The organism is Agromyces intestinalis (genome assembly GCF_008365295.1).
GTDB classification, from domain to species: domain Bacteria; phylum Actinomycetota; class Actinomycetes; order Actinomycetales; family Microbacteriaceae; genus Agromyces; species Agromyces intestinalis.
Genome location: NZ_CP043505.1, coordinates 3,012,980 through 3,242,478, shown reverse-complemented (window position 1 = coordinate 3,242,478; position 229,499 = coordinate 3,012,980). Strand labels below are relative to the sequence as shown.

The window sequence follows — 229,499 nt, the reverse complement described above, 5'->3', positions numbered from 1 at the left end:
TCGACGCCGACTACGGCTCGCTCGCGAGCGCCGCCCAGCTCGAACGCATCACCGGGCACCTCGACGAAGCCGTCGCGAAGGGCGCGACGGTGCTGGTGGGCGGCAAGCCTCGGCCCGACGCGGGCGCCTGGTGCTTCGAGCCGACCGTGCTCACCGATGTCACCCCTGACATGCTCGCCTACGCCGACGAGACGTTCGGCGCCGTCGCCTCGCTCTACGTCGTCGATGGCGACGCCGAGGCGATCGTCGCGGCGAACCACAGCGAGTACGGCCTGAACGCCTCGGTGCTCACCCGCTCGCCGAAGCGGGCGCAGCGCATCGCCGACGCGCTCGCGGCCGGCAGTGTGAACATCAACGAGGGCTACCGCGGGTCGTTCGGCTCGGTCGCCGCGCCCATGGGCGGCGTGAAGGCGTCGGGACTCGGCCGCCGCAACGGCCGCGAGGGCCTGCTGCGGTTCGTCGACCCCGTGACCGTGTCGCGCGCGACCGGCCTGCTGCAGCTGCCCCGCACGGGTGCGGAGTTCCGGGTGCTGTCGGGGCCGTTCATCCTGCTCGCCCGGGTACTGCGCGCGCTGCGCATCAGCTGAGCGCCCCACCCGCTGGTCGAGTAGCGCGAAGCGCGTATCGAGACCCGGTGACCGAAGGCAGCTCACGAGGTCTCGATACGGTCGCTGCGCTCCCTACTCGACCGGCGAGGGCCGCACCACCCGCTGGTCGAGTAGCGCGAAGCGCGTATCGAGACCCGGTGACCGAGGCCACCTCATGAGGTCTCGATGCGGTCGCTGCGTCCCCTACGTCGCCTCGGCGTCGAACGGGGCGGGCTCGCTCGCGGCGAGCTGCTTGCGCTTGCGCTGCAGGTAGGCGGAGTTCTCGTTCACCGCGGCGCGCGCCACCACGGGCTTCGCGGCGGGCTCGGCGAACGGGTCGGCGTCGCTCAACGCCTCGCGGATGATGCGACGCGGGTCGTACTGACGCGGGTCGAGCTGCTTCCAGTCGACGTCGTCGAACTCGGGGCCCATCTCTTCGCGCATGCGGTCTTTGGCGCCGTTCGCGAAGTCGCGCACCGTACGAACCAGCTGGCCGAGCTTGGCGGCGTAGTGAGGCAGCCGTTCGGGCCCGAGCAGGAAGACGGCGATCACCCCGATGATCAGGAGCTTCTCGAACGTCAGGCCGAACATCCCTCAAGGATAGTCGGCGGCGAGGCGCACCCGCGCCCGCCCCGGCCCCCGGTATTCTCGAGGGTTGAGTCACTCACCGGGAGCCGCCACGTGTCCGAACACGACCTGAACTGGAAGTACGTCGACGAGTCGGTCGCCGACGGCGACGCCGTCGGGCGCGCCAGGCAGCAGTCGCTCGAGCTCGGCATCGACGCGGTCTCGCCGGCCACGGCTGCACAGCTCGCGGTGCTGGCCGCCGCGAGCAGGGCCGAGTCGATCATCGAGGTCGGCACCGGTGTCGGCGTCTCGGGCCTGTCGATGCTGCTCGCCGCACGCGGGTCGCTGCTCACCTCGATCGACTCCGAGACCGAGTACCAGCAGCACGCCCGCACCCACTTCGCCGATGCGGGAATCCCGCCGGCACGCATCCGCCTCATCACGGGGCGCGCGAGCGAGGTGCTGCCCCGCATGAACGAGTCGTCGTATGACATCGTCTTCATCGACGCCGACCCGGCGTCGGTGATCGAGTACGTCGAGCATGGGCTGCGCCTCGCGAAACCGGGCGGCATGGTGCTCGTGGCGCGCGCTCTGTGGAAGGGCCGCGTGGCCGATCCGGCCAGGCGCGACGACACGACCGTGGCGTTCCGCACGCTCATCACCGAGCTCGCGGCCTCGCCGGCCGTGGTCACGGCCATCTCCCCCGCCGGAGACGGCCTGTTGCAGATCGTGAAGCTGGGCGCCTGAGCCGACTCCCTGAGAGGAACCGGCTCAGACGCCCAGGCGCTGGGATCAGGCGGGATTCACGACGCCGCCGAGGACGTCGTAGAGCTCCTTGGCCTCAGCATCGTTCACCGAGACGACGAGGCGGCCGCCTCCTTCGAGCGGAACCCGCACGATGATGAGTCGACCCTCCTTCACAGCCTCCATCGGCCCGTCTCCGGTGCGTGGCTTCATGGCCGCCATTGAGCTTCCCCTTTCGTGGCTGAGACTCCATTATCCCCCGCCGCGGCGACCGCCGGGAAATCGTTGTCTGACCTGTGGACGACGGATCGGCGTCGCGGCATCAGGGCGGGGTCCAATCGCGCCCCTGGATCGACCAGGCGATCACCAGCCAGCCGTACTGCAGGGCGAGCAGCACCACGACCAGCGACCATCGATACCAGCGCGCCCGCGGTACGGCGAGGGCGCCCGCGAGCGGGAACATCGGCGCGAGGATGCGGAACGTGCTCGACTGGGGGAAGAACACCGCGAGCAGGTACAGCGCGTAGCTCACGAGCCACAGCCGCAGGTCGACGCCGAGCCGGCGCACGGCCGGCAGCAGCAGCACCATCGCGAAAGCCACGATGAGTCCGACGACGGCGATCGTGCCCCACGGCTGCCCGAGCCACCAGTCGCCGCTCGCGAACCATCCGGCGAAGGGCACGAGCTCGACCGGCCCGAGATAGGCCGAGCGCCACGCCAGCTCGGTGTCGGTGTACGCGTGCAGGTCGCCGGTGACGACCCACGCGGCGACGAGCCATCCGACCCCTGCCGCCGCCGTGAACACGGCGGCCGCGGCCGCGAGCCATCGCTCGCCGACCGGGAACGGGTCGTCGGCGCGGCGCACCCAGCGCACGATCCAGTGCAGCCCGAGGGTGAGCGCGAACGCGAGCGCACCGGGCCGCGTGAACGACCAGACGAGCACGATCGGGAACAGCCACGCGTACTGCCGCTTCACGAGCAGCAGCAGCACGGTGGCCAGCAGCAGGAACCCCAGGGCCTCGGCGTAGCCGAGCTGCATGATGGGCGCGACCGGCGCGACGCAGAAGATCACGACCGCGAACATGGCCCGGTCGGGTTCGAGGAACCGGATCATCAGCCGATGGAACACGAGCGCCGCACCGAGCCCGGCGGCGAACGAGACCAGCACCGCCGCGGCATCCCAGCCCAGCCCGAGCGACGCGACCGCGCGCACGACGAGCGGGTACACGGGCATGAACGCCCACGCGTTCTCGGCCACCTGCCCGGTGTCGGTGCGGGGCAGTTCGCTCGGGTACCCCCAGCCGGCGATGAGCTCGTACCAGCGCGAGTCCCACAGGTTCGAGTACTCGAGCAGGCCGGGGTGTGCACCGGTCCACGCGTTCGGCCCCTGCAGGTCGGCGAGGATGAGCAGGAACACGGTCGTCACCGCGCGCGCGGCGAGGTACACCAGGATGACTCGCGCCCACCACGGCAGCAGCCGCCACCGCACCCGCGGCGACCACCGGGTCACGCGGAGCGGATCGGGCTCGTGCACCGTCGTCGGGGCCGCGTCGCTCATGGCGGTCGGGTCAGGCCGCGCCGGTGAGCCAGGCGCGCAGCGCTCGCTCGCCGTCGACGATCTGGTGCACGGCGACGCGCTCATCGTCGGCGTGCGCCTTCAACGGGTCGCCCGGGCCGAAGTTCACGGCCGGCACGCCGAGCGCGCTGAAGCGCGCGACATCCGTCCAGCCGTACTTGGGCTTCGGTTCGGCGCCGACGGCGCGCACGAACTCCTGCGCCAGCGGGTCGTCGAGGCCGGGCCGGGCGCCGTCGGCGCTGTCGACGACCGTCACCTCGTAGCCGCCGAAGAAGTCGGTGACGAACTCGGCGGCGTCGGCGACCGACTTCGAGGGCGCGAACCGGTAGTTGACCTCGAGCACCGCCTCGTCGGGGATGACGTTGCCGGCGATGCCGCCGCGCACGATCACCGCGTTCAGGCCCTCGCGGTAGGCGAGGCCGTCGACCTCGACCGTTTCGGCCTCGTACGCGGCGAGCTTCGCGAGCGCGGGCGAGAGCTTGTGGATGGCGTTCTCGCCCACCCAGCTGCGCGCCGAGTGCGCCCGCAGGCCGGTCGCGCGCACCTCGGCGCGCAGGGTGCCGTTGCAGCCGCCCTCGACCTGCCCGTTCGAGGGTTCGCCGAGGATGGCGAAGTCGCCCTCGAACAGTTCGGGTCGGTTCGCGACGAGTCGGCCGAGCCCGTTCAGCGCCGCTGAGACCTCTTCGTGGTCGTACCACATCCAGGTCAGGTCGACGATGGGCTCGTCGAGCTCAAGCGCGAGCTTCAGCTGCACCGCGACGCCGGCCTTCATGTCGACCGTGCCGCGGCCCCACAGATACTCGGTGCCGTCGGGGTCGGTCTCGAAGCGGGTCGGCACATTGCCGTTGATCGGCACCGTGTCGATATGGCCCGCGATCACGACTCGGCGGGCGCGCCCCAGATTCGTGCGCGCCACGATCGCGTCGCCGTCGCGCACGACCTCGAGATGGGATGCCCGGGCGAGCGCCTGCTCGATCAGGTCGGCCAGCACCCGCTCGTCGCCCGACTCGCTCGGGATGTCGCAGATCGCCCGCGTGATCGCGACCGGGTCGGCGGTGAGGTCGAGGGGCGCAGGGGTTTCGGCGGGCACGCGACGAGTCTATTCGGAGGCGTCTGACCAACACGTGCAGCAGGCCTCAACGCCTCTCACATCTCAGGCAGGCCGGTTCACTCCTCGATCGGCTACCTCGTCCCATCGAGAAGGATTACTCCCGTGACATCAACCCCCAGCGGCAACCGTCGCTGGGAGAACTCGCCCTCCGCTAACCCGGGGCGCTTCAGAATTCGTTCGCGCCGGTTCGTGCTCGCGCTTCAGCACCGGGTCTGTCCGACGAAACTACAACCCAGGCGAGCAAACACGATCACCCCCGAACAGGGGACATCGCCCCCCAACGCTTTCGGAGTCGCTGTCGCGCGGGCGTCACACGCCCCGCCCGCCTCGCTAGCCTTGATGTATGCCCGAGAACGACGTCACCACCCCTGCCCGCCTCGCCTCCGGACTCGGGGTCGCGACCGTCGCGCTGGCCGACGGCGCCGTGCTCGACACGTGGTTCCCGGCTCCCGCACTCGGCGCTCTCGCCGACGCCTCGGTCGAGGCATCCGAAGTGGTGTTCGGCGCGTCGGGCACCGACGGCGTGGAGCAGACCGACGAGCGCCGCGGGGTGCGCACCGAGGTCGTCTCGGTCGAGATCGACCTCGACGCGGCACCGGCCGGCACGTCCGATGCGTACCTGCGGCTGCACGTGCTCTCGCACCTGCTCGCGGCACCGAACACGGTGAACCTCGACGGCATCTTCGCTCACCTGCCGAACGTGCTGTGGACGAACGCCGGCCCGATGCGGCCCGACGACTTCGCGGCGCGGCGCATCGCGCTCCAGCGCGCGGGAATCCAGCCGCAGGGCCTCGACAAGTTCCCGCGACTGACCGACTACGTCACGCCCGATCGGGTGCGCATCGCCGACACCGCGCGGGTGCGCCTCGGCGCGCACCTGGCGCCCGGCACCACCGTCATGCACGAGGGCTTCGTCAACTTCAACGCCGGCACGCTCGGCGCCTCGATGGTCGAGGGGCGCATCTCGCAGGGCGTCGTCGTCGGCGACGGCTCCGACATCGGCGGCGGAGCATCCATCATGGGCACCCTGTCGGGCGGCGGCACCGAACGCGTCGTGATCGGCGAGCGGGCGCTGCTCGGCGCGAACTCGGGCATCGGCATCTCGATCGGCGACGACTCGGTCGTCGAGGCCGGCCTCTACGTTACGGCGGGCACGAAGGTGTCGGTGCTCGATCCGGGTGGCGCCACGCGCACCGTGAAGGCCGTCGAGCTCTCGGGGGTGGCGAACCTGCTGTTCCGACGCAACTCGCTGACCGGGCGGGTCGAGGTGCTCTCGCGCGAGGGCGGCTCGGTGGTGCTCAACGCCGCCCTGCACGCCTGATCGGCACGCACTGCGCTCGAACCGCTCCGCCTCGGGTACCCTGAGAGCCCCGAGGGACGCACCCCCGCCTCCCTCCCCGTTTCACGAAGGAGTGGCGTGGGCACCGACGCGCCTCGCACGCACCGACGACGTCTCGTTCCGTTCCTCGTGGGCCTGCTGGTGGCCGTGCTCGTGCTGGTAGTGGTCGCCGGCGGTCTCGGCTGGTGGACGGTCTCGCGCTCGTTCCCGACGACGAGCGGGCGCATCGACGCGGCCGGGCTCCAGATGCCCGTCACCGTGGTGCGTGACGACGCCGGCATCCCGCACCTCACGGCCGACACCGACCACGACCTGTTCTTCGCGCAGGGCTACGTGCACGCGCAAGACCGGTTCTGGGAGATGGACTTCCGTCGGCACGTCACCTCGGGCCGGCTCGCCGAGCTGTTCGGCGAGTCGCAGGTCGGCACCGATGCGTTCATCCGCACCCTGAACTGGCGCGGCGTCGCGCAGGTCGAGTACGAGCAGCTCGACGAGCCGACCCGGGCCATCTACGACGCATACGCCGAGGGCGTGAACGCCTTCCTCGCCGGGCACTCGGGCGCCGAGCTCTCGCTCGAGTACGCGGTGCTCGGCCTGCAGAACCCGGGCTACTCCCCCGAGCCGTGGAGCCCCGTCGACTCGATCGCCTGGCTGAAGGCGATGGCGTGGGATCTGCGCTCGAACCTCGAGGACGAGATCGACCGCGCCCTGCTGTCGACGGTGCTGCCGCCCGAGGAGGTGCAGCGGCTGCACCCCGGCTACTCGTGGGGAACGATGCCGACGATCGTCGGCGGGATTCCGGCCGCGGCGCCCGCCTCGGTCGGCGCGGTCGAGCCGGTCACGCAGGGCGCGCAGGTCGCGGATGCGTCGGATGTCACGGCCGTTTCGGATGTCGCAGACGACCCGGGTGCCTCCGGCTACGCCGACGCGCTCTCGGCGCTGCAGACCACGCTCGCCGGCCTGCCCGAGCTGCTGGGGCCAGCCGGCCACGGCATCGGCTCGAACTCGTGGGTCGTCTCGGGGTCGCTCACCGACACCGGCGAGCCGCTGCTGGCGAACGACCCGCACCTCGGGCCGACGATGCCCTCGATCTGGGCGCAGATGGGCCTGTCGTGCTCCACGGTCGGCGACGCGTGCGGGTACCGGGTGTCGGGGTACACGTTCTCGGGCCTGCCGGGCGTGGTCATCGGCCACAACGAGCAGGTGGCGTGGGGCTTCACGAACCTCGGCCCCGACGTGGCCGACCTCTACATCGAGCGCATCGCCGACGACACGTACGAGCTCGACGGCCGGCAGGTGCCCTTCGAGACCCGCGAAGAGACCATCGACGTCGCGGGCGGCGACCCGGTGACGATCACCGTGCGCTCGACCGAGCGCGGGCCGATCGTCACCGACCTCACCGAGAACTTCACGCGCGTCGCCGACGGCTACCCCGAGGCATCCGGCCTGCCCGAGGGCGACTACGGGCTCTCGCTGCAGTGGACCGCCCTCACGCCCGGCACCACGCCGTCGGCGATCTTCGCGCTCAACCGGGCGAAGAGCTGGACGCAGTTCCAGGACGCGGCTGCGCTGTTCGACGTGCCGAGCCAGAACCTCGTCTACGCCGATGTCGAAGGCAACATCGGCTACCAGGCGCCCGGCAACGTGCCGATCCGCGCGTCGGGCGACGGCACGCTGCCGCTGCCCGGCTGGACGAGCGGAAACGGCTGGGTGGGGCGCGTGCCGTTCGCCCAGCTGCCGAGCGTGCTGAACCCCGAGCGCGGCTACCTCGTGACCGCGAACAACGCGGTGAGTGCCGACGATCCGTTCCTCACCGCCGACTGGGATCTCGGCTACCGCGCCCGCGGCATCGAGCAGCGCCTGCGCGAGCACATCGACGCGGGCGAGCCGATCACCGCCGAGATGATGGCCGACATCCAGCTCGACACCGGCGACGCGAACGCGGCGACGTTCCTCGAGGTGATCCCGACGCTCGAGCTCGACGGCGATGCCGCGAGCGGCGCGGAACTGCTCGCCTCGTGGGACGCGCACGCCGACGCCGACAGCCCTGGCGCCGCGTACTTCGCCGTGTTCTGGAAGACGCTGCTCGAGCGCATGTTCCACGACCTGCCCGACGGCACGCGTCCGGTCGGCGGCGATCGCTGGTTCGGCGTGGTCGACACGCTGCTCGACGAACCCGACTCACCCTGGTGGACCGACCCCGACACCGGCGCCACCGGCCGCGACGCCGTCATCGCCGCGTCGCTCGCCGCCGCCTGGCAGGAGGCGGGCGACCGGCTCGGCAGCGACCCCGAGCGCTGGCGCTGGGGCCGCCTGCACACGCTGACGCTGCGCAACCAGAGCTTCGGCGAGTCGGGCATCGGCCCCATCGAGTGGCTGTTCAACCGCGGGCCGTACGAGCTCGGCGGGGGTTCGGCGATTCCGAACGCGATCGCGTGGGACGCGTCGGTCGGCTACGAGGTCAACTGGGTGCCGTCGATGCGGATGATCGTGGATGTCTCGGACTGGGACGCGTCACGGTGGATCAACCTCACCGGGGCGTCGGGGCACGCGTTCTCGACGCACTACGACGACCAGACGAAGCTGTGGCAGGCCGGGCAGACGCGCCCCTGGCCGTTCACGGCCGACGCCGTCACCGACGCCCGCGCCGACACCCTCGTGCTACTGCCGGCCGGCTGAGGCGCCGCCCGCCGAAACGCGAACAGGCCCCGATCCATGCGGATGGGGCCTGTTTCGTGCGGCGGCTCAGCGCGGGTAGTGCCGCTCGGGCTCGCCCGTGTACAGCTGCTGGGGGCGACCGATCTTGGTCTGCGGGTCGAGGTTCATCTCGCGCCAGTGCGCGATCCAGCCGGGAAGCCGGCCGATCGCGAAGAGCACGGTGAACATACGGGTCGGGAAGCCCATGGCCTTGTAGATGACGCCGGTGTAGAAGTCGACGTTCGGGTAGAGCCGGCGCTCTTTGAAGTACTCGTCCTCGAGGGCGAACTGCTCGAGCTCCTTCGCGATGTCGAGCAGCGGGTCGTTCACGCCGAGTGCCTCGAGCACCGCGTCGGCCGACTGCTTGACGATCTTCGCGCGCGGGTCGTAGTTCTTGTACACCCGGTGACCGAAGCCCATGAGCTTTACGCCGTCTTCCTTGCGCTTCACGCGCTCGACGAACCGGCCGACGCCCTCGCCCGAGTCGCGAATCTTCGCGAGCATCTGCAGCACGGCCTCGTTGGCCCCGCCGTGCAGCGGGCCCGAGAGCGCCTGGATGCCCGCCGAGATCGACGAGTACAGGTTGGCGCCGGTCGAGCCGACGAGCCGCACGGTCGACGTCGATGCGTTCTGCTCGTGGTCTTCGTGCAGGATCAGGAGCCGGTCGAGCGCCTTCGCGAGCGTCGGATCGACGACGTACGGCTCGGCCATGTTGCCGAAGTTGAGGCGGAGGAAGTTCGACACGAAGTCGAGCGAGTTGTCGGGGTACAGGAACGCCTGCCCGATGCTCTTCTTGTGCGCGTACGCCGCGATGACCGGGAGCTTCGCGAGCAGCCGCACCGTGGTGAGCTCGACGTGGTCGGGGTCGTGCGGGTCGGACGAGTCCTCGTAGTAGGTCGAGAGGGCCGCGACCGCGCTCGAGAGCACCGCCATCGGGTGCGCGGTGTGCGGCAGCGCCGAGAAGAAGCGCTTCAGGTCTTCGTGCAGCAGCGTGTGCCGACGGATCTTCTCGTCGAACTCGCCGAGCTGGTCGGCGGTGGGCAGCTCGCCGTAGATGAGCAGCCACGCGACCTCGAGGAACGTCGAGTGCTCGGCGAGCTCTTCGATCGGGTAGCCGCGATAGCGCAGAATACCCTGACCGCCGTCGATGTACGTGATCGCCGAGCGCGTCGACGCGGTGTTGACGAAGCCGTAATCGAGACCGGTGAACCCGGTCTGGCGGGTGAGCGTCGACAGGTCGAGGCTCGAGGCGCCGTCGACGGCGGGCAGGATCGGGAACTCGGCCGACCCGCCGGGGTACGACAGGTTCGCGGTCGCAGCACCCTGCGATTGGTCTCGTGGGTTCACGACGTCGCTCACGGCGCCTCCTGTGATCGTCACTGCGCGGTACCTCTCCGGCCAGGCGCGATCGCGCCGAAGTCCGAATACAGCCTAGACGGGTCGACGGCCTACTGTGGCATCCGTCAACGGATCCCACCGTCGGTTGGCGATCACCCCAGTGATGCCGCCCTGAGCCGCCGGGCGGCCGCCGCGATGCGCTCGTCGGAGGCGGTGAGCGAGAGCCGCACGTGCTCGGGGAAGTGCACGCCGTAGAAGTGGCCCGGGCCCGCCACGATGCCGAGATCGGCGAGCCGGCCGATCGACTCCCACGCGTCGCGCCCCTCGGTGACCCACAGATACAGGCCCGCTTCGCTGCGGTCGATGCGGAACCCCGACGCCTCGAGCGCCGGCTTCAGCAGGTCGCGCCGGGCGCGGTACCGCGCCTTCTGCGCGGCGACGTGCGCGTCGTCGCCGAGGGCCACGACCATCGCGTGCTGCAGCGGTGCCGGCAGCATGAGTCCGGCGTGCTTGCGCACGTTGGTGAGCCTCGCGATGAGCGCCGGGTCGCCGGCGACGAAGGCGGCGCGGTACCCCGCCATGTTCGACTGCTTCGAGAGCGAGTAGATCGCGAGCGTGCCGCCGTGGTCGCCGTCGGTGACCCGCGGATCGAGCAGGCTCGGCACCGGGGCATCCGACCACTCGCCCTCCCAGCCGAGCTCGGCGTAGCACTCGTCGCCCACGATCACGGCGCCGAGTTCGCGCACGCGAGCGCGGGCGGCCCGCAGCTCGTCGACGCCGAGCACCCGCCCGTCGGGGTTGCCCGGGCTGTTCAGCCAGACCAGGCGCGTCGCGGCCGGCCACTCGGCCGGATCGTCGGAGGCGAACGCGGTCGCGCCGCTCAGCACCGCGCCCATCTCGTAGGTGGGGTACGCGGCGCGCGGATGCACGACGACGTCGCCCTCACCAACGCCGAGCATGAACGGCAGCAGCGCGACGAGCTCTTTGGAGCCGATGGTGGGCAGTACGGATGCCGCGTCGAGTCCCGTGACGCCACGCCGACGCCGGAACCAGTCGACGATCGCCTCGCGCAGGGCGGGCGTGCCGATCGTGGTGGGGTAGGCGTGCGCGTCGGTGGCCTCGGCGAGCGCGGCGCGCACGATGTCGGGCGTCGGGTCGACGGGCGAGCCGATCGAGAGGTCGACGACGCCGTCGGGATGCGCCTCGGCGCGGGCGCGGAAGGGACCCATGAGATCCCACGGGTAGTCGGGAAGCGCTCCGAGCGCCACCGTCAGTGCCCCTGCGGGGGCAGGGCGGCGACAAGGGGGTGGTCGAACGCCAGCACGCCGACCTTCGCGGCACCGCCCGGCGAACCGATCTCGTCGAAGAACTCGACATTCGCCTTGTAGTAGTCGGCCCACTCCTCGGGCAGGTCGTCTTCGTAGTAGATCGCCTCGACGGGGCACACGGGCTCGCAGGCGCCGCAGTCGACGCACTCGTCGGGGTGGATGTACAACGAACGTTCGCCCTCGTAGATGCAGTCGACCGGACACTCGTCGACGCAGGCACGGTCTTTGACATCGACGCAGGGGAGGGCGATGACGTAGGTCACAGTGGGCGCGTTCCCTTCAGGTGGCTGGAGTGTCAGTCTACGCGTCGGCCGACCGGGGCGGTCGCGCTGCGACGCGCCGGCAGGCTCGGCCAGGCGACGACCAGCACACCGACCACGGCAGGCGTCACCGCCCAGATCGTCCCGCGGATGTCGCCCGCCACGAGAATCGACCCCCCGACGCCCGGCAGCGTGAGCACCGCGACGATCGCGACGATGCCGGCCGCGGCCGCGGCCGACGAGAGCCGGTCCATCACGAGGCGGATACCCACCAGCAGGGCGGCGACGCCGAGGATCGCGAGGGTGAGCCCCCATGGGATCGTCACGTCGCCGATGCGAAGCTCGTGACGGTGGCCGATCGTCGCGATCGCGCCGTAGACGAGCCCGATGGCCGCGCCGACGACGATCGTGACGACGCGATTGCCGATCTCGCTCATTCGGTGCGCGCCACGGTGTAGGCGACGCCGTCGGTGTCGCCGCCGACCCAGACCGTCCAGGTACCGTTCGTGCGGATCGCCATGCCCTGCAGGTCGACGCCCTCGAGGTTCGGATCGGTCGTGAAGCCGGCCGCTTCGAGCTTCGCCACCGCGTCGGCGACCGGGTCGGCGGCCGGCGACTTGATCGTGATGAGCCACCCCTCGCCCTCTTGGTTGGGCGCGCCGGCGGCGAAGACGACCTCGCCCTCGATGAGCGGGATCTCGGACTCGGGGAACCCGGAGGGCAGCTCGCCGATCGAGACGTCGCCCCCGGTCGCGCCCTCCACGGCGCCCTCGACCGCGTCTTCGACGCCCTGCTGCACCATCCGCTCGAACGGGTTGAAGCAGCCGGTGAGCCCGATGGCGATCACGGTGGACACACCGGCCGCGGCGAGCGCGCGATGGATGCGCACGGTGGACATGACGAGCCTCCTCGGCGGGTCGACGGGCTGAGCCGGAGTCTACCGGTCGGGGTCGTGAGCGGCCATGCCGTACCGTGGAACGCAGGCGTCACAGCGGCGGCCGCCGCCACCGCGGAGAGGATCGATGCAGATGCCCGAGCAGCCCGAGTCCCCGTCCTCCGACGCGAACCAGCCCGACGCGGTCCGGATCGAGCGCGACGGCGCGATCGCCACGATCGTCATCGATCGAGAGGCATCCCTGAACGCCCTCTCCCCCGAGGTGCTGGACGCGCTCGCCGCCGCGGTCGCCGAGCTCGCCGAGGCCGGTCCGTCGCTGCGCGGCGTGCTGCTGGTCGGAGCCGGCGGACGAGCGTTCGTCGCGGGCGCCGACATCCGCGCGATGCGCGAGCTCACGCCCGACGAGGGCGCAGCGGTCGCCGCGAAGGGGCACGCGGTCGCGGCCGCCCTCGAGGCACTGCCCGTTCCGGTCATCGCGTGCGTCGACGGCTTCGCGCTCGGCGGCGGGCTCGAGCTCGCGCTCGCCTGCGACCTCATCTACGCGACGGATGCCTCGAGCTTCGGCCAGCCCGAGGTCGCCTTGGGCCTCATCCCGGGGTTCGGCGGCACCGTGCGACTGCCGCGCGCGGTCGGCGCCGCACGCGCGAAGGAGCTCATCTACACCGGCCGGCGCATCGGCATCGACGAGGCGGTCGACGCGGGCCTGGTCGTGCGGCGGTTCGCCGACCGCGAGGCTTTGCTCGCGGGTGCACGCGAGACGGTCGAGCTCGCCGCGAAGCAGGCGTGGACGGCGGTGGGCATCGCCAAGCGTGTGCTGGTCGCCGCGGCGGGCACGCCGACCGCGACGGCCGTCGAGCTCGAGATCGCGGGATTCCGCGACGCGTTCTCGACCGCCGATCACGACGAGGGCATCGCGGCGTTCCTCGAAAAGCGCGCGCCCGAGTTCCCGGGGCACTAGGCCTCCGGGGCTGGGCCTCCGGGGCTGGGCCTCCGGGGCTGGGCCTCCGGGGCACCGAGCGCGGCGTCAGACGCCCCTGCTCAGCCGAGTCGCGACTTCAACCAGGCCATGCCGTCGAAGCGCACGCCGTCGGCGCCGAACATCTCGAGGTGCAGGTGGGGGCCGGTCGACTGGCCGGTCGTGCCGACGAGACCCAGCTGCTGGCCGGCGCTGACCTGCTGGCCGACCGACACCGCGATCGAGCCGAACTGCATGTGCGCGTACGAGCTCGTGATGATCTGGCCGTCGATGTTGTGCTGCACCTCGACGTTGACCCCGAGCCCGCCGCCGTTCTCGGTCGCGAGCACGACCACGCCGTCGGCGAGCGACATCACCGGCGTGCCGCTGCCCGGCGTGAAGTCGATGCCGTCGTGGTAGGTCGAGCAGCCCCCACAGGGTGCCTCGCGCGGGCCGAAGCCCGAACTCGTGCGGCTCGGGTCGACGACCGGCCACACGATCGCGGCCGTCTTCACGAGCGAGATCGTGCCGAGCCCGGCGACCTGCGAGGTGATGGGCGGCGGGGCGAGCTCGACGACGTACGACTCGTCGGGAACCGTGTCGATCGATGCGTGCGAATCGACCGTCTGCGGCGCAGCGACGATCGTGTCCTCCACCACGGGCTCGTACACGCTCGCCACCGGCTGGTCCTCAGGGGCGGTCGCGGTGAGTGCGAGCGCCGGGATGCTGGTCGCTGCGAACAGGCCGGCGGCGAACGTGAGGCCGAGTGAGGCGAGCAGGGGCCGGGTGCCGCCCGAGCGGCGGGCGCCGGCGGCGAGTCGGGTGAAGCGGGCGTGCGGGGGCGTGGCGGCCGCGCGGCGGCCGTGAGGGGGCAGAGTCATACGTGAGGAGTTCGGGTTTCGTATCGGGGGCGTTCAGTCACGAGTACACGGCTGAGAAAACTTCAGCTACCGTACGGGTCGTTTCTGAGAGGTCCCTGCCCGGAACATCCGTGAATCGTCAAAGCGCTGGTCGCGCTCTCATCACCACCACCGCGGAGAACACGGATGCCCCGGGGCACGCGGCCCCGAGGCATCCGTTCGTTCGACGAAGCCGAGCTCAGCCCTGCTTCTTCAGGCGTGACGCGGCCCGTGCGCGCTCGGTCTGGTCGAGGACGACCTTGCGGATGCGCACCTTCTCGGGCGTCACCTCGACGCACTCGTCCTCGCGAGCGAACTCGAGGCACTCCTCGAGCGTGAGCTGGCGCGACGGCGTCATCGACTCGAAGGTGTCGGCCGTCGACGAACGCATGTTCGTGAGCTTCTTCTCTTTCGTGATGTTCACGTCCATGTCGTCGTTGCGCGAGTTCTCGCCGATGACCATGCCCTCGTAGACCTCTTCGGTGGGGTTCACGAAGAAGGTCATCCGCTCTTGCAGCGCGATGATCGCGAACGGCGTCACGACTCCCGCGCGGTCGGCGACGATCGAGCCGTTGTTGCGCGTGATGATCTGGCCGGCCCACTCGTCGTAGCCGTGCGAGATCGCGTTTGCGATACCTGTGCCTCGCGTGGTCGTGAGGAACTCGGTACGGAAGCCGATGAGGCCGCGGCTCGGAACGATGAACTCCATGCGCACCCAGCCCGTGCCGTGGTTCGACATGTTGTCCATGCGACCCTTGCGCGAGGCGAGCAGCTGCGTGATCGCGCCGAGGTACTCCTCGGGTGCGTCGATCGTGAGGTGCTCGTACGGCTCGTGGGTCTTGCCGTTCACCTGCTTGGTGACGACCTGGGGCTTGCCGACCGTGAGCTCGTAGCCCTCGCGACGCATCTGCTCGACGAGGATCGCGAGCGCCAGCTCGCCGCGGCCCTGCACCTCCCACGCGTCGGGGCGGCCGATGTCGAGCACCTTCAGCGACACGTTGCCGATGAGCTCGCGGTCGAGGCGATCCTTGACCATGCGCGCCGTGAGCTTGTGGCCCTTCACCTTGCCGACGATGGGCGAGGTGTTCGTGCCGATCGTCATCGAGATCGCGGGGTCGTCGACGTGGATCGCGGGAAGCGGCCGCACGTCGTCGGGGTCGGCGAGGGTCTCGCCGATCGTGATGTCCTCGAAGCCCGCGACGGCGATGATGTCGCCCGGGCCGGCCTCCTCGGCCGGGAAGCGCTCGAGCGCCTTCGTCTTCAGCAGTTCGGTCACCCGCACGTTCGAGTGCGTGCCGTCATGCCGCACCCACGCGACCGTCTGGCCCTTGCGGATCGTCCCGTTGAAGACGCGCAACAGCGCGAGACGGCCCAGGAACGGCGACGCGTCGAGGTTCGTGACCCACGCCTGCAGCGGCGCCTCGTCGTCGTAGCTCGGCGCCGGGATGTGCTCGAGGATCGCGCCGAACAGCGGCTCGAGGTCGTCGTTGTCGGGCAGCTCGCCGTTCGCCGGGCGGTTCCGCGACGCACGGCCGGCCTTGCCGGACGCGTAGACGACGGGCACGTCGAGCAGCGCATCGACGTCGAGGTCGGGCACGTCGTCGACGAGGTCGCTCGCAAGACCCAGCAGCAGGTCGTGGCTCTCCTCCTCGACCTCCTCGATGCGCGCGTCGGGCCGGTCGGTCTTGTTCACCAGCAGGATGACGGGCAGACGAGCCTCGAGCGCCTTGCGCAGCACGAAGCGGGTCTGCGGCAGCGGGCCCTCGCTCGCGTCGACCAGCAGCACCACGCCGTCGACCATCGAGAGACCGCGCTCGACTTCGCCGCCGAAGTCGGCGTGACCGGGGGTGTCGATGACGTTGATCGTCACCGAGCCGCCGTTCGCGTGCGCACCGCGGTACTCGACCGCGGTGTTCTTCGCGAGGATCGTGATGCCCTTCTCGCGCTCGAGCTCGTTCGAGTCCATCGCGCGCTCGTCGACGTGCGCGTGCTCGGCGAACGAGTGGGTCTGCTTGAGCATCGCGTCGACGAGCGTGGTCTTGCCGTGGTCGACGTGGGCGACGATCGCGACGTTGCGCAGATCGGAGCGGGTGGCCTTCGCCATGTGTGGAGTCCTCGCGGTGGGGCATCCGCCGCCTGCTGCGCACGGTCGCGCGCCGGCAGCACGGATGCGCTGATGGAAGTCTGGGGAGCACCGTCGGCCGCAAACGCGGCGGGCGCGACATCCAGCCTACCGCGCGCAACCCGAGTGGACGCCGAACGCCCGGCCGCACGAGGCGGACGGGCGTTCGGGCCGGTGGGATCGAGCGGACCGGTGCGATCGATCGGGCGACCGGATGTCTCGGCTACGCGCCGAGCATCAGGTTCGCGCCCGGGATCGCGGCGAGCAGGTCGCGCGTGTACTGCTCCTTCGGGTCGTCGAAGACCTCGTCGGTCGTCGCCGCCTCGACGATGCGACCGCGCTGCATGACGCACACGTTGTCGGCGATCACCCGAACGACCGCGAGGTCGTGCGTGATGAACAGGTAGGTCAACCCCAGTTCGGCCTGCAGGTCGGCGAGCAGACGCAGGATCTGCGCCTGCACGAGCACGTCGAGCGCCGAGACCGCCTCGTCGAGGACGATGATCTCGGGCTTCAGCGCGAGGGCGCGCGCGATCGCGATGCGCTGACGCTGGCCGCCCGACAGCTCGTTCGGGTAGCGCCCGATCAGCGACTGGGGCAGCGACACCTGGTCGAGCAGCTCGCGCACCCGCGCACGTCGCTCGGCACGTGTGCCGACCTTGTGCGTGAAGAGCGGCTCGGCGATGGTGTTGCCGATGTTGCGCAACGGGTTCAGCGAACCGTACGGGTCCTGGAAGACCGGCTGCATGCGGCTGCGCAGGGCGAAGAGCTCGCCGCCGGTCGTCGAGGCCAGGTCCTTGCCGCCGACGAGGATGCGACCCTTCGTCGAGTCCTCGAGCTTCAGGATCATCTTCGCGACCGTCGACTTGCCCGAGCCCGACTCGCCCACGAGCGCCGTGGTGGTGCCCTTGGCGATCTGGAACGACACGTCGTCGACCGCGGTGAAGTCGCCCGAACCACGGATCTTGAACACCTTGGTCAGGTTCTCGACCACGATCGCCGGCGGCTGCTCGGCCGCGGCCTCGAGCGCCTCGGCACGCGCCTCGGCGGTCGCGATGAGGTCGATCTCTTCGCCCGCAACGGCAGAGGCATCCGCCTCGATCGCCTGCTCGGCCGCCTGAATGCTGCCCGACGCCTGGATGCGACGCGAGGCGAGGCTCGGCGCCGCGGCGACCAGCCGCTGCGTGTACGGGTGCTGCGGGTTCTGCAGGATCTGCACCGACGGACCCGACTCGACGATCTTGCCCTTGTACATCACGACGAGCTGCTCGGCGCGCTCGGCCGCGAGGCCGAGGTCGTGTGTGATGAACAGCAGGGTGGTGCCGAGTTCGCGGGTCAACGACTCGAGGTGGTCGAGGATGACCCGCTGCACCGTGACGTCGAGCGCCGAGGTCGGCTCGTCGGCGATGAGCAGCTGCGGCTCGGCGGCCAGGCCCATGCCGATGAGCACGCGCTGGCGCATACCGCCCGAGAACTGGTGCGGGAACTGCTTCAGGCGCCGGTCGGCGTCCTGCAGGCCGGCCTGCTTCAGCACCTCGATCGCGCGGGCCTTCACGGCCTTCTTGCCGCTGGCGATGCCGTTGGCCTGAATCGCCTCCTCGACCTGGAAGCCGATCGACCACACCGGGTTGAGGTTCGACATCGGGTCCTGGGGCACGAACCCGATCTTGCGACCGCGGATCTGCTCCATCTCGCGCTTGGAGACCTTCGTCAAGTCCTGCCCGTCGAGCAGGATCTGCCCGCCGGTGACCCGACCGCTGCCGGGCAGCAGGTTGATGATCGCGTGGGCCGTCGTCGACTTGCCGGAACCCGACTCGCCCACGATCGCCAGGCTCTGCCCGCGGTAGAGGGTGAAGCTCACGCCGTCGACGGCGGTCACCATGCCCTCCTGGGTCTTGAACCCGACCTCGAGGTCCTTGATCTGCAGGAGCGGCTGCTCCTCGCCGTTCTGCACGTTCGCTCCGTTCAGGGTGGCGCTCATCGACGGGCCCTCGCCTTCGGGTCGAGCGCGTCGCGGGCGACCTCGCCGAGCATGATGAAGCTCAGCACGGTGACCGACAGGGCGATCGACGGCAGGATCAGCGTCTGCGGCGCGGTGCGCAGGCTCGTCTGCGCGGCCGAGATGTCATTGCCCCACGACATGGTCGACGGCGGCAGGCCGACACCGAGGAACGACAGCGTCGCCTCGGCGACGATCGCCGACGCCAGGCCGATCGTGGTGATGACGATGACCGGTGCGATCGAGTTGGGCAGCACGTGGCGGATGAGGATGCGCAGGCGCGAGACGCCGAGCGCGGTGGCCGCCATCACGAAGTCGGCGTTCTTCACCCTGAGGATCTCGGCTCTCAGCACACGGGCTGTCGCCGGCCACGCGAAGATGCCGATCGCGAGCGAGATCACCCACACGTTCGCGTACTGCGAGAACACCGACATGATGACCACGGCGGCGAGGATGTAGGGGATCGAGAAGAAGATGTCGCCGAGGCGCGAGAGCACCGAGTCGACCCAGCCGCCGTAGAAGCCGGCCAGGGCGCCGAAGAAGACGCCGAGCACCGCGATCAGGAAGGTGACGATGAGGCCGACCGACAGCGACGTCGACGTGCCGTGGATGATGCGCGAGTAGATGTCGCATCCCTGGCGGGTGAAGCCGAGCGGGTGGCCGGGGGCGGGGCCCGCATTGGAGTTCGCCAGCTGGCAGTCGTTGTTCGGCGGCGTCTGCGTGAAGAGATTCGGGAACAGGGCGACGATCACGACCAGGAGGATGATGACCGCCGAGATCCAGAACATGGGGCGACGGCGGATGTCCATCCAGGCATCGCGCCAGAGGTTGGACGGCTTGCCCTCGGCCTTGACCGCGTCGATCGCCGCGACGGGCGTCTCTTCGACCGGAGCGACGAAGTGCTGCTGGTCGGGTCGGGTGATGTCACTTCGCATAGCGGATCCTCGGGTCGAGCACGGCGTACAGCAGATCCACCAGCAGGTTCACCACGAGGTAGATCAGCACCATGACGGTCACGAAGGAGACGACGGTCGGCCCCTCACCTCGGATGATCGCCTGGTAGAGGGTGTTGCCCACCCCGGGCACGTTGAAGATGCCCTCGGTGACGGTCGCGCCGACCATCAGCACGCCGAAGTCGACGGCGAGATAGGTCACGACGGGGATGAGCGAGTTGCGCAGGATGTGCACCGGCACGATGCGGCCGCGCGAGAGGCCCTTCGACGCGGCGGTGCGCACGAAGTCCTGGCCGTCGGTGTCGATGACCGACGCACGCGTGAGGCGAACGATCTGCGCGAAGCTGATGGTCGCCAGCACGATCGCCGGGAGTATCAGGTCTTGGATCGGCGCACCGGCGCCGACGGTGGCTCTGAACCATTGGAGTTGGATGCCGAACAGCCACTGACATACGAAGGCGATGACGAAGATCGGCAGCGAGATGAGGATCAGGCTGACCACGAGGGCGCTGGCGTCGAAGATGCCGCCCTTGCGCAGGCCCGAGATGAGGCCGACCGCGATGCCGAAGACCATTTCGAAGAACACCGCGATCACCGCGAGCTGGAGCGTCACCGGGAACGTGCGGACCAGGATCTCGGAGACCGGCTCACCTGAGAACGAGGTGCCGAAGTCGCCGCGGAAGATGCCGCCCAGGAAGAGGAAGTACTGGACGATGAACGGCTGGTCGAGGTGGTACTTCTCTCGCAGGGCTTCGATGACCTGCGGCGGCGGCGTCTTGTCGCCGAAGAGGGCGACGATCGGATCGCCCGGCATGGCGAACACCATGAAGTAGATGAGGAAGGTGGTGCCGAGCAGCACAGGGATCGCCTGCAGGAGTCGGCGCACGATGTAGCCGGTCATGGATCAGACCCGCCGTTCCGTGGAAGATGGCATGTCGAAGGAACCTCACGTAAGTGGGAATGCTCCCCACGATGCTACGCCGGATCACGCGTGCGCCGCGGGGAAACGTGGGTGTGGGGCGGCAGCCGGATGGCCGCCGCCCCACGGGCGTCTCAGAGTCTAACCCCGAGAGCGGGTGGAACGAGAATTACTCGCCCTTGGTGATCTCGTAGTACAGCGGGACCGAGTTCCAGCCGAACTGGACGTTCTCGACCTGCGTGCTCCACGCGCCGTTGACGTTCGAGTACCAGAGCGGGATCGCGGGGAGGTCCTGGAAGAGGATCTCCTGCGCGGCCTGGAACTTCTCGTTCGCGGCGGCGAGGTCGGTCTCGGCGAGACCCTGCGTGAGGAGCGCGTCGACCTCGGGGTTCGAGTAGTCACCGTCGTTCGAACCGGCACCGGTGCCGTACAGCGGGCCGAGGAAGTTGAACAGGGCCGGGTAGTCGGCCTGCCAACCGCTGCGGAACGCGGTCTGGATGGTGCGGTTCGTGATGAGGGTACGAGCCTCGGCGAAGGTCGGGTACGGAGCACCCGACGCGTCGATGCCGAGGTTGTTCTTCAGCTGGTTGGTGACCGCGTCGACCCAGCCCGCGTGACCGCCGTCGGCGTTGTACGCGATCTGGAAGGTGCCGTCCCACGGCGAGATGGCGTCGGCCTGAGCCCACAGTTCCTTCGCCTTGGTGGCGTCGAAGTCGAGCACCTCGCTACCGGGGATGCTGTCGGAGAACCCGTCGATGACCGGCGACGTGAAGTCGCTGGCCGGCGTGCGGGTGCCGTTGAAGATGACCTCGGTGACCTCGTCGCGGTCGATCGCGAGCGAGAGCGCCTGGCGGCGGAGCTTGCCCTCTTCGCCGTCGAAGTGCGGGAGACGGCCCGGGATGGTGAAGGACTGGAAGATGGCCGCGGGCTGGTTGACCGCACGGTCGCCGAACTCGTCCTCGTAGGTCGCCAGCGCCGAGTCGGGGATGGCGTCGAGCACGTCGAGGTTGTCGGCCTGCAGGTCGGCGTACGCCGCGTCCTGCGACGCGTAGAAGATGATCGAGAGACCATCGTTCTTCGGCGCGCGGGGGCCGTCGTAGTCGGGGTTCACCGTGAGGTCGATGCGCTCGTTGTGCTTCCACGCGCCGTCACCGTCGAGCATGTAGGGACCGTTGCCGACGGGGTTGTTGCCGAACGCCTCGATGTCGTCGAACGCCGACGCGGGCAGCGGGTAGAACGCCGAGTAGCCGAGTCGCAGCGGGAAGTCCGACTCGGGCTGGTTCAGCTCGACCGTGAACGTGGTGTCGTCGACGACCACGAGGCCCGGAAGCTCGGGGACCGACTCGTCGTAGCTGAAGCCCTTGATCGACTCGAAGAAGTACTGCGAGAGCTGCGGGCCGTTCGCGGTGTCGGCGCCGTAGTTCCACGCGTCGACGAACGAGTTCGCGTTGACGGGCTCGCCGTTCGTGAAGGTCAGGCCCTCGCGAAGCTTGATCGTGTAGTTCTGCGCGTCTTCGGTCTCGATCGACTCGGCGACGTCGTTGTGGGGAGCGCCCTCGGCGTCGTAGTACACCAGGCCGGCGAAGATGGCGTCGAGGATCTTGCCGCCGCCGGTCTCGTTGGTGTTGGTCGGGACCAGCGGGTTCTGGGGCTCCGAGCCGTTCGTGGTGATGATCCCGCCACCGGCAGCGCCGGTGGACTCGGGCGCGCTGCTCGAGCAGCCGGCGAGCGTCAGCGCGCCCGCGGCGGCAAGAGCAATGGCTGCGACGCCGATTCTCTTGATCTTCAATGTTCCTCCTGTGAGATGTGCACACTGGATAGCGGCTCGTGGCCGTTCCGTGCGCGGATTGCTTCAGACTAGGTTTGCCCGGGCATCGAATCCAAACGCAATGGCAAACCGTTATCGACGCGCAACCTGCACCACGTTCGGGGGGTGAAAACCCTGCATCGCACGCACGATCGTTGCGTCGGGGGCGCCGCGTGCGAGGATTCAGGCATGTCGAACGCCGCTCGATTGCGCCTCGAGACGGCCATCGTGCTCGGGCTCTCGCTCGGGGCATCCGCCGTGTACTCGATCGTCGCGATCATCGCCCGCGTGACCGCCGAGACCCGGCTCGCCGACCAGTCCGCCGCGATCAATCAGTCGCGCTCGCCGCGCGAGTGGCTCGACTTCACCTACCAGTTCCTGGACGTGTTCTTCGGCCTGTTCGTGGTCGCGCTGGCGCTCTACCTGCTCTGGCAGCCCGGCGTCTCGCCGTTCCGCCGGATCGGCTTCGACCTGACCCGCCCGTGGCGCGACCTCGGCACCGGCCTCGCGCTGGTCGCGGTGATCGGCGTGCCCGGCCTCGCGCTCTACGCGGCGGGGCGCGCGCTCGGGTTCACGGTGGCGGTCGTGCCCGCGCCCCTCGACGCGCACTGGTGGACGATTCCGATCCTCGTGCTCGCCGCGCTGAAGGCGGCCCTCACCGAGGAGGTGATCGTCGTCGGCTACCTCTTCACACGGCTGCGCGAGCTCGGCATGGGCCCGTGGGCGACGATCGTGGCGAGCGCGCTGCTGCGCGGCACCTACCACCTCTACCAGGGGTTCGGTCCGTTCGTCGGGAACGCGTTGATGGGGGTCGTGTTCGGATGGGCCTACACGCGGTGGGGGCGCACGATGCCGCTCGTCATCGCGCACTGGATCCTCGACATCGTGTCGTTCGTCGGCTACCCGCTCGCGGCGTCGTGGTGGCCGGGACTGTTCGCGCCGGCCGGCTGAGCCGGCGCGGGCACGGCCGGGCGGTCGGGCGCGGACCGCGGCGGCTGCGGCATCCGTCGCTGGTTCGCGAGGTGGTCGCCCGAGGCGAGCGCGACGACGGTCGCGGGCATGGGCGGCAGGGCCTCTTCGGATGCCTCGTAGCGCGGGTCGAGGTCGGAGCCGCGCGTGCGCGCGACGTCGAACCACGCCCTGCGACTCGGGCTGCAGACCGAGCCGAACGCCTCGTCGCCGAACACCCCTCCGCGTGAGAAGTCGCTGACGGCCTGGGCGCGTCGCAACGCGGCGGCCGTGCCGGGGTCGCGTCGCTCGAGGTGACGCGCGCGCCGATCCAGCGCGAGTCCGTCCGAGGCGAGCAGCGTCGTGCCGACGAACAGGCCCGCGAACGCCAATCCCGCCACGATGCTGATGAGTTCACCGGACATGAGCACCCCCGATCCGAGTGATCCTCAGTGTACGCCCGGGTGGCATCGGCGGGGCATCCCGGATCCGGATCCGCGACCCGTTCGCGAGCATCGGCGCATGGACCTCGCACACGCCTTCCTCGCCCAGCGCCTCGCCGACCACGGCACGACACGTCTCACCGAAGCGACGCCGTCGGAGCTCGCCGCCGCGGAGTTCCGTGCCGTGACGCGGGCGCGCCGGCGCGCCGAACGCGCCGCGGCTGCGGCGTCCGCCCGCGGGTACACCGAACGCGGCCGCCACCGCGCGCCGGCGCAACCGCAGCACGCCTGAGCGTGCGGCGCCGGCCGCCGGTTGGTAGGACGGCAGAACGTCCTGCAAACCGCAGAACGTCCTGCAAACCGCAGAACGTCCTGCGAACCGCAGCAGGTCCTGCCAACTGCAGACGGGGTGCTCCGCCCGCCCGGCCGCCTAGGCGAACGCCTCCACCGGAGGGCATGCGCAGACGAGATTGCGGTCGCCGAACGCCTGGTCGATGCGGCGCACGGGCGCCCAGTACTTGTTCCGCACCAGTGACCGCACGGGGTACACCGCCTGCTCGCGGGTGTAGGGGTGCGTCCACTCCCCCACCACGACCGACTCGGCCGTGTGCGGGGCGTTGTGCAGCGGGTTGTCCTCGGCCGGCCACTCGCCGCGGCCCACCGCGTCGGCCTCGGCCTTGATCGCGATCATCGCGTCGACGAACCGGTCGAGCTCGGCCAGGTCCTCCGACTCGGTCGGCTCGACCATGAGCGTGCCCGCCACGGGGAACGACATCGTCGGGGCGTGGAACCCGTAGTCGACGAGGCGCTTGGCCACGTCGTCGACGGTGACCCCGGTCGCCGCGGTCAGCGGCCGCAGATCGAGGATGCACTCGTGCGCGACGAGCCCGTTCTCACCCGTGTAGAGGACGGGATAGTGCTCGCGCAGCCGCGCCGCGACGTAGTTCGCCGCGAGCACTGCGGCGGCCGTGGCATCCCTCAGCCCGTCGGCGCCCATCATGCGCACGTACGCCCACGAGATCGGCAGGATCGACGGCGACCCGTAGGGCGCCGCCGATACCGGCCCGCCGTCGTGGGTGACACCGCCCGCGTGGTCGGCGCGCTGGGCCATCGGGTGACCGGGCAGGTACGGCGCGAGATGCGCCTTCGCCGCGACCGGGCCGACGCCCGGCCCGCCGCCGCCGTGCGGAATGCAGAACGTCTTGTGCAGGTTCAGGTGCGAGACATCCCCGCCGAAGTCGCCGAACCGGGCGAAGCCGAGCAGCGCGTTGAGGTTCGCGCCGTCGACGTACACCTGGCCGCCCGCATCGTGCACGGCCTGGGTGACCTCGACCACATCGTGTTCGTACACGCCGTGCGTGGACGGGTAGGTGATCATGAGGGCCGCGAGCCGGTCGGCGTGCTCGGCGACCTTGGCTCGCAGATCGTCGAGGTCGACATTGCCGAGTTCGTCGGTCGCGACGACCACGACCCGCATGCCGGCGAGCACCGCGGACGCCGCGTTCGTGCCGTGCGCACTCGACGGAATGAGGCACACGTCGCGCTCGGTCTCGCCGTTGGCGCGGTGGTACCCCCGGATCGCGAGCAGGCCCGCGAGCTCGCCCTGGCTGCCGGCGTTCGGCTGCAGCGACACGGTGTCGTACCCGGTGACCTCGGCCAGCCACGACTCGAGCTGCTCGATCATGCCGAGCGAGCCGACCACGTCGGCCTCGGGCGCGAACGGGTGCAGGTCGGCGAACGCCGGCCACGTGACGGCCTGCATCTCGGTCGCCGCGTTCAGCTTCATGGTGCACGAGCCGAGCGGGATCATGCCCCGGTCGAGCGCGTAGTCGCGGTCGGCGAGTGTCTTCAGGTACCGCATCATCTGCGTCTCGGAGTGGTGCGTGTTGAACACCGGGTGCTGCAGGTACGACGAGGTGCGACGCAGCGCGGCGGGCAGCGCGTTCGCGTCGAGTGCGACGCCCACGCCGAGGTCGCGCTCCTCGGGCCCGCCGAACGCGCGCACGACGGCGTGCAGATCGTCGAGCGTCGTGGTCTCGTCGACCGAGACCTGAACGGTCGCCTCGTCGGCCTGCCAGAGGTGCACGCCGAGCTCGCGCGCACGCGCGACGACGTTCTTCGCGAGACCGGGCACCACCACGCTGAGCGTGTCGAAGTAGGCGTCGTGCCTGACGGTCTGCCCGATCTCCTCGAGCCAGCCGGCGAGCAGGCTCGCCTTGCCGGCCACCTCGGTCGCGATGTACCGGATGCCTCGCGGCCCGTGGTACACCGCGTACATCGACGCCATCACGGCGAGCAGCACCTGCGCGGTGCAGATGTTCGACGTCGCCTTCTCGCGGCGGATGTGCTGCTCGCGGGCCTGCAGGCTGAGCCGGTACGCGGGTGCGCCCGAGGCATCCACCGACACGCCGACGAGCCGGCCCGGAAGCTGGCGCTCCAGGCCCTTGCGCACCGCCATGTACCCGGCGTGCGGGCCGCCGAAGCCCATCGGCACGCCGAACCGCTGCGACGTGCCGACCGCGACGTCGGCGCCGAGCTCGCCGGGCGAGGTGATGAGCGCGAGCGCGAGCAGGTCGGCGGCGACGACGGCCAGTGCGCCCTGCGCCTTCGAGGCGGCGATGAGCGCGGACGGGTTCCACACGCGTCCGGATGCCCCGGGATACTGCACGAACACCCCGAAGTGCTCGCCGAGCTCCGACACCGGCTCGGAGACATCCGCATCGCCGTCGCCCGAACCGAAGCGCTCGGCCAGCGGAACCTCGACCAGCTCGATTCCGACCGCCTCGGCGCGCGAGCGCAGCAGCGCGAGCGTCTGCGGCAGCGCGTCGGCGTCGACGACGAACCGGTTCGACGCCGACTTCGAGGCGCGGCGCGCGAGCAGCATGCCCTCGACGACCGCGGTGCCCTCGTCGAGCATCGACGCGTTCGCGATGTCGAGGCCGGTGAGGTCTTCGACCATGGTCTGGAAGTTGATCAGCGCCTCGAGCCGGCCCTGCGAGATCTCGGGCTGGTAGGGCGTGTACGCGGTATACCAGCTGGGGTTCTCGAGCACGTTCCGCTGGATGACCGCGGGCGTCACGGTGCCGAAGTAACCGAGACCGATCATCGAGGTGCGCACGGTGTTCTGCGCGGCGAGGTCGCGCAGCTCGGCGAGCGCCTCGCGCTCGGTCGCGGCAGCGGGGACGGCGCTCGAGAGCACCTCGCCCATGCGGATCGAGGTCGGCACGGCGGCCGCCATGAGCGCGTCGACCGACGCGTGGCCGACGACCTCGAGCATGCGCTGGTGGTCGTCAGGGGTGGTGCCGATGTGGCGGCGCCCGAAGGCGTCGACGGCGTAGCTGGAGGCGGGCATCGCGGAGCGGATTCCTTACTCGCCGACCAGGGCGCGGTACTCGTCGTGGCTGAGCAGCGCCGGCAGCGACGCGGCGGCGACCTTGATCAGCCAGCCCTCGCCGAACGGGTCGCTGTTGACCAGCTCGGGAGCGTCGACGACGGCCTGGTTGGCCTCGACGATCTCGCCGTCGACCGGCGAGAACAGTTCGCCGACCGACTTGGTCGACTCGATCTCGCCGACCACGGTGCCGGCGGTCACGGCGGTGCCGGCAGCGGGCAGGTCGACGTAGACGACGTCGCCGAGCTTCTCGGCGGCGTAGTCGGTGATGCCGATGGTGGCGACGTCGCCGTCGACCAGCACCCATTCGTGCTCGGGGGTGTACTGCAGGCTGGTCACGTCGGTCATGTGGGTCTCCTCGTTCGGTGGGTCGGTTCGCGGATTCGCGGGTCGGTGAGCCGTCAGTGCGGCGGAATCAGGCCGGGCGGCGGTAGAAGGGCAGGGCGACGACGGATGCCTCGATGCGCGTGCCGCGCACGTCGAGGTACAGCGTGGTGCCCGGTTCAGCGTGGGCGGGGTCGACGAAGGCCATCGCGATCGGGTGGCCGAGCGTCGGCGAGAGCGCGCCCGACGTCACGACGCCGACCTTCGCGGCATCGGCGCCTTCGCCGTCGAAGACCTCGTAGCCGTGCCGGGCGGCGCGGCGGCCCTGGGCTGCGAGCCCGACCAGCACCGGGGCATCCGCGGGCCGGCCGCCCTCGGTGGCCGCCCGCCCGACGAAGTCGCCCTCCTTCGAGAGCGCGACGACCCGGCCGAGGCCGGCCTGATCGGGCCGGATGTCGCGGCCGAGCTCCTGCCCGTACAGCGGCATGCCCGCCTCGAGGCGCAGGGTGTCGCGGCTGGCGAGCCCGCACGGCACGACCCGCGAGCCGCCGGTCTCGCGGAACGCCTCCCACAGGGCGGGCGCGCGATCGGGCGCGAGGTAGAACTCGAAGCCGTCTTCGCCGGTGTAGCCGGTGCGCGCGACGAGCACGGGCTCGCCCTGGTACTCGGCGGCGATCGCGCGGTAGTACTTCAGCGCGTCGAGCGCGGCGAGGAAGTCGTCGCGGTCGTTGCCGGGGCCCTGCAGGCCGAAGCCCTCGGTCTCCTGCAGCACGGCGAGCGCGTCGGGGCCCTGCAGGGCGATGAGCGCGACGTCGTCGCTCTCGTCGAACACGTCGGCATCGAACGGCGAGGTGCGGTCGCGCAGCTCGTCGGCGACGACCTCGCGGTTCGCGGCGTTCGCGACCACAAGGTACCGGTCGTCGCCCGTGCGGTAGACGACCAGGTCGTCGATGACGCCGCCGTCGCGGGCGAGCAGCAGGGTGTATTTCGCCTGCCCGATCGCGACGGCGCTGAGCTTGCCGGCGAGCGCGTAGTCGAGCGCCTCGGATGCCTCGGGCCCGACCACCACGATCTCGCCCATGTGCGAGAGGTCGAACAGCCCCGCGTGCTGCCGCACCGCGTGATGCTCGGCGAGGTCGGACGCGTACCGCACCGGCATCTGCCAGCCGGCGAAGTCGGTGAACGAGGCGCCCGCGGCGCGGTGCACCGCGTCGAGCGGGCTGAGGCGCTGGTGGGCTTGGCGTGCTTCGGGGGCGGTGCCGAGGTCGGTCATGAGTTCTCCGGATCGCGCGGATCACACGGCGGACGCCGTGCTGGGAACTCCCCCTCTGTCATGGGCCTGAGAGTTTCACACCCGATGATTCGGGGGCTTTCACCGTGGGCGGGGCGACGCAGCGCGGCGCCCGCTTTTCAGAGCGGCCTCGTCGTCGCGGTGATGGCGACCTGAGAGATTGGCGGGGAGGCTTGCTCCTTCGGTGCCGGCTCGCAGTGCTGGTGCGGTGCTGCCGGCTCTCCCGCGACGCGTCGATGGCCCGGTATGCGGTTGTGAGGTCGATCCTAGCCGACGGCTCGGCACGCGTCCGGTGATTCGCGTTCTGGTCAGATTGACTGTAAGCTGTTTCCGGCACTTCGAGTCAGATTGACTAGAAGCTTCGGATCGATCAGAAGGGGCGCACGGATGTCACGACTGCCCGGTTCCGACGCACGGCTCGCCGTGTCGACCGTGATCTTCGCGCTCGAGCCGGGGGTCACGCCCGACGGCGTCGAGCACGAGGCATCCGGGCCCCGGTCGCTGTGGATCCCCCTCGTGCGCCGCCTGCGCGAGCCCGGCAAGGACCGCTGGGCGCTTCCCGGCGGATGGCTCGGCGCCGGCGAGGCGCTCGAAGCCGCCGCCGCCCGCACGCTCGAAGAGACGACCGGCGTCACGCCGGCCTACCTCGAGCAGCTCTACACCTTCGGAGCCCCCGACCGGTCGCCCGCCGAGCGCGTCGTGTCGGTCGTGTACTGGGCGCTCGTGCGGCCCGAAGAGACGACCGGCGCGATCGACGACCCCAACGTGCGCTGGTTCGATCCCGACGACCTGCCCGCGCTCGCCTTCGACCACAACATGATCGTCGAATACGCGCTCGCACGGCTGCGAACGAAGCTCGGGTACTCGCAGATCGCGCACGCGTTCCTCGACCAGACGTTCACGCTCGCCGAGCTGCGCGAAGTGTACGAGACCGTGCTGCGCCGCCCGCTCGATCCGGCGAACTTCCGCCGCACCGTCGAGGCATCCGGCGCCCTCGTCGAGACCGGCGAGGTGCGCACCGGCACGCCCCACCGTCCGCCCAAGCTGTACCGCCCCGCCGAGCCGGCCGACGCCGGCGCGAACGGGTTGTTCCGAGTCCCCATCGCACCGCACCTGAGGAAGCAGTCATGACGCTCACCGATCCCGCCACCGCCGCCGATCACGCCGACGGCCGCACCGCCGCCGACGTGCGCCTCGGCGCATCCGTCGACCGCAGCATCCGGCTCATCTCGACCGGGAAGCAGACCGGCTCGACGTGCGCGCCCGAGCTCGCCGACGGGCCGTGGACCTTCGATCTCGGTCCCGCCGGGTACGGCCCCGGCGCGTCGATGGGCGACGTCATCCCCGCGGGCGCTCCCCGCCAGGGCGGCCTGCCCGCCGAATACCGCACCGCGTCGAACGACGAGCTGCACGAGCGCATCCGCGCCGCGAAAGCGACGCTCGGCGACCGCGTCGTCGTGCTCGGCCACTTCTACCAGCGCGACGAGGTCGTGCAGCACGCCGACTTCACGGGCGACTCGTTCCAGCTCGCGAACGCGGCGCTCACCCGGCCCGACGCCGAGGCGATCGTGTTCTGCGGCGTGCACTTCATGGCCGAGACCGCCGACCTGCTGTCGCGGCCCGAGCAGGCCGTCATCCTGCCGAACCTCGCCGCCGGATGCTCCATGGCCGACATGGCCGACGAGTCCAGCGTCGAAGAGTGCTGGGAGCAGCTCGCCGAGGTGTACGGCGACCTCGACGCCGTCGACGCCGACGGGCGAGTGCCGGTCATCCCGGTCACGTACATGAACTCGTCGGCGGCGCTCAAGGGCTTCGTCGGCCGGCACGGCGGCATCGTGTGCACCTCGTCGAACGCGCGCACGGTGCTCGAGCGAGCGTTCGAGCAGGGGCAGCGAGTGCTGTTCTTCCCCGACCAGCATCTCGGGCGCAACACCGCCAAGGCGATGGGCGTGCCGCTCGAGCAGATGCCGATGTGGAACCCGCGCAAGCCGCTCGGCGGGTCCACCGCAGCCGAGCTCGCGGACGCCCGGGTCATCCTCTGGCACGGGTTCTGCTCGGTGCACAAGCGGTTCACCGTCGAGCAGATCGAGGCGGCTCGGCGCGACCACCCGGGCGTGCAGGTGATCGTGCACCCCGAGTGCCCCATGCCCGTCGTCGACGCGGCCGACGCCGCCGGGTCGACCGACTTCATCGTGAAGGCCATCGCCGCCGCGCCCGCGGGTTCGACGTTCGCGATCGGCACCGAGATCAACCTCGTGCAGCGGCTCGCCGCCGAGCACCCCGAGCACACCATCTTCTGCCTCGACCCGGTCGTGTGCCCCTGCTCGACGATGTACCGCATCCACCCGGGCTACCTCGCCTGGGTGCTCGAAGAGCTGGTGGCCGGCCGGGTCGTCAACCGAATCCAGGTGGCCGACGACGTGGCGGCGCCCGCTCGCCTCGCCCTCGAGCGGATGCTCGCGGCGAAGCCGCCCGCCACCGTCGGGACCGCACCCGTACCGTCCACCCGTCGATCGGACGCGATTCGGCGCCCGGTCGAGCCGGCGACCGCCGAATCGCGTCCGAACGACGCCGGCACAGCCGGTTCCGGAGCCTGACATGACGCGGGTCCTCGTCGTCGGCGGCGGCATCGCGGGTCTGTGGACCGCGGTGCGCGCGGCCGACGCCGGCTGCGAGGTCGAGCTCGTCACGAAGGCCGAGCTCGCCGAGGGTTCGACGAGATATGCCCAGGGCGGCATCGCCGCGGCGCTGTTCCCCGACGACTCGACCGACCGGCACTTCGCCGACACCATCGACGCCGGCGCCGGGCTCGCCGACCCCGCCGCGGTTCGGGTGCTCGTCGACGAGGGCGCCGCGCGGGTGCGCGACCTGATCCGCTTCGGGGTCGGGTTCGACCGCGGCGACGAGGGTCTGGCGCGCGGGCTCGAGGCGGCGCACTCGCGCGCCCGCATCGTGCACGCCGGCGGCGACGCGACCGGCGCGGCGATCGAGACCGCGCTGGTCGCCACGGTGCGCCGTCGCGCGGTGGCGATCGCCGAGGGCGCGATGCTCGTCGATCTCGTCGTCGAGGCCGGCCGGGTCGTCGGCGCGACGATCATCGAGCGCGACGGATCGCGCGCCGAGCGGCGGGCGGACGCCGTCGTGCTCGCCACCGGAGGCAGCGGATGCCTCTACCGGCATACGACGAATCCCGACGTCGCGACGGGTGACGGCGTGGCGGCAGCGTGGCGCGCCGGCGCGGAGGTCGCCGACTTGGAGTTCACCCAGTTCCATCCCACCGCGCTGGCCGCCCCCGGCACACCGCTCATCTCCGAGGCGGTGCGCGGCGAGGGCGCAGTGCTGCGCGATGCCCGTGGCATCCGGTTCATGCCCTCGATCGACCCGCGCGCCGAGCTCGCGCCCCGGGATGTCGTGGCCCGCGGTGTGTGGGCGGCGATGGCGGCCCAGGGCGCTGCGCCCGTGTTCCTCGACGCGACCGAGCTGGGGGCGGCGTTCCTCGCTCGGCGGTTCCCCGGCCTCGACGCGTCGGTGCGCGCGGCCGGGTACGACTGGTCGGATGCCCCCGTGCCGATCACACCCGCGGCCCACTACGCCATGGGCGGCATCGCGACCGACCTGCACGGGCGCTCGAGCCTGCCCGGGCTGTATGCCGTGGGCGAGTGCGCCCGGACCGGCGTGCACGGCGCGAACCGGCTGGCGTCGAACTCGTTGCTCGAGGCGGCGGTGTTCGCCGAGCGGGCGGCCGCGGCGATCACCCGTGGAGGCCCGTGGGCGGCGGACGCCGGCGTAGGAACGTCATCGCGACACGCCGGGTACACCCCCACCGCGGACGGCGTGTCGCGCCGGATCTCCTACGTCGCGAACGACGAGTTCCACCGCGGCGAGCTGCAGCAGCTCATGTGGGAGCGGGTCGGGCTCGTGCGCGACGCCGACGGGCTCGCCGAGGCATCCGGCCGGCTCGCGACCTGGCACGCGCCCGAGCCGGTCGACCGACGCACCGCGGAAGACCGCAACCTGCTCGACCTCGCCCGGCTCACCGTGGCCGCCGCGATCGCACGGCGCGAGAGCGTGGGCGCCCATTTCCGTTCCGACACCCAGCCCGCCGAGGAGGCCGCCTGATGACCGACGCCCGCGAGATCGACCGCATCGTCACCACCGCGCTCGACGAGGACGCGCCGTGGGGCGACCTGACCGGCGAGACGCTCATCCCGGTCGACGCAACCGCGACGGCCGAACTCGTCGCGCGCGAGGCGGGCGTGCTGAGCGGCATCGAGGTGTTCGCGGCGGCGTTCCGGCTCGTCGATGCGCGCATCGAGGTCACGGCGCTCGCCGCCGACGGCCAGCGGTTCGAGGCGGGGCAGGCGCTCGCCCGCGTCGAGGGGCCGGCCCGCGGCATCCTGCGAGCCGAACGCGTCGGCCTCAACCTGCTGCAGCGCATGAGCGGCATCGCGACCCTGACCGCGCGGTACGTCGCCGCGGTCGCTGGCACCCGCGCCCGCATCGTCGACACCCGCAAGACCACGCCGGGCCTGCGCAGCCTCGAACGCCAGGCCGTGCGAGACGGGGGCGGGCGCAACCACCGCCGCAGCCTGTCGGACGCGGTGATGGCGAAGGACAACCACCTCGCGATCCTCACCGCGGGCGGCGCGGATCTCGCGACCGCGCTGCGCGAGGCGCGCGACCGGATGCCCCACACCGCGCACCTCGAGGTCGAGGTCGATCGGGTCGACCAGATCGAGCCGGTGCTCGCGGGCGGCGCGCAGACCGTCATGCTCGACAACTTCTCGCTCGACGACCTGCGCGCGGGGGTCGCGCTCATCGCGGGACGCGCCGTCGTCGAGGCGTCGGGCGGGGTGAACCTCGACACGGTCGCCGACATCGCCGCGACCGGGGTCGACGTGATCTCGGTCGGCGCGCTCACGCACTCGGTGCGCTCGCTCGACCTCGGGCTCGACGTCGTGCTGGAGGCGCCGATGGATGCCGGCACACCATGAGTACCGGCGAGCACGTCGTCTTCCTCGACCATGCGGCCACCACCCCGGTGCGTCGCGAGGCGCTCGAGGCGATGTGGCCGTACCTCAGCGGATCATTCGGCAACCCCTCGAGCCGCCACCGCCTCGGCGACGAGGCGGCCCGCGCACTCGCGTGGGCACGTGAACGGGTCGCTGTGGTGGCGGGCGTGCGCCCAGGCGACGTGGTGTTCACGAGCGGCGGGACCGAGGCCGACAACCTCGCGATCAAGGGCGTGGCTCTCGCGAACCCGCGCGGTCGTCACCTCGTGGTCTCCCCCATCGAGCACGAGGCGGTGCTCGAGGCCGCGTCGTACCTCGAGCGCATCCACGGATTCACGGTGTCGCTGGTCGACGTCGACGACCGCGGGGTCGTCACGCCCGACGCACTGCGACGCGTCGTGCGGCCCGACACGACGCTCGTGTCGGTGCAGCTCGCGAACAACGAGGTGGGCACGGTGCAGCCGGTTGCCGACCTCGCGCGCGTCGCGCACGAGGCGGGCGCGCTCATGCACACCGATGCCGTGCAGGCCGCCGGGTGGCTGGCGCTGTCGCTCGACGAGCTCGGCGTCGATGCGCTGTCGCTGGCCGGGCACAAGGTCGGCGCTCCCAAGGGCACGGGTGCGCTGCTCGTGCGCGGTCGTCTTCCGCTCGAGCCGGTGCTGCATGGCGGCGGTCAGGAGCGCGGGCGCCGGTCGGGCACCGAGAACGTCGCCGGTGCGGTCGCGTTCGCGACCGCGCTCGGGCTCGCCGAGGCCGAGCGGTCGGATGTCTCGTCTCGCGTGGCGTCACTCACCGCGCGTCTCGTCGCCCGGGTGACCGACGAGGTCCCTGGCGCGCAGCTCACCGGTGCGTCCCCCGGGATCGGGCGCCTGCCGGGCACCGCGTCGTTCGTGTTCCCGGGCACCGCGGGCGAGGCGGTGCTGCTCGAACTCGAACAAGACGGCGTGATCTGCTCGAGCGGGTCGGCGTGCGCGGCGGGCAGCGACGAGCCGTCGCACGTGCTCACGGCGATGGGCATCTCGCCCGAGATCGCGCAGACCGCGGTGCGGTTCACGCTCGGCGCCGAGACCACCGCCGCCGACATCGAGACCGCCGCTGACGCCGTCGCCGGTGCCGTGCGCACCGTGCGCGGGATCGGCGGAGCGGTCGCGCCCTGACGCCGCTCCGCAGCATCCGACCCGGCCCTGAGCCGTCGGCCACGCCGACTCGATGCGTTCCGATGCATCCGACGAATCGGGAATAGCGCTCCCCTTCACCGGGCTTGACCTTGTTCGTGACCGAACGCGCCTTCCCTGAGATCGACACGTCCGCCGTACCCGCCGAGCCCGCCGCCGCCGAGGACGCGGCCGTCCGCGCCCATCAGCCCAGCCACGGCGCGTCGAACACGCGCGTGATCTGGCTGCTGCTCGCCGCCACCTTCGTCGTCTTCCTCAACGAGACCATCATGGGCGTCGCGATCCCGTCGCTCGTGGTCGACCTCGGCATCACGCTCACCGCCGGCCAGTGGCTGACCACCGGCTTCATGCTCACGATGGCCATCGTGATCCCGATCACCGGGTTCCTGCTGCAGCGGTTCCCGACTCGGCCGATCTTCATCACCGCGATGGGCCTGTTCTCGGCCGGCACGCTGCTGGCCGCACTCGCACCGGGCTTCGAGGTGCTGCTCGGCGGGCGCATCGTGCAGGCCGCCGGCACCGCGATCATGATGCCGCTGCTCATGACCACCCTCATGACGGTCGTGGCGCCCTCCGACCGCGGCCGCTTCATGGGCCGCGTGTCGATCGTCATGTCGGTCGCGCCCGCGATCGGTCCGACGATCTCGGGCCTCATCCTGAACTATCTCTCGTGGCGGTTCATGTTCTGGCTCGTGCTGCCGATCGCGGTGGTCATGCTCGTGATCGGCGCACGCCGCGTCGAGAACGTCAGCGAGACCCGTCGCACCCCGATCGACCTGCTGTCGGTCGTGCTGTCGGCGTTCGGCTTCGGCGGTCTCGTGTACGGGCTGAGCCTCGTCGGCGGCGAGGCCGCGACGGGCGGCTCGACGCTACCGCTGTGGATCTCGTTCGGCGTCGGCGCCTTCGGCATCGCTGCGTTCATCGTGCGTCAGCTCGTGCTGCAGCGCGGCGATCGAGCGCTGCTGGATCTGCGCACGTTCCGCTCGAGCAACTTCGCCGTGTCGGTGGGGCTCATGGTCGTCATGATGGGCGCGCTGTTCGGCACGATCATCGTGCTGCCGATCTACCTGCGCAACGTGCTCGAGCTCGAGCCGCTGCAGACCGGACTGCTGCTGCTTCCCGGCGGCCTCGCGATGGGCCTGCTCGGCCCGACGGTCGGCCGACTGTACGACCGCGTGGGTCCGCGGCCGCTGCTGATCCCCGGCGCGATCGCGGTGAGCGCGGTGCTGTGGATGCTCACGATGGTCGGCACCCAGACCCCCGTCTGGATGGTGCTCGCCCTCCACGTGGGCCTCTCGGTGGCGCTCGCGTTCATGTTCACGCCGCTGTTCACCACCGCGCTCGGCTCGGTCGAGCCCCGCTTCTACTCGCACGCGTCGGCGATCGTCGGCACCGTGCAGCAGGTCGCGGGCGCGGCCGGCACTGCGGTGTTCATCACGGTGCTGACCGCGCAGCAGCTCACGGCCGCCGCGGGCGGCGCGAACGGCGTCGAAGCCGAGGCATCGGGCGTGCGCGGCGCGTTCCTGGTGGGCGCGATCGTCTCGCTCGCCGCGATCGTGGGCGCGGCGTTCGTGCGACGGCCCGCGGATGTCCCCGAGGGCGTCGCGGCGCACTGATCCGCCCGGACGACGAGAGGCCCGCCGGTCGACCGAATGGTCGCCGGCGGGCCTCTCGCTGTGGTCGGGCTCAGCGCTGGTCTGGCTCCGCGGTGGTCGGGCTCAGCGCTGGTCTGGCTCCGCTGTGGTCGGGCTCAGCGCTGGTCTGGCTCCGCGGTGGTCGGGCTCCGCGGTGGGTGCGCCTAGCCGCAGTCCGGTCGGCAGCTGCGCTGCGACAGCGCGTCGACCAGGACCACACCGAGGTCTTCGGGGTGGAAGGCCGAGTACGCGGCACCACCGGTCGACTTGGCGATGCGCTGCATGGCGTCCATGTCGGTGTCGGGACCGAAGCCGATCATGATGACCGGCACGGGCTCGTTCTCCTCGGCGATCTTCGCGAGCTCGGCGAGCAGCGTGTCGAGGTCGATGCCGTTGTCGTCCTCGTTGCGACCGTCGGTGATGATGAGCACCGAGTTGATCTTCTCGGGGTCGTACGTCTCGCGCACCCGCTGCACGGCTGCGAGCGTGGTGTCGTAGAGACCCGTCGCGCCACCGAGGCGATCGGGCAGCGACGCGATGACGCCGGCGATCTGCTGCGTGTGGCCGGCGTCGGCGAGCGGGCCGATCGGCACCAGGTCTTCGTAGTCGAGGTCGCCGTTGCGCTGGGTGGAGAACACCCAGACGCCCATCTCGACCTCGCCCGAGAACTTCTGCATCGCGCCCAACGCGGCCTGCTGGAACACGTCGATGCGACGCAGCCCGTTGTCGGCCGGCTCCTCCATCGAGCCCGACACGTCGATCACGGCGAGCATCCGGGATCGGAGGGTGAGCACGCCCCACTGGCGAAGGATCTCGACCTGCGCCGCGCCGTCGAGCCCGGCCGCCGGCGTCGGCGGGGTCATGGAGAGCCCGGCGATCTTCAGCTCGCCGGTGCCGTCGAGTGCGCGGAATCCCGCTGAGCGGAAGGCCTTGGGGTTGTGCCGCAACGTGCCTTCGAACGCACCGATGAGCTTGGCCCGCGTGCCCTTCAGCTCGCCGAGCGCGATGTACGGGTAGTCGAGCGCGACGCTGCCGTCGACGGGGTACGCCGCGGACAGCGGCTCGCTGCCGTTCTTCAGGTTGTACTCGGCCACCAGTCGCTCGCTCGAGATGACGACGGTCGGCTGGTTCATCGTCGACACCGAGCTGAACGCGGCGCCCGTCGACGCGGGGATCGTCTTGCCGAGCGCGATCATCGCTCCGGCGAACTGCCGCGGGTCGTCGGGTGAGCTCTTCGACTTGAGCGCGAGCAGGCCGGCGAGACTCGCCGCCGAGGCTTCGGGGTCGGGCAGGAGCGCCTGCAGGCTGCCACCGAGCACCCGTGCCCAGGTGACCGGCTCGGAGGCGATCTGCTCGGTCTGCGAGGCTGCGGCGGCGAACACGATCGGCGAGGTCGCGATCGAACCCTTCGACTTCATCTGCGGGGCATTGCGACCGAGCGACTGCGCCGTGGCCGCCGCACGGTCGAGCCAGACGCTGGAATCGGGGATCCAGATGTCGGCGTTCAGACCGCCGCCGGCGATGAGTGCCGCGGTGTCGGCGGCTTCTTGAGCCCGCACCTCGGTCTTCACGCAGCCGTCGCGCGATTTGTCGAACACCTCGGCGAGGTCCTCGACCACCGGCGCGACCGAGATGTCGGCGACCACCACCAGGTCTTCGGTCTCGCAACCGTCTTCGGCCGACGCGAACAGGGGGTTGAGATGGCCGCCGACCCACAGGTAGGCGCCGGTGGAGACCACGCCGATCACGGCGGCGGCCGCGATGGCGGAGATGACGAGGGGGCGTACGGGTTTCTTCGCCGCAGCCTCGACCGTATGCCGACCCACAGAGCACTCCCTACTGTCCGGCCCATTGGGGGGAGGGGGCGGGCCGGAGCCTGAACGGGTTCCCCCGTCCAGGGGGAGGGTGCAGTCAGTGTACGCGAAACCGCCTCGACTTTCCCACCTCGGGCGTCGTACACTCCGAGACGGGCGGCCCCACTCGATCGCCCGACGTCGCATGCCATATGTCCCGCCGCGTACGCGCTTCGTCCGTCGAGACGGACGACGCCGATGAGCCGCGACCATCCGGCGACCGATGGGCTGCACCGCCCGGGCGACCGCTTCCGCGACCGACGCGACGCCGGGCGCCGACTCGGCGAGGCGCTGCTGGGACTCGCCCCGAGTCATCCGATCGTGCTCGGCCTGCCGCGCGGCGGGGTACCGGTCGCCGACGAGGTGGCGCGTGCGCTCGGCGCCCCTCTCGACGTGCTCGTGGTGCGCAAGCTCGGCGTGCCCTGGCGGCCCGAGGTGGCGATGGGCGCGGTCGGCGAGGGCGATGCCGTGGTGTGGAACGACGACGTCGTGCGTTCGTCCGGCGTCGATGCGGCCGACCGGCGACGGGTCGAACACCGCGAGCGCGACGAGGTCGAGGCCCGGGTGAGGCGGTTCCGCGAGGGGCGTGCGGCGGTGGACCTCACGGGCCGCACCGCGATCGTGGTCGACGACGGGGTCGCCACGGGGGCGACAGCGCGGGTCGCGTGCCGGATCGCGCGCGAGCTCGGTGCCGCCCGGGTGGTGCTGGCGGTGCCGGTCGGCCCGCCCGAAACGATCGCCGGCCTGCGCGAGGCCGACGAGGTGGTGTGCCTCGAACGACCCCGCTCGTTCATGGCGGTCGGCATGCACTACCTCGACTTCGGGCAGACGCCTGACGACGAGGTCGTCGAGATACTGCGGAGGCGCGCTATTTGACGAGCCTCGACAGCACCCGATCGGCCAGGGGCTTGCCGCCGGTCTGGCAGGTGGGGCAGTACTGGAACGTCGAGTCGGCGAAGATCACCTGCCGCACCGTGTCGCCGCAGACAGGGCAGGCCTCGCCGGTGCGACCGTGCACCTGCATACCGCGGCGCTTGGCGTCTTTGAGATCGGCGGGTGGGCGCCCGGCGGCCGCGGCCCGGGCCTCGGCGAGCGTGTCGCGCATCGCCCGGTAGAGCGTGTCGACCTGCTCGGGCGTGAGTTTCGCGGCGAGCGCGTACGGCGACATGCGCGCCGCGTGCAGGATCTCGTCCGAGTAGGCGTTGCCGATCCCGGCGAAGACCGACTGATCGCGCAGCAGCCCCTTCACCTGAGTGCGTCGGCCGGCGAGGATCGCGGCGAAGTCGTCGAGGGTGAAGTCGGGCGCGGACGGGTCGGGCCCGAGCCTGGCGATGCCGGGCACCTCGGATGTCTCGCGCACGACGTACACCGCGAGCGACTTCTTGGTGCCCGCCTCGGTGAGGTCGAACCCCGAGCCGTCGTCGAACCGCAGCCGAAGCGCGAGCGGCGAGCGGCCGGGTTTCACGGGTGTGGTCGGCACGGCGTCGTACCAGCGCAGCCAGCCGGCGCGCGCGAGGTGGAACACCAGATGGCCGGCCGGCGTCACCAGGTCGAGGAACTTGCCGTGCCGTTCGACGCGCTCGACGACCGCGCCCTCGAGCGAGGAGATCGGCGGGTCGAAGGTCTTCAGCGCCGAGATCGACGCGAGCCGGATCGACGCGACGGCGCGCCCGACGGCGTGCTCGCCGAGGAAGTCGACGAGCGCCTGGACCTCGGGCATCTCGGGCACCGTTCCATCGTGGCATCCGCTGCCGACAACGGCCAGAGGCGCGTTACGCCGCGGCCGCGGCGACCTGCGACGCGAACGCGTCGAACCGCTCGCGCCCCTCGGCCCACTCCCCCAGCCCGCTCGCCGTGTTCAGGTGCCCGAACGCGCCGACGACGTCGAGGCCGGCGCCCCAGGCGCGGGCGAACCGCTCGGCCGCGTCGCCCGGTGCGTACGGGTCGTCGCTGCTCGCGATGACGAGCGCCGGCACGCCGAGCGTGCCGCGCGGCACCGTGAACTCGCGCGCCGCGTCGGGGTATTCGGGCCCGGCGGGGTCGGGCGGCGCCACCAGGAAGGCACCGGCCGCGCCGCGGGGATGCCTCGTCAGCCACTCGGCGACCGCGAGGCATCCCATCGAGTGCGCGACGAACACGGTGTCGCGACCCGGGGCGGTGTCGTCGATCGCGCGCAACCAGTCGACCAGGCGGGGCTCGTCCCACGAGGCGGGGCGGATGCGCACCGCGGCGGGCAGCGTCGCCTCCCAGCGGGTCTGCCAGTGTTCGGGGCCCGAGCCGCCGATGCCGGGCACGATCACGATGCGGGTCATTGACGCCTCCGTCCGGTCGATCGCGTTCCACGGTGCCACCCGCGCCTCCACGATGCTTCATTCGCGGCTGCCATCCACCGTCGCGATCGCGCCAACCGCGGCCGGCGCTCCTCGACCTGCGGATGGCGCGTGCGCTAGGCTGCCCGGCATGCACACTCCGTCGACCCGCTCCTGGTGGCCCGCCTCGTAGGCGGCCAGCGCGTTTCGACGAATCGACGACCGCCCGAGGGCGGTCGTCTCGCGGTTCCGGGGCGATGTCCGAGGGCACGACCCCGGAGGACCCCATGACGCGACTGCTCCACCGACTCGTGACCGATGCGGCGCGCGATCGGCCTGTGCCCGCGTTCGCGCTGCTGCACCGCGAGACCGACGCGCACCTCGACGTGCTGGTCGGCGACGTCGTCGACGTCGACCGGCTGGCCGACATCCCGCTCGACGGCGAGGAGGTGCTCGCGCTCGTGCCGTTCCGCCAGCTGCGCGAGCGCGGCTTCACCGCCCGCGACGACGGCGCGCCGCTGCGCTGCCTCGTCGTGCGCGAACGCGAGCGGGTGCCGGTCGACCTCGCCGTCGCGCTGCTTCCCGCGACTCCGCCCGCGGTCGCCGACCTCGCGGTCGACGTCGCCGACGATGCCTACGCCGAGGTCGTGCGTCGGGTGATCGATGACGAGATCGGGCGCGGCGAGGGGGCGAACTTCGTGATCCGCCGCGAGTTCACCGGGTCGACGGCGGCGACGCCCGCGCACGCCGTGCTCGCATGGATGCGCGAGCTGCTCGAGCACGAGCACGGCGCGTACTGGACCTTCGCGGTGCACACGCCGGGCCTGTCGGCGGTCGGCGCGACGCCCGAACGGCACGTCTCGTCGATCGGCGGCGTGGTCGCGATGAATCCGATCAGCGGCACGTTCCGGCACGCGGCGGGCGGGGCATCCGCCGATGATCTGGTCGCCTTCCTCGGCGACGTGAAGGAGCGCGAGGAGCTCGTCATGGTCGTCGACGAGGAGCTGAAGATGATGAGCGCGGTCTGCCCCGACGGCGGGCGCATGCGCGGGCCGTTCCTGAAGCGGATGTCACGACTCACGCACACCGAATACCTGCTCGAGGGCACGACCGGCCTGGATCCGCGCGAGGTGCTGAGGCGCACGATGTTCGCACCGACCGTCACGGGCTCGCCGATGGGCAACGCGTGCACCGTCATCGCGCGCCACGAGCCGACCGGCCGCGGCTACTACGCTGGCGTGCTGGCGCGGTTCACGCCGGCCCCGGCCTCGCCGTCGGGGTACGACCTCGACGCACCGATCCTGATCCGAACGGCGTACCTCGACGATGCCGGGCGCGTGCGCGTGCCGGTCGGCGCCACGCTCGTGCGCCACTCCGATCCCGCCGGCGAGGTCGCCGAGACCCACGCGAAGGCGGCCGGCGTCCTCGGTGCGATCGGTGCGATCCCCCGATCGGATGCCTCGGGCACGCCGATCGGCGCTCTGGCCGCCGGAGCGACCGACGACCCGCGCGCGACCGCCCTGCTCGCCGACCGCAATCGCACGCTCGCCGCGTTCTGGAGCACCCCGCAGCGCGCCCGCCAGCCGCGAGAGGTCTCAGCACTCGTGATCGACGCGGGCGACGACTTCACCACGATGCTCGCGCACCAGCTGCGGCACCTCGGCCTCGACGCCCGTGTGGTGCCGTGGCACGAGGCGCCCGTCGTGGCATCCGACGAACTCGTCGTGTTCGGCCCCGGCCCGGGTGATCCTCGCAACTCGACCGACCCGCGCATCGCGCGCCTGCGCGAGCTCGTCGCCGCGCGCCTCGAGCAGCGTCGGCCGATGCTGGCCGTCTGCCTCAGCCATCAGCTGCTCGCCCACCTCGCCGGCCTGCCGCTCGAGCCGCTCCCCGCACCGCGCCAGGGGCTGCAGCTGCACGTCGATGTGTTCGGCGAACCGGCCGCGGTCGGCTTCTACAACACGTTCACCGCGGTCGCGCCCGACCGGTCGATCACGCCCGAGCTCGGCCTGGAGGTGGCGGCGGATCCGTCGACGGGTGCGATCATCGCGCTGCGCGGAGCATCCGTCGCGTCGATCCAGGGCCACCTCGAGTCGGTGCTGTCGCCCGACGGGCTGGCGCTGCTCGAACGGCTGGTGGAGGGAGTGCTGGCGCCGGCGCCGCTCGTGTGGTCAGGCCGGTGAGTGCGCAGTACTCGACCGAGCGAGATGCGCGTGCGCAGGTCGCTCCGAGGTCCAGCGTCACCGCCGACGTCGAGGTGGTCTTCTGCCGGCGCGGCCGCACTGCCTAGGATTCGCCTGTGGACCCGAACACACCCTGGACGCCGCCCGCGTCCGTCTTGCCATCGCCCCCGCCGTCGGCAGCCCCGTCGCGGGAAGCGACGGAGCATCCGACGACCGCGTGGACGTCACCCGCGGCCGCCTGGCCCGCGCCCGCCTGGCCCCCGCCCGCCCGGCCCGCGCCGGCTCCGCCCGCGAGCGCACCCGAGGTGCGACTCTCGGGCGCGGCGATCACCGGCATCGTGCTCGCGAGCGTCCTCACGCTCGCGACGGTCATCGGCGCGGGCATCGGCGCCGTGCTCTCGGCGCCGGTGGTCGCGCGCTGGTCGCAGGCGGGGCAGGGCGGGCAGGGCGGCGACCTGTGGGGCGGCGGAATCACCGACGACGAGGCGCAGCCCGCCGTCGAACGGATCTCGTCCGACGAGCTCGAGTTCTGGTTCCCCGCCGCGCTCGAGCTCTACAACGACGGTCGCCTCGACCACCTGTGCGCGGCCGAGCACGAGCTCGGCTGCTGGGAGGTGGCCGTGATCCCCGAGGCGGCGTGCGACCTGATCTCGATCCAGACCTCGTTCTCGAACGACCCCGACGGCGACGGCGAGCTCACACACCAGATCAGCCGCACCGACGTCGCGGCCGGCGAGGCGATCGAGATCGCGTTCGGCGAGGACGACTACGCGTTCGGCTGGATCAGCAACGTCTCGTGCATCGAGTCGTCGCCACCGGCTGACACGACCGCCTCGCTCCCCCGCTAGCGTGGCGCGTCGGCGGGCCGCTAGCGTGGCCGCATGTCGACCGAACGCCACGACCCCGACCGCGTGCTGCACCTCGATCCGGCGGGGCCGCTGGTGTCGACCTCCGATGACACGAGCGACCTGATCGGCGACGCGTGGGCCAACGCGCGCGACACCGTCGCGGTTCCGGTCGCGCGGCTCGACCCGCGGTTCTTCGACCTCGCCTCGGGCTTCGCCGGTGCGGTGGCGCAGAAGTTCGTGAACTACCGCATTCGTCTCGCCGTGGTGGGCGACGTCACCGCCTACGAGTCCGCGAGCCGGGCGTTCCGCGACTGGGTACGTGAATCGAACCGCGGCGATCACGTCTGGTTCGTGGCCGACGAGGCGGCGTTGGCCGAGCGACTCCGCGGCTGAGCCCACCCTGTCGGCTCAGCCGACCCACCCCGCCCTCGACCCGCCGCGCCGGTTCACCCCAGCGGCACGCCGCGCAATCGCATGAACGGCACCGCGTCGATCTGCGTGCCGTCCTGCGACACCTCGTAGTGCAGGTGGCATCCGGTCGCCGCGCCCGTCGCGCCCGTCCAGCCGATCTGCTGCCCGGCCGCGACGTACTGCCCCGGCGAGACGAGGATCCCGCCGTCGACGAGGTGGGCGTACCCCGTCTCGATCGACGAGTTGTGCGAGAGCTTGATGAAGTTGCCCAGGGTGCCGAGTCGTCCGGCGATGAGCACCCGACCGCCCGATGCGGCGAGTACCGGCGCCCAGCATCCCGTGCCGATGTCGGTACCCCGATGGAAGGACTGCGTGCAGCCGCCGGGCGTGCAGATCGGCGCCCGCGGACCGAAGTTGTCGGTGATGCGCCCCTCGGCCGGCTTCGCCCACTCCATCGCGCACGCGACACCGCGCTCCACCTCGATGCCGACCACCTGGGTGCCGCCGAGCACGACCCTGGTGCTCGGCGAGAGCCCCGAGATCGCCGCGGCGACCGGGTACGGGATGCACGTGGTGCGGGTGACGTAGAGCGGCGAGGCGGTGGCTCCGGCCAACGCCGCGCCCGCCAGTGCATCCGCGAATCCGTCGCCCGATGCGAGGAAGACGTTGCGAACCGGAGAATTGCCCGCGAACGCGGCGGTGTTGATCGATGCGGCCGTGAGGTAGCGGTCGAATCCCTCATGCCGCACGACCGAGAACCCGTTCGCCACCAGCGACTGCTGAACGCCGGGGCTCACCGCGCCGGCACCGCCGGCGATGCGAACGGTGCGCACCCCGAGTTGGCGCAACGCCGCGATCGTGGTCGACCGCACGTAGGTCGCGAGCCCGTCGACGAGGAACACCGGCGCCCCGCGGGTGCCACCCGCCGATGATGCGCTGAGCGCGTCGGGGTAGTCGCGGCCGGTCGCGACGTACGCCTCGGTCGCGGCGGAGAAGGCATCGAGCGCGATGCGTTCGGCGGTCTCGTACCGATCACCGCCGTTGATCCGCACCACCCGCGCGGTCGGCACCAGCGCGGCGACTTCGGCGAGCACCTTGTCGGCGATCACGACCGGCCCGCCGACGACGACGACACGAGCCGGCGCCAGCCTCCGGATCTCGTCGCGCGTGACACCGGGCAGGGCAGTCGGCTGGGTGAGCAGCAGCGGCCCACCGGCCCGCGCCGCCGCGGCGGCCGTGCCGAGGGCGTCGGGGAAGTCGGCCCCCGTCGCGAGATAGATGACGGGGACCCCTGCCGAATACCGCTGCGAGACCGTCACCGCGGTGCCGTAGCGGTCGACGCCCGCGAGCCGGTGCACGCCCGGAACGAACTGCGTGATGACGGTCGCGGGCGCCGCGAGCGCGCGGGCGAGGGGGTCGGATGCCCCTGGCAGCTCGGGTAGGCCCGTGGTCGGCGGTACCGTCTCGCTCGGCCGCGGAGTCTTGCTCGGCGGCGCGGTCTCGCTCGGCGGCGCGGTCTCGCTCGGCGGCGCAGTTTCGCTCGGCGGCGCGGTCTGGCTCGGCGGCGCGGTCTGGCTCGGCGGCGCAGTTTCGCTCGGCGGCGCAGTTTCGCTCGGCGGCGCGGTCTGACTCGGCGGTTCGGTCTCCCCGGGCGGGGTCGACGGGGTGGATCCGGTCCCGGAAGGCGGCGTCGACGGCGCCGTATCCGCGGGTGGCGTCGACTCCGCGGCCGACAGACCCATCGCACTTCCGGCGTCGGCCGGCGCGGCGCCGACCCCCGTCATCAGGAGCGTCGCGAACGCGACCGCCCCGATCCGCTCGCGTGCACGCATGCGGCTCCCCCTGCCGTCATGGTGTGCCGCCTACCCCCGTACGCGGGACACCCCGTCCTTCGCAGTGTAGGACGGTCGGGCGCCGCGGTCGACGGGCGGCGTTCCGGCGACCCGCTCGGACGCCACGGGCTCGAGTTCGGTGCGGCCCGGCCACGCAGTGCCTCGGTCGTCCTCACGACGATGCGCGTCAGCCCTTGAGCGGCAGGATCTCGCCGCCGGTCTGGCAATCGGGGCAGTACTGGGCCATGGTGCTCGCGAACGAGAAGTCGCGCACCGCTCCCCCGCACCCGGGGCACGGTTCACCGGTGCGCCCGTGGACCAGCATCGCGTCGACCTTCGCCTGCTTGAGGCGATCGATGGGGATGCCTCGCCGCTCGGCGACGGCCGTGCGCACCACGTCGACCGTGGCGGCGAACAGCCGGTCGAGCGCCTCGACGTCGAGCATCGACGCGTGCGCGACCGGCGAGAGCCGCGCGACGAAGAGGATCTCGTCGGAGTACGCGTTGCCGATGCCGGCGAGCGACTCCTGCTCCTGCAGCACGGCCTTCAGCTGCTTGCGTCGCCCGACGAAGGCGCGGTCGAACTCAGCGCGCGAGAACGCCGGGTCGGCGGGGTCGGGGCCGAGCTTCGCGACCGCCGGCACATCGGCAGGAGTGTCGACCACCCAGCAGCCGAGCGAGACCCAGTCGCCGGCGTCGGTGAGTTCGACGACGATTCCGTCATCGAAGCCGAGCGACAGCAGCGTGACCGCCCCGGCGGGCGCCGCGGCATCCGCCTCGCTCTGGCCGTACCGCGCCCAGCCGTGCCGGCCCAGCGAGACGATCAGGTGCGCGCCGCTGCCGAACCCGACGTCGAGCAACTTGCCGAACCGGCCGACGTGCGCGACCTGCTGCCCCACGAGCCCCTCGGGCGGCCGGCTGCGGGTCTTCACGACACGGAATTCGACCACGTCGACCTCGGCCAGCGCGCGGCCGGTCAACCGTGCGTCGAGCTCGTCGGCGAGGGCCTGCACCTCTGGCGACTCGGGCATGCCCTCAGCCTTGCACGGGCCGCCGACACGCACCAGCAGCACCCCGGCGCACCGGGCGCCCGACGATATGCCGGTCTCGGCATGCCCGCTCGCGTACGGTTGCCGGATGCTCCGACGACTCGCATCCCGCGTCTACTGGGCGTGCAGTCGATGGACGCTCGCCACCGAACCCGCACCCGTCCGCCCCACGGTGCTGATCGGTGCGCCGCACACGTCGAACTGGGACTTCCTGCTCATGCTCGGCATCGCGTGGCGGCTCGGGATCGACATCCGCTGGCTCGGCAAGAAGAGCCTCTTCGCCGGCTGGAGGGGCCCGATCATGCGCGCGCTCGGCGGTATTCCGGTCGACCGGTCCGACCCGGGCCGCGTCGTCGCCGAGGTCGTGGCACGCGTGCGCGCAGGCGAGCGGTTCGGGCTCGTCGTCACGCCTGACGGCACCCGCGGCGCGAACGCCCACTGGAAGAGCGGTTTCTACCGCATCGCCCGCGAGACCGGCATGCCCGTCACGCTGGGCTACGTCGACCGCACGACCATGACGACCGGCCTCGGCCCGACGATCGAGCTCACGGGCGACGTCCAGGCCGACATGGACGTCATCCGCGCGTTCTACGCCGATAAGGCCGGCTTCCGCCCGGAACTGCGCACCGAGCCGCGGCTCGCGTCGGAACTGCCCGACGCCTGAGCCCAGGCGCGCAGCGCCTACCGCGACGCGAAGTCGAGCGACTCGTCGGCGACCGCGATGACGGACCAGATGCCCCCGCCGGCGTCGGTGAACGCGTAGGCCGGCACCACGAGCACGCTGCCGTCGTGCTGCCACTGGGTGGCGAAGCCGAGCCGGGCCTCGACGATCTCGACGTCGTGCACCGGCCACGACACGATCGCACCGGCGGCGGGCACGGCCGGCGGCTCGGTGGGCGGTTCCCACGTCACCGGCACGTCGGGGCTGACCTGGTCTCCGACCGCGACATCGGCTCGGGCCTCGGCGGCGAGCGGCATGACGCCGAGCTGGGCACCGAATCGCGGATCGCTCAGTCGCTCGAACGCCGCCTGCTCGCTCACGATCGGGTAGTCGCCGAGCGGCACCAGCTCGGCCAGCGAGCCCGACGCGGAGTACACGCCGTCGGCGGTGAGCTCGAGCCACCACGCCTGGTCGAGGCGCTGCCCATCGAGCAGCGGCCAGGCCTGCGCGGTCCGGGTGACGGCGCCCTCGTACGTCGGCGCCTCGTACTCGTACGCGTCGGGGTCGTCACCGGCCGCCGCGATGAGCGAGCGCAGTGCGTCGATCGCCGCCTGCTCGGCGGGCGGTTCACCGGTCGGCGTGCACGGCGCATCGGGGGTGTCGCACACCCACGGGTCGACGGAGGGGTTGTAGTACGAGAAGCTCAGCGTGCCGTCGAGTCCGACGGTGAGGGTCGGCCCGGTGCCGTCGTTGGGGCCGACGACCCACGCGCCCGCCGAGACCTCGGCGGTGCCGGCGAGGCCGAGCGCCGCGGCGAGCGCGTTCACGGTCTCGGCGTTCGACCGCGACCGGGCGTCGTAGCCGTAGCCGGCGGCCGTGCCCGATTCGGTCGACAGGCCCGACGCGTGGAACTCGTTCCGCCCCGACCAGCCCGGGTACGCCATCGCGTCGCGCGCCGACATCTTGGCCCCGCCGACGGCGCTGTCGATACCGGGGGTGCCGGCCATCGGGGCCTCCTCGGTGACGCCGCCTTCTCCGAGCGTGATCGGCGGCGCAGCGACCGGCGCCGGCTGCCCGCCCGTCGCGGCGCCCACACCGTAGCCGACCGCGCCGACCACCGCGAGCGAAGCAGCGGCGCCGACGAGCGCGATCCAGCGCGGGCGACGTCGCGCGCGCTCGGTCGCGAGGTCGGCGACGGCGGGCGAGGTCGGGTCGGATGCGTCGAGCGGCACGGGTGCCGCGTCGCTCGCCGCGGCGTCCACCGACGCGACGACGTCGTCGACGAATCCGTCGCGCGGTTCGACACCGGCCGCGGGGTCGGCGGCGCGGAGTCGCTCAAGCGGGTCGAGGTCGTCGTCGTGGTGGGACATGCGGATCACCTTCCGTGGGGCGGGTTCACTGAGGAATGTGTGGCGAACCCGCCGAACCTTGCACCGTTGGCCGCGAGGCAGCGCGCTCAGAACGTCAGCCGCTCGCCCCACGCGTCACGCAGGCGCTTGCGGGCGCGTGAGAGCGCGGCATCCGCCCCTGAGCGCGAGATGCCGAGCACCTGCGCGAGTTCCTCGCCGTCCAGGCCCTCCCACGCGTGCAGCAGCAGGATGCGGCGATCGCGTTCGCCGACGCTCTCGAGCGCGCCGCGCAGTTCGGCGTCGAAGAGTGCGCTGAGCTCGGGATCGCCCTCGACACGATCGGCGGATGCCTCGGGCACGTCGCCGACCGGCAGGTCGACGAGCTTGCGGCGGTGGTTCGCGAGCGTGAATCCGGCCGTCCGGTAGAGCCACGGCAGCACCGCCTCACGCGGCACGTCGTCACGGCGCCGCCACGCGGTCGCGAACACGTCGGCGGCGAGATCGTCGGCGTCCTGGCGGGGCCCGCGGCGCGCGAAGTAGCGCACGAGGGCGGTCGAGTGCTCGCGGACGACGCCGGTGAACCACGCCAGGTCGTCGCTGGTGGCGGGTGCGGCGGTGCCGTCGGACATCGCCACCTCCTCGGTCGGGTCGGCGTCAGCTGCGGTGCTCGCGGTCGTCACACCCTGCTTGTGTCGCGAGTTCCGTGAGTCTTGCACGGGCGCGCACGATGGCGCACGCCTAGGATCCGAGGATGACGGATGCCTCGGGCACGATCATCCTCGTCGAGGGCGACAGCGACCGCATCGCGGTCGAGACCCTGGCCGCCCGGCTCGGCGTCGATCTGCCGCCGGTCGTGCCGATCGGCGGATCGAAGAACGCGCCGCGTGCGATCGCCGCCCATCCCGCGACACGGCTCATCGGGCTCGTCGACGCCGGCGAGCGCCGCGACTTCGAATCGGTCATCGACACCGTGTTCGTGTGCGATCCCGACCTCGAGGCGGAGTTCGTGCGCGCGCTCGGCATCGACGGCACGCTCGAGGTCGTCCGCGAGCAGGGCGAGCTCGATTCGTTCCGAAAGCTCCAGCGCCAGCCCGCCCTGCGCGAACGCCCGATCCAGGTGCAGCTCGCGCGCTTCTTCGGCGGACGCAGTGGCAACAAGCTGCGCTACGCCCGCCTGCTCGCCGAGGCAGTGCCGTTCGATCGGGTGCCGGCGCCGCTTGCGGCGCTGTTCGATGCGGCCACCGCGTGATCGGCTGACGCCGCCGATCATGCCGACGTCACGTCGCGCGGATCACAACTCGGTCCTGCTGCAACCGTCGTCGACGGGTTCGCCGGCGAAGCGGGCGGCGGTCCACGCGACGAGCTGCGGCACGAGCGGCGAGTCGGGCTCGACGAGCGGCACGTGGCCGCGGTCGGCGACGACACGGACGTCGACCCGTGCGCCGGCCGCGCACAGGTCGTCGACGATCGGGGCCTGCGCGTCGAGGACGATGAGGCCGTCGGCACCGCCCTGGCCGAAGAAGACCGGCGCCGAGATCGTGGGCGGCGGGACGTTCTCGGTCAGGCGCGCGCCGAACGCGCCGGTCGTCGGGTCCTCGGCGAGGAGCTCGGGATCCTGGGCAAGCCCGAACAGGGTGACGAGCGACGCGGCCGTCCCCGGTTCCGACAGGCACCGGCTCGCGATGCGGCGAACGGTGACCTCGGCGCCCGGGCGAACGTACTCGCGGGTGGTGACGTCGTCGTAGATCGCGGAGTAGGCGACGACCGTGAAGGCTCCGAAGATGCTGCCGCCGGTGACGTCGGGCAGGTGGTCGACGAGCGCGGGCAGGTTCGCCGCGGGCGCCAGCGCCGCGACGCCGTCGAGCTCGAGCTCGGGCGCGTACTCGTCGGCGAGCGCACCCGTCCACAGCGCGGCGCCGCCGCCCTGCGAATGGCCCCACACGACCGTCCGGTCGCCGAGCCGCGCCCCGTCGAGCTCGGCCGCGGCGCGACGGGCGTCGAGCACCGCGGACGCGCTCGGCGGACCGACCAGGTACGGATGCTGCCCCGGCGTGCCGAGGCCGAGGTAGTCGGTGGCGACGAACGCCCACCCCTGCTCGACGATCTGCGGCAGCAGGAACATCGCTCCCGACTCGAACGGCTGGGCGAGCAGCGAGGGAGCGCACTGCTGGGCGACACCCGTCGTGCCGTGCGCCCAATCGACGACCGGCCAGTCGCCGTCGCCCTCGGCGGGCACCACGACCAGGCCGCTCGCCACCGCCGCGTCGCCCGCGAGATCAGTGGTCGTGTAGAGGATGCGCCAGGCGAGGGCGTCGTCGGGAACTTCGCGCGTGAACGGTTCGGCGCGGATGAGCCGGCCCGGTTCGTCGGGCACGTCGCGCGGCGCCGCGTAGAACTCGTCGACGACGGGGGAACCACCGCGCAGCGTCGCGCTGACCGCTCCCGCGCCGATCGCGACGACCAGGGCGAGCACGGCCGCGATCGTGCGCGCCCAGCGGGCGAACACCGTCGGCGGAGCATCCGTCACCGTCGTGCGGGCGGTGCCTCGCACCGCGTGCCAGAACTCCAATGCACCGATGATGATGAGCCGGGCGCCGAAGACGACCGCGACGACGATGAGCGTGATGTCGGGCCACAGCAGTGCGAGCAGGCCGAACACGATGCCGGCCGCCCCGAGCAGGGCGGCGGCCACGCGGGCGTCGACCGTCCGGCTCGCGCGGAACGCCGAGACCGCCGAGAGCACGCCGTTCACGATGAGCCCGATCGCCACCACGACGGCGAGCGCGCGCACCGTCAGCCCCGGCCAGGCGAGCACGGCGACGCCGAGCACGACCCAGATCGCCGCCATCAGCAGACGCCACCGCGGCGTGCGCGCGCCGTCGCCGTGCTCGCCGTCGTGCTCGCCGCCGTGCTCGCCGCCGCCGGCGGCCTCGAGGATGCCCGTGAGGATCAGGCCGGCGCCGATGAGGATCGCCAGCACCCCGAGCGCGGTCGTCGGTCGCACGAGGATGACGGCGCCCAGCACGATCGCCACGACGCCGACCACCGCCCGCACCCAGCGCGGGAGCGTCGGGAACCAGTCGCGGATCCGTCGCCATGACGCCATCTGCTCCCCCATCGCCCGACGATCGATCCGATGCTAGCGACCACGGCCGCGCAACCGTCGGCGACCTTCCGCGTCGAACCCGTTCGGCGCGCCGGCGGCCGGGCGCGCCGGCGGCCGGGCGCGCCGGCGGCCGGGCGCGCGCCCTATCTGGTCGCGCCGACGATCCCGAGCACGAGCGTGACGACACCGACGAGGAGGAACACGACCCCGACCCATCCGACCGCCCGCGCCGACAGCGACCAGCGCCGGGTCGCCCCGAGCCCCTTCGACTCCTGCTGCCGCGAGCCCTTGGCGAGGTCGTCGCGTTTGACGACGAGCAGCGCGCCCCAACCGATGGCGAGCACGCTCCAGATGAAGGCGAAGATCAGTCCGGCGTCCACCGCACCATCATGGGGTATCGCCGCGCGGGAGCCCAATCGCCCGCGCGCTGGCGCACGCGTCAGTCGAACATCGGAGTGAGGAACCGGCGCTCGTACCGCCGGATGCACCTCGTCTCCTGCGCGAACCGGTACGCCTCCGCGCACTCGGCGTCGGTCGCGGCGGCGATGCGGTACTGCTCGTAGTCGGCGAGCGAAGGGAATGTGAAGAGCGCGTACGCCACGTCGCTGTCGCCCTCGCTCGGCAGGAAGTACCCGTGGTGCGTGCCGCCCAGCCGGTTCACGAGCCGGATCCACCTCCGCCCGTACTCCTCGAAGTCGGCGAGCCGATCGGCGTCGATCTCGTACCGCAGGTGGATGGTGATCATGCGTGCTCGGTGACCTTTCCGTGTTCGACCTGCCAGCGCCGGTCGAGGCGCACGTGCTCGAGCATGCGCCGGTCGTGCGTGACGAGCAGCAGCGTGCCCTCGTAGCCGTCGAGCGCCTGCTCGACCTGCTCGATAGCGGGCAGGTCGAGGTGGTTCGTGGGCTCGTCGAGCACGAGCACGTTCACGCCGTGCGCCTGCAGCAGGGCCATGCCCGCGCGGGTGCGCTCGCCGGGCGAGAGCGCGTCGACCGGACGCAGCACGTGGTCGGCCTTGAGGCCGAACTTCGCGAGCAGCGTGCGCACCTCGCCCGAGCTGAGATCGGGCACGAGCGCCTCGAACGCGCCGGCGAGCGGTTGGCCTCCCGCGAGCTGCGAACGCGCCTGGTCGATCTCGCCGACCGCGACCGACGACCCGAGGCTCGCCCGGCCCGCATCGGGCGCGATGCGCCCCAGCAGCAGCCCGAGCAGCGTCGACTTGCCGGCGCCGTTGGGTCCGGTGAGGCCGATGCGGTCGCCGCCCGAGACCTGCAGCGAGATCGGCCCGAGGGTGAAGTCGCCGCGGGTGACGGATGCCTCGGCGAGGGTCGCGACGACGGCCGACGACCTTGGTGCCCGGCCGATGGTGAACTCGAGCTTCCACTCTTTGCGCGGCTCCTCGACCTCGTCGAGGCGTGCGATGCGGCTTTCCATCTGGCGCACCTTCTGCGCCTGCTTCTCGCTCGACTCGGTCGCTGCCCTGCGACGGATCTTGTCGTTGTCGGGCGATTTCCTCATGGCGTTGCGCACGCCCTGGCTCGACCATTCCCGCTGCACGCGCGCGCGTCCGACGAGGTCGGCCTTCTTCGCGGCGAACTCCTCGTACTCCTCGCGGGCGTGCCGGCGAACGGTCTCGCGCTCGTCGAGGTAGGCATCGTACCCGCCGCCGTAGAGCCGGTTGGAGTGCTGCGCCAGGTCGAGTTCGAGCACCTTCGTCACGGTGCGAGCGAGGAACTCGCGGTCGTGGCTGACGAGCACCACCCCGCCTCGCAGCCCGGTGACGAAGGATTCGAGCCTCGCCAGTCCGTCGAGGTCGAGGTCGTTCGTCGGCTCGTCGAGCAGCACGAGGTCGAACCGCGAGCAGATGAGCGCAGCCAAGCCGACCCGGGCGGCCTGTCCGCCCGAGAGGCCGGTCATGAGCGAGTCGGCGGTGACCGCCGAGCCGTCGCGCGCGCCGTCGGCCGAGCCGACGGTGAGCCCGAGCTCGGCGAGCACGCCCGGCAGTCGTTCGTCGAGGTCGGCGGCACCCGAGGCGAGCCAGCGTTCGAGCGCGACCGAGTACTCGTCGGCCGGGTCGACGCCGTCGGGCACGTCGGTCACGGCCAGAAGTTCGGCCGCGGCATCCAACCGAATGGATGCCTCGGTGCAGCCCGTGCGCCGGGCGACGTACTGCGCGATCGTCTCGCCCTCGACACGCTCGTGCTCCTGCGGCAGCCAGCCGACGAACGCGTCGGCGGGGGCGAGCGCGACCGTGCCCGCCAGCGGGGCGATCGCACCGCCCAGGATGCTCAGCAGCGTCGACTTGCCGGCGCCGTTGGCACCGACGACGCCGATCACGTCACCCGGCGCGACCGTCAGGTCGAGCTGCTCGAACAGCGTGCGGTGCGCGTATCCGCCGGCGAGCCCGTGGGCAACGAGGGTTGCAGTCACCGCTCAACCCTAGGCCGGTGCGTCGCCACCCGCGCACCCGCACGCGTCTCGCGGCGTGTCGGCATGCCCCGTGCGGCGGCCTCGCGCTCGGCTCGCTCAGGTGCAGTCAGGACGGCAGTCGCGTTGCGAGAGCGCGTCGATGAGCACCGTGCTCAGGTCCTCGGGCTTCGTCGCCGTGTACGCGGCGCCGCCGGTCGCGTTCGCGATCTGTTGCAGCGCGGCCATGTCGGTGTCAGGGCCGATGCCGACCACGATGACGGGGACGGGCCGCTCGCGATCGTCGAGCCGCTCGAGCTCAGCCACGAGCGTGGGCAAGTCGATGCCGTTCTCGTCCTCGTTCCTGCCGTCGGTGAAGAGCAGGACGGTGTTGATCTTCTCGGCGTCGTAGGAGTCGCGAACGCGCTGCACTGCGGCGAGGGTCGTGTCATACAAGCCGGTCGCGCCGCCGAGTCGCTGCGGGAGCGAGTCGACGATGCGCTGAACGTCGGCGAGGTGTGCGGCGTTGCCCAGTGGTTCGATCGGGGCCAGATCCTCGTAGTCGAGCTCGCCGTTGCGCGCCGTCGAGAAGACCCAGACGCCCAGCTGCACTTCGCCCGAGAACTTCGCCAGCGCACCGCCCGCCGCCTGCTGGAAGATATCGATACGACGCAGGCCGTTGTCGGCGGGCTCCTCCATCGAGCCCGAGACGTCGATCACCGCCAGCATGCGGGACCGCAGCGAGAACACGGCCCACGCCTTCAGGAGTTCGACCTGGCCCCCGCCGTCCCAGCCTCGGGCCGGCATCGGCGCGGCCGAAGACAACCCCTCGATCTCGATGTAGCCACTGCCGTTCGGAGCACGGAAGCCCGCGGCACGGAAGATCCGCGACGAGGTGCGCAGCGAGTCGTGGAACGTCTTGATGAGTTCCTTGTGCCCCCGTGTACCGGCGGCGACGGCGATGAACGGGTAATCGACGGCGACCGTGCCCTCGGGTGGGTACGCCACGGTGAGCAATTCCGAATCGTCGTCGAGGTTGTGCTGAGCGACGAGCACCTCGCTGGTGATGACGACGGTCGGCTCCGACAATGACGGCACCGAACTGAACGCCGCTTCGGTCGAGGCCGGGATCGACTTGGTCAGTCCGACCATCGCGGCCGAGAACTGCCGAGCATCCGCATCCGACGAGCGCGCCTTCAGCGCCAGGAGTCCGGCCAGGCTCGGCGCCGAGACGGTCGGATCGGGGAGTATCGCTGTCAGACCGCCGTCGAGTATGCGCTCCCACGTCACGGGTTCTGCGGCGATGGCCTGCGCACTCGACGCCGGCGCGGCGAACACGACGGGCGAGGTCGCGATCGATCCGCGGGATTCGATCGACGGGGCCGGGCGCCCGAGCGATCGGGAGAGACCGACGGCCCGTTCGATCCAGACGCTCGAGTCGGGCAGCCACACATCGGCGTCGAGTCCGCCGGCGGCCACGAGCGCGACGGTGTCGGCCGCCGTCTGCGAACGGATCACGGTACGGATGCAGCCGTCGTATTCGGCGTCGAAGTCGGCCGCGATCTGCTCGACGACGGGTACGACGGATGGGTCGGCGACGACGGTGAACTCGTCGACCGAGGGGCAGCCCGCTTCTGCTGACGCGAGCAGCGGCGACAGGCTGCCGCCGATCCAGATGAGCCCGCCGGTGATGACGATGACCGCGGTGAGGGCGATCGCCATGATCGGCAGAAGACGGGGCCGCGACCAGCCGTCGGTCTTGGTCGGAGCGGGGGTGCTATGACGACCCAACGGAGTGCTCCTTCCTGGCGGCCACCGAGCGGGCGCTCGACCGGGACCGGACGATCCCGCGCTCCAGTGCACGACAACGCATCGTGTTCATCGATCGCACCCCTTCCGCTTCGTTGCGTACCGGTCTGTATCGCCGCCACCTTCGGTTCTGACCGCGCGGGCCGTCGATGCTCCTCGGTTCGACGGCCCGCGCGGTCACGGTCGCAGCGTGGTCACTCTCGTCTGCGCGCGAGCACGGCACGCTGGAGGAGCACGAACACCAGCAGGATTCCGCCGGTGATGATGGTGGTGGCCTCGGGCGGAATGCCGCCATCGCGGGTGATCAGCACATTCATGAGACCGAGCACGAGCGCACCGATCACCGAGCCGAGCACGAAGCCGACTCCACCGGTGAGGAGCGTGCCACCGATCACCGTCGCGGCGATCGCGTCGAGCTCCCACCCGATGCCGGTGATGTTCTGAGCGCTGCCCAGCCGGGCGGTGTAGACGACCGCGGCGATGCCGGCGAGCGTGCCGCTGATGACGTAGACCCACACCTTCGTCTTCGGCACAGGAAGCCCCATGAGCCCGGCCGACTGCTCGGATCCGCCGATCGCGTAGACCGTGCGGCCCATGCGGGTTCGGTGGAGCACGAAGAAGGCGATGATCACGATCCCGAAGGCGATGATGACACCTGGTGTCACGACGAGGTCGTTGACCTTCGGTCCGTCGATGAGCTTCATCTGCGCGGCGAGGATCCTGACCGGCGAGTCATCGCCGATTCGCTGGGGTACCGTGCTCAGCATCGAGGCCAGGCCCCGACCGAGGAACATCATCGCGAGCGTCGCAATGAACGGCTGCACGTTGTAGTACTGGATCAGAATTCCCGAGACGGCTCCGAAGGCCGAGCCGCTCACGATCATGATCAGCACGGCGAGCCACGGGTTCCATCCGGCGTTGATCAGCATGACGCCGGCGACGCTGCTGAACGCGATGATGGCGCCCACGGAGAGGTCGATGCCGCCCGTCAAGATCACGAAGGTGAGACCGACCGCGAGGATGATGAGGTGCGCGTTGTTGATCAGCAGGTTGGACACGGTGCTGGCCTGCACGATGCGCCCATAGGCGATCTCGCCGTAGATGATCATCCCGATGAAGATCACGACCGCAGCCGCCGTGGGCAGCAGATCCAAGTGCAGTCTCATCCAGTGGCGGAAGCCGGATTCGGTCGGCTGTTCACTGGCGTGCGGAGGGAGGGTGGTAATGGTCATGCGGGGACGACCTCCTTCTTCGGAGTCCGCGGAAGGCGGCGCTGGCGGAACATCTGCTGAACCCGCTCGGACTGCAGGAGGCACAGGATGACGATGACGACGGCTTTGAACGCAGGCGTCGCCGACGAGGAGATTCCGAGGAACACGATGGTCTTGTCGAGGGTCGCGATCAGCAGGGCGCCGACGACGGCACCCGTGATGCTGAACTTGCCGCCGGCCAGCGAAGTGCCGCCGATGACGACAGCGAGAATCGCGTCGAGTTCGAGTTGGTATCCGGTGCGCGAAACGTCGACGGTCATGACGCTCGCCGTCGCGAACACGCCGGCGATGCCTGCGAGAACGGCGCTGACGATATACACCGTCATCAAGAGGCCGCGACGGTTGACCCCCGCCAGCCGAGCGGCCTTCGGGTCCATTCCCACCGCCTCGAGCATGAGCCCGAGCGCGCTGCGCCGTACGAGCAGGCCGACGGCGATCACGACGAGGATCGCGAGCAGGAAGACGACGGGCAGGCCGAGCACGTAGCCGTTCGCGATCCACCGGAACGCGTCGTTGTGGGCCGCGGTGTTCTGGCCGCCCGTGATGACCTTCGCGAGTCCACGACCCGCGAGCATGATGACGAGCGTGCTGATGAACGGCTGCAGGCCGACGACCGAGACGAGGACGCCGTTGACGACGCCCAGCACGGCGCTCACCGCGATGGCGAGCCCGAAGGCCGCGAAGGCGGCACCCACCGAGTCGGGCGCGTCCGCGGCTGCGAGGAACTCCATCGAGACGGCGCCGGCGACGACCATCACCGATCCGACGGAGAGATCGATCCCGCCTGTTGCCACGACCAGGCACATGCCGACCGCGATCATGAGGATCGGCGCCGACGCGCGGAGGATGTCGATCAGGTTGCCGACGAGGTTGCCGCTCGTCGGGTTGACGGTGACGGCCAGGTAGCCGGGATCTTTCAGGACGTTCACGAGGAGCAGCAAGAGGATCGCCACGCCCCCCCAGAAATACGGCGTTCGCACCAGCTCGGTGAAGAAGCGGGACGATCGGGTCGGGGTGTCGCTCATCGAGCGGCCTCCTTGGCGTTGGCGTCCTTCACGAGGGCAGCGACGGCGGCGCCGTCGTTCTCCTCTGCGATGGCCGTGACGATTGACTCTGCGGTGATGTCGGGACCATTGACGATCTCGGCGATCTTACGATGGTCCTTGAGGACGACGATACGATCGCTCAATCGGACGACCTCCTCCAACTCGGAGGAGATGAAGACGACGGAGACGCCCTCATCGGCAAGCCCGATGACCCGCTCTTGGATCTCGGCTTTCGCGCCGACGTCGATCCCTCGCGTCGGCTCGTCGAGGATGAGGATCTCGGGCTTGGTGGCGAGCCAGCGACCGAGCAGCACCTTCTGCTGATTCCCACCCGAGAGATTTCTGATGGCTCGGCTGGGGTCGGCAGGGCGCACGTTCATCTCGGCGAGGTACTTCGAGACGATCGCATCCTTCTCGCGGCGCGAGAGCGGTCGCGCCCAGCCGCGCTTGGCCTGTACCCCGAGGATGAGATTCTCGCGAACGCTCAGATCGCGGATGATCCCCTCGTCGCGGCGGTTCTCACTCGAGAAGGCGATCCGCGACGACATCCCGGCGGCCGGGGTGTGGATATCGGTCTTGCGGCCGCGGATCTCGACGTCGCCGCCATCGGGGCGATCCGCGCCGTAGACGAGTCGCGCGAGCTCGGTGCGACCCGAGCCGAGCAGCCCGGCGAATCCCACGATCTCGCCACGGTGCAACTCGAGGTCGGTCTCGTCGATCGCACCCTTGCGGCCGATGCCCCGCGCACGGTAGATCGGCGCCTCGTCGTGCAGGTGCTCGCGTCGAGCGCTCTGCGAGTCGAGGGCGCGAAGCGCTGCGATGTCTTTGCCGATCATCTTCGCGATCAGCTGGGCACGGTCGAGCTCGCGCGGCAGGTATTCGCCGACGAACCCGCCATTGCGCAGCACGGTCAGCCGGTCGCTGATCGCGTACACCTGATCGAGGAAGTGCGAGACGAACAGGATGGCGACACCTTGGTCGCGCAAGCGTCGGATGATCTTGAAGAGCTGCTCGACCTCGTTCGCATCGAGGCTCGACGTCGGCTCGTCGAGAATGAGTACCTTCGGGTTGGTGACCATCGACCGGCCGATCGCGACCAGCTGCTGCAGGGCGAGCGACAGCGAGCCGAGCGGCTGCCGCGGATCGAGGTAGCCCAGACCGAGCTTTTCGAGCACGAGGGATGCCTGGCGGTGCGTCGCACGCCACTTGATGCCGAACAGCCCGCGAACCTCGTGCCCGAGCATGACGTTCTCGCCGATGGTGAGGTTCGAGCAGAGGTTCACCTCTTGGTACACGGTCGAGATGCCGGCGTTCTGCGCGTCGGACGTTCCAGTGAATCGGCGAGCACCGCCGGCGACGAGGATCTCGCCTTCGTCGATCTTGTAGACGCCCGTGAGCGCCTTGATGAGGGTGGATTTCCCTGCGCCGTTCTCCCCCATGAGGGTGTGGACTTCACCTTGGAAGAGGCGGAAATCCACGCTGTCGAGGGCCTTCACCCCGGGGAAGGAAATCGAGATGCGCTGCATCTCGACGATCGGATGCGATCCTGTCATCGCAAGCTCCAGTTCTTGTTCCGCGGCCACGGTTCGTGCGCGCGGGTGCAGATCGGTCAGGTGCGGGGTTCCACCTGTTCGAGTGGAACCCCGCACCCGCGGTCGGCCGGCCTCCCGGCGTTGCGGTTAGAACTTGCGATCGGGTAGGGCCGTCGCAGCCGCCTCGGGCGAGTCGAAGGTCTCGCTCGGGACGATGATGTACGACTCGACCGAGCCGCCGTCGAGGATGGTGCTGACGACGTCGAGAGCGGTCTCACCGAACAGGGGGTTGTACTCGGCGACGAAGCTCAGCTTGCCGTCTGCGAGCGCCTGGAGCGCCGACTTCGTGCCGTCGATCGTCGCGATCTTCACATCGACGCCCGGGACGAGCCCGGCCTCCTCGACGGCCTGCACCGCGCCGAGACCCATCTCGTCGTTCTGTGCGAACACGAGCTGGATGTCGTTGTTGTTCGACTTCAGCACCGTCTCGAACACGCTCTTGGCCTCTTCGGTCGACCAGTTGGCGGTCTGCGCGCCGACCTTCACGAACGACGATTCGCCGCCGATCACTTCGTCCCAGCCTTCATTGCGCTCGTTCACGACCGAGACGCCGGCCGGACCCTCGAGCACGAAGTAGTTGCCGCCGTCGGGGAACGCCTCGAGCGCCCAGTTGGCGACCGACTTCGACACCTCGATGTTGTCGGGGGCGATGCGAGTGACGTAGAGGTCGGTGTCGTTGGGCTCGATGCCGCGGTCGAGCAGGATGACCGGGATCTCGGCCTCCTGTGCGCGCTTGAGCGAGTCCTCCCAACCGGTGGCCTCGGTCGCGGACAGCAGGATCACGTCGACGCCCTCATCGACGAAGGACGTGAATGCGTCGATCTGCGACTTCTGGTCGAGGTTGGTCGCGGGTGCGTACTTCAGGTCGAAGCCGGCGTCCTTGGTGAACGTGTCCTGGATGTTCTGCTCGTTCGCCTCTCGCCACGCGCCCTCGGGGCCGACGGCGACGAAGCCGATGGTCGTCAGGTCGTCACCCCCGGGCTCGTCGGGACCGTCGGCGGCCGGCGAGCACGCGGCCAGTCCCAACGCGAACGCGCCGGCGGCCGCGAGGCCCAGAACCTTGGTGAATCGCCTCTTTGCGGACATTGAATCTCCTCCTTGAGATGCCATCGGGATGGGTGGGGCCCGTGGCTCGGCTGGGTCAGCCGGATCTGTGATTGCGGCACCCGAATCTCGCTCAGCTGCCTTCTCGGATGTTACCGGAAACATTCTTCTGCGCACAAGCAACTGCAGAAAGAAAGGGCGTAACGAACCACTCCGGTTGTTACCGAGAACAGACCAGAGGCGTTACGCCCGGTGGCGGGGCGGGAGGATCGACTATTCGGATGCGTCGTGGTCGGCTGCGATCATCTCGACGATGCTGTCCGCAGTGACTCCGGGTCCGTTGCTGAGTTCACCGATCTTCTCGCGGTCCTTGAGGACGATGATGCGATCGCTCAGCCGCACCACTTCCTCCAGTTCCGAGGAGATGAAGAGCACGGCGACTCCGTCCGCGGCGAGTTGCGCGATCCGTGCTTGGATGTCGACCTTGGCTGCGATATCGATTCCGCGCGTGGGTTCGTCGAGGATGAGCACCTTCGGCCGCGTGGCGAGCCATCTGGCGAGCAGCACCTTCTGCTGCGCGCCACCGGACAGGTACTTGACCGGGATGTCGGGGCGAGGCGTGTGGATTCGGAACGCGTCGATGCACCATTCCACGAGATCGTCGCGCTCGGCTTTCGTCAGGGGTCGCGCCCACCCGCGCAGCGCCTGCAATGCGAGCACCAGGTTCTCGCGCATGCTGAGCTCGCCGATGATGCCGCCGTCCCGCCGGTTCTCGCTCGACATCGCGATTCGCTGTCTGATGCCCGATCCGGGCGTCGGGATGCTCGTCGGCCGCTCGTTGAGAAAGAGCGACCCGGAGTCGGGGCGTTGCGCACCGCTCATCAATGATGCGAGCTCGGTTCGCCCGGAACCACGTAGGCCTGCCAGGCCGACGATCTCGCCTCGATGCAACTCGATGTCGGTCTTCTCGAGATCTCCCCGACGTCCGAGCGAGACCGCTCGATAGACCACCGGCCCCTCGGGGTCGTGCGAATGCGCCTTGCGCTGCGATGTGATGGCCCGGAGTCCGACGATGTCCTTGCCCATCATCTTCGAGATGAGGTCGGCACGGTCGAGTTCGCGCGTCAGGTACTCTCCGACCCTTCTGCCGTTGCGCAGTACGGTCATCCGGTCGCTGATGGCGTAGACCTGTTCGAGGAAATGCGAGACGAACACGATGGCGACGCCCCGGTCTCGCAGCCGCCGCACGACCGCGAAGAGCCGGTCGGCCTCTCGGGCGTCGAGACTCGAGGTCGGCTCGTCGAGCACCAGCACCCGAGGGTGCGCGACCATCGCTCTCGCGATCGCGACGAGTTGGCGGACCGCCGGTGTGAGATAGGCGAGTTTCAGCTTCGGATCGAGATCCTCGAGACCGAGTTCGGCGAGCATGCTGCGCGCCTGTGCGCGAGTGCGGCGCCAGTCGATTCCGAGCCGCCCGCGAGCCTCATGCCCGAGCATGACGTTCTCCAGCACGCTCAGGTTCCGAACGAGGTACTCCTCCTGATAGACGGGCTCGATGCCCACTGCGCGGCTCTCGGAGGCGTTCGCGAGTCTCCGCGGGATGCCGTCGACGCGTATCTCACCGCTTTCCACGGGAGTCGCGCCGGTCAGCGCCTTGATGAGCGTGGACTTGCCGGCGCCGTTCTCGCCCATGATCGCGTGGACCTCGCCGGGATACAGGCGCAGGTCGACCCCGTCCAGGGCGAGCACGCCCGGAAAAGCGACGGTGATCGACATCATCTCGATCACGGGCGGAACATCTGTGGCAGTCATCTTCGAGTCCATCAGATCGGGGAAAGGCAAGAATAGCCCGGGTGCGCCTCGAACGCTCGCGCCGGAAACCATCTGTGACGCGCGCGGCCCCTCCGACTCGGCCGCTTCATCTCAGTTGGCGGGGAGCCGCGGTCGACTGCCGGATGACGAGGTCGGCGGGAATCTTGGTGCGTTGGGGAATCTCGAGCCCCTCCAACGACGCTCGGAGGACATCGACTGCTTTGATTCCGAGCGCGCGGAAGTCCTGCCTGACCGTCGTGAGCGGGGGAAGGAAATGACGGCTTGCGGGAAGGTCGTCGAACCCGACGATGCTGATGTCCTCGGGCACGCGGTATCCCTTGTCGTGGAGGCCGTGGATGGCGCCGAGAGCCATGTCGTCGTTTCCCGCGAAGATCGCGGTGTATTCGGGCAGCCGCTTCAGGCTGCTCGCGAACTCATAGGCGAAGTCCGCCGACCAATCGCCGATGACGATCGGCCGCTCACGGATCCCCCATCCTTTCGCGCGTGCATGGAACGCGCGTTCGCGGGTTCGTGCGTCGAGCCAGTCGAGCGGGCCCGCGATGTGGAGGATGTCGCGGTGCCCGAGCGTTGCCAGGTGATCGACCGCGAGGTCGGTTCCCCCTTGCTGGTCGACCGAAACGGTGAGAAAGCTCGGATCGCTGTCTGCTTTGATCACCAGCACCGGGACGGGGATGCTGATCTTGCGAAGCGCAGAGACCGACGACGATCGCGGCGCCACGACGCAGAGGGCGTCGACGCCCTGACCGGTGAGATGATCGACGGCGTCTTGCGGCGTCATCGCGTCGTCATCGCGAAGCGCGACGGAGGTCACCGAGTACCCCGACTCGCGTGCCGCGAACTCGACTGCTCGGAGGGTACTGGTCGGGCCGAACTCGACAGCGCTCTCGACCATGACGCCGATCCGTCGCGTGCGTCGCGTCGTCAGTGCACGCGCGGCCAGATTCGGGCGGTAGTTGAGCTCCTCGATCACCTCGAGCACGCGCCGGCGAGTGGCCGGACGGATGTTCGGGTAGTCGTTCAGCACCCGCGACACGGTCATGTGCGAGACACCAGCGATCGCCGCGACCTGCCGGATGTTCGGCTGATCGGAACTCGCGTTCGACGTCAATCACTCTCCGATCATCGGAACCTGACCGCCGCATACGCCCCAGAGTCTGGAGTCGCCGCGCGGCACCGGCTTCGGTCGCTCGGGCGGTCTGGAAATGGTTCGCCCAGCATACCGAGCAGGGATGGCATCTCAGCTTCGACGTGGTCGGGAAGCCGGAACCGCGGTCGTGCGGAATGCCCCGCACGACCGCGGCCTCCGGCCGTCGGACCGTCACGTCATGCGGCGGCGCGGAGCCATTGCTGGTTGTTGCCGTTGTTGCAGTCGTAGATCTTGATGATGGTGCCGTTGGCGGTCGACCAGCCGGGTACGTCGAGGCATCGTCCGGATCGTCGGTCGACGATCTGCACGTACCCGTTGCTGGTGCTGCGCAGGGTGAATTGCTGGTTGGTGCCGGTGTGGCAGTCGTACTGCTGGACCTCGGCGCCGTTGGCGGTGCCGGCGACATCCAGGCACTTGTTCGAGTGCACCGAGCGGATCCGTACGTAGCCGCTGCCGGCGTCTTCGAACTTCCACTGCTGCCAGGCTCCGCCGTTCCAGGCGTACTGGCCGACCTTCGCCCCGTTCGAGGTGTTCGGGTTCTGCACGTCCAGCACCAGACCGCTGTGCCGATTCGTCACCCGCTCACCACCCGACGCACCACCACCGGGAGCCGTGTAGTCGGTGTCGAGGATGACCGTGCCATGGCGGCAGCCCGAGCACCCGACCTGCGAGAGCCCGCTCCACGACACCAGGTCGGAGCTCGTCGACGTCCACATGCCGCCGCTCGGGTAGCGGTCGATGTAGGCGCGATAGGTGCCATTCGACAACTGAACGATCGACGGGCCTTCGTGGTACTGCTGCCACTGGTTGCCCTGGTTCGTCCAGCTGGTGAAGTTCGTCGAGGTCCAGCGCTCGATCCACTTGCTCGTCTCGTTCTTGACGAAGGCGTGGTAGGTGCTGCCCCGCTTCACGATGTAGGTGTCGATGTGATTGGTGGGGATGCCCAACCGGGTCGGGCTGCTCCACGAGGTGAGCCCGCTGTTCTGCGCGGTGTAGACGTAGGGAGTGAACTGGTGGTCGGACGTGCCGAGACTCACGACGACGCGCACGGTGCTGCCTTCGACGTAGAACTCGGGCGCCCACGTGTACGCCGTTCCGCTCACTCCGGCGTTGACGCTCGCGACGTGCGTCCAGTCGACCAGGTTGGTGCTCCTGGCGATGTTGAAGTGGGTCGACTGCGTCGTCCACGACTGCACGGTGTAGGCGACGTAGTAGACGCCGTCGCGTTTGATGATGCTCGGATCGCGCAACGCGCCGCTCGGGCCCCGGAAGTTGGTGTCGCGCAGCACGCTGAAGTTCGCGGCGTCGCTCGAGGTGTACACCCACAGTTCCTGGTCGGCGGCGCCGTCTCCCTTGAACGTCGTGTAGATGTACGCCGTTGCGGCCTGGGCGGGCGCGGCGCTCACCACGGCGAGCCCCATGCCGAGCAGCGCGGCGCTCACGAGCGCGATCAGGCGGGAGAGCCACCTGATGGGCGGGCGAGCAGGTTTCGTCATCTTCGACTCCTTCGTCGCAGGCTCGCGGTTGCGGTCATACCCGAGGTTCGCGCCCGCGAGCCGCATCGGGCGTCGGTGCGGAAGCGACCAGCGTCGCCCGCGCGACCTCGGCGGCGAGAAGACGCTTCGCCGGTCTGAATGTTAGCGGGAACATCCGGTGAACGACAAGAGAAGCCGGAAACCTTGCCGAAATGTCGCCGCAACCCCTACATTGGTCGCTGTTACCGCTAACAAGGACGTTAGGCCAGTCGCGCGGACCGAGGTTCTCTCCGACCGAGCGGCCCTCGCCGCCTCGGAACGCATCGGCATCCCGCCCCGGCGCGAAGCGTCCTCCCCAACGGAAGGAACCTCGCACTCATGTGGAAACACGTGCCCCGGCTGCTCGCAACCCTCGCCGCCGCCGTCCTCCTCGCCGGCACCTGGACAGTCACCGCGCCCGAACGAGCGCAGGCGCTCGATCCATTCACCGGGTACCTGATGGCCCACTTCACGGGGGAATCGGCGAACGGTGAGCAGATCTACTTCGCCCACAGCCGCGACGGCCTGAACTGGACCGACCTCAACGCCGGCCAGCCCGTGCTGTTGTCCACCGTCGGCACCCGCGGCGTCCGCGACCCCGCGCTCGTGCGATCTCCGAACGGCGACCGCTACTGGATCATCGCGACGGACCTGCGGATCGCGAGCGGCACGACGTGGGAGCAGGCCGCGAACCAGGGCAGCAAATCGCTCGTCGTCTGGGAGTCGACCGATCTCGTGAACTGGTCGGCGCCTCGCCTCGTCGGCGTCGCGAACGGCATCTCGGGGGCGGGCGACGCATGGGCGCCCGAGGCGATCTACAACCCCGCCACCGGCGATTACGTCGTCTATTGGGCGACGAACTCCGCGCGGAACGGCGTGACGAAGCATCGCATCTGGTACTCGCGCACCTCCGACTTCCGCACATTCACGGCACCGCAGGTCTACATCGACCGCAGCGGCAGCGCAGCGACGATCGACACCCAGATCATCGAGGTCGCGAACAGCGTCGGCGGATACCGGTACTACCGCACCTCGGCCGACGGCGTCATCGCCTCGAACGGCGACATCACCGTCGAGGCATCCAATTCGATCCTGGGGTCGTGGACGAGCCTCGGCAACCTCCGTCACCTGAACATCTCGAACGCGGGCTTCGGCAACGCGGTCGAAGGGCCGATGTGGATGCGGTTCAACGGCCGTGACGAGTGGGCCTTGTGGCTCGACCAGTACGGCACGGGCCGGGGCTACATGCCGATCACCTCGACCAACCTGGGCAGCGTGCAGAACTTCCGCACCGCCTCGGGGTACAGCCTGGGCAGCAATCGCAAGCGGCACGGCACGATCCTCAACCTGACCGCGGCCGAGGAGAGCCGAGTGCTCGCCCGCTGGGGCTCCGCCGGTGAGCGGGTGACGAATCGGCACAGCGGTCTGGTGCTGGACGTGCAGAACCCGAACACCTCGAACGGGGCGAAGGTGGGCCAGTACGCCTGGAACGGCGGAGCCTGGCAGCAGTGGAAGTTCGAAGACGCCGGCAGCGGCTACGTACGGATCCGCTCGGTGCACTCGAACAAGTGCCTGGATGTCGCCGGCACCGCCAACGGCGCCGAGGTCCAGCAGTACGACTGCCACACCGGCACCAACCAGCAATTCACCCTGCGCAGCACCAGCAACGGGTACGTGCAGATCGTCGACCGACGATCCGGACGATGCCTCGACGTGCCCGGCTGGTCGACCGCCAACGGCACCATCATCAAGATCTACGACTGCAACAACGGCAACAACCAGCAATGGCTCCGCGCCGCCGCATGACGCGCTGAGCGTACGAGCACCGAACACCCACCACCAATCAATCCGCGGAGGGCCTCGCCCCTCCCCATCCCCAAGGACGTGAGATGGAACACCTCTCGAATCCGCGGCGCATTGCGCGCCGAGGGCTGTGGCGCACGATCGTCGCCACCCTGGCGGCAGCAGCCGTGATGCTGTCGGGGCTCGTCGTCGCCAGTCCGGCGGCGGCCGCCTCGACGAGCTTCACGAACCCCTTCATCCAGCAACGCGCCGATCCGCACATCTTCAAGCACACCGACGGCTACTACTACATGACCGCGACGGTTCCGGCGTACGACCGTATCGTGCTGCGCCGGGCGACGACCCTGAACGGTCTGCGCACCGCCCCCGAGACCACGATCTGGACCAAGCACTCGAGCGGTGAGATGGGTGCCCACATCTGGGCGCCCGAGATCCACTTCATCGACGGCAAGTGGTACGTCTACTTCGCGGCGGGCGCGACGAACGACATCTGGGCGATCCGGATGTACGTGCTCGAGGGCACCGGTTCCAACGCCCTGACCGCGAACTGGACGGAGAAGGGGCGAATCGTCACCCCGTGGGCGAGCTTCTCGCTGGACGCGACGACGTTCGCTCACAACGGCAACCGCTATCTCGTGTGGGCCCAGTCGGAGTCGGGGATCGATTCGAACTCCAACCTCTACATCGCGCGCATGACGAACCCGTGGACCATCACCGGCACGCCGGTGCGCATCGCACAGCCCACCTACGACTGGGAGAAGCGCGGCCACAAGGTCGTCGAGGGGGCGGCGGTGCTGGTCCGCAACAACCGGGTCTTCATCTCCTACTCGGCGAGCGCGACCGACAAGAACTACGCGATGGGACTGCTCACGGCGAGCACGTCGAGCAATCTGCTGTCGGCCTCGTCGTGGAGCAAACGCTCCACGCCGGTGTTCCAGAGCAACGCGTCGACGGGGCAGTGGGGTCCGGGGCACAACTCGTTCACGGTCGACGAGACCGGCGCCGACGTGCTCGTGTACCACGCGCGCAACTACGAGAACATCAGCGGCGAGCCGCTGAACAACCCCGACCGTCACACGCGCCTCCAGCGCCTGTACTGGAACTCCGACGGCACCCCGCTGTTCGGCGTTCCGGTGCCCGACGGCTCGTTCACCTTCGGCGACACCCCGCCGAGCATCTTCACCGGTGGTGGTGCGTCGGGTGGTGAGCGGGTGACGAATCGGCACAGCGGTCTGGTGCTGGACGTGCAGAACCCGAACACCTCGAACGGGGCGAAGGTGGGCCAGTACGCCTGGAACGGCGGAGCCTGGCAGCAGTGGAAGTTCGAAGACGCCGGCAGCGGCTACGTACGGATCCGCTCGGTGCACTCGAACAAGTGCCTGGATGTCGCCGGCACCGCCAACGGCGCCGAGGTCCAGCAGTACGACTGCCACACCGGCACCAACCAGCAATTCACCCTGCGCAGCACCAGCAACGGGTACGTGCAGATCGTCGACCGACGATCCGGACGATGCCTCGACGTGCCCGGCTGGTCGACCGCCAACGGCACCATCATCAAGATCTACGACTGCAACAACGGCAACAACCAGCAATGGCTCCGCGCCGCCGCATGACCGAGTGTGCAATCCATCGAGTGAAGGAAAGGAATCCGCACTGATGCGCAAGAGACTCCGCCGATGGCTGATCGTTGCCGTGTGCGCCGCGATCACCCTGCTCGGCGTCGCCACGCCGAGCTATGCGGCCGACGGCACTCCCTACCAGAATCCGATCGTCGGCGCCCCGAACAGTGCCGACCCGTGGCTGGGGTACTACAACGGGTACTACTACTACACCGCGACGACGTGGACGGGGAACATCTACATCCGCAAGTCGACGACCCTCGCGGGCCTGAAGAACGCGCCGGAGACCAAGGTCTTCACGATGTCGCAGACGAACGCGACCTCGAACATGTGGGCGCCGAGCATGCATCTGCTCGACGGGCCGAACGGCAAACGCTGGTACCTGTACTACTCGGCGGGTCCCAGCAGCTGCTGCGGCGGGCAGCGCCAGCACGTGCTCGAGAGTGCCGGCACCGACCCGATGGGACCGTACACGTATCGGGGCAAGCTCAACCTCATGCCGAACGATGCCTGGGCGATCGACGGCAGCGTGATGACCGTCAGCAACCAGAACTACTTCGTGTTCTCGGCGTTCTCGCGCGGCACGGGCTTCGGAGATGGTGGGCTGCAGAGCCTGTACATCTCTCGGCTCACGAACCCGTGGACGGTCGCCGCGACCGGTGCGCTGATCTCCGAGCCGACGCTCGCGTGGGAGAAGCAGGGGAACCCGGTGAATGAGGGGCCGTACCCGTTGCAGCGCAACGGTCGCACGTTCCTCACCTATTCGGCGAGCTACTGCGGCGGCCCCGACTACAAGATCGGCATGCTCGAGCTCACCGGAAGCAACCCGTTGAGCGCGAGCTCCTGGACCAAGAAGTCGACGCCGATCTTCCAGCGCAACGACGCGAACGGGGTGTACGGGCCAGCGCACCACTCGTTCTTCAAGTCGCCCGATGGCACGCAGGACTGGATCGTGTACCACGCCAATTCCTCTGCCTCCGACGGCTGCGGAACGACGCGCACGAGCCGGGCGCAGCCGATCTCATGGAACTCCGACGGAACGCCGAACCTCGGTGTGCCGGTGTCGACCTCGACGGTCCTGCGTGGGCCCTCGGGTGAGCCGGCCGGCGGCTCGCAGGGCACCATCCAGCGCATCCAGTCGTTCAACTTCCAGGATCGCTACGTCAGGCACAGCAACTACGCGGTGCGCATCGACCCGAACGTGAGTCCAAGTCAGGACGCACAGTTCCGGGCGGTCACCGGTCTCGCGAACAACGGCTCCGCCTACGTGTCGTTCGAGTCCGTGAACTTCCCGGGCTACTACCTGCGCCACAACAACTACGTCCTCCGGCTCGAACCGAACGACGGCAGTTCGACGTTCGCGCAGGACGCGACCTTCCAGAAGGTCGCGGGACTGGCGAACTCGTCGTGGACCTCGTTCCGCTCGTACAACTTCCCCGATCGCTACATCCGGCACAGCAACTACGTGCTCCGGATCGACACGATCTCGGGAAGCACTGCCCAGCAGGACGCGACATTCCGGTTGGTGAACTAACCGAACGCTCCTCCACGCCGGATGCCCCGGACACGCCGGATGCCTCGGACCGGTCCGGGGCATCCGGCGTGTCCGGCGGCCTCCCACGTCGTCGGCCGCGCTCCCCCTGCTGCCGCGCACCGGGTCGGCGACGGCGCAGATCTACACGTTGAAGCGGAACTCGACCACGTCGCCGTCCTGCATGACGTAGTCCTTGCCCTCCATGCGCGCCTTGCCCTTGGCGCGGGCCTCGGCGACCGAGCCGGTCGCGACGAGGTCGTCGAACGAGATGACCTCGGCCTTGATGAAGCCGCGCTCGAAGTCGGTGTGGATGACGCCGGCGGCCTGGGGGGCCTTCCAGCCCTTGTGGATCGTCCAGGCGCGCGACTCCTTCGGCCCGGCCGTCAGATACGTCTGCAGTCCGAGGGTGTCGAAGCCGACGCGGGCGAGCTGGTCGAGGCCCGACTCCTCCTGCCCGGTCGAGGCGAGCAGCTCGGCGGCGTCCTCGGGGTCGAGGTCGATGAGCTCCGACTCGATCTTGGCGTCGAGGAAGACGGCCTCGGCGGGGGCGACGAGCGCCGCGAGTTCGGCCTTCTTCGAGGCATCCGTCAGCACCTGCTCGTCGACGTTGAAGACGTAGATGAAGGGCTTCGCGGTGAGCAGGCCCAGTTCTGCGATGGGCGAGATATCGACGGATGCCGCGGACAGCGGCGTCCCCGCCTGCAGCAGGTCGCGCGCAGCGACAGCCGCCTCGAGCACCGACGGGTCGAGCTTGCGACCCTTGACCTCTTTCTCGTAACGCGTGATCGCGCGTTCGAGGGTCTCGAGGTCGGCGAGGATCAGCTCGGTGTTGATCGTCTCCATGTCGGCCTTGGGATCGACGGCGCCGTCGACGTGCACCACGTCGGAGTCGCTGAACCCGCGCACGACCTGCGCGATCGCGTCGGCCTCGCGGATGTTCGCGAGGAACTTGTTGCCGAGCCCCTCGCCCTCGCTCGCCCCGCGCACGATGCCGGCGATGTCGACGAACGACACGGTCGCGGGCAGGATGCGCTCGGATCCGAAGATGCCGGCGAGGGTCTCGAGCCGCGGGTCGGGCAGGTTCACCACGCCGATGTTCGGCTCGATCGTCGCGAACGGGTAGTTGGCCGCGAGCACCTGGTTCTTGGTGAGCGCGTTGAACAGGGTCGACTTGCCGACGTTCGGGAGACCGACGATTCCGATGGTGAGTGCCACGGGCGACCAGTCTACCGGCGGGCCTCAGGGCGGGATGCCTCCGGCAGCCCCTCGAGTTCGGTGAGCAGTCGACCCGAGTCGATCTCGGCGCGGATGCGCTCCCCCAGCGCCTGCGCGGCAGTCCGGTACGACGGATCGGCGAGCAGCTCGACGACGGCCGTCGCGATGGTCGCGACATCCGACCTCGCCGGGCGCACGATCGCGACGCCGTGCCTGGCCGCGCGCGCCGCGTTGTCGGGCTGGTCGCGTCCGATCGGCAGGCACAGCATCGGCACGCCGGCGGCGAGCGCCTTGATGACGGTGCCGTGCCCGGCGTGCGTGATGACGAGTGCCGCGCGTGCGAAGAGTTCGCGGTGCGCGGCGGCGCGCACGACCCGGACGTGGGCGGCGGCGGGCACGTCGGCGGGGTCGATCGCCGGGCCCGTCGTGATGACCGCGCGTACCGGCAGCCCCGCGAGCGCGATCGCGATGCGCCGCAGCAGATCCTCCTGCTGCATGTACGAGCTCGACAGGCCGACCACGACCAGCGGCGCATCGCCCGGCGGCAGTTCGAGAGGGCCCTCGGCGGGGAGATCCTCGAGCACCGGCCCGACCCAGCGCACGTTCGGCGGCACGGGCGCGGGATCGTCGAAGGCCGCACCGGTGAGCAGCAGCACGCGGTCGGCCCGATCCCACTGCGCCCACACGTGGCCGAGCGGATCGAGGGCGAACCCGGCGCGGGTCGCGTTCAGCGCGCGCAGGCCCGCGTCCCACCCGGCGTTCGACATCACCCGCCCCGCGCGGTCGCGCATCCGCCCGAGGGGTCCGCGGGCGGGTGCGAGCCCGAGGCCGAACGGCGGCCTGGCCGCCGAGGGCACGAGATAGACGCTGCCCACGAGCGCGGCCGACGGGATGCCGCGCGCCTCAGCCGCGACGAGGGCGCCGAGCAGCACGCCGTCGGCGAGCACCGCGTCGAACGGCTCGCCTTCGGCCGCCGCGTCGTCGAGCGCCGTCGCGACGTCGGCGGCGAAGCGCGCCGACGGTCCCGTGACGAGCCGGGTGCGCAGTCGTGCGAACGCCCCGAGCGGCGTGGCGGCCTCCCAGTCCTTCAGCAGGTCGTCCTCGAGGGCGGTCGAGGCGCGCTGGGGGGCGGTCGGCCACGGATGGTGCGTGGCGCCGGTCGCCAGGATCCCCCCGGCGATGCTCGGGTCGCCGTAGGCGACGACCTCGTGGCCGCGTTCGATCAGCAGACGTGCGATGCCGAGGTTCGGCGGGGTCGCACCGCCGCCGTCCCAGACGGCGAGCAGGTATCTCATCGTGCGCTCCCTTCGAGCACGGCGGTGACGAGGCGGTGCAGTACCGCGCGCGTCTCGGATTCCGATCGGCCGAGGTCACGGCGCAGAAGCTTCCAGCTGCCGACGTCGGTCGCGGCGTAGAGGGCGTCGACGACCCCGGCGCGGGCGGTGCCGCCCCCGGGCAGGTGCGGGCCGAACACCTGCTCGAGCCACGCCCGGTGTTGCGCTCGCGCGCCCTCGAGCAGGGGCCGCAGCGCGGCCTGGCGGTCGGCGTCGGCGATCGCACGCCAGTTGCCGTCGCCGAGCACTTCGTAGTTCCGCATCAGCGCGTCCACGGCACCGTCGACGTCGCCGGGCGCCACGTTGCCGCGCAGGTCGGCGACCTCGCCGGCGAAGTGCGCGATCGAGGCGGTGAGCAGCCCCTCCTTCGAGCCGAAGTGGTTGAAGACGGTCTGCACCGTGACGCCGGCCGCGTCGGCGACGCCCGCGAGCGTCACGTCGTCGTAGTGGGCGCCGGCGAAGCGTTCGGCGGCCGCGCGCAGGATGCGCTCGCGCGTGCGCCCGCTCGACGCCGCACGGGTCGTCATGTCGTACTCGCGAACACCTCCGGCCATACCCGAAGCATCCTCGCCATTTGAATCTGAGTCAAGCGAAAACTTGATGCTCGATCAAATGAATACGCCTGCCGCCGCGCCACCCCGTGCATGCGACGAAGCGGGCACGATCAGGGCCAGCCCTGATGGTGGGCGGCCCGGCGCGGTCAATAGACTTCGAGCTGATCGAGCAATGCTCAGGTTCACGCGGAAGCGCGGAGCAGGAGGGGATCGGGATGTCCCGATCGGGCGAAGGCGCACACCGGATCGAGGTCCGGTTCGCGGATGAAGCGCGCGTGGTGCCGGGCGGTCGACCCGGGCTTCCGCCCGAGTGGGCGGCGTTCGACCGGCCGCTGCGGTTGCTCGGCGCGCTCGAGGTCCTGCTGCCTGCCGAACCCGCATCGGTCGTCGCGGTCGTCGACGGGCTCGACGACGCCGACCGCACGGTGCTGGGCGTCGCTCGCTCCGACGGCGTCTGCTTCGCCGTACCGCTGCGCGGCATCGGCGGTGGGGCCGCGACCGCCGACCTGCCCACGTCCGACGGGCGCACCACGATCTTCGTGCTCGGGTTCGCGCGGACCGCCGACGCCGAACGGTTCCTCGATCGCTGGGGCGCGGCACCGCGGCCGCCGCTGCCGCGACCGGGCGGGTACATCGACGGGATGACACGCTCGATGCCGGGCTTCGACCTCGACGACGACGGACGCGGTGGCGGGTTCGAAGCCGCACTGGATGCCGAGCCCGTCGCGGCTGACGAACCCATCGAGTTCCCCGAAGCCGCCGAACCGGCCGCAGCCGAGCCCGCCGAGCCCGAACCCGCCGAGCCCGTTGAACCCGCCACGCGCGGCCGCCGGGTCACCGCCGCGCACGTCGACGCCGAGATGCCGCCCGAGCTCGTCGCGGGGGAATCGTTCGAGCTCATCTTCCGGCTCTCGCGCGAGGCACTCACCGCCACTCCCGGCCTCGTGCGCGACGAGGAGGTCATCCGGGTCGACGAGGACCGCGACGTCACGGTGAGCATCACGCTCCGAGGCATCCACCACGCCCCCGGCGACCGGGCCGAGCGCACCGTACCGCTGCCGGCCCCGGGCGCCGACCCGGCCAGGGTGCCGTTCCGGCTCGTGGCCGACGAGCCCGGCCGCGGCGTGGTCTGGATCGCGGTGCGACAGGAGCCCATCGAGCAGCCGCTCGCAACCCTGCGGGTCAGCGCCGCGATCGTCGAGTCGGCGAGCGCCGTTCCCGGCCCGGCGCCGAACCCGCGCACCCGCGTCTCGGGGCGCTCGTCCGAGCTGGCGGCGCTGCCCACCATCCGCATCGACGAATCGATCTCGCGTGGCCGCTCGACGCTGCGCATCGCGGTGAGCGTCGGCGACGAGCGCGCCGTCTGCACGAAGGAACTGCCCGACAAGGCCGCCTACATCCGCCGCCTGTACAGCAGGGTCGGCGGCATCCGCGCCCAAGTCGACACCGTTCGCGACGCGAAGGCGCGCCGCCGCCGGGCGGCCGAACTGCTCAGCGGCATCGGGTCGGACATCGCCCGGTACCTGTTCGACGACCACGTGAACGACCTGCTGTGGCGGTCGCGCACCTCGCGGCTGAGCCACCTCGTCGTGCAGACGGAGGGCGAGTTCGACCTCCCGTGGGAGATCGTGCACCTCGTGCCGCCGTCGGGGGCCGCCGGCGACGGGAAGCGGTGGTTCCTCGCCGACCTCGGCATGACCAGGCTCGTATACGGGTCCGCCAGCCCCGAGCCCATCCGGGTGCGCCCCGATCGCGCGCTCGCCGTGTCGCCGCGCTATCACGACCCGATCCTCGCGCTCCCCCGCACGGCCGCGGAGATCGCCGCGCTCGCGGACCACCTCGCGGCCCGCGTGGTGCTCGACGTCGAGACGCCCGCCGCGATCAGCTCCGAACTGCGCGACGGCGTCGACCTGCTCCACTTCGCCGGGCACGGTCGCTGGCGCGCCGACGAGCCGACCGCCCAGCAGCTGCTGCTCGCCGCGTTTCCGTCGAGCGCCGACGACGAGGCATCCACCTACAGCGACGCCGACGCGCGCGCCGACTTCCCCGAGGAGCGCGCCCTCGAGGGCGTGACGCCGGCGTCTTTCGTGTTCCTCAGCGCCTGCGACGTCGGCCGCCTGCAATCGGGCCCGACGGGTCTCGGCGGGTTCGCCGAAGCGTTCCTGCGCGGCGGGGTCGCGGCGTTCATCGGCTGCGGGTGGGCCGTGCGAGATGACGTCGCCGCACGGTTCGTGACCACGTTCTACGACGCCGCGCTCGCCCGCGAGCTGACCATCGGCGAGGCGACCCTCGAGGCGAGGCAGGCGGCCCGACGCGTCGGCGACGTCAGTGCGCTCGCGTTCGCAGTCTTCGCCGACCCGCGCGCCCGACTCGTGCCCGCGCGCGAATGACCGATCTCCATCGAGACCCAGCACCCGTACGCACCGCCCCGTACCGATACCGCCACCGATCCCGAGGAGCCCGCCATGACCGCGTCCGCCGCACCGGCACCGTCCGCACCGTCCGCCGCCGCACCATCCGCCGCACGCGGCGACCGCCGACCCACTCCGGCCCGGCTCGCGAAGCTGCGCGAGCACGTCGTGGTGATCCCCGACGGACGCCCGGCGGCGACGTCGGTCGCCCGCCCCAAGACCGTCGCCGAGTTCGAGACGACGGCCGCCGACATCGAGCGGATCGTCACGAAGCACCTCACCGACTTCGTCGACGCGCAGCAGGGCGCGGGGCCGGTGCCGGTCGTCGTGTACGCGCACGGCGGACTGGTGGCGAAGGACGACGGCTTCGACGTCGCCGACCAGCAGGTCGACTGGTGGCTCGAGAACGGCGTCTTCCCGATCGAGATCGTCTGGGAGACGGGCGCGCTCACCGCCATCGCCGACGCATGGGAACGGTACCGCCCCGGTGGGAGGCGCGGCTGGACGGACGTCACCGACGGTGTCATCGAGGTCGCGCTGCGGGCCCTCGGCGGGCGAGCGGTCTGGGAGGACATGAAGCTGGATGCCGCGGCAGCCGTCGTCGACGGAGGCGGCGGCCAAGTGCTCGCCCGGGCGCTCGCCGAGTTCATGAAGGCCAACGGCTCGGCGATCTCGCTGCACGCGGTCGGGCACAGTGCCGGCTCGATCTTCCACTCGCACTTCGTGCCCGCCGCGCTCGAGGCGGGGGTGCCCGAGTTCGCCTCGGTGACGTTCCTGGCACCAGCGGTGCGCATCGACACGTTCGAGAAGCTGCTGCTGCCTCACGCCGAGCAGCGCCGCATCGGCGAGCTCTCGATCTTCACCATGACCGACGAGAAGGAGCTCGACGACAGCTGCCTCGCCGCGTACCGCAAGTCGCTGCTGTACCTGGTCTCGGGGTCGTTCGAACCCGAGCGCGGCGCGGCGATCCTGGGCATCCACCAGCACCTCATCGCGAGCGCCCGCACCCGCGCGTACCTCGACGGCGGTGACGAGCGGCTCGTGCTGAGCCCTACTGGCGGCGACCCGCGCAGCCGCAGCAACGCGACCACGCACGGCGGGTTCGACGATGACGCCGACACCATGCGCAGCGTCGCGATGCGGATCGCGATGCTCGACTCGGTCACACCGTTCCCGAAGCGAGCCGCACGGCAACCCGCGGGCGCACCCGCGGACGCCGCCGGGCGTTCGGCCGACGAGGCGCCGCTCGCGCAAGCCGAGGATGCAACCGGCACCGCCAGCACCGCCGCCGAGCACCGCCCCGCCCAGCGACTCGCTCTGTGCATCGGCATCGATCGGTACCCCGAGGGCGACGAGCTCGCCGGCGCCGTCGCCGACTCGAGGGCGTGGGGCGCGGCACTCGACGCGGCGGGCTTCACGGTGCGCGACCTGCACGACGGCGATGCGACGCGGGATGCGATGGTCAGCGAGATCATCGCGCTGGTGTCGTCGGCGCGGCCCGGCGACAGCCTCGTGATCCAGTACGCGGGGCACGGCACCTTCGTGCCCGATCTCGACGGCGACGACGAGGATCGCGCCGACGAGGCGCTGTGCCCCGTCGACTTCCGTTCGAGCCGGGTGATCCTCGATGACGAGTTGGCCGCCGTCTGGGACCTGATCCCCGAGGGCGCGGCGGTCACGCTGGTGTTCGACTGCTGCCATTCGGGCACCGCGTCGCGGCGCATCGGCGATCAGCCGCCGGCGCGGCGCGACGGCCTGCGTCCGCGGCTCGCGGCCCTGACGCCGACCGAGCAGGACACGTTCCGCCGGCTGAACGGCGCCCCGACCGAGCACCCATGGCAGGTCGAGGCCCACTCCCGCGTCGTCGACTCCGAACCGGGGCGGGCGCCGAAGTCGGTGCTCGGACGCACCGCGATCCAGCGCCGCGAGGTGCTCATCGCCGCCTGCGCCGACGACCAGGTCGCGTGGGAGAGCCGCGGGCAGGGCGTGTTCACCCGCGCCGCGCTCGAGGTCCTGGGCCGCGGCGCACGATACACGAACCGTTCGTTCGTCTCGGCGGTGATCGATGCGCTCGGGCCGAATCGCGTGCAGGACCCGAAGCTCACCGCCGACGACCTCGCGGCCGATCGCGTGCTGTTCGCGCCGGTGCTCGGCGGGCCGATCGGGCACGGCTCCGCCGGTGACGACGCCGACCCCGACTTCGAACGCACCGCGGAGACGCCCGAGCAGGTGCGTACCGCGGCGATCGTCTCGATCCTGCGGGCGACCGCCGACCTGCTCGAGGTCGAGTCGCGGCGGCGGTGATCGAGGCGACCGGGGCGGCGCCACGGCGCCGGGTGCGGCTGCCTCAGCCGGCGAGCCGGGCGCGGAAGCAGCGTGTGCGGTACGGCACCTCGAGCTCGGATGCGCCCGCCAGGTCGGGGTGCGTGTCGAGCAGCGTCTCGAGGGCGGCGATCGTGGCGGCCTGCTCCGCGGCATCCGCCGTGATGAAGTACGAGCGCGACCTGACCAGGTCGAGGAATGCGCTGCGAGACATCCGCGCCGACCAATCGACCGTGTGCTCCTCCACCGGGCCGAAGGGCGCACCCACCTTCACATAGCTCTCGAACGTGGCGCTCGCGTCGTGGCGCTCGTGCATGATCTCGCCCGCCTCGCGCAACCAGTCGACGCTCGTGTCGCGACTGTTCCAGACCAGGCCGAGGGTGCCGCCGGGCTTCAGCACCCGCGCGATCTCGGGGATCGCCCGCTCGGGGATGAACCAGTGCCACGCCTGCCCCGCGACGACCGCGTCGACCGAGGCGTCCTCGACGGGGATGTCCTCGGCCGTGCCGAGAATGCGCGGCACTCCCGGCACCGCCACCTCGAGCTCCTCGAGCATCTCGGCCACGGGATCGACCGCGATCACCTCGCGGTCGAGCGCGACGAGCGCTTGCGTGAGTTTGCCCGTCCCTGCGCCCAGGTCGAGGATGCGGGCCGCGTCGCCCACCAGCCATTCCACGGCTTCGCGCGGATATCCCGGCCGGGCGGCATGGTAGACGGATGCCGCGTGGCCGAAACTGCGCGCGCTCGCGACGGTCACGGGGTCGGCGGGGTCGTTCACGAGGCCGTCGCTCATGCGCCCATTCCACGCCCGCGGCGCAGATCCGTCAACCGCGGATCCGTCGGCTGCGGGCGCGGCGGGCGGGCGGCGTCGGCGGTGCGTGGGAGGATGCCGCCGTGCCAGTGGACTTCACCGCGATCGACTTCGAGACCGCCAACGGATCCAGTGCCTCGGCGTGTTCGATCGGGCTCGTGAAGGTGCGCGACGGGCGCGTGGTAGACCGGGCGCACTGGCTGCTGCGGCCCCCGTTCCCGCACGACGAGTTCAACGAGTGGAACGTGCGCATCCACGGCATCACCCCCGACATGGTCGCCGGCGCCCCCGGCTGGGACGCGCGCGCGGCCGACTTCGCCGCGTTCGCCGAGGCCGACTGGCTCGTCGCGCACAACGCCGGCTTCGACACCCGGGTGCTCGCGGCGATCAGCGAGGCCTGGTCGCTCGAGGTGCCGAGCCACCGGTACCTGTGCAGCCTCAGCGTCGCGCGCCGCACCTACCGCCTCGATTCGTACCGGCTGCCGATCGCGGCGTGGGCGGCCGGGTTCGACGACTTCGCGCACCACAACGCGGTGGCCGACGCCGAGGCGTGCGCGGCGATCGTGGTGCACGCGGCCGGCCGGCACGGCGTCGACGACCTGGCCGCTCTCGCTCAGGCGACCGGTGTGCGGCCCGGCGCGCTCGGACGGGCGGTGGTACCGGCCACGCCCGCAGTAGCGGCTTCCGCCGCCGATCCGCTGGTCGAGTAGCGCCCCACCCTCCGCTGGTCGAGGAGCACCCGACCCGCCCGTCAGCCAGCCGTCCGATGTCGGCGGGTCTTGCGACACTCGTCGTATGGAGATCCTGCTGCTGATCATCGGCCTCGTCGTGGGCGGTGCGCTCGGTGCGCTCACCGCGTGGTTCGTCGGTGCTCGTCGTGCCGACGCCGGGGCGGGCGCGCCCGGCGAAGACCCCGCGCTGGTCGCGGCCCGTCACGAGCGCGAGCTGCTCGAGGTGCGCGCCGAGGCGCAGGCGGCCCTGGCGCGGGCCCGGGCCGACGAGCAGCGGGTGCAGGGCGAGCTGCGAGCCGAGCTGTCAGCGGTCGAGGCGACGGCCGTCGGGCTGCGCGAGCAGGTGCTCGCCGCACAGCAGCAGTACCGCGAGCTGGTCGAGCGGCAGCGTGCCGATCAGGCCGCGCGCGAACAGCGCGAACTCGCCGAGAGCAAGGTGTTGCAGGCACTCGCCCCGGTGAAGCAGACGATCTCCGACATGCAGGCGAAGGTCACGCAGCTCGAGCAGCAGCGCCACCTGCAGCATGGCGAGCTGAGCCAGCAGCTCAAGATCGCCGCCGAGAACGAAGAGCGGCTGCGCTCGACGGCTGAGACCCTCGCCTCGGCCCTGCGTTCGAACAGCACGCGCGGAGTCTGGGGTGAGACGCAGCTGCGCAGCGTCGTCGAGGCGGCCGGGCTCATCGAGCGGGTCGACTTCGATACGCAGCGCTCGATCACGACCGACTCGGGTGCCGGCCGGCCCGACATGGTCATCCACCTGCCCGGTGGCAAGCACATCGCCGTCGACGCGAAGGTGCCGTTCAACGCGTACCTCGAGGCGAGCCAGATCCCGCCGACTGCGACGGGCACCGAGGGCGCGCAGCGCGAGAGCCTCATGAAGGGCCACGTGAGGGCGGTGCGCGACCACATCACCGCGCTCGGCTCGAAGACCTACTGGGAGGGGCTGGGCGCCTCCCCCGAGATGGTGATCGCGTTCATCCCGAGCGAGTCGCTCATCTCGAGCGCGCTCGAGGCCGATCCGGCCCTGCTCGAGTTCGCGTTCTCGAAGCGTGTCGCCCTCGCGTCGCCGGTCACGCTGTGGTCGGTGCTGAAGACGGTCGCGTTCTCGTGGCAGCAAGACGTGCTCACGAACGAGGCGAAGACCCTCTTCGACCTCAGTCGCGAGCTGTATTCGCGCCTGTCGACGACAGCGGGGCAGCTTGAGAAGCTCGGTCGCACGATCGAGCGCACCGTGAAGGACTACAACGCGTTCGTCGGGTCGCTCGAGTCTCGGGTGCTGCCCACGGCGCGCAAGCTCAGCGCCCTCGACGAGACGAAGGTCTTCGCCACCCTCGAGGGCATCGACGAGAGCCCGCGCGAGCTCACTGCGTACGAGTTCACAACCGCGATCGCGGCCGAGTCGACCGATCGCGCCGAGCTCGAATCGGTGGTCGACGCCGAGATCGACGCGGCCGACGTGGCGGAGCCAGCCGACGACGAGGTGTCGCTCGACTCCGACCCCGCGCTCGAACTCGACGTGCTGCCCGGCACCGAGCACCTCGTCGCCGACATCGACCCCGACATCCGGCGCAGCGCCGACGCCTGAGTAGCACGGTCGCCTTCCACGCCGACCGCAAACCAGCACCCCGACGCCTGAACCAGCGCCCGCGCGTGAGCCAACCCGATCGCCTGATTCAACCCCGACCCGCACACCACCGCCCGATCGGGTGAGTCAGCACCATCGCCCGATTCTGCGCCGACGGGTGTTTCAGTCGGCCGAGCGAGGTCGCCCTACGGCGTCGGCCCTGCGCCCGGTGAACTTCAGCGGCCGCGCGGCCACGGCTTCGTTCGTCACCACGAGTTCGGCCGGAGCCTCGATTCGCAGCCGCGACGAGGCGTCGGCGAATCGCAGTCGTTTCGCCTCGCGCACGCCGATCTCCTCGCGCAGCACGCGCTCGCGGGCCTCGCGTCCGTCGGGCGCCGAGAGCTCGTCGTCGATGCCGACGAATGTGTGACCGCGCACCGCACGCCCCGTCTCGGGGTCGTACAGCACGCTCAGCTGCTGCCGAGTCTCGACGGCTTCGCTGCTCGCTGTCTCATCGATCATCGTTCTGCCCTTCTCACCAGAAGTTCCGCGAGACTCGCCCACGCGCGTACGAGTTCATGACGAACATCCGCACGCTGACGCTCGTGACCTTGTCGCGGGCGATGATCGGCGGGCCATCGTCGCCGAAGTTCTCGACGCCGCTGCTGCTCACGATCTGCGAGACGCCGAACCGTGCGAACGTGCCGTCGTCATCGTCGATGCTGTTCACCGAGGTGAGTGCGACCTCGACCACCGTGCGACCGGGGTGCGTGACCTGGTACGTCCAGGTGTGGGTGTAGACGCCGCTGCTCGACGCCCACGGCGCGTTCAGTGTCTGGCCTTTCATGATTCGGGTCTACGCCGACCCCGCCGGTGCCGAATCAGTGCCCGCCCTGACCTCCCTCTCTCCCTGACCTCCCTCCCCCCCCCCCCCCCCCCCCCCCGCTCGCACGCCCTCCCGCCGAATGTTTCCGTTCGCACCGACCGTTCCCACCCGAACGGAAACACCGCGTGCAAACGGAAACACTCGGCGGCGGCAGTGCCGCCCGCGCGGGGCGGCACTGCCGCGCGCCGCGCGCGGAACGGTCACTCGCCCCGAGAGCGCTCGTCGGCCGGCAGCTCGAAGCGGGCGGCGGTCTCGGGGCCGGTCACGATCGTGGCATCCGTCCGCCCGTCGAGCGGGTGCGCGAGCTCGTCGCGCCCGAGCCGCGCGAACGCGAGTGTCGCGAGCGCGAGCAGCGGCGGCACGAGCCCCGCGAACAGGAACGCGGGAGCCAGCCCGACGGCCTCGCCGATCGGGCCGGCGATCGCCATCGACACCGGCATGAGCGCGAGCGACACGAAGAAGTCGAGGCTCGACACCCGCCCGAGCATGGCGGGCGGCACGCGCCGCTGCAGGAGCGTGCCCCAGAGCACCTGGGCCCAGTCGAACAGCACACCCACCACGAACAGCGCGGCGACCATCACCCAGAGCCACGACGTGAGCCCGACGAGCGCGAGCGGCAGGCAGCCGAACCCCCACGCCAGGATCATGAGCGTGAGGTATCGGCGCGGGATGCGCATCGACGCGGCAGTGAGCGAGCCGACCGCACCGCCGAACCCGAACGCGGCGAGCGCGAGAGCGAACGCCCCGGCGCCGCCGCCGGCCTGGTCTTTGACGGCGAACGGCAGCAGCACCTCGATCGGCCCCATGATGATGAGCACGAGCACGATCGAGAAGATGAGCGTCGCGAGCAGCCAGCGCGTCGAGGCGAGATAGGCGAAGCCGTCGCGCAGGTCGATGAAGGTCTGGCGCACCGGATGCACGACCACCTCGTCGGGGTCGCGCCGCACGGGCGTCGTGCGCATCGCGGCGAGCACCGTGACGGCCGCCGCCTGCAGCGCGCCGACGATCGCGAATGCGAGCCACGGGCCCTGCACGGCGATGAGCGCGCTCGCGAGTGCGGGCCCCGCCGCCTGCATCACCGCGGGCCGCAGCACGCCCTCGATGCCGTTCGCCGCCAGCAGCTGCTCGGCGGGCAGGATCGACGGCAGCCACGCCGAGTAGGCGGGGTAGAAGAACCCGTCGGCCACGCCGAGCACGAACGAGAGCACCGCGAGGTGCCACACCTCGATGACGCCGGTCGCGGCGAGCACCGCCGCAACCGCGAACGTGACACCGCGCACGAGCTCGACGGCGATGAGGATGCGCCGCTGCGGGATGCGGTCGGCGGCGACCCCGCCGAACAGTACGGCGATGACCAGCCCGAGGCTCGAGCCGACCGCCACGAGCGAGAGGTCGACCGGGGTGCCGCCGAGCTCGACGACCTGCCACACCGCGGCGACGAGCCAGGCCCCCGCCGACAGCAACGACGCGGCGAGCGCGCCGACGAGCAGCCGGTACTGCCCGAGCCGGAACGGCCGGAGGGCGCGCGGCAGGCTGTCGCTGCGGGTCATCCGTTCATCTTCGCCGAACCCTCCGACGCGCGCTCAGCGGCGAGCGCAGCGATGCGAGCGACGCCGCGGGTCAGAGGTATTCGGGATCGAGCCACTTCTCGACGAGGTGCTCGGCCTCGATACGCCGCAGGGTGCCCGACTTCGAGCGCAGCACGACCGACTCGGTGCGGATGATCGGCCCCTCGCGTTTCACCCCGTTCACGAGTGCGCCGTCGGTGACGCCGGTCGCGACGAAGAACGTGTTGTCGCCGCGCACCATGTCCTCGATGGAGAGCACGGCGTCGATGTCGAGGCCGGCGGCGAGCCCGCGCTCGCGCTCGGCGTCGTCCTTCGGCGCGAGTCGGCCCTGCATGAACCCGCCGAGCGCCTTCACCGCGCACGCGGTCGTGATGCCCTCGGGGCTGCCGCCGACACCGACGCACATGTCGATGCGGGTGCCGCGGCGCGCCGCGTTGATGCCGCCGGCGACATCGCCGTCGAGGATCAGCCGGGTGCCGGCGCCGGCGGCGCGGATGTCGGCGATGAGCTGCTCGTGCCGCGGCCGGTCGAGCACCGCGACCCGCATCTCGTCGACGTCCTTGCCGAGCGCCGCAGCGAGCGCGCGGATGTTGTCGCCGATCGGCCGCTCGATGTCGATGACGCCGTAGCCCTCGGGGCCGGTCACGATCTTGTCCATGTAGAACACGCTCGACGCGTCGAGCATGGTGCCCCGGTCGCTCACGGCCAGCACCGACAGCGCGTGCGAGCGCCCGGCGGCGGTGAGCGAGGTGCCGTCGATGGGGTCGACGGCGATGTCGCACGACGGCCCGCGGCCCGACCCGACGCGTTCGCCGTTGAACAGCATCGGCGCTTCGTCCTTCTCGCCCTCGCCGATGACGATCACCCCGTCGAAGTCGACGGTCGCGAGGAATGCGCGCATCGCGTCGACCGCGGCCTTGTCGGCGGCGTTCTTGTCGCCCTTGCCGATCCACGGCACGGCCCTGATGGCCGCGGCCTCGGTCGCGCGCACGAGTTCGAGTGCGAGGTTGCGGTCGGGGTGGTGGAACAGGGGGGCCGGTTCCTCGGCCTGGTCGGTGCGCATCGGCGGGCTCCTCCATCGGTCGGATGCTTCGAGCCTAACGAGCGGGTGTTCGGAATCGCCGGGGTTGACGGTGAACGGCGGTGAAAGATCCGCGGTTCTTTCGGCCTGGGCAAGGGGCCGGTCAGGATGCTGCGAACCCGTCGGTCACGACCCTCCGGTCGATCCACATCGCATGACCGGATGCCACGACCCACGACTCCACGGCGACGCCCTCGTCCACCCGCGCGGCACCGGTCAAGCGCACCGCACCGCCCGGGTCGACCTCGGTGACCGCCGAGAGCACGCACAACGCAGGCCCGCTGCACAGCCCGTCGAGCGTCAGCACCCGATCGAGGTCGACACCTGCGTCGAGGACCCGGCGCCGCTCGGCGTCGGACTGCGGCGCGGGTCGGGCCTGCATGGCGCCGCCGAGGGCGCGCACCGCCGCCGACACCAGCACGCCCTCGGGCGCTCCCCCGATGCCGACGAGCACGTCGAGATCGGTGCCGCGCTGGGCCGCCCGCAGGCTGCGTTCGACGTCGCCGTGCTCGAACGGCACGACCTCGGCGCCGGCCGCCCGCGCCGCCGCCGCGTAGCCCGCGTTGCGGGGGCGGTCCTGCACGGCGACCCGCACCGCGCCGGCGGGCACGCCGCGCTCGCGGGCGATCGCCGTGATCAGCTCGCTGAGCGGTCGGTCGAGGGCGGCGGCCGGATGCCACGACACGAGCTTCTCGAGGTAGTGCGCAGGCCCGAGATCGCAGAACGCCCCGCGCGGGGCGATCGACGCGACCGCCATCGCGCCGGGCCGGCCCGCTGCGGCGAGCCGCGTGCCGTCGACCGGGTCGACCGCGAGGTCGATCGCCGGCCCCTCCCCCGTGCCGAACCGCTCGCCCAGCGCCAGCATGGGCGCTTCGTCCTTCTCGCCCTCGCCGATGACGACCCGGCCGTCGCACGGGGCATCCGTCAACGCGAAGCGCATCGCTGCGACCGCCGCACCGTCGACCGCGTCCCCGTCGCCCGATCCGACCAGCGGCAGCGTGGCGGCCGCCGCGGCCGTGGTCGCGCGCAGCAGCGCCTCGACGAGCGCCGGGTCATCCATCACGCCGCCGGAACCACTCACCGCTCCATCCTGCCCTGCCTGCCCGTTCTCCGCCCGCCGCGGCGGCCCGCCCCACCCGGGCCGCCCGCCTCAACCCGCCCGGCCCGCGGAACCGAGCCGCGCTCGCAACCTCGGTAGACTCGTGCCGAATCCCACTCGATGCCAGAAGGAGCTTCCATGCCCATCGCCACTCCCGAGCAGTACGCCGAGATGCTCGACACCGCGAAGGCGAAGGGCTTCGCGTTCCCGGCGTTCAACGTCTCGAGCTCGCAGACGCTGAACGCGGTGCTGCAGGGCCTCACCGAGGCCGGCTCCGACGGCATCATCCAGGTCACGACCGGCGGCGCCGACTACTTCGCCGGGCACACCGTGAAGGCCCGCGCGACCGGTGCGCTCGCGTTCGCGAAGTTCGCCCACGAGGTGGCGAAGTCGTACCCGATCACGGTCGCGCTGCACACCGACCACTGCCCGAAGCCGGCGCTGGCCGACTTCGTGTTCCCGCTGCTCGAGGCATCCGAAGAGGCCGTGAAGGCCGGCGGCAACCCGATCTTCCAGTCCCACATGTGGGACGGCTCGGCAGTTCCCCTCACCGAGAACCTCGAGATCGCGAAAGAGATCCTGCCGCGCATGAAGGCGATCCACGCGATCCTCGAGGTCGAGATCGGCGTCGTCGGCGGCGAAGAAGACGGCGTGAAGCACGAGGGCTCGAACGAGGCGCTCTACACGACCCTCGAGGACGCGATCTCGACGGTCGAGGCGCTCGGCCTCGGCGAGCAGGGCCGCTACATGGCCGCCCTCACGTTCGGCAACGTGCACGGCGTCTACGCGCCCGGCAACGTCAAGCTGCGCCCGGCGCTGCTGAAGGAGATCCAGGACGGCCTGGCCGCGAAGTACGGCACCGGCCCGAAGCCGCTCGACCTCGTCTTCCACGGCGGCTCGGGCTCGACCGACGCCGAGATCGCCGAGGCGGTCGCGAACGGCGTCGTGAAGATGAACATCGACACCGACACCCAGTACGCGTTCACGCGCTCGATCGCGGGCTACATGTTCGACAACTACGACGGCGTGCTCAAGGTCGACGGCGGCGTCGGCAACAAGAAGGCCTACGATCCCCGCGCCTGGGGCAAGGTCGCCGAGTCGGCGATGGCGGTTCGCGTGGGCGAGTCGACGCGCCAGCTCGGTTCGGCCGGCCAGTCGATCACCGCGTAGGGGCACGGATGTCACAGGACGAGGCCGCTCGCACGCCAGACACTCCCGCGCCCGGCGGTGCGACGCCGCCGCCCGCGCCCGAGCCGGTCGACGAGCGGCCTCGTCCGCAGTTCGGCGAGTACGCGCCGCCCGGGTGGACATGGACTCCGCCCGAGGAGACCCGGCACGAGGCAGCGGCTCCTGCTGCCGCGGCGCCCGCGGTGTCAGGTGCGGCCGCGGCCGCGGCGCCTACTGCCGCCGGGCGCGCCGTACACCCCACCGATCGTGCCTGGACCATCGCCCTGCTCGCGTTCGGCGTGCTCGGCGTGATCTACAACAGCTTCTCGCTCGCGATCCTGCCCGACAGCGTCGTACGGTCGGCCCAGCTGTCGGCCGCGATGCTCGGCATGGACGCGCCGACCTCCTTCACGCCCGGCCCCGCAGTGCCCGCGCTCATCGCGATCGGCATCGCCCTGCAACTCGCGCTCTGGGTCGGCGCGCTGCTCTGGTCGCGCGCCCGCATGCGCGCGGGCCTGATCGCCTGGTGGGTGCCGCTCATCGCCGGCGTCGCCGCGTTCATCGTCGTCACGATCATCGGCATGCTCGTCTTCGCGAGCGACCCGGTGTTCTTCTCCGAGCTGACGACGCCGCGGCAGTAGGCGGGCGGCGTCTCAGTACCGCCCCACCATCCCAGCTCCGACGCACCACCCGACCGGCCCAGCTCCACCACCCCACGGGAACACTTTCGACCGCAGGGAGGACGTTCTCCGCAGAAGGTCCTCCCAATCCTCGAATGTGTTCCCGTGCCCGCGTGGCGCGGCGGGGCGCGCGGGGCGCCGCGCCGCGCCTTAGCTGGCCCCGCCCGTCAGCGACGTGAGACCGGTCGGCACCGCCGGCGTCGCCTCGTCGTCGTCGATCGGCGCGGCGAACTGGGCCTCGTACAAGCGCGCGTACGCCCCGCCCGCCTCGAGCAGCTGGGCGTGGGTGCCCTGCTCGACGATGGTGCCGTGCTCCATCACGATGATCAGGTCGGCGTCGCGGATCGTCGAGAGCCGATGCGCGATGACGAACGACGTGCGGTCGGCGCGCAGCGCGGTCATCGCCTGCTGCAGCAGCAGTTCGGTGCGGGTGTCGACCGATGAGGTCGCCTCGTCGAGGATGAGCACCGACGGGTCGGCGAGGAACGCGCGCGCGATGGTGATGAGCTGCTTCTCGCCGGCCGAGAGGTTGGATGCCTCGTCGTCGAGCACGGTGTCGTACCCGTCGGGCAGGGTGCGCACGAACCGGTCCACGTAGGTGGCGCGGGCCGCGGCGAGCAGCTCCTCGTCCGTGGCATCCGGCCGGCCGTAGCGGATGTTGTCGCGGATCGAGCCCGCGAACAGCCAGGTGTCCTGCAGCACCATGCCCATCCGCGAGCGCAGCGCGTCGCGCGTCATGTGGGTGATGTCGACGCCGTCGAGCGTGATGCGCCCGCTGTCGAGCTCGTAGAACCGCATGATGAGGTTCACGAGCGTGGTCTTGCCGGCGCCGGTCGGCCCGACGATCGCGATCGACTGCCCGGGCTCGGCGACCAGCGACAGGTGCTCGATCAACGGCTTCTCGGGGTCGTAGCTGAACGAGACGTCCTCGAATTCGAGGCGGCCCGTCGCCGCAGCGGGCCGCTCGGGCTCCACCGGGTCGGGCACCTCCTCGTCGGCGTCGAGCAGCTCGAACACGCGCTCGGCGCTCGCGACGCCCGACTGCAGCAGGTTCGCCATCGAGCCGAGCTGGCTGAGCGGCTGCGTGAACTGCCGCGAGTACTGGATGAACGCCTGCACATCGCCGAGCGAGATCGCCCCGCCGGCGACCATGAGCCCGCCGACGACGGCGATCGCGACGTAGACGAGGTTCCCGACGAACATCATCGCGGGCATGATGATGCCGCTCACGAACTGGGCGCCGAAGCTCGCGTTGTAGAGTTCGCCGTTCTCGACGTCGAACCGCTCGCCGACCTCCTTGCGGCGCCCGAACACGCGCACCAGCGCGTGGCCCGAGTACGACTCCTCGACCTGCGCGTTCAGCGTGCCGGTGCGCGCCCACTGCGCGACGAACAGCTTCTGCGACCGCTTGGCGATGACCGTGGTGATGATGATCGTGAGCGGGATGGTGACGAGGGCGATGAGCGCGAGCACCGGCGAGATGACGAACATCATGACGAGCACGCCGACGACGGTGAGCAGCGACGTGAGCAGCTGGCTCATCGTCTGCTGCAGGGTCTGCGAGATGTTGTCGATGTCGTTCGTGACGCGGGAGAGCAGTTCGCCGCGCTGCATCGTGTCGAAGTACGACAGCGGCAGCCGGTGCAGTTTCGTCTCGACGTCTTCGCGCAGGCGGTAGACGGTGCGCTGGGTGACGCCGTTCAGCACGTACCCCTGCGCCCAGCCGAACAGCGCTGCGACGATGTACAGCCCGAGCACCCATGCGAGCACGGTGCCGACGGCGGCGAAGTCGATGCCCTGGCCGGGGTGCAGGTTCATCGCCTGCACCATGTCGGCCTGCTGGTCGTTGCCCTGTGCGCGCAAGCCGTCGACGACCTGCTGCTTGGTGGCGCCTTCGGGCAGCTGCGCCGAGATGAACCCTTCGAAGATGAGGTTGGTCGCCTGGCCGAGGATCTTCGGCCCCAGCACCGAGAGCACGACGCTCACGACGCCGAGCAGGATGACCCACACGATCGCCGCGCGCTCGGGCACGAGCCGGCTGACGAGGCGCTTCGCGCTGGGCCCGAAGTTCTTCGATTTCTCGGCCGGCATGCCCATGCCGCCCATGGGGCCGCCGCCCATCGGGCCGCGGCGCACCGGCGGGCGGGTCGCGGCGGCCGGCTGCGCTCCGGTCGCGCCGGTGGACGGGCCGGATGCTCCGCCCTGCTGCTGCCCGGATGCTCCGCCCGGGTTCTGCTGCTCGCTCACGCGGCCGCCTCCTCTGCGCTCAGCTGGCTCTCGACGATCTCGGCGTATGCGGCCGAGCTGGCGATGAGCTCGTCGTGGGTTCCGCGGGCGGTGATGCGACCGTCCTCGACGAGGAGGATCTGGTCGGCATCGACGATGGTCGCGACCCGCTGGGCGACGACGAGCCGTGCCGCGTCGGCGACCTCGCGCGACAGCGCCCCGCGCAGCCTCGCGTCGGTCGCGGTGTCGAGCGCCGAGAACGAGTCGTCGAAGAGGTAGATCGGCGGGCGTTTCACGAGGGCTCTCGCGATCGAGAGCCGCTGTCGCTGGCCGCCCGAGACGTTGGTGCCGCCCTGTGCGATGGGTGCTTCGAGATCGCCCGGCATGGCGGCGACGAAGTCGCGGCCCTGGGCGATCTCGAGCGCGCGCCACAGCTCGTCGTCCGTGGCATCCGGGTCGCCGTATCGCAGCGTCGAGCCGACCGTGCCGGCGAAGAGGTACGGCTTCTGCGGCACGAGCGCGAGCTGCGAGTTCAGCACCTCGGGGTCGAGCTCGCGCACGTCGACCCCGCCGACGAGCACGCTGCCCGACGTGGCGTCGAAGAGCCGTGCGGCGAGGTTCACGATGGTCGTCTTGCCGGCGCCGGTGGAGCCGATGATCGCGGTCGTCTGGCCGGGGTGCACGGTGAAGCTGAGGTCGTGCAGCACCGGCGCCTCGGCTCCGGGGTACGAGAACGTGACGTCGCGGAACTCGATCGTGCCGGGCTCGGGCAGCTCGGTCACGCCGCCGACCGGCTCGACGACGCTGGGGGCGGTCGCGAGCACCTCGCCGATGCGGCCGGCCGACACCGCGGCCCGCGGCAGCAGGAACGCGAGCATCGTCGACATCATCACGGCCATCAGGATCTGGATGAGGTAGCTGAGGAACGCGGTGAGCGCGCCGATCTGCATCTCGCCCGCGTCGATGCGGAACGCGCCGAACCAGAGCACGGCGACGCTCGACGCGTTGAGCACGAGCATCACGATCGGGAACACGAGGGCGAACAGCCGCCCGGCCTTCAGCGCGGTGTCGGTGAGCGCCTCGTTCGCCTCGTCGAACCGCTCGGTCTCGACGCCCTCGCGCACGAACGCGCGCACGACCCGGATGCCGGTGAGCTGCTCGCGCAGCACCCGGTTCACGTTGTCGATCTTGCGCTGCATGCTGCGGAACAGCGGCACGAGCCGGCTGATGACGAGGCCGACCGCGATGAGCAGCACGGGCACGGCGACGACCATGATCCACGAGAGCACCACGTCTTCGCGCAGCGCCATCACGACGCCGAAGATCGCGATGATGGGCGCCGAGACGAGCATCGTGCAGCTCATCAGCACGAGCATCTGCACCTGCTGCACATCGTTCGTGGTGCGGGTGATGAGGCTCGGCGCGCCGAAGCGCGAGACCTCCTGCTCGCTGAAGTCGCCGACCTGCCGGAAGACCGCGCGGCGCACGTCGCGCCCGAACGCCATCGCCACGCGCGCACCGAACCAGACGGCAGCGATCGAGGCGGCGACCTGCAGCAGGGTGACCCCGAGCATCACGGCGCCGATCGACATGATGACACCGGTGTCGCCCTTCGCGACGCCGTCGTCGATGATGTCGGCGTTCAGGCTCGGCAGGAACAGCGAGGCGACCGCTTGGGCGCCTTGGAAGACGAGCACGCCGACCAGCAGCGGCCAGTACGGCCGGAGGTACCGGCGCAGCAGTTTCATGAGCATGTGGTCGACTCGCTTTCGGTGTGGCGTGCGATGCCGTGCACGACGAGGTGCGCGAGCTCGGCGGTGTCGAGGTCGAGATCGGCGGCCAGGTGCGGCATCGCCGACGAGAACGCGACCAGGCGGATGTATCCGAACACGCGTGCGGGCGGAATCCGCAGCCGTTCGAGGTCGGGGGCGAGCAGACGCTCGAAGATGCCGACGATGACCGCGATGTCGGGCGCGATCGGCGGCCGCTGTTTCACTCCGAGCGATGCGAACACGCCGAAGATGCCGCTGAACCGCTCGCGGAACCGTTCGAGCACGAGCTGCACCTTGAGCTCGAGCGGCAGCGTGGGGTCGATGGCACTGATGCCGGCGCGGAACGGCGCCGGGTCGAGGAACGCCTCGACGGCGGCGTCGATGATGGCGTCCTTGTCGGGGAAGACCCGGAACAGCGTGCCTTCGGCGACCCCGGATGCCTCGGCGATCTGCCGGGTCGTCACGTCGCCGCCGTGGGCGATGAGCAGGGGCACGGTGGCCCGCGCGATCGCAGCGCGGCGCTCTTCGACGGGCAGGGGCTTCGCGCGTGGCATCCGCTCGGTCGCTGCAGCACTCACGAGGGGCGATGCTACGCCTGAGTGAGCGCTCACTCCACTCGGCGCCGTTCGCTCTGAGCGAACGAATCCGAACCGCGGCTCAGGCCGTGGTCGCCGTGCGGCTGCGCCCGCCGAGCGCGCGCGCGTCGCGGTTGCCCGCGAGGTCGCGGCGCAGCTCTTTCGGCAGCGAGAACATGAGGTCTTCTTCGGCCGTCTTGACCTCGGAGACGTCGCCGTAGCCCGCATCGGCGAGTTCGATCAGCACCTCTTGTACGAGGCCCTCGGGCACGGATGCCCCGCTCGTGACGCCGACCGTCGACACCCCGTCGAGCCACTCCTGGCGGATCTCGGTCGAGTAGTCGACCCGGTAGGCCGCCTTCGCACCGTTCTCGAGGGCGACCTCGACGAGCCGCACGCTGTTCGACGAGTTCGCCGACCCGACGACGATCACGAGCTCGGCCTCTTGGGCGACCTTCTTGATCGCGACCTGGCGGTTCTGGGTGGCGTAGCAGATGTCGTCGCTGGGCGGGTCCTGCAGGGCCGGGAACCGCTCGCGCAGCCGCCGCACGGTCTCCATCGTCTCGTCGACGCTCAGCGTCGTCTGCGAGAGCCAGACCACCTTCTCGGGGTCGCGCACCTCGATGTTCGGCACGTCGTCGGGGCTGTTCACGAGCGTCACGTGATCGGGCGCCTCGCCGGCCGTGCCCTCGACCTCTTCGTGCCCCTCGTGGCCGATGAGCAGGATCTCGAAGTCGTCGCGCGCGAACCGCACCGCCTCGCGGTGCACCTTGGTGACGAGCGGGCAGGTCGCGTCGATCGCGTGCAGGCCGCGGTCGGCGGCCGCGTGCACGACCGCGGGCGAGACGCCGTGCGCGCTGAACACGACGTGGGCGCCCTCGGGCACCGCGTCGACCTCGTCGACGAACACCGCGCCCTGCTGCTCGAGCTCGGCGACGACGTGCTTGTTGTGCACGATCTCCTTGCGCACGTACACCGGCGAGCCGTAGTGCTCGAGGGCCTTCTCGACCGCGATCACGGCGCGGTCGACGCCCGCGCAGTACCCGCGAGGAGCCGCGAGCAGCACCCGCTTGGGTCGGGGGGTCGGGTTATCCTTGAGCCGGCCGCGCACGCTCGGGATCCTCGGCATGCCGAGGCCGATCCGCGGGGCATCCGTCGTGCTCGTCACGATGCCCATCCTACGCGGCGCACCCCGACGGGCGGCTGGGAGCGGGCATGGCCGACGGCGCCAACACGCGTGAGACGCCGTGGTCGGTGGCGACCGTCTCGACCAAGATCAAAGAGTGGATCGACCGGCTCGGCATGATCTGGGTCGAGGGCGAGATCACCCAGTGGGGCGGCTCGAACGGCAACACCTACGGCAAGCTCAAAGACTGCGACGCCGACGTGACGGTGTCGTTCACGATGTGGTCGTCGGTGCGCGCGAAGCTGCCCGAGCAGTTCGCGCAGGGCGACCGCGTGATCGCGCTCATGAAGCCGAACTGGTGGGTGAAGGGCGGCACCCTCTCGATGCAGGTCTACGACCTGCGCCATGTGGGCCTCGGCGACCTGCTCGAGCGCATCGAGCGGCTGCGGCGGCAGCTCGCTGCCGAGGGGCTGTTCGCGCCCGACCGCAAGCGGCGGCTGCCGTTCCTGCCCGCGGTCGTCGGGCTCGTCACCGCGCGCGACTCCGACGCCGAGCACGACGTGCGCCGCAACGCGACGCTGCGCTGGCCCGCGGTGGAGTTCCGTGCCGCCTATGCCTCGGTGCAGGGCGATCGCGCTGTACCCGAGGTGGTCGCGGCGATCCAGCGGCTCGACGCCGACCCCGAGGTGGAGGTCATCATCGTCGCCCGCGGCGGCGGCGACTTCCAGAACCTGCTCGCCTTCAGCGACGAGCGCGTCGTGCGCGCGGCCGCGGCGGCGACCACGCCCATCGTCAGCGCGATCGGCCACGAGGCCGATCGGCCGCTGCTCGACGAGGTCGCCGACCTGCGCGCCTCCACCCCGACGGATGCCGCGAAGCGCGTCGTCCCCGACGTCGGCGAAGAACTCGCCCGCGTCGAACAGGTGCGCGCGCGACTCGGCATGCGCATGACGTCGCTCCTCACCCGCGAGGTCGACCGCATCGGCCACCTGCGGGCACGACCCGTCCTGGCCGACGGGCGCTGGATCATCGACCGCCGCGCCGAAGAGCTCACCCGCTGGGTCGCCCGCGGCAGCGAGCTGGCCGACCGGGTCGTCGAACGGCAGGCGTCGCGGGTGGCCGAGCTCCGCGGGCATCTGCGCGCGCTCTCGCCGCAGGCGACCCTCGACCGCGGGTACGCCATCGTGCAGGGCCCCGACGGGCACGTCGTGCGCGCGGCCGCACAGGCGCCCGCGGGCACCGCGCTCACCGTCACCCTCGCCGAGGGCGCACTCGCGGCCGAGTCGCGGGGCGCCGCACCGCACCCGGCCGAGCCGGCGCCGCCCGCGCAGCCCGCCGAGCCCGCAACTCCCGCCGAATAGAATGGCAGCCATGCCCTCCCTCCCCGACGTCTCCGAGCTGAGCTACGAGCAGGCGCGCGACGAACTCGTGCAGGTCGTCGCCGAGCTCGAGCAGGGGTCGGCGACCCTCGAGCAGTCGCTCGCCCTGTGGGAGCGCGGCGAGGCCCTCGCCGCCCGTTGCGAGGAATGGCTCGTCGGCGCGAAGGCCCGGCTCGACCGAGCGCGCGCGGCGCGCACCGCCGGCACCGACTCGGCCGAGGCATCCTGATGGCCGCCCAGCGCGCGCCGCGCGTCGTCGCCGAGCTCGGCCGGCCAGAGACCCCCGAAGAGACCGCGGCTCGCAAGGCCGCGAACTCGAAGCGGCACCGGCAGAACCAGACCACCCTGAACCTCATCTTCGCGCTCATCGCGAGCCTCGTCGTGGTGCTCGTCATCGTGCTGCTCGTGCCGCGCAGCGACACTCCCATCGAGCGCGACGTCGACGTGTCCGCGATCGCCGAGCAGGCGCAGGTCGGTGCTTCGGCGCCGCTCGTGGTTCCCGAACTGCCCGACGGCTGGCGCCCGAACGCCGCCGAGATCCGCACCGGCTCCGACGACATCACCGCCTGGTACGTCGGCATGCTCACCCCGGGCGATGAGTATCTCGGCATGTACCAGGGCTTCGACGCGAACGACACCTGGGTCGCCTCGCTGCTCGCCCGCACGCTCGCGACCGGCGTCGTCGAGATCGACGGCGTCGAGTGGACGGTGTACGACAACCGCGAGTCGGGCGACGACGTCGGCAATGCGCGGTACGGTCTCGTGACGACCTCGAACGACACGACGTTCGTGCTGCTGGGCACGGCATCGCCAGAGGAGTTCGCCACGTTCGCCACCGCGATCACCCCCACCATCCAGGCGCAGTAGCCGCACGTCCTGCGCCGCGAGAGGAGCCACCGTGACCGAGGCTGTCGACGCGCACCAGTCCTCCCCGTCGTCCCCGCGCCCGTCCTCATCCGAGACCCCGGCCGAGGCGTGGCGTGCGCTGCGCCGCGGCAACGAGCGGTTCATCGCGGGCACGCCCGAGCACCCCCGCCAAGACGTCGAGCGGCGCACGTCGCTGGCGAACACGCAGACCCCGCGGGTCGCGATCTTCGGGTGCAGCGACTCGCGCCTGGCCGCCGAGATCATCTTCGACGTCGGCCTGGGCGACGCATTCGTGGTGCGCAACGCGGGCCAGGTCGCCACCGATTCGGCGCTCGCTTCGCTCGAGTACGCGGTCGGCATCCTCAACGTGCCGCTCATCCTCGTGCTCGGGCACGACGCCTGCGGTGCGGTGCGCGCTGCGATCGACTCGCAGGCGGCCGATGCCGCTCCCCTGCCGAAGCACATCGGCGACCTCGTCTCGAGCATCGTGCCCGCCGTGCGCAAGGTCGCCGGGGTCGACGACGACGAGCCGGTCGTGCCCGGCGACGTCGATGCGGGGTACGTCGGCCGCGAGCACCTGCGCAACACCGTCCAGGAGCTCATCGAGCGCAGCGAGATGATCAGCGACGCGATCGCAGCGGGTACGCTGGCTGTGGTCGGCGCGAACTACCGCCTCGTCGAGGGCCGTGCCGAGACCGACGTCGTCGTCGGCCGCATCTGAGTCTTCATCTCCGCCGCACCTCGGTCGAGGCATCCGGCCCTCGCCGATCGAGCGCCGACGCAGCGAATCACAGCGAAGGGAACACCGTGGCCGACAACGCCGCCGACTACCGCATCGAACACGACACGATGGGCGAGGTGCGGGTGCCCGCATCGGCCCTGTACCGCGCGCAGACCCAGCGCGCCGTCGAGAACTTCCCGATCTCGGGCAAGGGCCTCGAGCCCGCGCAGATCGCGGCGCTCGCGCGCATCAAGAAGGCCGCCGCGCAGGCGAACGCGCAGCTCGGCGTGCTCGACAGCGACATCGCCGACGCGATCGTGGCCGCCGCCGACGAGGTCATCGCCGGCCGTCACGGGTTCGTCGAGCACTTCCCGGTCGACACCTACCAGACCGGGTCGGGCACTTCGTCGAACATGAACATGAACGAGGTGCTCGCCACCGTCGCCACGCAGAAGCTCGGCCGCGACGTGCACCCGAACGACCACGTCAACGCGTCGCAGTCGTCCAACGACGTGTTCCCGACCTCGGTGCACATCGCCGTGACGGCCGCGCTCATCGACGACCTCATCCCCGCGCTCGACCACCTCGCCGTCGCCCTCGAGGCGAAGGCCGAGGCGTGGGCCGATGTCGTGAAGTCGGGGCGCACCCACCTGATGGATGCCACCCCCGTCACCCTCGGCCAGGAGTTCGGCGGCTACGCCCGTCAGGTGCGCCTCGGCATCGAGCGCGTGCGCACTGCGCTCCCCCGCGTCGCCGAGGTGCCGCTCGGCGGCACCGCCGTCGGCACCGGCATCAACACGCCGGCCGGGTTCCCGCAGCTGGTCATCGAACTGCTGCAGCGCGAGACCGAGTTGCCGATCACCGAGGCCGCCGACCACTTCGAGGCGCAGGCGAACCGCGACGGACTCGTCGATGCATCCGGCGCCCTGCGCACCATCGCCGTGAGCCTCACCAAGATCTGCAACGACCTGCGCTGGATGGGCTCGGGCCCGAACACCGGGCTCGGCGAGATCTTCATCCCCGACCTGCAGCCCGGCTCGTCGATCATGCCGGGCAAGGTGAACCCGGTCATCCCAGAGGCCGTGCTCATGGTCGCCGCGCGCGTCATCGGCAACGACGCGACGGTCGCGTGGGCCGGGGCATCCGGGTCGTTCGAGCTGAACGTGCAGATCCCGGTGATGGGCACCGCGCTGCTCGAGTCGATCCGCCTGCTGTCGAACGCCTCGCGCGTGCTCGCCGACAAGACCGTCGACGGCCTCGAGGCGAACCTCGACCGGCTCACTGCGCTGGCCGGCATGTCGCCGTCGATCGTGACGCCGCTCAACAAGCTCATCGGCTACGAGGCTGCGGCGAAGATCGCCAAGCACTCGGTCAAGCAGGGCGTCACGGTGCGCGAGGCGGTCATCGACCTCGGCTACGTCGAGCGCGGCGAGCTGACCGAAGAGCAGCTCGACCGTGCGCTCGACCTGCTCGCGATGACGCGGCCGCCGCAGGCGAAGTAGGTCGCTCGACGACACCGGATGCCTCGTGCCGCACTGTGCGGCACGAGGCATCCGTCGTCTCACACGCGGCTCACGCGCCGGCCGGCACGATGTTGTGGTTCGAGCGGAAGAGGTTGTCGGCGTCGTACCGACGCTTCACCTCGGCGAGCCGCTGCAACGTCGCGGCGGGGTACGCCGCGGCGGCGCCGTCGGGATCGTCGCCGATGAAGTTGACGTACGACGCCCCGGCGATGCCGAGCCCGTCGGCGGTGCCGGCGATCCAGTCCCGCCCGTCGGGGCCGGCGGGATCGGGCTGCATGCCGACGACCGTCGCCATGAGCGCTCGGTCGCGGTGTGCGAACGCCGTGGCGTCGGCGCCGATGCGCGCGATCGCGCCGCCCATCACGCGCACGTTGACGACCGCGGCCGGCGTCGGCGCCGCGGCGACCGCCTCGAGCGCGGTCGACGCCCACTCGAGGTCGAGCTCGTCGCGGAACCCGGTGCGCGTCGTCGCGCGCAGGCCCTGCACCTCGGGCCCGGCGAACAGCTCGGGGTAGGACTGCGCCCGCACGAGGTCGGCGATCGGCGTGCCGGCGGCGCGGATCGGCGCGAGCACCGCATCGGCGTCGTCGGGGGCGCCCGAGAAGCAGACGAGCGCGGCCACGATGGGCCGGCCGTGCACCTCGGCGGGCAGGAACGGCGCGGGCGGCGCCTTCATCGCGTTCACCATGATCGAGAGGGTGTCGGGCGCGTTCCGGCCCGCATCCACGACTGCCGCGAGCGTCGCGGGCGACCTCTCGAAGGCGATGAATCCGCCGACGACGGTCCCGACCGGCCGCAGCCGGAACTCGAGCGACGTCACGACGCCGAAGTTGCCGCCGCCGCCGCGCACCGCCCAGAACAGGTCGTCGTGCTCGTCGGCGCTCGCACGCACCACGCTGCCGTCGGCGAGCACGAGCTCGGCGGCGAGCAGATTGTCGATGGTGAGCCCGTCGCGACGGCTGAGGTGGCCGATGCCGCCGCCCAGGGTGAGGCCCGCCAGCCCGACGCTGCCGGTGTCGCCGAACCCGGTGGCGAGCCCGACGGCTCCGGCTGCCGCGGTGTAGGCGCCGGCCGTCGCGCCGCCGCCCGCGCGCCCGATGCGCGCGTCGGCGTCGAGGTCGACCGTGTCGAGCAGTCTGGTGTCGAGCACGAGGCCGCCGGCGACGCTCGACCGGAGGTGGTAGGCGTGGCCGCCGCTGCGGACGGCGAACGGGATGCCGGTCTCGGCCGCGGCGCGCACGACCTCGGCGGTCTCGGCGGCGGTGCGCGGGCGTGCGATCAGGGCGGGGGTGCGGTCGCCGCCGGCGAACACGGTCGCGGCGAGCGCGCCGAGTTGCGGGTTCGTCGGGGTGATGAGGCGGTCGCCGAGGACCGGCGCGAGGCGCTCGGCGAGGGATGGTGCGGTGGTGTCGAGGCGGGTCATCCGTCTGTTCCTTCCGTGTCGTCCGCACAACGTTAGACATCGAATGATTCGACATCAAATGTTTTTGCATCGAATGGTCTAGGCTCCCCATATGAAGACCCGAGGCGCCCGACCGATCGGCATGTCGTTGTGGGAGACCACGCACGTGGTGTACCGCGAGTTCGAACGCATGCTCGCCGCGCACGGCCTCAACCGCGCCACCTGGTTCATCCTCCTCGCCCTCGACGAGGCCGTGCACCCCACCCAGCGCGAGGTCGCCCGCGCGGTCGGCATCAGCGATGCGACGCTCACCCACCACGTGCGCAACCTCGAGGACGCCGGGCTCGTGCACCGCACCCGCGACCCCGACGACCGCCGGGTGCAGTGCATCGAGCTGACCGACGAGGGCCGTGCCGCGTTCGCCCGCATCCACGACGACGCGATGGCCTTCGACCGCCGGATGCGCGCCGTCCTCGGACCCGAGACCACCGCCGCGCTCCTCGGCGCCCTCGACACGCTCACCACCGAATTCGCGCGCCCCGGCGACAGCACCCCCATTCCCCGGGCGTAGGTTGGAGGCATGGGTCACGGAGGCATCCCGGTCACGTCCGCAACCGAACTCGAACAGCTGATCGGCAGCCCCCTGCCGGCCGCCCGCAACAAGACCCGCCACCGACTGCATCCGATCGATCGGCAGTGGCTCGAGGCATCCCCGCTGTGCTTCGTCGCGACCGCCGATGCCCAGGGCAACGCGGATGTCTCCCCCAAGGGCGACCCCGACGGCAGCCTCGCCCTCGTGCTCGACGACACGACGATCGCGCTCGCCGAGCGGCCCGGCAACCGGCGCGCCGACGGATTCCACAACCTGCTCGAGAACCCCCACATCGGGCTGGTGTTCGTGATCCCGGGCCGCGGCGACACGCTGCGCATCAACGGCCGCGCCCGCGTGCTGCGCGACGCGCCCTACGCCGACCGGTTCGAGGTGCGCGGCCACGTGCCCCACCTCGTCGTCGAGGTCGCCGTCGACGAGGTGTTCTTCCACTGCTCGAAGGCGTTCCTGCGCTCGAAGACGTGGGAGCCCGACACCTGGACCCCCGACGCCGCACCCCGCCGCGCCGTCATCGCCCAGACCCTCGAACGCCCCGACGACGACCTCGCCGCGCTCGAGGCCTACTACGGCCCGTCGTACGACGCCAAGCTCTACGGCTGAGCGCCGACCGGCGCAGCGCACCGGCCGGGCCCGGCCGCGCCCCTACGCCAGCTCCGCCCCGTCGAGCAGTTCGCTCACGAGCGCCGCGATCGCGCTGCGCTCGCTGCGGGTGAGCGTGATGTGCGCGAACAGCGCATGCCCCTTCAGCGTCTCGATGACGGATGCCACGCCGTCGTGCCGCCCCACCCGCAGGTTGTCGCGCTGCGCCACATCGTGGGTGAGCACGACCCGCGAGTTCTGCCCGATGCGGCTGAGCACCGTGAGCAGCACGTTGCGCTCGAGCGACTGGGCTTCGTCGACGATCACGAACGCATCGTGCAGCGACCGGCCGCGGATGTGCGTGAGCGGCAGCACCTCGAGGATGCCCCGGTCGACGACCTCGTCGAGCACGTTGTCGCTGACCACCGAGCCGAGGGTGTCGAACACGGCCTGCGCCCACGGGTTCATCTTCTCGCCCTGGTCGCCGGGCAGATACCCGAGCTCCTGCCCGCCGACGGCGTAGAGCGGGCGGAACACCATGATCTTCTTGTGCTGGCGCCGCTCGAGCACGGCTTCGAGTCCGGCGCACAGCGCAAGCGCCGACTTGCCGGTACCGGCACGGCCGCCGAGCGACAGGATGCCGATCTCGGGGTCGAGCAGCAGGTCGATCGCGAGCCGCTGCTCGGCCGACCGACCGTGCAGCCCGAACACGTCGCGGTCGCCGCGCACCAGCCGTACCTCGCGCGGCCCGACGACCCGCGCGAGCGCCGACCCGCGGTCGGAGTGGATCACCAGCCCCGTGTTCACCGGGTACGCCTCGACCTCGGCGGTCTCGAGCCGCTCGTGCTCGTAGAGCTTCGCCATGTCGTTCGACCCGAGCGCAAGCTCGGCCATGCCCGTCCACCCGCTGTCGATCGCGAGCTCGGCTCGGTACTCCTCGGCGTCGACGCCGATCGCGGCCGCCTTCACCCGCAGCGGCAGGTCTTTCGACACGATCGTGACCGGCACGCCGTCGTTCTGCAGGTTGGCCGCACACGCCAGGATGCGCGAGTCGTTGTCGCCGAGCTGCAGGCCGCTCGGCAGCACCGACGGGCTCGAGTGGTTGAGCTCGACCCGCAGCGACCCGCCGTCGTCGCCGACGGGGATCGGGAAGTCGAGCCGCTCGTGCGTCACGCGCAGGTCGTCGAGGATCCGCAGCGCGGCCCGGGCGAAGTACCCGATCTCGGGGTCGTTGCGCTTGGACTCGAGTTCGGTGATCACCACCACGGGCAGCACGACCGGATGCTCCGCGAAGCGGAACAGCGCCCGGGGATCCGACAGGAGCACGGAGGTGTCGAGCACGTAGGTGCGTTCGGCCTGCTCCACGACGGCATCGGATGCCTCGGAGACGACGACGCGGGGCCGCGCAGCTGCGCTCCCCGCGTTCCGACCGACGGCCTTCGACGACTCAAGTGAGGTCACAGTCGCTCCTGACCCCGAGCGGAATCCCGCTCGGCTCTCGCGCCCGGTCGGACCTCTCGTTCGAGCGGTTCGACCCGGCTCGATCGGACACCTTGCCCGATGCCGCAGACGTTACGACCAGCCGCCGACATCCGCCGCACCGACACGCGTCGGCGAGCGAGTCGTTCACATGGTGTTCACACGAGCCCGGCAGTGCGGAGCATCCGACCGCCCGTCGCCGGGGCCCCTGATCGGTTCGCCCGGTCAGTACGTCGCCGCGCTCCCGTACGAGACGAACGCCGCGCGCAGCATGTCGAGCGTCTCGGTCGAGGTCGCCGAGTGCACGCTGAGGCGCACCGTGCCGAGCCGGGTCGATGCGGTCACGCCGTGATTGTGCAGCGAGGCGCTGAGCACCGTCACCTGGTCGGCCGGCGGCTCGAGCACGACGATGCCCGCACGCTCGCGCTCGTCGCGCGAGGACGCGACCGGGATCGCGAACTCATCCGCGAGCTCGATCGCCGCGCTCACGTTCTCGGCGACCGCCGCGTTGATGGTCTCGACCCCCGTGGCGGCGATCTCCTCGAGCGTCGCGGCGAACCGGGCCTCGGCGATCGGGTCGGGGTTGGTCACGCGGTAGGCGCGCGCGTCGGGTGCCGGCGGCGGCACGTGGCCCCACGGCTCGGCCTCCTCGGTTGCCGAGAACCCCGAGAACACGGGCGTCAGCCGTTCGAGGGCGCGATCGCTGAGCGCCATGAACCCCGTGCCCCATCCGGCCCGGCACCACTTCTGCCCGCCCGAGACGACGACGTCGGCGGTCTCCCACGGGGCATCCACCACGCCGAAGCCCTGGATCGCGTCGACGATGAGCAGCCGGTCGCCGATCACCTGCCGGATTCCCTCGAGGTCGCACAGGTACCCGGTGCGCGAGTCGACGAGACTCACCGCGACGGCGGCGACGTTGTGCTCGAGCTGCTCTCTGATTCCGCCCGGCGTGACCTTGCCGTGGTCGGTCTCGAGCCAGAGCGGCTGCACCGCGTGCAGCGCCTCCTGGGCGCGCACCGCAGCGATCGGGATGCTCGGGAACTCGTCGGCGGACAGCAGCACCGTGCCGGTCAGCCCGAACATCGCGTGCATGAGCCCCTGCGTGGTGTTCGGCTGCGCGACGACCCGGTCGGCCGGCACCCCGGTGAGCGCAGCGACCGCGTCGCGCAAGCGTGCGTCTTGCTCGTTGATCGCGTCGAGGCTGCCGTGGCGCGCACGCTGCAGCACCTGGGTGAAGGCGAGGGTCTCCTCGGCCGCGACGGTCGCCAACGGACCGACCCGTCCGTAGTCGAGGTACCCGGGCTCATCGGTGAATCCGGCGTTGAATGCGTCGAGCGTCACGGCGTTCGTCCTCCTCGTGGCTCATCATGGCAGATCGCGGATGCCGCGGATCACCCCTTGCGGCACCCGTGATCAGGGGGCACAGCGGCCCGCATGCGGCGCGCGGGGCGCGGCGCTACCCGCCGAAGCGCCGGTGCCGGTTCGTGTAGTCGCGCAGCGCCCGCAGGAAGTCGACGCGCCGCAGGTCGGGGCCGAGCGCCTCGACGAAGTAGAACTCGCTGTGCGCCGACTGCCAGAGCATGAAGTCGCTGAGCCGTTGCTCGCCGGACGTGCGGATGACCAGGTCGGGGTCGGGCTGGCCGCCCGTGTACAGGTGCTCTCCGATGAGGTCGGGCGTGAGCCGCTCGGCCAGGTCTTCAAGGCTGCGTCCCTCGGCGTGGTGGGAGGCGACGATGGCGCGCATCGCGTCGGTGATCTCGGTGCGCCCGCCGTAGCCGACCGCGAGGTTGACGTGCAGGCCTGGCTTGTCGGCGGTGCGGTGCTCGGCTGCGTCGAGGGCGGCCACGAGCGGTGCGGGCAGCCCGGCGTCGCTGCCGACGTGCTGCACCCGCCAGTCGCGGTAGTGGCTGAGCTCCTCGGCGAGGTCGGCGATGATCTCGAACAGGTCGCTGAGCTCGGCGTTCTCGCGGTTCACCAGGTTGTCGCTCGAGAGCAGGTAGAGGGTGACGACCTGGATGCCGAGGTCATCGCACCACTCGAGGAACTCGCGCATCTTCGCCGCGCCCGCACGGTGCCCGTGCGACACCGAATCGTATCCGAGCTGCTTCGCCCAGCGCCGATTGCCGTCGATGATCATCGCGACGTGGCGAGGCAGCCCCGCGGTGTCGAGACCACGCCGGAGCCGCTGCTCGTAGACGCGGTAGAGGATGCCTCGACCCGAGTTCGGTCGATCGCTGTGCTGCACGCTCCTACGGTACCGCCCGGTGAGATCGGCGCACTCACAGCATGACGGCACGACCACGCCCTACGCTTGGCGCATGACCCCGAAGCGCCAGCGTGATTCCGCGGACTCCGCGGACTTCGCAGACGAGCTCACCCGCCCGGTCGCCCCCGAAGACCCCGACGATCGTGCCGTCGCGCGCGACGAGCACGGGCCCGATCTACCGAACATCCCGCTGCTGGATGCGTCGATCTCCGACCCGGCCGAGCTGAAGCCGACGTGGCGCGGCTGGATCCATGCGGGCACGTTCCCGGTGACGATCGCAGCCGGCATCGTGCTGATCGCGCTCGCCGAGGGCCCGTGGGCGAAGTGGGCGAGCGCGGTATTCACGCTCACGTCGATGCTGCTGTTCGGCAACTCGGCGCTCTACCACCGGTTCAACTGGAAGCCGCGCACCAAGGTGATCCTGAAGCGCGTCGACCACGCGAACATCTTCCTGCTCATCGCGGGCACCTACACGCCGCTCGCCCTGCTCGCACTGCCCCCCGAGAAGGGCTTCGTGCTGCTCGCCTTCGTCTGGGGCGGGGCGTTGCTCGGCATCGGCTTCCGGGTCTTCTGGATCCACGCACCGCGCTGGCTGTACGTGCCGATCTACCTGCTGCTCGGCTGGGCTGCGGTCATGTACCTGGGCGATCTGCTCGAGGCGAGCATCGCGATGATGGTGCTCGTCATCGTCGGCGGTGTGCTGTACACGATCGGCGCCATCGTCTATGCGGTGAAGAAGCCGAACCCGTGGCCCGGCCACTTCGGCTTCCACGAGATCTTCCACGTCTGCACGGTGCTCGCGTTCCTCTGCCACTGGACGGCGACCCTGCTCATCGCCCTCTCCCCCGCGTACCACGCGGTCGCCTGACGCGGGACGGATCGGCTCAGCGGGCGGGCGGCTCGGCCGGCGGCTCGGATGCTCCGCCGTCGATGTCCTCTCCGTCGACGTCGCTCGCGAGCTCGGCCCGCGCGGCCTGCTCGGCCTCTTCGGCGTCGAGTCGCGCGTTCGCCTCGGCCCGATAGTTGACCCGGCGGATGCGACGCACCATGTCGAGTACGAGCAGCAGCACGGCCGCCATGATGAGGAACGTGGCGATGAAGCCGATGATGCCGGGCGTGACGGCGTCGGGATCGAACTCGTCCTGGTTCTCTGTGGCGACGAGGGCGAGGTTCGCGAGCAGCGGCACGGTGCGGGGTCCCTTCACGGGCGGATTAGGCTTGAGGAAGCCTAGTCGATCGAGTCCGGAAGGAGCCGGGAGTGAACCGTGCCGAGGCCCCGCGGCCCGATGCATCCGACCCCGAAGCATCCGCTCCCGCGACCGCCGCGCTCGACGCACGGTACGGGCGCACCCGGCCGAATCGCACCCGCGACCGGCTGATCATCGTCGGCGCGGCCGTGTTCGCCGCGATCGTGATCGTCGCGTGGGTCGTATGGGCCGGCCTCGACGGCTCCAAACCGCAGGTGCAGGCCACCGACCTCGCGCACGCACTGCTGCCCGACGAGCGCGCGGTCGAGGTGACCTGGAAGCTGTCGGTGCCACCCGGCAACGACACGGCCTGCGCGATCCAGGCGCTCAACGAGGACTACACGGTGGTCGGCTGGAAGATCGTCGAGATCCCGGCGTCCGACTCACCGATCCGCAACTTCACCGAACGCGTGCGAACCGCCATGGAGGCGAACACGGGTTTGGTCGCCCAGTGCTGGGTGGTCTAGAATTGAGGCTTCGCCTCGACAGTCGTCGGGGCGACACGTCTATTCACCGGAGGGTGCGACATGGCGCAGGAAGCCACCGTCACCTGGCTCACGCAGGAGGCCTACGACCGACTCGCCGCTGAGCTCGAGCACCTCTCGACGCACGGCCGCAGTGAGATCGCCAAGCGCATCGAGGCCGCGCGCGAGGAGGGCGACCTCAAGGAGAACGGCGGCTACCACGCCGCCAAAGACGAGCAGGGCAAGCAAGAGGCCCGCATCCGTCAGCTCACCGAACTGCTGAAGACCGCCGAGGTCGGCGAGGCGCCCGCCTCGAAGGGCATCGTCGAGGCCGGCACCGTCATCACCGCGATCATCGCCGGCGACGAAGAGACCTTCCTCATCGGCAGCCGCGAGATCGCCGGCGACTCCGAGCTCGACGTGTTCAGCGAGCAGTCGCCGCTCGGCGCGGCCATCCTCGGCCTCAGGGTCGGCGAGAAGACCAGCTACACCGCCCCCAACGGCCGCGAGATCGCCGTCGAGATCACCGGCGTCGACACCTGGGCCGGCCAGTAACCGACCCGGCCGGCCGCGCCGCGCCGCGCCTCAGTCGTCCAGCACGACGGGCTCGTATCCCGCGCGGCGCAGCACCTCGACGACCTCGGCTCGGTGCTCGGGCCCACGGGTCTCGACTGAGATGTCGATCTCGACCTCCGAGATCTGCAGGCCGCGGCCATGCCGGGTGTGCAGCACCTCGACGACGTTCGCGTGCGTGCCGGCCAGCAGCTCGGCGACCCGCACGAGCTGGCCGGGGCGGTCGGGCAGGCCGACGCGAACGGTGAGGTAGCGGCCCGACGCCGCGAGCCCGTGCGAGATCACCCGCTGCATGAGCAGCGGATCGATGTTGCCGCCCGACAGCACCGCCACGATCGGGCCGTCGGCAAGCACTTTGCCGGCGAGCAGCGCCGCGACGGCGACCGCGCCAGCCGGCTCGACGACGAGCTTCGCGCGCTCGAGCAGCACGAGCAGCGCGCGGGCGATGTCGTCCTCGCTGACGGTCACGACCTCGTCGACCGTGTCGCGGATGATGTCGAAGTTGAGCACCCCGGGCCGGTAGACGGCGATGCCGTCGGCGATGGTCGGCACGACCGGCACATCGCGTCGCTCCCCGGCGGCGAGCGACGCGACGTACGGCGCCGCGTTCTCAGCCTGCACCCCGATGACGCGGATGGTGCGCCCGAGCTGTGCGGCACGCTGTTTCGCCGCGCTCGCGACGCCGGCGGCCAAACCTCCGCCGCCGATCGCCACGACGATGGTCGCGGCATCCGGTGCCTGTTCGAGGATCTCGAGGCCGAGCGAGCCCTGCCCGGCGATCACGTCGACGTGGTCGAACGGAGGGATGATCACCGCGCCGGTTCGCTCGGCGAACTCGGCCGCGGCCTGCAGCGTCTCGCCGATCGAGTCACCCGCGAGCACCACGTCGGCACCGTACGACTTCGTCGCCTCGAGCTTGGGCAGCGCGACGCCGACCGGCATGAAGATGGTCGCCCGGATCCCGAGCTCGCGCGCCGCGTAGGCGACACCCTGCGCGTGGTTGCCGGCGGAGGCGGCGACCACACCGCGTTCGCGTTCGTCGGCCGTCAGCGCCGAGATGCGGTGGTAGGCGCCGCGGAGCTTGTACGAGCCGGTGCGCTGCAGGTTCTCGCACTTGAGGTAGACGGGCACCCCGAGGCGGCCCGCGAGGTGACGCGACGATTCCATGGGCGTGCGTCGCGCCACGGCGGACACGATGTCGCGCGCTCGTTCGAAGTCCTCGATGGACGGCCCGGCGACGGTCTCGCTCACGGTCACCCCTCTTCTCGTGTCTGGCCTGGAACGGCATCGGATGTCTCGTCGTCGCGGGCGAAGCCGGGTCGGCGCGGCACGGTGCGCCACAGCGGGCTCCCGCCGGCGATCGCCGGGGGCGGGGACTGCGCCTTCCACGAGCCACGCGCGATGTAGAGCACCATGACGTTGACGACCGCGGCGACCGGAACCGCGAACAGCGCACCCGGGATTCCGGCAAGCAGTGACCCGGTGGCGACCGCGACGACGACGCCGAGCGGGTGCACCTTCACCGCCGTGCCCATGATGAGCGGCTGGAGCACGTGCCCCTCGATCTGCTGCACGAGCAGCACGACGCCGAGCATGATGAGGGCGATGACCCAGCCGTTGTAGATGAGCGCGACGAACACGGCGAGCGCACCGGTGACGACGGCACCGACGATCGGAATGAACGAGCCGAGGAACACGAGGATCGCGATCGGCACGGCGAGCGGCACTCCGAGCAGGAACGCACCGAGACCGATGCCGATCGCGTCGATCGTGGCGACGAGGATCTGCACCTTGACGAAGTTCTGCAGGGTGTTCCAGCCGGCCTTGCCCGACCCGTCGACGGCGGCGCGGGCACGGCGCGGGAAGATGCCGACGATCCAGTTCCAGATGCCGCGGCCGTCGATGAGGATGAACAGCGTCGCGAACAGTGTGAGCAGCATGCCGGCCAGGAAGTGCCCGACCGTGGAGCCGAGCGAGAGCGCGCCGCTGAGCAGCAGGCCGCTGTCTTCCTGGGCGGATTCGACGACCTGGGCGACCCAGTCGTTGAGCTGGGCCTCGGTGACGTGGAACGGCCCCTCGAGCAGCCAGACGCGGAAGTCCTCCCAGGCCACGAGCGACTGCGTCACGAGGCCCTCGCTGCCGCGAGCGATGAAGATGATGCCGAGGGTGAGCAGGCCGCCGACGACGACCAGTGCCGAGAGCATGGCGGTGGTCACCGCGAGCCACTTCGGCCAGCGGTGCCGCTGCAGGAACTGCGAGAACGGCACGAGGAGCGCCCCGAGCAGCACCGCGACGAGGATCGGGATGACGATGAGCCGAAGCTGGATGACGAGGAACACCACGACCGCGAGCACGCCGCCGACCAGCAGCAGCCGCCACGACCAGGCCGCCGCGAGGCGCATGCCGAACGGCACACTCGCGGCGGCGTCACGGATGGGTTCCGCGGCGGCGGTGCCGGGTTCGTCCGCGGACGCGGGTGCTTGGGCGCGCTGCGCGCGCCGTGTCGTGAATCCTCGCCGAGACCGCCCCGCTCGCTCCGCCATCGCTCCAGTCTAGGCGCGGCGCATTCCGGGCCGGGCATGCGGTCGGATGCCTCGACGGGATGTCGGCGGTCGGCGCTAGCGTGGGCGGATCATGGTGGACTCCGTCAGCCCGGCCCTCGCCCGCCGCATCGCGATCGCCGCCCAGGGGTTCGGCCGCCCCGCGCCGGCCGATCCCGGCACGCGCGCCCTCGCGACCCTGCTCGACCGGCTCTCGCTGCTGCAGATCGACTCGGTGAACGTGTTCGAGCGCAGCCACTACCTGCCGGCGTTCAGCCGGCTCGGCGGCTACGACCGAGCGCTGCTCGACCGGCTCACCACCGGCAAGCGCGGCCGCACGGTCGAATACTGGGCGCACGAGGCGGCGTTCATCCCGCGGGGGCTCTGGCCGCTGTTCGGGTTCCGGCGCGCGGCGTTCCACGCGAAGGGCCATGCGTGGGGCGGGTGGGTCGCCGAGAATCGCGAGCTCAGCCGGTTCCTGCTCGCCGAGCTCGCCGCGAACGGCCCCATGCGGGCGAGCACCATCGAGCACGACGCCAACGAGCGGCGCGGGCCGTGGTGGGGCTGGTCCGACGTGAAGCGCACGCTCGAGTGGATGCTGCGCACCGGCGAGGTGGTCTGCATCGAACGCCGGCGGTTCGAGCGGGTCTACGCGCTCCCCGAGCAGGCGCTGCCGGCCGGCCTGCTCGACGCCGACCCCGAGCCGGCCGATGCGATCCGCGAGCTCGTCGGGCTCGCGGCATCCGCCCTCGGCATCGCGACCCTGCCCGACCTCGCCGACTACTGGCGGTTGAAGCGTGCCGAGGCGCTGCCCGCGATCGCCGACCTCGAAGACGCCGGGGTGCTGCAGCCGGTCACCGTTCCCGGCTGGACGACCGGGTCGAAGCCGACCCCCGCGTGGGTGCACCGCGATGCGCGTCGGCCGCGACGGCTCGATGCCGCCGCCGTGCTCTCGCCATTCGACCCCGTCGTGTGGTTCCGCCCGCGCGCCGAGCGCCTGTTCGACTTCCACTACCGCATCGAGATCTACACGCCCGAGCCGCAGCGGGTGTTCGGCTACTACTCGCTGCCCGTGCTCATCGACGACCGGGTCGTGGGCCGGGTCGACCTGAAGAGCGATCGCAAGGCCGGCGTGCTGCGGGTGCAGTCGGCGTGGTCCGAGGCATCCGCCCCGCCCGAGACCGCAGCGCGACTCGCACCCGTGCTCGAGCGCGCCGCCGCCTGGCAGGGCCTCGGCGAGGTCGTCGTCGCCGGCCGCGGCGACCTCTCCCCTGCGCTGGCCGCGGAGCTCGGCGCACGAGCGACGGCTTAGAAGCTGCCGCCCATCTCGCGCAGGCGCTTCACCCGTTCGGGGATCGGCGGGTGGGTCGCGAACAGGCGGTCCACGACGCCGGGCTTCAGCGGGTCGGCGATCCACAGGTGCGCCATCGACGAGTTCTGCCGCTTCATCGGGCGCCCGTACTGCTCGAGCTTCAGCAGCGCCCGGGCCAGCGCGTCGGGGTGACGGGTGGTCATCGCGCCCGTGGCATCCGCCAGGTACTCGCGCTGGCGCGAGATGGCCAGCTGCACGAGCGAGGCGACCAGTGGGGCGATGAGCATGGCGACGAGGCCGAAGACCAGCACGATCGGGTTGCCGTTGTTGTTGCGGTTGCCGCCGAAGAAGGCCATGCGCACGAGCAGATCGCTGATGAACCCGACTGCGACGACGAGGCCGAAGACGATCATCGACAGCCGGATGTCGTAGTTGCGCACGTGCCCGAGCTCATGGGCCATGACGCCCTCGAGCTCGGCGTCGTCCATGATCTCGAGTAGTCCCGTGGTGGCGGCGACCACGGCGTGCTCGGGGTCGCGCCCGGTCGCGAACGCGTTCGGCGCCGGATCGGACACGACGAACACGCGCGGCATCGGCGTGCCGGTCGCGATCGAGAGGTTCTCGACCGTGCGCCACAGCCGCGGGTGGTCGGACTTCGAGCGGATCTCGACGGCGCCGGTGATCGACAGCGCCTGCTTGTCGGCGGTGAAGTACTGGATCAGCGCATACCCCGAGGCGACCACGATCGTCACGATGAAGATCGTGAGCGAGTTGTAGATGAAGGCGGCGAGCCACCCGAGCGCGCCGATGATCAGCAGGAAGAACAGGATCGTGAAGACGGTGTTGCGCTTGTTCTTGGCGATCGCCCGGTACATCTGCGGTGTTCAGCGACCCGTGATCAGAACTGCACGCGCGGCGGCTCGGCGATCGCCGCGCCCTCGGAGACCTCGAAGAAGTCGCGTTCGTGGAACCCGAGTCCGCGCACGAACAGGGTGTTCGGGAACACCTTGATCTTCGTGTTCAGTTCGCGCACGCCGCCGTTGTAGAACCGGCGCGAGGCCTGGATCTTGTCTTCGGTGTCGACGAGCTCGGCCTGCAGCTGCAGGAAGTTCTGGCTGGCCTGCAACTGCGGATAGGCCTCGGCGACGGCGAAGATCGACTTCAGCGCCTGCTGCATATGGTTCTCTGCGGCGGATGCCTCGGCCGGGCCGTGCGCCTGCAGCGTCTCGGCGCGCGCCTTCGTGACGTTCTCGAAGACCGACTTCTCGTGCGCGGCATAGCCCTTGACCGCCTCGATCAGGTTGGGGATGAGGTCGGCGCGGCGCTTCAGCTGCACGGTGATATCGCTCCACGCCTCGTCGACGCGCACGTTCAGCGTGACCAGCGAGTTGTACGTCGCCCAGAGGTAGATGCCGATGAACGCCGCGAGTACGACGACGACGATGACGGGGATGAGCCATTCCATGGCGCGATTCACTCCTCGATGGGCGATTCGGACGGTGAACTCATCCTACCGACGCGCACGCCGCGCCGACCGCTTTCCCATCGGACTCGGAGGAACCGCTACGCCCGCGGCACCCCCGACGTGCTCGCCCCCACCCGCGGTCCGAGCACTCGCTCGAGGTACGGGTTCTGGAATCGCCCCTCGGGGTCGAGCCGGTCGCGCACCGCGACGAAGTCGTCGAACCGCGGGTAGGCGGCGCGCAGGTGCTCGGCGTCGCGGGTGTGCATCTTGCCCCAGTGGGGGCGACCGCCGCGGTCGATCATGATCTGCTCGACGGCGGCGAAGTACTCAGCCGGGTCCTCGCGGAAGAACCGGTGCACGGCGATGTACCCGGTCTCGCGGCCGTGGGCGGTCGAGAGCCAGTTCTCGTCGGATGCCGCGGCGCGCACCTCGACCGGAAAGCTGATGCGCCAGCCGCGCCGCTCGATGAGCTGCCGCACCTCGCGCAGCGCGCCGGGAACCTCGGCGAGGGGGATCGCGTACTCCATCTCGCGGAACCGCACGGTGCGGTTCGTCACGAACACGGCAGGCGACCAGTCGATGAACTCGCGGTTGCTGCTGAGTCGCTCGGCCTGTCGCGCGATGACCGGCGCGACCTGCGGGATGGGCCGTGCCAGGTTGCACGCGACGCGGAAGACACCGTTGGCGACCAGCTCGTCGTCGATCCAGCGCGAGACGCGCCCGAGCGGGCGTCGCTCGGCGTCGGCCGGCAGTCGGGTGTTCGTCTTGGTGAGCGCGGAGTCGGTGTGCGGGTGCCAGTAGAACTCGAAGTGGTCGGCGCCGCGCACCCGTTCGAGCCAGCCGTCGAGCACGTCCTCGAGGGGCTCGGGCCGCTCGACGGCGTGCAGCAGGTACCGCGGCACGAGCTGGAGCGTGACATCCACCAGCACACCGAGCGCGCCGAGGCCGAGCCGCACCGCGGGCAGCAGCTCGGACCGCTCATCGGGGGCGACGCGGATCAGTTCGCCCTCGCCGGTGACGAGGCGGGCGCCGACGATCTGGGTCGCGAGGCCGCCGAACGCGAGCCCGGTGCCGTGCGTGCCGGTCGACGTCGCGCCGGCGATCGTCTGACGGTCGATATCGCCCATGTTCGCCAGCGCCAGCCGGTACGGCTCGAACAGCTTCGGCAGGGCGTGCAGGCGGGTTCCGGCGCCGATCGTGAGCCGGCCCTCCGCTGCCTCGGTGTCGTCGACGACACCGGTGAGCGCACCGAGATCGAGCTGCACGTCGGGAGCGACCGCGATGCCGGTGAAGCTGTGCCCGGCGCCGACGGGCTTCACCCGCAGGCCCGCCCGTGACGCGGCCTGCACGGCCCGCTGCACGGCTTCGGCGCTCGCCGGGCGCTCCACGCGCAGCGGTCGCACCTGCTCGCTGCGACCCCAGTTGCGCCACACGGCTCCGCTCGCGGTCACAGGAACGCCTTCCCTTCTCCCCGATAGGTGGGGATCTCGTCGACCACGCGATCGCCGTCGACGACCGCGAACGAGTTCAGGTGCTCGCTGAGCTCGCCCGACTTCGTGTGCCGGAACCAGACCCGGTCACCGACCCGCAGGCGACGGATGCCGGGACCGGAGAGCGGGGACTGCACCTCGCCGGCGGCCTCACGCGGCTCGTAGCGCAGGCCCTCGGGCCAGGCGACGAGAGGCAGGCGGTCGAGCGCGGGCGGGCCCGAGGCGATCCATCCGCCGCCGAGCACGGTGCGGTGCTCGGGGCTCGGGGCCCGCACCGCGTCGAGGGCGAACGCCGCGGCGGGTGCGGGCGTGAAGTGCGCGTACCCGTCGAACAGGTGCCCCCCGAGGATGCCGCTGCCGGCACCGATCTCGGTGACCGACGGGTCGGCCGAAGTCGCCTCGAGCGAACCGGTACCGCCGCCGTTCACGAACTCGAGGTCGGCGTGCTCGCGCACCGCGGCGACGGCGAGCGCGCGACGGTCGACGAGTTCGGGCATCGAGTGCGACTGCATCCAGCGATTCACGACGCCCGCGACGGGCCGACCCGCAGGCCGGTTGACCACGCCGGCGATCTGCGCCTCGTACGCCATGACGCCGACCACCCGGAACCCCGGGCGCGCGGCGACGTACGCGGCGAGCGCGCCCGCCTGTTCGGGTGCGTGCACGGGTGACCGCCGCACGCCCAGGTGACCGAGCACGGGCGCCTTCCACGAGGCATCCAGTTCGATGCAGACCCGGATCTCCTCGCGATCGCCGGGCGCGATCACCGTGTCGACGAGGTCGAGCTGCTCGGGCGAGTCGACCATGATCGTGATCTTCGACGCGAGGGCGGGATCGGTCGCGAGTCGGCGGATCGAGCCGCGCTCGGCGGTCGGGTAGCCGACGACGAGGTCGTCGACGGTGTCGGCGAGCCAGATCGCCTCGGTCAGTGTGTACGCGAGCACCCCGCGGTAGCCGGGCATCCGCAGCAGCGCCTCGATGACCTCGCGCACCCGGATCGACTTCGAAGCGACCCGAATCGGTGTTCCGTTCGCGCGGCGCACGAGGTCGGCGGCGTTGTGCCGCAGCGCGGCGAGGTTGAGCGCGCCGACGGGCGCGTCGAGGTGGTCGGTCGCCGCGGTCATCGCCCCCCAGTAGGCGGCCGGGTCGTTCCAGGGGCCGGATGTCGCGGGCCCCGGGGCATCCGTCCCGTGCAGCTCGAGCGCGCTCATCGCACCCCCCGCACCCGCGCCACCGCGATGGCGCCGCCGACCGCGCACGCCGCCGACAGCACGAACACGAGCGTGAACGAGCCGGTCGCCACGACCGCGAGCGCGCCGATCAGCGGGCCGATCGCCTGCGGCACCGCGGTCGCGATGTTCATGATGCCGAGATCCTTGCCGCGAGCCGTCGCGTCGGGCAGCACCTGGGTGGCCAGCGCCTGGTCGACCGAGAGGAAGCAGCCGTACCCGAGGCCGAGGATGCCCGCGGCGACCATGGCCATGCCGAGGTCGGGAACGAAGGCGAGCAGCAGCGCCGCGATCGCCTGCAGCACCGAGGCGACGAGCACGAACGCACGGCGGCGCCCGGTGCGGTCGCTGAGCTTGCCGAGCACGAGCGAGGCGATGATGACGAACACCATGTAGATGAGCGTGAGCACGATGAGGTCGTCCTCGGCGTGCGCGTCGCCGAGCCCGAACATCAGGAAGTACAGCAGCAGGCTGGTGCCGAGCGCGTTGCCGATCGAGACGAGCACGCGGCTGAGCAGCGTCCAGCCGAAGTCGGGGTGCTCGCGCGGGTTGATCCAGAGGCTCGCGATGACGCCGCGGGCGGTGACGCGAGCCTTCTCGCGGTCGACGAGCGCCCGGTCGGGCCGAGCGAGGAACGGCAGGGCGAGCACCACGAGCGCGACGGCGAGCACCGCGTAGCCCGCCTGCTGCTGGGTGACGAGCATCGTGACGACGACGAGCCCGAGGATGATGCCGACCGCCTGCGGCGCCGACATCCAGCCCGACACGAATCCACGCTGCGCCACGGGCACCTGGTCGGAGATCGTCGCCGTGAGGGCGGCCGTCATCATGCAGAACCCGATGGTGGCGACCACCCAGCACGCTCCGATTCCGACGATGTCGCCCTGGAAGCCGAGCGCGACGAGCGCCAGCGCGAAGACGACCGCGCCCGCGAGGATCCACGGCCGGCGTCGGCCGAACCGGGAGGCGGTACGGTCGCTGAGCGCGCCGGTGAGGGGGTAGGCGATGATCGTCGCCACAGCCGCGATGCCCGACACCACGCCGAACGCGAGCACGCTGTCGGTCCAGTGCTCGGGGCGCAGCACGGCGTCGATCTGCACCGGCAGCAGCAGTTGCACGGGCGCGAGCTGCGCCATCCAGATGCCGAGCCAGGCGGTTGCGAAGGCCGAGATCCAGCCGGCGCCGATGCGCCGGCTGGGTTCGGCGAACGCGCCGGTCGCCGGGGCGGCGACGTCGGCGTCGAGTTCGGTCATGCGGGTTCCGCCATTCTCGAGAGGGCGTCGGCCGCGGCGCGCGCGACCCGGCGGGCCGCGTCGTCGTCGCGTTCGACGAGCCAGGTGGTGGTCATGCCGTCCGTGAAGGCGACGAGCATGCGGGCGACGTGGTCGACCGGCTCGCACCAGCGCACCCCGGTCATGGTCGCCGCGACGCCGAGCGCCTCGGCGGCGAGCTCGGCGTAGCGCGCGTACTGCATCACCGCGAGCGGGTGGCGGTCGGGCGAGCGCAGGGCGTAGTGGGTGAGTTCGAGCATCGCGAGTTCGCGGTCGGGGTCGGCGCGCAGGTGGTCGAGGTAGCGGAACAGGCCGGCCTCGAGGATGTCGCGGAGCGTGCCGCCCTCGATGCGGTCGGGAACCACGGCCTGCTGCTCGCGGGCGACCACGGTGCGGATGAGCTCGTCGATGAGCTCGTCGCGGGATTCGAACGCGTAGTGGAAGCTGGCGAGGCTCATGCCGGCCTCGGTGACGATGGCGCGCGTGGTGGCGTGGCCGATACCGTCGCGGGCGACGACGCGGATGGCGGCCTCGACGAGCGCGGCACGGCGTTCGGCGGCGGGGATCCGTGCCATCCTCTGCCTCCGACCTTCATCGCCGCGGAAGTGGGACGATCGTCCCAGTCGCAACAGTATGCACGAATCCCGCTAGCCTCGCATCATGCGCCTCGGGGTTCTCGACGTCGGTTCCAACACCGTGCACCTGCTCGTGGTCGATGCGCACCCCGGCGCGCGGCCGCTGCCGCAGTCGTCGCACAAGGCCGTGCTGCGACTCATGCGATATCTCGAGCCCGACGGAGCGATCAGCCCCGAGGGAGTCGAAGCGATCGTCGGCTCGATCCGCGACGCGGTCGCGGCCGCGCGCGACGACGGCATCGACGAGCTGCTTCCGTTCGCCACGTCGGCGATCCGCGAGGCGCGCAACGGCGAGAAGGTGCTCGCCCGCGTCGCGAGCGAGACCGGCGTCGAGCTGCAGGTGCTGAGCGGCGCGGATGAATCGCGCCTCACGTTCCTCGCCGTGCGCCGCTGGTTCGGGTGGTCGGCCGGTCGCATCCTGCTGTTCGACATCGGCGGCGGTTCGCTCGAGCTCGCGCTCGGCCAGGACGAAGACCCCGATGTCGCACTGTCGGTGCCGCTCGGCGCCGGCAGGTCCACCGTGGAGTTCCTCCAGCACGACCCGCCGCGGCCCGAGGAGATCGACCGGCTTCGGGCGCACGCGCGTTCGGTGCTCGCCGACGTCGCGGGCGGGTTCTCGTCAGGTGCCCGCCCCGACCACGTCGTCGGCTCGTCGAAGACGATCCGCTCGCTCGCGCGGCTCGCCGGTTCGACCGAGGATGGGCCCGGGGCATCCGACCGCTCGGTGCTGCGGCTGAAGGGCCTCGACGACTGGACCCCGCGCCTGGCCCGCATCCCCGCCGACGCCCGGCCCGCGCTGCCCGGCATCACCGAAGACCGCACCTTCCAGATCGTGGCCGGTGCGGTCGTGCTCAGCGAGGCGATGCGCGCATTCGGCGTGAAGTCGCTCGAGGTGTCGCCCTGGGCGCTGCGCGAGGGAGTCATCCTGCGCCGGCTCGACCGACTGTCGTAGCGCCCCGACTCTCGGGCGCAGCGAAGGGCGGCGGGCCGCTCGATCGAGCGCGTCCCGCCGCCCCGTTCAGACCGGCCGACTCCGCGACCGGTCGGGCTCAACGACCGGTCACAGGGACCAGCGCTGGTTGGCACCGCTGTTGCACGGGTACTGCTTGATGCGAATGCCGTTGTCGGTCGACGAAGCGGGGATGTCGACGCACTTGCCCGAGTGGCGGGCGACCAACTGGGAGTAGCTGCCGGCGGCGCGCCGCTCGAACTGCTGGTTGGTGCCGTTGCCGCACGTGTACATCTTGATCGTCGCGCCGTCGGCGGTGGAGGCGCTCGTGACATCCAGGCACTTGCCCGACTGCGCCGATACGATGTTGTAGTAGCCGTTGCCGCGGTCGGTCAGCGTCCACCGCTGGTTGGCGCCGCTGCCGCAGGTGTACTGGATCACCTCGGCGCCGTTCTCGGTCGAGCCGCCCACCACGTCGAGGCACTTGCCCGAGTTCTGGTTCACGATGGTGCGACCCGACCCCGAGCCGCCTCCGGAGCCGCCGCCGACGTTGTCGCCCCATGCGTAGCGAACTCGGTCGGCACCCGACTGGTTTCGGATCGACAGGTTGAGGTTGGTGCCGCTGCCGCTCTTGGCGAACATCGAGTACCAGTCGTAGCCGATGTCGCCGGGCTTCCCGCCGAGCGCGGGCCAGTACGTGCCGCCCATGTTGTTCTCACGCATCACCTGGGCGATCGCGCGAAGGTACCGCACGAAGTTGTCGGTGCTGCCCGCATTGGCGTAGTCGAGGCCGTTGTTCATCGGGGAACCGAATTCGGTGACGACCGCGCGGGAAGCGCAGTTGCCGAGGCGGGTCTTGATGTGGCTCAGGAAGGCGTCGTACGTCATCGCGCTGTACATGAAGGCGTAGTGGTGGAACGAAAGCAGAGTGCTGTTGAAGCGGCTGTCGTTGCAGATGTCGCGCAGATCCTGGCTGTAGCCGGTGCCGCCGATGAGCACGCGGGCTTTGGGGGCGCCGGTGTGGCGGTCGAGCCAACGCGCTGCGACGTCGCGCCACTCCTGCGACGAGTAGCCGTGCGGCTCGTTCATCGGCTCGAAGTAGACGTTCGAGTTGCCGCCGTAGGCGTTGATCACCGTGGTCCACATCGCGTGGAACGCATCCGAGTTGGTGACCCGGCCGCCGGACGCCGCACCGTCCTCCCAGTAGGCGAGGATGACCTTCCAGCCGCGCTCGGTGGCGGCGTCGATCGTGCCGCGGTAGGCACTCCAGAAACTACCGCCCACCGTGTGGGTATTGACCGGCAGGCGGACGGTGTTGGCGCCCATCGTCGACTGCATGTCGTCGTAGAGCGCGTTCGCCTTGGCCTTGACGGTCGCGTAGCTGTCGGAGGCGCTCAGCCCGTCGAGGACGAGGGGGTTCTTGTTGAAGTTGTCGCCGAGCACCGCCCAGTTGAAGCCGCGGAATTGGCTGGTCGCGGCCGAGGCCGGCTGCGCCGTGACGACGACGGCGAGCGGGAGCAGGAGCAGCCCGATCAGCATGCCGATCACACGGCGCGAGATGGTGCGCCGCGAGGGGGCGCCGGAGGGATTCTGTGTCATGGATCGACCAATCTGTGCAACATTGCACGTCACTGTTCAACAGTGCGTGATGCTACGGTCGGCGATCCCGCGCCGGCCATCGAATCGGCCGTATTCGATCCGAGTCGAACAGATTCGATCATGCCCTCGAGCGCAAGGGGATGACGTCGGAGTTCTGCCGCGCCTACCGTCGAGCCATGACCGATGTTCTCGTCTTCGCACCCGCGCCGTCGCTCACCGTGACCGTCGAGGCCCACCCATCGGGCGACGAGGTCCACGTGCACGCGGGCGGCCAGGGCGTGTGGCAGGCGCGGATGCTTCGCAGACTCGGTGTATCCGTCACGATGTGCTGCACGCTCACCGGCGAAACCGGCACCGTGCTGCGACACCTGCTCGACGACGAGGGCGTCGAGGTCGCCGCGGTGGAACGCGCGGGGCGCGGACCCACGTACCTGCACGACCGGCGCAGCGGCGAACGCGTGGCCGTCGCCGAGGAGCAGGGCGACCCGCTCGGCCGCCACGAGCTCGACGAGCTGTGCAGCACGGCGATCCGCGAGGGTATCGCGACCGGTCTCGTGATCCTGAGCGGTCCCGACGGCGACGACGCCCTGCCACCCGACACGTATCGCCGGCTCGCCGCCGACCTGCGCACCGCCGGCGCGCGGGTGGTCGTCGACCTGTCGGGCGAACGCCTCGCAGCCGCGGTCGGGGGCGGTGTCGACGTGTTGAAGGTGAGCGACGAGGAACTGCAGGACGACGGCCTGGTGGCCGATGCCTCGCCGCAGGCGGTCATGGCGGCGATGCGCGAGTTGCACGCCCGCGGCGCCGAGACCGTGGTCGTCACTCGCGCGAGCGAGCCGCTGCTGCTGCTCGACGCGGACGGGTTCCTCGAGGTGACGCCGCCGCAGCTCGAGATCGTCGACACGCGGGGCGCCGGAGACTCGCTCACGGCCGGCATCACGGCGGGGCTCGTGCGGGGCGAGACGGTCCGCGAGGCCGTCACGCTCGGCGCGGCCGCCGGAGCACTGAACGTGACCCGCCACGGGCTCGGCACGGGCGACCTCGAGACCATCGGGCGGCTGCGCGAACTCGTGACGGTACGCACGCTCGACGAGCCCGCCGGGCTCGACGAGCCCGCCGGTCGCGTCAGTCCCGACGGGCTCGCCGCGCTCGCAACACCCGCACCGCCAGAGGAGATCACCTCATGACCCGGGTGCTCGTGACGAATGACGACGGCATCGACGCCGCCGGCCTGCACGCCCTCGCCGCAGCGGCCCGATCCGCCGGCCACGACGTCGTCGTCGCGGCGCCTGCGGAGCAGTCGAGCGGTTCGAGCGCCTCGATCGTGGCCGCCGAGGCCGACGGGCGCATCGCCGTCGACCGGCGCACGTTCGACCGGCTCGACGTCGCCGCGTTCGCGGTGCACGGCGGACCCGGGCTCATCGCGCTCATCGCTGCTCGGGGCGCCTTCGGCGAACCGCCCGACGTCGTGCTGTCGGGCGTGAACCACGGCGCGAACGTGGGGCGGGCCATCCTCCATTCCGGCACCGTCGGCGCGGCACTCACCGGCGGCCTCAACGGCGCGTGGGCCGTCGCCGTATCGCTCGATGTCGGAATGGACCCTCGCGAGTTCCACTGGGAGGTCGCCGCCGACGCCGCCGTCGGGCTCGTGCCCGAGCTCGTGCGGCGACCGCGCGGCACGGTGCTGAACCTCAACGTGCCGAATGCGGCGAGCCATCGCGGACTCATCGAAGCGGGGCTCGCCCCGTTCGGCATCGTGCAGACCACGCTCACCGAGCAGGACGAGCATCACATCCGCCTCGCGGTCGAGGACCTCCCGAACGACCCCCTGGAGGGCAGCGACGCGGCCCTGCTCGCCGACGGCTGGGTCACCGTGACCGGCATCGACGCGGTGTCGATCGTGCCGTTCGGGCTGCGACCGCGCGGCTGACCGATCCTCACGTCAGGGCTCCAGCACGACCTTGATGCAGCCATCTTCCTTGTTCATGAACACGTCGTACATCTCGGGTGCACGCTCGAGCGGCACGCGATGGGTGACGAGGTCTTCGACGCCGAGCGGGTCGGACGGGTCCTCCACGAGCGGCAGCAGGTCGTCGCGCCAGCGGTGCACATTGCACTGACCCATGCGCAGCGCGAGCTGCTTGTCGAACATCGTGATGAACGGCATCGGATCGGCGGCGCCCGCGTACACGCCGCTCAGCGACACCGTGCCGCCGCGCTGCACCAGGTCGAGGGCAAGATGCAATGCGGCGAGACGGTCGACGCCGCCCTTCGTGATCAGCGGTTTCGCGATGCCGTCGGGAAGCAGGCCGACCGCCTTCTGCACGAACTCGGTACCGGGATTGCCGTGCGCCTCCATGCCCACGGCGTCGACGACACTCGCGGGGCCGCGCCCGTCGGTCGCGTCGCGAAGCCGTTCGAGCAGGTCGTCGGCGAGGTCGAAGGTCTCGACGCCGTGCCGTTCGGCCATCGCGCGGCGCTCGGGCACGGGGTCCACGGCGATCACCCGGTGGCCGAGATGACGCCCGACGCGGGCGACGAACTGCCCCACCGGACCGAGTCCGAGCACGCCCAACGTGCCGCCCTCGGGGACGCTCGCGTACTGCACGCCCTGCCATGCGGTCGGCAGGATGTCGCTCAGGAACACGTACCGGTCGTCGGGCAGGTCGTGCCCGACCTTGATGACGTTCGCGTCGGCGCGTCTCACGCGGAGGAACTCGGCCTGTCCGCCGGGCACGGACCCGTACAACTCGGTGTAGCCGTACAGGTCGGCGCCGGTGCCCGTAGCGCGGTTCTGCGTCGTCTCGCACTGCGTGGTCAGCCCGCGCCGGCACATCACGCACGTGCCGCACGCGATCACGAACGGAACGACCACCCGGTCGCCCGGCGCGATGGTGGTCACCTCTGCGCCGACCTCCTGCACGATGCCCATCGGCTCGTGCCCCAGGATGTCGCCCTTCGCGAGGAACGGGCCGAGCACGTTGTACAGGTGCAGGTCGGAGCCGCAGATCGCCGTCGAGGTGATGCGCACGATCGCATCGGTGGGCTCGGAGATGGTCGGGTCGGGAACGTCCTCGACGGAGACCGATCCCGTCGACTGCCAGGTGAGTGCTCTCATCCTCCGACGCTGCCTCACCCACCGGGCAGGCGCCACGGGTTGACAGCCGGCGTCGTCGCGCGTGCCCCCGCTGGGATTCGAACCCAGACTGCGGCGAGTTTAAGTCGCCTGCCTCTGCCGATTGGGCTACGGGGGCCCGCGTCAACGCTAGCTGCACCGACGAGACGTCACGACACCGAAGGGGCGCCCCGGCGAACCGGATGCGACCCCTTCGGACCGAACGCGAGCGACTACTTGGCCGCGACGGGTTCTTTCTCGGCCTTCGCCGGGGCTGCGGCGGGCGCCGGCACCGGCGCGGCCTCGGCCGGCGGCTTCGGACGCGCGGCGAAAGCCTCGAACGAGGCGCGCGGCGTCTGCAGGGCCGCGAGCTCGACGATGTCGCGCCCGAGCCAGAAGTTGTTCCACCAGCCCCAGAAGACGCGGAACTTGCGCTCCCAGCTCGGCATCGCGAGGCCGTGGTAGCCGCGGTGGGCGAACCACGCGAACAGACCCTTGATCGCGATCTTGCCCGACTGGAACACACCCTGGCCGATGCCGAGGCCGGCGACCGCGCCGAGGTTCTTGTGGAAGTACTCCCTCGGCTCCTCGCCGCGCAGGACCGCCACGATGTTCTTGGCGAGCAGCTTGCCCTGACGCACCGCGTGCTGGGCGTTCGGCACGCAGTAGCCGCCGACACCGCCGCCCGAGAGGTCGGGCACCGCCGAGATGTCACCGGCGGCCCAGGCGTCGGCCACGATCTCGTCCTCGTCGCCCACCCGCAGGTCGGCGCGCGTCTTGATGCGGCCGCGCTCTTCGACGGGGAGGTCGCTCGTGCGAACGATGCCGGGGTTGGCCATGACGCCCGCCGTCCACACGATGAGGTCGGACTCGAAGGTCTCGCCGGTCGACAGCTCGATGACGCCGTCGACGGCGCTCTTCAGCTGAGTGTCGAGGTGGATCTCGGCGCCGCGCTGGGCGAGGTGCTTGATCACCCAGTGGCTGGTGGGCAGCGACACCTCGGGCATGATGCGGCCCATCGCCTCGATGAGGTGGAAGTGCGTCTCGTCGAACGTGAGCTGCGGGTAGTACTCGAGCAGGGCGCTCGCGAACGAGCGGAGTTCGGCGAACACCTCGATGCCCGCGAATCCGCCGCCGACGACGGTGAACGTGAGCAGCCGCTCGCGCTCGGGGCCGGCGGGCAGTGCTGCGGCCTTGTCGAAGTTGTGGAGCACGCGGTCGCGGATCGCGACGGCCTCTTCGATCGACTTCAGGCCGATCGCGTTCTCGGCGATGCCCGGGATGGGGAAGGTGCGCGAGACGGCACCGCCCGTGACGACGACGACGTCGTACTCGAACTCCCAGGGCTCGCCGATCTCGGGCGTGATGGTGGCCGTCTTCGACGCGTGGTCGATGCGAGTGACCTTCGCGGTGATGATGTTGGTCTTCTTCAGGTGCCGCCGCTGGGCGACCACCGCGTGTCGGGGTTCGATCGAGCCGGCAGCCACCTCGGGGAGGAACGGCTGGTAGGTCATGTAGGGCAGCGGGTCGACGACCGTCACCTCGGCCTCGCCGGGGCGAAGCCACTTCTCGAGCTTCCACGCGGTGTAGAAGCCCGCGTAACCGCCACCGACGATCAGGATCTTGGGCACGGTGAATTGACTCCTCGTTCTCAGGGGGTGGCGCTCACTGCTCGCGCGCGCGAGTGGAACGCCGGACATGCCGAGTGGCGCCGATGCCCAACAGCGCTGCAAGCGTACCAAATCCGGCTGTGAGTGAGAGCGGCACGGTGATGTAGGCGAGGGTCCACGGCGTGGGCAGAAGGGTCTGGGCGCTATCCGCACGCGGCAGCGGCGGATCGCCGATCGGTACGATCGGCGTCTCGGTCGCCGGAGGCTCGGGCTCCTCGGCGTTCGCGCGCCGGTGCACGCGGATCCATTCCTGCAGTTCGGCGAGCGGACTCGATTCGACGAGCGGCACGTCGGCGGTCAGGGCTGCGACCGGGTCGATCAGCCCCCAGCCGTACAGCGGGCTCGGCACCTCGTGGCCATCGGGGTTCGCGGTCTTGATGACTCGGTTGATGATGTTGCCGGCGTCGAGCTCGGGATACTCCGCCCGCACGAGCGCCACGAGCCCCGAGACCAGCGGCGTCGCGCCGCTGGTGCCGTCCCACGTGACATGGCTGCCGTCGGGCATCACGCCGACGAGGTCTTCGCTGGGAGCGGCGACCGAGATGGTGATTCCCTGCGAGCTCGCGTCGAACGACGCCGTGCCGTCGCGGTCGACGCCCGCCACGGTCAGCACGCCGGGAATGGTCGCCGGGGCACCCACCTCGGTGGTGCCGCTGCCGCGGTTGCCGGCCGCCGCGACGATCACGACGTCGTGCGAGAAGGCGTAGAGGAACGCATCGTCCCAGCTCTCGGGCCAGTCGCGCGTGTTGCGGGTGAGCGACATGTTGATCACCTTCGCGCCGTTGTCGACCGCCCACTTCACGGCCTGCGCGATCTGGTCGTCGTTCGACACGGCCGATCCGGTCTCCTCGCCGAAGGCGACGGATGCCGACAGCAGCAGCGAGTCGGGCGCGACGCCGATGACCCCGGCGCCGGGCCCGGTGCCGCGGCCGGCGAGCAGCGACGCGACGAGCGTGCCGTGGTGTTTGTCCTCAGCGGTGCCGACCGGCGTCTGCCCGTCGGGCGTGCCCAGCCCCGAGAGATCCGTACCGCCCACGACGACGCCCTGCAGCTCGGCCACCGAGCCGACCACGCCGGTGTCGATGACCGCGACCTTGATGCCCTCGCCGCGCGAGGTGTTCCACGCGGTCGTGAAGCCGTACTCGGTGAGCCAGTACTCGTAGTCGCGCACGGTGTCGGCGCGGGCCGGCGCGACCGCAACCCCGAGCATCGCGACGGTGGCCGCGAGCACGGCGCCGGCACGCGCCAGCGCACCGCGGCGCCGTCTCACCGTCGGCCGAATCACGCCGCGTCCACCCCGTAGTCGGGGCACCGGCACACGCCGGGCGACCAGCTCGACGCGGCGAGCGCGAGGTCGCCGATCGGGTTCATGCCGGGGCCGGCAGCGAGGGCGTGCGCGGCGAGCGCATGCAGGCACTTCACACGAGTCGGCATGCCGCCAGCAGACACGCCGTCGATCTCGGGGACGTCGCCGAACCGCGCGCGGTCGGCGAGGTACTCGTCGTGCGCACGGGCGTACGCCGTCGCGACCTCGGGATCGTCGGCCAGCAGCGCGGTGTACTCGACCATGAGCTGACCCGCCTCGAGGAAGCTCATCGAGGCCGTCGCGACGGGATGGCTCAGGTAGTAGAAGGTCGGGAACGGGGTTCCGTCGGCCAGTCGCGGCTTCGTGGAGACGACGGTGGGAGCGCCGCACACGCAGCGTGCAGCGATGCCGACCACGTCGCGCGGGGTCCGGCCGAGCTGAGCGGCGAGGATGCGGAGGTCGCGCTCGGTGACCTCGTCGAACGGCGGGCGGGTCATCCCTCGCCTCCGGACCCGCGCTCGGCACCCTCGGGCAGGCTCGCGTCGGGCGCGAGCCCGACGGTCATGACGGATCCGAGCAGGGTGCGCATCCAGTCGCCTTTCGCCTCGGTGAGCTTCGCCGAAACCGAGGGATCGTCGCGAAGCTTCGCCGCCTCGGTTCGGTCGTCGATGACGAGGTAGCTCACCTCGCCCGGCATCACGTAGTACAGCCGCTCGCGGGCCTGCGTGATGATGAACGTCTGGTCGTTCCAGCGCTCACGCTCGGCGCGCAGCCGCTGCACCTCGGATTGCTGCCCCGACACCTCGGCGCGAAGCTCGGCGATCTCTCGCCGCTGCTCGGCGAGGGCGGCGATGGTGGGCGCGAGCACGACCACGCCGAGCACCAGGATGCCCATCATGATGACGGTGAAGCCCGAGAACCGGATGCCGCTCAGCCACCCCGCTCGCGTGGCGTCGGCCGCGCGCGGCGTCGACGACGTGGTGGCCGCACCCTTCTTGGGCGCGGGCTGCCTGGTCGCCATCGCGCCTCCTGTCATCCCGGGTGTGGTGCACCGCGGCCCGGGGACGACGGTGGCGGGACGGCTGCGCCGCCCCGCCACCGTCGACACGTCACGCCGTGAAGCGAGGGAACGCCGCGCGGCCCGCGTACACCGCGGCCTCACCGAGCTCCTCTTCGATCCTCAGAAGCTGATTGTACTTGGCGACCCGCTCGCTGCGGGCGGGCGCGCCCGTCTTGATCTGACCGGCGTCGGTCGCGACCGCGAGGTCGGCGATGGTCGTGTCTTCGGTCTCGCCCGAACGGTGCGACAGCACGGCCGTGTAGCCGGCACGCTGCGCGAGCTTCACCGCGTCGAGCGTCTCGGTGAGCGTGCCGATCTGGTTCACCTTCACGAGGATCGAGTTGCCGGCGCGCTTGCCGATGCCGTCGGCGAGACGCTTCGGGTTGGTGACGAACAGGTCGTCGCCCACGAGCTGCACCTTCTCGCCCACCGCGGCGGTGAGGTCGGTCCACGCGGCCCAGTCGTCCTCGGCGAGGGGATCTTCGATGGAGACGAGCGGGTAGGCCGCGAGCAGCTCCTCGTAGTACGCGATCATCTCGGCCGAGCTGCGCGCCTTGCCCTCGAACGTGTAGACGCCGTCGGCGAAGAACTCGGTGGAGGCGACATCCAGACCGAGGGCGATGTCGGTGCCGAGCGTGAAGCCGGCCGTGCCGATCGCCTCGGAGATGAAGTCGAGCGCCGCACGGTTGTGCTCGAAGTCGGGCGCGAACCCGCCCTCGTCGCCGAGGCCGGTCGACAGGCCCTTCGACTTCAGCAGGCTCTTCAACGCGTGGTAGGTCTCGACGCCCCAGCGCAGACCCTCGCTGTAGGTGGGGGCACCGATCGGCAGGATCATGAACTCCTGGATGTCGACGCCGGTGTCGGCGTGCGCGCCGCCGTTGATGATGTTCATCATCGGCACGGGCAGCACGTGCGCGTTCGGGCCGCCGAGGTAGCGGAACAGCGGCAGGTCGGCCGAGTCGGCGGCGGCCTTCGCAACGGCGAGGCTCACGCCGAGGATGGCGTTCGCACCGAGGCGGCTCTTGTTGTCGGTCCCGTCGGCCTCGATGAGGGCGGCGTCGACGAGGCGCTGGTCGCTCGCGTCGAGGTCTTCGATGGCCGGGCCGAGCGAGTCGAGCACGGCGTCGACCGCCTTCTGCACGCCCTTGCCGAGGTAGCGGTCGCTGTCGCCGTCGCGTAGCTCGTACGCCTCGAAGGCGCCGGTCGACGCGCCCGAGGGCACCGCGGCGCGGGCGAGCGACCCGTCGTCGAGGAGCACCTCCACCTCGACGGTGGGGTTGCCACGAGAATCCAGGATCTCGCGGGCGCCGACTGCTTCGATGAATGCCACAGTGAACTCCTCTGTGTTGGGAAGTGATTCGGATGACTCCGTCGTGATCCGCCGGACAGTCTAGTGAGGTGCCGGTGCCGCCGCCGCGCCGAGGCGTCTCGTTACCGCGGCGACACCCCGAGTTCGCGGAACTCGAGCTGCGAGGCATCCGCCGTGGCCGCGTTCACGGTCGCGAACGCGTCGAAGCCGTCGGCGGCGACCCGGTCGAGCAGGCTCTTCAGGTTCTTCACACGCCGCTCGAGGCGCACCCGGGCGCCGGATGCCACGAGCTCGGCCTTGAGCGCGAGCAGGCGTTCGACCGGGACATCCTTCTCATGCACGAGCACGACCGCGCGCGCACCCGCCTCGTCGGCGACCTGCAGGAGGTCGACGATGCGCTCGAAGCCGATCGAGAATCCGCACGCGGGCACCTCCTGGCCGAGGAACCGCCCGATCATGCCGTCGTACCGGCCGCCGCCGCCGAGCGAGTAGCCGTACTCGGGGTGCGCGATCTCGAAGATCGTGCCCGTGTAGTACCCCATGCCGCGCACGAGGGTCGGGTCGAACTCGATCGCCGCGTCGGGCAGCGCCGCGCGCAGCGCGAGCAGGTCGCGGTAGGCGTCGAGGTCGAGCCACACGGGCGGTTCGCCCTCATCGAGCAGGTGCCAGTGCGCGGTCTCGAGCTGGCGCAGCTCGCGGGCGACGTCGCTCTTCTCGACGCCGAGCTCCCGCAGCTCGGCTGCGACGCCGTCGGGTCCGATCTTGTCGAGCTTGTCGATGACGATGAGAGCGCGCTCGCGAAGCTCCTCGGCCACGCCCCACGAGGCGAGGACGCCGGCGAGGATGCGCCGGTCGTTGATGCGGATGGTGCATCCGGTGAGCCCGAGCGCGTCGAGCGTCGCGAGGGTCGCGGTGAGCAGTTCGAGCTCGGCGAGGGGGCCCGGCTCGCCGATGATGTCGATGTCGCACTGCACGAATTGGCGGAAGCGCCCCTTCTGCGGGCGCTCGGCCCGCCAGACCGGCGCGACCTGGATCGAGCGGAACACCGGCGGGAGCGCGGCGCGGTGCGTCGCGTAGAAGCGCGCGAGCGGCACCGTCAGGTCGTAGCGCAGGCCGAGATCGGCCAGCGACAGGGCATCGCCGGATGCCGCGGCCGCCGCCAGGTCGTCACCGCTCAGGCCGCGGCGCATCACCGCGAACGCGAGCTTCTCGTTGTCGCCGCCGAGGCCCGCGTGCAACCGCTGCGAGTCCTCCATCACGGGGGTCTCGATCTCGTCGAAGCCGTGCGCCGCGTACACACCGCGGATCGTGCGCAGCGCGTGCTCGCGGCGGGCCTTCTCGGCGGGGAGGAAGTCGCGCATGCCGCGCGGAGGAGTGACGGGAGCGGCCATGCGCTCCATTCTTCCAGTTCGCGTCCGGCTGGTTCGCGCGGACCGGAGTGCGCGGACCGGAGTGCGCGGCTCAGCCCGCGCGCCGCGCCTCCTCGTCGCGCACCTCGGCGTCGAACGCGCGGATCGCACCGCGAAGCGCCCGCTCGGCGTCGAGGCCCCGAGCGCGGGCGGATGCCACGAGCGCGAGCAGTTCGGCGCCGAGCTCGGCCTCGGTCTCGGGGACGGCCCAGCCCGAGGCATCCGATGGCGTCACGTTCGCCTTCTCTGCCTTGCCGATCACCTTGTCGGCGAGCGCGAGCGCGGGCATGCCCTGCGGCACGCCGTCGAGCACGCTCGTGCGGTGCGGCTTCTCGTCGTGCTTCAGGTCTTCCCAGAAGGCGACCACGTCGGCGGCGGTCTCGGCGCGTCGGTCGCCGAAGACGTGCGGATGCCGCGACACCATCTTGGCCGTCATGTGCCGCGCCACGTCCTGGATGTCGAACTCCTCGCCGGCCGTATGGGCGGCGAGGTCGGCGTGGAACAGCACCTGGTAGAGCACGTCGCCGAGCTCCTCGATCATCTCGGCGCGGTCGCCGGCCTCGATGGCCTCGACGAGCTCCCAGCACTCCTCGACGAGGTATCGCACGAGGGATTCGTGCGTCTGCTCGGCGTCCCACGGGCAGCCGCCGGGCGCGCGGAGCAGGGCGACGGTGGCGATCAGCTCATCGAGATCCGACATGCCGCCAGCCTACGAGCCCGCAGGGCGGTCGATAGGGTCGAGGCAGGTGAGCTGGGAAGTCTGGTCAGCACCGCTTCGACGACCCCGACCGAGACTGCGAGGGCCTATGCACCTGCTCCGCTCCGAACGAGCCGCCGCCATGTTCCTGCTCGCCGCAGCCGCGCTGGGCCTCGCCCTCGCGAACTCCCCCGTCGGCCCCGCCCTCATCGCGGCGAAGTCCGCGCACCTCGACGTGCCGTGGCTCGGGCTCGACCTCTCGGCCGGGCACTGGATCAGCGACGGCCTGCTCGCGATCTTCTTCTTCATCGTCGCCGTCGAGCTCAAGCGCGAACTCGTCATCGGCGAGCTGAACTCGCTCGACACGGCCCTGCTGCCCGCGATTGCCGCCGCCGGGGGCGTCGCCGTTCCGGCGCTCGTCTTCGTCGCCTTCACGGCCGGAACGCCGACGGCGAACGGATGGCCCATTCCGACCGCGACCGACATCGCCTTCGCACTCGGGGTGCTCGCGGTGTTCGGCACCTGGATCCCGACACGGGTGCGCATCTTCCTGCTCGCGCTCGCGGTGCTCGACGACCTCGTCGCGATCCTGATCATCGCGTTCTTCTTCACGACCGAGGTCGAGTTCGCGATGATCGGTCTCGCCGCCATCGCCGTCACCGTGTTCGGCGCCGTCACGCGCGTGCTGAAGCCGCGGTCGCCGTACGTGCTCGCACGCCGGCCGCAGTGGCCGATCGTGGCGCTGCTCTGGGTGCTCGCGGCGCTCGCCTGGTACTTCACGTACCGGTCGGGCGTGCACGCGACGATCGCCGGCGTCGCCCTCGGGCTGGCCGCGTCGCGCCGGCCCGGCGGGCGTGCGGCGCACGGCCTCGAGCCGTGGTCGAACGGGGTGGTGCTGCCGCTGTTCGCACTGTCGGCCGCGTTGGTCGCGGTGCCCCAGGTGCGTCCGAGCGAGCTGGATCCGGCATTCTGGGGCATCCTCGTCGGCCTGCCGGTCGGCAAGCTCATCGGCATCACCCTCGCCGGGTGGCTCGGCGGCCTGGTCGCCGCACGCCGCACCGGTCACCGGCTCACGATCGCCGACCTGGCGACGATCGGCACCCTGGGCGGCATCGGATTCACCGTCTCGCTGCTCATGAACGAGCTCGCGTTCGCCGCCGACCGCGACGTCGCCGCCGAGGGCATCATCGCGGTGCTGCTCGGATCGGGCGTCGCGATCGTGGCATCCGGGTTCGTCGTCAGCGCCCGCTCGCGCTGGTACCGACGGCACGGCGGCCGGCGCGGGTCCGGCGGCGCGCTCTCGCACTGACGGAACAGCCGACGCAACGTCGGAGATCTCCGCAATATCGGACGACGATCCGTGTCAGCTCCGAAGGCGCGGCGATCTCCGATGGGCCGGCTCAGCTCGCAGCGGTCGCGGATGCCTCGGGGCTCGGCTGCTCGGCCGGGAAGATCACCTCGATGAGCCGCGACACCCACCCGATGAGATCGGCGTCGCCGGGCGCCTCGCCGCCCGGGGTGGGGAACGGCACCAGGATCACGTCGTTCTGCGCGAACACCTTCGCGCCGGGATACATCCGCTCGAGGCGCACCCGACGCGAATCGGGCAGCTTCGCCGGCGCCAGCCGCAGCTTGGTGCCCGTCGCGATGACGTCGCTGAGCCCGGCGAGCTGCGCCTGCCGCCGCAGACGGGACACCGCGACGAGGTGCTGCACCGCCTCGGGCGGCTCGCCGTAGCGGTCGACGATCTCTTCGAGCACCTGGTCGATCTGGCCGTCTTTCGCCGCCGGGCCGCTCGCGGCCGACAGCTTCTGGTAGGCCTCCAGGCGCAGCCGCTCGCTGTCGACGTAGTCGTCTGGGATGTGCGCGTCGACCGGGAGCTCGAGCCGCAGCTCGGTCTGGCCCTCTGCGACGTCGCCACGGAACGCCGAGACCGCCTCACCGATCATGCGCAGGTACAGGTCGAATCCGACGCCCGCGATATGGCCGGCCTGCTCAGCGCCGAGCAGGTTGCCGGCGCCGCGGATCTCGAGGTCTTTCAGCGCGATCTGCATGCCGCCGCCGAGCTCGTTGTTCGCGGCGATCGTCGACAGCCGATCGTGCGCGGTCTCGCTCAGGGGCTTGTTCGGGTCGTACAGGAAGTACGCGTACGCCCGCTCGCGTCCGCGGCCGACCCGCCCGCGCAGCTGGTGCAGCTGCGAGAGTCCGTACTTGTCGGCGCGGTCGATGATGATCGTGTTCGCGTTCGTGATGTCGAGACCCGTCTCGATGATCGTCGTCGAGACGAGCACGTCGAACTTGCGCTCCCAGAAGTCGTTCACGATCTGGTCGAGCACGTGCTCGTTGAGCTGCCCGTGCGCGACCGCGATGCGCGCCTCGGGCACGAGCTCGGCGATCTGGGCGGCGACCCGGTTGATCGACGACACCCGGTTGTGCACGAAGAACACCTGGCCCTCGCGCAGCATCTCGCGGCGGATCGCCGCCGCGACCTGCTGGTCGGTGTACGGTCCGACGTAGGTGAGAATCGGATGCCGGTCTTCGGGCGGCGTCGCGAGCGTCGACATCTCGCGGATGCCGGTGACCGCCATCTCGAGCGTGCGCGGGATGGGCGTCGCGCTCATCGCGAGGATGTCGACGTTGGTCTTCAGCTTCTTGAGCGTCTCTTTGTGCTCGACGCCGAACCGCTGCTCCTCGTCGATGATCATGAGGCCCAGGTCTTTGAAGCGCAGCTTCTCGGTGAGGATGCGGTGGGTGCCGATGACCAGGTCGACGGTGCCGTCGGCCAGGCCCGCGACGGTCTCACGCGCCTCTTTGTCGGTCTGGAACCGGCTGAGCGCCCGAACGTGCACCGGGAACCCCGCGAACCGCTCGCTGAACGTCTCGAAGTGCTGCTTCACGAGCAGGGTCGTCGGCACGAGCATCGCGACCTGCTTGCCGTCTTGGATCGCCTTGAAGGCGGCCCGCACCGCGACCTCGGTCTTGCCGAAGCCGACGTCGCCGGCCAGCAGCCGGTCCATCGGGATGGGCCGCTCCATGTCGGCCTTCACCTCGTCGATGGTCTGCAGCTGGTCGTGCGTCTCGGCGTAGGGGAACGCCTCTTCGAGCTCATGCTGCCAGGGCGTGTCGGGGCCGAACGCGTGCCCCTTCGACGCCATGCGCGCCGAGTACAGCTTCACCAGCTCGACCGCGATGTCGCGCACCGCGCGGCGCGCCCGGCTCTTGGCCTGCGACCAGTCGCTGCCGCCCATCTTCGACAGGCTCGGCGCCTCACCGCCGACGTACCGGCTCAGCAGGTCGAGCTGGTCCATCGGCACGTAGAGCCGGTCGCCGGCCTGCCCGCGCTTGGACGGAGCGTACTCGAGCACCAGGTACTCGCGCACCGCCTTGGGCTGCTGCTTGATGCCGGTGCGCGTCGGCCCCGTGGGGCGGGCGCCGGTGGCGACCTCACGCTGCACGAGCTCGACGAACCGCCCGATGCCGTGCGTGGAGTGCACGACGTAGTCGCCGGCCTTCAACTGCAGCGGGTCGACGACATTACGGCGCCGGGTCGCGAGCTTCTTTCCCTGACGCGCGTCGTAGCCTGCGGCGCGCCCGTAGAACTCGGCCTCGGCGAGCAGCCCGAGCTTCACCTCGGGCACCTCGTACCCGCGTGCGGCGTCGGCCTGCACGAGGTACGCGACGCCCGGCTCGAGGTCGGCGGGCACCTCGTCGACGATGCGCGCGGCGAGCCCTGAGTCGGCGAGCACGTCGCGGGCGCGTTCGACGAGGCCGTGCCCCGCCGAGGCGACGACGAGGCTCCAGCCGTCGCGCAGCCGTCGGCCGACATGCGCGACCGCGCCCTCGACGTTGCCCTGGAAGCTCGGCATCGCGTTCGCCGCGACCCGCACGTACGAGGCATCCGGCCCAGCCGCGTCCTCGGCGGCTTCGCCGGCGTCGAAGCTCGAGAAGGTCCACCAGGCGCGCTGCGGGTCGGGTTCGCCGGGGGCGCTGAACAGCGTCGCCTCGCGCAGGTCGGCGACCGAGAGGAAGTCGCCGGCGGCGAGGTCGATCGGCGCGCCGGCACCCATGGTCGCGGCGCTCCATGCCGCGGCGAGGAACTCGCGGTTCGTCTCGCCCAGGCTCACCGCACGACCCTCGACGCGCTCGGGTGCGAGCACCGCGACGACCGCGCCGACGGGCAGGTACCGCGTCACCGGCACGAGCCGGTCGATGAGCGCGGGCGCGAGCGACTCCATGCCCTCGACGGGGATGCCCTCGGCGAGCTTCTCGAGCATGCCCGACAGGCTCGGGAACTCGTGCACCATCTCGCGGGCGCGCTGGCGCACCGAGGCGGTGAGCAGCAGCTCGCGGCTCGGCGCGAGCCGGACGCGATCGACCGGCTCGGGCAGCGACCGCTGGTCGGCGACCGAGAACGCGCGGATCTCCTCCACCTCGTCACCGAAGAACTCGACGCGGACCGGGTGGTCGGCGGTCGGCGGGAACACGTCGAGAATGCCGCCGCGCACCGCGAATTCGCCGCGACGCGACACCAGGTCGACCCGCGAGTACGCGAGGTCGACGAGGCGGGCGGAGATGGCGGCCAGGTCGTAGTCGCGGGCGCCCGCGGCGAGCTCGATCGGCTCGAGCGACGCGAGGTTGTCGGCGATCGGCTGCAAGGCGGCGCGCACCGAGGCGACCACCACGAGCGGATGCTGCGCCTCGACGTCGCCCGCGGCGACCTGCTCGGCACGCTCGTGCAGGCGGCGCAGCGCGTGCAGGCGTCGGCCGACCGTTTCGGCCGACGGGCTCAGCCGCTCGTGGGGCAGCGTCTCCCAGGCGGGGAACTCGAGCAGTTCGGCGTCGTCGGGCAGGTAGGGCGCGAGTGAGGCGCGCAGTGCCTCGCCCTCGCGGCTGGTCGCGGTGATGGCGAACAGCACGGGCGGCAGCCCCGCATCGGCACGTCGGCCGAGCAACGCGGCCAGCAGCGGGGCGTCGAGCCCCGACGGTGCCGAGAAGTCGGCGTTGCGCTGGGCCTGGTCGAGGGCCGCATCGATCGTCGAGGCGCGCGAAAGCGCCGTGCTCAGGCCCTGCAGATTCACCCGGGAAGTCTACGCGCGCCCGCTGACATGCCCTCCGCCCTCGATAGCATGGGCGCGCATCCCGTCGCCGAACCTTCAGGAGTCCTCCCGCATGATCACCGCCGCCGCCGACGGATCCGCGCTCGGCAACCCCGGCCCGGCCGGCTGGGCCTGGTACGTCGACGACGGCTGCTGGGCGGCGGGCGGGTGGACGCGCGCGACGAACAACCAGGGCGAGCTGAAGGCGGTGCTCGAGCTGCTGCGCGCCACCGCCCACCTCGACGACGAGCTGCTCATCCAGTGCGACAGCCAGTACGTCATCAACTGCGTGACGAAGTGGATGCCCGGGTGGAAGCGCAAGGGCTGGCGCAAGTCGGACGGCAAGCCGGTGCTGAATCAAGACCTGCTGCTCGAGCTCGACGCCGCGCTCGTCGGCCGCCGCTACCGCTTCGAGTGGGTACGCGGCCACGCCGGCCACGCGGCCAACGAGGCCGCCGATCTGCGCGCCCGCGCGGTCGCCGAGGCCTACCGCAGCGGCGGCGAGATCCCGAGCGGCCCCGGCTGGTCGGGCGAGTGCGAGGCATCCGTCACACCCGTCGAATCCGTCGTACCCGAGGCATCCGACCCCGTCTCGCCCGCCGCCATCGCCGCCGCCGACCGGGAACTCGAGGACGCCGCCCTCTTCGACTTCGACGACCCGACCGCCGACTGGCTGACGATGACGCTCGAGCTCACCGCCGAAGAGCACACCCGCCTGCTCGAGCGCGCTCGCGAGGCGGGGCAGTCGCCCGACGAGTTCCTGCGCGGGCTCATCTAGGCTCGCGCGGTCACGCCACCCCGAGTCCGTCGAGCGCGTCCTGCACGATCGTGAGGCCCGCGAGGCCCGGCATCGCCGCGATCGACTCGTCGACCTTGCGCGCCGCGCGTCGGCCCTCGTCGCCGCTCATCAGCTGGGTCATCACGTGCCGCACCTCGTCGCGCGGCTGGATGCTCGAGCCCACCGGCGCCCAGAACCGGGTCAGTGCGAACCGCGTGACCTGCTGCGCGCGGCGGCTCGCGGCGAGTCGGGCCCGTGCCTGGGTGGTGTAGAAGGCGACGTGCCTCGCCTCCTGCTTCGCGATGCGGCGCAACAGCTCGGCCAGCACGGGGTCGGCCTCGAGGTCGGCCATCCGCTGGTACGCGGTGATCGCACTCCACTCGTTCGCCGCGCCCCACGACATGTGCACCGCGATGAAGTCGGCGCCGACGAGCGCGCCGGCGATCGACTGCTTGATCGGGTCGAGCCGGTCGCGCCAGCCGAGCTTCACGCGGCTCGCCCTCAGCGCGTCGTAGTCGACCGTGACGCCGTGCACGCCGAGCACGGCGGCGAGCGCCTCGCCGTGCCAGAACTCCTCGCGGTTCCACATCGTCATGAACGCACCCACCTCGGGCTCGCGGTGCGACGGCGTCGTGAGCAGGTCGCGGGTGTAGCAGATCGTGTGGTACTCGACGTCGGCCATGTAGCGCAGGGTGCGCAGTGTGTCGGACGGCAGCGGGTGGGCGCGGAACCAGTCGAGGTCGAGGTCGTCCCACTCGAGGCGCACGCTGGTGGCCGCGTACCGGTCGATGTCGAACCCCATACCGCCTCCCCGCGGGCAGTCTACGACCCGCGCGGCACGAGATGGCGAGCGACCGCGTCGATCGTGGCCGGCTCCACGCCGGGCAGCGCGGCGATCGGCTCGAGAGTGGCCAGCGCGTCGGATGCCCCGCCGGGGAACGTGAACCGTGCGAAGCGCGCCCGGTCGGCGGCGGGCCGATCGGCCAGGCCGAGCGGGAACGCCTCGTCACGCAGTTCGCGTGCGGCGAGCCGGGCGGCGTGGGCGGCCCCGGGTGCGTCGGTCGCGAGCCGGGCGGATGCCTCGGCACGGAGGAACTCGCCCTGCCTGGCGTCGACCGCCTCGAGCCGACGGCACAGCGCGGCCGCCCCGGCCGACGAGGTCGTGGCGGCGAGCCGCGCGTACGCGCCGCGCGTGACGACATCGCTCACCGCGAGCGCCACCAGGTGCGCGGCGACCAGCGCCGGCCCCGCGAAGAAGGCGCCGACCGCTCGCGCCACGGGCCCTCTCCGTGCGCGCCGATGGCCGTGCAGGGCAGACCCTGCCGGCTGCGCGGGCCCCGCGGCATCCGACTGCTGCGCGACCTGCTGTTCGAGCATCGCGCCGAGCGCGTCGGCGATCCAGAACTTCTCGAACGCCCATGTCACCAGGAACGCGGTGACCCGTGCATCCTTGTGCGTGGGCGTCACGAGCACCCGACGCAGGTACGGCATGGTGGCGGACTCGAGATCGCGGAGGAGCCTCACGAGCGCGAGCTCGTCGGCGGTCAGGTCGCCGATCTCGCCGATTGCGTCGCGGTGGCTGCCGTGCGCCGTGCGCGTGTACGCGGCGAGGTCGAACACAGCCTCGGGCATCTCGGTTCGGGGCTCTCAGCTCGGGGCGTGGAACCGCTGCTGGGCCGCGACGAGCCCTGCGTCGACGATCGCCTCGACGGCGTCGGCGGCATCCGACAGCAGGTTCGGCAGCGCCTGGCGTTCGGCGCCCGCGAAGTCCTTGAGCACGTAGTCGGCCGGGTCCTGCCGGCCCGGCGGTCTGCCGATGCCGACCCGCACGCGGGTGAAGTCGGGTGAGCCGACCGCCTTCTGGATGTCGCGGAGCCCGTTGTGCCCGCCGTGCCCGCCACCCTGCTTCAGCTTGATGGTGTCGAACGGGATGTCGAGTTCGTCGTGCACGACGATGAGCCGGTCGACGCCGAGCGAGGTGAACTTCAGCAGGGCCGACACGGGGCCGCCCGAGGTGTTCATGTAGGTGTTCGGCTTCGCGAGAACGAGCTTCGGCCCGCCTGGGCGCAGGAACGCCTCGGCGACCCGGGAGGGGGTCTTATGGGTCTTGAAGTTCGCGCCGAGTCGGGCGGCGAGTTCGTCGAGCACCATCTGCCCCACGTTGTGTCTGTTGCCGGCGTACTGGGCCCCGGGGTTGCCGAGGCCGACGACGAGCCAGGTGTTCTCGGCCATCGCGGTGTCCCTCCGACCTCGCCTCTGGAACCACGCCATCCGCGCTCCGCTCGTTGCGGGCCGGGGATCCGGCCCGCAGAAAGCGTACCCGGTCAGCCCTCGTAGACCGCCTGGTCGGTGTCGGTGTACGCGACCGAGTCGGCCGTCATGCCGAGCAGCGGCAGCCTCAGCTTCAGCAGCTGGCCGAGCGCCGCGGGGTCGGGCTGCGAGAGCGTGTCGATGACGTGCTCCACACCGTCGGCGAGCACGGCGGTGATCGACGGCGTCCAGATGCTGGCGCTTCCCTCGACGGTGAGCGTCGTCGCCGTGGTGTCGAGGCCGCCGTCGCCGGTCGGCACGTCGAGCCCGAACCCGCCGATGACGACCCGGTCGGCGGTGATCTTCAGTGCCCGCGACGTCGAGCCGTCGGCGAGGTCGACCGTCACGATCTCGAGCGAGTGCAGGCCCTCGATCGAGAGCGTGCTCGCGGTGAGGATCGCGGGGTTCGGCGTGAAGACCATTCCCGCGGGGTCGGCGGGGGCGTCGGGAACCGGTCCGGCCGGCGGTTCGAGGGCGGAGCCGGGGGTGGCTGCGCCCGGTGCGTTTGCATCGGGCTCCTCTGTGCCGGGCTCCTGGGCGCCGGGCTCTTCGGAGGCCGGCGGGTCGGTCGGCTCGGTCTGGCCGGGCTCTTCCGTACCGGGCCCGTCGTCGTGTCCGGTCTCCTCGTCGCCAGGGCACGGCGCGGCATCCCAGAACGCCAGGAACCCGCCCGAGGTGCAGCCCAGCTCGGTGCGCACGCCGGTCGCATGCGCGGCACCGCCGCCCGCGAGCGAGCAGGCCGAGACGAGCAGTGCGACGCCGAGCGTCGCGAGGCCGGCCCGGCGCCCGCCGGCCCTCACGCGTGCTCTCCGGTCGATGCGAGCGCCGTGGCATCCGCCTTCTTCTGCCGCCAGGAGACCACGACCACCCCGCCCACCGAACCGAGCAGGAACCCGAGGAAGAAGCCGCCGAGGTTCACGCCGACGAGCGAGTAGACCGAGATGATGAGCGCGACGATGCCGTAGAAGACGTGCTGGCCGGGCGAGAGGATCGCCAGCACTCCGCACACGATGAGCACGGCCGGAAGGATCATCGCCTGCGCTCCCTCGATGCCCACGTGCACGGTCATGCCGCCGAGCTCGAGCTGGGTCGACCAGAACATGGCGGCGCCGCCGATCACGGTCAGCAGACCGCCGATCGTGGGCCGCGAACGGAACCAGCGCAGGAAGCGGTCGCGTGCGTGCGTCGCGTCGACACCGGCCTCGGCCTCGACCTCCGTGCCGAGCGCCGGTTCGTCCCGCGGCCCGGATCCCCGGAGCCGACGGCGGCGGGGGCCGGCGGCCGCGTCGGCCGTGAGTGCGTCGGAGAGAGCGTCCATGTCGTGATTCCTTCGTCGTCGAGGGCTCGAGGGTCGAGGCCGGTCGCGGCGGCCGCCGCCGCAGGTGGCACGTGCGGCCGCCGCATCGGTTCGGATCGATCGGCGCGTTAGAAGCAGCTCGGGTTGGTGGCGATCGCGAGGTGCAGGTCGACGAGGTTGAACACACCTGCCGAGGTGCTGAGCGCCGTCTGCTGCAGGTCGGTGATCGTGACCGTATCGGCGTCCTGGGCGAACTCGCCCTGGGTGCCCTTTGCGGCGGTGTTCACGGTGTTGGCGTCCACGCCGATGCGGATGCCGCCGAACGAGGCGTCGCCCTTCAGGTCGGTCATACCAATCTGCAGGTTCTCGGCGGTGACCGGCGTGCCCTGGTCGCCGGCGGTGATCTTCAGCCCGATCGGACCGAGCACCGACACCGCTTGGCACAGATCGGTGAGCTCGGCCCTGGCGATGTTCGAGATCGCGAGCGGGTGCTGTGCCTTCGACGCGTCGACGCCGACGCCGGCGTACTGCGAGAAGCCCTCGCCGTACAGCTTCTTCGCGCCGACCTGGAACGACTGCCCCGAGATCGTCATCGAGACGGGCACGGCACCCTGGGCGACGCCGCCCATGAGCAGGCTCGCCGCGATGCCGACCGGCACGGCCGCGAGCGCGACACGGCCCGCACGTGAGCCCGTGAGGGATTTCAGCTTCATGGATCCTCCTTGATGCAACAGAAGCGATGCGGCAGCGGCCGCAGGGGGTCGGCGCATCGCCGTCCGAGGAGCGAGTGTATGCACTCTGTTGACGCCCAGTCAACAGCTATTGAGCTCGAGTCAGCAGGAACTTCCGGCATTCTTCCGCGGGGCCCCGATAGGCTCGCTCCATGCGCGCCGCACCCGACGAGCCGACCGCCGCACGCCGCGCCAGGCTCTCCCCCGAAGAGCGCCGTGCGCAGCTCGTGGCGCTCGGTGTGGAGTCGCTCGCGCGGCAGCCGCTGGAGGAGATCTCGATCACCGAACTCGCCTCCCGGGCCGGCGTGTCACGCCCGCTGTTCTTCCACTACTTCGGCTCGAAGCAGGGCTTCGAGCACGCCGTCGTGCGCACCGCCCGCGACAGCATGCTGCACGCGACCGAGCCGAGACTCGACCTCGACCCGCTCGACCGGCTGCGCGACACCCTCATCCGCACCGTCGGATTCGTGCGCGAGCATCGCGGCACCTTCCACTCGCTCGTGCGCGGCACCGCCAGCGGCGATGTGCAGATCCGCGAGGTGGTCGAACAGGCGCGACTGCTGCAGACCGGCCGCGTGGTCGACCTCTTCGCCGAACGCGGCGTCGCGGTCTCGTCCGAGTTGCGCATCGTGCTGCGCGCCTGGATCGCCTTCACCGAGCAGGTACTCGTCGATGCGGCGCTCGCCGACGACCTCGGCGCCGAGCGCATCGTCGCGCTGCTCGTCACCGCCCTCGAGGGCATCTGCCGCGGGATCGACCCGGCTGCGGCATCCGCGCTCTTCGACGCCTGACCCCGAGCGCTGGCGACGCGAAAGCCCCTCGCCGCGCGCGATGCGCGGCGAGGGGCTTTCGGCGAAGCGGCGGAGTTACTCGGCCGACTCCTCGGCGGTCTCCTCGGCGGCGGTTGCGGCCTCGGCCTCGGCGGCCTCGGCGGCCGCCTCCTCGCCCAGGTCGACCTTCTGCGGCGTGTGCACGTTCACCACGAGGGCGTCCTCGTCGCTGATGAGGGTCGCGCCCTTGGGCAGCGCGACATCCTTCGCGTGCAGCTGCGCGCCGTCCTCGAGGCCCTCGACCGACACCACGACGTTCTCGGGGATGTGGGTGGCCTCGACCTCGAGCAGCAGCGTGTGCGAGTCGAGGTCGGCGATGGTGCCCGGAGCGGTCTCGCCCTCGACGTGCACCGGGACCTCGACCTGGACCTTCTCGCCGCGCTTGACGATGATGAGGTCGAGGTGCTCGATGATCTGGTGCACCGGGTCCTTCTGCACGTCCTTGACGAGCGTCAGCTGGCTCTTGCCGGCGATCTGCAGGTCGAGCACGGCGTTCGCCTTGCGGATGAGCAGGCCGGTCTCGTGCGCCGGCAGCGTCACGTGCTGCGGGTCGGTGCCGTGGCCGTAGATGACCGCGGGGATCTTGCCGACGGCGCGAAGCTTGCGGGCCGCGCCCTTGCCGAAGGTCTCGCGGACCTCGGCGTCGATCTTGTTGTCTTCGTCCATGATGGATCTCCTTGCGGGCTCACCGGCCCAGATGGGTTCTGTCTTCTACTCGAACGCATGCGCGTGAGGAACAGCCGTGAAGCTCGCTTCCACCGCGTCGATCACGGACGCCCCGGCCGGACCGCGCCGGCCGCGAGGCATCCCTCGCCGAAGTTCAATCAACCAGCTTACCAGCCGCCCTGCGCAGGCCGCACCCCGGGGTTCACCAGTCGTGGACGGTGCCGTCCAGCAGCCGGTTGTAGGGCAGGTACGCCGTCTGGTAGGGGTACGCGGCAGCGGCCTCGAGATCGAGTTCCACGCCGATTCCGGGCTCGTCGCCGGGGTGCAGCAGTCCGTCCTCGAAGGTGAACGACTGACGGAACACCGTGTTCGTCGCCTCGCCGTGGCGCATGTATTCCTGGATGCCGAAGTTGTGAATGGCGAGGCCCAGATGCATCGCCGCGGCCATGCCCACGGGCGAGATATCGGTCGGGCCGTGCATGCCCGACTTCACCTGGTACTGCGCCGCGAAGTCGAGGATCTTCTTCAGGTGGGTGATGCCGCCCGTGTGCGTGACCGCCGAGCGCACGTAGTCGATGAGCTGCTCGCGGATGATCTGCTGGTAGTCCCACACCGTGTTGAACACCTCGCCGATCGCGAGCGGGGTCGTGGTGTGCTGCCGCACGAGCCGCAGCGCCTCCTGGTTCTCGGCGGGCGTGGCGTCCTCGAGCCAGAACAGGTCGTAGGGCTCGAGCGCCTTGCCGAGCTTCGCCGCCTGGATCGGGGTCATGCGGTGGTGGCCGTCGTGCAGCAGCGGCAGCTCGGGGCCGAACTCGTTGCGCACCGCCTCGAACACGGTGGGCACGTGGCGCAGGTAGGCGCGCGTGTCCCAGTCCTCCTCGACGGGCAGTGCCGCCCGCTGCGCGGGCTCGTAGTCGTAGCGCTTGCCGCTGACCTGGGTCTGCGCGGCGACGCCGTAGACGGCGCGCAGGCCCGGGATCGCGGTCTGCACGCGGATCGCCCGGAAGCCGAGGCTCTGGTGGTGGCGGATCGAGTCGAACAGCTCGGGGAGGTCGCGCCCGCTGGCGTGGCCGTAGGCGAGCAGCCCCGTGCGGCTCGCACCGCCGAGCAATTGATAGAGCGGCATCCCGGCGGCCTTGGCCTTGATGTCCCACAGCGCGACGTCGACGGCCGCGATCGCGGCCATCGTCACCGGCCCCCGTCGCCAGTAGGCGCTGCGGTAGAGGAACTGCCAGGTGTCCTCGATGCGGTGCGCGTCGCGGCCGATGAGCAGCGGTACGACGTGCTCCTGCAGGTACGCGACGACCGAGAGCTCGCGGCCGTTCAGGGTGGCGTCGCCGAGGCCGACGATGCCCTCGTCGGTCACGAGGCGCAGGGTGACGAAGTTGCGGTCGGGGCTGGTGACGATGACGTCGGCCTGTTCGATGATCACGCGCGGATCAGTCCTCTCGTTCGAGTCGTTCGAGCGCCGAGACGACGGTCTCGACGATGGCGTCGGGGTCGAGCCGCAGGTCGACGACGACGCCGTGCTCGTCATCGGCGAGCTCCTCGAGCGTCGCGTACTGCGACCGCAGCAGTTCGGGGGGCATGAACTCGTGGGTGCGGGCGCCGATGCGTTCGGCGACGAGCTCGATCGGCCCGGCAGGGTGCACGGTGAAGGTCTCGGGGGCCGCGACGCGCAGGCGGTCGCGGTAGTCGCGCCGCAGCGCCGAGCAGGCGATCACGATGCCGTCGGATGCCTCGGCGAGGCGTCGCCCGATCTCGTCGAGCCAGGGCCGACGCAGTTCGTCGGTGAGCGGGATGGCCGCGGCCATCCGGCGCCGGTTCTCGTCGCTGTGCAGGTCGTCGCCGTCGAGGAACGGCACGCCGAGACGGTCGGCGAGGCGTGCGCCGACCGTCGACTTGCCCGACCCCTGCACGCCCATCACGACGATCGGCGGAACCCTCCGGGCCATCGGTACCTCTCCTCCGGGGCGCGACGACACCCTGACCAGAGAACCTAGGGCACGCGCGTTCGGCTTGCAAACGATTACATGGCGGGTGCGCCCGCCGAGCAGCCGGGAAAAGCTCGACACGACCCGCTCGCCCTTCGCGACGATCACGGCGTCGCTCCCCGAGGCGGACCGACACCGTCGGCGCCGGCCGCTGCGGCGAGTACGGCCATGGCGGCGCCGGCGCCGGGCGGGGCCGTCTCGAGGGTGGAGGCCGGGGCATCCGTGGGCCCGAACCGCCGCACGTACTCGACCCAGTCGGCGAGCACTCGCAACTGCTCCGCGCCGTCGGCGAGGCCCGCCGCCCGGCGGCGCTCGAGCGGGTCGAGGACGCGGGGAGCGAGCTTGAAGGTGCCGTCGCGGCCGATCTGCTCGAGCGAGTGCCGGATGCGGGGGTTCGCGAAGCGAAGCCTGAGCGCCGACGCGGCCGAGTCGAGGTCGGCGGCCGGCAGGTCGATGACCGCGCGTTGCTCCTCCCACAGCCGCTCGACGCGGTCGCGCAGCGCCGGGTCGGCGAACGCGGCATCCACCGTCTCGTGCCCGCGCAGCCGGCCCGCGTACGCGAGCAGCGAGTGCGCGGCGTTCAGGAGCCAGAGCTTGCGCTGCTCGAACGGCTCGAGGTCGTCGACGAACCGGGCGCCGGCGAGCTCCCACCCGGGTCGGCCGGCGGGGAACCGACCCGCCAGCACCCACTCGCTGAACGGCTCGGCGACGACCGGCATCGCGTCGTGCCATCCGGTGAGCGCGTGGACGGCACGGCGGTCGGCGTCGGTGGTCGCCGGGGTGATGCGGTCGACGACGGTGTCGACGAACGAGACCTGCTCGCGGATCCAGTCGGCGCCCTCGGGGTCGGCGGCGGTCGCGGCCTCGAGCACGGCCGCTCGCAGCAGGCGCCCGTTGCCGCGCAGGTTGTCGCACGCGACCACCGCGAGCGGCCCCGCCCCGGCCCGCCGTCGGGCGGCGAGACCGGCCGCGATGCGGGCCGGCGCCGCGCCGCGGTATCCGGCCTCGGTGATGGTGACCGTGAGCACCGCGACCTCGGGGGCGGCCAGCACCGCCTGCCACGTCACCGCGTCGCCGCCGTCGTGCGCGGCCACGATCGATTCGACGAGCGTCGCGCGGTCGCCGTCGGCATCGCGCTCGAGCAGGGTGTACACGCCGCCCTGCGCGGCGAGCGCGGTCGCGGTGTCGGGTCGGCGACCGGTGAAGGTCGCGATGCCCCAGTCCTCGCCCTCGGCCGCCGCGTTCGCCCGGTGCGTGTACCAGGCCTGGTGGGCGCGGTGGAAGGCGCCGAGCCCGAGGTGCGCGAGCCTCGTGGACGGGTGGGTCGTGCGCTCAGGCGGCACGGCGGTCGTGCACGAGACCGACGACGTCGCGCAAGTAGGCGAGGTTGTCGCGCGTGCGTTCGGCGAGCGGCAGCTCGGTCGAGAAGTCCTCGATCGCGACCCATCCGTCGTATCCGAACTCGGCGAGCGCCGTGAAGTAGCCGAGCACGTCGCCCTGGCCGGTGCGCAGCGGCGCCCACTCCTCGCGCCACACGACGGATCCGTCGGCGCGCCGGTCGCCGGTCGGGCGCCACGCGGCGTTCTTCACGTGCACGTGAGCGAGGTACTCGCCGAGCAGCTGGAACGACGAGAGCGGGTCCTCCTGGCCCTCGATCACGAGGTTGCCGAGGTCGTGGATGACGCCCACGGCCGCCGGGTCGAGGCCGTCGACAAGCCGGAACGCCGCCGACGCCGACGCCGTGATGGTGCGGTGGTGCAGCTCGACGAGCGCCTTCACGCCGTGGAATGCGGCCCGCTCGGCGACCCACTCGAGGTCGTCGCGGGTGCGCGCGAACAGCTCGCGGTATTCGCCGCTGCCCGTCGCCGGCATCGTGACGCGCACCTGGCGCGCGCCGAGCGCGGCCGTCGCGGCGAGCATCCGCTCGACGCCGTCGTGGTCGGCGGCCTTCGCGTACCCGCCGACGCCGCTGAAGTCCAGGCCGGCGGCGCGGGTGAGCTGCGCGATCACGGGCACGGATGCCTCGAGCCCGGTCATCGGCACGGTCGCGCGGTTGCCCGCCCAGAACCCGGGCGGGTCGGCGGGCTCCTGGTCGGTCACGCGCCACTCGACGCCGTCCCAGCCCTGGTCGGCGAGGATGCGCACGGCCTCCTCGGGCGTCCAGTCGGGGGTGGATGCGGTGAAGACCGAGAATCTCACGCTGCGGCTCCTCTGTGCTGATCGTCGGCGGGCTCGCCGGGAATGGGCGCTGCCGCGATGGGTTCGTCGTCGTAGGCGCCCGCGAGCACGTCCTCGACGAGCACCGACCGGCCGAGCCGGGCCGAGAGGTAGACCGCGCGCACCACGGCGAGCGCGAGCACCGCGTCTGCGACGGTGACGCCCGGCCGCTCGCCGTCGCGGATGCTCGACACGAGGTCGGCGTACTGACGGGCATGGCCGATCACGAAGGCGTCGGCGGGCTTGGCCGCGCCGGCCACCTCGCCGGCCGGCACCCACTCGGCCGCCTGGTTGCGCGCGGCGGCGCCGTCGGCGACGTCCGTGTCCTCCCGGGCGTGGAGGTACTCGAGCTGGTCGTCGTGGATCACGGCCGAGCCGAGCGAGCCGAGCACGTGGAGCCGCACGCCGGTGCCCGGGTAGGCCGCGGTCGTCGCGTGCAGCACCGCGAGGGCGCCCGACTCGAAGCGCACGGTCGCGACCGCGACGTCCTCGACCTCGATGCGCTCGTGGGCGAGCCTGGCGGTCTGCGCCGAGACCTCGACCGGGCGGCCGAGGAACCAGAGCAGCAGGTCGACGGTGTGCACGCCCTGGTTCATGAGCGCGCCGCCGCCGTCGAGCTCCCAGGTGCCGCGCCATTGTCCGGAGTCGTAGTACGCCTGGCTGCGCCACCAGGCGACCGAGGCGATCGCGCTCGTGACGCGTCCGAGTCCGCCGGCGTGCAGGGCCCGGGCGACCGCGACCGAGGCCGGGTCGAATCGGTGCTGGCTGATGACCGAGACCAGGCGGCCGTCGCGCGCGGCATCGGCGGCGAGTCGCTCGATGCGCCTGGCCCGCGCGAGGTCGACATCGAGCGGCTTCTCGATGACGACGTGCGCACCGGCCTCGACCGCCGCGGCGGCCTGCTCGACGTGCATGCCGCTCGGCGTGCAGATCACCACGAGGTCGGGGCGAGCCTGCTCGAGCGCGTCGGCGAGATCGGGGAAGACCTCGGGGCGTGGGGCGCCGAGGTCGTCGACGACGGCGTCGGCGAGTCGTTCGGCCGCCTCGGCGACCGGATCGACGAGCACGGCGACGTCGACGCCGTCGACCCTCGCGATCGCCCTCGCGTGGTTGAGCCCGATGATTCCGCAGCCGACGATGGCTGCGCGCAGTGTCGTGGTCATCGCTGTGCTGGTCATGTCAGGCCGACCCCGATCCTCTCCGTGAGTGCGCGGAACGCGCGTGCGGCGCGGCCGAACCCGGCCGGGCCGGAAAAGCCGCTCGAGTGCCCGGCGACGACCAGGTGCGGCTCGAGCGACGCGAAGCCCTCGTACCCGTCGTCGCGGAGCGCGGTGACCGTCTCGAGGAGCTCGCCGTCGCCGTCGCCGGCGGGAACGACCTCGCCGGTCGCCGCGACGGCGTCCTTGACCTGCAGGTAGGCGAGGTGCGGACGCAGCAGCGCATACCCGTCGGTGTACGGGCGCACGCCGACCTGCACGAAGTTCGCGTTGTCCCATGCGACCCGCAGCCGCTCGGATCCGACCGACTCGACGACGTCGCGCACCCGCTCGGGCACGTCGCCGTAGATGTCCTTCTCGTTCTCGTGCACGAGCGTGACGCCCTGGCGCTCGGCGAGCCGGGCGAGTGCCGACATGCGCTGGAGCACGTCGTCGCGCACGTCGGCGGGCGTGCGCCCCTCGGCCCGGTAGAACGAGAAGACGCGGATGTACGGGGCATCCAGACGATGCGCGGCCGCGATCGCCCGGCCGAGCCGCTCGAGCTCGTGCTCGACCGGCAGTTCGACCGCGGCCTTGCCCACCGGCGAGGCGATCGCCGAGACCGACATGCCGCGCCCGGCCACGAGGCCCGCGAGCTCGTCGAGGCGCTCGGGCGCGAGGTCGACGATGTTGACGCCCCAGGCGCTGCGCACCTCGATGCACTCGGCGCCCACCGCCTGCAGCACGGCCAGCTGCACGGCGGGATCGGGATCGATCTCGTCGCCGAAGCCGGTCAGGCGCCACGTCGTCGCTGGCCGATCGCTCAACTGTGCTCTCCATCGAGGTGGTCGGGCGGCGCCGTTCGGGCGCCGCGGTGCTGCGACTGTATGACGTCGACAACCTGACTGCAATCGTTTGCCATTTGTTGCCATCCTGTGCTTCACTCTGCGCATGACCCCGCTGGAGGGCGCCGGAACGGACCGGCCGGCCACGCTCGCCGACATCGCGGCTGCTGCCGGCGTCGCCGTCTCCACCGTCTCGCGGGCGCTCAACCATCCGGGTCGCGTGAACCGGGTCACGCGCGAGCGCATCGAGCAGGTCGCGGCCGAGCTCGACTACGTCGCGAACGGCAACGCGCGAGCACTCTCGTCGGGCCGCACGCGCGCCATCGCCGTGCTCATCGCCGACGTCGCGAACCCCTTCTACTTCGGCGTGCTGCGCGGCACCCAGCAGCAGTCGCGCGCTGCGGGCTACACGCAGATCCTGGTCGACACCGAGGAGAGCGGCGAGCTCGAAGACGAGGTGCTGCGGCGCCTCCGGCGCAGCTACGACGGCGCCGTGCTCGCCGCGTCGCGCCTCTCGGATCGACGACTCGCGTCCCTCGCCGAGGAGATCCCGATCGTCGCGCTCAACCGGCAGACCGCCGGGGTGCCGAGCGTCTTCATCGACAGCCCCAGCGGCGTCGAGCAGGCGCTCGAGCACCTCGTGTCGCTCGGGCACCGTCGCATCGCGTACGTTTCGGGCCCGCGCACCTCGTTCTCGAACGCGGGCCGCTGGCGGGCGATGCGCCGCGCGGGTGCCAGGCACGGCATCGATCCGATCCTGGTGGGGCCGTTCTCGTCGCGCCAGACCGCCGGCGCGGCGGCAGCCGATGCCGTGCTGAACTCCGGCGTGACGGCGTGCGTCGCGTTCAACGACCTGCTCGCCATCGGCATGCTCACGCGCCTGCACGAACGCGGGGTGCACGTGCCGGGCGACCTCTCGATCGTCGGCTGCGACGACATCTTCGGGGCCGACTTCTGCAACCCGCCGCTGACCACGCTGACGGCACCGGTCGAGCAGGCCGGCCGCGCCGCCGTGGCGATGCTGCTCGCTCGCATCGAGGACCCGCGTCGGGCGCCCGGGAGCACCACGCTTCCCACCCACCTGACCGTGCGGGCGTCGACCGGCCCGGCACCCGCCCCCGGCCCCGTGCCGCGACCGAGGAGCGAGCGATGACCTCGCTGCATCCCCACCCCGACCGCCTGCTGCCGGCCGACCCGGCCGCACGAGCCGTCGCCCGCCGCCTGTACGACGAGGTCGCGTCGGCGCCGATCCTCTCGCCGCACGGGCACGTCGACGCGCGCATGCTGCTCGACGACGAACCCTTCGACGACGCGGCGAGTCTGCTCGTCACCCCCGACCACTACGTCACCCGGCTGCTGCACGCCCACGGCGTGGCGCTCGACCGGCTCGGGCTGCGCCGCGACGGCGCCCCGGCCGACCCGCGCGAGGTGTGGCGCACGTTCTGCGCGCACTGGGACGCGTTCCTCGCGACGCCCGTGCGGTTCTGGCTCGAGACGCAGCTGCACGACCTGTTCGAGGTCGACGTGCAGCCGTCGACCTCGACGGCCGACGCGATTTTCGACCAGCTCGCCGATCGACTGGCGCGGCCCGCCTACCGCCCGAGGGCGCTGTTCGAGCGATTCGGCATCGAAGTGCTCGCGACCACCGACGACCCGGCCGACGACCTCTCGGCGCACCGCGCGCTCGCGGCCGACCCGTCGTTCCGCGGGCGGGTCGTGCCGACGTTCCGCCCCGACCGGTACCTCGACCCGGCGGCGCCCGGCTGGGCGAACGGGCTCGATCGGCTCGCGGCATCCGCCGATGTCGACGCCGGCACGTACGCCGGCCTGCTCGACGCGCTGCGCGCCCGCCGGGCCGCGTTCGCCGCGGCGGGCGGCACCGCGACCGACACGGGCGTGCCCGACGCCGGTTGCGAGCCGCTCGACGCGGCCGACGCGGAGCGCATCCACCGCGAGGGACTCGCCGGGACCGTGAGCGCCGCCGACGCGGTCGCGTACCGGCGCGACCTGCTGTTCCGGCTCGCCGAGATGAGCGCCGACGACGGCCTCGTGATGCAGCTGCACGCCGGCGTGATCCGCAACCACCACGGGCCGACCCTCGCCTCCTACGGGCCCGACACGGGCCACGACCTGCCCGACGTCGGCGGATACACGCGGCCGCTGCGGCCGATCCTCGAGCGGTTCGGCACCTCCGAGACCTTCCGCATCGTCCTGTTCACGACCGACGAGTCGCTGTTCAGCCGCGAGATCGGCCCGCTCGCCGGGTTCTACCCGAGCGTGTTCGCGGGCGCTCCGTGGTGGTTCCTCGACTCCCCCGCCGCAATCGCGCGCTACCGCTCGGCCGTGACCGACAGCGCGGGCGTCGGCAAGACGAGCGGGTTCATCGACGACACGCGGGCGTTCTGCTCGATCCCCGCCAGGCACGACATGTCGAGGCGCGCGGATGCCGCGTGGCTGGCCCAGCTCGTCACGACGCACCAGCTCAGCGAGGACGAGGCGGCCGGCATCGCCCGCCGGCTCGTCGACGAGATCCCCCGCTCGGCCTTCCGGCTCGGCTGAACCCGACGCGACGCAGGGGCGGTCCGCGCCGCTCAGCGCCGCCGCGGCTCGATCCGCAACGGGCTGCGCCACCGCCGCAGGTCGAACACGACCCGCAGATCGCGCGACCGTGCGAGCCCGAACCCGATCACCAGCGCCGCGATCGCGGGCACGGCGCCCGCGACCACGAAGCCGGTCTGCGGGCCGAACCGCTCGCAGATCCAGCCGATCAGCACGCCGCCCACGGCCTGCCCGCCGAGCAGCACCATGAGATAGAACGACATCACCCGCCCGCGGATGGCGAGGTTGGTCGACAGCTGTGTCATCGCCTCGGCGCCGGTCGCGAACAGCAGCCGCGCGACGCCGAGGCCCACGAGGGCGGCGAGGAACGCGCCGTACCAGGGCGCGAGGCCCGCGAACGCGGTGACGAGCCCGTACACGACCGCGGCGGCCACGAGCCCCCGGAGCCGCACGGTTCGGCGCCTGGCCGAGGCGAGCGCCCCCGCGAAGGCGCCGAGCGCGGCGAGCGAGCTGTACAGCCCGTAGCCCGCGGCGCCCGTCGCGTAGCGGTCGTCGGCGGCCGCGGCGAGCAGCACCGGCAGGTTCATGCCGAACACCGAGACGAACGCGAGCAGCACGATCGGCCAGCGGATGGTGGGCTTCGACGCCGCGTACCGGATCGCCTCGCGGATCTGGCCGCGCGCCCTGACGGCCCGCGGCGCGGGCCGGAGCTCGCCGCGGCGCATCACGAGCAGTGCCGACACGGCGACGGCCGCGGTGCACGCGTTGACCGCGATCGACCATCCCGAGCCGATCACGACGATCATGGCGCCGCTGACGGCCGGGCCGACCAGCCCGCCGAGGTGGAACACGCCGGCGTTCAGGCTGATCGCGTTGCGCAGCCGGCCCGGCCCGACCATCTCGGTGATGAAGGCGGCTCGACTCGGCGCGTCGATCGCGATCGAGGTGCCGAGCACGCCCGCCGCGACGAGCACCTGCCAGGTCTGCACCGTGCCGGTCAGCACGAGCGTCGCGAGCACCGCGTTCACGACCACGCCGACCGATTGCGTCACGATGAGCACGCGGCGCCTCGGGAACCGGTCGGAGACGACCCCGGCCCAGGCTCCGAACAGCAGGCTCGGCGCGAACTGCAGGCTCACGGTGAGCCCGACGAGGGCGACGTCGCCCGTGAGCTCGAGCACGAGCCAGTCGATCGCGACCCGTTGCATCCAGCCGCCGGTGTTCGCGAAGACCTGCGCGATGAAGTAGAGCCGGTAGTTGAACACGCGCAGGGCCGCGAACGTGTCGCGCAGCCGGATCGGATCGCCGACCACGGGGATGGGCTCGGTCGCACCGGGTGGCGCGTCGCCGGGCGCGGTCATCGCGATCCTCCAAATGTGTCGAATTTCACACTAGTGTGATCTTCAACACAGATTCAACGCTCGACGGTCGAGGAGGACCGATGCGCATCACCGGCTTCGAGGTGTTCCCGTTCGCCAATCCCACGCCCGAGATCGGCGGCCCGGTCTGGATGTTCGTGCGGCTCGACACCGACGCCGGCATCTCGGGGTACGGCGAGATCTTCACCTCGTCGTTGTACTCGCCGCCGCTCACGGTCGCGCGGGTGATCGCCGACTTCGTCGAGGAGTTCGCGATCGGCGAGCACCCCGGCCGCACCGAGCGATTCGTGCACCGCGTCTACAACAGCCATTACACGCGCAGCGGCGACCTCGCGAAGTTCGCGATCGCGAGCGGCGTCGAGATCGCGATGTGGGACATCCTGGGCAAGGCGCTCGGATGCCCCGTGCACGAGCTGCTCGGCGGTCGGATGCGCGATGCGGTGCGCATGTACAGCTACATCTCACCGCCCGCGGGGCACGACTCCGACGCGTTCTGGACCGACGATGCCGCCATCGCCGCGCGCTGCGCCGAACTCGTCGACACCGGCTTCACCGCGCTGAAGCTCGACCCGTTCCCGCTCCTCACGAGCGACGACGACCTCGCCGGCCAGGTCGTGCCCGTGCAGCCGACCGAGCGGCAGCTGGCCGAAGCCGAGCGCATCGTCGCCGCCGTGCACGCCGGCGTGGCCGGGCGCGCCTCGGTCATCATCGGCACGCACGGGCAGTTCACCGCGTCGGGCGCCGTGCGCGTGGCCCGCCGGCTCGAGCGCTTCGACCCGCTCTGGTTCGAGGAGCCGGTGCCGCCCGAGCTGCCCGTCGAGATGGCCGAGGTCGCCCGACACACGGGCATCCCGATCGCGGCCGGCGAACGCCTCGCCGGCAAAGCCGGCTTCGCGGCGCTCGCGCGCCTGAACGCGGCGAACATCTTCAACCTCGACGTGACGCAGGTCGGGGGTCTGCTCGAATCGAAGAAGATCGCCGCGCTCGCCGAGGCGAATGGCATCCAGGTGACCCCGCACGTGTTCGGCGGACCGCTCGTCGCGGCCGCATCGCTGCAGCTCGCCCTCACGCTGCCGAACCTGCTCGTCATGGAGGGCAACGGCGTCTACGACGGCACCTACGCCGACCTGCTCGTCGACCCCATCGACTGGCGAGACGGCTCGCTGCATCCCTCCGACCGCCCCGGCATGGGTCATGATCTGAACGAGGACTACGCGCACGCACACGCGGTCGCCGACGAGTCGTTCCAGTACCGCCGCCCGCCGCGGTCGTACCGATGAGCTGCCGGCGAGCCAGAAGTGCGTTGTTTCGCACAATTGTTGTGATGGAACGCACATTCCAATAGGCTCGGATCAGGCGCGAGGTCGCGCATCGACGCAGCGGCCCGCCGACGAAACCCTCGATGGCGAAAGGTTCCCCGTGGTCCATCCAACCGTCTCCCTGCAGCTCTACAGCGTGCGCGACGCGCTCGAGGCCGACCCGGCCGGCACGATCGACCGGGTCGCCGCGCTCGGATTCACCGCGGTCGAGTCGGGCTTCAAGGCGCTCACGGCGCATCCCGAGCTCGTCGACGCGATCCATCGCAACGCGCTCGCGACGCCGACCATGACCTCGCCCCTCTTCCGGGTCGCCGACCGCGAGCCCGTCTGGGCGCTCGCGAAGCGGCTCGGCGCGCACACGGTCGTCGAGACCTTCATTCCCGAAGCGCACTGGACGAGCGCCGACGACGTCGACGCCATCGCGGCCGAGCTCAACGCGTCGGCGTCCGAGGCATCCGCCCATGACCTTCGCGTCGGCTACCACAACCACTGGTGGGAGCTCGAGACGCGCTTCGACGGCGTGCAGGCCATGGAGCTGCTGATCGACCGGCTCGACCCCGCCGTGATCCTCGAGATCGACGCGTACTGGGTCGCCGTCGGCGGCGAGGACGCGGTCGCGTTCGTGGCCCGCCACGCCGACCGCATCCGCTACCTGCACCTGAAAGACGGTCCGATCGACCGCGAGAACGCGCACCAGCGACCGGCCGGCACCGGCGCGATGCCGCTGCGCGAGCTCATCGCCGCCGCCACCTCGCTCGAGGGCGTCGTCGTCGAGTTCGACGCCTACGACGGCGACGTGTTCGCCGCATGCGAGCAGAGCCGGGTGCACCTCACCTCGCTCGTCGAGGCGATCGAGGTGCGCGCGTGAGCGGGCGCGTCGGCGTCGGCGTGATCGGCGCGGGCACGATCAGCAACCAGTACCTGCGCAACATGACGGCGTTCCCCGACCTCGACGTCGTCATCGTCGGCGACCTCTTCGAGGACAAGGCCGCCGAACAGGCCGCCGCCTACGGCGTGCCCGAGTCGGGCGCGCCCGACTCGGTGCTGAACCACCCCGATGTCGACCTCGTCGTCAACCTGACCATCCCGCAGGCGCACGCCGAAGTGTCGTCGGCCGCGCTCGCGGCGGGCAAGCACGTGTTCAGCGAGAAGCCGTTCGCGACCTCCCGCGAGGCGGGCCGAGCGCTGCTCGAGCAGGCGGACGCCGCGGGGCTGCGCATCGGCGGCGCCCCCGACACATTCCTCGGCGCCGGCCTGCAGACCGCCCGTCGCATCATCGAACGCGGCGACATCGGCACCCCGCTCACCGGACTCACCCTGTTCGAGGTGCCGGGCCCGGTCGACGACCACCGCAACCTGGAGGTGCTGCTCTCCCGCGGTGCGGGGCCGCTCTGGGACATGGGGCCCTACTACCTGACCGCGCTCAGCCAGGTGTTCGGGTCGTTCGCCTCGGTCGTCGCGTCGGCCCGCACCGCGCGCCCGCAGCGCACGCTGCTCGTGGGCCCGAAGGCGGGGCAGGTGCACGACGTGCAGGTTCCGACGCACGTGAGCGTCCTCGCGGACTTCGCCGGAGGCGCCGAGTCGGTGACCACGCTGAGCTGGGACTCGCCGCACCGCCGCGTCGGCCACGTCGAGATCGTGGGCACCGAGGCGACACTGGTCATTCCCGACCCCAACGAGTTCGACGGCACGCTGCGCATCAAGCGCAAGGGCGACGACGACTGGACCGACGTGCCGGCGACCGGCGCCGTGGGCGGCCGCGGCCTCGGGCCGCTCGACATCGCCCGCTCGATCGCGGCGGGCGTGCCGCACCGCGCATCGGGCCTGCTCGCCTATCACGTGCTCGACGTCATGGCCTCGGTGTCGGAGTCCCTCGAGCGTCGCGCGTGGGTGGATGTCGCGAGCGAGGTTCCCCCGACTCCCGCGATCCCCGAGGACTGGGACCCGTACGCCGCGACGCTGTAACGCGGAGAGCGCGTCGTCGTCGCCGGCGTGCTGCCGGTCGGGTCGTCGTCGAGCACCACGAGCACCCGGCCGCGCGCGGCACGGAGCTCGCGCACCGTGCCGGTCATGACGGCCGCACCGGTCACGGCGACCTCGCCGATCACGAACCCAGTTCGTGCGCCCGCTCGGCGAGCTGGCCGACGCCGAGCCGTGGACTCACGAGCACCGGCATCCCGGTCTCCTGCTCGATGCGCTCGGCGAGCCGCGACATCGACGCCTGGGCGAGCACGAGCAGTTCCACCTCGTCGGCGAGCGCGCGCGCCGCGGTGACGACGAGCTCGTCGTGGCGTGCGCGGTCGCCGGCCACGAGGATGTCGAAGGCGCCCTCGGCGAGGCGAGGCGTCGTCGTCACCTCGCGCCCGAGCTCGGCCGCGTGCTTCGCGATGAGGTCGGACGTCGGGCCGAGCGTCGTCGGCACCGTCGCGAGCACGCCGATGCGCGACGCCCGAGCGGCGGCTTCGTGCGCCATCGCGTCGTCGACCTTCACGACCGGCACGCTCACCCGCTGGGCGGCGACGTCGAGCGCGGGCCCGAGCGACGAGCAGGCCGAGAAGATGAGGTCGGCACCGGCCGCCTCGGCGGCCTCGGCGAGGTGCACCATGCGCTCGGTGCTCTCGTCGGAGATGCCGTCGTCGCGGATCACCGTCGCGAGCACGTCGGAGTCGACGAAGTGCACCACCTCGGCATCGGGCACGAGCTCCTGCATGAGCTCATCGAACAACGGGTCGGTCTTCACGAACACGAAGCTCGTGTGCAGCACCGCGATCTTGGTCATGGGGTTCCTCTCGGTCGGCTGGATCGACGCCGCTCAGCGCGCGCCGCGGGTGTTGACGTACAGGGCGTAGACCGAGTTGGTCGCGGTCATGAACAGGCGGTTGAGGCTGCGGCCGCCGAACGCGAGGTTCGCGCACCGCTCGGGCAGGTCGATCGCGCCGATGAGGGTGCCGTCGGGTGCGAATACCCGCACGCCGTCGAGCCCCTCGCCGCCGCTCCAGCCGCACCACAGGTTGCCGTCCTCGTCGAGGCGCAGACCGTCGGGGATGCCGTCGCCGGCATCGACGAACACCCGCTGACCCGACAGACGCCCGGCCTCGAGGTCGACGTCGAACGCGACGATGCGGCGCCGCGGCTGCGACCTCGACTCGACGACGTAGAGGGTGCGTTCGTCGGGCGAGAACGCGAGCCCGTTGGGGTACGCGAGGTCGGCGACGGCGTCGAGCGACCCGTCGGGGGCGACGCGGTAGAGGTGCGTCGGCAGCTCGGACTCGGCCCGGAACCCCTCGTAGTCGCCCAGGATCCCGAACGCCGGGTCGCTGAACCAGACCGCGCCGTCGCTCGACACGACGACGTCGTTGGGCGAGTTCAGCCGGTGCCCGTCGTAGCCGTCGGCGAGCACGGTGCGGGTGCCGTCGTACTCGGTCCGCGTGACCCGGCGGGTGCCGTGCTCGCAGGTCACGAGCCGCCCGGCGGTGTCGCGGGTGTTGCCGTTCGAGTAGTCCGACGGCGTGCGGAACACGGTCGTCTCGCCGGTGGCCTCGTCCCAGCGAAGGATCCGGTCGCCCGGCACATCGCTCCAGAAGAGGCTCCGCTGGTCGCCGAACCACACCGGGCCCTCGGCCCAGCGGCAGCCCGTGGCGATGCGCTCGACCTTCGCGAGCCCGAGCACGTAGGGGCGGAACCGCTCGTCGACCACGCGCACGGCGGGGTCGGGAAGTCGCCGGGCCGGGCGCCAGTCGTCGCTCATGGGGTGCTCCTCGATCGGTCGGAGTGCGGCGTGAACTCGAGCGGCGTGAACTCGAGCGCCGCGAACAACGCATCGACGCCGAGCTGTACGATCGACGTGTCGCTCGCGACGCCGGCGAACGCGATGCCCTGCCGCATCCGTTCGCGGGCCTCGTCGAGCCGCAGGGTCAGGTACCCGGCCGGCATGCCGAGCTCGGCGAGCCGGGCGAACGCGCCGTCGACGGCGGCCTGCACGTCGGGATGGCCCGCGTCGCCCGGGTGCCCCATCGAGGCCGCGAGGTCGCTCGGGCCGATGAACACGGCGTCGACGCCCGGCACCGCGGCGATCGCGTCGAGGTTCGCCAGCCCCTCGGCGGTCTCGAGCTGCACGATGACGCACAGCTCGGCCGCCGCGGCCCGCAGGTAGCCGCGGTCGCGGCCGTAGCCGGCCGCGCGGGTGATGCCCGAGACGCCGCGGATGCCCTCAGGCGGATACCTCGTGGATGCCACGGCGAGCGCCGCGGCATCCGCCGTGCCGATCGAGGGGAACAGCAGCGTGCGCGCGCCGATGTCGAGCAGCCGCTTGACGAGCACCGGGTCGTTCCATGTCGGCCGCACGATGGCCTCGGCGTGCGCGGCGTCGAGCACCCGCAGCCGGTCGAGCACGCCGGCCGGATCGGTCGGCGCGTGCTCGGTGTCGATCACGATCCAGTCGAACCCGCGTGCGGCGAGCAGCTCGACGAGCGAAGCGTCGGCCATGGTCGCGAAGATGCCGACCTGCCGCTCGCCGGCCAGCAGCCGTCGCTTGAACTCGTTGACGGGCGGGTTCACCGCATCCCCCTCACAGCGGCCCCCTCACAGCGGCAGCGGCTTCAGGCTCGTGAGGCCGCCGTCGATCGCGAGCACGCTGCCCACGATCGAGGTGGCGTCCGCGTCCGACAGGTAGAGCACCCCGCGCGCGACCTCCTCGGGGCGCACCATGACACCGGTGGGCTGGCGCTCATCGTAGGCGCGACGCTGTGCGCCCGGGTCGGGAGCCGCCTCGATGAGCGCGCCGATGAGGGGTGTGTCCACGGTGCCGGGTGCCACGCAGTTCACGCGGATGCCCTCGTCGACGAGGTCGGCGGCCATCGCGCGCGACATCGCCTCGACGGCGCCCTTCGTGCCGGCGTAGAGCACCCGCCGCTTGAGCCCGGTGCGCACGGTGCACGACCCCATGAGCGTGATGCTCGCGGCCTCCGACCGGCGTAACCACGGCAGCGCGGCGCGCGTGACGCGCACCATTCCCAGCACGTTGACGTCGTACACCCGTGTCCAGTCGGCGAGCTCGCCGTCGGTCACGGTCGCCGGGTAGCTCACGCCCGCGTTGCTCACGAGCACGTCGATGCGGCCGTGGCGCGCGCCGAAGGCGGCAACGGATGCCTCGATGCCGGCGTCGTCCGTGACATCCGCCTCGATCGGCTCGGCGCCGGCGGGCACGTCGGCGACGTCGCGGTCGAGCGCGCCGACGATAGCCCCGGTCTCGAGGAATGCCGTCGCGATCGCCCGGCCGATGCCCGCGCCCGCCCCCGTGACGAGCACGACCCGGCCGGCGTTGCGCAGCACCATCGCTCCCCCGTCGCTCATGCGCGCGCCTGCAGCGCCTCGATGATGCGGATCGGCTCGATGGCATCGCGCGGGTCGACGGGCATCGCCCCGCCGGTCTCGAGCGCGGCGGCGACGCCGCGGTAGAACTCGCGGTACCCGCCGCGCTCGGTCGGCACGGGCGAGGTCTCACCGTCGCGTCCCAGGCGGCCGTCGGCGTCGGGCGGCGTCACGCCGTAGCCGTCGTCGAGCGGGCTCATGCCGCCGGCGAGCTGCGCCTCCTGCGGGTCGAGCCCCCACTTCGTGTAGGCCGAGTCGCTGCCGAGCACCCGGAACCGGAACCCGCGCTGCGCGACGAGGCTCGCCATCGCGAGGTGGCTGCGCACACCGGAGGCGTGGGTGAGCGCGATGAAGGCGTCGTCGTCGTTCACGCCGCCGTCGCGGCGCACGTCGAGCTCGCCGTAGACGTCGGCGACGGGACCGAACAGCCGGATCGCCTGGTCGATCAGGTGCGAGCCGAGGTCGTAGGCGACCCCGCCGCCCTCGGCGCCCGGGGTGCCCGACTTCCATTCGGGCCGCGGCCGCGAACTGATCCACTCGAAGCGCGATTCGAAGCGCCACACGTCGCCGAGCTCGCCCGTCTCGACGAGCCGGCGCACGGTGAGGAAGTCGCCGTCCCAGCGCCGGTTCTGGAACACGGTCAGCGGCACGCCGCGCGACTCGGCCGTGGACACCAGCTGCTCGGCGTCGTCGGCGCGCACCGCGAGCGGCTTGTCGACGACGGTCGCGAAACCGGCCTCGATGAAGCGCGTGGCGAGCTCGAGGTGCCTGGGCGTGGGGGCCGCGACGACCACGAGGTCGAGGTCGTCGCGCGACAGCAGCTCCGAGGCATCCGGAACGATCTCGGCGCCCGGATGCCTGCGTGAGGCGTCCGCCGCCCGCTCGGGATCGCTCGTGACGATCGCCGCGAGCTCGAGCGCCGGCTCGGCCGCGATCAGCGGGCCGTGGAAGACGCGGCCGGCGAGCCCGAACCCGATGAGTCCCACCCGGCGAGCCATCAGTGCACCGCCTCGACGGCATCGGCCGGCGAACGATCGAGCGCGATGCGCGCGCCGATCTCCCCGCCGACGGGAATGCCCCGCGGCCCGGTCCAGGCCGCGATGATGCGCTGGCAGTCGACGATGTCGGCCCGCCCGCCCGCGAGGCCGCTGCGCGGCTCGGCGCCGTCGCGCACCATCGCCGCGAACGCCTCGAGCTGCGTCTCGAACGCCTCGGTGACGCTGCGGCGGATCACCCGGCGCTCGGCGCCGTCGTCGAGGGTCGAGACCGTCAGCTCGGTGGGCGCGTGCAGCAGGTAGGGCGAGGGGAAGACCAGCTCGAGCACGCCCGCGCCGTGGATGACGCGCACCGTCTCGCGGTACGCCGGGAAGTCGGGCAGGTAGTGCCACGCCAGCCGGAACCGCCCGCCGTTCTCAAGGATCCCCGACGCCGCGACCTGCGGCGGCACCTCGCCCATCGAGCGCCGGTCGCGCGAGATGTCGCGCACCTGCGAAGCCGATGACTGCCGCCACACGTCGGCGTACTCGACGGCCGCGGGGATCGTGCCGAGGCTGCGCATCACCGAGAGGTCGTGCGCGAGGCTGCCGACCAGGGGCACGCGGTAGGTGCGCCACACGTCGAGGTCGGCCTCGCCCACCGCGATGCGACGCAGGCGGTCGTCCTCGGCCTCCTGCGCGGCCACGACCTCGGCCGGCGGCGGCGATGAGGGGGTGACGATGCGGGCGATCGCGAGCTGGGGTGCGCTCGGCGGATGCAGCACGGTCACCTCGACGCTGCGCACGTCGTCGAGCTGCGCCACCAGCTCGGATGCCGCGATGACCGCCGGGTCGTACTGCTTCATGTAGCCCAGCAGGATCGCGGGCCGCCCCGCCGGCTCGGCCGCGAGCAGCTCGTCGACCTCGGCGACGGTGTAGGCGAGCGGCTTCTCGCAGAACACCGGCAGCCCGGCCCGCCAGGCCTGCAGCACGGGCTCGGCGTGCGAGCCGCGCGAGAGGATCATGACCGCGTCGAGGCCCCCGGCAGCGAGCATGTCCTCGTAGGCGGTGAACCGGCGCGCCGAGGCGATGCCGAACCGGTCGCCCATCGCGTTGACGAGTTCGGCCGAGAGGTCGCAGATCGCCGCGATCTCGAAGAGATCGGGCCGCCGCGCGAGCAGCGGCAGGTGCACGGCCTGCGCGACCGCGCCGACGCCGAGCACGCCCACACGCAGGCGGTCGCCGCTCATCGGTCGGCCTCGCTCTCGAGGCCGAACGGCATGCGCAGCACCGACTTGATGTGCTCGCCGCGCTGCATGGCGCCGAACGCCGTCTCCCACTCCTCGACGGGGTAGGCGCCGCCGATGATCGATTCGGGGTGCAGGCGCCCCGCGGCGAAGAGACGCAGCACGGCCTCCCACGTCGACCAGGTGTGCGAGTAGCAGCCGTAGAGCGTCGCGGCCTTCTTGACGAGCGGGTCGAGCGTGAAGCCGAGCGGCTGCGGGCCCCAGCCGACCTTGGCGATCTCGCCGCCGGGGCGCACGAGTTGCATGCTCTGCTGCAGCGCGGCGCTCACCCCGGTCGCGTCGACGACGACGTCGGCCCCCAGGCCGTCGTGCAGGCGGCCGATGAGCTCGGCCGGGTCCTCGCTCGTGATGTCGACGACGTGGTCGGCGCCGAGCTCGCTCGCCCGAGCGAGGCGGTGCGCGTCGACCGAGGTGCCGAGCACCACGGTCGTGCCCGCTCCTGCGAGCACCGCCAGCTGCAGCGCGTTGATGCCGATCGCGCCGGCGCCCTGGATCACGACGAGCGCGCCGGGCTTGACGCCGACCCGCTCGATGAGCGCGTTGTACGCCACGGCGTAGGGCTCGGTCATCGCGGCGGCGGCGAAGCTCACGCCGTCGGGGATGCGGTGCAGCACCCGGGGCTCGGCGACGACGTATTCGGCCATCGCCCCGTCGCGCTTGAGCCCGTAGCCCTCGCGGAACGGGCAGAGGTTGTATCGGCCGGCGCGGCAAAGCGCGCACACGCCGCAGATGCTCGCGGCGGTCTCGCACACGACGCGGTCGCCGACGACCCAGCCCTCGACATCGGGGCCGACCGCGGCGATGACGCCGGCCGACTCGTGACCGAGCGTGACCGGCAGGATGCCGACCGAGCTCTTCGACTGGGAGTCGTGCCACATGTGGATGTCGGATCCGCACACCCCGACGGTGTGCACGCGCACGAGCACCTCGCCCGGCCCCGCCTCGGGAGCGGCGACGTCGCGCACCTCGAGCGCGCCGTCCTCGTTCGCGTACTTGACCAGTGCCCTCACCTGGGGTCCTTCCACTCTGAAGAAAGTCGTGCTGCACGATGCACTGCCGCACCTGCGGCGCCCGCACCAAGGAAGTTACATTCTAATCAAAGTTTGTCACTTTGCGCTCATTCTTGTAGCGTGAGGTCAGCCGCTCACCGACGAGGAGGAACCGTGCGCATCGCAGCATTTCCGAAGGGGTACCTCGAGGCTATGGTGCTGCGGCGCACGAAGTCCGTCTACGAGTGGATCGACGAGGCACGGGCGCTCGGCGTCGACGGCCTCGAACTGCACTCGGGCTTCCTCTGGTCGACCGAGCCCGGCGAGATCGCGCGCCTCGACGATGCGATCCGCGCCGCGGGCTTCGAGATGCCGATGATGTGCGCCTCGCCCGACTTCACCCATCCCGACGCGGACGAGCGCGCTCGCGAGCACGACCGGCAAGCCGAGCTCATGCGCATCACCGCCGAGCTCGGCGGCCCGGGTGCCACCTGCCGTGTGCTGAGCGGGCAGGCCCACCCCGGCGTCGCGGTCGACGACGGCGTCGCGTGGGCGGTCGAGGCGATCACGTCGCTCCTGCCGCTCGCCGCCGAGCTCGGCATCCTGCTCGCCATCGAGAACCACTACAAGGCCAGCACCTGGCAGTACCCCGAGTTCGCGCAGCGGCCTGAGGTGTTCCGCCGCATCGTCGACGCCATCGACGACCGGGTGCACTTCGGCGTGCAGTTCGACCCGTCGAACGCGATCACGGCCGGCGTCGACTCCGCCGACTTCCTCGCGAGCGTGGTCGACCGGGTCGTCACGATGCAGGCGTCCGACCGATTCCTCGAGGCCGGTACGACGCTCGACGATCTGCGCCTGGCCGACGGCACCATCGGCTACTCCCCCGCGCTCGCACACGGGGTCATCGGGCAGGGCCTCAACGACTACGACCGCATCTTCACCACGCTCACGGGCGCCGGCTACGACGGCTGGATCTCGATCGAGGACGGCGTCAACGGCTTCGACGAGCTCGCGGCCTCGGCCGAATTCCTCATCGAGGCGCGCGACCGCTGGTTCGGCGGCTCGCACGACGTGCGGGTCGCCTCGCTCGAGGCAGCTCGGGCGGCAGCGGCCGGATGACCCGGGCCTGGGACATCCGCATCACCGACGCTCCACCCCAGACGAAGGGAACCATCCGCATGGCACGCCGCATCCGGGGCCTGCAGCGATCCGACCTCGAGTTCGGCATCGTGCAGGTCTCGCTCGACCTGAAGAACCTCGACGACGCGCTGCGCATGGCCGCGATCGCGATGGAGGCCGGAGCCGACTGGCTCGAGATCGGCACGCCGCTCGCGATGGCCGAGGGCGCGCACGCGGTGCGGAGGCTCCGCGCCGAGTACCCCGACACGCCGCTCGTCGCCGACCTGAAGATCATGGACGGCGGGTACGGCGAGGCGCGCATGTACGCCGAGGCCGGCGCCGACGCCGTCGTCGTGATGTCGCGCGCCCACGACGCGACGATCCAGCGGGTGTGCGAGGCGGGCGCCGACTTCGACGTGCTCGTCATGGGCGACGACATCGCCGCACCGGATCGGGTCGCCGAGGCGCGCCGGCTCGAGGCGCTCGGCGTCGGCATGGTGCTGCACCACATCGGGCACGACCACCGGGGCATGCACCCCGAGCTGCGGCTCTCACCGCTCACCGACCTGCCCGCCATCGTCGCGGCCACGACCGTGCCGGTGCAGGCGGTCGGCGGCCTCAGCATCGACCAGGCGGTCAGCTGCCCGACGATCGGCGCGGGCGTCGTCGTGTTCGGGGCGCCGCTCGCGATCAGCGACGAGGTCGGCTTCACGATCAACGAGGGCGACATGCCGAAGATCCTCGCCGACGCGATCGCGCGCGTGCACGAGACGCCGGTGGCACGATGACGGCGGTGGCCTCGTGAGCTTCGTCCGACTCCACCACTCGGCGTTCGCCCACCCGGTCGGCGCCGAAGACGCCGCGCGCGCGTTCTACGTCGGCGTGCTGGGTCTGGTCGAGGTGCCCAAGCCCGAGACCATGGACCGCAGCCGCGGCGCCTGGTTCCGCTCCGAGCCCGATGCGGTCGGCGGGTCGTCGGGCATCGAGATCCACGCCATCCCCGATCCCGAGTTCGCACCGAACGCCGAGAGCCACCCCGCGATCCTCGTCGACGACCTCGACGCGCTCGCGGCGCGGTTCGCCGAGCACGGCATCGCGGTCGAGCCCGACGACCGGTTCCCCGGCCACCGCCGATTCCACGCCCGCGATCCGTTCGGCAACCGACTCGAGTTCCTGGAGGCACTGCGATGAAGCGCCCCGTCACCCTCTTCACCGCCCAGTGGGCGGATCTGCCCTTCGAGGAGGTCGTGCGGCTGGCCGCCGACTGGGGCTTCGACGGCCTCGAAATCGCCTGCAAGACCCAGCACCTCGATGTCGACCGCGCGCTCGACGACGACGCGTACCTGCAGGGCCGCCTCGACCTGCTCGAGCGGCACGGCCTGAAGGTGTGGGCGCTGTCGAACCACGCGCAGGGCCAGGTGGTGTGCGACGACCCGCTCGACTTCCGTCACGAGGCGATCGTGGGCCCGCGCACCTGGGGCGACGGCGACCCCGAGGGCGTGCGGGCGCGGGCGTCCGAGCAGCTGAAGAAGACCGCACGGCTCGCCCGGCGCATGGGCGTCGACGTGGTGACCGGCTTCACCGGCTCGAAGATCTGGCGCTACATCGCGATGTACCCGCCCGTGCCGCAGACCGTCATCGACGACGGCTATGAGGACTTCGCCCGCCGCTGGAACCCGATCATGGACGTGTTCGACGCCGAGGGCGTGCGCTTCGCGCTCGAGGTGCATCCGTCCGAGATCGCGTACGACTCCTACACCACCCGGCGCGCGCTCGACGCGATCGACCACCGCGAGGCGTTCGGCCTCAACTGGGACCCGAGCCACATGCTCTGGCAGGACATCGACCCCGCGAACTTCATCGTCGACTTCGCCGATCGCATCTACCACGTCGACTGCAAGGACACCCGCATCCGGGCGCGCGACGGGCGGGTCGGGCGACTCGGCTCGCACCTGCCCTGGGACAGCCCCCGGCGCGGCTGGACCTTCGTGTCAGCCGGCCACGGCGACGTGCCCTTCGAAGACGCGTTCCGCGCGCTCGACGCGATCGGCTACGACGGCCCGATCTCGATCGAGTGGGAGGACGCCGGGATGAGCCGCTACGAGGGCGCGCCCGCCGCGCTCGCGCACGTGCGATCGCTGCTGTGGGATCGCCCGCAGGCCGCCTTCGACTCGGTCTTCGCGCAGCACGACGAGTAGGCCGAGGGCCTTCGGCCGAGCGGAGTCCGTGAGCCTTACGGCTTCAGCACCACGAGCTTCTCGCGCACCAGCTCGTGGATCGCATACCGCACGCCCTCGGTGCCCTGCCCCGAGCCCTTCACGCCGCCGTACGGCATGTGGTCGGCGCGGTACGACGGCGGCAGGTTGACGAGCACGCTGCCCGCCTCGGCCCGCTCGGCGAACGCCATCGCCTCGCCGAGGTTCGACGTGTGGATCGCGGTGTTGAGCGCATAGTCGGAGTCGTTGACCGCGGCGATCGCCGCGTCGAGGTCGTCGACCACGATGACGCTCGCGACGGGGCCGAACGCCTCTTCGCAGACGATCGGATCGCTCGCGGGCACGTCGGCCAGCAGCGTCGGCTGCAGCACGCCGCCCTCGAGCGACCCGCCGGCGAGCACGCGGCCGCCGGCCGCGACCGACGCGGCGATCGTCGCGGCGAGCCGCTCGGCGGCGGAGTCGGTGATGAGCGGCCCGACCACGGTCGACTCCTCGCGGGGGTCGCCGATCGGCGTCGCGCCGAAGCGCTCGGCGAGCGCCGCGGTGAAGCGCGCGGCGATGCCGGGCGTCACGTAGATGCGCTGCAGCGACACGCACGCCTGGCCCGAGTTCGCGAGCGCCGCGGTCGCCGCATCGGCGGCGGCCCGGTCGACGTCGGCGCTGTCGGTCACCACGAGCGCGGTGTTCGAGCCGAGTTCGAGCACGTGCAGCTTCTCGGGCGAGCGGCGCTTGAGGTCCCAGCCGACGGCGCTCGACCCGGTGAAGGTGACGACCGCGACCCGTGGATCGGCGAGCCACGGTTCGACGACCCGCGCCGGCGCGCCCGTGACGAGGTTGAGCCGTCCCGCTGGAAGCCCTGCCGCCTCGAACGCCTCGGCCAACAGGCCGGCGACGACGACCGCTTTGTCCGACGGCTTCAGCACCACGGAGCATCCGGCCGCGATCGCCGGCGCCACCTTGTGCAGCACCAGGTTGAGCGGGAAATTGAACGGCGTGATCGCCGCGACGACACCCCGCGGCTCGGGAACGGTGAACGCCATGGTGCCGGCGCCCGACGCGATCGCGTCGAGGCGCACGGTCTCGCCCGGCAGCCGCTTGGCCTCTTCGGCGGCCCAGGTCAGCGTCTCGACGCCGCGCCCGACCTCGCCGCGGGCGGCGGTGATCGGCTTGCCCGTCTCGGCCGTGATGGCCTGGGCGAACTCCTCGGCGCGCGCGGCGATCTCCGCCGCGGCCGCCGCGAGCACGCGCGACCGGTCGGGGATCGGGAACGCTGTCAGCAGCGCCCGAGCGGCCGCATCGACGGCCGCGGTCGCGAGCGAGGGATCGCCCTCGGAGACGATCGCGATCGGCTCGCCCGTCCAGCGGTCGCGCACCTCGCGGGTGCCCTGCCCGTCGACCCAGTCACCGTCGATGAAGAGGGACTGACGGCGAAGCGGATGCCCCGCTCCATCCACCTGCGCCGCGGCATCCGATCGCACCTGCGGCTCAGCGCTCACGACGCGACTCCCGCGACATCCGCATCGACCACGGCATCGGCGTCGGCATCCGTGCCGAGGTAGCGGTCGGCGAGCCCGCCGACCGCGGCGACGACCGCGGAGGTGAACTGCTCGGTGGAGGCGGTGCCGCCCAGGTCGCGCGTGCGCACGCCCTCGGCGAGCACGTGCTCGAACGCGGCGGTGAGGTGGGCGGCGGCGGGGCGGTGGCCGAGCGCGTCGAGCATCATCGCGCCGCTCCAGATCTGGCCGATCGGGTTCGCGATGCCCTGCCCCGCGATGTCGGGCGCCGACCCGTGCACGGGCTCGAACATCGACGGGTGCCGTCGCTCGGGGTTCAGGTTCGCGCTCGGGGCCGAGCCGATCGACCCGGTCACCGCGCCCGCGAGGTCGGAGAGGATGTCGCCGAAGAGGTTCGACGCGACGATCACGTCGTAGCGCTCGGGATGCAGCACGAGCGAGGCCGCGAGCGCGTCGATGAGCTCGCTGCGCAGCTCGACCGACGGGTAGTCCGTCAGCGTGTCGCGCACGACCTCATCCCAGAACGGCATGGTGTGCACGATGCCGTTGCTCTTGGTCGCCGAGGTGAGCCTGCCGCCACGCGAGACCGCCAGTTCGGCGGCGAAGCGCGCGGCCCGCGCGACGCCCTTGCGCGTGAACACGTTCTCTTGGAAGGCCGCCTCCTCGGGCAGTCCGCGGTAGGCGCGCCCGCCGATCTCGGAGTACTCGCCCTCGTTGTTCTCGCGCACGATCATGAGGTCGATCACCTCGTCGGTGCGCACCCGATTGGTGACGCCGGGCAGTGTCTTCACGGGCCGCAGGTTGATGTACTGCTCGAACGCGCGGCGGATCGGGATGAGCAGCCCCCACAGCGTCTCGACATCGGGGATGTCGGGCACGCCGACGGCGCCGAGGAAGATCGCGTCGTGCTGGGCGAGCACCTCGAGGCCGTCGACGGGCAGCATCCGGCCGTGTCGCCGGTAGAACTCGGAGCCCCAGTCGAGGTGGTGCCAGTCGAGACGCAGTCCATGCACCTCGGCGACCGCATCGACGGCCCGGATGCCGGCCGGCAGCACCTCGAGGCCGATGCCGTCGCCGGCGACGACCGCGATGCGCGTCCCGCTCACGAGACCGCCTCGACGGATTCGTTCACGGGCACGACCTCGACCTGCACGCCCTGCTGGCGCAACATGTGCTGCTGCGCCTCGCTGATGCCGTCGTCGACGATGAGCCGGTCGACGACGTCCCAGTCGCAGATGCGCACCATCGCGTGCGCATCGAACTTGGTCGAGTCGGCGAGCAGTACGACGCGTTCGGAGACATCGATGAGCGCACGCTTGGTGATGGCGTCGAAGCCGTTCGCGCAGAACGCACCGCGATCGCTCATGCCGCTCGCTGCGAGGAAGAGCGTCTGGATCTGGATGTTCTCGATGCCGGCGAGCGTCGCGGGCCCGTCGAACGACAACGACTCGGGATGCAGCGTGCCGCCGAGGCAGCTCACCTCGACGCCCGGGTTGCCGACGAGGCTCGCGAGGGCGGGGAACGAGTTGGTGATGACCTTGATGTCGCGGTCGGCCGGAAGCAGTTGCGCGAACTGGTTCGCCGTCGTGCCTGCGTCGATCGCGACGACCGAGTGCGGCTCGACCATGCCCACCGCCGCCGAGGCGATCGCGTGCTTCGCGGCGGCGTGCGCGATGTCGCGGAACCGGTAGTCGCTGCCTGTGAGGTCCTGCTTGCTGAGCGAGCCGACGCCACCGCGGAACCCGCGCACCAGCTCCTGCTCGACGAGCTTCTGCGCGTCGCGACGGATCGTCATCTCCGACACCGAGAAGGCCTTCGACAGCTCGGCGATCGTGCAGTACCCCTGCTCGGCGATGTACTGCAGCAGGCGCTCGCGGCGCTCGGGCGCCGACGTATAGCGGAACCGCTCTTCGTTCACGGCGTTCCCCTCTCTCCGCTGTCCGGTGTACCACCAGCCGGGCGGTTGCCGGTGCCGTCGGCGCCGCGCGCCTCGGACACGATGCGCCCGAGTTCGTCGAGCCGCGCGGTCGAGCGCGTGCGCAGGGCGGCCGACGGGTCGAGTTCGGCGACGGTGTCGCTCCAGATCGCGCGACCGGCGAGGAATCCGCTCGCCCCGCCCGCGACCGATTCGCGCAGAGCGTCGGCGAAGTCGTCCTGCGCGACCCCGTTCGACAGCACGACCCACGGCACGGGCACAGCGGCGGTGAGCCGTTCGGCGTGCTCGCGGACGAGCGATACGTCACCCGGCACGTAGCCGGGGACTTCGGCCTTGTAGATCGTGGTGCCGGAGCCGCCGAGCTCCGCCGCGGCGGCGAGGATCGCCTCGTGTCGCTCGGCATGGTCGGTCCAGTAGTCGCCATCGGACGGGCGCACGATGCCCTCGACGAGGCTCACGACGCCGGACTGCTCGGCGAGTTCGAGGAAGGATGCCACGAGCTCGGCCCGCTCGTCGGCCGAGTCGCGCTCGCGCCAGATGACGAGCAGCTTCAGCGCGTCGGCGCCGACCTGCTCCACGAACTCCGGCGTGACCTCGCGATCGAGCTCGGTGCCCGAGACGGGCAGCCCGGGAGGCTGGATGAGCACATCGACGGCCAGGATCAGCGCGGTGTCGTCGGCGAGTTCGGCCGGGCGCCGGTCGTCGAGCGCGTAGAGGCGGTCGAGCAGTACGGCCGACGCCTTCGGTGAGAGCACGTCGAGCGCGTCGCGCTTGAACCGGCGCAGCGTCTCGTCGTCGACCTCGCGGCCGTGCACGAGCGGGAACATCCGGCGCAGCGATTCGCGCTGGTCGAGCGCGAGCATCGCGAAGCCGCCGTCGGCGAGTGCGAGCCCGGGTGCGGGCGACGCCGGAACGGTGTCGTGCGAGGTCATGGTCGTGGTTCCCCTTTCACCGGTTCAAGGCCGGGAGGTCGAGATCGGATCCGCCGCGAACGGGACGGCGCTTCGCCCGTCGAGGGCGTGAGTCGATTGGGCTGCCACCGCGGCCGCCGCGGCCGCGGCCTCGACCAGCGGCGAGCCTCGCACCACGGCCGCGAGGAGTGCGCCATGGAAGACGTCGCCGGCGCCGAGCGTCGAGACCGGCTCGACCTCGACGGCGGGCACGTGCACGACGGCGTCGCCGTCGAGCACCTCGGCGCCGTCGGACCCGGAGGTCGCGACGACTCGGAAGGCCCCCGCGTCGCGCGCGGCGCGCAACGCGGTCGCCGGATCGGCGCCGAACCGCGCGGTGAGCACCGCGAGCGTCGGCGCGTAGAGCTGCACGCCGGCCAGGTCGAGCGAGTCGACGGGGTTGCCGTCGTCGATGCTGAGTCGCAGACCGGGCCGCTCCACGATGGCCGCCCGAGCGGCCGCATACCCCGTCTGGTCGACGTGCAGCCACTCGACGTCGGCCGAGAGATCACGGATGTCACGGGCCACCGGCTCAGCCGACGCCGACGTGACGATCGTGCGCGCGCCCGAGCCGCGTTCGACGAGCACGACGCTGCGCGCCGTCGTCGCGTTGCGATCGATGCGCAGCAGGGTCGTGTCGACGCCCTCGGACTCCAGCGCGGCCCGCGCCTCGCGGCCGGCCTCGTCGTCGCCCACCACGCCTGCGAACCCGACCGGCACGCCGAGTCGCGCGAGCGTCACGGCGGCCGTCGCGGCGGGCCCCCCGCCCGCCACGACGAACTGTTCGGCGACGACTCGCTCGTCGCGACCCGGCAGCACATCGACCAGCGCGATGGTGTCGACGGTCACCGAGCCCACGCAGACCACGGTCGGCACGGCGGTCACTTGACGGCCCCCGCCGTGAGGCCGGCGACGAGGTAGCGCTGGAGGATCAGGAAGCCGACGACGATCGGCACGCTCACCACGAGCGATGCGGCCATCACCTGGTTCCAGTACACGTTGACCTCGGTGGAGTAGGCCTGCAGACCGATCGAGAGCGTGCGGGTCTCGTTGTTCGTCATCTGCGAGGCGAACAGGATCTCGCCCCAGGCCGTCATGAACGAGTACACGGCGACCGCGATGATGCCGGGCCGGGCCGACGGCAGCACGACGCGGAAGAGCGCGCCCATCGCCGTCGTGCCGTCGACGCGCGCGGCCTCGTCGAGGTCGCGCGGGATGCCGTCCATGTAGCTCGCCAGCATCCAGATCGAGAACGGCAGCGTGAATGTGAGGTACGTCACGATGAGCCCGGCCTGGGTCTGGTAGAAGAGCTGGAACCCGAGCGCGCGGTCGATGTTCACGAAGATGATGAACAGCGGCAGCAGGAACAGGATGCCGGGGAACATCTGCGTCGACAGCACCACGCCCGAGAACGCACCGCGACCGCGGAAGCGGTATCGGGAGATCGCGTAGGAGGCGAAGATCGCGATGATCACGCTCGCGGCCGTGGCGCAGACCGAGACGACGAGGCTGTTCCAGAAATAGTGCGCGAGCGGCACCGTCGACCAGATGTCGATGAACGGCTGGATGGTGAACTCGCTCGGCCACCACTCCCACGGACCCTGCACGTCGCCGAGGGGCTTCAGCGACGACGACATCATGACGTACAGCGGCACGGCCGTGAACAGCACGAGCGGAACGAGCACCACCCAGCGAAAGATCTTGAACGAGCGCGGCTCATGCATCGCGGCGCACCTTTCTGTTCCAGACCGCCCAGAGTGCGGCGACGAGGATGAGGAAGAGCATCAGCAGCACGCTCATCGCGGCGCCGAGTCCGAAGTTCCACTGGATGAACGAGCTCTGGTAGATGTTCACGACCAGCAGGTTGGCGCTGTCGGCCGGTCTGGCGCCGAACAGCACGAATGGCGTGTTGAACTCGCGGAAGGTCCACAGGAACAGCAGGAGCAGCAGCACGGAGTTGATCGGCCGCATGAGTCCGAGCGTGATGTGGCGCATCTGCTGCCAGACGCTCGCGCCGTCGATCGCGGCCGCCTCGTAGAGCTCTTCGGGGATGCCCTGCATGCCGGCCATCGTCATGAGGAACGCGAACGGCCACTGCTGCCAGACCGAGACGATGACGAGCGACCAGAAGGCGTTGTCGCCGATGAGCCAGAACGGCGCGGTGTCGGTGAGGTGCAGATTGTCGACGAGCAGTTCGTTGAGCAGGCCAGTGTCGCGCTGGAAGATGAACTTCCACGTGATGATGCCGGCGTACGCGGGGATCGCATAGGGGATGAGGAAGAGCGTGCGCAGGAACCCGCGTCCTCGGAAGCTGCGCTGCAGCACGATCGAGGCCGCCATGCCGAAGAGCCAGGACGACCCGACGGTCAGGATCGTGAAGGCCAGCGTCACGCCGAACGACCGCGCGAGCTGGGCGCCGAGCGGGTTCTGGAAGTCGAGTGCGATCTGGAAGTTGCCGAATCCGACGAACGGCGCGCTCAGCCAGTTGGTGATGTAGAACTGCGTGAGCTGGATGAAGCTCATCCAGACGCCGACCACCATCGGGACCACGTGCACGAGCAGTTCGAACACGATCGCCGGCAGGATGAGCAGGTAGGGAGTGATCCGGCCCCAACTGAGCCGTCGTGAACGTCGCGGGGACGGCGTACCGGTCGTGACGGGACGCGGCGCCTTCGCTGCGGCCTCGTGCTCGACGAGTGTGCTTGACATTCGTTCTCCTGTCGTGGGCGCCGTCCCGGCCGGAGGGCCGGGACGGCGCCGGTGAGGTCGGAGGTCGCGCCGGCGACCGCCGGCGCGGCCCGTCAGCTGGTGGCCATCTTCTGCTGCGCCTCGTTCAGCATCGCTTCGATATCCGCGTCGGTGGGCGTCGCGCCGGTCGCCGCCTCGGCGAAGAGCGCGACCACGCCGCCGCCGACGTTCGCCTGGTAGGCGGACACGGTCGGCACCTGCGACATCGGAATGGCGTGGTCGGCGAGGATCAGGCTCCACATGTCCATGAGCTCGGGGAAGTCCTCATAGGCCGAGGCGGGGACGTCCTTCAGCGGGGGCAGCGTGCCGTACGCCTTGTTCAGGGTCTCGGACACCTCGGGGCTGGTCATGAACTTCACGAACTCGAGCGCGGCTTCCTTGTGCTTCGTGTTCTTGAAGACCGAGATGTTCGTGCCGGCGATGAAGCTGCCGACCTCGTCGCCGCCCGCCGGAGCCGGCACGGGCACGACGCCGTACTGCGACGGGTCCATGCCGTTGGCCTGGAGCGCCGCCACGTTGCCGGTCTGCGCCATGTACATGCCCGCTTTGCCCGCCGCGAACTCGCTGGTCGCCTGGGTGCCGTCGGTGAACTGCGCGTTCGACGGGTTCATGACCTTGGCTTCGGACATCAGGTCGAGGTACTGGCGTACGCCCGCGATGTTCTCGTCGGTGACGAAGTCGGGCTCACCGGCCTTGTCGAACGGCGAGCCGCCCGCCTGGGCCGTGAAGATGTACTGGATGTGCATGGCCACGTTCACGGTGCCGGCCGGCGCGACGATGCCCCAGGTGTCGGTGGCGGGGTCGGTGATCGCCTTCGCGGCGTCGACGAGTTCCTCCCACGTGGTGGGCGCCTCGAGGTTCTTCGCCTCGAAGAGCGCCTTGTTGTAGAAGAGGCCGTAGACCTGGCTGTAGAGGGGCAGGGACGTCGGCGCAACGCCCTCGGGCCCGGTCGTCTGCCACGCGGATTCGAGGAACTTGTCCTTGCCGCCGACGGCGTCGAGGTCCTCGCCCTCGAACGGCAGGAATGCGCCGGTCGTGTTCAGCGTGGTGGCGTTCGTGTTGCCGATGTTGACGACGTCGGGGCCCTGGCCCGAGACGGCCGCCGCGAGCGTGTTGTTCGTCATGTCGCTCCACGGGATGACCTCGAGGTCGACCGTGATGCCCGTCTGCTCCTCGAACTTGTCGAGCTCGGGCTGGAGGATCTCGACGTCCGCGTCGAGGCTGGGGCCCTGGTTCGTGGCCCAGTACTTGATGGTGGTGCCCGCGTACGGCTTGCTGGCGTCGGTCGGCGCAGGACTCTCGCCGCTCTGGGCGCATCCGGCGAGACCGACCGTGAGTGCCAACACGGCCGCGCCCGCTGTGAGGATTCGGATCTTCATTGAGCGAACTCCCTGGGTGAGGTGGCTTCGGGGAGCTGCAGGACCGGCTCCCCTTCGAGGTCACCATTGAAACACTCACAAAAAATGTTGTCAATAGAACATTCTACGTGCGATTGCGCGCGCTGCAGGCGTCACCCGACGAGCCCGCCCACGAGGACCACGAGCAGCTGGGCGGCAGCCACCAAGACCGGAAGCAACAGGACGAGCAGCACCGACCCGACGGTCGACACGATCACCGGCAGTCGATCGGATCCGGCCCGCCTGCCCGCCCGCACGAGGGCGATCACGCCGTACACCACCGAAACCACGGCGAGCACGGCGACGATCGGCACCAGCAAGGGGATGAACATCACCCCGGCCCGATGCACCGCATCGCTCGGCACGAGTCGCACGATCAGGGCGAGCGCGATGCCGGCGCCCGCAACGCCGAGGGCCCACAGGAAAAACTCGCGGGAACGGATGGCAGGAGAGGTCGTCGTTGACACATTTGCCAGTCTACTGGTTCGGAAACTCACATTCTCGGTCGCTCCGCGCAACGCCGCGCAACGCAACACACCGCCCGACTACGCTGGACTCATCCCGCATTTCTCCCGAGGAGTTCTCCGTGCCTGAAACCGCAAGCGCCAACATCGGGGTCGTCGGCCTCGCCGTCATGGGCTCGAACCTGGCCCGCAACCTCGCCAGCCGCGAGGGCAACACGGTGGCCGTGTTCAACCGCTCCCCCGAACGCACCCGCACCCTGGTCGACGAGCACCCCGAGGCCGGCTTCATCGCGTCCGAGAGCTACGACGAGTTCGTCGCCTCGCTGCAGAAGCCGCGTACGGCGGTCATCATGGTGCAGGCCGGCAAGGGCACCGACGCGGTCATCTCGGAACTCACCGCCCGCTTCGAGCCGGGCGACATCATCGTCGACGGCGGCAACGCGAACTTCCACGACACCATCCGCCGCGAGGCCGAGGTGCGCTCGCACGGCCTGCACTTCGTCGGCATGGGCGTCTCGGGCGGCGAAGAGGGCGCGCTCAACGGCCCGTCGCTCATGCCCGGCGGCACCGCCGAGTCGTACGAGACCCTCGGCCCGATCCTGCGCACGATCGCGGCGAAGGCCCCCGAAGACGGCGAGCCGTGCGTGACCCACGTCGGCACCGACGGCGCCGGCCACTTCGTGAAGATGGTGCACAACGGCATCGAGTACGCCGACATGCAGCTCATCGCCGAGGCGTACGACCTCATCCGCCAGGGCACCGGCAAGAGCCCGGCCGAGATCGCCGACATCTTCGCCGCGTGGAACACCGGCGAACTCGAGAGCTACCTCATCGAGATCACCGCCGAGGTGCTGCGCCAGGTCGACGCCGCCACCGGCGAGCCGCTCGTCGATGTCATCCTCGACGCCGCGGGCGCGAAGGGCACCGGCGCCTGGACGGTGCAGAACGCCCTCGACCTGGGCGTGCCGACCTCGGGCATCGCCGAGGCCGTGTTCGCCCGCTCGCTGTCGTCGAAGGCCGCACAGCGCGAGGCATCCGCCGACCTGCCCGGCCCGGCCGAGGCGTGGACGGTCGCGCCCGAGGACGCCGACGCCTTCATCGAGGACGTGCGGCGCGCCCTGTACGCGTCGAAGATCATCGCCTACTCGCAGGGCTTCGACGAGATCATCTCGGGCGCCGAGCAGTTCGGCTGGAACATCGACAAGGGCGAGATCGCGAAGATCTGGCGAGCCGGATGCATCATCCGCGCGCGCTTCCTCAACCGCATCGCCGAGGCGTACGCCGACGACCCCAGCCTCGTCGCGCTGGTCGTGGCGCCGTACTTCCGCGACGCGATCGCAGGTGCCCAGGAGAGCTGGCGCCGCGTCGTGCAGATCGCCGCGGGCGCAGGCATCCCGACCCCGGCGTTCTCATCGTCGCTCGCCTACTACGACGGCCTGCGCGCGAAGCGCCTGCCGGCCGCGCTCATCCAGGGGCAGCGCGACTTCTTCGGCGCGCACACCTACCGTCGTATCGACAAGGACGGCGTGTTCCACACGCTCTGGTCGGGCGATCGCACCGAGATCGAGACCGAGCCCAGCTGGCACTGAGCGCACCCGACGAGCGCCCAGCCGCACTGAACGCTCGCACCACGCACCCATGGGAGCGCCATCGCGGGCTACGATGGTGCTCCCATGAGCAACGACTCGACGGCTGACGACTGGCATCCCGAGCTCGCGGCCGCCGACGACGACGAGTGGCCGGCGCGCGGCGACCGACGGCGACGGATGCTGCGCGGCGTCGTATTCGTCGCGCTCGCGGCGATGGTGCTGCCGATCGTGCTGTCGCTGTACGGCGTGGCGTACAACGCCGCAGCACGCTCGTGCGTCGCCGTCGCGCGGGCGTTCGACGCCGGCTCGACCGGTGCGCACGTCGCGTTCGATCTCTTCGGCCCCGGCGGACCGGGATGGCTCTGCTACGCCGAGTCGCCCCACGACAGCCGGCTCGTCGCGAACCTCGGCGTGATCCCCGGGCCGCCGCGATTCATCGACGGGCCGGGGCGCGATATCTAACCCTCGGGGCGCGTCGTATCCTCATCGGGCGCCGGGAACACCCGCTTGTAGCTGCGCCCGTCGGGCAGTTCGACGGTGCGCGCCTCGAGCTGGCCGCGCGATACCCGCTGGTAGATCGCCTGTGGGGTCACACCCAGCTGCTTCGCCGCCTCCGCGACCGAGAGCCCCGGCAGGTCGGCGGGTTTCGACGACGGCCGGTGGCGCTTGCGCCGCCGGCTCGCCTCCTGCCGGTCGGCGATGGCGTCGTCATCGCCCGCCCAGCGGTACTTCGCCGCGGACGGGCTGAGGCCCGCAGCATCCGCGACGTCCTCCCAGGTCGCACCCGACGCGAGCGCCTCGCGCACCGCGGCGAGCGCGGCCGGGTCGGCTTCGAGGGCGGCCACGAGCGAGCGGATGCCTCGGAGCCGCTCGAGCGGCGGAGCATCCGCGTCGTCGAGCGCGACGAGGCGCGCGAGCGCCGCGGCCGTTCCCTCCGACAGGAACCCCATCTCAGCCGTTCAGGAGCCCGTTGCGCACCTGGCGGCGCAGCACCTTGCCGATCTGCGACTTCGGCAGCTCGGCGACCTGCACGACGCGCTTGGGCACCTTGTAGGGCGTGAGCCCGTTGCGCGCGAACGCACGGATCGCCTCGGGGTCGAACGCGGCCCCCTCGCGCAGCACGACGACCGCGACCACCTGCTCGCCCGAGTGCTCGTCGGGCACGCCGACCACCGCCGCGTCCTCGACGTCGGGGTGGTGCAGGATCGCGTCCTCGACCTCGGTCGGCGCGACGTTGAAGCCGCCGGTGATGATGAGCTCCTTGATGCGGTCGACGATGCGCACGAACCCGGCGTCGTCGATCGCGACGATGTCACCCGTGCGGAACCACGGCGAACCGCCGTCGGGGTCGTCGACGAACACCGCCTCGGTCTCCTCGGGCTTCTTCCAGTAGCCCTGGAACACCTGCGGACCGCGCACGATGAGCTCGCCCTCGGCGCCGGGCGCGACATCCGTCATCGGGTGGTCGGGGTCGACCACTCGGCACTCGGTCGACGGCAGCGGCAGGCCGACCGTGCCCGCCCGGCGGTTGTCGGCCACCGGGTTGGCCATCAGCACGGGCGAGCACTCGCTGAGACCGTAGCCCTCGACGAGGTATCCGCCGGTGCGCTCCTCCCAGGGCTCGACCACGTCGGTCGACAGCGCCATCGCACCCGAGATCGCGATCTGGATGCCCGCGAGCGACACGCCCTGCGCGTCGGCGGCCTGCGTGAGCCGCTTGTAGATCGGCGGCACCGCCGGCAGGAACGTCGCCGGGCGCTTCTTCACGACCTTCAGGATGAGGTCGGGGTCGGGCTTCGGGAACAGCACCAGCCGCGCACCCATGCTCATCGCGAACGTCAGACAGAGGGTGAGCCCGTACGCGTGGAACATCGGCAGCACCGCGTAGACGACCGCGGTGCCGCGCGGCACCTGCGGCACCCAGGCCCGCGCCTGCGCCGCGTTCGCGAGCAGGTTGCCGTGCGTGAGGGTCGCCCCCTTCGGGTTGCCCGTCGTGCCGCTCGTGTACTGGATGAGGGCGACATCGTCGACGCCGGGCGTGAAGATGTGCGGGTCGATGGGGTCGGCCTCGACCAGCTGCTCCCAGCGCACCGTGCCGCGCACCTTCGTCGTGAGGGCGTCGCGCGACTCGCGCGCCTTCGCGATCGGCAGCCGCAGCGCCGCGCGGGTCGCGAACGGCATCGCCCGGGTCACGTCGACCGAGACGACCGTCGGCACCGCGACATCCGCCGGGAAGCCCTGGATGGTCTCGACCGTCTTGTCCCACGCGATCGCCACGCGCGCGCCGTGGTCTTCGAACTGGTGGCGCAGCTCGCGCGGCGTGTACAGCGGGTTGTGCTCGACGACGATCGCGCCGAGCCGCAGCACCGCGTAGAACGCGACGATGTGCTGCGGGCAGTTCGGCAGCACGATCGCCACCGGGTCGCCCTTCTGCACGCCGAGCAGCCGCAGCCCCTCGGCGGCCCGTTCGATCTGCGCGCCGAGGTCGGCGTAGGTCGTCTCGCGGCCGAAGAACTCGAGTGCGGGTCGGTCGGGGTACTGCGCGACCGACTCGCGGATGAGGTCGTAGAGGGACCCCTCGGAGGCGTCGATGTCGTCGGGCACCCCCTCGGCGTAGCTATCGAGCCAGGGACGCGGGGTCGAGGTGGTGCTCACCGATGCATCCTACGCGGCGCCGTCGAACATGCTCGTCACCGAGCCGTCTTCGAAGATCTCCTTGATCGCGCGCGCCAGCAGCGGCGCGATCGGGAGCACCGTCAGACGGTCCCAGCGCTTGTCCTCGGGGACCGGCAGGGTGTCGGTGACGACGACGCGGTCGATCACGTCGGACTGCAGGATCTCGACCGCCGGCGGCGAGAACACCGCGTGCGTCGCGGCGACCACGACGCCCGTGGCGCCGTTCGCCTTCAGCGCCTCGGCCGCCTTCACGATGGTGCGGCCGGTGTCGATGAGGTCGTCCACGAGCAGGCACACCCGGCCTTCGACCGTGCCGACGATCTCGTGCACCGAGACCTGGTTCGGCACCAGCGGGTCGCGGCGCTTGTGGATGATCGCCAGTGGCGCACCGAGCTTGTCGCTCCAGATGTCGGCGACGCGCACCCGGCCCATGTCGGGCGAGACGACGGTGAGCGTCGACGGGTCGAGCGTCTCTTTGAACTCGTTGAGCAGCACCGGCATCGCGAACAGGTGGTCGACCGGGCCGTCGAAGAAGCCCTGGATCTGCGCCGCGTGCAGGTCGACGCTCATGATGCGGTCGGCCCCGGCGGCCTTGAACAGGTCGGCCACGAGCCGGGCCGAGATCGGCTCGCGACCGCGGCCCTTCTTGTCTTGCCGGGCATAGGGGTAGAACGGCGCGACCACGGTGATGCGCTTCGCGGAGGCCCGCTTCAGCGCGTCGACCATGATGAGCTGCTCCATGAGCCACTCGTTGATCGGAGACGTGTGCGACTGGATCACGAACGCGTCGGCACCGCGCACGCTCTCGTCGTAGCGCGCATAGATCTCGCCGTTCGCGAACGTGCGCGCATCGGTGGGTACGAGCTCGCTGCCGAGTTCTTCGGCGATCGACTCGGCGAGCGCGGGATGCGCACGGCCCGAGACCAGCACCAGTCGTTTGGATCCGGCGGTCTCGATTCCCGACATGTGTGCTGTCCTTCCGCCGGCCCCGGCCGGGCTCAGTCGGTGCCGTTCTCGCCCTGCCCGGCCTGCGCCGCGGCCTCCGCGGCAGCAGTGCCGGCCCGGTGGGCGAGGACCCACCCTTCGATGTTGCGCTGCGGCGCGACGTTCACCGCGAGAGATCCGGCAGGGACATCCTTTCGGACGACCGTGCCCGCCCCCGTGTACGCGCCGTCACCAATCCTAACGGGCGCGACGAAGACACCGTGCGACCCCGTGCGCACGTGCGAGCCGATCTCGGTGCGGTGCTTGTTCACGCCGTCGTAGTTCGCGGTGATCGAGCCGGCACCGACGTTCGATTCGACGCCGATCTCGGTGTCGCCGATGTAGCTGAGGTGGGGCACCTTGCTGCCGTGCCCGATCGTCGCGTTCTTCGTCTCGACGAAGGTGCCGATCTTGCCGTCGGCGCCGAGCACGGTGCCGGGCCGCAGGTAGGCGAAGGGTCCGACGGATGCCGCCTCGCCGACGACCGCGAGCGTGGCATCCGTGCGCTTGACCTCGGCGCGCGGGCCGATCTCGCAGTCGACGAGCGTCGTGTCTGGGCCGACGATCGCGCCGGCCTGCACGAGCGTCGCGCCCTTCAGCTGCGTGCCGGGCCGGATGGTCGCGTCGGGCTCGATGCGCACCGCGAGGTCGATCCAGGTGGTCGCAGGGTCTTCGATCGTGACGCCCGCGAGCTGCCAGCCGCGCACGATGAGCGCGTTCAGACGGGCGGCGGTCTCGGCGAGCTGCGCCCGGTCGTTGATGCCGGCGACGAGCCACGGCTCCGAGACCGGCACCGCCTCGACCTCGCTGCCGGCCGACCGCAGCAGCCCGATCAGGTCGGTCAGGTACTTCTCGCCCTGCGCGTTCTCGGTGGTGAGGTTCGCGAGCTGGTCGCGCAGCGCGCCCGCTCCGAACGCGTACACGCCCGCGTTGATCTCGTCGATCGCGCGCTCGGCATCGGACGCGTCTTTCTGCTCGACGATGCGGTCGAAGGCGCCGGATGCATCGCGCACGATACGCCCGTAGCCGGTCGGGTCGGCGAACCGGGCGGAGAGGACGGATGCCGCGACGCCTGCCGCGCGATGCTGCTGCACGAACGCGGCGAGGGTGTCGGCGTTCAGCAGCGGCACGTCGCCGTTCAGCACCAGCACCTCGCCGTCGAAGCCCTCGGGCAGTGCCTCGAACGCGAGCTCGACCGCGCGGCCGGTGCCGGGCACCTCGTCCTGGTCGACGATCGACGTGCCGGGGAACTCGGCCTCGATCGCCTCGGCGACGAGGTCGCGCTCGTGCCGCACGACCGCGAGCACCTCGGCGGCGTCGAGGGCGCGCGCGGTCGCGAGCACGTGCGCCACGATCGGAGCGCCCGCGAGCGGGTGCAGGACCTTCGGCAGTGCGGACTTCATGCGGGTGCCCTGACCGGCGGCCAGGACGATGATCGCGAGGTTCTGATCGGTCATGCTCCGCCACCAGGATTCGAACCTGGTCCTCACAGCTCCAAAGGCTGTCGTGCTGCCGTTACACCATGGCGGATCGCGCCTCGGGCGCGGGTCGGAACCCGCCGGGCACGCCCTCAAGTCTGCCACGAGGCATCCGGGTGTCTCTCCCGCTGCCTCGCTGCCTGCCTGCCAGCCCGCCTGCCAGAATGTGCTCATGGCGGACAGCGACGAGGTGGACCGGATCGTCGGCGACTGGGAGCGCGAGCGCGGCGACCTCGATTTCGCGCCGCTGCAGGTGTTCTCGCGCGTCGACCGCCTCTCGAAGCACCTCGACCGCGCGCGCAAGCACGCGTTCACCCAGTCGGGACTGGAGTCGTGGGAGTTCGATGTGCTGTCGGCGCTGCGCCGCGCCGGCGCGCCCTACCGGCTCAGCCCGAAAGCGCTGCTGCAGCAGACGCTGGTCTCGAGCGGCACGATGACGAACCGCATCGACCGGCTCGTGTCCCGAGGGCTCGTGAGTCGGCAGACCGATCCGCACGACGGGCGCGGCATCCTCGTCGAGATGAGCGCGGCCGGACTGACCCGCGTCGATGCCGCGATCACCCGACTCGTCGACGCCGAAGCCGAGCTGCTCGCCGGGCTGCCGTCGGGCGAGCAGCGGCGGCTGGCGTCGCTGCTGCGCAAGCTGAGTCTCGGGTTCGATTGATGACGCCGCAGCATCCCGGCCGATCGCTGATGCCCTCGCGAGCCCGACCGAAGCCAACGGCGACGATCGTGCTGGCCGTCGCGGTCGGCCTTCTCGCGATCGGCGCGTGGGTCGCGACGCTGCTCGTTCCGAACCCGCAGCCGCCGACCGTCGAGGCTGCGACCGCGAAGGTCACCGCGCATCTCGATCGGATCGAGGGCACGCTTCCGGCGGCCATCGTGCTCGACCGCTCCGAGGAGATCACCCGTGCCGCCTGCCCGCTCGACGGGCGCGGCGACCAGGCCGACGTGCGGCGGGTCGTCGGGATCGACCCCGCGTTCGATCGGGTGGGCTGGTCGGCCGGCCTTTCGGAGGCGTTCTCCGAAGCCGACGGCTGGGTGGTGCGGGTCACCGCGCTCGAGTCGCGTGAGAACCTCGACATCCGCATCGTCGGTCGCGACCTGATCGTGATCGAGCTCACCGCCCGGGGCGGAGACGAGCAGGCGCGCATCGAGATGAGGTCCACGAGCGAATGCAGTCGGGCCGGGTGAACGGGCCGGGTGAACGGTGGAGAACTCTCGAACATACGTTCGCATCTCTGTAGGCTGACCGCATGCTCATCGACACCGCAGCTGCTCCGGCCGCCGCCGGGTCTCCGGCGGTCGCCGCGTTCGATGCGCGGTCTCCGTACGTGATCGCGCAAGACAGGCTCGGCGCCCTCGTCGATGCCGCCGCGCAGGCCCGGCGCATCGAGGCGATGCAGAAGTCGGTGCAGGTGGGCATCATCCACGCGGCCGTCGAGTACGCGCTGCACCATGCCGACGCGTTCAGATCCCCCGCGTTGTCCGTCGAGCGGCGCCACGAGATGGCGCGGCGGGCGGTGACGAGCGAACTCGCAACCGCTCTGCGCATCGCCGAGCGCACCATGCTGCGCCTCATCGACGAGGCGTGGTCGCTGTGCGCGCAGCTACCCGCGACCTTCGCAGCTCTGGGCGCCGGGGAGATCGACTACGCCGCCGACGGCATGGCCTGGCTGCATCTGCATCTGCATCTCGATGCTTCCGACGCGATGCTCATCTGCGACCGCGTCGAGCGGGTCGCCGCCGACGCGGCTGACGCCGACGACCCGCGCACGCCCGCGCAGATCCGCGCCGACGTCGCGCGCGACCTGCTTCGCTCGGCGGTGCCGCCGGTCGGCGAGGCGTTCCATGTCGCGGCCGCCACAGCGCGGCCGACGGTGCATGTCACAGTGCCCGTGCTCACGCTGCTCGGTGTCGAGGATGCCCCCGGCGAGCTCGACGGGTACGGCCCCATCGCACCCGAGGTCGCACGTCGGCTCGCGGCACAGGCGCCGTCGTTCACCCGGCTGCTCACCCATCCCGTCGATGGGGTCGTCCTCGACCTCGACCGCACGGTCTACCGCCCGCCAGCCGACCTCAGCAGATGGCTGCGGGTGCGCGATGAGACCTGTCGGTTCCCGGGCTGCAATCGCCGGGCGGCCCGCTGCGACCTCGACCACACCGACGATTTCGCCGACGGCGGCCGTACGGCGTTCGACAATCTCGCGCACCTCTGCCCCGGGCACCACCATCTGAAGCACGAGTCGGCCTGGTCGGTGCGTCACCGTTCCGACGGCGTCCTCGAGTGGCGGTCGCTCACCGGGCGCACCTACGTCACGAAGCCGGCCACGGCGATGCGAGCCCTGGCGCGAGGTGCGACGACGGTCACGCGGTTCCCCGACGCAGGCTCCGACGGCATCGATCGAGATCCGAATCCGGTAGGCGCCGCACCTCGAGCGGCGTCGCCGGGCGATGCAGCGCCGACGGCCGCGCTCGGGTATCCGCCCGAACCGCCGTTCTGAGCGCTCTCGCCCCTCCGCGTCATCCAGCCGACCTCACGCGTAGTCGTCGGGCGCGAACCAGCGGATGCCTCGCGAGTGCGCGATGAACTGCGCTCGCACGGGCACCTCTTCGGCGCGGCACGCGTCGGCGAGCTCGCGCGCCCAGGCACGATCGGCCGGGGTCGACACGGCGGAGCCGGGACGCTCCCAGACGAACACGACGCTCGCAGCCCCGAGCTCCTCGACCATCATGGCGAGACGGTCGGCGAGCAACTGGGCCGCGGTGCCCGAGAACCCGCCCTCGTCGCTGACGGGTTCGGTCGGGTCGTGCGGATACCCCGCCATCGGCATGATGACCGGCAGTTGACGGCCGTCGGCATCGAGGTAGAGGGTCCACCACTGGCGCCGGAACGCGGACTGCAACAGGTCGGCGACCCGGCGCTGCAGTGCGTCGTCGTCGGTGAGCGGAATGAGGGCGGCTTCGTCAGCGGGAATCGTCATGCCGACGATGCTCGCGCGAGTCGGCGCGCAGATTCCGCCGGAACGCGTGAGGTGTGACATCCGGCACTTCCTCCCCTCCTGGGGAGGAGTGGACCGGCCTCAGCGCCGCAGCACCACCCGCGCCAGGCGATTGCCGAGGAACTGCACCGCTTGCACGAGCAGGATCACGAGGATCAGCGCCGCCCAGGTGACCACCGGCTCGAACTGCCGGAAGCCGTACTGGATCGCGAACGTCCCGAGCCCACCACCGCCGATGAGCCCCGCGAGAGCCGACATGTCGACGATCGCGACGAACACGAACGTGTAGCCCAGGATCAGCGGCCCGAGCGCCTCGGGGATCACGATCGTGAACGTGATGCGCCACGGCCCCGCGCCGGCCGCTTTCGCCGCCTCGATCACGCCCGGCGACACCGTGAGCAGGTTCTGCTCGACGATCCGGCTGATGCCGAACATCGCCGCGAGCGACACCATGAAGATGAACGCGGGGTCGCCGATGCCCTTGCCGACCACGAGTCGCGCGAGCGGCTGAGCCGCGGCGAGGAAGATGATGAACGGGATCGGCCGGAAGATGTTGACGACCACGTTCAGCACCCCGAACACGAACCGGTTCGCGAACAGGTTGCCGGCCCGCGTCGAGTAGAGCCCCAGGCCGATGACGAGGCCGCCGAGCCCACCGAACAGCATCGACCAGACGACGATGTTCAGCGTCTCGAGGGTCGCCTCGAAGAGCTTGGGCAGCAGGGGGATGAGCACGTCCATCAGGCGGCCTCCACAGCGTCCTGCGAGCGCAGATCGTTCACGGGCATACGCACGTCCATCAGGCGGCCTCCACGATCTCGACGCGATCGCGCAGGCGGGCGAGGGTCTCGTCGATCACCCGGTCGGATGCCTCGAGCGAGAGTGTCAGGTGACCGAACGCGCGACCCTGGATGTCGTTGACGCCGCCGTAGACGAGTTCGAAGGCGATGCCGGCGCGGGCGAGTTCGACGAAGACCTCGGCCTGCGCGGCACCGCCGTCGTGGAATGACACCGTCACGATCCGCCCGCGATGCCGCGCGCGCAGACCGGCGAGCTCGTCGGGCGACGGCACGCCCTTGATGACGGTCGACACGAACCGACGCGACGCGGGGTGCTCGGGCCGCGAGAACACCTCGAACACCTCGCCCTGCTCGATCACGCGACCCTGCTCCATCACGGCGACCTTGGTCGCGAGGTTCTGGATGACATCCATCTCGTGGGTGATCACGACCATCGTGATGCCGAGGTCGCGGTTCACGGTGCGCAGCAGGTCGAGCACCTCGTGCGTGGTCTCGGGGTCGAGCGCGCTCGTCGCCTCGTCGGCCAGCAGCAGCCGGGGCGCGGTCGCGAGCGCCCGTGCGATGCCGACGCGCTGCTTCTGCCCGCCAGAGAGCTGCTCGGGGTACTGCTTCGCCTTGTCGCCGAGGCCGACGAACCCGAGCAGCTCGTCGACCCGCGCACGAATCTCGGCGCGCGGCCGGCCCGCCACATGCAGCGGGTACGCGATGTTGCCCGCGACGGTGCGTGACGAGAAGAGGTTGAACTGCTGGAAGATCATTCCGATGCCGAGCCGCTCACGACGCAGGTCGCGTTCGGGCAGCGCGGTGAGGTCGGTTCCGGCGATCGAGATGCGACCCGAGGTCGCCGGTTCGAGCGCGTTGACGAGCCGCACGAGCGTCGACTTGCCGGCGCCCGAGTAGCCGATGACGCCGAACACGTCGCCCTCGTGGATGTCGAGGTCGACGTGGTCGACGGCGACGACGGGGTCGCCGTCGCGCGTGGTGGGCGGGTACGTCTTCACGACGTCCCGGAGTTCGACGAGTGCCATGCGGTGCGTGGTTTCTGCGCGAGCTGCGCGGGGAGGGAATCGGATGTCACGCCGGATGACCCGGGCGAGGTTCGCACCGGGTCATCCGACGGGATCTGAGGCGAAGCGTACTGAACCCGAGCCTCAGCCCTTGGCCGCGATGTCGGCCTGCACCTTCTTGAGCGAGGCGACCAGGTCGTCGACCGGGGTCTTCAGCAGCACCGCGGTGCCGCCCGAGTTCTCGAGCACGCCGTCCTGGACGGCCTGGGTGTCCTGGTAGATCTCGACGAGCTTCTGGTAGGTCGGGTTGTCGACGTCGTCGGCGCGGGCCGCGAAGATGTTCACGTACGGCAGCGCGTTCGGGTCGCTCGGGTCGTCCTGCGCGATCGCGTCGGAGGCTTCGAGGCCCGCGTCGGCGATGAAGTCGTTGTTGATGATCGCGGCGGCCACGTCGGGCAGCGAGGTCGGGGTGAGCGTCGCCTCGAGGGTGGTCACCTTGACGCGCGACTTCGCCTCGTCGATGTCGTCGACGGTCGAGAAGATGCTGCCGCCGCCCTTGAGCGACACGAGACCGGCCGACTGCAGCACGAGCAGGCCGCGGGCCTGGTTCGACTCGTCGTTCGGGATCGCGACGGTCTCGCCGTCGGGGATGTCGTCGACCGAGTCGTACTTGGTCGAGTAGAGCCCGAGCGGGTAGATGGCGGTCGAGCCGATCGGCTGCAGGTCTTCGCCGGCCGCTTCGTTGTAGGTGGCGAGGTACACGATGTGCTGGAACTGGTTGAGGTCGATCTCGCCCTCGGTGAGCGCCGGGTTGGGCTGCGTGTACTCGGCGAAGTCGACGATCTCGACCGGGATGCCGGCGTCGGCCGCGGCCTCGGCGTAGGTGGCCCAGTAGGGGTCGCTCGCACCGACGACACCGATGGTGATGGGTTCATCGCTCGAGCCGCCGTCGGCCTCGGAGCCCGCGGAGGTGGCGCAGCCGGCCAGGAGCGCGGCGATCGGAAGTGCGGCGAGCGCGGCGACGACGCCGCGACGGATGGTGCGCTGTGACATTGGATCCCTTTCTGGTCGGGCTCGGCCGGGCGCTGGTGGCGGTGAACGGGAAACGGCACCGATCACGAGCGCCTGGTCGGGCGCGGATCGGTGCCGCCGTGGCACGAGCTCGGGATCAAGACTAGGTGCAGGATCTGCGACGGCTCGGCCAACATGTCACCGTATGACGCAGAATCCTCGACGAAGAAGACTGAGCAGGCGTCAGCTTTCCAGCTGCTCCGACAGCTCGAGCCAGCGGGTCTCGAGATCGGCGACGGATGCTTCGAGGTCACCGAGTTCGTCGCCGAGCACGCCGAGGCCCACGTAGTCGGATTGGTCGTGGCGGGCGAGCTTCTCATGGTGCTCGGCGATCTGCGCCTGCAGCTTCTCGAGCCGGCGGTCGATCGACGAGAGCTCCTTCTCGGCGGCGCGGCGAGCCGCGCCCTCCAAGGCCGAACCGGCCGGAGGGGCCGAATGGGCCGGAGGGATCGGAGCGGTCGCACGTGCCGGCGAGGCATCCGTACCGGCCTGGACCTGCCCGGCTCGCAGCCGCAGGTACTCCTCGACGCCGCCGGGCAGATGCCGCAGGTGCCCGTCGAGGATCGCGTACTGCTGGTCGGTGACGCGCTCGACGAGGTACCGGTCGTGCGAGACGACGAGGAGGGTGCCGGGCCACGAGTCGAGCAGATCCTCGATGGCGGCGAGCATGTCGGTGTCGAGGTCGTTGGTCGGCTCGTCGAGGATGAGCACATTCGGCTCCTGCAGCAGGATGAGCAGCAGCTGCAGGCGCCGCTTCTGGCCTCCGGATAGGTCGCGCACGGGCGTCGCGAGCTGGCGGCTCGAGAAGCCGAGGCGCTCCAGCAGCTGCCCGGGGGTGAGCTCGACCGCCTTCGAGCCCGCGCCGATGGTGTAGCTCGAGCGCTGTTCGGCGACGACCGCGCTCACCCGGTGGTCGGCGTAGCGGGCGAGTTCGTCGAGCTCCTGGCTGAGGGTCGCGATGCGCACGGTCTTGCCGCGCTTCACCCGACCGCTCGTCGGGGCGACCGCACCGGTGACGAGGCCCAGCAGCGTCGACTTGCCGGCGCCGTTGACGCCGAGGATCCCGGTGCGCTCACCGGGCGCGATGCGCCACTCGACGTCGCGCAGCACGGTGCGGGTGCCGCCGCCGGGCGCGGGGTACTCCACGCCCGCGTCGAGCAGGTCGACGACGTCCTTGCCGAGGCGTGCGACGGCGAGCCGATCGAGTTCGACCCGGTTTCGCGGCGGCGGCACGTCCTCGATGAGCTGGTTCGCCGCATCGATGCGGAACTTCGGCTTCGACGTGCGCGCCGGCGCGCCACGGCGAAGCCACGCGAGCTCCTTGCGCATCAGGTTCTGCCGGCGGGCCTCGGTGGCCGCCGCCATCCGGTCGCGCTCGACGCGCTGCAGGATGTACGCGGCGTACCCGCCCTCGAACGGCTCGACGACGCCGTCGTGCACCTCCCACGTCACGGTGCACACCTCGTCGAGGAACCACCGATCGTGCGTGACGACGACGAGCGCACCCTGTCCGCTCGCCCAGCGCTGCTTCACATGCCCGGCGAGCCACGCAATGCCCTCGACGTCGAGGTGGTTCGTGGGCTCGTCGAGGAACACCACGTCCCACTCCCCCACGAGCAGCGCGGCGAGCCCGACCCGACGGCGCTGGCCGCCCGAGAGGTCGCCGACGCGCCCCTGCCACGGCACGTCGCCGAGCAGGCCCGCGATCACGTCGCGCACCTTCGCGTCGCCGGCCCACACGTGCTCGTCGATGCCGCCGACCACGGCCTGGGCGACGGTCAGGTCGGGATCCACGGTGTCGGCCTGGTCGAGCATGCCGATACGGATGCCACGCCGCTGCGTGACCCGCCCCGAATCCGGTTCGAGGCGGCCGGCGAGCAGCTTCAGCAGCGTCGACTTGCCGTCGCCGTTGCGCCCCACGATGCCGACCCGGTCGCCGTCGGCGAGCCCGACGGTCACCTCGTCGAAGACGATGCGGGTGGGGAATTCGAGGTGCAGGCGCTCGGCGCCGAGGAGGTGTGCCATGTCCTGTCGAGCCTAGCCGCGCCGATGCCGCCCCTAGAGTTGGGGAATGGATCCCGCCATCGCGACCCTCGCGATCCTGGCCATCGCGATCGTCGCCTTCGTCTCGGGGCGCGTGCCCATCGGCATCGTCGCGATCGGCGTGGCGATCGCGCTCTGGGCGACCGGCGTGCTCACGCTGCCCGAGGCGCTCGCAGGCTTCGGCGACCCGACCGTGCTGTTCATCGCCTCGCTCTTCGTGGTGAGCGAGGCGCTCGACGCGACCGGCGTGACCGCGTGGGTCGGCCGCCAGGTGATCGGCCGCGCCGGCGTGCGCCGCGGGCGGCTCACCGCGGTCATCGCGCTCATCGTCGCCGTGCTCGCCGCGTTCATCAGCATCAACGGGGCCGTCGCGGCGCTCCTGCCCGTCGTCGTCGTGGTCGCGGCGCGCGCGAAGATCGTGCCGTCGCGGCTGCTCATCCCGGTGGCGTTCGCGGCGAGCGCCGGGTCGCTGTTGACGCTCGCCGGCACGCCCGTGAACCCCCTCGTGTCCGACACCGCGGTCGCGGCCGGCGGCCGGGCGTTCGGGTTCTTCGAGTTCGCGCTCATCGGCGTGCCGATCGTGCTGTGCACGACCGCGATCGTGGCGCTCGCCGGGGGCCGACTGCTGCCCGAGCGCCGGCCCGCGACCGTCGAGGGCTCGCGCGACACCGAGGAGGCGGCTCGCACATTCCGCGACGAGTACGCGGTGTCGCTCGACACCACGTCGCTCTTCACGGCCGATGAGGGCGTCACCGAGGTGCTCATCGCCCCGCGCTCGCCGCTCATCGGCCGTCGCGTCTGCGCGGGCATGCGCACACTCCGCGAGGACCTGCTCATCCTCGCCGTTCGCCGTGGCGACGACGGCGGCCCGAATGCCACCCAGGCCGACCCCGCGGGTTACCTCACGCTGCGCGCGGGTGACGCCGTGCTCGTGCAGGGGCCGTGGCCCGCACTCGAGCGCTACGTGCAGTCGCCCGAGGTGATCGCGGTGAGCGCGCCGGGCACGCTGCAGCGCGGGGTGCCGTTCAGCCGCGGCGCGTGGCGTTCGGTGATCATCCTCGCGGCCATGGTCGTGCTGCTGGCGACCGGGCTCGTGCCGCCGGCCGTCGCCGGGCTCGCCGCGGCGGGCGCGCTCGTGCTCACTGGCGTGCTCAGCGTTCCCCAGGTGTACCGATCGATCTCGTGGACCACGGTCGTGCTGATCGCCGGCATGATCCCGCTGTCGACGGCGATCGTGTCGACCGGTGCGGCGGAGTGGTTCGCCGACCTCGCGGTCGCCATGACCGGCGGGGCATCCCCGCACCTCGTCCTGCTCGTGCTGTGCGTCGTGACCGTCGCCCTCGGACAGTTCATCTCGAACGTCGCGACCGTGCTCGTCGTCGCCCCGATCGCCGTCTCGGTCTCGGCGATGCTCGACGTGAGCGTGCAGCCGTTCATGATGGCGCTCACTGTCGCCGGCGCGGCCGCCTTCCTCACCCCGATCGCCACGCCCGTGAACCTCATGGTGATGCAGCCGGGCGGCTATCGGTTCGGTGACTACTGGCGGCTCGGCCTGCCGCTCGCGATCGTGTTCATCGCGTTCGCGGTGCTGGTCGTGCCGTTGATCTGGCCGTTCTGAGCTGGATCTGGCCGTGCTGAGCGCACGCCTCAGCCGTGCACGATGCGGGTGCCGCCGACCGGGCCGTGCACGTGCAGCGCGGTGCGCCGCGCGGCCGACAGCGCGACCTGCAGCTCGATGGCCGACTCGGCGCTCTCGGTGAGGAACGCCACGGTGGGGCCCGACCCCGACACGAGGCCGCTCAGCGCTCCGAGCGAGACGCCGAGGTCGAGGAGCTCGGCCAGGTCGGGCGCCAGCCGCAGCGCGGCATGCTGCAGGTCGTTGCGCACCGCACGCGCGAGCAGCTCGGGGTCGCCGGCGCGCAGTGCGTGCAGCACCTCGGGGTCGACGACCGGCGAGCCGGCCGGAGCCGCGGCCGGTCCGCGTCGACCGGTGCCGAGCTGCTCCTCGCGGATGCGATCGAGCTCGGCGTACACGGCGGGCGTCGACAGGCCGTGGTCGGCGACCACCAGTACCCAGTGGAACGATCCGGTCGCCAGCGCAGGGCTCAGCCGATCGCCGCGGCCCGTGCCGATCGCGGTGCCGCCGGTGAGGGCGAACGGCACGTCGGCGCCGAGCTCGGCCGCCATCGCGTGCAGGTCGTCCTTCGAGAGCGCCGTGCCCCACAGGGCGTCGCACGCCACGAGGGCGGCCGCGGCATCCGCCGAGCCCCCGCCCATGCCGCCCGCGATCGGGACGTGCTTGTCGATCTCGAGGTGCACCCCGCCCGGCACGCCGGCCGTGCGCGCGAGCAGCCGCGCCGCGCGGATCGCGAGGTTCGTGCGGTCGGCGGGCAGACCCGTGGTGTCGACCGAGCCGGTGAACGCGACGGTGAATTCGTCGGACGGCCACGCCCGCAGATCCTCGTAGAGCGAGACCGCCTGGTACGCGGTGGCCACGTCATGGTAGCCGTCGGCGTCCAGCTCGCCGACGCGCATGAAGAGGTTGATCTTGCCGGGCGCCCGGACGTGCACCGCCTCGTCGGTCGCCGCGATCGTCATGCGTCCACGCTAACCGACCGGTCGCGGTCCGAGACGATCGAGCCGGGTGTGCAGGGCGCGCGCGATGCGGAGGAAGTCGTCGACGCCGAGCTGCTCGCCGCGGGCCTGCGGGTCGACACCGGCTCGCTCGAGCACCGCGGACGCCTCGGCGGCCGATCCGCCGAGCACGCCCGAGAGGGCCTGGCGCAGCATCTTGCGTCGCTGCTGGAACGCCGCATCGACGATCTCGAAGGTCGCCCGCCGCTCGGCCTCGGTTCCGGGCGGATCGCCGGGCGCTCCGCGGCGCGAGAATCCGACGAGCACTGAGTCGACGTTCGGCACCGGCCAGAAGACGAGCCGCGAGACCTGGCCCGCGATGCGCCAGTCGCCGTACCACGCGGCCTTGACGCTCGGCGCCCCGTAGACCTTCGAACCCGGACCCGCCGCGAGACGGTGCCCGACTTCGGCCTGCACCATGACGATGCCCGACTCGATCGACGGCACATGCTCGAGCAGGTGCAGCAGCACGGGCACCGACACGTTGTACGGCAGGTTGGCGACGAGCCTGACGGGCGGCTCGCCCGGCAGCTCGGTGACCCGAAGCGCGTCGTCGTGCACGACGGTGAGGGCCGCGCCGGGCTGCATGAGGGTCGCGGTGTGCGGCAGCTGCTCGGCGAGCCGCCCGTCGATCTCGACGGCGACCACCGACGCGCCCGTCTCGAGCAGGCCGAGCGTCAACGACCCGAGCCCCGGGCCGATCTCCAGCACGGTCTCGCCGGCCTCGACGCCCGCGGTCTGCACGATGCGCCGCACCGTGTTGGCGTCGTGCACGAAGTTCTGGCCGAGCTTCTTCGTCGGCGTCACGCCGAGGATCTGGGCGAGATCGCGGATCTCGGCCGGCCCCAGCAGCCGGGGTCTGGCCGGCGCCCCGTCGCCCTCGTGCCGATGCACGATCAGCTCCCGCCCCCAGTGGTCACGGGCTCATCCTGCCATGAGCCGTACGCCCGCACCGTGTTCGACGCGAGCTGCGCGCACAGTTCGGCGAGGTCGGTGCCGAGCAGTTCGGCCATGAACCGCACCGTGTGCGGCACCAGGTACGGAGCGTTGGGGCGCCCGCGAAGGGGCACCGGCGTCAGGTACGGGGCATCCGTCTCGACCACGATCAGCTCGCGCGGCAGCACCCGCAGCGCCTCGCGCAGGTTGTCGGCGTTCTTGAACGTCACGTTGCCCGCGAACGAGCAGTACCAGCCGGCGTCGGCCGCGGTACGGGCCAGCTCGTCGCCGCCCGAGAAGCAGTGGAACACGGTGCGCTCGGGTGCGCCGACCCGCCGGAGCGTCGCGACCACGTCGTCGTGCGCGTCGCGGTCGTGGATCTGCAGCGCCAGACCATGGCGCTTCGCGATGTCGATGTGCGCCTCGAACGAGCGGAACTGCGCGGGCCGGCCCTGCTCGTCGGTGCGGTAGAAGTCGAGGCCGGTCTCGCCGACCGCGCGCACGCGCGGCCGGGCGGCCAGTTCGTCGATGGCGGCGAGCGCGTCGTCGAGATCGCCGGATGCCTCGAGCTCGGGCGCCTCGTTCGGGTGCAGCGCGACCGCGGCGAGCAGCCGGATGTCGCGGGCCGCCGCCTCGGCCGACCACCGGCTGGTGGCGACATCGGTGCCGACCTGCACCACGCCCGCGATACCCGCCCGCTCGGCCCGATCGAGGTGCTCGGCGACGCTCAACGGCAGCGCCCGCCCGTCGTGCCGGTCGTCGAACTCGAGGTGCGTGTGGTTGTCGTAGACCGGTACGGGCAGCGGCGGCTCCGGTACCGGCGGGTAGCCGCTCCCGTCGGTCACTCCGAGGTCTCCACGCGGGGGAACAGCGCCTCGAGCGGCGCGACCCGGTCGCCGAGCGTCGCCTCGTACGCGCGATCGATGCGCTGGCCCTGCACCGTGCCGGGCGCGCCGAGCGCGGTCCACAGCTTCGCGGTCGCCTTCGGCAGCACCGGCGAGAGCAGCACGGCGAGCGTACCGAGCCCGTGGTAGGCCGTTGCGAGCACGTTCTCGAGCCGTTCGCGGTTCGCCGGGTCCTTCGCGAGCGTCCACGGCTCCTGCACGGTGAGGTACCCGTTCAGTGCGTCGACGAGCTCCCATACGGCCGCGATCGCCTCGTGGATGGCGAGGCGGTCGATCGCCTGCCATGAGGCATCCGTCACCCGTCGTTCGATACTCGCGATCTCGTGGTCGGCGGGCGCGGGCGCGCTCGCCGACGGCACGACGCCGTCACAGTAGCGGGTGATCATCGCGATCACGCGCGACGCGAGGTTGCCGAACCCGTTCGCGAGCTCGGCCTGGTAGCGGGCGGCCATGTCCTCCCACGAGAACGAGCCGTCCTGGCCGAACGAGATCGCCCGCAGGAAGTAGTAGCGGAACGCGTCGGAGCCGAACGTGTCGGTGATCTGCGACGGCGCGATGCCGGTGAGCTTCGACTTCGACATCTTCTCGCCGCCGACCAGCAGCCAGCCGTGGCCGAACACGCCGCGCGGCACCTCGAGGCCCGCAGCCATGAGCATCGCCGGCCAGATCACCGCGTGGAACCGCAGGATGTCCTTGCCGACCAGGTGCTGGGCGGGCCAGCGGCGGCGGAACTCCTCATCGTCTTGGCCGTAGCCGACCGCGGTGATGTAGTTGAGCAGCGCGTCGAACCACACGTAGACCACGTGCGAGTCGTCCCACGGCACCTTCACGCCCCAGTCGAACGTCGATCGCGAGATCGACAGGTCGTCGAGGCCCTGCTTGACGAACGAGACGACCTCGTTGCGCGCCGACTCGGGCTGCACGAATTCGGGCCGCTCATCGTAGAGCGCGAGCAGCCGGTCGGCGAACGCCGACATGCGGAAGAAGTAGTTCTTCTCGTGCAGCAGCTCGACGGGCTTCGAGTGGATCGTGCACACGGGCTGGCCCTCGTACTCACCGGTGCCGGGCTCGAGCTGCGCCTCGGTCTTGTACTCCTCGCAGCCCACGCAGTAGTAGCCCTCGTACTCGCCGGTGTAGATGTGCCCGTCGTCGTAGAGCTTCTGCAGGAACTTCTGCACGTTCTGCTCGTGACGCTCGTCGGTGGTGCGGATGAAGTCGTCGTTGGCGATGTCGATCGTCTCGAGCAGCGGCTTCCACGCGTCGGCGACGAGCTGGTCGGCCCACTGCTTCGGGGTCACGTCGTTGGCCGTCGCCGTGCGCAGGATCTTCTGCCCGTGCTCGTCGGTGCCGGTGAGCATCCACGCGTCCTCGCCGGCCTGGCGGTGCCAGCGCGCGAGCACGTCGGCGGCCACCTCGGTGTACGCGTGGCCGATGTGGGGCACGTCGTTGACGTAGAAGATGGGCGTGGTGATGTAGAACGAGCGGCCGTCGGGCATCCCTACATTCTAAAGGCGGGCGGATGCCTGTTACTCCGAGTCGTTGGAGGCGCGCTCCTCCCGGTGCCGGCGACGCACGCTGCCATCGGCGATCGCGGCGGGCACCTGCTCGGTCACCTCCATGTGCTCGTGCGGGGTCGGCACGCCCAGCGTGACATCCTGCTCCTTCAGATCGGGTTCGTGCGAGCGCTGCGCGGGGTAATCGACGACCCGCATGCCGAGCACGATCTTGCCCGGAGCGTCGCGGCGGTCGAGGGTGCGGTAGGCATCGGCGACGTGGTCGAGCGGCACGATGTCGGCGATCGGCAGGCGCACGCGGTGGTCGGCGATCGCCCGCGCCACGCGCGCGAGCGCGACCCGGTCGCCGGGCTCGATGATCGACGCACGACCGCCCTCGACGGCGGCGTGGTCGAGGGTCGTCAGCACCCGTGACGGGGCGACCCCGAGCTCTGCGGCCGCGTCGGCCTCGCCGCCCAGGAAGTCGAGGAACGCCGTCACCGGCCCGGCCGCCGCCGCCCGCACCCGCTCGGCGAGGCCGTGCCCGTAGCCGACCGGAATCACCCCGAACTGCCGCAGGAAGTCGAACCGCGAATCGGCCGTGACGCCCACGACGGTCGCGCCGTGCAGTCGGGCGAACTGCGCCGCGAGGCATCCGACCCCGCCCGCCGCCGCGGTCACGACGACCGTGTCGCGGTCGCCCAGTCCGAGCGACTCGACCGCCTGCCAGGCCGTGGTGCCCGCGACCGGCAACGCCGCGGCGACCTCCCACGGAACCTCGACCGGCCGGTGCACGAGCACCTCGGCCGGGGCGACGACGTGGGTGGCGTGCGCGCCCGCGTCGACGATGCCGATCACCTCGTCGCCGCGCGCGACCCGGTCGACCCCGTCGCCGACCGCGACGACCACGCCGGCGAACTCGCGACCCGATCGCGCCGGCAGGTCGGGCAGCCGCCCCTCGGGCGCCTCGCCGCGGCGCGCGACGCTCTCGGCCGGGTTGATGCCCGACGCGAACACCTCGACGACGACCTCACCGGCACCCGGTTCGGGCGTGTCCACCTCGACGACCTCGAGCACCTCGGGTGCCCCGAAGCTCGAATAGCGCACTGCGTGGCTCATCTCGCACCTCCGGCACGCGGCGAAGCCGGCGCTTCGACGCGCACCTCCATTGTCCTCCTCCGTGACCGATGCGGCAGGGGGTGGACACGGCACGGGGTCAGTGCGCGTGCGGCTTCCGAGCGGCGAGCGCAGCCTCGTACAGTTCGCGGCGGCTGACGCCGGTGGCCGCCGCGACGTCGGCCGCGGCATCCTTCAGCCGCACCCCGGATGCCTCGAGCTCGAGCACGCGCGCGAGCGCCGACGCCGGATCGGAGACGGGCTCGGGCGCCCCGCCCACGACGATGCAGATCTCGCCGCGCACCCCGCCCTCGGCCCACCCGGCGAGTTCGCCGAGCGGCCCGCGGCGCACCTCTTCATGCAGCTTCGTCAGCTCGCGGCACACCGCGGCGGGGCGGTCGGCGCCGAACGCCTCGGCGAGCGCGGCCAATGACACGGCGAGCCGGCTCGGCGCCTCGAAGAAGATGAGCGTCCGTCGGTCGGTCGCCAGCTCCGCGAGGCAGCGCGTGCGCTCGCCCGCCTTGCGCGGCAGGAACCCCTCGAACGCGAACCGGTCGGTGGGCAGCCCCGACAGGGCGAGCGCGGTCACCGGCGCGCTCGGCCCGGGGATGCAGGTCACCTCGACGCCCGCGGCGACCGCCGCCTGCACGAGCGGGAAGCCAGGATCCGAGACCGTCGGCATGCCCGCGTCGGTGAGCATGAGCAGGTCGGCATCGCGCGCGAGCTCGACCAGCTCGGCCGCCCGCTGCCGCTCGTTGTGCTCGTGCAGCGCGATGAGGCGCGGCCGGTTCGCGATGCCGAGCCCCGCCAGCAGACGCTGCGTCACGCGGGTGTCCTCGGATGCCACGGTGCCGGCGTCCTCGAGGGCCTGCCGAAGCCGCACCGACGCATCGCCGAGGTTGCCGATCGGGGTCGCTCCGAGGATGATCATGCTCCCAGTCTGGTCCACCCGGTGATCTGGCTTAGGGTAAGGCGCATGACTGCGTCCGACGCCGCCCCGAGCGCGGCGCCGCCCGAGGCATCCGAACCGGTCGTCGAAGCCGAAGTCGAAGCCGAACCCGAGCCCCGCGGCACCCGCCTCGACCGTTGGTGGGCGCGCATGCTCTCGACGCCGCGCCGGCGCGCGCTGTGGATGTGGGGCGGGCCGATCGCCGTCGCACTGCTGGCCGCCGTGCTGCGGTTCTGGAACCTCGGCCACCCGCAGACGCTGGTCTTCGACGAGACGTACTACGTGAAGGACGCATGGTCGCTCTGGCATCGCGGCTACGAGGCGGCCTGGCCGTCGGACTTCGACGAACGGTTCGCCGACGGCGACACCATGGCGTTCTACACGAGCCCCGCCTACGTCGTGCACCCTCCGCTCGGCAAGTGGCTGCTCGGCCTCGGCATGGCGCTGTTCGGCGCCGGCGACGCGTTCTGGTGGCGGGCCGCGACCGCGCTCGCCGGCACGCTGGCGGTGCTCGTGCTCACGCTCGTGGCGCGACGGCTGTTCGCCTCGACACTGCTGGCCGTGATCGCAGGCCTCCTGTTCGCGGTCGACGGCAACGCCATCGTGATGAGCCGGGTCGCTCTGCTCGACACCTGGCTGATGCTGCTGCTGCTCGTCGGGTTCTGGTTCGTGCTGCTCGACCGCGACCGCAGCGCAGGGCTGCTGGCCAGGCGGGTCGCGAATCGCAGGCTCGACGGCGTCGACCCGCACTACGGTCCGGCGCTGTGGGCCCGACCGTGGGTCGTGGCGGCCGGCGCCGCGTTCGGCGCCGCGTGTGCGGTCAAGTGGTCGGGCATCTGGTTCGTCGCCGCGTTCGGCATCTACCTCGTCGCCGTCGACGCGGTCGCCCGCCGACGCGAGGGGCTGCCGCTGTGGCTGAGCGGGGCGCTGCTCAAGCAGGGTCCGGTGACGTTCGTGCTGTTCGTGCCGATCGCGGTCGTCGTGTACCTCGCGTCGTGGACGGGCTGGCTCGTCACCGACGGCGGCTACTACCGCGACTGGGCGACCCAGCTCGGCAACACCGCGACCGGCGGATTCGCGTGGGTGCCGCTCGCCCTGCAGAGCCTCTGGCACTACCACGAGGCCGCGTACTCGTTCCATCTCGGGGTGCACAGTCCGCACCCGTGGCAGGCGAACCCGCTGACCTGGCTCGTCATGGGCCGGCCCACCAACATGTACTTCCGCGAGGTCGACTGCGGCGACGGCGGAACCTGCGTCGAGTCGATCATGGGCATCGGCAACGCCCTCATCTGGTGGGCGGCCGCGGCAGCCGTGCTGTACCTCGTCTACCGGCTGGCCAGGTATCGCGAATGGCAGGTCGGCGCCGTGCTGCTCGGGCTCGCGGCCGGGTACCTGCCGTGGCTGATGTACCCCGAGCGCACGGTGTTCACGTTCTACACGATCGCGTTCCAGCCCTATACGACGCTGGCGCTCGTGTTCGTGCTGGGGCTGGTCCTCGGCTCGCGCGATGACCCGACCTGGCGACGCACACGCGGAATCGCGGTGGTCGGGATCTACCTGTTCTGGGTGCTCGCGGTGTCGGTGTTCTTCTACCCGCTGTGGGCGGGCATCCCGATCGACCCGACTCTGCGCCAGCTGCACTTCTGGCTGCCCAGCTGGGGCTGAACCGGCAGGAGGCAGACGGTTCAGCCGAGGCGGGTCGCGTCGAGGATGATGCGGCCGTGCGCCTGCCCCGCCTCGAAACGCCGCACCGCGTCGGCGGCGGCCGACATCGGCATCACGCCGTCGATGATCGGCGTGACCCGGCCGTCGCGCACCAGTCGGCCGAGCGCCGCGAGGTCGGCGCCGTCGCGCCTGGCCGCCAGCACCCGCAGGTGCCGGCGGGTGGCGAGGTCACGTGCGCCGACGGCCGCGATTCTCGGCAGCGGGCCGAGCGTGCGCCCGCCGGCACCGGTCGATGACACGAGCGTGCCCCGCGGCGCGAGCCGGGTCATGAGGTCGGCGAGCGTGCGATGCCCGGTCAGGTCGACGATGAGGTCGAAGCCCACGCCGTAGTCGACGCCGGGGTGCAGCCGGTCGGCGACGTGCTCGGCGCCGGCCTGCTGCACCAGCCCGAGCCGCGCGGTGGACGCCGTGCCGGTGACCCGCGCGCCGTGCGCGGCCGCGATCGCGACCGCGAGCAGGCCGACGTTGCCCGAAGCCCCGGTGACCAGCACCTTCCTGCCGTCGAGGGGGGTGAGATCCCGGTCGGATGCCGCGGCTCCCGCCAACCCCATCCGCAGTGCCTGCATCGCGGTCACCCCGGGCAGCGGCAGCGCCGCCGCCTGCACGAGGTCGATCCCACGCGGAATGCGCGCCGCGGCCTGCGCCGGCAGCACGGCGAACTCGGCCCACGCGGCATCCGACTCGCCGTGGATCCGATCGCCGAGCGCGAGATCGGTGACGCCCTCGCCGACCGCGGTGACGGTTCCGGCGATGTCGCGCCCGAGCACCGGCTGCGACGGCCGCCCGATGCCGAACGCCGCCCGTGCGATGCGCGGTTCGCCGCGCAGCATGAATGCGTCGGCCGCGTTGACCGCGCTCGTCGCGACGCGCACGACCACCTCCCCGGCACCGGGAACGGGCTCGTGCACGTCGGCGACCTCGAGTCGCTCGGGTCCGCCGTACCGGCGGCGAACGACGGCCCTCATCGCGCGGCTCCTGCCATCGCCACCACGACGGCGCCGACCTTGCGGTGCGTGTCCACCCGCGCGTGCGCCTCGGCGATCCGCTCGAACGGCACGACGCGATCGATCACCGGCACGAATGCGCCCTGCTCGACGAGCTCGCAGAGCAGCCGAAGGTCGTCGCGCTTCCGCGCCACCGGCAGCAGGCCGGTGAAGGAGATCGCCGCACGACGTCGACCGAACAGCCGAGAAAGCGGCATGAGCGCGAGCACGCCGAACGAGGGCACCGTCGTCGCGTACACCCCACGGCGCGTGAGCGACCGGCGGCAGCGACCGAAGCTCGAGGCGCCGACTGCGTCGAAGACGGCGTCGTACGCGTCGCGGGCGTCGATGAAGCGCTCGGCCGTGTAGTCGATCACTCGGTCGGCGCCGAGCGCGCGGACTCGATCGACGTTGGGCGTGCTCGTCACGGCGGTGACGCGCGCGCCCATCCAGCGTGCGAGCTGAACCGCCGTCGAACCCACCGCACCGGATGCCCCGTTGACGAGCACCTCGTCGCCAGGCCGGACTCCGCACGTGTCGCGCAGGAACGGCAGCGCCGTGAGGAAGCCCTCGATCGCGGCGACGGCCTCGACGTCGTCCAGCGACGACGGCGTCGGCAGCACCACGCCACCGGCGGACACGATCGCGAACTCGGCGTTCCCACCGCCGTTCGGCCCGGTGAACCCGAACACGCGGTCGCCGATGACGAGGGATGCACCCGGCCCGACCGCGTCGACCGCTCCGGCGAAGTCGGTGCCGAGCACCTCGCGCCGGGGCCGGCGGAGCCCGAAGAAGAGCCGCGCGAACCAGGGTGAGCCCGAGCGCCCGGCGGCGTCGGCTGATCCGACGACGGAGGTGTGCACCCGAACCCGCACCTCACCGGGTCCGGGTTCGGGGAGCGGCCGCTCGGCGAGGTGCACGACCTCGGGCGGCCCGTAGCGTTCGAAGACGGCGGCGAGCACGGTCAGTCCTCCTGGGTTTCGTGGGATTCGCGCGGTTCGTGCGGCTCGGGGTACTGGAACACATCGTCGACGCCGACCCCGAAGACGCGGGCGATCTGGAACGCGAGCTCGAGCGACGGCGAGTACCGCCCCTGCTCGATGGCGATGACGGTCTGGCGGGTGACGCCGATGCGGCGGGCGAGTTCGGCCTGGGTCATCTCGTCGGCAGCGAACCGCAGGGCGCGGATCGAGTTCACGACGTGGGTCGGCTTCACCATTCCTGGAACCCGCCCCGACGGTAGGCGACGAGCTTGGTCACCGACGAGAGGATCGCCGAGAGCACGAAGCAGAGGTAGATGGCGTTCGCGATCCAGAACCAGTCGACGCTGAACCAGCAGAGGACGAGCGCCGCGATCGCGCCGATCACGATGAAGGAGTTGCCGACGCGATCGCCGGTGCGCTCGATCTCTCGATCGCGCGCGTCCGCGCCCATCCGTTCGCTCGGCGCCACGATCTCGACCAGGATGCGCGCGACGATGCCGGCGACGATCGCGCCGCCGATCGTCCACACCATCGGCCAGACGTAGTCGACGTCGCCGATCGGCGCGACCACGAGACGCGGCAGCAGCAGCCCGAGGTACACCCCATACCCGATGATCGCGATGGCCAGGAACGACCACACGCCCTTCTCCTCGTACGACATGCGCGGCCCCCTCGGCATCGACGAAGTCAAGAATCTTTGACACGCTGAACGTAAACCAAACCCGACAACATGTCAAGCATTCTTGACACGAGTGATGGACCTCAGCTCCAAGGACGATTCACGCGAGCAAGGCCCCCGCAACAGCGGTGCAGTCGCGCAGATCGACCTTGCTCGCCAAGGCAGCTAGTGCGCGCCGTCGACGAACTTCAGGCCGACGACGCAGCCGATGAGGCCGGCGATGAGGGCGAGCTTCAGCCACGAGACATCCGTCTCGCCCGCGATCATCGCCCACACCACCGTGAGCGCCGCGCCGATGCCGACCCAGACCGCGTACGCGGTGCCGGTCGGGATGTCGCGCATCGCCCACGCCAGACCGCCCATCGACAGGGCCAGCGCGCCGAAGAACACCACCGACGGCCAGAGCTTCGTGAAGCCCTCCGATTTACCGAGCGCGGTCGCCCAGACCGCCTCGAGTACGCCCGACAGGATGAGCACGACCCACGACATGACGACCACTCCGATCGCCAGTCTTGTCGCGCTCCGGGTACTGGGTGCCCTCGTCCGGCGTCGCACGGTCGCGACGTGCCCTCACGCTACCAAGCGGGTCTGATCAGGCGCTGTGCAGTCGGGCGCTGTGCCGGGCTTCGTCGATTCCGCGCTGATCGCGAGCGCAGCGGATGCCGCGCAGCGGGTCGGCAGGATCCCGACGCGGAACGGCAGTCGTGGCATCCGGTCGCCGCGCGTCGCGGCGCATGATGGAGGCATGGACCTCCCCATCGACACCGCCCTCATCGTGATCGACGTGCAGCAGGGCTTCGACGACCCGGTCTGGGGCGCGCGGGACAACCCCGATGCCGAGGCGAACATCGGCCGCCTCGTCGACGCCTGGGCGGCCGCCGGGCGGCCGATCGTGCTCGTGCGGCACGACTCGATCGAGGCGGGCTCGCCGCTGACGGCGGGCACGCCCGGCAACGCCCTGAAGGATGTGGTGGCGGATGCCCCGCACGACCTCTTCGTGACGAAGCACGTGAACTCCGCCTTCTACGGACAGCCCGATCTGCACGGCTGGCTCTCGGCTCGGGGCATCCGCTCGCTCGTGATCTGCGGCATCCAGACGAACATGTGCGTCGAGACCACCGCCCGCATGGCCGGCAACCTCGGCTACGAGGTGGCGCTGCCGCTCGACGCGACGCACACGTTCGACCTCGAGGGGCCCGGCGGCGTGCGCCTGGCCGCCGCCGAGCTCGCGCGCGCGACCGCGGTGAATCTGCAGGGCGGCGGGTTCGCCGAGGTCGTGACGACCGACGCGCTCGTCGGGTAGCAGCGGGCTCCTGCTACGGTTTCGGGTCGCGCGCGTCGTACGCGCGGAAGCTCGGCAGCACGCGCAGCAGCACCGCGAGGATCGCCATGATCGCCAGCCCGCCGAGCACCGGCGGGAACCAGAGCGCGACGAGCGAAGCGAGCACGCCCGCGTAGAGGTCGCCGATGCGCGGGCCGCCCGTGACGACGACGGTGAAGACCCCCTGCAACCGGCCGCGCATCTCGTCGGGCGCCGCGGTGAGCAGCATCGTGGAACGGAAGATCGCGCTCACCTCGTCGGAGGCCCCGGTGCCGGCGAGCGCGATCGCGGCGAGCACGAGCGCCACGACGTTCGCCTGCCCCCACTCGGGGCCGACCGGCCCGAACCATCCGGTCTGCATGGCGGCGAGCACCGCGCCGAAGGCGGCGACGAACGCGCCGTAGACGATGATCGCGCGACCGATCGCGATGCCGAAGCGGTGCACCCGCGCGACCGGGCCCGAGAACACGCCGGTGAGGAAGGTGCCGACGGCCGCCGCGGCGGTCAGTACGCCCACCGTGACGGGCCCGCCGCCGATGACGGTCGCGCCGACCGCGGGCAGCAGCACGAACGGCCGACCGAAGCTCATCGCGACGATGTCGACGAGGAAGCTCGCGCGGATGTTCGGCGCCTGCCGCAGGAATGCCACCCCGTCGCGAAGCGACTCCCATCCGGGCCGGGCCGTGCGGCTGAGCGGCCGCAGCTTCGGCAGGCCGAGGATACCGAGGAATCCGGCGGTGAACAGCACCGCGTCGACCGCGAACGTGAGCGGCAACCCGATCGTGGCGACGAGCACGCCGGCGAGCGCGGGGCCGGCCGTGAGCTGGATGCCGCCCGAGATGCCGCCGAGCGCGCTCGCGCGCGACACGTACGCCGCCGGCAAGAGGCGCGGGTACACCGAGAACCGGGTGGCGCCGCTGATCGTCGCGGCGACCGAGTTCACCGTCGTGACGAGGTAGAACGGCCACACCTCGCCGCGTCCGCCATCGGCCGCGAGCGCCGCGTCGACCGCCGAGAGCACGACGAGCGCGATCGTCGAGGCCCAGCCGACCAGCGACGACACGATGAGCACGAGCCGGCGATCGAAGGCGTCGGCGAGCATGCCGCCCCACACGCCCGCGACGATCATCGGCACGAGCGCGAGCCCGCCGACGAGCGCGACGGCGAACGTCGACGACGTCATCGCGTAGATCTGCAGGCCCACAGCGACCACGGTGAGGTGCGCGCCGATCCCCGAGATCGAGGTGCCGATCCACAGTCGGGCGAACGCCGGCGAGATGCGCAACGGCGAGAGGTCGACGAACCGGCGACGCGGGGGCGCCAGTTCGGCCGAGTCGGGTGCAGGGTCGGTCTCGGCGTCGGTCTCGGCAGGGCTCACGAGCAACCATCGTAGGTTCGACCTCGACGCCGACGGTCATGCCCGAGACGGACGCGACCCCGCGACGGCCGCCCCTAGGCTGGCGCGATGCGAACCGTTCGAGTCGTCGTCCCCGCTCTCATCGCCGTCGTCGGGTGGTTCGCGAGCGGAGCACTGGCCGACCTCGGCATGGCGTCGACGTTGCGCACGTTCACTCGGCTCGCACGGCTGCTGGCACCCGACACCCTGCCGGTCGGCATCACGGCGCCGACGCCGTGGAACGCCGTCGTCGGCCTCGCGACCGCGGTCGCGATCGGCGGGCTGTTCGTGCTGCTGTGCGCGCTGTTCGGGGTGCAGCGCGGGGTGACGGGCTTCGCAGCCGCGTGGGCGGCCGCGGCCGTGGCGGGCACCGTCGTGGCCGGCCTGCCGCTCGCATTCGCGCTGGCCGAGTCGGTCTTCCGCGACCCCGCGACGCCCCTGCTCACGATGGACCTCGCCGCGACCGGCGCGTACTGGGGCGTGCTGTGGGGCTGGATGCCGGCGCTCGCGGCGGCGCTGTGTTCGCCACGGGTCGCGGCCGCCCCCGCGCCTCGACCCCATCCGGTGCTCGTCGCCGTTGCGGCCGGCACCTCCGCGATCGGCCTCGTGGGTCTCGCGGTCGTCTCACCCGTCGCGGATGCCGCGTGGCACGCGCGGATCTCCGCCGAGGCCGCAGCGGCGGCGGCCTCGGTCGACGAGGCGACCCAGCCGGTCGAGGGCATCGCGATCCCCGAGGTCGCGCCCGGTGACTGGCGGATCGACCCGACCTGGTGCACCGAGAACCAGCTCGTGTTCACGGCGGCGCATCCCGACGCGGCGACCGGCCACCGCGGCATGCGGGTCACGGCGACCAACGTGTCCACCGCGCCGTGCACGATCGACGGCTACCCCGACCTCGCCTTCAGCGACCCCGTCACGAACGGCTTCGAGGTGCGGGTGCTGCACGGGTCGGGCATGCTCGGCGAACCCGATGCCGGCGCCGTGGCGATCGACCTCGCCCCGGGCGGCACCGCCGAGGTCGATCTCACGTGGGACGCCCAGGCGCGCAGCGACCGCGACCCCGCCGGATTCCTGCACATCGCCGCCTACCCCGGCGCGGTGCGGCAGCTCGTGCCGATCGACACCGACATCACGGGCGGCGAGGTCGAGGTGACCGCCTGGCGGCTGCCCGCGGGGGATCCGGCCGCAGCCGACCAGGGCGCCGGCTGAGGCCGACGGCCGTCGAGGCATCCGTGTCGTCGCGTGACGACCTGCGGGCGTCGCGCCCGCCGCGCGCGGATACCCTGAACGGCATGGCAGACCGCGAATACGGCTTCAAGACGCGTGCGATCCACGCCGGCAACATCCCCGATGCGGTGACGGGCGCACGCGCCCTCCCGATCTACCAGTCGACGGCCTTCGTGTTCGACGACACGGCCGATGCCGCCGCCCGGTTCGCTCTGCAGAAGTACGGCAACATCTACTCGCGGCTCGCGAACCCCACGGTCGCGAGCTTCGAAGAGCGCGTGGCGAGCCTCGAGGGCGGCCTCGGCGCGGTCGCGACCGCGAGCGGGCTGAGCGCGCAGTACATCACCTTCGCCTCGCTCGTCGGCGCGGGCGACCACATCGTCGCGTCGTCGCAGCTCTACGGCGGTTCGATCACCCAGTTGGATGTCACGCTCCGCCGATTCGGCGTCGAGACCACGTTCGTCGCCGGCACCGACGCCGACGACTACGCGGCCGCCATCCGCGACAACACGAAGGCGCTGTTCGTCGAGACCATCGCGAACCCCTCGGGCGAGATCGCCGACCTCGAGGCGCTCGCCGACGTCGCGCACGCGCACGGCATCCCGTTCATCGTCGACTCGACCATCGCGACGCCGTACCTCAACCGCCCGATCGAGTGGGGCGCCGACATCGTCACCCACTCGGCGACGAAGTTCCTCGGCGGGCACGGCACGACGCTCGGCGGCGTGGTCGTCGAGAGCGGCCGGTTCCACTGGCACTCCGAGAAGTTCCCGCTGTTCGGCGAGCCGGTGCCCAGCTACGGCGGCCTCGAGTGGAGCGGCAACTTCGGCGAGTACGCATTCCTCACGCGCCTGCGCGCAGAACAGCTGCGCGACATCGGCCCCGTGCTGCCGGCGCACTCCGCGTTCCTGCTCGCGCAGGGCGTCGAGACGCTGCCGTACCGCATCCAGGCCCACGTCGACAACGCCCGAGTGGTCGCCGAGTGGCTCGAGCAGGACGCACGTGTCGAGCGCGTGTTCTGGGCGGGCCTGCCGAACCACCAGCACCACGAACGCGCGCAGAAGTACCTTCCGCAGGGCCCGGGCTCGGTGTTCAGCTTCGAGGTGAAGGGCGGCCGCGAGGTCGGTCAGAAGCTCATCGAGTCGGTCGACCTCGCCAGCCACGTCGCGAACATCGGCGACGCGAAGACGCTCATCATCCACCCGGCGTCGACCACGCACGCCCAGCTCACCGAGCAGCAGCTCGTCGACGCGGGCGTGCTGCCCGGCGTCATCCGTCTCTCCGTCGGCCTCGAAGACGCCGACGACATCATCTACGATCTCGATCAGGCCCTCGCCCAGGCCACCGGGCAGGGCCAGGCAACGGGAGGCACGCGATGACCGACACGCTGACCACTGAGGTCGCCGACACCACCGAGACCGTTCGACTCGCGAACGGCCTGTCCTGCGAGCTGCCGGCCAGTTCGCCGCTCGCGAAGCTGCTGCGCTCGCAGCGCACCTGGGTGGGCCCCGATGCGAAGCAGCGCCTGCGCATCCTGAACGCGGCGAAGTCGGTCGCGATCGTCGGCGCCTCGCCGAACCCGACCCGCTCGAGCTACTTCGTCGGCACCTACCTGCAGCAGTCGAGCGACTTCCGGTTGTATTTCGTGAACCCGAACGCGGCCGAGATCCTCGGCCAGCCCGCGTACGCGTCGCTGAAAGATCTGCCCGAGGTGCCCGACATCGTCGTGGTGTTCCGTCGCGGCAGCGACATCCCGCAGGTGGTCGACGAGGTCGTCGCCGCCGGCGCGAAGACGATCTGGGTGCAGCTGGGCATCTGGAACCAGGATGCCGCGTACTACGGCGAGCAGCAGGGGCTCACGGTCGTCATGGATCGCTGCATCAAGGTCGAGCACGCCCGGTTCCACGGCGGTCTGCACCTGCTCGGCTTCGACACCGGGCAGATCACGAGCCGCAAGACGATCCGATAGCGCGGATACGCCGCACGGCTCTTCCGGCCGCGGCGATAGGCTCGACGGGTGCCGACCGATCACCGGGGACTCCGCGTCGCGCTCCTCGGGCCCGTGCTCATCGAGGGTCGCGACGGCGTGCTCGTCGAACCCGTCGGCGTGCTCGGCAAGGCGCTCGTCGTCGCCCTCGCCGACCCGTCCGGAACCGGTGTCGGGCGCACCCACGGCGTCGACGCGATCGTCGAGACGGTGTGGGGCGACGACCCGCCACGCAACGTGAGGCCCGCACTGCAGACGCTGGTGTCGCGTCTGCGTGCGGCGAGCGCTGACGACGTCATCGCGTCGCGCCCGGGCGGGTACGCGCTCGCGATCGAGCCGAGCGAACTCGATACGGCACGCGCCCGCGCGCTCGGTCAGGAGGCGGCGGGCTTCGCGCGCGATGGCCGGTTCGACGACGCGATCGGATGCCTCGACGAGGCCCTCGCGCTCTGGCGCGGCGAACCCGGCGTCGACCTGGGCGACACGCCCGCCGCCACCGAACTCGCCGAGGCATCCGCCGCGCTGCGGCTGGGCCTGCGCGAACTGCGCGCCCGATGCCTGCTCGACGCGGGCGACCCCGCGGGGGCACTGGCGGAACTCGAGCCGCTCGCGGCGGGGCATCCGCTCGATGAGCATCTGCAGCACACGCGGCTGCGCGCGCTCGCCGCGGCCGGGCGACGCACCGACGCGATCGCGGCGTTCGCGGCGTACCGGGCCGCGCTGCGCGACGAGCTGGGCATCTCACCCGGGCCGTCGCTCGTCGCACTCAACGCCGAGTTGCTGCGCGACGACGGCGACGGGGCATCCGGCGGTTCTGGAACGCCTGCCGCGACGGTCGGGCCATCCGCGCCGCAGCCGCGCACCCGCATCGGGCTGCGTGCCGCGCCCAACCCGCTCATCGGCCGCGACGAAGACGTGGCCCGGCTCGAGTCCCTCCTCGCCCGGCACCGGCTCGTGACGATCCTCGGCACCGGCGGCCTCGGCAAGACCCGCCTCGCGCAGGCGGTCGCTGCACGCTCCGAGGCGCCGGTCGTGGTCGTCGCCGAGCTCGCGAGCATCCGCTCCGACGACGATGTGCCGCTCGCGCTGGCATCGACCCTCGGGATCCGCGAGGCGAGCGCCGCCGGCACGCTCCTCAGCGACCGCGCGCCGCGCCCCGACCTGCGCGAGCGCATCGTCGACCAACTCGGCGAGCAGCCGACGCTGCTCGTCGTCGACAACTGCGAGCAGATCATTCAGGGCGCCGCGACCTTGATCGCCGACCTGCTCGCCGAGGTGCCCGGCCTCACCGTGCTCGCGACGAGCCGCAGCCCCCTCGAGATCGGCGCCGAGCGCACCTACCGCCTCGACCCGCTCGCCGCCGGCGACGGCATCGGCTCGCCGGCGGGGCCGGCCGTGCAGCTGTTCATCGAGCGCGCGCAGGCCGCGCGTCCCGGTGCGGCGCTCCCCGCCGAGCCGATCGCCCGCCTGTGCGAGCGCCTCGACGGACTGCCGCTCGCGATCGAACTGGCCGCGGCGCGCGTCCGCTCGATGAGCGTCGAACAGGTCGAGGCCCGTCTCGGCGACCGGTTCGCGCTGCTCGCCGGTGGCGACCGCTCGGCGCCCGAACGCCAGCGCACCCTCCTTGCCGTCATCGAGTGGAGCTGGGCGCTGCTCAGCGACGCCGAGCGACGAGCGCTGCCGAGGCTCGCCTGGTTCGTCGACGGTTTCGCCCTCGACGCGGCCGAGGCCGTGCTCGACGATCCCGCCGCCGTCGACGTGCTCGAGGGCCTCATCGCGCAGTCGCTGCTCTCGGTGGCCGAAGACTCGACGGGCCGGCCGCGCTACCGCATGCTCGAGACGGTGCGCGAGTTCGGGCAATCGCAGCTCGATGCCGGCGGCAATGAGGCCGCCCTCACGGCCATCGACCGATGGGCGCGGGCGTTCTGCGAGACGACCCTGACCACGCTCCGCGGCCCGGGCCAGATCGAGGGGCTCGCGCGCGTCGCCGCCGAGCAAGACAATCTGGTCGCCATCCTGCGGCGATCCATCGATCGGCGCGACGCGCCGACGCTGGTGGCGGTGTTCGCCTGCCTGGGGTACTTCTGGACGGTCCGAAGCGCCCACTCCGAGATCGTGGCGTTCAGTGCGGCGGTACTCGACGCGACTCGCGGGTTCCGGCCGGCCGCGACCGACGCGACCGCCACCGTCCTCTCGTTCACGCTCGTCGCCGGAACCAATTTCGCGGTCTTCACCATGACCGGCCTCCGCGCGCTCGCACGGCTCCGCGTCGTCGCCCGGCTCGGCCTCCCGCTGCCGCGATGGCTCGATGCCATCTGCGGGTTCGTCCTCGCCGTGCCCGACCTCGAGGCGACGATGCAGCGGGTCGAGGAGATGATCGAGTCCGACGATCCCGAGACCGCGCTGCTCGCGAGCATCGTGCGCACGCAGTTCGCCGAGAACGCCGGCGAGCCCGAGGCCGCGCTCGCCGACGGTCGCCGCGCGCACGCGATCGCCACCGAACTCGGCGACGTGTGGGCGATGGCGATGTCGGCGACGCTGCTCGCCGAGCTCGCCGCACAGGACGGCGACGCCGAGGGCACGCTGCGCTGGGCGATGGAGTCGCGTGCTTCGCTCATCGCGATCGGGGCCACCGAAGACCTGCGCCAGGTCGACTGGCGCATCGCGATCGCGCTGCTCACCGCCGACCGCCCCCTCGAGGCCGCCGAGCGCTTCGACGCCCTGACCGAAGCGGATCCCGCGTTCCCCGACGGGGTGGAGCTGTCGAAGATGGCCGAGCTCGGCCGCGCCGAGCTCGCGCGACTGCAGGGCCGGCAGGATGAGGCGGTCGCGCTTGCTCGCGGCGTCGTCGAGGGGTACACCGACCCGCGGATGCGCTCCTCGCCCTGGTTCCTGCTGACGCTCGCCGGCTTCGTCGCCGGCGGCATGCAGTCAGGATGGCCCGAGGCCGACCTGACCGAGTGGGCCGAGCTGCTCCGCCGCCGCACCGCCGCGATGCTGCGTGCCCGCCCCAACTTCACCGACCGACCGGTGCTCGGCACCACCGCCGCCGGATGGAGCGCGTGGGCTTCGGGGCATCCCGAGCTCGCCGACCGGGCGGCCGAGCTGTTCGCCCTCGCCGAAGCCCTGCGCTCCCGCCAGGACCTGCCCGCCCTTGGCCGCGAGGCGATCGAGCACACCATCTCGCCGAAGCTCGGTGTCGTCCGGCTCGCCGCCGCCCGCGAGCGCGTCGCTGCGATGACCCCCGACGAACAGACGGAACGGGCCCGCGCCCTGATGGCGGAGCCCGTTCCGTCGGGGTGATCGCACGAAGCGCGCGGTCACGCCTTGCGCATGTAGGCGCGCACCGTGAGCGGTGCGAAGACCGCCACGATGACGGCCGCGCCGATGAGCGCGATCATCGCGTCCGATCCGACGACGCCGTTGTTCACGAGCTCGCGAACGGCGGTCACGAGGTGCGACACGGGGTTGATGTTGACGAACCACTGCAGCCAGTCGGGCATGGTGTCGGCGGGCACGAACGCGTTCGAGAGGAACGTCAGGGGGAACAGGATCAGGAAGCTGATGCCCTGCACGCTGCCGGCTGACCGAGCGATGACGCCGAAGAACGCGAAGATCCAGCTGACGGCCCACGAGCACGCGATGACGAGGAGCCCGGCGCCGATGACCGCGCTGAGCCCGCCTTCGGGGCGGAAGCCCATCACGAACCCCATGACGAAGGTCAGCGTCGTCGCGATCGCGTAGCGGAGCGTGTCGGCCAGCAGCGCCCCCGACAGCGGCGCGATGCGCGCGATCGGCAGCGATCGGAACCGATCGAACACGCCCTTGTCCATATCCTCTCGCAGCTGCACGCCCGTCACGACCGAGGTCGTGATGACCGTCTGCACCAGGATGCCGGGAATGATGATCGGCAGATAGCTCGCGACGTCGCCGGCGATGGCGCCGCCGAAGATGTACGTGAACATCAGCGTGAAGATGATCGGCTGCACCGTGACGTCGATGAGCTGCTCAGGGGTGCGCCGGATCTTCACCAGGCCGCGGTAGGCCATCGTGAACGTGTTCTGCAGCGTCTGGGCGATGCTCGTGGTGTTCTTCAGCCGGCGCTCGGAGGCCGGGACGATCCTGGTGGGTGCGGTGAGGGTGCTCATGCGTTCACCTGCTCCTTCTCGCTCGACTGGTCGGCGGGTTCCGTCTGGTCGGTCGCATCGTGACCGGTGATGGTGAGGAAGACCTCGTCGAGCGTCGGCTTCTGCACGCTCATCTCGGTGAGGTGGATGCCGGCCTCGCGGAGGGTGATGAGGAGGTCGGCGACCCGGTCGGGGTCGGCCATCGGCGCAGTGATGCGCGCCGCTTCGGGCGAGAGCGTGCCGTGGACGCCGAGGACTCGTGCGATGACGCGGAGTGCGTCGTCGGTGTCGGCCGGGTCGGCGAGTCGAAGCTGCAGCGACGAGGTGCCGACCGATGCCTTCAGCTCGTCGGCGGTTCCCTCGGCGACCACCCGGCCCCGGTCGATGACAGCGATGCGGTCGGCGAGTTGGTCGGCCTCGTCGAGGTACTGCGTCGTGAGCACGACGGTCGATCCGGTCGAGACGAGCTCGCGGATCGTGTCCCACATCTGACCGCGCGTGCGCGGGTCGAGTCCTGTGGTCGGCTCATCGAGGAAGATGAGCGGCGGCTGCGCGATGAGGGACGCTGCGAGGTCGAGGCGGCGGCGCATGCCGCCGGAGAACTTCTTCAGCGGGCGTCTGGCCGCCTCGGAGAGGCCGAAGCGCTCGAGCAGGTCCTCGGACTTGGCGCGAGCCTCGGCCCGGCTGAGACCGAGCAGGCGCGAGAAGATGACGAGGTTCTCGGTGGCCGAGAGCGTCTCGTCGACCGATGCGAACTGCCCGGTCACCCCGATCAGCTGGCGCACGACCTGCGGTTCCTTGACGACGTCATGGCCGAAGATGCGGCCCGTGCCGCCGTCGGGTCGCAGCAGGGTCGCGAGCATGTTGATGGTGGTGGTCTTGCCGGCGCCGTTCGGGCCGAGCACGCCGTACACGGTGCCGGTCGCGACCCGCAGGTCGACGCCGTCGACGGCGCGGTTCTGGCCGAAGACCTTGACGAGCCCGTCGGCCTCGACGGCCCAGGGTGATGCTGTCATCGCGGTTTCCTTTCTGGAGATGTCGATGCCACGATCCGAGTGTTCCGGGGCAGGCTCACGCCGCGCTGTCGCGGCGCTTGCAGCGACTCGTCGCGGAGTGCGCGACGTGCAAGAGGCGACCGGTCGGATGCCTCGTCATGAGCTGCGAGTATCGGCCGACTCGACCTGAGCCGCCGCGGCGGAGGTTTCGTGACATCCGACCCCCGTCTACGCAGGATGCACCGCTGCCGCGCCGGATAACTGCGCGATCTGCCACGTATCCTTGAAGATGTGACAGCGTTCGTCTCAGCCCTCGATCTGTTCTCGATCGGGATCGGGCCCTCGAGTTCGCACACCGTCGGGCCGATGCGGGCCGCGGCGGACTTCGTCGATCGCATCGACCAGCGGGGCGGACTCGATCGGGTGCGGCGCGTCACGTGCTCGCTGTACGGCTCGCTCGGCGCGACCGGACTCGGCCACGGCACCCCCGACGCGGTCGTCGCCGGGCTCTCGGGGCTCCGCCCCGAAGACTGCGACCCCGATCTGGTGCGCGGCGCGTGGACGCGACTCGACGATGCCGATGACGCCGGAGACGACTCCGGCACCGTCCGACTCGCGGGCCGGCATCCGATCCGCATGCGCAGCACGGATGTCTCGCTCGAACCCCGCACGCGGCTTCCGGGGCATCCGAACGCGCTGACCCTCCAGGCCTGGGGTGACGACGCGCTGCCGCTCGCCGAAGAGACCTACTACTCCGTCGGCGGCGGGTTCATCCGCCGCGAAGGCGAGACCCGCGAAGAGGCCGAGGCCCTGCGGTACCCGCTGCCGTACTCGAACGCGGCCGAACTGATCGGCCTCTGCGACGCGCACGGCGTGTCCCTCTGCGACATCGCGCGGCACAACGAGGTCGCCATCCACGGCGAGGCCGGCATCGACGCCGGGCTCGACGCGATCTGGGACGCGATGGCCGAGTGCGTCGCGCACGGCCTCGACACCGAGGGCACGCTGCCCGGCGGGCTCGGCGTGAAGCGCCGCGCGCCCGAGGTGCGACGCCGGCTCGACGCGTACGACCACGACGAGCAGGCGCACGCCAGCGCCGCCCGCGATACCTCGATCGAGTGGCTGCACGCGTTCGCTCTCGCGGTGAACGAAGAGAACGCGTCGGGCGGACGCGTGGTCACCGCCCCAACGAACGGCGCGGCGGGAATCCTCCCGGCCGTCGGCCACTACTACCTGCGGTTCGTGCCCGGCGCTGACCGCGCTGGCATCCGACGGTTCCTGCTCACGGCGGCGGCGATCGCGAGCCTCGTGAAGAAGAACGCCTCCATCTCGGGTGCCGAGGGCGGCTGCCAGGCCGAGGTCGGCTCGGCGTGCGCGATGGCCGCGGGGGCGCTGTGCGCCGTGCTCGGCGGCACCCCGCGCCAGGTCGAGAACGCGGCCGAGATCGCGATGGAGCACCACCTCGGGCTCACCTGCGACCCGGTCGCGGGGCTCGTGCAAGTGCCGTGCATCGAGCGCAACGCGATCGCTGCCTCGACGGCGGTATCGGCGGCGCGACTCGCCCTGCACGGCGACGGAACCCACCTCGTCTCCCTCGATACGGTCATCGAGACGATGCGTCAGACCGGCCTCGACATGATGACGAAGTACAAGGAGACGAGCGAGGGCGGCCTCGCCGTCAACGTCATCGAGTGCTGAGCGGGCGAGCACCCCGCACATTTCGCCCGGTTTCGCCAGGGATGCCCCGCCGCCAGCGCTGAGGCGTAGCCTTCCCGGCATGACCGCTCTCGAGCTTCCCGGCCCTCTCGTCTCCGTCGACTGGCTCGCCGAACGACTCGACGACCCGCGCCTCGTCGTGCTCGACGCGACGACGCTGCTCGTCGACGCGCCCGGCGGCGGCAAGGCGTGGGTGAGCGGTCTCGACCGCTACCTCATCGACGGCCACCTTCCCGGGGCGGGCTTCGCCGACCTGCTCGAGTCGTTCTCCGACCCGTCCGGCCGTCACCCGTTCACACTGCCCGACGCCGACCGGGTCCGCGCCGCGGCCGCCGAGGTCGGCATCGGCGCCGAGTCGAGTGTGGTGCTCTACGATACGGCGAACGGGCGCTTCGCCGCCCGCCTCTGGTGGTTGCTCCGCTCGTTCGGTCTCGAACGCGCAGCGGTGCTCGACGGCGGCCTCGCCGCCTGGCGCGGGGCCGCGCTCCCGGTCGAGACCGGGCACGTCGAGCCCCACCAGGCCGCGACCGAGTTCGAACCCGTCGCGCTCCCCGGCTTCTGGGCCGATCGCGCCGATGTCGAGGCGGTCCTCGACGGCTCCGCCCCCGCGGCGCTCGTGTGCTCGCTGCCGCCGGCGGTCTTCCGCGGCGATTCGGGAATCCCGGGCCCGTCGGGCCATATCCCGGGCAGCGTGAACGTGCCGGCCGCAGCGCTCGTCGATCCGACATCCAACCGCGTCGTCGAGCCTGCGAGCCTGGTCGCGGCGCATGCCGCCGTGCCCGACGAGGGTCCGGTCATCCTGTACTGCGCGGCCGGCATCGCGGCCTCACTCGGCGCGCTCGCGCTGACGGTGCAGGGGCGCACCGGTGTGCGGGTCTACGACGGGTCGCTCAACGAGTGGGGCGACGACCCCGACGCACCGCTCGTGACCGCCGCCTGACCGAATATCGGGCAGCTAGCAGGCGCACGAGATCGCCCCGACGCTCTGCCCGGCCGGCACCGCCGCGGGCGCGACGTTCACGGTCGCGTCCACGGCTGGCTGCACCGGCCCGTCGGCGGTCTCGAACGCGAACCCCTCGCGCACCCAGTACTCGAACCCGCCGATCATCTCCTTGACGGGATACCCGAGCAGCGCGAGCTCGAGCGCGGCGCGTGTGGCGCCGTTGCATCCGGGGCCCCAGCAGTAGACGACGACCGGCGTCCCGGCCGGCACCAGGTCGGCCACCTCGTCGCGGATGCGACGGGTCGGCAGGTGCACCGCACCCGGCACGTGCCCCTGCGCCCACGCCTGGTCGTTGCGGGTGTCGATGAGTGTGAAGCCCCGAGCATCCGAATCGAGCGCGGCGCGCACGTCCGAGACATCCGTCTCGTATGCCAGCCGCCCTCGGAAGTGCCGCACCGCGTTCTCGGCGGACGCGACGTGGTCGAACAGGGCGGAGGTGGCGGTGGCGACTTCAGTCATGTGCCGAGCATGTCAGGATGCTCCGCACGAGTGCCCGGCGGAATCCGTCGACGTTCGTCGACATTCTGCCAAGCTGCCTCACCCCGCGAAGAACCCCGCGACCGCCGCAGCCAGCCCGCGCAGGTCATCCAGATGCGCGAGCTCCCGCGCCGAGTGCATCGACAGCAGCGGAGCCCCGACATCCACCGTGCGGATCCCGAGCCGCGTCGCCGCGAGCGGCCCGATCGTCGAGCCGCACGGAATCCGGTTGTTCGACACGAATGCCTGCACCGCCACGCCCGCCCGCTCGCACATCTCGCGCCAGAGCGCGGCACCGTGCGCGTCGCTCGCATACCGCTGATTGGCGTTGAGCTTCAACAGCGGACCACCGCCGAGCACGGGTCGGTTCACCGGGTCGTGCTTCTCGGGATAGTTCGGGTGCACCGCGTGCCCCGCGTCGCTCGAGACGAGCCACGACTCGGCGAACGCACGCCGCCGCGCCTCCTCGTCGGCCCCGCGCCCGGCCGCGATGCGCGCCAGCACGTCCTCGAGGAACGGCCCGCTCGCGCCCGAGCGCGACTCCGAGCCGAGTTCCTCGTGGTCGAATGCGGCGAGCAGGCTCGCATGCGCGGCATCCGTCGGCGCATCCAGCAGTGCGATCAGCCCCGCGTACACCGAGGTGAGGTTGTCCATCCGGCCCGAGGCGACGAACACCGCGTCCCGGCCGAACCGCGCGGGCGGCGTGGCCGGCGCGGTCAGCACGTCGTAGCCGACGATGTCGGATGCTGCGACTCCCGCGTCCGCGGCGAGCACCTCGAGCACGTCGCCCGGCTCGCCCGCGCCCCAGACGGGCTGGGTGTGGGTCTGCTTGTCGAGAACCAGCCCCTGGCCGATCTCGCGATCGAGGTGGATCGCCAGCTGCGGGATGCGCAGCAGCGGCCCCGTGCGGGCGAGGTGCTCGACACCGTCACGGGTGACGAGCCGCCCGGCGAGTTCGAGCTCGCGGTCGAGCCACGAGTTCAGCAACGGCCCGCCGTACACCTCGACGCCGGCCTGCAGCAGCCCCGCCGCCGCCGTCGACGGGTTGGGCTTCAGCTTGAACCCGGGAGAGTCGGTGTGCGCACCGAGCAGCCGGAACGGCGTCAGCGCCTCGGCACCCTCGGGCTCGACCCACGCGATGACCGCGCCGTCGCGCACGACGAACCGGCGGCCGGGTCCGGTCGGCCAGCCGTCTCGCTCCTCGAGCCGAGCGAACCCGGCCGCCTCGAGCCGCCGCGCGACCTCGGCGGCCGCGTGGTACGACGAGGGCGAGGCCGAGACGAAATCGGCGAAGTCGGCGAAGAACGCGTCGGGGTCGGTGAGCGAGGCAGCGGTCGGCATCCCTCCATCCAACCACTGGTGCGGCACCGGACGGGAAGCGCCGCATCAGCTGGTCGAGGAGCGCCCGCACCGCGAAAACAGGACCAGCCGCATCATCCCCTGCCCACAGCACCCTTGACCCGGCTCATCCTGTTTCCCCGGCAGGCTGTGGGAGGCATCCACCTCGTGCGGGAAATCGAGTCTCAGCCCCGCTGTCACGCAGGGATACATCCTCACGCTTGCACCATGACCGGGCCCGAGGACCGCGATGTTCGCTACGCGAACCGCACCACGGCCTGCAGCCGCGAGCGCACCTCCATGACCTCGGTGCCGCCGAGGTGCGCCGAGCCGGGCAGCCCCTCGCGCACCGCGCTCGCCAGCCGCGACGATCGCACGAGCGCGACGACGGCGCCGCGCACCGTGCCGCCGACCTGCAGCGGCTCGGCGAGGTGCTCGTCGGGCACGACCACCATGAGCGCGGTGGGCTTCACCCTCGCCGCCCGCGAGATCGCCTTCGCGCGCGCGGCGAGCGCGTGCACCGGTCGCTCGCGTCCGAGCACCTCGCCGACGACCTCGGTGCGTCGCAGCGAGACCTCGCCGCCCCAGTCCTCCGACTGGATCGCGAACAACCCGGAGGGGCCGAGCACGAGATGGTCGAGCTTCGGCGGAAGGCTCGGGCCCGCGGCATCCGTTGCGAGGTCGTGCCAGACGGTGTACGCGATGCCGAGTGTCGCGAGCGACCGCGCGGTCTGCTCCTCGACGAGGGCGTCGGCGAGCAGGTGACGGATGTCGCGGGGCGCGCCGCGCACGAGCGCCGGGTCGTACGGGTCGTCGACCGTGACGCCGCGGCCCACCCACTCGCGGATCAGCTCGAGGTACCGCTCGCGCGAGAACCCGCCGGGATGCCCGTACGAGCGGGCGAGGGGCCGCGAGTCGCGCCGCGCCCGAGGGGCGGCGGGCGCCCAGGCCTCACGCGACGCGTCGGCGGTGCCGTAGCCTCGCCCTCGGTCGTACGCGGCCCGAGCCTCGGGCGTGCCGATCATCGCCCACGCGCGCTGCACCGCGTGGAATGCGGCGGGGTCGCCGCCGGTGTCGGGGTGCGCCTGCCGCAGGGCACGCCGGTAGGCCGCGCGCAGCGCTGCGTCGTCGGCGTCGGCGGAGACGCCGATGATCTCGTACGGGGACGCGGAGAGCGGACTGTCGGCCATGGGCTCGCTTTCGGGGGTGCGAGATGAGAATACCCGCGCCCGCCGAGCCGCGCCTGAAGCGAGCATGCCTCGTGGATAGACTCCGCGCAGGCGGGTCCTGACGCGGGCCCGAGACGGAGGCGCACCATGCTGGACGTGAACTATTGGGCGGTCATCCTCGCGACGCTCTCGACACTCGTGATCGGCTCGATCTGGTACACGCCGAAGGTGTTCGGCAGACGGTGGGCCGAACTCGCGAAGGTCGACCTCGACAACCCCGGCAACGCGTTCGGCGCCGTCATCACCACGGTCGTCGTCAGCTTCATCACCGCGTGGGTGCTGGCGATCACCACGCAGACGGCGTGGGTGGCGTGGGGCGGCGGCTACCTCGGCCTCGCGCTCGGCGTCGGCACCATGCTGTGGGCGGGGTTCACCGCGGCCCGCTTCATCACGCACGACGCGTTCGAGGGGCGGCCACCGGCGCTCACCCTCATGAACATCGCGCACGAGCTCGTCACCGTGGTCGTGATGGCGCTCATCATCGGCGTGTGGCCGCCGGCCGGCACCGTCTAGGACTGGTGCGCGGCCGGCACGAGCAGTCCGTCGTGCACGAGCGCGCGCACCTCGGGTGCGAGCTCGGCCCAGAGCGCGACGGCATCGGCGTCGAGCAGGTCGGCGATCGCGTCCGAGATCGCTCCGAGCGGCAATGATCCGTCGGATGCCCCGACCAGCGCGGTGAGCGCGGTGCCCGCGTCGATCGCCCGCCCGAATCCGCCGCCTTGGCGCAGCAGGATCGCGGTCGGCTGCTCGGCGCCGGGCCAGTGGTGGCGTTCCTCGGTGACGTCGGGCGCGACGACGAGGGCGAGGCCGCGCAGGGCATCGTCGTCGAGCGCGTCCACGATGTCGGATGCCTCGAGCACCGCGTCGAAGTGCGCGCCGAGACCGCCCGGGTTGTCGCCGACCGGGCCGTGCCGGCGTTCCACGCGACGCAGCGTCGGCGCTCGCCCGCCTCCGGGTCGGCGCAGCAGCACGTACCCGAATCCGACCGAGTCGACGCCGCGCCGGGCGAAGTCATCGAGCCATGCCGCGTGCAGCGCCTCGAACTCGGCCGACCCCGGCCGGGTGCCACCGTCGCGGATCCACGTCTCGGCGTAGGCGCTCGGATCCTGACGTTCGCGTTCGACGATCCAGTACTCGAGCCCGGTGCCGGCGAGCCATCCGACGACCCGAGCGAGGCCGTCGCCATCGCTGTCGCCGTCCGTGCCGCCATCCGTGCCGCCGCGATACTCCCAGTTCGCGAGGAACTGCGCGATGCCGCCCGGCGCGAGGTGTTCGGCGGCGCCGCGTACGACCGCCTCGACGATGCCGTCGCCGACGAGTCCGCCGTCGCGGTACTCGTAGCTCGGCACGCCCTCGACCCGTGGCGTGATGACGAACGGCGGGTTCGACACGATCCGGTCGAACCGCTCGCCCGCGACCGGCTCGTAGAGGCTGCCGATGCGGAACTCGATCGTGTCGACGCGGTTCAACGCCGCGGCGAACCGGGCGAGCGCCAGTGCGCGCGCCGAGATGTCGGTCGCGATCACCCGGTCGCTGAACCGCGATGCGTGCAGGGCCTGGATGCCGCTGCCGGTGCCCAGGTCGAGCGTGCGGTGGGCGGGCCGCTGCACGATGAGGCCGCTCAGCGTCGTGGACGCCCCGCCGACGCCGAGCACGTGGTCCTCGGGCAGCGCGCCACCGACCGCGAGCTCGCCGAGGTCCGATGCGATCCACCATTCGTCCGCGCCGATCGCGTCGGTGAACGCGTACGGCCGCAGGTCGATCAGCGGCGTCACCAGGTCGGGATCAGAGCGGTCGGATACCGCGAGCCCCAGTTCGATCGCGCCGCCGACGCCGAGCGTCGGCAGGGCGGCGCCGAGCGCGTCGGCGTCGACGCGCAGACCGAGCAGCAGGAACCGCACCAGTGTCGCGAGCGCGGCATCCGTCGCGTCGACCTCCGCAAGCGCCCGCTCCGCGGGCACCCGGTGCCCGCGCCGAAGCGCGTCGCCCGGGTGCGTGCGCGCGACCGCGATCCGCCGTTCCCACAGCGCCTCGATCGCGTCGACCGTGTACGGCGTGCGTTCGAGGTCGGTGCGCAACCGGTCGACGAGATCGGCGGACGCGGCATCCGGCGCGACGTCGAAGCGTGACTCCAAGCCCATGCCCCCATTCAACCCGGTCACCAGCGCGTCATCCTGCCGACATCCGGGGACGCCCGACGTAACCCGCGCGTCACACGTACCCCGTAGCGTGACTAGCATCGAGAGAGCGAGGGGAGGTCGCGATGCCGCAGTCGACGACACTGGAACAACTCCGCCAGGAGGCGCGCGACGAATTGTCCGCGCTCATCGAGCTGCGCTGCCGGCTCGGCGAAGACCCGTGGGCGTTCCTGCCCGAACTGCCGTCGGTCGACGAGCAGGTCGTCGCGACGCTCCGCGAAGAGCGCCTGCATTCCGAGCGCTGGAGTCCCGCTCGGGCCCGCGCCTATCACCCGACCGCGAAGGCCGGCGACGCGGCCAGGTTCGAGTTCGAGGTGCTGCGCGACATCGCGGCCGATCACCCCGAGCTCAGTCGCGCGGTGTGGTCGATGCTCGACCGGGTGCCGTCGAGCTGGTAGCCCGCCGCTGCACGCGCATCCACGTGAAGAACCCGAAGATCGTGAACGCGCCGTACACGAGGTAGAGCGTCGCCGACGCCCAGTACCCGGCGCTGATGAGCAGCGGCACGCCGACCGCGTCGACCGCGACCCAGATCAACCAGAACTCGGTCCACCCCTTCGCCATGCCCCACGTCGCCAGCAGCGACCCGACGAAGATCCACGCATCGGCCCACACCGGCTCGAACGAGCCCAGCGCGCGGAACACGGGTGTGAGCAGCAGCGTGCCGCCGAGCATGACGGCGACCAGTGCCAGCCGCACCTTCCAGCCGGCCCAGTGCGGGTCGACCGCCGTGTCGGCGACGTGCCGGTGCTGCGACCACCGGATCCATCCGTAGACCGACACCGTGATGAACATGATCTGCCGGCCCGCCTGACCGAGCAGGTTCACCGGGTTCGGCGTGCCGAACACCGCGCCGAGGAACACCGTGAGCAGCAGCAGGTTGCCGACGATGCCGACCGGCCACGCCCAGACCTTGCGTCGCAGCCCGCCGATCGCACTCGCGAGACCGAAGAGGTTGCCGACGATCTCGCGCCAGAGGATCTGCTGGTCGCCGATCACGAGGGTCGCGTCGAACAGCCACTCGATCGGGTTCATGCGGCGAGGCTCCGCAGCCGGTCGGCGTCGCCGACGGGCAGCGCGCAGACGAACGCCTCGCACCGGTAGGCGAGCGCGTCGCCACCCGAGCTCCGCGCTTCGAACAGCTCGAACCCGGCCTCGGCGAAGGCTGCGGCCTGGGCGTCGGTCACGACGACGGCGACGGATGCCTCGTGCTGACGCGTCTCGTCGGCGAGCTCCGACGCTGCGCCGGCCGCCGCGACGACGGTGACCACCTGCACGAGCGGCGCGTCGAGGTCGGCGAGCAGGCGCAGGGTGCCGCCGAACGCGATCGGGCGCGCGAGCGCGGGGTCCACGAGCGCGGATGCCGCCCGCTCCGCGGCATCTCGGTACCGATCGCCCGCGCCGAGCGCGTGCAGCAGCCGCGCCGCGTCGGCGATCGTCGTGATGCCCGACGGAGCGGCCCCCTCCGCGGGGTCGGCCGGCAGGGCGAGACCCCGGGCGGCAAGCACCGGATCGGCGCCGTCGGGTGCTGCGAACCCGGAGGCGGAGCTGGATGCCGCGGTGCCCGCGTCGATCGCGGCGTCGACGAGGTCGCGTGCGGCTGCGGCGTAGCGCACGTCGCCGGTGGCCGCAGCGACCTCGATGAGGCCGCCCGCCAACATGCCCGTGTCCTCGAGCGTCGAGCTCGCGGTGGACGCGACGCCGTCGCGAGACGCGCGCAGCAGTCGGCCGTCGTCGGTCACGTGGCGCTCGAGCAGCCAGTCGGCGGTCTCTCGCGCTGCGGCGATCGCCGCGTCGTCCCCGAGCACCGCCCCCGCCCTCGCCAAAGCGCCGATCGCGAGCCCGTTCCATCCCGTGAGGATCTTCTCATCGAGCGGTGGCGGCTCGAGCCCCGCCCGCCCGTCGCGGTCGCGCGCGTAGTATCCGCCCTCGTTGCGTACGCCGTCGATGGTGCTCTCGGAGTCCTGTGCGCTCGCGAAGCCGCCGCCCGGCACCCGCATCGTCTCGAGCAGGAACCGCACCAGGTCGCGGGCGAGCGCCTCGAGCCGCGGCGCGTCGGCCGAAGCCGAGCGTCGCGCATCCGCGATGAGCTCGGCCGCGAGCCCGAGCAGCAGCGCGTTGTCCGACAGCATTCGCTCGTAGTGCGGTTCGCTCCAGTCGGCCCGGGTCGCGTACCGGAAGAACCCCCCGTCGACCGGGTCGCGCAGCGGCGACGCCCCCATCCGCAGCAGCGTCCGCCGCGCGAGCGCACGCGGATCGCCGCCCATGCCCGCGAGGAACGCCAGCACGGGCGCGACCGGGAACTTCGGCGCACCGCCGAACCCCCCGTGCACCGGATCCTCGCCGGCCGCGAGTTGCGCAGCGGCGCGTTCGAGCACCGCGCGCTGCGGCGGCGCGGACTCGGGACCGAACACGGATGCCTCGGCCAGTGCCTCGGCGACGGCCGACGCCGTGGCATCGAGCTCATCCCGCCGATCGTGCCACGCCTCATCGACCGCGAGCAGCACCTCGCGGAACGCCGGGACCCCGCCGACCGCGCGCGGCGGGAAGTACGTGCCGGCGTAGAACGCCCGACCTTTCGGGTCGGCGAAGACCGTCAACGGCCAGCCGAGTTGGCGCGTGAACGCACTCGCCGCGGCCAGGTACGCGCCATCGACCTCGGGATGCTCCTCCCGGTCGACCTTGATCGCGACGAAACGTTCGTTCAGCAGCTGCGCGATCGCCGGATCGCTGAAGCTCTCACGGGCCATCACGTGGCACCAGTGGCACGTGGCGTAGCCGATCGAGATCATCACCGGAACGCCGCGCTCGACCGCGGCGGCGAAGGCCTCTTCACCCCACGGGTACCAGTCGACCGGGTTGTCGGCATGCGCCCGGAGATACGGGCTCACCGCGTTCGCGAGTCGATCGGCCATACGACCAGCGTATTGCCGAGCGCGTGCCCGCGCCGGAGTGCGTCGCAGCGAGCGGGTGAACGAAGCGGGCGTTAACCAAGAAGAGCCGCCCATCTCTGGGCGGCTCCTCTCGAAAGGATGTCCGGCGGTGTCCTACTCTCCCACAGGGTCGCCCCTGCAGTACCATCGGCGCTGTCAGTCTTAGCTTCCGGGTTCGGAATGTGTCCGGGCGTTTCCCTGACGCTATGGCCGCCGAAACTCTAGAACCAACGTGCCCGCCCGGGTGGGTGGGGGTTGGTGGTCTGTGTTTCGAACACTGTTCTGTTGTCGGTGTTCTGTGTTGTGTGTTGGGTTTCCGTCTGAAGGGAACCACAGAGTGGACGCGAGCAACCAGGAAATTCCTTTGAACTGGAATGTGGGGTTGTCAAGTTGTTGGCATATTAGTACCGGTCAGCTGCACAAGTCGTTAGTCCTTGCTTCCACATCCGGCCTATCAACCCAGTCGTCTACTGGGAGCCTCTCCCCCTCGAAAGGGGATGGAAATCTCATCTCGAGGCCGGCTTCCCGCTTAGATGCTTTCAGCGGTTATCCATCCCGAACGTAGCTAACCAGCGGTGCTCCTGGCGGAACAACTGGCACACCAGAGGTTCGTCCAACCCGGTCCTCTCGTACTAGGGTCAGATCCTCTCAAATTTCCTACGCGCGCAGCGGATAGGGACCGAACTGTCTCACGACGTTCTAAACCCAGCTCGCGTACCGCTTTAATGGGCGAACAGCCCAACCCTTGGGACCTACTCCAGCCCCAGGATGCGACGAGCCGACATCGAGGTGCCAAACCATGCCGTCGATATGGACTCTTGGGCAAGATCAGCCTGTTATCCCCGAGGTACCTTTTATCCGTTGAGCGACAGCGCTTCCACAAGCCACTGCCGGATCACTAGTCCCGACTTTCGTCCCTGCTCGACCTGTCAGTCTCACAGTCAAGCTCCCTTGTGCACTTACACTCGCCACCTGATTGCCAACCAGGTTGAGGGAACCTTTGGGCGCCTCCGTTACTCTTTGGGAGGCAACCGCCCCAGTTAAACTACCCACCAGGCACTGTCCCTGAACCGGATCACGGTTCGAAGTTAGACATCCAGAGTGACCAGAGTGGTATTTCAACAACGACTCCACGAACACTGGCGTGCCCGCTTCAAAGTCTCCCACCTATCCTACACAAGCCACACCGAACACCAATACCAAGCTGTAGTAAAGGTCACGGGGTCTTTCCGTCCTGCTGCGCGTAACGAGCATCTTTACTCGTAGTGCAATTTCGCCGAGTTCGCGGTTGAGACAGCTGGGAAGTCGTTACGCCATTCGTGCAGGTCGGAACTTACCCGACAAGGAATTTCGCTACCTTAGGATGGTTATAGTTACCACCGCCGTTTACTGGGGCTTAAATTCTCAGCTTCGCCTTGCGGCTAACCGGTCCTCTTAACCTTCCAGCACCGGGCAGGCGTCAGTCCGTATACATCGTCTTGCGACTTGGCACGGACCTGTGTTTTTAGTAAACAGTCGCTTCCCACTGGTCTCTGCGGCCACTCCACGCTTCCCCCAGCAAGTGGGTTCACGCTTCGGGCCCCCCTTCTCCCGAAGTTACGGGGGCATTTTGCCGAGTTCCTTAACCACGATTCTCTCGATCTCCTCGGTATTCTCTACCTGACCACCTGAGTCGGTTTGGGGTACGGGCGGCTAGAACCTCGCGTCGATGCTTTTCTCGGCAGCATAGGATCACCCACTTTTCATCCGCATCGCGTCTCAGCCTGTATGAACCGCGGATTTGCCTACGGTTCGGCCTACACGCTTGCCCCGGGTCAACCATCGCCCGGGTTGGGCTACCTTCCTGCGTCACACCTGTTAATACGCTCACCGCACCAGACCGGGTCCCACGCTCCCCACCACGATGCTCCCCGAAGGGAACGGTGTGATGGTTCGGATGGTTAGCATTACTGGATTGGTGTGGGCGGTTCTTCGCCGGTACGGGAATATCAACCCGTTGTCCATCGACTACGCCTGTCGGCCTCGCCTTAGGTCCCGACTTACCCAGGGAAGATTAGCTTGACCCTGGAACCCTTGGTCTTCCGGAGGACGGGTTTCTCACCCGTCTTTCGCTACTCATGCCTGCATTCTCACTCGTGTGCCGTCCACGGCTGGATCACTCCGCCGCTTCACCCGGCACACGACGCTCTCCTACCGATCCGCACGACTGGACCACGAAGGCCTATCGATAATGCGAATCCCACGACTTCGGCGGTGTGCTTGAGCCCCGTTACATTGTCGGCGCGGAATCACTTGACCAGTGAGCTATTACGCACTCTTTCAAGGGTGGCTGCTTCTAAGCCAACCTCCTGGTTGTCTGTGCAACTCCACATCCTTTCCCACTTAGCACACGCTTAGGGGCCTTAGTCGGTGGTCTGGGTTGTTTCCCTCTCGACGATGAAGCTTATCCCCCACCGTCTCACTGCTGCGCTCTCACTTACCGGCATTCGGAGTTTGGCTGACGTCAGTAACCTGTTGGGGCCCATCGGCCATCCAGTAGCTCTACCTCCGGCAAGAAACACGCAACGCTGCACCTAAATGCATTTCGGAGAGAACCAGCTATCACGAAGTTTGATTGGCCTTTCACCCCTATCCACAGCTCATCCCCTCCATTTTCAACTGAAGTGGGTTCGGTCCTCCACGACGTCTTACCGTCGCTTCAACCTGGCCATGGATAGATCACTTCGCTTCGGGTCTAGGACCTGCGACTGAATCGCCCTATTCAGACTCGCTTTCGCTACGGCTACCCCACACGGGTTAACCTCGCCACAAATCACTAACTCGCAGGCTCATTCTTCAAAAGGCACGCCGTCACAGCTACAAGGCTGCTCCGACGGATTGTAAGCGAACGGTTTCAGGTACTATTTCACTCCCCTCCCGGGGTACTTTTCACCTTTCCCTCACGGTACTTGTCCGCTATCGGTCATCTGGGAGTATTTAGGCTTACCAGGTGGTCCTGGCAGATTCACACGGGATTTCTCGGGCCCCGTGCTACTTGGGATACCTCTCCGGGCGGCACGACATTTCGGCTACGGGACTCACACCCACTCCGGTCCGGCTTTCAATCCGGTTCGCCTATACCATGCACAATCACCGTGGCTGTCCGGCAGAACAGCCCGAAAGGTCCCACAACCCCGACCATGCAACCCCTGCCGGGTATCACACATGACCGGTTTGGCCTCTTCCGCTTTCGCTCGCCACTACTCACGGAATCACGGTTGTTTTCTCTTCCTGTGGGTACTGAGATGTTTCACTTCCCCACGTTCCCTCTACCCGCCCTATACATTCAGGCGGGAGTCACCAGGTCACCCAAAGGGCCTGGCGGGGTTTCCCCATTCGGAAATCCTCGGATCACAGCTCGTTTATCAACTCCCCGAGGCTTATCGCAGATTACGACGTCCTTCTTCGGCTCCAGATGCCAAGGCATCCACCGTTCGCTCTTAGAAACTTGAAACCACACATGAGTTCAAAGAAACCACCACAACCCCGAAAGGCCGCGGCGGTGACCAATGAATACGTCAACAACACCCTCCCCCAAACGAGAGAAGATGCTGCAGAACACATTCGAAACAACAACAAAAGTTGGTGCTTCTAAGATGCTCGCGTCCACTATGTAGTTCTCAACAGACGGCCAGAACCCCCACCCCACACCACCAACCGGTGATGCTTCATGAAGGCCTGAAGAAACCCGCCAACCCCGAAAGGTCGCGCCCGGTCCCTCAGGACCCAACAGCGTGCACGCACCAACCCCGCCCACCCCAACCATTCCAACCAACCCGAAGGCCGGCGTACTCGATCAAGACGCTTGCGACTGATGCCTATGTCAATGTTCCACCCATGAGCACCCAGCAGGAACATTCGCCCTGCAATGGGCCTCCTGGAAGACCCGAAAGTCTCCAGTGCTCCTTAGAAAGGAGGTGATCCAGCCGCACCTTCCGGTACGGCTACCTTGTTACGACTTAGTCCTAATCACCGATCCCACCTTCGACGGCTCCCTCCAAAAGGTTGGGCCACCGGCTTCGGGTGTTACCGACTTTCATGACTTGACGGGCGGTGTGTACAAGGCCCGGGAACGTATTCACCGCAGCGTTGCTGATCTGCGATTACTAGCGACTCCGACTTCATGAGGTCGAGTTGCAGACCTCAATCCGAACTGAGACCGGCTTTTTGGGATTCGCTCCGCCTTACGACATCGCAGCCCTTTGTACCGGCCATTGTAGCATGCGTGAAGCCCAAGACATAAGGGGCATGATGATTTGACGTCATCCCCACCTTCCTCCGAGTTGACCCCGGCAGTCTCACATGAGTTCCCACCATGACGTGCTGGCAACATGCGACGAGGGTTGCGCTCGTTGCGGGACTTAACCCAACATCTCACGACACGAGCTGACGACAACCATGCACCACCTGTAACCGAGTGTCCAAAGAGTTCACCATTTCTGGCGCGTTCTCGGTCATGTCAAGCCTTGGTAAGGTTCTTCGCGTTGCATCGAATTAATCCGCATGCTCCGCCGCTTGTGCGGGCCCCCGTCAATTCCTTTGAGTTTTAGCCTTGCGGCCGTACTCCCCAGGCGGGGCGCTTAATGCGTTAGCTACGACACGGAAACCGTGGAAAGGTCCCCACATCTAGCGCCCAACGTTTACGGCGTGGACTACCAGGGTATCTAATCCTGTTCGCTCCCCACGCTTTCGCTCCTCAGCGTCAGTAAGTGCCCAGAGACCTGCCTTCGCCATCGGTGTTCCTCCTGATATCTGCGCATTCCACCGCTACACCAGGAATTCCAGTCTCCCCTACACCACTCAAGTCTGCCCGTACCCACTGCAGGCTCCAGGTTGAGCCTGGAGATTTCACAGCAGACGCGACAAACCGCCTACGAGCTCTTTACGCCCAATAATTCCGGACAACGCTCGGACCCTACGTATTACCGCGGCTGCTGGCACGTAGTTAGCCGGTCCTTTTTCTGCAAGTACCGTCAAGGAGCAAGCTCCCCTTCTTCCTTACTAAAAGAGGTTTACAACCCGAAGGCCGTCATCCCTCACGCGGCGTTGCTGCATCAGGCTTGCGCCCATTGTGCAATATTCCCCACTGCTGCCTCCCGTAGGAGTCTGGGCCGTGTCTCAGTCCCAGTGTGGCCGGTCACCCTCTCAGGCCGGCTACCCGTCGACGCCTTGGTGAGCCATTACCTCACCAACAAGCTGATAGGCCGCGAGTCCATCCCAGACCGAAAAAACTTTCCACCCCACACCATGCGGTACAAGGTCATATCCGGTATTAGCTCCGATTTCTCGGGGTTATCCCAGAGTCCAGGGCAGGTTACTCACGTGTTACTCACCCGTTCGCCACTAATCCACCCCACAAGTGAGGCTTCATCGTTCGACTTGCATGTGTTAAGCACGCCGCCAGCGTTCGTCCTGAGCCAGGATCAAACTCTCCAAAAAAACTTGGCCCCAACCACCCCAAAAGAGCAGCCAGGAAATTCAATCACTGACAGAGAAACAACTGACTCTCGCCAAATTGTCCATCAATCAAAGGAATCCCACCCACCCCAAAAAAGAGGCAGGACAGGGTTCAAAAATTGGCATTGAACATAGTGCACGCTGTTGAGTTCTCAAGAAACGGACGCACCGGGGTTTCAGCCTCTCGGCCTGCCCCCAGGGCAACCTGTCAACCATACCACCTCGGAGCGAGACCCTGGAACCGAAGTCCCGTTCCTCGCGGCTGTTTCACAGCCTCCCGACCTGGTCGGAACCAGCCGGTATCAGAACCGGATTCGGGATCGGAGTGGAGGTTCAATCTTAGGCTTGAAATCACCGAGTCGCAATGCTGCGCCTTCGAGGTTATTTGGCTAAGATCTTCGCTCGCTTGCTTGCCAGGAGCTTTTCGCTCTCTCGCTCGCCGCGGCGACATGGAATAAGTTACGCGGCGGTGCGGCATCCGGCCAAATCGGGCGTGCATCCCGGGCGTGTCGCGGGTGCCGCAGCCCGCGCGGCCGGCTCGAGATCCCCGGAAACACGCGGAAGGCGGGGCATCCGATCGGATACCCCGCCTCCCCACGCTCGCGCAGCCGATCCCGAGCGTCAATCGACCTCGTCGGGGTGCGCGCTCACGCGACCCTCGCGCTCGAGCCCGGTGATGGCCGCCATCTCAGCCTCGTCGAGCGCGAAATCGAACACGTCGAAGTTCTCGGCCATCCGCGCGCGCCGGTTCGACTTCGGGAACAGGATGTGCCCGCGCTGCAGGTGCCACCGGATCACGACCTGGGCCGGCGTCTTGCCGTGCGCGGCAGCGGCCGCGGTGATCTCGGGCAGCTCGAGCAGCGGGTACTTGCCCTGGCCGAGCGGGCCCCACGCCTCGATCGCGATGCCGTGCTCCGCAGCGAACGCGGCCGTGTCGGGCTGCTGGTGGTACGGGTGCAGCTCGATCTGGTCGACC

204 protein-coding genes, 2 tRNA genes, 3 rRNA genes and 2 riboswitches (2 of these 211 running past the window's edge) are annotated in these 229,499 nt (G+C 70.8%); of the genes, 70 read left to right on the top strand and 139 right to left on the bottom strand.

The annotated features are described in order from the left end of the window. Positions 1-587: the final stretch of a succinic semialdehyde dehydrogenase gene (locus tag FLP10_RS14755; RefSeq protein WP_149161566.1), read on the top strand. 964 nt of this gene lie to the left of the window's left edge; the window shows 587 of its 1,551 coding nt (coding positions 965-1,551); its start codon lies beyond the left edge, outside the window; its stop codon occupies positions 585-587. Between the two features lie 204 nt (positions 588-791). Here the strand turns inward: FLP10_RS14755 and FLP10_RS14750 are convergent, their stop codons facing one another. Further along, positions 792-1,178 (bottom strand): twin-arginine translocase TatA/TatE family subunit, encoded by a 387-nt coding sequence (locus FLP10_RS14750; protein WP_149161565.1) that lies wholly within the window; start codon positions 1,176-1,178, stop codon positions 792-794. A gap of 90 nt (positions 1,179-1,268) precedes the next feature. On the opposite strand from FLP10_RS14750, the gene FLP10_RS14745 reads away from it, so the two are divergent. Further along, positions 1,269-1,901, top strand: coding sequence for an O-methyltransferase (locus FLP10_RS14745; RefSeq protein WP_149161564.1), 633 nt, complete (start codon positions 1,269-1,271; stop codon positions 1,899-1,901). Between the two features lie 45 nt (positions 1,902-1,946). Here FLP10_RS14745 and FLP10_RS14740 read toward each other — a convergent pair whose 3' ends face one another. The 3 genes from FLP10_RS14740 to dapE form a co-directional block, all read right to left on the bottom strand. Further along, positions 1,947-2,120 (bottom strand): DUF3117 domain-containing protein, encoded by a 174-nt coding sequence (locus FLP10_RS14740; RefSeq protein WP_067875042.1) that lies wholly within the window; start codon positions 2,118-2,120, stop codon positions 1,947-1,949. Between the two features lie 100 nt (positions 2,121-2,220). Then, complete coding sequence (locus FLP10_RS14735; RefSeq protein ID WP_210418413.1) at positions 2,221-3,456, bottom strand: hypothetical protein; 1,236 nt, start codon at positions 3,454-3,456, stop codon at positions 2,221-2,223. A gap of 10 nt (positions 3,457-3,466) precedes the next feature. Beyond that, on the bottom strand, positions 3,467-4,564 hold the full coding sequence (dapE, locus tag FLP10_RS14730; RefSeq protein ID WP_149161562.1) for a succinyl-diaminopimelate desuccinylase: 1,098 nt from the start codon (positions 4,562-4,564) through the stop codon (positions 3,467-3,469). Between the two features lie 364 nt (positions 4,565-4,928). Between dapE and dapD the strand changes: the two genes are divergently transcribed. Next, positions 4,929-5,906 (top strand): 2,3,4,5-tetrahydropyridine-2,6-dicarboxylate N-succinyltransferase, encoded by a 978-nt coding sequence (gene dapD, locus FLP10_RS14725; RefSeq protein WP_149161561.1) that lies wholly within the window; start codon positions 4,929-4,931, stop codon positions 5,904-5,906. 96 nt (positions 5,907-6,002) lie between these two features. After that, positions 6,003-8,603, top strand: a complete 2,601-nt coding sequence (locus tag FLP10_RS14720) for a penicillin acylase family protein (RefSeq protein ID WP_149161560.1) — start codon at positions 6,003-6,005, stop codon at positions 8,601-8,603. Positions 8,604-8,669: 66 nt separating this feature from the next. Here the strand turns inward: FLP10_RS14720 and FLP10_RS14715 are convergent, their stop codons facing one another. The 5 genes from FLP10_RS14715 to FLP10_RS14695 form a co-directional block, all read right to left on the bottom strand. Continuing rightward, complete coding sequence (locus FLP10_RS14715) at positions 8,670-9,968, bottom strand: citrate synthase (protein ID WP_149162277.1); 1,299 nt, start codon at positions 9,966-9,968, stop codon at positions 8,670-8,672. A gap of 143 nt (positions 9,969-10,111) precedes the next feature. Next, complete coding sequence (dapC, locus tag FLP10_RS14710; protein ID WP_149161559.1) at positions 10,112-11,227, bottom strand: succinyldiaminopimelate transaminase; 1,116 nt, start codon at positions 11,225-11,227, stop codon at positions 10,112-10,114. A gap of 2 nt (positions 11,228-11,229) precedes the next feature. Continuing rightward, complete coding sequence (fdxA, locus tag FLP10_RS14705; RefSeq protein WP_149161558.1) at positions 11,230-11,550, bottom strand: ferredoxin; 321 nt, start codon at positions 11,548-11,550, stop codon at positions 11,230-11,232. Between the two features lie 32 nt (positions 11,551-11,582). Beyond that, entirely contained in the window at positions 11,583-11,984 is a 402-nt protein-coding gene (locus FLP10_RS14700; RefSeq protein ID WP_149161557.1) for a hypothetical protein, read from the bottom strand. Next, complete coding sequence (locus tag FLP10_RS14695) at positions 11,981-12,445, bottom strand: hypothetical protein (RefSeq protein WP_149161556.1); 465 nt, start codon at positions 12,443-12,445, stop codon at positions 11,981-11,983. Before FLP10_RS14695 ends, FLP10_RS14700 begins: the two co-directional genes overlap by 4 nt. A 130-nt stretch (positions 12,446-12,575) precedes the next feature. Here FLP10_RS14695 and FLP10_RS14690 point away from each other — a divergent pair, with 130 nt between their 5' ends. Beyond that, positions 12,576-13,400: an enoyl-CoA hydratase/isomerase family protein gene (locus tag FLP10_RS14690; protein WP_149161555.1), complete on the top strand. Its 825-nt coding sequence runs from the start codon at positions 12,576-12,578 to the stop codon at positions 13,398-13,400. Positions 13,401-13,480: 80 nt separating this feature from the next. On the opposite strand, the gene FLP10_RS14685 is transcribed toward FLP10_RS14690, so the two are convergent. The 6 genes from FLP10_RS14685 to FLP10_RS14660 all read right to left on the bottom strand — a co-directional run bounded on the left by FLP10_RS14685 (position 13,481) and on the right by FLP10_RS14660 (position 22,078). Further along, positions 13,481-14,278 carry a M23 family metallopeptidase gene (locus FLP10_RS14685; RefSeq protein WP_149161554.1) on the bottom strand — a complete coding sequence of 266 codons (798 nt, stop codon included), beginning with the start codon at positions 14,276-14,278 and terminating at the stop codon, positions 13,481-13,483. Between the two features lie 217 nt (positions 14,279-14,495). Then, complete coding sequence (gene typA, locus FLP10_RS14680) at positions 14,496-16,400, bottom strand: translational GTPase TypA (protein ID WP_149161553.1); 1,905 nt, start codon at positions 16,398-16,400, stop codon at positions 14,496-14,498. A gap of 241 nt (positions 16,401-16,641) precedes the next feature. Beyond that, entirely contained in the window at positions 16,642-18,399 is a 1,758-nt protein-coding gene (locus FLP10_RS14675) for a dipeptide ABC transporter ATP-binding protein (protein ID WP_149161552.1), read from the bottom strand. Next, the gene (locus FLP10_RS14670; RefSeq protein WP_149161551.1) at positions 18,396-19,352 is read right to left on the bottom strand and encodes an ABC transporter permease; all 957 of its coding nucleotides are present in this window, start codon (positions 19,350-19,352) and stop codon (positions 18,396-18,398) included. The genes FLP10_RS14675 and FLP10_RS14670 overlap by 4 nt, the downstream gene beginning before the upstream one ends. Continuing rightward, the gene (locus tag FLP10_RS14665; protein WP_149161550.1) at positions 19,342-20,271 is read right to left on the bottom strand and encodes an ABC transporter permease; all 930 of its coding nucleotides are present in this window, start codon (positions 20,269-20,271) and stop codon (positions 19,342-19,344) included. Before FLP10_RS14665 ends, FLP10_RS14670 begins: the two co-directional genes overlap by 11 nt. 187 nt (positions 20,272-20,458) lie before the next feature. Further along, complete coding sequence (locus FLP10_RS14660) at positions 20,459-22,078, bottom strand: peptide ABC transporter substrate-binding protein (RefSeq protein ID WP_149161549.1); 1,620 nt, start codon at positions 22,076-22,078, stop codon at positions 20,459-20,461. 207 nt (positions 22,079-22,285) lie between these two features. Between FLP10_RS14660 and FLP10_RS14655 the strand changes: the two genes are divergently transcribed. Beyond that, positions 22,286-23,047, top strand: coding sequence for a CPBP family intramembrane glutamic endopeptidase (locus FLP10_RS14655; protein ID WP_149161548.1), 762 nt, complete (start codon positions 22,286-22,288; stop codon positions 23,045-23,047). Here the strand turns inward: FLP10_RS14655 and FLP10_RS14650 are convergent. Beyond that, complete coding sequence (locus FLP10_RS14650; RefSeq protein ID WP_149161547.1) at positions 22,996-23,469, bottom strand: hypothetical protein; 474 nt, start codon at positions 23,467-23,469, stop codon at positions 22,996-22,998. The genes FLP10_RS14655 and FLP10_RS14650 overlap by 52 nt on opposite strands. 97 nt (positions 23,470-23,566) lie before the next feature. Between FLP10_RS14650 and FLP10_RS14645 the strand changes: the two genes are divergently transcribed. Next, positions 23,567-23,779 (top strand): hypothetical protein, encoded by a 213-nt coding sequence (locus FLP10_RS14645; protein WP_149161546.1) that lies wholly within the window; start codon positions 23,567-23,569, stop codon positions 23,777-23,779. A gap of 138 nt (positions 23,780-23,917) precedes the next feature. Here the strand turns inward: FLP10_RS14645 and gcvP are convergent, their stop codons facing one another. The 3 genes from gcvP to gcvT all read right to left on the bottom strand — a co-directional run bounded on the left by gcvP (position 23,918) and on the right by gcvT (position 28,475). Continuing rightward, positions 23,918-26,839 (bottom strand): aminomethyl-transferring glycine dehydrogenase, encoded by a 2,922-nt coding sequence (gene gcvP / locus FLP10_RS14640; protein ID WP_149161545.1) that lies wholly within the window; start codon positions 26,837-26,839, stop codon positions 23,918-23,920. A gap of 15 nt (positions 26,840-26,854) precedes the next feature. Next, on the bottom strand, positions 26,855-27,226 hold the full coding sequence (gene gcvH / locus FLP10_RS14635) for a glycine cleavage system protein GcvH (protein ID WP_149161544.1): 372 nt from the start codon (positions 27,224-27,226) through the stop codon (positions 26,855-26,857). A 67-nt stretch (positions 27,227-27,293) separates the two neighbouring features. Continuing rightward, positions 27,294-28,475, bottom strand: a complete 1,182-nt coding sequence (gene gcvT, locus FLP10_RS14630) for a glycine cleavage system aminomethyltransferase GcvT (RefSeq protein WP_149161543.1) — start codon at positions 28,473-28,475, stop codon at positions 27,294-27,296. 147 nt (positions 28,476-28,622) lie between these two features. Then, a riboswitch (glycine riboswitch) is annotated at positions 28,623-28,729 on the bottom strand. A gap of 151 nt (positions 28,730-28,880) precedes the next feature. Between gcvT and FLP10_RS14625 the strand changes: the two genes are divergently transcribed. The 6 genes from FLP10_RS14625 (at position 28,881) to FLP10_RS14600 (ending at position 36,296) form a co-directional block, all read left to right on the top strand. After that, complete coding sequence (locus FLP10_RS14625; RefSeq protein ID WP_149161542.1) at positions 28,881-29,624, top strand: NUDIX hydrolase; 744 nt, start codon at positions 28,881-28,883, stop codon at positions 29,622-29,624. Continuing rightward, positions 29,621-31,090: a quinolinate synthase NadA gene (gene nadA / locus FLP10_RS14620; RefSeq protein ID WP_149161541.1), complete on the top strand. Its 1,470-nt coding sequence runs from the start codon at positions 29,621-29,623 to the stop codon at positions 31,088-31,090. The genes FLP10_RS14625 and nadA overlap by 4 nt, the downstream gene beginning before the upstream one ends. 1 nt (position 31,091) lies before the next feature. Continuing rightward, positions 31,092-32,612, top strand: coding sequence for an L-aspartate oxidase (gene nadB, locus FLP10_RS14615; protein WP_149161540.1), 1,521 nt, complete (start codon positions 31,092-31,094; stop codon positions 32,610-32,612). After that, positions 32,612-33,487, top strand: coding sequence for a carboxylating nicotinate-nucleotide diphosphorylase (gene nadC / locus FLP10_RS14610; RefSeq protein ID WP_149161539.1), 876 nt, complete (start codon positions 32,612-32,614; stop codon positions 33,485-33,487). Before nadB ends, nadC begins: the two co-directional genes overlap by 1 nt. Next, the gene (locus FLP10_RS14605) at positions 33,484-34,662 is read left to right on the top strand and encodes a cysteine desulfurase family protein (RefSeq protein ID WP_149161538.1); all 1,179 of its coding nucleotides are present in this window, start codon (positions 33,484-33,486) and stop codon (positions 34,660-34,662) included. Before nadC ends, FLP10_RS14605 begins: the two co-directional genes overlap by 4 nt. Before the next feature lie 116 nt (positions 34,663-34,778). Beyond that, positions 34,779-36,296: a DHA2 family efflux MFS transporter permease subunit gene (locus FLP10_RS14600; protein WP_149161537.1), complete on the top strand. Its 1,518-nt coding sequence runs from the start codon at positions 34,779-34,781 to the stop codon at positions 36,294-36,296. 182 nt (positions 36,297-36,478) lie between these two features. Here the strand turns inward: FLP10_RS14600 and FLP10_RS14595 are convergent, their stop codons facing one another. Continuing rightward, complete coding sequence (locus FLP10_RS14595; protein WP_168209207.1) at positions 36,479-38,140, bottom strand: substrate-binding domain-containing protein; 1,662 nt, start codon at positions 38,138-38,140, stop codon at positions 36,479-36,481. Between the two features lie 225 nt (positions 38,141-38,365). On the opposite strand from FLP10_RS14595, the gene FLP10_RS14590 reads away from it, so the two are divergent. Then, positions 38,366-39,043 carry a phosphoribosyltransferase gene (locus FLP10_RS14590; protein WP_149161535.1) on the top strand — a complete coding sequence of 226 codons (678 nt, stop codon included), beginning with the start codon at positions 38,366-38,368 and terminating at the stop codon, positions 39,041-39,043. Here the strand turns inward: FLP10_RS14590 and FLP10_RS14585 are convergent. Next, positions 39,036-39,896: an Fpg/Nei family DNA glycosylase gene (locus FLP10_RS14585; protein ID WP_149161534.1), complete on the bottom strand. Its 861-nt coding sequence runs from the start codon at positions 39,894-39,896 to the stop codon at positions 39,036-39,038. The two genes, FLP10_RS14590 and FLP10_RS14585, sit on opposite strands and share 8 nt — an antisense overlap. A 43-nt stretch (positions 39,897-39,939) precedes the next feature. Continuing rightward, positions 39,940-40,479, bottom strand: coding sequence for an RBBP9/YdeN family alpha/beta hydrolase (locus FLP10_RS14580; protein ID WP_149161533.1), 540 nt, complete (start codon positions 40,477-40,479; stop codon positions 39,940-39,942). A gap of 284 nt (positions 40,480-40,763) precedes the next feature. Between FLP10_RS14580 and FLP10_RS14575 the strand changes: the two genes are divergently transcribed. From FLP10_RS14575 to FLP10_RS14565, 3 genes are all read left to right on the top strand, one after another. Then, the gene (locus FLP10_RS14575) at positions 40,764-42,659 is read left to right on the top strand and encodes an anthranilate synthase family protein (protein WP_210418412.1); all 1,896 of its coding nucleotides are present in this window, start codon (positions 40,764-40,766) and stop codon (positions 42,657-42,659) included. 116 nt (positions 42,660-42,775) lie between these two features. Further along, positions 42,776-43,507 carry a hypothetical protein gene (locus FLP10_RS14570; protein ID WP_149161531.1) on the top strand — a complete coding sequence of 244 codons (732 nt, stop codon included), beginning with the start codon at positions 42,776-42,778 and terminating at the stop codon, positions 43,505-43,507. A 33-nt stretch (positions 43,508-43,540) separates the two neighbouring features. Beyond that, positions 43,541-43,900 (top strand): DUF4180 domain-containing protein, encoded by a 360-nt coding sequence (locus FLP10_RS14565; protein WP_149161530.1) that lies wholly within the window; start codon positions 43,541-43,543, stop codon positions 43,898-43,900. A gap of 53 nt (positions 43,901-43,953) precedes the next feature. Here the strand turns inward: FLP10_RS14565 and FLP10_RS14560 are convergent, their stop codons facing one another. Further along, positions 43,954-45,750, bottom strand: a complete 1,797-nt coding sequence (locus FLP10_RS14560; protein ID WP_149161529.1) for a cell wall-binding repeat-containing protein — start codon at positions 45,748-45,750, stop codon at positions 43,954-43,956. Positions 45,751-45,937: 187 nt separating this feature from the next. Further along, positions 45,938-46,780, bottom strand: a complete 843-nt coding sequence (locus tag FLP10_RS14555) for a DNA-formamidopyrimidine glycosylase family protein (protein ID WP_149161528.1) — start codon at positions 46,778-46,780, stop codon at positions 45,938-45,940. 106 nt (positions 46,781-46,886) lie between these two features. Here FLP10_RS14555 and FLP10_RS14550 point away from each other — a divergent pair, with 106 nt between their 5' ends. After that, positions 46,887-47,462 (top strand): 1-acyl-sn-glycerol-3-phosphate acyltransferase, encoded by a 576-nt coding sequence (locus FLP10_RS14550; protein WP_149161527.1) that lies wholly within the window; start codon positions 46,887-46,889, stop codon positions 47,460-47,462. 17 nt (positions 47,463-47,479) lie between these two features. Here the strand turns inward: FLP10_RS14550 and FLP10_RS14545 are convergent, their stop codons facing one another. Next, positions 47,480-48,829, bottom strand: a complete 1,350-nt coding sequence (locus tag FLP10_RS14545) for a hypothetical protein (protein WP_149161526.1) — start codon at positions 48,827-48,829, stop codon at positions 47,480-47,482. An 86-nt stretch (positions 48,830-48,915) separates the two neighbouring features. Continuing rightward, on the bottom strand, positions 48,916-49,437 hold the full coding sequence (locus tag FLP10_RS14540) for an RNA polymerase sigma factor (protein WP_149161525.1): 522 nt from the start codon (positions 49,435-49,437) through the stop codon (positions 48,916-48,918). A gap of 122 nt (positions 49,438-49,559) precedes the next feature. Here FLP10_RS14540 and FLP10_RS14535 point away from each other — a divergent pair, with 122 nt between their 5' ends. Then, a complete protein-coding gene (locus tag FLP10_RS14535; protein WP_149161524.1) occupies positions 49,560-50,057 on the top strand; it encodes an ATP-dependent endonuclease in 498 nt (165 codons plus the stop codon). A gap of 42 nt (positions 50,058-50,099) precedes the next feature. Here FLP10_RS14535 and FLP10_RS14530 read toward each other — a convergent pair whose 3' ends face one another. The 12 genes from FLP10_RS14530 to FLP10_RS17505 form a co-directional block, all read right to left on the bottom strand. After that, positions 50,100-51,926: a lipase family protein gene (locus FLP10_RS14530; RefSeq protein ID WP_246150036.1), complete on the bottom strand. Its 1,827-nt coding sequence runs from the start codon at positions 51,924-51,926 to the stop codon at positions 50,100-50,102. Between the two features lie 131 nt (positions 51,927-52,057). Beyond that, positions 52,058-52,294, bottom strand: a complete 237-nt coding sequence (locus tag FLP10_RS14525; RefSeq protein WP_149161523.1) for a hypothetical protein — start codon at positions 52,292-52,294, stop codon at positions 52,058-52,060. Positions 52,295-52,353: 59 nt separating this feature from the next. Next, positions 52,354-52,659 (bottom strand): NIPSNAP family protein, encoded by a 306-nt coding sequence (locus tag FLP10_RS14520; protein ID WP_149161522.1) that lies wholly within the window; start codon positions 52,657-52,659, stop codon positions 52,354-52,356. Continuing rightward, positions 52,656-54,344 carry an ABC-F family ATP-binding cassette domain-containing protein gene (locus FLP10_RS14515; protein ID WP_149161521.1) on the bottom strand — a complete coding sequence of 563 codons (1,689 nt, stop codon included), beginning with the start codon at positions 54,342-54,344 and terminating at the stop codon, positions 52,656-52,658. The genes FLP10_RS14520 and FLP10_RS14515 overlap by 4 nt, the downstream gene beginning before the upstream one ends. Before the next feature lie 96 nt (positions 54,345-54,440). After that, positions 54,441-56,042 (bottom strand): substrate-binding and VWA domain-containing protein, encoded by a 1,602-nt coding sequence (locus FLP10_RS14510; RefSeq protein WP_149161520.1) that lies wholly within the window; start codon positions 56,040-56,042, stop codon positions 54,441-54,443. Positions 56,043-56,323: 281 nt separating this feature from the next. Further along, entirely contained in the window at positions 56,324-57,361 is a 1,038-nt protein-coding gene (locus FLP10_RS14505; protein ID WP_149161519.1) for an ABC transporter permease, read from the bottom strand. Then, positions 57,358-58,425, bottom strand: a complete 1,068-nt coding sequence (locus tag FLP10_RS14500) for an ABC transporter permease (protein WP_149161518.1) — start codon at positions 58,423-58,425, stop codon at positions 57,358-57,360. The genes FLP10_RS14505 and FLP10_RS14500 overlap by 4 nt, the downstream gene beginning before the upstream one ends. Continuing rightward, a complete protein-coding gene (locus FLP10_RS14495) occupies positions 58,422-59,999 on the bottom strand; it encodes a sugar ABC transporter ATP-binding protein (protein ID WP_149161517.1) in 1,578 nt (525 codons plus the stop codon). The genes FLP10_RS14500 and FLP10_RS14495 overlap by 4 nt, the downstream gene beginning before the upstream one ends. Positions 60,000-60,125: 126 nt before the next feature. Beyond that, the gene (locus FLP10_RS14490) at positions 60,126-61,124 is read right to left on the bottom strand and encodes an ABC transporter substrate-binding protein (RefSeq protein WP_149161516.1); all 999 of its coding nucleotides are present in this window, start codon (positions 61,122-61,124) and stop codon (positions 60,126-60,128) included. A 231-nt stretch (positions 61,125-61,355) separates the two neighbouring features. Beyond that, positions 61,356-62,966 (bottom strand): sugar ABC transporter ATP-binding protein, encoded by a 1,611-nt coding sequence (locus tag FLP10_RS14485; RefSeq protein WP_342780544.1) that lies wholly within the window; start codon positions 62,964-62,966, stop codon positions 61,356-61,358. Between the two features lie 34 nt (positions 62,967-63,000). Further along, on the bottom strand, positions 63,001-64,023 hold the full coding sequence (locus FLP10_RS14480; protein ID WP_149161515.1) for a substrate-binding domain-containing protein: 1,023 nt from the start codon (positions 64,021-64,023) through the stop codon (positions 63,001-63,003). A gap of 215 nt (positions 64,024-64,238) precedes the next feature. Then, positions 64,239-65,558: an RICIN domain-containing protein gene (locus tag FLP10_RS17505; RefSeq protein WP_168209206.1), complete on the bottom strand. Its 1,320-nt coding sequence runs from the start codon at positions 65,556-65,558 to the stop codon at positions 64,239-64,241. A gap of 357 nt (positions 65,559-65,915) precedes the next feature. Here FLP10_RS17505 and FLP10_RS14470 point away from each other — a divergent pair, with 357 nt between their 5' ends. The 3 genes from FLP10_RS14470 (at position 65,916) to FLP10_RS14460 (ending at position 70,532) form a co-directional block, all read left to right on the top strand. Next, the gene (locus FLP10_RS14470; protein ID WP_149161514.1) at positions 65,916-67,382 is read left to right on the top strand and encodes an RICIN domain-containing protein; all 1,467 of its coding nucleotides are present in this window, start codon (positions 65,916-65,918) and stop codon (positions 67,380-67,382) included. Between the two features lie 83 nt (positions 67,383-67,465). After that, on the top strand, positions 67,466-68,992 hold the full coding sequence (locus FLP10_RS14465) for a family 43 glycosylhydrolase (protein WP_149161513.1): 1,527 nt from the start codon (positions 67,466-67,468) through the stop codon (positions 68,990-68,992). A 43-nt stretch (positions 68,993-69,035) separates the two neighbouring features. Next, positions 69,036-70,532, top strand: a complete 1,497-nt coding sequence (locus FLP10_RS14460) for a family 43 glycosylhydrolase (protein WP_149161512.1) — start codon at positions 69,036-69,038, stop codon at positions 70,530-70,532. Positions 70,533-70,673: 141 nt separating this feature from the next. Here FLP10_RS14460 and ychF read toward each other — a convergent pair whose 3' ends face one another. The 3 genes from ychF to FLP10_RS14440 are packed head-to-tail and all read right to left on the bottom strand — an operon-like array spanning position 70,674 to position 73,635. Next, positions 70,674-71,747, bottom strand: coding sequence for a redox-regulated ATPase YchF (gene ychF, locus FLP10_RS14455; protein ID WP_149161511.1), 1,074 nt, complete (start codon positions 71,745-71,747; stop codon positions 70,674-70,676). 11 nt (positions 71,748-71,758) lie between these two features. Beyond that, positions 71,759-73,042 (bottom strand): glycosyltransferase, encoded by a 1,284-nt coding sequence (locus FLP10_RS14450; RefSeq protein WP_168209205.1) that lies wholly within the window; start codon positions 73,040-73,042, stop codon positions 71,759-71,761. Then, a complete protein-coding gene (locus FLP10_RS14440) occupies positions 73,039-73,635 on the bottom strand; it encodes a TetR/AcrR family transcriptional regulator (protein ID WP_149161508.1) in 597 nt (198 codons plus the stop codon). The genes FLP10_RS14450 and FLP10_RS14440 overlap by 4 nt, the downstream gene beginning before the upstream one ends. Before the next feature lie 215 nt (positions 73,636-73,850). Here FLP10_RS14440 and FLP10_RS14435 point away from each other — a divergent pair, with 215 nt between their 5' ends. Beyond that, positions 73,851-76,025 (top strand): DUF7363 domain-containing protein, encoded by a 2,175-nt coding sequence (locus FLP10_RS14435; RefSeq protein ID WP_149161507.1) that lies wholly within the window; start codon positions 73,851-73,853, stop codon positions 76,023-76,025. A gap of 75 nt (positions 76,026-76,100) precedes the next feature. Beyond that, positions 76,101-78,350, top strand: a complete 2,250-nt coding sequence (locus FLP10_RS14430) for a caspase family protein (RefSeq protein WP_149161506.1) — start codon at positions 76,101-76,103, stop codon at positions 78,348-78,350. Between the two features lie 43 nt (positions 78,351-78,393). Here the strand turns inward: FLP10_RS14430 and FLP10_RS14425 are convergent, their stop codons facing one another. Then, positions 78,394-79,161: a class I SAM-dependent methyltransferase gene (locus FLP10_RS14425; protein WP_149161505.1), complete on the bottom strand. Its 768-nt coding sequence runs from the start codon at positions 79,159-79,161 to the stop codon at positions 78,394-78,396. A gap of 101 nt (positions 79,162-79,262) precedes the next feature. On the opposite strand from FLP10_RS14425, the gene FLP10_RS14420 reads away from it, so the two are divergent. Continuing rightward, positions 79,263-79,889 carry an exonuclease domain-containing protein gene (locus FLP10_RS14420; protein ID WP_149161504.1) on the top strand — a complete coding sequence of 209 codons (627 nt, stop codon included), beginning with the start codon at positions 79,263-79,265 and terminating at the stop codon, positions 79,887-79,889. A gap of 85 nt (positions 79,890-79,974) precedes the next feature. Next, complete coding sequence (locus tag FLP10_RS14415) at positions 79,975-81,495, top strand: DNA recombination protein RmuC (RefSeq protein WP_149161503.1); 1,521 nt, start codon at positions 79,975-79,977, stop codon at positions 81,493-81,495. 162 nt (positions 81,496-81,657) lie between these two features. On the opposite strand, the gene FLP10_RS14410 is transcribed toward FLP10_RS14415, so the two are convergent. The 5 genes from FLP10_RS14410 to FLP10_RS14390 form a co-directional block, all read right to left on the bottom strand. Continuing rightward, complete coding sequence (locus tag FLP10_RS14410) at positions 81,658-81,996, bottom strand: hypothetical protein (RefSeq protein ID WP_149161502.1); 339 nt, start codon at positions 81,994-81,996, stop codon at positions 81,658-81,660. Positions 81,997-82,009: 13 nt separating this feature from the next. After that, positions 82,010-82,321, bottom strand: coding sequence for a hypothetical protein (locus FLP10_RS14405; RefSeq protein ID WP_149161501.1), 312 nt, complete (start codon positions 82,319-82,321; stop codon positions 82,010-82,012). A 239-nt stretch (positions 82,322-82,560) separates the two neighbouring features. Continuing rightward, a complete protein-coding gene (locus FLP10_RS14400) occupies positions 82,561-83,910 on the bottom strand; it encodes an MFS transporter (RefSeq protein WP_149161500.1) in 1,350 nt (449 codons plus the stop codon). 70 nt (positions 83,911-83,980) lie between these two features. Next, the gene (gene glpX / locus FLP10_RS14395) at positions 83,981-84,991 is read right to left on the bottom strand and encodes a class II fructose-bisphosphatase (protein ID WP_149161499.1); all 1,011 of its coding nucleotides are present in this window, start codon (positions 84,989-84,991) and stop codon (positions 83,981-83,983) included. 121 nt (positions 84,992-85,112) lie between these two features. Then, positions 85,113-86,090: a fructose-bisphosphatase class II gene (locus FLP10_RS14390; protein ID WP_149161498.1), complete on the bottom strand. Its 978-nt coding sequence runs from the start codon at positions 86,088-86,090 to the stop codon at positions 85,113-85,115. 156 nt (positions 86,091-86,246) lie between these two features. On the opposite strand from FLP10_RS14390, the gene fbaA reads away from it, so the two are divergent. Then, entirely contained in the window at positions 86,247-87,278 is a 1,032-nt protein-coding gene (fbaA, locus tag FLP10_RS14385; protein WP_149161497.1) for a class II fructose-bisphosphate aldolase, read from the top strand. A gap of 8 nt (positions 87,279-87,286) precedes the next feature. Then, entirely contained in the window at positions 87,287-87,916 is a 630-nt protein-coding gene (locus FLP10_RS14380; RefSeq protein WP_149161496.1) for a DUF6264 family protein, read from the top strand. A 189-nt stretch (positions 87,917-88,105) separates the two neighbouring features. Here the strand turns inward: FLP10_RS14380 and FLP10_RS14375 are convergent, their stop codons facing one another. From FLP10_RS14375 to FLP10_RS14360, 4 genes are all read right to left on the bottom strand, one after another. Further along, positions 88,106-90,076: an ABC transporter ATP-binding protein gene (locus FLP10_RS14375; RefSeq protein WP_149162274.1), complete on the bottom strand. Its 1,971-nt coding sequence runs from the start codon at positions 90,074-90,076 to the stop codon at positions 88,106-88,108. A 122-nt stretch (positions 90,077-90,198) separates the two neighbouring features. Next, a complete protein-coding gene (locus tag FLP10_RS14370; RefSeq protein ID WP_149161495.1) occupies positions 90,199-91,935 on the bottom strand; it encodes an ABC transporter ATP-binding protein in 1,737 nt (578 codons plus the stop codon). Then, positions 91,926-92,531: a TetR/AcrR family transcriptional regulator gene (locus tag FLP10_RS14365; protein WP_149161494.1), complete on the bottom strand. Its 606-nt coding sequence runs from the start codon at positions 92,529-92,531 to the stop codon at positions 91,926-91,928. Before FLP10_RS14365 ends, FLP10_RS14370 begins: the two co-directional genes overlap by 10 nt. Before the next feature lie 79 nt (positions 92,532-92,610). After that, positions 92,611-93,657: a 4-hydroxy-3-methylbut-2-enyl diphosphate reductase gene (locus FLP10_RS14360; protein WP_149162273.1), complete on the bottom strand. Its 1,047-nt coding sequence runs from the start codon at positions 93,655-93,657 to the stop codon at positions 92,611-92,613. Between the two features lie 86 nt (positions 93,658-93,743). Between FLP10_RS14360 and xseA the strand changes: the two genes are divergently transcribed. The 5 genes from xseA (at position 93,744) to FLP10_RS14335 (ending at position 98,123) form a co-directional block, all read left to right on the top strand. Further along, a complete protein-coding gene (gene xseA, locus FLP10_RS14355; RefSeq protein WP_149161493.1) occupies positions 93,744-95,015 on the top strand; it encodes an exodeoxyribonuclease VII large subunit in 1,272 nt (423 codons plus the stop codon). A gap of 1 nt (position 95,016) precedes the next feature. Continuing rightward, a complete protein-coding gene (locus tag FLP10_RS14350; RefSeq protein WP_149161492.1) occupies positions 95,017-95,262 on the top strand; it encodes an exodeoxyribonuclease VII small subunit in 246 nt (81 codons plus the stop codon). Continuing rightward, on the top strand, positions 95,262-95,900 hold the full coding sequence (locus FLP10_RS14345; RefSeq protein WP_149161491.1) for a DUF4245 domain-containing protein: 639 nt from the start codon (positions 95,262-95,264) through the stop codon (positions 95,898-95,900). Before FLP10_RS14350 ends, FLP10_RS14345 begins: the two co-directional genes overlap by 1 nt. A 31-nt stretch (positions 95,901-95,931) precedes the next feature. Next, positions 95,932-96,621 (top strand): carbonic anhydrase, encoded by a 690-nt coding sequence (locus tag FLP10_RS14340; RefSeq protein WP_210418411.1) that lies wholly within the window; start codon positions 95,932-95,934, stop codon positions 96,619-96,621. An 86-nt stretch (positions 96,622-96,707) separates the two neighbouring features. Continuing rightward, positions 96,708-98,123, top strand: a complete 1,416-nt coding sequence (locus FLP10_RS14335) for a class II fumarate hydratase (protein WP_149161490.1) — start codon at positions 96,708-96,710, stop codon at positions 98,121-98,123. A 70-nt stretch (positions 98,124-98,193) separates the two neighbouring features. Here the strand turns inward: FLP10_RS14335 and FLP10_RS14330 are convergent, their stop codons facing one another. Then, positions 98,194-99,567 carry an FAD-binding oxidoreductase gene (locus FLP10_RS14330; RefSeq protein WP_149161489.1) on the bottom strand — a complete coding sequence of 458 codons (1,374 nt, stop codon included), beginning with the start codon at positions 99,565-99,567 and terminating at the stop codon, positions 98,194-98,196. A 91-nt stretch (positions 99,568-99,658) separates the two neighbouring features. Between FLP10_RS14330 and FLP10_RS14325 the strand changes: the two genes are divergently transcribed. Continuing rightward, entirely contained in the window at positions 99,659-100,117 is a 459-nt protein-coding gene (locus tag FLP10_RS14325) for a MarR family winged helix-turn-helix transcriptional regulator (protein ID WP_149161488.1), read from the top strand. A gap of 9 nt (positions 100,118-100,126) precedes the next feature. Then, complete coding sequence (locus tag FLP10_RS14320; RefSeq protein WP_149161487.1) at positions 100,127-100,756, top strand: MSMEG_1061 family FMN-dependent PPOX-type flavoprotein; 630 nt, start codon at positions 100,127-100,129, stop codon at positions 100,754-100,756. A 42-nt stretch (positions 100,757-100,798) separates the two neighbouring features. Here FLP10_RS14320 and phoH2 read toward each other — a convergent pair whose 3' ends face one another. From phoH2 to FLP10_RS14305, 3 genes are all read right to left on the bottom strand, one after another. After that, positions 100,799-102,100, bottom strand: coding sequence for an RNA 5'-3' helicase PhoH2 (gene phoH2 / locus FLP10_RS14315; RefSeq protein ID WP_246150398.1), 1,302 nt, complete (start codon positions 102,098-102,100; stop codon positions 100,799-100,801). A gap of 339 nt (positions 102,101-102,439) precedes the next feature. Beyond that, the gene (locus tag FLP10_RS14310; RefSeq protein ID WP_149161486.1) at positions 102,440-103,558 is read right to left on the bottom strand and encodes an aminotransferase class V-fold PLP-dependent enzyme; all 1,119 of its coding nucleotides are present in this window, start codon (positions 103,556-103,558) and stop codon (positions 102,440-102,442) included. A gap of 115 nt (positions 103,559-103,673) precedes the next feature. Beyond that, positions 103,674-104,462, bottom strand: coding sequence for an isoprenyl transferase (locus FLP10_RS14305; RefSeq protein ID WP_149161485.1), 789 nt, complete (start codon positions 104,460-104,462; stop codon positions 103,674-103,676). A 73-nt stretch (positions 104,463-104,535) separates the two neighbouring features. Between FLP10_RS14305 and trhA the strand changes: the two genes are divergently transcribed. Continuing rightward, positions 104,536-105,351, top strand: a complete 816-nt coding sequence (gene trhA, locus FLP10_RS14300; RefSeq protein WP_149161484.1) for a PAQR family membrane homeostasis protein TrhA — start codon at positions 104,536-104,538, stop codon at positions 105,349-105,351. A 16-nt stretch (positions 105,352-105,367) separates the two neighbouring features. Here trhA and FLP10_RS14295 read toward each other — a convergent pair whose 3' ends face one another. Then, the gene (locus FLP10_RS14295) at positions 105,368-105,688 is read right to left on the bottom strand and encodes a hypothetical protein (RefSeq protein ID WP_246150034.1); all 321 of its coding nucleotides are present in this window, start codon (positions 105,686-105,688) and stop codon (positions 105,368-105,370) included. Between the two features lie 53 nt (positions 105,689-105,741). Between FLP10_RS14295 and FLP10_RS14290 the strand changes: the two genes are divergently transcribed. Beyond that, positions 105,742-106,197, top strand: coding sequence for a DUF4307 domain-containing protein (locus tag FLP10_RS14290; RefSeq protein ID WP_149161483.1), 456 nt, complete (start codon positions 105,742-105,744; stop codon positions 106,195-106,197). Positions 106,198-106,257: 60 nt separating this feature from the next. Continuing rightward, a complete protein-coding gene (gene greA / locus FLP10_RS14285) occupies positions 106,258-106,749 on the top strand; it encodes a transcription elongation factor GreA (RefSeq protein WP_149161482.1) in 492 nt (163 codons plus the stop codon). A 30-nt stretch (positions 106,750-106,779) separates the two neighbouring features. Here greA and ilvA read toward each other — a convergent pair whose 3' ends face one another. Both ilvA and FLP10_RS14275 read right to left on the bottom strand, forming a co-directional pair. After that, complete coding sequence (ilvA, locus tag FLP10_RS14280) at positions 106,780-108,024, bottom strand: threonine ammonia-lyase (RefSeq protein ID WP_425457614.1); 1,245 nt, start codon at positions 108,022-108,024, stop codon at positions 106,780-106,782. Next, positions 108,021-109,310, bottom strand: coding sequence for an AI-2E family transporter (locus FLP10_RS14275; protein WP_149161480.1), 1,290 nt, complete (start codon positions 109,308-109,310; stop codon positions 108,021-108,023). Before FLP10_RS14275 ends, ilvA begins: the two co-directional genes overlap by 4 nt. 91 nt (positions 109,311-109,401) lie before the next feature. Here FLP10_RS14275 and FLP10_RS14270 point away from each other — a divergent pair, with 91 nt between their 5' ends. Then, positions 109,402-110,619, top strand: a complete 1,218-nt coding sequence (locus FLP10_RS14270; protein ID WP_149161479.1) for a winged helix-turn-helix domain-containing protein — start codon at positions 109,402-109,404, stop codon at positions 110,617-110,619. Here the strand turns inward: FLP10_RS14270 and FLP10_RS14265 are convergent. The 6 genes from FLP10_RS14265 to FLP10_RS14240 all read right to left on the bottom strand — a co-directional run bounded on the left by FLP10_RS14265 (position 110,616) and on the right by FLP10_RS14240 (position 116,649). Further along, positions 110,616-111,494, bottom strand: coding sequence for a M48 family metalloprotease (locus FLP10_RS14265; RefSeq protein ID WP_149161478.1), 879 nt, complete (start codon positions 111,492-111,494; stop codon positions 110,616-110,618). The two genes, FLP10_RS14270 and FLP10_RS14265, sit on opposite strands and share 4 nt — an antisense overlap. A gap of 23 nt (positions 111,495-111,517) precedes the next feature. Beyond that, on the bottom strand, positions 111,518-112,084 hold the full coding sequence (locus tag FLP10_RS14260; RefSeq protein ID WP_149161477.1) for a LemA family protein: 567 nt from the start codon (positions 112,082-112,084) through the stop codon (positions 111,518-111,520). Positions 112,085-112,182: 98 nt separating this feature from the next. Next, a complete protein-coding gene (locus FLP10_RS14255; RefSeq protein ID WP_149161476.1) occupies positions 112,183-113,535 on the bottom strand; it encodes a D-arabinono-1,4-lactone oxidase in 1,353 nt (450 codons plus the stop codon). Beyond that, the gene (locus FLP10_RS14250; RefSeq protein ID WP_149161475.1) at positions 113,532-114,785 is read right to left on the bottom strand and encodes an alanine racemase; all 1,254 of its coding nucleotides are present in this window, start codon (positions 114,783-114,785) and stop codon (positions 113,532-113,534) included. Before FLP10_RS14250 ends, FLP10_RS14255 begins: the two co-directional genes overlap by 4 nt. Beyond that, on the bottom strand, positions 114,782-116,056 hold the full coding sequence (locus tag FLP10_RS14245) for an MFS transporter (RefSeq protein WP_149161474.1): 1,275 nt from the start codon (positions 116,054-116,056) through the stop codon (positions 114,782-114,784). Before FLP10_RS14245 ends, FLP10_RS14250 begins: the two co-directional genes overlap by 4 nt. After that, entirely contained in the window at positions 116,053-116,649 is a 597-nt protein-coding gene (locus tag FLP10_RS14240) for a TetR/AcrR family transcriptional regulator (RefSeq protein WP_149161473.1), read from the bottom strand. The genes FLP10_RS14245 and FLP10_RS14240 overlap by 4 nt, the downstream gene beginning before the upstream one ends. Positions 116,650-116,734: 85 nt before the next feature. On the opposite strand from FLP10_RS14240, the gene FLP10_RS14235 reads away from it, so the two are divergent. Beyond that, positions 116,735-117,661 (top strand): Ppx/GppA phosphatase family protein, encoded by a 927-nt coding sequence (locus FLP10_RS14235; protein ID WP_149161472.1) that lies wholly within the window; start codon positions 116,735-116,737, stop codon positions 117,659-117,661. A 108-nt stretch (positions 117,662-117,769) separates the two neighbouring features. Here FLP10_RS14235 and FLP10_RS14230 read toward each other — a convergent pair whose 3' ends face one another. Continuing rightward, the gene (locus FLP10_RS14230) at positions 117,770-119,257 is read right to left on the bottom strand and encodes a ricin-type beta-trefoil lectin domain protein (protein WP_149161471.1); all 1,488 of its coding nucleotides are present in this window, start codon (positions 119,255-119,257) and stop codon (positions 117,770-117,772) included. Between the two features lie 176 nt (positions 119,258-119,433). On the opposite strand from FLP10_RS14230, the gene FLP10_RS14225 reads away from it, so the two are divergent. Both FLP10_RS14225 and surE read left to right on the top strand, forming a co-directional pair. Continuing rightward, on the top strand, positions 119,434-120,444 hold the full coding sequence (locus FLP10_RS14225) for a 1-phosphofructokinase family hexose kinase (RefSeq protein WP_149161470.1): 1,011 nt from the start codon (positions 119,434-119,436) through the stop codon (positions 120,442-120,444). Then, entirely contained in the window at positions 120,441-121,187 is a 747-nt protein-coding gene (surE, locus tag FLP10_RS14220) for a 5'/3'-nucleotidase SurE (RefSeq protein WP_149161469.1), read from the top strand. Before FLP10_RS14225 ends, surE begins: the two co-directional genes overlap by 4 nt. Before the next feature lie 12 nt (positions 121,188-121,199). Here the strand turns inward: surE and FLP10_RS14215 are convergent, their stop codons facing one another. The 9 genes from FLP10_RS14215 to FLP10_RS14175 all read right to left on the bottom strand — a co-directional run bounded on the left by FLP10_RS14215 (position 121,200) and on the right by FLP10_RS14175 (position 129,826). Then, positions 121,200-122,375, bottom strand: a complete 1,176-nt coding sequence (locus tag FLP10_RS14215; protein WP_149161468.1) for an alcohol dehydrogenase catalytic domain-containing protein — start codon at positions 122,373-122,375, stop codon at positions 121,200-121,202. A gap of 62 nt (positions 122,376-122,437) precedes the next feature. Then, a tRNA-Leu gene (locus FLP10_RS14210) sits at positions 122,438-122,511 on the bottom strand. A gap of 94 nt (positions 122,512-122,605) precedes the next feature. Continuing rightward, entirely contained in the window at positions 122,606-124,003 is a 1,398-nt protein-coding gene (locus FLP10_RS14205; RefSeq protein WP_149161467.1) for an NAD(P)/FAD-dependent oxidoreductase, read from the bottom strand. Between the two features lie 34 nt (positions 124,004-124,037). After that, on the bottom strand, positions 124,038-125,312 hold the full coding sequence (locus tag FLP10_RS14200) for a S8 family serine peptidase (RefSeq protein ID WP_425457610.1): 1,275 nt from the start codon (positions 125,310-125,312) through the stop codon (positions 124,038-124,040). 11 nt (positions 125,313-125,323) lie between these two features. Then, positions 125,324-125,845 (bottom strand): DUF501 domain-containing protein, encoded by a 522-nt coding sequence (locus FLP10_RS14195; protein ID WP_149161466.1) that lies wholly within the window; start codon positions 125,843-125,845, stop codon positions 125,324-125,326. Continuing rightward, positions 125,842-126,369 (bottom strand): FtsB family cell division protein, encoded by a 528-nt coding sequence (locus FLP10_RS14190; protein WP_149161465.1) that lies wholly within the window; start codon positions 126,367-126,369, stop codon positions 125,842-125,844. The genes FLP10_RS14195 and FLP10_RS14190 overlap by 4 nt, the downstream gene beginning before the upstream one ends. A gap of 88 nt (positions 126,370-126,457) precedes the next feature. After that, positions 126,458-127,738: a phosphopyruvate hydratase gene (gene eno / locus FLP10_RS14185; protein WP_149161464.1), complete on the bottom strand. Its 1,281-nt coding sequence runs from the start codon at positions 127,736-127,738 to the stop codon at positions 126,458-126,460. A gap of 101 nt (positions 127,739-127,839) precedes the next feature. Beyond that, positions 127,840-129,108, bottom strand: a complete 1,269-nt coding sequence (gene hisS / locus FLP10_RS14180; RefSeq protein WP_149161463.1) for a histidine--tRNA ligase — start codon at positions 129,106-129,108, stop codon at positions 127,840-127,842. A 70-nt stretch (positions 129,109-129,178) separates the two neighbouring features. After that, positions 129,179-129,826 carry a nucleoside triphosphate pyrophosphohydrolase gene (locus tag FLP10_RS14175; protein ID WP_149161462.1) on the bottom strand — a complete coding sequence of 216 codons (648 nt, stop codon included), beginning with the start codon at positions 129,824-129,826 and terminating at the stop codon, positions 129,179-129,181. 106 nt (positions 129,827-129,932) lie between these two features. On the opposite strand from FLP10_RS14175, the gene FLP10_RS14170 reads away from it, so the two are divergent. After that, positions 129,933-131,132 carry a Na+/H+ antiporter NhaA gene (locus FLP10_RS14170; protein WP_149161461.1) on the top strand — a complete coding sequence of 400 codons (1,200 nt, stop codon included), beginning with the start codon at positions 129,933-129,935 and terminating at the stop codon, positions 131,130-131,132. Between the two features lie 91 nt (positions 131,133-131,223). Here the strand turns inward: FLP10_RS14170 and mfd are convergent, their stop codons facing one another. Further along, complete coding sequence (gene mfd / locus FLP10_RS14165) at positions 131,224-134,901, bottom strand: transcription-repair coupling factor (RefSeq protein ID WP_149161460.1); 3,678 nt, start codon at positions 134,899-134,901, stop codon at positions 131,224-131,226. A gap of 91 nt (positions 134,902-134,992) precedes the next feature. Between mfd and FLP10_RS14160 the strand changes: the two genes are divergently transcribed. Further along, positions 134,993-135,697 carry an RNase H family protein gene (locus FLP10_RS14160; RefSeq protein ID WP_149161459.1) on the top strand — a complete coding sequence of 235 codons (705 nt, stop codon included), beginning with the start codon at positions 134,993-134,995 and terminating at the stop codon, positions 135,695-135,697. 10 nt (positions 135,698-135,707) lie between these two features. On the opposite strand, the gene FLP10_RS14155 is transcribed toward FLP10_RS14160, so the two are convergent. The 6 genes from FLP10_RS14155 to FLP10_RS14130 all read right to left on the bottom strand — a co-directional run bounded on the left by FLP10_RS14155 (position 135,708) and on the right by FLP10_RS14130 (position 140,017). After that, positions 135,708-136,499, bottom strand: a complete 792-nt coding sequence (locus tag FLP10_RS14155; RefSeq protein WP_149161458.1) for a ferritin-like domain-containing protein — start codon at positions 136,497-136,499, stop codon at positions 135,708-135,710. A gap of 20 nt (positions 136,500-136,519) precedes the next feature. Beyond that, entirely contained in the window at positions 136,520-137,329 is an 810-nt protein-coding gene (locus FLP10_RS14150) for a hypothetical protein (protein ID WP_149161457.1), read from the bottom strand. 15 nt (positions 137,330-137,344) lie between these two features. Continuing rightward, entirely contained in the window at positions 137,345-137,929 is a 585-nt protein-coding gene (pth, locus tag FLP10_RS14145) for an aminoacyl-tRNA hydrolase (RefSeq protein ID WP_149161456.1), read from the bottom strand. Between the two features lie 92 nt (positions 137,930-138,021). Next, entirely contained in the window at positions 138,022-138,807 is a 786-nt protein-coding gene (locus tag FLP10_RS14140) for a hypothetical protein (protein ID WP_149161455.1), read from the bottom strand. Then, positions 138,804-139,325, bottom strand: a complete 522-nt coding sequence (locus FLP10_RS14135; RefSeq protein ID WP_149161454.1) for a DUF6114 domain-containing protein — start codon at positions 139,323-139,325, stop codon at positions 138,804-138,806. Before FLP10_RS14135 ends, FLP10_RS14140 begins: the two co-directional genes overlap by 4 nt. A 107-nt stretch (positions 139,326-139,432) precedes the next feature. Continuing rightward, a complete protein-coding gene (locus FLP10_RS14130; RefSeq protein WP_149161453.1) occupies positions 139,433-140,017 on the bottom strand; it encodes a DUF6230 family protein in 585 nt (194 codons plus the stop codon). A 170-nt stretch (positions 140,018-140,187) separates the two neighbouring features. On the opposite strand from FLP10_RS14130, the gene FLP10_RS14125 reads away from it, so the two are divergent. After that, on the top strand, positions 140,188-140,826 hold the full coding sequence (locus FLP10_RS14125; RefSeq protein ID WP_149161452.1) for a TetR/AcrR family transcriptional regulator: 639 nt from the start codon (positions 140,188-140,190) through the stop codon (positions 140,824-140,826). A 75-nt stretch (positions 140,827-140,901) separates the two neighbouring features. On the opposite strand, the gene FLP10_RS14120 is transcribed toward FLP10_RS14125, so the two are convergent. The 7 genes from FLP10_RS14120 to FLP10_RS14090 all read right to left on the bottom strand — a co-directional run bounded on the left by FLP10_RS14120 (position 140,902) and on the right by FLP10_RS14090 (position 147,765). Beyond that, on the bottom strand, positions 140,902-141,531 hold the full coding sequence (locus FLP10_RS14120) for a 50S ribosomal protein L25/general stress protein Ctc (protein WP_149161451.1): 630 nt from the start codon (positions 141,529-141,531) through the stop codon (positions 140,902-140,904). A gap of 202 nt (positions 141,532-141,733) precedes the next feature. Continuing rightward, the gene (gene manD / locus FLP10_RS14115) at positions 141,734-142,963 is read right to left on the bottom strand and encodes a D-mannonate dehydratase ManD (protein ID WP_149161450.1); all 1,230 of its coding nucleotides are present in this window, start codon (positions 142,961-142,963) and stop codon (positions 141,734-141,736) included. A gap of 7 nt (positions 142,964-142,970) precedes the next feature. Continuing rightward, positions 142,971-143,486 carry a gluconokinase gene (locus tag FLP10_RS14110; RefSeq protein ID WP_149161449.1) on the bottom strand — a complete coding sequence of 172 codons (516 nt, stop codon included), beginning with the start codon at positions 143,484-143,486 and terminating at the stop codon, positions 142,971-142,973. Positions 143,487-143,629: 143 nt separating this feature from the next. Then, positions 143,630-144,868, bottom strand: coding sequence for a mannitol dehydrogenase family protein (locus FLP10_RS14105; RefSeq protein WP_149161448.1), 1,239 nt, complete (start codon positions 144,866-144,868; stop codon positions 143,630-143,632). Continuing rightward, on the bottom strand, positions 144,858-145,724 hold the full coding sequence (locus tag FLP10_RS14100) for a sugar phosphate isomerase/epimerase family protein (RefSeq protein WP_149161447.1): 867 nt from the start codon (positions 145,722-145,724) through the stop codon (positions 144,858-144,860). The genes FLP10_RS14105 and FLP10_RS14100 overlap by 11 nt, the downstream gene beginning before the upstream one ends. After that, positions 145,721-146,905, bottom strand: coding sequence for a Gfo/Idh/MocA family protein (locus tag FLP10_RS14095; RefSeq protein WP_149161446.1), 1,185 nt, complete (start codon positions 146,903-146,905; stop codon positions 145,721-145,723). Before FLP10_RS14095 ends, FLP10_RS14100 begins: the two co-directional genes overlap by 4 nt. A gap of 11 nt (positions 146,906-146,916) precedes the next feature. After that, positions 146,917-147,765 carry a sugar phosphate isomerase/epimerase family protein gene (locus FLP10_RS14090; protein ID WP_246150033.1) on the bottom strand — a complete coding sequence of 283 codons (849 nt, stop codon included), beginning with the start codon at positions 147,763-147,765 and terminating at the stop codon, positions 146,917-146,919. A 124-nt stretch (positions 147,766-147,889) separates the two neighbouring features. On the opposite strand from FLP10_RS14090, the gene FLP10_RS14085 reads away from it, so the two are divergent. Together FLP10_RS14085 and uxaC are read left to right on the top strand one after the other, a co-directional pair. Continuing rightward, on the top strand, positions 147,890-148,936 hold the full coding sequence (locus FLP10_RS14085; protein WP_149161444.1) for a LacI family DNA-binding transcriptional regulator: 1,047 nt from the start codon (positions 147,890-147,892) through the stop codon (positions 148,934-148,936). Next, on the top strand, positions 148,933-150,342 hold the full coding sequence (gene uxaC / locus FLP10_RS14080) for a glucuronate isomerase (RefSeq protein ID WP_149161443.1): 1,410 nt from the start codon (positions 148,933-148,935) through the stop codon (positions 150,340-150,342). Before FLP10_RS14085 ends, uxaC begins: the two co-directional genes overlap by 4 nt. A 32-nt stretch (positions 150,343-150,374) precedes the next feature. Here uxaC and FLP10_RS14075 read toward each other — a convergent pair whose 3' ends face one another. Beyond that, positions 150,375-151,703 carry an MFS transporter gene (locus FLP10_RS14075; protein WP_149161442.1) on the bottom strand — a complete coding sequence of 443 codons (1,329 nt, stop codon included), beginning with the start codon at positions 151,701-151,703 and terminating at the stop codon, positions 150,375-150,377. Between the two features lie 80 nt (positions 151,704-151,783). Here FLP10_RS14075 and FLP10_RS14070 point away from each other — a divergent pair, with 80 nt between their 5' ends. The 3 genes from FLP10_RS14070 to FLP10_RS14060 all read left to right on the top strand — a co-directional run bounded on the left by FLP10_RS14070 (position 151,784) and on the right by FLP10_RS14060 (position 155,005). Further along, positions 151,784-153,001 (top strand): mandelate racemase/muconate lactonizing enzyme family protein, encoded by a 1,218-nt coding sequence (locus FLP10_RS14070; RefSeq protein WP_149161441.1) that lies wholly within the window; start codon positions 151,784-151,786, stop codon positions 152,999-153,001. A gap of 139 nt (positions 153,002-153,140) precedes the next feature. After that, positions 153,141-153,908, top strand: a complete 768-nt coding sequence (locus FLP10_RS14065; protein WP_149161440.1) for a sugar phosphate isomerase/epimerase family protein — start codon at positions 153,141-153,143, stop codon at positions 153,906-153,908. Continuing rightward, positions 153,905-155,005 (top strand): Gfo/Idh/MocA family protein, encoded by a 1,101-nt coding sequence (locus FLP10_RS14060; protein WP_246150032.1) that lies wholly within the window; start codon positions 153,905-153,907, stop codon positions 155,003-155,005. Before FLP10_RS14065 ends, FLP10_RS14060 begins: the two co-directional genes overlap by 4 nt. Before the next feature lie 139 nt (positions 155,006-155,144). On the opposite strand, the gene FLP10_RS14055 is transcribed toward FLP10_RS14060, so the two are convergent. Genes FLP10_RS14055 through FLP10_RS14025 form a run of 7 tightly spaced genes read right to left on the bottom strand, consistent with a single transcriptional unit; the run spans position 155,145 to position 161,701 of the window. Next, the gene (locus FLP10_RS14055) at positions 155,145-155,819 is read right to left on the bottom strand and encodes an aspartate/glutamate racemase family protein (RefSeq protein WP_149161438.1); all 675 of its coding nucleotides are present in this window, start codon (positions 155,817-155,819) and stop codon (positions 155,145-155,147) included. Between the two features lie 33 nt (positions 155,820-155,852). Beyond that, positions 155,853-156,788 (bottom strand): SMP-30/gluconolactonase/LRE family protein, encoded by a 936-nt coding sequence (locus tag FLP10_RS14050; protein ID WP_149161437.1) that lies wholly within the window; start codon positions 156,786-156,788, stop codon positions 155,853-155,855. Beyond that, positions 156,785-157,597: an HpcH/HpaI aldolase family protein gene (locus tag FLP10_RS14045; protein ID WP_149161436.1), complete on the bottom strand. Its 813-nt coding sequence runs from the start codon at positions 157,595-157,597 to the stop codon at positions 156,785-156,787. Before FLP10_RS14045 ends, FLP10_RS14050 begins: the two co-directional genes overlap by 4 nt. 24 nt (positions 157,598-157,621) lie before the next feature. Then, the gene (locus FLP10_RS14040; RefSeq protein ID WP_246150031.1) at positions 157,622-158,392 is read right to left on the bottom strand and encodes an SDR family NAD(P)-dependent oxidoreductase; all 771 of its coding nucleotides are present in this window, start codon (positions 158,390-158,392) and stop codon (positions 157,622-157,624) included. Beyond that, positions 158,389-159,408, bottom strand: a complete 1,020-nt coding sequence (locus tag FLP10_RS14035) for a Gfo/Idh/MocA family oxidoreductase (RefSeq protein WP_149161435.1) — start codon at positions 159,406-159,408, stop codon at positions 158,389-158,391. Before FLP10_RS14035 ends, FLP10_RS14040 begins: the two co-directional genes overlap by 4 nt. Beyond that, positions 159,408-160,634 (bottom strand): Gfo/Idh/MocA family protein, encoded by a 1,227-nt coding sequence (locus tag FLP10_RS14030; RefSeq protein ID WP_210418410.1) that lies wholly within the window; start codon positions 160,632-160,634, stop codon positions 159,408-159,410. Before FLP10_RS14030 ends, FLP10_RS14035 begins: the two co-directional genes overlap by 1 nt. After that, positions 160,631-161,701: a zinc-dependent alcohol dehydrogenase gene (locus FLP10_RS14025; protein WP_168209204.1), complete on the bottom strand. Its 1,071-nt coding sequence runs from the start codon at positions 161,699-161,701 to the stop codon at positions 160,631-160,633. The genes FLP10_RS14030 and FLP10_RS14025 overlap by 4 nt, the downstream gene beginning before the upstream one ends. 153 nt (positions 161,702-161,854) lie before the next feature. Between FLP10_RS14025 and FLP10_RS14020 the strand changes: the two genes are divergently transcribed. The 4 genes from FLP10_RS14020 to FLP10_RS14005 are packed head-to-tail and all read left to right on the top strand — an operon-like array spanning position 161,855 to position 165,000. Next, positions 161,855-162,802, top strand: coding sequence for a sugar phosphate isomerase/epimerase family protein (locus tag FLP10_RS14020; protein ID WP_210418409.1), 948 nt, complete (start codon positions 161,855-161,857; stop codon positions 162,800-162,802). A gap of 59 nt (positions 162,803-162,861) precedes the next feature. Further along, positions 162,862-163,590 (top strand): orotidine 5'-phosphate decarboxylase / HUMPS family protein, encoded by a 729-nt coding sequence (locus FLP10_RS14015; protein ID WP_149161433.1) that lies wholly within the window; start codon positions 162,862-162,864, stop codon positions 163,588-163,590. Positions 163,591-163,603: 13 nt separating this feature from the next. Continuing rightward, complete coding sequence (locus FLP10_RS14010) at positions 163,604-163,993, top strand: VOC family protein (RefSeq protein WP_149161432.1); 390 nt, start codon at positions 163,604-163,606, stop codon at positions 163,991-163,993. Further along, on the top strand, positions 163,990-165,000 hold the full coding sequence (locus FLP10_RS14005; RefSeq protein ID WP_149161431.1) for a sugar phosphate isomerase/epimerase family protein: 1,011 nt from the start codon (positions 163,990-163,992) through the stop codon (positions 164,998-165,000). The genes FLP10_RS14010 and FLP10_RS14005 overlap by 4 nt, the downstream gene beginning before the upstream one ends. Before the next feature lie 35 nt (positions 165,001-165,035). Here the strand turns inward: FLP10_RS14005 and FLP10_RS14000 are convergent, their stop codons facing one another. The 9 genes from FLP10_RS14000 to FLP10_RS13960 form a co-directional block, all read right to left on the bottom strand. Further along, on the bottom strand, positions 165,036-166,514 hold the full coding sequence (locus FLP10_RS14000; RefSeq protein ID WP_149161430.1) for an aldehyde dehydrogenase family protein: 1,479 nt from the start codon (positions 166,512-166,514) through the stop codon (positions 165,036-165,038). Further along, positions 166,511-167,638, bottom strand: a complete 1,128-nt coding sequence (locus FLP10_RS13995; protein ID WP_149161429.1) for a tartrate dehydrogenase — start codon at positions 167,636-167,638, stop codon at positions 166,511-166,513. Before FLP10_RS13995 ends, FLP10_RS14000 begins: the two co-directional genes overlap by 4 nt. After that, entirely contained in the window at positions 167,635-168,450 is an 816-nt protein-coding gene (locus tag FLP10_RS13990; RefSeq protein WP_168209203.1) for a DeoR/GlpR family DNA-binding transcription regulator, read from the bottom strand. The genes FLP10_RS13995 and FLP10_RS13990 overlap by 4 nt, the downstream gene beginning before the upstream one ends. Further along, positions 168,447-169,400, bottom strand: a complete 954-nt coding sequence (locus tag FLP10_RS13985) for an aldolase (RefSeq protein WP_149161427.1) — start codon at positions 169,398-169,400, stop codon at positions 168,447-168,449. Before FLP10_RS13985 ends, FLP10_RS13990 begins: the two co-directional genes overlap by 4 nt. A gap of 24 nt (positions 169,401-169,424) precedes the next feature. Further along, positions 169,425-170,303: a carbohydrate kinase family protein gene (locus FLP10_RS13980; RefSeq protein WP_246150030.1), complete on the bottom strand. Its 879-nt coding sequence runs from the start codon at positions 170,301-170,303 to the stop codon at positions 169,425-169,427. Next, a complete protein-coding gene (locus FLP10_RS13975; RefSeq protein WP_149161426.1) occupies positions 170,300-171,142 on the bottom strand; it encodes a carbohydrate ABC transporter permease in 843 nt (280 codons plus the stop codon). The genes FLP10_RS13980 and FLP10_RS13975 overlap by 4 nt, the downstream gene beginning before the upstream one ends. After that, positions 171,135-172,127, bottom strand: a complete 993-nt coding sequence (locus FLP10_RS13970; RefSeq protein ID WP_149161425.1) for a carbohydrate ABC transporter permease — start codon at positions 172,125-172,127, stop codon at positions 171,135-171,137. The genes FLP10_RS13975 and FLP10_RS13970 overlap by 8 nt, the downstream gene beginning before the upstream one ends. A 92-nt stretch (positions 172,128-172,219) precedes the next feature. Next, positions 172,220-173,545 (bottom strand): ABC transporter substrate-binding protein, encoded by a 1,326-nt coding sequence (locus FLP10_RS13965; RefSeq protein ID WP_149161424.1) that lies wholly within the window; start codon positions 173,543-173,545, stop codon positions 172,220-172,222. Positions 173,546-173,676: 131 nt separating this feature from the next. After that, positions 173,677-174,030, bottom strand: a complete 354-nt coding sequence (locus FLP10_RS13960) for a hypothetical protein (protein ID WP_149161423.1) — start codon at positions 174,028-174,030, stop codon at positions 173,677-173,679. 119 nt (positions 174,031-174,149) lie between these two features. Here FLP10_RS13960 and gndA point away from each other — a divergent pair, with 119 nt between their 5' ends. Further along, positions 174,150-175,616 carry an NADP-dependent phosphogluconate dehydrogenase gene (gndA, locus tag FLP10_RS13955; RefSeq protein WP_149161422.1) on the top strand — a complete coding sequence of 489 codons (1,467 nt, stop codon included), beginning with the start codon at positions 174,150-174,152 and terminating at the stop codon, positions 175,614-175,616. An 84-nt stretch (positions 175,617-175,700) separates the two neighbouring features. After that, positions 175,701-176,078, top strand: coding sequence for a hypothetical protein (locus FLP10_RS13950; protein WP_149161421.1), 378 nt, complete (start codon positions 175,701-175,703; stop codon positions 176,076-176,078). Here FLP10_RS13950 and FLP10_RS13945 read toward each other — a convergent pair. The 5 genes from FLP10_RS13945 to FLP10_RS13925 form a co-directional block, all read right to left on the bottom strand. Next, positions 176,075-176,566, bottom strand: a complete 492-nt coding sequence (locus tag FLP10_RS13945; protein ID WP_149161420.1) for a hypothetical protein — start codon at positions 176,564-176,566, stop codon at positions 176,075-176,077. The two genes, FLP10_RS13950 and FLP10_RS13945, sit on opposite strands and share 4 nt — an antisense overlap. Before the next feature lies 1 nt (position 176,567). Next, positions 176,568-178,271: a long-chain-fatty-acid--CoA ligase gene (locus FLP10_RS13940; RefSeq protein WP_149161419.1), complete on the bottom strand. Its 1,704-nt coding sequence runs from the start codon at positions 178,269-178,271 to the stop codon at positions 176,568-176,570. A 9-nt stretch (positions 178,272-178,280) separates the two neighbouring features. Continuing rightward, positions 178,281-179,258, bottom strand: a complete 978-nt coding sequence (locus FLP10_RS13935) for a ribose-phosphate diphosphokinase (RefSeq protein ID WP_149161418.1) — start codon at positions 179,256-179,258, stop codon at positions 178,281-178,283. A 32-nt stretch (positions 179,259-179,290) separates the two neighbouring features. Further along, entirely contained in the window at positions 179,291-180,733 is a 1,443-nt protein-coding gene (gene glmU, locus FLP10_RS13930) for a bifunctional UDP-N-acetylglucosamine diphosphorylase/glucosamine-1-phosphate N-acetyltransferase GlmU (RefSeq protein WP_149161417.1), read from the bottom strand. A gap of 1 nt (position 180,734) precedes the next feature. After that, positions 180,735-180,806 (bottom strand) — tRNA-Gln (locus FLP10_RS13925). 120 nt (positions 180,807-180,926) lie between these two features. On the opposite strand from FLP10_RS13925, the gene FLP10_RS13920 reads away from it, so the two are divergent. From FLP10_RS13920 to FLP10_RS13910, 3 genes are all read left to right on the top strand, one after another. Beyond that, complete coding sequence (locus FLP10_RS13920; RefSeq protein WP_149161416.1) at positions 180,927-181,418, top strand: MarR family winged helix-turn-helix transcriptional regulator; 492 nt, start codon at positions 180,927-180,929, stop codon at positions 181,416-181,418. Positions 181,419-181,447: 29 nt separating this feature from the next. Then, positions 181,448-181,948, top strand: coding sequence for a hypothetical protein (locus tag FLP10_RS13915; RefSeq protein WP_149161415.1), 501 nt, complete (start codon positions 181,448-181,450; stop codon positions 181,946-181,948). Between the two features lie 62 nt (positions 181,949-182,010). Further along, the gene (locus FLP10_RS13910) at positions 182,011-183,258 is read left to right on the top strand and encodes an HNH endonuclease signature motif containing protein (protein WP_149161414.1); all 1,248 of its coding nucleotides are present in this window, start codon (positions 182,011-182,013) and stop codon (positions 183,256-183,258) included. A gap of 33 nt (positions 183,259-183,291) precedes the next feature. Here the strand turns inward: FLP10_RS13910 and FLP10_RS13905 are convergent, their stop codons facing one another. From FLP10_RS13905 to FLP10_RS13885, 5 genes are all read right to left on the bottom strand, one after another. After that, positions 183,292-183,738 (bottom strand): hypothetical protein, encoded by a 447-nt coding sequence (locus FLP10_RS13905; protein WP_149161413.1) that lies wholly within the window; start codon positions 183,736-183,738, stop codon positions 183,292-183,294. A 99-nt stretch (positions 183,739-183,837) separates the two neighbouring features. Then, a complete protein-coding gene (locus FLP10_RS13900; protein WP_149161412.1) occupies positions 183,838-184,497 on the bottom strand; it encodes a methionine ABC transporter permease in 660 nt (219 codons plus the stop codon). 58 nt (positions 184,498-184,555) lie between these two features. After that, positions 184,556-185,584, bottom strand: coding sequence for a methionine ABC transporter ATP-binding protein (locus FLP10_RS13895; RefSeq protein WP_149161411.1), 1,029 nt, complete (start codon positions 185,582-185,584; stop codon positions 184,556-184,558). Between the two features lie 123 nt (positions 185,585-185,707). After that, positions 185,708-186,616, bottom strand: coding sequence for a MetQ/NlpA family ABC transporter substrate-binding protein (locus tag FLP10_RS13890; RefSeq protein WP_149161410.1), 909 nt, complete (start codon positions 186,614-186,616; stop codon positions 185,708-185,710). 201 nt (positions 186,617-186,817) lie between these two features. Continuing rightward, on the bottom strand, positions 186,818-188,659 hold the full coding sequence (locus FLP10_RS13885) for an ABC-F family ATP-binding cassette domain-containing protein (protein WP_149161409.1): 1,842 nt from the start codon (positions 188,657-188,659) through the stop codon (positions 186,818-186,820). 46 nt (positions 188,660-188,705) lie between these two features. On the opposite strand from FLP10_RS13885, the gene FLP10_RS13880 reads away from it, so the two are divergent. Beyond that, entirely contained in the window at positions 188,706-190,295 is a 1,590-nt protein-coding gene (locus tag FLP10_RS13880) for an SLC13 family permease (protein WP_149161408.1), read from the top strand. 29 nt (positions 190,296-190,324) lie between these two features. On the opposite strand, the gene FLP10_RS13875 is transcribed toward FLP10_RS13880, so the two are convergent. From FLP10_RS13875 to rsmI, 6 genes are all read right to left on the bottom strand, one after another. Then, positions 190,325-191,275 carry a 4-(cytidine 5'-diphospho)-2-C-methyl-D-erythritol kinase gene (locus FLP10_RS13875; RefSeq protein ID WP_149161407.1) on the bottom strand — a complete coding sequence of 317 codons (951 nt, stop codon included), beginning with the start codon at positions 191,273-191,275 and terminating at the stop codon, positions 190,325-190,327. A 9-nt stretch (positions 191,276-191,284) separates the two neighbouring features. Further along, positions 191,285-192,205, bottom strand: a complete 921-nt coding sequence (gene rsmA, locus FLP10_RS13870) for a 16S rRNA (adenine(1518)-N(6)/adenine(1519)-N(6))-dimethyltransferase RsmA (protein WP_168209202.1) — start codon at positions 192,203-192,205, stop codon at positions 191,285-191,287. Positions 192,206-192,207: 2 nt separating this feature from the next. Further along, complete coding sequence (locus tag FLP10_RS13865; protein ID WP_149161406.1) at positions 192,208-193,092, bottom strand: TatD family hydrolase; 885 nt, start codon at positions 193,090-193,092, stop codon at positions 192,208-192,210. Continuing rightward, positions 193,089-194,648, bottom strand: coding sequence for a methionine--tRNA ligase (gene metG, locus FLP10_RS13860; RefSeq protein ID WP_149161405.1), 1,560 nt, complete (start codon positions 194,646-194,648; stop codon positions 193,089-193,091). The genes FLP10_RS13865 and metG overlap by 4 nt, the downstream gene beginning before the upstream one ends. Positions 194,649-194,678: 30 nt before the next feature. Then, positions 194,679-195,764, bottom strand: a complete 1,086-nt coding sequence (locus FLP10_RS13855) for an NADP-dependent oxidoreductase (protein ID WP_149161404.1) — start codon at positions 195,762-195,764, stop codon at positions 194,679-194,681. 97 nt (positions 195,765-195,861) lie between these two features. Further along, a complete protein-coding gene (rsmI, locus tag FLP10_RS13850; protein ID WP_149161403.1) occupies positions 195,862-196,692 on the bottom strand; it encodes a 16S rRNA (cytidine(1402)-2'-O)-methyltransferase in 831 nt (276 codons plus the stop codon). A 45-nt stretch (positions 196,693-196,737) separates the two neighbouring features. Here rsmI and FLP10_RS13845 point away from each other — a divergent pair, with 45 nt between their 5' ends. After that, positions 196,738-198,375: a dolichyl-phosphate-mannose--protein mannosyltransferase gene (locus FLP10_RS13845; protein WP_149161402.1), complete on the top strand. Its 1,638-nt coding sequence runs from the start codon at positions 196,738-196,740 to the stop codon at positions 198,373-198,375. Positions 198,376-198,395: 20 nt separating this feature from the next. On the opposite strand, the gene FLP10_RS13840 is transcribed toward FLP10_RS13845, so the two are convergent. The 5 genes from FLP10_RS13840 to FLP10_RS13820 form a co-directional block, all read right to left on the bottom strand. Continuing rightward, positions 198,396-199,400: a quinone oxidoreductase family protein gene (locus tag FLP10_RS13840; protein WP_149161401.1), complete on the bottom strand. Its 1,005-nt coding sequence runs from the start codon at positions 199,398-199,400 to the stop codon at positions 198,396-198,398. After that, positions 199,397-200,380: an NAD(P)-dependent alcohol dehydrogenase gene (locus tag FLP10_RS13835; protein ID WP_149161400.1), complete on the bottom strand. Its 984-nt coding sequence runs from the start codon at positions 200,378-200,380 to the stop codon at positions 199,397-199,399. Before FLP10_RS13835 ends, FLP10_RS13840 begins: the two co-directional genes overlap by 4 nt. Positions 200,381-200,382: 2 nt before the next feature. Then, positions 200,383-200,637: a helix-turn-helix transcriptional regulator gene (locus tag FLP10_RS13830; protein WP_149161399.1), complete on the bottom strand. Its 255-nt coding sequence runs from the start codon at positions 200,635-200,637 to the stop codon at positions 200,383-200,385. Next, positions 200,631-201,062, bottom strand: a complete 432-nt coding sequence (locus tag FLP10_RS13825; RefSeq protein WP_149161398.1) for a hypothetical protein — start codon at positions 201,060-201,062, stop codon at positions 200,631-200,633. Before FLP10_RS13825 ends, FLP10_RS13830 begins: the two co-directional genes overlap by 7 nt. Positions 201,063-201,245: 183 nt before the next feature. Beyond that, on the bottom strand, positions 201,246-201,569 hold the full coding sequence (locus FLP10_RS13820; protein WP_149161397.1) for a DMT family transporter: 324 nt from the start codon (positions 201,567-201,569) through the stop codon (positions 201,246-201,248). A gap of 13 nt (positions 201,570-201,582) precedes the next feature. Then, positions 201,583-201,649, bottom strand: a riboswitch (guanidine-III (ykkC-III) riboswitch). Between the two features lie 176 nt (positions 201,650-201,825). Between FLP10_RS13820 and FLP10_RS13815 the strand changes: the two genes are divergently transcribed. Continuing rightward, complete coding sequence (locus FLP10_RS13815) at positions 201,826-202,383, top strand: cysteine hydrolase family protein (protein WP_149161396.1); 558 nt, start codon at positions 201,826-201,828, stop codon at positions 202,381-202,383. Positions 202,384-202,396: 13 nt separating this feature from the next. Here FLP10_RS13815 and FLP10_RS13810 read toward each other — a convergent pair whose 3' ends face one another. Beyond that, complete coding sequence (locus tag FLP10_RS13810; RefSeq protein WP_246150029.1) at positions 202,397-203,779, bottom strand: MFS transporter; 1,383 nt, start codon at positions 203,777-203,779, stop codon at positions 202,397-202,399. Positions 203,780-203,866: 87 nt separating this feature from the next. On the opposite strand from FLP10_RS13810, the gene FLP10_RS13805 reads away from it, so the two are divergent. The 4 genes from FLP10_RS13805 to FLP10_RS13790 all read left to right on the top strand — a co-directional run bounded on the left by FLP10_RS13805 (position 203,867) and on the right by FLP10_RS13790 (position 210,314). Next, positions 203,867-205,006 (top strand): DUF4232 domain-containing protein, encoded by a 1,140-nt coding sequence (locus FLP10_RS13805; protein WP_149161395.1) that lies wholly within the window; start codon positions 203,867-203,869, stop codon positions 205,004-205,006. 83 nt (positions 205,007-205,089) lie between these two features. Beyond that, a complete protein-coding gene (locus FLP10_RS13800; RefSeq protein ID WP_149161394.1) occupies positions 205,090-206,403 on the top strand; it encodes an O-acetylhomoserine aminocarboxypropyltransferase/cysteine synthase family protein in 1,314 nt (437 codons plus the stop codon). Next, positions 206,400-206,993 carry a CoA-binding protein gene (locus tag FLP10_RS13795; protein ID WP_149161393.1) on the top strand — a complete coding sequence of 198 codons (594 nt, stop codon included), beginning with the start codon at positions 206,400-206,402 and terminating at the stop codon, positions 206,991-206,993. The genes FLP10_RS13800 and FLP10_RS13795 overlap by 4 nt, the downstream gene beginning before the upstream one ends. Before the next feature lie 48 nt (positions 206,994-207,041). Next, on the top strand, positions 207,042-210,314 hold the full coding sequence (locus FLP10_RS13790) for an AfsR/SARP family transcriptional regulator (protein ID WP_149161392.1): 3,273 nt from the start codon (positions 207,042-207,044) through the stop codon (positions 210,312-210,314). A 17-nt stretch (positions 210,315-210,331) separates the two neighbouring features. On the opposite strand, the gene FLP10_RS13785 is transcribed toward FLP10_RS13790, so the two are convergent. Further along, positions 210,332-211,159 (bottom strand): ABC transporter permease, encoded by an 828-nt coding sequence (locus tag FLP10_RS13785; protein WP_149161391.1) that lies wholly within the window; start codon positions 211,157-211,159, stop codon positions 210,332-210,334. Beyond that, positions 211,156-212,154, bottom strand: a complete 999-nt coding sequence (locus FLP10_RS13780; RefSeq protein WP_149161390.1) for an ATP-binding cassette domain-containing protein — start codon at positions 212,152-212,154, stop codon at positions 211,156-211,158. Before FLP10_RS13780 ends, FLP10_RS13785 begins: the two co-directional genes overlap by 4 nt. A 270-nt stretch (positions 212,155-212,424) precedes the next feature. On the opposite strand from FLP10_RS13780, the gene FLP10_RS13775 reads away from it, so the two are divergent. Together FLP10_RS13775 and FLP10_RS13770 are read left to right on the top strand one after the other, a co-directional pair. Next, a complete protein-coding gene (locus tag FLP10_RS13775) occupies positions 212,425-213,831 on the top strand; it encodes an L-serine ammonia-lyase (protein ID WP_149161389.1) in 1,407 nt (468 codons plus the stop codon). A 79-nt stretch (positions 213,832-213,910) separates the two neighbouring features. Further along, positions 213,911-214,789 (top strand): sulfurtransferase, encoded by an 879-nt coding sequence (locus FLP10_RS13770; RefSeq protein WP_149161388.1) that lies wholly within the window; start codon positions 213,911-213,913, stop codon positions 214,787-214,789. A gap of 15 nt (positions 214,790-214,804) precedes the next feature. Here the strand turns inward: FLP10_RS13770 and FLP10_RS13765 are convergent, their stop codons facing one another. The 3 genes from FLP10_RS13765 to FLP10_RS13755 form a co-directional block, all read right to left on the bottom strand. Next, entirely contained in the window at positions 214,805-215,311 is a 507-nt protein-coding gene (locus FLP10_RS13765) for a rhodanese-like domain-containing protein (protein ID WP_149161387.1), read from the bottom strand. 78 nt (positions 215,312-215,389) lie between these two features. Then, complete coding sequence (locus FLP10_RS13760; RefSeq protein WP_149161386.1) at positions 215,390-216,670, bottom strand: M18 family aminopeptidase; 1,281 nt, start codon at positions 216,668-216,670, stop codon at positions 215,390-215,392. 254 nt (positions 216,671-216,924) lie between these two features. Beyond that, the gene (locus FLP10_RS13755; RefSeq protein ID WP_149161385.1) at positions 216,925-217,857 is read right to left on the bottom strand and encodes a nuclease-related domain-containing protein; all 933 of its coding nucleotides are present in this window, start codon (positions 217,855-217,857) and stop codon (positions 216,925-216,927) included. A 126-nt stretch (positions 217,858-217,983) separates the two neighbouring features. On the opposite strand from FLP10_RS13755, the gene FLP10_RS13750 reads away from it, so the two are divergent. Continuing rightward, a complete protein-coding gene (locus FLP10_RS13750) occupies positions 217,984-218,409 on the top strand; it encodes a DUF1761 domain-containing protein (protein ID WP_149161384.1) in 426 nt (141 codons plus the stop codon). On the opposite strand, the gene FLP10_RS13745 is transcribed toward FLP10_RS13750, so the two are convergent. After that, positions 218,406-220,037 (bottom strand): methyltransferase, encoded by a 1,632-nt coding sequence (locus FLP10_RS13745; protein ID WP_149161383.1) that lies wholly within the window; start codon positions 220,035-220,037, stop codon positions 218,406-218,408. The genes FLP10_RS13750 and FLP10_RS13745 overlap by 4 nt on opposite strands. A 122-nt stretch (positions 220,038-220,159) precedes the next feature. On the opposite strand from FLP10_RS13745, the gene FLP10_RS13740 reads away from it, so the two are divergent. Next, positions 220,160-220,492 (top strand): hypothetical protein, encoded by a 333-nt coding sequence (locus FLP10_RS13740; RefSeq protein ID WP_149161382.1) that lies wholly within the window; start codon positions 220,160-220,162, stop codon positions 220,490-220,492. On the opposite strand, the gene pnuC is transcribed toward FLP10_RS13740, so the two are convergent. The 6 genes from pnuC to FLP10_RS13710 form a co-directional block, all read right to left on the bottom strand. Continuing rightward, a complete protein-coding gene (gene pnuC / locus FLP10_RS13735; RefSeq protein WP_149161381.1) occupies positions 220,443-221,129 on the bottom strand; it encodes a nicotinamide riboside transporter PnuC in 687 nt (228 codons plus the stop codon). The two genes, FLP10_RS13740 and pnuC, sit on opposite strands and share 50 nt — an antisense overlap. Further along, the gene (locus tag FLP10_RS13730; RefSeq protein WP_149161380.1) at positions 221,126-223,009 is read right to left on the bottom strand and encodes a thioredoxin domain-containing protein; all 1,884 of its coding nucleotides are present in this window, start codon (positions 223,007-223,009) and stop codon (positions 221,126-221,128) included. Before FLP10_RS13730 ends, pnuC begins: the two co-directional genes overlap by 4 nt. 119 nt (positions 223,010-223,128) lie before the next feature. After that, a 5S ribosomal RNA gene (gene rrf, locus FLP10_RS13725) occupies positions 223,129-223,245 on the bottom strand. 163 nt (positions 223,246-223,408) lie between these two features. Next, positions 223,409-226,520 (bottom strand): 23S ribosomal RNA (locus FLP10_RS13720). A gap of 456 nt (positions 226,521-226,976) precedes the next feature. Further along, positions 226,977-228,505 (bottom strand): 16S ribosomal RNA (locus tag FLP10_RS13715). The 16S, 23S and 5S rRNA genes sit together here, the layout of an rRNA operon. 639 nt (positions 228,506-229,144) lie before the next feature. Continuing rightward, positions 229,145-229,499: the 3' end of an aldo/keto reductase gene (locus tag FLP10_RS13710; RefSeq protein WP_149161379.1), read on the bottom strand. The gene runs 485 nt beyond the window's last position; the window shows 355 of its 840 coding nt (coding positions 486-840); its start codon lies beyond the right edge, outside the window — the gene reads right to left on this strand; it ends in the stop codon at positions 229,145-229,147.

Bases quoted from the DNA above. Each gene is read 5' to 3' on its own strand.
- FLP10_RS14750 (WP_149161565.1), bottom strand. From the start codon at position 1,178: ATGTTCGGCCTGACGTTCGAGAAGCTCCTGATCATCGGGGTGATCGCC.
- FLP10_RS14740 (WP_067875042.1), bottom strand. From the start codon at position 2,120: ATGGCGGCCATGAAGCCACGCACCGGAGACGGGCCGATGGAGGCTGTG.
- FLP10_RS14735 (WP_210418413.1), bottom strand. From the start codon at position 3,456: ATGAGCGACGCGGCCCCGACGACGGTGCACGAGCCCGATCCGCTCCGC.
- dapD (WP_149161561.1), top strand. From the start codon at position 4,929: ATGCCCGAGAACGACGTCACCACCCCTGCCCGCCTCGCCTCCGGACTC.
- FLP10_RS14700 (WP_149161557.1), bottom strand. From the start codon at position 11,984: ATGAGCGAGATCGGCAATCGCGTCGTCACGATCGTCGTCGGCGCGGCC.
- FLP10_RS14695 (WP_149161556.1), bottom strand. From the start codon at position 12,445: ATGTCCACCGTGCGCATCCATCGCGCGCTCGCCGCGGCCGGTGTGTCC.
- FLP10_RS14690 (WP_149161555.1), top strand. From the start codon at position 12,576: ATGCCCGAGCAGCCCGAGTCCCCGTCCTCCGACGCGAACCAGCCCGAC.
- FLP10_RS14685 (WP_149161554.1), bottom strand. From the start codon at position 14,278: ATGACTCTGCCCCCTCACGGCCGCCGCGCGGCCGCCACGCCCCCGCAC.
- typA (WP_149161553.1), bottom strand. From the start codon at position 16,400: ATGGCGAAGGCCACCCGCTCCGATCTGCGCAACGTCGCGATCGTCGCC.
- FLP10_RS14675 (WP_149161552.1), bottom strand. From the start codon at position 18,399: ATGAGCGCCACCCTGAACGGAGCGAACGTGCAGAACGGCGAGGAGCAG.
- FLP10_RS14670 (WP_149161551.1), bottom strand. From the start codon at position 19,352: ATGCGAAGTGACATCACCCGACCCGACCAGCAGCACTTCGTCGCTCCG.
- FLP10_RS14665 (WP_149161550.1), bottom strand. From the start codon at position 20,271: ATGACCGGCTACATCGTGCGCCGACTCCTGCAGGCGATCCCTGTGCTG.
- FLP10_RS14655 (WP_149161548.1), top strand. From the start codon at position 22,286: ATGTCGAACGCCGCTCGATTGCGCCTCGAGACGGCCATCGTGCTCGGG.
- FLP10_RS14650 (WP_149161547.1), bottom strand. From the start codon at position 23,469: ATGTCCGGTGAACTCATCAGCATCGTGGCGGGATTGGCGTTCGCGGGC.
- FLP10_RS14645 (WP_149161546.1), top strand. From the start codon at position 23,567: ATGGACCTCGCACACGCCTTCCTCGCCCAGCGCCTCGCCGACCACGGC.
- gcvP (WP_149161545.1), bottom strand. From the start codon at position 26,839: ATGCCCGCCTCCAGCTACGCCGTCGACGCCTTCGGGCGCCGCCACATC.
- gcvH (WP_149161544.1), bottom strand. From the start codon at position 27,226: ATGACCGACGTGACCAGCCTGCAGTACACCCCCGAGCACGAATGGGTG.
- gcvT (WP_149161543.1), bottom strand. From the start codon at position 28,475: ATGACCGACCTCGGCACCGCCCCCGAAGCACGCCAAGCCCACCAGCGC.
- FLP10_RS14625 (WP_149161542.1), top strand. From the start codon at position 28,881: ATGTCACGACTGCCCGGTTCCGACGCACGGCTCGCCGTGTCGACCGTG.
- nadA (WP_149161541.1), top strand. From the start codon at position 29,621: ATGACGCTCACCGATCCCGCCACCGCCGCCGATCACGCCGACGGCCGC.
- nadB (WP_149161540.1), top strand. From the start codon at position 31,092: ATGACGCGGGTCCTCGTCGTCGGCGGCGGCATCGCGGGTCTGTGGACC.
- nadC (WP_149161539.1), top strand. From the start codon at position 32,612: ATGACCGACGCCCGCGAGATCGACCGCATCGTCACCACCGCGCTCGAC.
- FLP10_RS14605 (WP_149161538.1), top strand. From the start codon at position 33,484: ATGAGTACCGGCGAGCACGTCGTCTTCCTCGACCATGCGGCCACCACC.
- FLP10_RS14590 (WP_149161535.1), top strand. From the start codon at position 38,366: ATGAGCCGCGACCATCCGGCGACCGATGGGCTGCACCGCCCGGGCGAC.
- FLP10_RS14580 (WP_149161533.1), bottom strand. From the start codon at position 40,479: ATGACCCGCATCGTGATCGTGCCCGGCATCGGCGGCTCGGGCCCCGAA.
- FLP10_RS14575 (WP_210418412.1), top strand. From the start codon at position 40,764: ATGACGCGACTGCTCCACCGACTCGTGACCGATGCGGCGCGCGATCGG.
- FLP10_RS14565 (WP_149161530.1), top strand. From the start codon at position 43,541: ATGTCGACCGAACGCCACGACCCCGACCGCGTGCTGCACCTCGATCCG.
- FLP10_RS14560 (WP_149161529.1), bottom strand. From the start codon at position 45,750: ATGCGTGCACGCGAGCGGATCGGGGCGGTCGCGTTCGCGACGCTCCTG.
- FLP10_RS14555 (WP_149161528.1), bottom strand. From the start codon at position 46,780: ATGCCCGAGTCGCCAGAGGTGCAGGCCCTCGCCGACGAGCTCGACGCA.
- FLP10_RS14550 (WP_149161527.1), top strand. From the start codon at position 46,887: ATGCTCCGACGACTCGCATCCCGCGTCTACTGGGCGTGCAGTCGATGG.
- FLP10_RS14545 (WP_149161526.1), bottom strand. From the start codon at position 48,829: ATGTCCCACCACGACGACGACCTCGACCCGCTTGAGCGACTCCGCGCC.
- FLP10_RS14540 (WP_149161525.1), bottom strand. From the start codon at position 49,437: ATGTCCGACGGCACCGCCGCACCCGCCACCAGCGACGACCTGGCGTGG.
- FLP10_RS14535 (WP_149161524.1), top strand. From the start codon at position 49,560: ATGACGGATGCCTCGGGCACGATCATCCTCGTCGAGGGCGACAGCGAC.
- FLP10_RS14530 (WP_246150036.1), bottom strand. From the start codon at position 51,926: ATGGGGGAGCAGATGGCGTCATGGCGACGGATCCGCGACTGGTTCCCG.
- FLP10_RS14520 (WP_149161522.1), bottom strand. From the start codon at position 52,659: ATGATCACCATCCACCTGCGGTACGAGATCGACGCCGATCGGCTCGCC.
- FLP10_RS14510 (WP_149161520.1), bottom strand. From the start codon at position 56,042: ATGGCGATCGCCCTCACCGCGGTCATCGTCATCACCGGCGGGCTCATC.
- FLP10_RS14505 (WP_149161519.1), bottom strand. From the start codon at position 57,361: ATGACCATTACCACCCTCCCTCCGCACGCCAGTGAACAGCCGACCGAA.
- FLP10_RS14500 (WP_149161518.1), bottom strand. From the start codon at position 58,425: ATGAGCGACACCCCGACCCGATCGTCCCGCTTCTTCACCGAGCTGGTG.
- FLP10_RS14495 (WP_149161517.1), bottom strand. From the start codon at position 59,999: ATGACAGGATCGCATCCGATCGTCGAGATGCAGCGCATCTCGATTTCC.
- FLP10_RS14490 (WP_149161516.1), bottom strand. From the start codon at position 61,124: ATGTCCGCAAAGAGGCGATTCACCAAGGTTCTGGGCCTCGCGGCCGCC.
- FLP10_RS14485 (WP_342780544.1), bottom strand. From the start codon at position 62,966: ATGGTTTCCGGCGCGAGCGTTCGAGGCGCACCCGGGCTATTCTTGCCT.
- FLP10_RS17505 (WP_168209206.1), bottom strand. From the start codon at position 65,558: ATGACGAAACCTGCTCGCCCGCCCATCAGGTGGCTCTCCCGCCTGATC.
- FLP10_RS14470 (WP_149161514.1), top strand. From the start codon at position 65,916: ATGTGGAAACACGTGCCCCGGCTGCTCGCAACCCTCGCCGCCGCCGTC.
- FLP10_RS14465 (WP_149161513.1), top strand. From the start codon at position 67,466: ATGGAACACCTCTCGAATCCGCGGCGCATTGCGCGCCGAGGGCTGTGG.
- FLP10_RS14460 (WP_149161512.1), top strand. From the start codon at position 69,036: ATGCGCAAGAGACTCCGCCGATGGCTGATCGTTGCCGTGTGCGCCGCG.
- FLP10_RS14450 (WP_168209205.1), bottom strand. From the start codon at position 73,042: ATGAGATACCTGCTCGCCGTCTGGGACGGCGGCGGTGCGACCCCGCCG.
- FLP10_RS14440 (WP_149161508.1), bottom strand. From the start codon at position 73,635: ATGGCCGGAGGTGTTCGCGAGTACGACATGACGACCCGTGCGGCGTCG.
- FLP10_RS14435 (WP_149161507.1), top strand. From the start codon at position 73,851: ATGTCCCGATCGGGCGAAGGCGCACACCGGATCGAGGTCCGGTTCGCG.
- FLP10_RS14430 (WP_149161506.1), top strand. From the start codon at position 76,101: ATGACCGCGTCCGCCGCACCGGCACCGTCCGCACCGTCCGCCGCCGCA.
- FLP10_RS14425 (WP_149161505.1), bottom strand. From the start codon at position 79,161: ATGAGCGACGGCCTCGTGAACGACCCCGCCGACCCCGTGACCGTCGCG.
- FLP10_RS14415 (WP_149161503.1), top strand. From the start codon at position 79,975: ATGGAGATCCTGCTGCTGATCATCGGCCTCGTCGTGGGCGGTGCGCTC.
- FLP10_RS14410 (WP_149161502.1), bottom strand. From the start codon at position 81,996: ATGATCGATGAGACAGCGAGCAGCGAAGCCGTCGAGACTCGGCAGCAG.
- FLP10_RS14405 (WP_149161501.1), bottom strand. From the start codon at position 82,321: ATGAAAGGCCAGACACTGAACGCGCCGTGGGCGTCGAGCAGCGGCGTC.
- FLP10_RS14400 (WP_149161500.1), bottom strand. From the start codon at position 83,910: ATGACCCGCAGCGACAGCCTGCCGCGCGCCCTCCGGCCGTTCCGGCTC.
- glpX (WP_149161499.1), bottom strand. From the start codon at position 84,991: ATGCGCACCGACCAGGCCGAGGAACCGGCCCCCCTGTTCCACCACCCC.
- fbaA (WP_149161497.1), top strand. From the start codon at position 86,247: ATGCCCATCGCCACTCCCGAGCAGTACGCCGAGATGCTCGACACCGCG.
- FLP10_RS14380 (WP_149161496.1), top strand. From the start codon at position 87,287: ATGTCACAGGACGAGGCCGCTCGCACGCCAGACACTCCCGCGCCCGGC.
- FLP10_RS14375 (WP_149162274.1), bottom strand. From the start codon at position 90,076: ATGGGCGGCGGCCCCATGGGCGGCATGGGCATGCCGGCCGAGAAATCG.
- FLP10_RS14370 (WP_149161495.1), bottom strand. From the start codon at position 91,935: ATGCTCATGAAACTGCTGCGCCGGTACCTCCGGCCGTACTGGCCGCTG.
- FLP10_RS14360 (WP_149162273.1), bottom strand. From the start codon at position 93,657: ATGCCGAGGATCCCGAGCGTGCGCGGCCGGCTCAAGGATAACCCGACC.
- xseA (WP_149161493.1), top strand. From the start codon at position 93,744: ATGGCCGACGGCGCCAACACGCGTGAGACGCCGTGGTCGGTGGCGACC.
- FLP10_RS14350 (WP_149161492.1), top strand. From the start codon at position 95,017: ATGGCAGCCATGCCCTCCCTCCCCGACGTCTCCGAGCTGAGCTACGAG.
- FLP10_RS14345 (WP_149161491.1), top strand. From the start codon at position 95,262: ATGGCCGCCCAGCGCGCGCCGCGCGTCGTCGCCGAGCTCGGCCGGCCA.
- FLP10_RS14330 (WP_149161489.1), bottom strand. From the start codon at position 99,567: ATGACCCGCCTCGACACCACCGCACCATCCCTCGCCGAGCGCCTCGCG.
- FLP10_RS14325 (WP_149161488.1), top strand. From the start codon at position 99,659: ATGAAGACCCGAGGCGCCCGACCGATCGGCATGTCGTTGTGGGAGACC.
- FLP10_RS14320 (WP_149161487.1), top strand. From the start codon at position 100,127: ATGGGTCACGGAGGCATCCCGGTCACGTCCGCAACCGAACTCGAACAG.
- trhA (WP_149161484.1), top strand. From the start codon at position 104,536: ATGACCCCGAAGCGCCAGCGTGATTCCGCGGACTCCGCGGACTTCGCA.
- greA (WP_149161482.1), top strand. From the start codon at position 106,258: ATGGCGCAGGAAGCCACCGTCACCTGGCTCACGCAGGAGGCCTACGAC.
- FLP10_RS14275 (WP_149161480.1), bottom strand. From the start codon at position 109,310: ATGGCGGAGCGAGCGGGGCGGTCTCGGCGAGGATTCACGACACGGCGC.
- FLP10_RS14270 (WP_149161479.1), top strand. From the start codon at position 109,402: ATGGTGGACTCCGTCAGCCCGGCCCTCGCCCGCCGCATCGCGATCGCC.
- FLP10_RS14265 (WP_149161478.1), bottom strand. From the start codon at position 111,494: ATGTACCGGGCGATCGCCAAGAACAAGCGCAACACCGTCTTCACGATC.
- FLP10_RS14260 (WP_149161477.1), bottom strand. From the start codon at position 112,084: ATGGAATGGCTCATCCCCGTCATCGTCGTCGTCGTACTCGCGGCGTTC.
- FLP10_RS14250 (WP_149161475.1), bottom strand. From the start codon at position 114,785: ATGAGCGCGCTCGAGCTGCACGGGACGGATGCCCCGGGGCCCGCGACA.
- FLP10_RS14245 (WP_149161474.1), bottom strand. From the start codon at position 116,056: ATGACCGAACTCGACGCCGACGTCGCCGCCCCGGCGACCGGCGCGTTC.
- FLP10_RS14240 (WP_149161473.1), bottom strand. From the start codon at position 116,649: ATGGCACGGATCCCCGCCGCCGAACGCCGTGCCGCGCTCGTCGAGGCC.
- FLP10_RS14235 (WP_149161472.1), top strand. From the start codon at position 116,735: ATGCGCCTCGGGGTTCTCGACGTCGGTTCCAACACCGTGCACCTGCTC.
- FLP10_RS14230 (WP_149161471.1), bottom strand. From the start codon at position 119,257: ATGACACAGAATCCCTCCGGCGCCCCCTCGCGGCGCACCATCTCGCGC.
- FLP10_RS14225 (WP_149161470.1), top strand. From the start codon at position 119,434: ATGACCGATGTTCTCGTCTTCGCACCCGCGCCGTCGCTCACCGTGACC.
- surE (WP_149161469.1), top strand. From the start codon at position 120,441: ATGACCCGGGTGCTCGTGACGAATGACGACGGCATCGACGCCGCCGGC.
- FLP10_RS14215 (WP_149161468.1), bottom strand. From the start codon at position 122,375: ATGAGAGCACTCACCTGGCAGTCGACGGGATCGGTCTCCGTCGAGGAC.
- FLP10_RS14195 (WP_149161466.1), bottom strand. From the start codon at position 125,845: ATGACCCGCCCGCCGTTCGACGAGGTCACCGAGCGCGACCTCCGCATC.
- FLP10_RS14190 (WP_149161465.1), bottom strand. From the start codon at position 126,369: ATGGCGACCAGGCAGCCCGCGCCCAAGAAGGGTGCGGCCACCACGTCG.
- hisS (WP_149161463.1), bottom strand. From the start codon at position 129,108: ATGGCCGCTCCCGTCACTCCTCCGCGCGGCATGCGCGACTTCCTCCCC.
- FLP10_RS14175 (WP_149161462.1), bottom strand. From the start codon at position 129,826: ATGTCGGATCTCGATGAGCTGATCGCCACCGTCGCCCTGCTCCGCGCG.
- FLP10_RS14170 (WP_149161461.1), top strand. From the start codon at position 129,933: ATGCACCTGCTCCGCTCCGAACGAGCCGCCGCCATGTTCCTGCTCGCC.
- FLP10_RS14160 (WP_149161459.1), top strand. From the start codon at position 134,993: ATGATCACCGCCGCCGCCGACGGATCCGCGCTCGGCAACCCCGGCCCG.
- FLP10_RS14155 (WP_149161458.1), bottom strand. From the start codon at position 136,499: ATGGGGTTCGACATCGACCGGTACGCGGCCACCAGCGTGCGCCTCGAG.
- FLP10_RS14150 (WP_149161457.1), bottom strand. From the start codon at position 137,329: ATGCCCGAGGCTGTGTTCGACCTCGCCGCGTACACGCGCACGGCGCAC.
- pth (WP_149161456.1), bottom strand. From the start codon at position 137,929: ATGGCCGAGAACACCTGGCTCGTCGTCGGCCTCGGCAACCCCGGGGCC.
- FLP10_RS14135 (WP_149161454.1), bottom strand. From the start codon at position 139,325: ATGGACGCTCTCTCCGACGCACTCACGGCCGACGCGGCCGCCGGCCCC.
- FLP10_RS14130 (WP_149161453.1), bottom strand. From the start codon at position 140,017: ATGAAGCTGAAATCCCTCACGGGCTCACGTGCGGGCCGTGTCGCGCTC.
- FLP10_RS14125 (WP_149161452.1), top strand. From the start codon at position 140,188: ATGCGCGCCGCACCCGACGAGCCGACCGCCGCACGCCGCGCCAGGCTC.
- FLP10_RS14120 (WP_149161451.1), bottom strand. From the start codon at position 141,531: ATGGACGAAGACAACAAGATCGACGCCGAGGTCCGCGAGACCTTCGGC.
- FLP10_RS14110 (WP_149161449.1), bottom strand. From the start codon at position 143,486: ATGGCCCGGAGGGTTCCGCCGATCGTCGTGATGGGCGTGCAGGGGTCG.
- FLP10_RS14095 (WP_149161446.1), bottom strand. From the start codon at position 146,905: ATGACCACGACACTGCGCGCAGCCATCGTCGGCTGCGGAATCATCGGG.
- FLP10_RS14085 (WP_149161444.1), top strand. From the start codon at position 147,890: ATGACCCCGCTGGAGGGCGCCGGAACGGACCGGCCGGCCACGCTCGCC.
- uxaC (WP_149161443.1), top strand. From the start codon at position 148,933: ATGACCTCGCTGCATCCCCACCCCGACCGCCTGCTGCCGGCCGACCCG.
- FLP10_RS14075 (WP_149161442.1), bottom strand. From the start codon at position 151,703: ATGACCGCGCCCGGCGACGCGCCACCCGGTGCGACCGAGCCCATCCCC.
- FLP10_RS14070 (WP_149161441.1), top strand. From the start codon at position 151,784: ATGCGCATCACCGGCTTCGAGGTGTTCCCGTTCGCCAATCCCACGCCC.
- FLP10_RS14055 (WP_149161438.1), bottom strand. From the start codon at position 155,819: ATGACCAAGATCGCGGTGCTGCACACGAGCTTCGTGTTCGTGAAGACC.
- FLP10_RS14050 (WP_149161437.1), bottom strand. From the start codon at position 156,788: ATGAGCGACGACTGGCGCCCGGCCCGGCGACTTCCCGACCCCGCCGTG.
- FLP10_RS14040 (WP_246150031.1), bottom strand. From the start codon at position 158,392: ATGAGCGACGGGGGAGCGATGGTGCTGCGCAACGCCGGCCGGGTCGTG.
- FLP10_RS14035 (WP_149161435.1), bottom strand. From the start codon at position 159,408: ATGGCTCGCCGGGTGGGACTCATCGGGTTCGGGCTCGCCGGCCGCGTC.
- FLP10_RS14030 (WP_210418410.1), bottom strand. From the start codon at position 160,634: ATGAGCGGCGACCGCCTGCGTGTGGGCGTGCTCGGCGTCGGCGCGGTC.
- FLP10_RS14015 (WP_149161433.1), top strand. From the start codon at position 162,862: ATGGCACGCCGCATCCGGGGCCTGCAGCGATCCGACCTCGAGTTCGGC.
- FLP10_RS14005 (WP_149161431.1), top strand. From the start codon at position 163,990: ATGAAGCGCCCCGTCACCCTCTTCACCGCCCAGTGGGCGGATCTGCCC.
- FLP10_RS13985 (WP_149161427.1), bottom strand. From the start codon at position 169,400: ATGACCTCGCACGACACCGTTCCGGCGTCGCCCGCACCCGGGCTCGCA.
- FLP10_RS13975 (WP_149161426.1), bottom strand. From the start codon at position 171,142: ATGCATGAGCCGCGCTCGTTCAAGATCTTTCGCTGGGTGGTGCTCGTT.
- FLP10_RS13970 (WP_149161425.1), bottom strand. From the start codon at position 172,127: ATGTCAAGCACACTCGTCGAGCACGAGGCCGCAGCGAAGGCGCCGCGT.
- FLP10_RS13965 (WP_149161424.1), bottom strand. From the start codon at position 173,545: ATGAAGATCCGAATCCTCACAGCGGGCGCGGCCGTGTTGGCACTCACG.
- FLP10_RS13950 (WP_149161421.1), top strand. From the start codon at position 175,701: ATGAGCAACGACTCGACGGCTGACGACTGGCATCCCGAGCTCGCGGCC.
- FLP10_RS13945 (WP_149161420.1), bottom strand. From the start codon at position 176,566: ATGGGGTTCCTGTCGGAGGGAACGGCCGCGGCGCTCGCGCGCCTCGTC.
- FLP10_RS13935 (WP_149161418.1), bottom strand. From the start codon at position 179,258: ATGTCGGGAATCGAGACCGCCGGATCCAAACGACTGGTGCTGGTCTCG.
- glmU (WP_149161417.1), bottom strand. From the start codon at position 180,733: ATGACCGATCAGAACCTCGCGATCATCGTCCTGGCCGCCGGTCAGGGC.
- FLP10_RS13920 (WP_149161416.1), top strand. From the start codon at position 180,927: ATGGCGGACAGCGACGAGGTGGACCGGATCGTCGGCGACTGGGAGCGC.
- FLP10_RS13915 (WP_149161415.1), top strand. From the start codon at position 181,448: ATGCCCTCGCGAGCCCGACCGAAGCCAACGGCGACGATCGTGCTGGCC.
- FLP10_RS13910 (WP_149161414.1), top strand. From the start codon at position 182,011: ATGCTCATCGACACCGCAGCTGCTCCGGCCGCCGCCGGGTCTCCGGCG.
- FLP10_RS13905 (WP_149161413.1), bottom strand. From the start codon at position 183,738: ATGACGATTCCCGCTGACGAAGCCGCCCTCATTCCGCTCACCGACGAC.
- FLP10_RS13900 (WP_149161412.1), bottom strand. From the start codon at position 184,497: ATGGACGTGCTCATCCCCCTGCTGCCCAAGCTCTTCGAGGCGACCCTC.
- FLP10_RS13895 (WP_149161411.1), bottom strand. From the start codon at position 185,584: ATGGCACTCGTCGAACTCCGGGACGTCGTGAAGACGTACCCGCCCACC.
- FLP10_RS13890 (WP_149161410.1), bottom strand. From the start codon at position 186,616: ATGTCACAGCGCACCATCCGTCGCGGCGTCGTCGCCGCGCTCGCCGCA.
- FLP10_RS13885 (WP_149161409.1), bottom strand. From the start codon at position 188,659: ATGGCACACCTCCTCGGCGCCGAGCGCCTGCACCTCGAATTCCCCACC.
- FLP10_RS13880 (WP_149161408.1), top strand. From the start codon at position 188,706: ATGGATCCCGCCATCGCGACCCTCGCGATCCTGGCCATCGCGATCGTC.
- FLP10_RS13875 (WP_149161407.1), bottom strand. From the start codon at position 191,275: ATGACGATCGCGGCGACCGACGAGGCGGTGCACGTCCGGGCGCCCGGC.
- metG (WP_149161405.1), bottom strand. From the start codon at position 194,648: ATGCCCGACGGCCGCTCGTTCTACATCACCACGCCCATCTTCTACGTC.
- FLP10_RS13855 (WP_149161404.1), bottom strand. From the start codon at position 195,764: ATGAGCCACGCAGTGCGCTATTCGAGCTTCGGGGCACCCGAGGTGCTC.
- rsmI (WP_149161403.1), bottom strand. From the start codon at position 196,692: ATGATCATCCTCGGAGCGACCCCGATCGGCAACCTCGGCGATGCGTCG.
- FLP10_RS13845 (WP_149161402.1), top strand. From the start codon at position 196,738: ATGACTGCGTCCGACGCCGCCCCGAGCGCGGCGCCGCCCGAGGCATCC.
- FLP10_RS13840 (WP_149161401.1), bottom strand. From the start codon at position 199,400: ATGAGGGCCGTCGTTCGCCGCCGGTACGGCGGACCCGAGCGACTCGAG.
- FLP10_RS13830 (WP_149161399.1), bottom strand. From the start codon at position 200,637: ATGGTGAAGCCGACCCACGTCGTGAACTCGATCCGCGCCCTGCGGTTC.
- FLP10_RS13825 (WP_149161398.1), bottom strand. From the start codon at position 201,062: ATGTCGTACGAGGAGAAGGGCGTGTGGTCGTTCCTGGCCATCGCGATC.
- FLP10_RS13820 (WP_149161397.1), bottom strand. From the start codon at position 201,569: ATGTCGTGGGTCGTGCTCATCCTGTCGGGCGTACTCGAGGCGGTCTGG.
- FLP10_RS13815 (WP_149161396.1), top strand. From the start codon at position 201,826: ATGGACCTCCCCATCGACACCGCCCTCATCGTGATCGACGTGCAGCAG.
- FLP10_RS13805 (WP_149161395.1), top strand. From the start codon at position 203,867: ATGCGAACCGTTCGAGTCGTCGTCCCCGCTCTCATCGCCGTCGTCGGG.
- FLP10_RS13800 (WP_149161394.1), top strand. From the start codon at position 205,090: ATGGCAGACCGCGAATACGGCTTCAAGACGCGTGCGATCCACGCCGGC.
- FLP10_RS13795 (WP_149161393.1), top strand. From the start codon at position 206,400: ATGACCGACACGCTGACCACTGAGGTCGCCGACACCACCGAGACCGTT.
- FLP10_RS13785 (WP_149161391.1), bottom strand. From the start codon at position 211,159: ATGAGCACCCTCACCGCACCCACCAGGATCGTCCCGGCCTCCGAGCGC.
- FLP10_RS13780 (WP_149161390.1), bottom strand. From the start codon at position 212,154: ATGACAGCATCACCCTGGGCCGTCGAGGCCGACGGGCTCGTCAAGGTC.
- FLP10_RS13770 (WP_149161388.1), top strand. From the start codon at position 213,911: ATGACCGCTCTCGAGCTTCCCGGCCCTCTCGTCTCCGTCGACTGGCTC.
- FLP10_RS13765 (WP_149161387.1), bottom strand. From the start codon at position 215,311: ATGACTGAAGTCGCCACCGCCACCTCCGCCCTGTTCGACCACGTCGCG.
- FLP10_RS13760 (WP_149161386.1), bottom strand. From the start codon at position 216,670: ATGCCGACCGCTGCCTCGCTCACCGACCCCGACGCGTTCTTCGCCGAC.
- FLP10_RS13755 (WP_149161385.1), bottom strand. From the start codon at position 217,857: ATGGCCGACAGTCCGCTCTCCGCGTCCCCGTACGAGATCATCGGCGTC.
- FLP10_RS13750 (WP_149161384.1), top strand. From the start codon at position 217,984: ATGCTGGACGTGAACTATTGGGCGGTCATCCTCGCGACGCTCTCGACA.
- FLP10_RS13745 (WP_149161383.1), bottom strand. From the start codon at position 220,037: ATGGGCTTGGAGTCACGCTTCGACGTCGCGCCGGATGCCGCGTCCGCC.
- FLP10_RS13740 (WP_149161382.1), top strand. From the start codon at position 220,160: ATGCCGCAGTCGACGACACTGGAACAACTCCGCCAGGAGGCGCGCGAC.
- pnuC (WP_149161381.1), bottom strand. From the start codon at position 221,129: ATGAACCCGATCGAGTGGCTGTTCGACGCGACCCTCGTGATCGGCGAC.
- FLP10_RS13730 (WP_149161380.1), bottom strand. From the start codon at position 223,009: ATGGCCGATCGACTCGCGAACGCGGTGAGCCCGTATCTCCGGGCGCAT.